199 protein-coding genes, 1 tRNA gene, 1 other RNA gene, 8 pseudogenes and 1 riboswitch (1 of these 210 cut by a window edge) are annotated in these 226,233 nt (G+C 72.4%); of the genes and pseudogenes, 116 read left to right on the top strand and 93 right to left on the bottom strand.

Going from position 1 to position 226,233, the window contains the following annotated elements; genetic code table 11:
- The 4 genes from AB0E77_RS03890 to coxB form a co-directional block, all read right to left on the bottom strand.
- A protein-coding gene (locus tag AB0E77_RS03890; RefSeq protein ID WP_361565080.1) for an Ig-like domain-containing protein crosses the window boundary here: on the bottom strand, positions 1 to 1,021 show its 5' portion. Its footprint begins 257 nt before the window's first position; 1,021 of the gene's 1,278 nt are visible here — the first part of the coding sequence; it begins with the start codon at positions 1,019 to 1,021; its stop codon lies off the left edge, out of view.
- A 130-nt stretch (positions 1,022 to 1,151) separates the two neighbouring features.
- On the bottom strand, positions 1,152 to 1,550 hold the full coding sequence (locus AB0E77_RS03885; RefSeq protein WP_361565077.1) for a cytochrome c oxidase subunit 4: 399 nt from the start codon (positions 1,548 to 1,550) through the stop codon (positions 1,152 to 1,154).
- The gene (gene ctaD, locus AB0E77_RS03880) at positions 1,547 to 3,280 is read right to left on the bottom strand and encodes a cytochrome c oxidase subunit I (RefSeq protein WP_361565074.1); all 1,734 of its coding nucleotides are present in this window, start codon (positions 3,278 to 3,280) and stop codon (positions 1,547 to 1,549) included. Before ctaD ends, AB0E77_RS03885 begins: the two co-directional genes overlap by 4 nt.
- On the bottom strand, positions 3,277 to 4,236 hold the full coding sequence (gene coxB, locus AB0E77_RS03875) for a cytochrome c oxidase subunit II (protein ID WP_361565071.1): 960 nt from the start codon (positions 4,234 to 4,236) through the stop codon (positions 3,277 to 3,279). The genes ctaD and coxB overlap by 4 nt, the downstream gene beginning before the upstream one ends.
- A 331-nt stretch (positions 4,237 to 4,567) precedes the next feature.
- On the opposite strand from coxB, the gene AB0E77_RS03870 reads away from it, so the two are divergent.
- Positions 4,568 to 5,950, top strand: coding sequence for an aminotransferase class V-fold PLP-dependent enzyme (locus AB0E77_RS03870; protein WP_361565068.1), 1,383 nt, complete (start codon positions 4,568 to 4,570; stop codon positions 5,948 to 5,950).
- Between the two features lie 18 nt (positions 5,951 to 5,968).
- Here AB0E77_RS03870 and AB0E77_RS03865 read toward each other — a convergent pair whose 3' ends face one another.
- On the bottom strand, positions 5,969 to 6,943 hold the full coding sequence (locus AB0E77_RS03865; protein ID WP_361565066.1) for a carbohydrate kinase family protein: 975 nt from the start codon (positions 6,941 to 6,943) through the stop codon (positions 5,969 to 5,971).
- Between the two features lie 132 nt (positions 6,944 to 7,075).
- On the opposite strand from AB0E77_RS03865, the gene AB0E77_RS03860 reads away from it, so the two are divergent.
- Positions 7,076 to 7,285 (top strand): hypothetical protein, encoded by a 210-nt coding sequence (locus AB0E77_RS03860; protein ID WP_361565063.1) that lies wholly within the window; start codon positions 7,076 to 7,078, stop codon positions 7,283 to 7,285.
- Positions 7,286 to 7,402: 117 nt separating this feature from the next.
- Positions 7,403 to 8,923, top strand: coding sequence for a hypothetical protein (locus AB0E77_RS03855; RefSeq protein WP_361565060.1), 1,521 nt, complete (start codon positions 7,403 to 7,405; stop codon positions 8,921 to 8,923).
- Between the two features lie 84 nt (positions 8,924 to 9,007).
- On the opposite strand, the gene AB0E77_RS03850 is transcribed toward AB0E77_RS03855, so the two are convergent.
- Positions 9,008 to 9,364 (bottom strand): iron-sulfur cluster assembly accessory protein, encoded by a 357-nt coding sequence (locus tag AB0E77_RS03850; RefSeq protein WP_030405042.1) that lies wholly within the window; start codon positions 9,362 to 9,364, stop codon positions 9,008 to 9,010.
- A gap of 251 nt (positions 9,365 to 9,615) precedes the next feature.
- Here AB0E77_RS03850 and nadA point away from each other — a divergent pair, with 251 nt between their 5' ends.
- Positions 9,616 to 10,800, top strand: coding sequence for a quinolinate synthase NadA (nadA, locus tag AB0E77_RS03845; protein ID WP_361565057.1), 1,185 nt, complete (start codon positions 9,616 to 9,618; stop codon positions 10,798 to 10,800).
- A 122-nt stretch (positions 10,801 to 10,922) separates the two neighbouring features.
- On the top strand, positions 10,923 to 12,431 hold the full coding sequence (locus AB0E77_RS03840) for a DUF4246 domain-containing protein (protein WP_361565054.1): 1,509 nt from the start codon (positions 10,923 to 10,925) through the stop codon (positions 12,429 to 12,431).
- A gap of 111 nt (positions 12,432 to 12,542) precedes the next feature.
- Here the strand turns inward: AB0E77_RS03840 and AB0E77_RS03835 are convergent, their stop codons facing one another.
- The 5 genes from AB0E77_RS03835 to AB0E77_RS03815 all read right to left on the bottom strand — a co-directional run bounded on the left by AB0E77_RS03835 (position 12,543) and on the right by AB0E77_RS03815 (position 18,934).
- Positions 12,543 to 15,656 carry an efflux RND transporter permease subunit gene (locus AB0E77_RS03835; protein WP_361565051.1) on the bottom strand — a complete coding sequence of 1,038 codons (3,114 nt, stop codon included), beginning with the start codon at positions 15,654 to 15,656 and terminating at the stop codon, positions 12,543 to 12,545.
- Positions 15,657 to 15,809: 153 nt separating this feature from the next.
- Complete coding sequence (locus AB0E77_RS03830) at positions 15,810 to 16,496, bottom strand: response regulator transcription factor (RefSeq protein WP_361565048.1); 687 nt, start codon at positions 16,494 to 16,496, stop codon at positions 15,810 to 15,812.
- Positions 16,493 to 17,713, bottom strand: coding sequence for a sensor histidine kinase (locus AB0E77_RS03825; RefSeq protein ID WP_361565045.1), 1,221 nt, complete (start codon positions 17,711 to 17,713; stop codon positions 16,493 to 16,495). Before AB0E77_RS03825 ends, AB0E77_RS03830 begins: the two co-directional genes overlap by 4 nt.
- A gap of 130 nt (positions 17,714 to 17,843) precedes the next feature.
- Positions 17,844 to 18,128 carry a hypothetical protein gene (locus AB0E77_RS03820; protein WP_361565042.1) on the bottom strand — a complete coding sequence of 95 codons (285 nt, stop codon included), beginning with the start codon at positions 18,126 to 18,128 and terminating at the stop codon, positions 17,844 to 17,846.
- 20 nt (positions 18,129 to 18,148) lie between these two features.
- Positions 18,149 to 18,934 carry a PspA/IM30 family protein gene (locus AB0E77_RS03815; protein WP_361565039.1) on the bottom strand — a complete coding sequence of 262 codons (786 nt, stop codon included), beginning with the start codon at positions 18,932 to 18,934 and terminating at the stop codon, positions 18,149 to 18,151.
- 270 nt (positions 18,935 to 19,204) lie between these two features.
- On the opposite strand from AB0E77_RS03815, the gene AB0E77_RS03810 reads away from it, so the two are divergent.
- The 3 genes from AB0E77_RS03810 to AB0E77_RS03800 all read left to right on the top strand — a co-directional run bounded on the left by AB0E77_RS03810 (position 19,205) and on the right by AB0E77_RS03800 (position 21,823).
- Complete coding sequence (locus tag AB0E77_RS03810) at positions 19,205 to 19,843, top strand: DUF3043 domain-containing protein (RefSeq protein ID WP_361565603.1); 639 nt, start codon at positions 19,205 to 19,207, stop codon at positions 19,841 to 19,843.
- Positions 19,844 to 19,926: 83 nt separating this feature from the next.
- Positions 19,927 to 20,664, top strand: a complete 738-nt coding sequence (locus AB0E77_RS03805) for a methyltransferase domain-containing protein (protein ID WP_361565036.1) — start codon at positions 19,927 to 19,929, stop codon at positions 20,662 to 20,664.
- A gap of 70 nt (positions 20,665 to 20,734) precedes the next feature.
- Positions 20,735 to 21,823 (top strand): trypsin-like peptidase domain-containing protein, encoded by a 1,089-nt coding sequence (locus tag AB0E77_RS03800; RefSeq protein WP_361565033.1) that lies wholly within the window; start codon positions 20,735 to 20,737, stop codon positions 21,821 to 21,823.
- Positions 21,824 to 21,882: 59 nt separating this feature from the next.
- Here AB0E77_RS03800 and AB0E77_RS03795 read toward each other — a convergent pair whose 3' ends face one another.
- On the bottom strand, positions 21,883 to 22,095 hold the full coding sequence (locus AB0E77_RS03795; protein WP_361565030.1) for a hypothetical protein: 213 nt from the start codon (positions 22,093 to 22,095) through the stop codon (positions 21,883 to 21,885).
- A 161-nt stretch (positions 22,096 to 22,256) separates the two neighbouring features.
- On the opposite strand from AB0E77_RS03795, the gene AB0E77_RS03790 reads away from it, so the two are divergent.
- Positions 22,257 to 23,456: a bifunctional adenosylcobinamide kinase/adenosylcobinamide-phosphate guanylyltransferase gene (locus tag AB0E77_RS03790; RefSeq protein ID WP_361565027.1), complete on the top strand. Its 1,200-nt coding sequence runs from the start codon at positions 22,257 to 22,259 to the stop codon at positions 23,454 to 23,456.
- Here the strand turns inward: AB0E77_RS03790 and AB0E77_RS03785 are convergent.
- The gene (locus tag AB0E77_RS03785) at positions 23,445 to 24,158 is read right to left on the bottom strand and encodes a class I SAM-dependent methyltransferase (protein WP_361565024.1); all 714 of its coding nucleotides are present in this window, start codon (positions 24,156 to 24,158) and stop codon (positions 23,445 to 23,447) included. The two genes, AB0E77_RS03790 and AB0E77_RS03785, sit on opposite strands and share 12 nt — an antisense overlap.
- 190 nt (positions 24,159 to 24,348) lie before the next feature.
- Here AB0E77_RS03785 and cobT point away from each other — a divergent pair, with 190 nt between their 5' ends.
- Positions 24,349 to 25,407 (top strand): nicotinate-nucleotide--dimethylbenzimidazole phosphoribosyltransferase, encoded by a 1,059-nt coding sequence (gene cobT / locus AB0E77_RS03780; RefSeq protein WP_361565021.1) that lies wholly within the window; start codon positions 24,349 to 24,351, stop codon positions 25,405 to 25,407.
- 500 nt (positions 25,408 to 25,907) lie between these two features.
- Here the strand turns inward: cobT and AB0E77_RS03775 are convergent, their stop codons facing one another.
- On the bottom strand, positions 25,908 to 26,654 hold the full coding sequence (locus tag AB0E77_RS03775; RefSeq protein WP_361565018.1) for a hypothetical protein: 747 nt from the start codon (positions 26,652 to 26,654) through the stop codon (positions 25,908 to 25,910).
- Positions 26,655 to 26,714: 60 nt separating this feature from the next.
- Here AB0E77_RS03775 and AB0E77_RS03770 point away from each other — a divergent pair, with 60 nt between their 5' ends.
- The gene (locus AB0E77_RS03770; protein WP_361565015.1) at positions 26,715 to 27,500 is read left to right on the top strand and encodes an adenosylcobinamide-GDP ribazoletransferase; all 786 of its coding nucleotides are present in this window, start codon (positions 26,715 to 26,717) and stop codon (positions 27,498 to 27,500) included.
- Positions 27,501 to 27,553: 53 nt separating this feature from the next.
- Here AB0E77_RS03770 and AB0E77_RS03765 read toward each other — a convergent pair whose 3' ends face one another.
- Positions 27,554 to 28,354 (bottom strand): endo alpha-1,4 polygalactosaminidase, encoded by an 801-nt coding sequence (locus AB0E77_RS03765; protein ID WP_361565007.1) that lies wholly within the window; start codon positions 28,352 to 28,354, stop codon positions 27,554 to 27,556.
- Between the two features lie 243 nt (positions 28,355 to 28,597).
- Here AB0E77_RS03765 and AB0E77_RS03760 point away from each other — a divergent pair, with 243 nt between their 5' ends.
- The 7 genes from AB0E77_RS03760 to AB0E77_RS03730 all read left to right on the top strand — a co-directional run bounded on the left by AB0E77_RS03760 (position 28,598) and on the right by AB0E77_RS03730 (position 39,471).
- The gene (locus AB0E77_RS03760) at positions 28,598 to 30,133 is read left to right on the top strand and encodes a leucyl aminopeptidase (RefSeq protein WP_361565004.1); all 1,536 of its coding nucleotides are present in this window, start codon (positions 28,598 to 28,600) and stop codon (positions 30,131 to 30,133) included.
- Between the two features lie 460 nt (positions 30,134 to 30,593).
- Positions 30,594 to 31,982 (top strand): dihydrolipoyl dehydrogenase, encoded by a 1,389-nt coding sequence (gene lpdA / locus AB0E77_RS03755; protein WP_361565002.1) that lies wholly within the window; start codon positions 30,594 to 30,596, stop codon positions 31,980 to 31,982.
- A 64-nt stretch (positions 31,983 to 32,046) separates the two neighbouring features.
- Complete coding sequence (sucB, locus tag AB0E77_RS03750) at positions 32,047 to 33,831, top strand: 2-oxoglutarate dehydrogenase, E2 component, dihydrolipoamide succinyltransferase (protein WP_361564999.1); 1,785 nt, start codon at positions 32,047 to 32,049, stop codon at positions 33,829 to 33,831.
- A 208-nt stretch (positions 33,832 to 34,039) separates the two neighbouring features.
- Complete coding sequence (locus tag AB0E77_RS03745) at positions 34,040 to 34,663, top strand: GntR family transcriptional regulator (protein ID WP_361564996.1); 624 nt, start codon at positions 34,040 to 34,042, stop codon at positions 34,661 to 34,663.
- Between the two features lie 431 nt (positions 34,664 to 35,094).
- Positions 35,095 to 37,797, top strand: coding sequence for a pyruvate dehydrogenase (acetyl-transferring), homodimeric type (gene aceE / locus AB0E77_RS03740; RefSeq protein WP_361564993.1), 2,703 nt, complete (start codon positions 35,095 to 35,097; stop codon positions 37,795 to 37,797).
- A 55-nt stretch (positions 37,798 to 37,852) separates the two neighbouring features.
- Positions 37,853 to 38,836, top strand: a complete 984-nt coding sequence (locus tag AB0E77_RS03735) for a YafY family protein (protein WP_361564990.1) — start codon at positions 37,853 to 37,855, stop codon at positions 38,834 to 38,836.
- Between the two features lie 113 nt (positions 38,837 to 38,949).
- Positions 38,950 to 39,471, top strand: coding sequence for a DUF4240 domain-containing protein (locus AB0E77_RS03730; RefSeq protein WP_361565601.1), 522 nt, complete (start codon positions 38,950 to 38,952; stop codon positions 39,469 to 39,471).
- Between the two features lie 19 nt (positions 39,472 to 39,490).
- Here AB0E77_RS03730 and AB0E77_RS03725 read toward each other — a convergent pair whose 3' ends face one another.
- Entirely contained in the window at positions 39,491 to 40,291 is an 801-nt protein-coding gene (locus AB0E77_RS03725; protein ID WP_361564987.1) for a peptidoglycan recognition protein, read from the bottom strand.
- 93 nt (positions 40,292 to 40,384) lie between these two features.
- A complete protein-coding gene (locus tag AB0E77_RS03720) occupies positions 40,385 to 40,873 on the bottom strand; it encodes a GNAT family N-acetyltransferase (RefSeq protein WP_361564984.1) in 489 nt (162 codons plus the stop codon).
- Between the two features lie 64 nt (positions 40,874 to 40,937).
- On the opposite strand from AB0E77_RS03720, the gene AB0E77_RS03715 reads away from it, so the two are divergent.
- On the top strand, positions 40,938 to 41,843 hold the full coding sequence (locus tag AB0E77_RS03715; RefSeq protein ID WP_361564981.1) for a TIGR01777 family oxidoreductase: 906 nt from the start codon (positions 40,938 to 40,940) through the stop codon (positions 41,841 to 41,843).
- Positions 41,844 to 42,183: 340 nt separating this feature from the next.
- Positions 42,184 to 43,587: an NAD(P)/FAD-dependent oxidoreductase gene (locus tag AB0E77_RS03710; RefSeq protein WP_361564978.1), complete on the top strand. Its 1,404-nt coding sequence runs from the start codon at positions 42,184 to 42,186 to the stop codon at positions 43,585 to 43,587.
- 7 nt (positions 43,588 to 43,594) lie between these two features.
- On the opposite strand, the gene AB0E77_RS03705 is transcribed toward AB0E77_RS03710, so the two are convergent.
- Complete coding sequence (locus AB0E77_RS03705) at positions 43,595 to 45,058, bottom strand: regulator (protein ID WP_361564975.1); 1,464 nt, start codon at positions 45,056 to 45,058, stop codon at positions 43,595 to 43,597.
- Positions 45,059 to 45,314: 256 nt separating this feature from the next.
- Here AB0E77_RS03705 and lipB point away from each other — a divergent pair, with 256 nt between their 5' ends.
- The 4 genes from lipB to AB0E77_RS03685 all read left to right on the top strand — a co-directional run bounded on the left by lipB (position 45,315) and on the right by AB0E77_RS03685 (position 48,576).
- On the top strand, positions 45,315 to 46,112 hold the full coding sequence (gene lipB / locus AB0E77_RS03700; RefSeq protein ID WP_361564973.1) for a lipoyl(octanoyl) transferase LipB: 798 nt from the start codon (positions 45,315 to 45,317) through the stop codon (positions 46,110 to 46,112).
- Between the two features lie 237 nt (positions 46,113 to 46,349).
- Positions 46,350 to 47,315, top strand: a complete 966-nt coding sequence (gene lipA / locus AB0E77_RS03695) for a lipoyl synthase (protein WP_361564971.1) — start codon at positions 46,350 to 46,352, stop codon at positions 47,313 to 47,315.
- A gap of 272 nt (positions 47,316 to 47,587) precedes the next feature.
- Positions 47,588 to 47,806: a hypothetical protein gene (locus tag AB0E77_RS03690; protein ID WP_361564968.1), complete on the top strand. Its 219-nt coding sequence runs from the start codon at positions 47,588 to 47,590 to the stop codon at positions 47,804 to 47,806.
- Positions 47,807 to 47,874: 68 nt separating this feature from the next.
- Entirely contained in the window at positions 47,875 to 48,576 is a 702-nt protein-coding gene (locus AB0E77_RS03685) for a DUF4191 domain-containing protein (RefSeq protein ID WP_361564965.1), read from the top strand.
- Between the two features lie 131 nt (positions 48,577 to 48,707).
- Here the strand turns inward: AB0E77_RS03685 and AB0E77_RS03680 are convergent, their stop codons facing one another.
- Complete coding sequence (locus AB0E77_RS03680) at positions 48,708 to 49,175, bottom strand: RDD family protein (protein ID WP_361564963.1); 468 nt, start codon at positions 49,173 to 49,175, stop codon at positions 48,708 to 48,710.
- 231 nt (positions 49,176 to 49,406) lie between these two features.
- Between AB0E77_RS03680 and glnA (AB0E77_RS03675) the strand changes: the two genes are divergently transcribed.
- From glnA (AB0E77_RS03675) to AB0E77_RS03655, 5 genes are all read left to right on the top strand, one after another.
- Complete coding sequence (gene glnA, locus AB0E77_RS03675; RefSeq protein WP_361564961.1) at positions 49,407 to 50,816, top strand: type I glutamate--ammonia ligase; 1,410 nt, start codon at positions 49,407 to 49,409, stop codon at positions 50,814 to 50,816.
- Between the two features lie 167 nt (positions 50,817 to 50,983).
- Positions 50,984 to 51,244, top strand: a complete 261-nt coding sequence (locus AB0E77_RS03670; RefSeq protein WP_361564958.1) for a hypothetical protein — start codon at positions 50,984 to 50,986, stop codon at positions 51,242 to 51,244.
- A 68-nt stretch (positions 51,245 to 51,312) separates the two neighbouring features.
- Positions 51,313 to 52,230, top strand: coding sequence for a zinc metalloprotease HtpX (gene htpX, locus AB0E77_RS03665; RefSeq protein WP_361564956.1), 918 nt, complete (start codon positions 51,313 to 51,315; stop codon positions 52,228 to 52,230).
- 5 nt (positions 52,231 to 52,235) lie between these two features.
- Positions 52,236 to 52,814 (top strand): hypothetical protein, encoded by a 579-nt coding sequence (locus AB0E77_RS03660; protein ID WP_361564953.1) that lies wholly within the window; start codon positions 52,236 to 52,238, stop codon positions 52,812 to 52,814.
- 83 nt (positions 52,815 to 52,897) lie between these two features.
- Complete coding sequence (locus AB0E77_RS03655) at positions 52,898 to 54,082, top strand: winged helix DNA-binding domain-containing protein (protein WP_361564950.1); 1,185 nt, start codon at positions 52,898 to 52,900, stop codon at positions 54,080 to 54,082.
- Positions 54,083 to 54,155: 73 nt separating this feature from the next.
- Here the strand turns inward: AB0E77_RS03655 and AB0E77_RS03650 are convergent, their stop codons facing one another.
- Entirely contained in the window at positions 54,156 to 54,470 is a 315-nt protein-coding gene (locus AB0E77_RS03650; protein WP_361564948.1) for a hypothetical protein, read from the bottom strand.
- A 177-nt stretch (positions 54,471 to 54,647) separates the two neighbouring features.
- Here AB0E77_RS03650 and AB0E77_RS03645 point away from each other — a divergent pair, with 177 nt between their 5' ends.
- The 10 genes and pseudogenes from AB0E77_RS03645 to AB0E77_RS03600 all read left to right on the top strand — a co-directional run bounded on the left by AB0E77_RS03645 (position 54,648) and on the right by AB0E77_RS03600 (position 64,809).
- Positions 54,648 to 55,007 (top strand): arsenate reductase family protein, encoded by a 360-nt coding sequence (locus AB0E77_RS03645; RefSeq protein ID WP_361564946.1) that lies wholly within the window; start codon positions 54,648 to 54,650, stop codon positions 55,005 to 55,007.
- Positions 55,008 to 55,065: 58 nt separating this feature from the next.
- A complete protein-coding gene (locus AB0E77_RS03640; RefSeq protein WP_361564943.1) occupies positions 55,066 to 55,908 on the top strand; it encodes a hypothetical protein in 843 nt (280 codons plus the stop codon).
- Between the two features lie 120 nt (positions 55,909 to 56,028).
- Positions 56,029 to 56,730, top strand: a complete 702-nt coding sequence (locus tag AB0E77_RS03635) for a hypothetical protein (RefSeq protein ID WP_361564940.1) — start codon at positions 56,029 to 56,031, stop codon at positions 56,728 to 56,730.
- Positions 56,731 to 56,969: 239 nt separating this feature from the next.
- Positions 56,970 to 58,001 carry a glutamine synthetase gene (gene glnII / locus AB0E77_RS03630; RefSeq protein ID WP_361564937.1) on the top strand — a complete coding sequence of 344 codons (1,032 nt, stop codon included), beginning with the start codon at positions 56,970 to 56,972 and terminating at the stop codon, positions 57,999 to 58,001.
- 450 nt (positions 58,002 to 58,451) lie between these two features.
- Positions 58,452 to 59,039, top strand: coding sequence for a winged helix-turn-helix domain-containing protein (locus tag AB0E77_RS03625; protein ID WP_361564934.1), 588 nt, complete (start codon positions 58,452 to 58,454; stop codon positions 59,037 to 59,039).
- 134 nt (positions 59,040 to 59,173) lie between these two features.
- Complete coding sequence (locus AB0E77_RS03620) at positions 59,174 to 60,196, top strand: SDR family oxidoreductase (protein ID WP_361564932.1); 1,023 nt, start codon at positions 59,174 to 59,176, stop codon at positions 60,194 to 60,196.
- Between the two features lie 186 nt (positions 60,197 to 60,382).
- A pseudogene (locus tag AB0E77_RS03615) lies at positions 60,383 to 61,001 on the top strand (IS200/IS605 family accessory protein TnpB-related protein); the annotation flags it as partial.
- Between the two features lie 230 nt (positions 61,002 to 61,231).
- Positions 61,232 to 62,506 (top strand): sensor domain-containing protein, encoded by a 1,275-nt coding sequence (locus AB0E77_RS03610; protein ID WP_361564929.1) that lies wholly within the window; start codon positions 61,232 to 61,234, stop codon positions 62,504 to 62,506.
- On the top strand, positions 62,491 to 63,144 hold the full coding sequence (locus AB0E77_RS03605) for a response regulator transcription factor (protein ID WP_361564926.1): 654 nt from the start codon (positions 62,491 to 62,493) through the stop codon (positions 63,142 to 63,144). Before AB0E77_RS03610 ends, AB0E77_RS03605 begins: the two co-directional genes overlap by 16 nt.
- Before the next feature lie 132 nt (positions 63,145 to 63,276).
- On the top strand, positions 63,277 to 64,809 hold the full coding sequence (locus AB0E77_RS03600; protein ID WP_361564923.1) for a DUF1996 domain-containing protein: 1,533 nt from the start codon (positions 63,277 to 63,279) through the stop codon (positions 64,807 to 64,809).
- 71 nt (positions 64,810 to 64,880) lie between these two features.
- Here the strand turns inward: AB0E77_RS03600 and AB0E77_RS03595 are convergent, their stop codons facing one another.
- A complete protein-coding gene (locus tag AB0E77_RS03595; protein ID WP_361564921.1) occupies positions 64,881 to 65,318 on the bottom strand; it encodes a hypothetical protein in 438 nt (145 codons plus the stop codon).
- A 138-nt stretch (positions 65,319 to 65,456) separates the two neighbouring features.
- On the opposite strand from AB0E77_RS03595, the gene AB0E77_RS03590 reads away from it, so the two are divergent.
- The 3 genes from AB0E77_RS03590 to AB0E77_RS03580 all read left to right on the top strand — a co-directional run bounded on the left by AB0E77_RS03590 (position 65,457) and on the right by AB0E77_RS03580 (position 69,321).
- Positions 65,457 to 67,382: a hypothetical protein gene (locus AB0E77_RS03590; protein WP_361564918.1), complete on the top strand. Its 1,926-nt coding sequence runs from the start codon at positions 65,457 to 65,459 to the stop codon at positions 67,380 to 67,382.
- 88 nt (positions 67,383 to 67,470) lie between these two features.
- On the top strand, positions 67,471 to 68,538 hold the full coding sequence (locus tag AB0E77_RS03585; RefSeq protein ID WP_361564915.1) for a PDR/VanB family oxidoreductase: 1,068 nt from the start codon (positions 67,471 to 67,473) through the stop codon (positions 68,536 to 68,538).
- A gap of 66 nt (positions 68,539 to 68,604) precedes the next feature.
- Entirely contained in the window at positions 68,605 to 69,321 is a 717-nt protein-coding gene (locus tag AB0E77_RS03580; RefSeq protein WP_361564913.1) for a TetR/AcrR family transcriptional regulator, read from the top strand.
- A 1-nt stretch (position 69,322) separates the two neighbouring features.
- Here the strand turns inward: AB0E77_RS03580 and AB0E77_RS03575 are convergent, their stop codons facing one another.
- The 3 genes from AB0E77_RS03575 to AB0E77_RS03565 all read right to left on the bottom strand — a co-directional run bounded on the left by AB0E77_RS03575 (position 69,323) and on the right by AB0E77_RS03565 (position 76,686).
- The gene (locus AB0E77_RS03575) at positions 69,323 to 69,676 is read right to left on the bottom strand and encodes an isomerase (protein ID WP_361564910.1); all 354 of its coding nucleotides are present in this window, start codon (positions 69,674 to 69,676) and stop codon (positions 69,323 to 69,325) included.
- A gap of 51 nt (positions 69,677 to 69,727) precedes the next feature.
- On the bottom strand, positions 69,728 to 75,169 hold the full coding sequence (gene pulA / locus AB0E77_RS03570; protein WP_361564907.1) for a pullulanase-type alpha-1,6-glucosidase: 5,442 nt from the start codon (positions 75,167 to 75,169) through the stop codon (positions 69,728 to 69,730).
- Between the two features lie 143 nt (positions 75,170 to 75,312).
- Positions 75,313 to 76,686 (bottom strand): alpha-amylase family protein, encoded by a 1,374-nt coding sequence (locus AB0E77_RS03565; protein ID WP_361564904.1) that lies wholly within the window; start codon positions 76,684 to 76,686, stop codon positions 75,313 to 75,315.
- A gap of 284 nt (positions 76,687 to 76,970) precedes the next feature.
- Here AB0E77_RS03565 and AB0E77_RS03560 point away from each other — a divergent pair, with 284 nt between their 5' ends.
- Positions 76,971 to 77,690, top strand: coding sequence for an FCD domain-containing protein (locus tag AB0E77_RS03560; protein WP_361564901.1), 720 nt, complete (start codon positions 76,971 to 76,973; stop codon positions 77,688 to 77,690).
- A 16-nt stretch (positions 77,691 to 77,706) separates the two neighbouring features.
- Here AB0E77_RS03560 and AB0E77_RS03555 read toward each other — a convergent pair whose 3' ends face one another.
- The gene (locus tag AB0E77_RS03555; protein ID WP_361564898.1) at positions 77,707 to 79,380 is read right to left on the bottom strand and encodes an L-lactate permease; all 1,674 of its coding nucleotides are present in this window, start codon (positions 79,378 to 79,380) and stop codon (positions 77,707 to 77,709) included.
- Positions 79,381 to 79,581: 201 nt separating this feature from the next.
- Here AB0E77_RS03555 and AB0E77_RS03550 point away from each other — a divergent pair, with 201 nt between their 5' ends.
- From AB0E77_RS03550 to AB0E77_RS03540, 3 genes are read left to right on the top strand one after another with little or no spacing between them, the layout of a single operon-like run.
- A complete protein-coding gene (locus AB0E77_RS03550; protein ID WP_361564895.1) occupies positions 79,582 to 80,349 on the top strand; it encodes a (Fe-S)-binding protein in 768 nt (255 codons plus the stop codon).
- Complete coding sequence (locus AB0E77_RS03545; protein ID WP_361564892.1) at positions 80,346 to 81,911, top strand: lactate utilization protein B; 1,566 nt, start codon at positions 80,346 to 80,348, stop codon at positions 81,909 to 81,911. Before AB0E77_RS03550 ends, AB0E77_RS03545 begins: the two co-directional genes overlap by 4 nt.
- Positions 81,908 to 82,537, top strand: coding sequence for an LUD domain-containing protein (locus tag AB0E77_RS03540; RefSeq protein ID WP_361564890.1), 630 nt, complete (start codon positions 81,908 to 81,910; stop codon positions 82,535 to 82,537). Before AB0E77_RS03545 ends, AB0E77_RS03540 begins: the two co-directional genes overlap by 4 nt.
- 67 nt (positions 82,538 to 82,604) lie before the next feature.
- Here the strand turns inward: AB0E77_RS03540 and AB0E77_RS03535 are convergent, their stop codons facing one another.
- From AB0E77_RS03535 to AB0E77_RS03520, 4 genes are all read right to left on the bottom strand, one after another.
- The gene (locus AB0E77_RS03535) at positions 82,605 to 84,344 is read right to left on the bottom strand and encodes a glycoside hydrolase family 13 protein (protein WP_361565598.1); all 1,740 of its coding nucleotides are present in this window, start codon (positions 84,342 to 84,344) and stop codon (positions 82,605 to 82,607) included.
- A 119-nt stretch (positions 84,345 to 84,463) separates the two neighbouring features.
- On the bottom strand, positions 84,464 to 85,378 hold the full coding sequence (locus tag AB0E77_RS03530) for a carbohydrate ABC transporter permease (RefSeq protein ID WP_361564887.1): 915 nt from the start codon (positions 85,376 to 85,378) through the stop codon (positions 84,464 to 84,466).
- A gap of 13 nt (positions 85,379 to 85,391) precedes the next feature.
- Positions 85,392 to 86,396, bottom strand: a complete 1,005-nt coding sequence (locus AB0E77_RS03525) for a sugar ABC transporter permease (RefSeq protein ID WP_361564884.1) — start codon at positions 86,394 to 86,396, stop codon at positions 85,392 to 85,394.
- Between the two features lie 117 nt (positions 86,397 to 86,513).
- Positions 86,514 to 87,785 carry an extracellular solute-binding protein gene (locus AB0E77_RS03520; RefSeq protein ID WP_361564882.1) on the bottom strand — a complete coding sequence of 424 codons (1,272 nt, stop codon included), beginning with the start codon at positions 87,783 to 87,785 and terminating at the stop codon, positions 86,514 to 86,516.
- A gap of 377 nt (positions 87,786 to 88,162) precedes the next feature.
- Between AB0E77_RS03520 and AB0E77_RS03515 the strand changes: the two genes are divergently transcribed.
- Together AB0E77_RS03515 and AB0E77_RS03510 are read left to right on the top strand one after the other, a co-directional pair.
- Positions 88,163 to 89,197, top strand: a complete 1,035-nt coding sequence (locus AB0E77_RS03515; protein ID WP_361564879.1) for a LacI family DNA-binding transcriptional regulator — start codon at positions 88,163 to 88,165, stop codon at positions 89,195 to 89,197.
- Between the two features lie 93 nt (positions 89,198 to 89,290).
- Positions 89,291 to 90,145 (top strand): phosphatase PAP2 family protein, encoded by an 855-nt coding sequence (locus AB0E77_RS03510; RefSeq protein ID WP_361564876.1) that lies wholly within the window; start codon positions 89,291 to 89,293, stop codon positions 90,143 to 90,145.
- A gap of 313 nt (positions 90,146 to 90,458) precedes the next feature.
- On the opposite strand, the gene AB0E77_RS03505 is transcribed toward AB0E77_RS03510, so the two are convergent.
- A complete protein-coding gene (locus AB0E77_RS03505) occupies positions 90,459 to 93,461 on the bottom strand; it encodes a bifunctional [glutamine synthetase] adenylyltransferase/[glutamine synthetase]-adenylyl-L-tyrosine phosphorylase (RefSeq protein WP_361564873.1) in 3,003 nt (1,000 codons plus the stop codon).
- Between the two features lie 192 nt (positions 93,462 to 93,653).
- On the opposite strand from AB0E77_RS03505, the gene AB0E77_RS03500 reads away from it, so the two are divergent.
- A complete protein-coding gene (locus AB0E77_RS03500) occupies positions 93,654 to 94,097 on the top strand; it encodes a VOC family protein (RefSeq protein ID WP_361565595.1) in 444 nt (147 codons plus the stop codon).
- A gap of 28 nt (positions 94,098 to 94,125) precedes the next feature.
- On the opposite strand, the gene AB0E77_RS03495 is transcribed toward AB0E77_RS03500, so the two are convergent.
- From AB0E77_RS03495 to AB0E77_RS03485, 3 genes are read right to left on the bottom strand one after another with little or no spacing between them, the layout of a single operon-like run.
- Positions 94,126 to 95,880, bottom strand: coding sequence for an NAD+ synthase (locus AB0E77_RS03495; protein WP_361564870.1), 1,755 nt, complete (start codon positions 95,878 to 95,880; stop codon positions 94,126 to 94,128).
- A 54-nt stretch (positions 95,881 to 95,934) separates the two neighbouring features.
- Positions 95,935 to 96,561, bottom strand: coding sequence for a DUF305 domain-containing protein (locus AB0E77_RS03490; protein ID WP_361564867.1), 627 nt, complete (start codon positions 96,559 to 96,561; stop codon positions 95,935 to 95,937).
- Complete coding sequence (locus AB0E77_RS03485) at positions 96,558 to 97,226, bottom strand: DUF3105 domain-containing protein (RefSeq protein ID WP_361564864.1); 669 nt, start codon at positions 97,224 to 97,226, stop codon at positions 96,558 to 96,560. The genes AB0E77_RS03490 and AB0E77_RS03485 overlap by 4 nt, the downstream gene beginning before the upstream one ends.
- 309 nt (positions 97,227 to 97,535) lie before the next feature.
- Here AB0E77_RS03485 and glnA (AB0E77_RS03480) point away from each other — a divergent pair, with 309 nt between their 5' ends.
- A complete protein-coding gene (gene glnA / locus AB0E77_RS03480; RefSeq protein ID WP_189228109.1) occupies positions 97,536 to 98,897 on the top strand; it encodes a type I glutamate--ammonia ligase in 1,362 nt (453 codons plus the stop codon).
- 397 nt (positions 98,898 to 99,294) lie between these two features.
- On the opposite strand, the pseudogene AB0E77_RS03475 reads toward glnA (AB0E77_RS03480), so the two are convergent.
- Positions 99,295 to 99,816: pseudogene (locus tag AB0E77_RS03475) on the bottom strand (serine/threonine-protein kinase); the annotation flags it as partial.
- 554 nt (positions 99,817 to 100,370) lie between these two features.
- On the opposite strand from AB0E77_RS03475, the gene AB0E77_RS03470 reads away from it, so the two are divergent.
- Positions 100,371 to 100,601, top strand: coding sequence for a hypothetical protein (locus AB0E77_RS03470; protein WP_361564861.1), 231 nt, complete (start codon positions 100,371 to 100,373; stop codon positions 100,599 to 100,601).
- Here the strand turns inward: AB0E77_RS03470 and AB0E77_RS03465 are convergent, their stop codons facing one another.
- Positions 100,602 to 101,630 (bottom strand): S66 peptidase family protein, encoded by a 1,029-nt coding sequence (locus AB0E77_RS03465; RefSeq protein WP_361564859.1) that lies wholly within the window; start codon positions 101,628 to 101,630, stop codon positions 100,602 to 100,604.
- Between the two features lie 56 nt (positions 101,631 to 101,686).
- Between AB0E77_RS03465 and AB0E77_RS03460 the strand changes: the two genes are divergently transcribed.
- Entirely contained in the window at positions 101,687 to 102,124 is a 438-nt protein-coding gene (locus tag AB0E77_RS03460; protein ID WP_361564856.1) for a PIN domain-containing protein, read from the top strand.
- 15 nt (positions 102,125 to 102,139) lie between these two features.
- On the opposite strand, the gene AB0E77_RS03455 is transcribed toward AB0E77_RS03460, so the two are convergent.
- The 4 genes from AB0E77_RS03455 to AB0E77_RS03440 form a co-directional block, all read right to left on the bottom strand.
- A complete protein-coding gene (locus AB0E77_RS03455) occupies positions 102,140 to 103,360 on the bottom strand; it encodes an MFS transporter (protein ID WP_361564853.1) in 1,221 nt (406 codons plus the stop codon).
- Positions 103,361 to 103,473: 113 nt separating this feature from the next.
- The gene (locus tag AB0E77_RS03450) at positions 103,474 to 104,526 is read right to left on the bottom strand and encodes an endonuclease/exonuclease/phosphatase family protein (RefSeq protein ID WP_361564851.1); all 1,053 of its coding nucleotides are present in this window, start codon (positions 104,524 to 104,526) and stop codon (positions 103,474 to 103,476) included.
- 197 nt (positions 104,527 to 104,723) lie between these two features.
- The gene (locus AB0E77_RS03445; RefSeq protein WP_361564848.1) at positions 104,724 to 105,347 is read right to left on the bottom strand and encodes a TetR/AcrR family transcriptional regulator; all 624 of its coding nucleotides are present in this window, start codon (positions 105,345 to 105,347) and stop codon (positions 104,724 to 104,726) included.
- Between the two features lie 51 nt (positions 105,348 to 105,398).
- Positions 105,399 to 107,000 carry an MFS transporter gene (locus AB0E77_RS03440; RefSeq protein WP_361564845.1) on the bottom strand — a complete coding sequence of 534 codons (1,602 nt, stop codon included), beginning with the start codon at positions 106,998 to 107,000 and terminating at the stop codon, positions 105,399 to 105,401.
- Between the two features lie 195 nt (positions 107,001 to 107,195).
- On the opposite strand from AB0E77_RS03440, the gene panB reads away from it, so the two are divergent.
- The 3 genes from panB (at position 107,196) to AB0E77_RS03425 (ending at position 110,141) form a co-directional block, all read left to right on the top strand.
- Complete coding sequence (panB, locus tag AB0E77_RS03435; RefSeq protein ID WP_361564843.1) at positions 107,196 to 108,071, top strand: 3-methyl-2-oxobutanoate hydroxymethyltransferase; 876 nt, start codon at positions 107,196 to 107,198, stop codon at positions 108,069 to 108,071.
- A 238-nt stretch (positions 108,072 to 108,309) separates the two neighbouring features.
- Positions 108,310 to 109,338: an ATP-binding cassette domain-containing protein gene (locus tag AB0E77_RS03430; protein ID WP_361564840.1), complete on the top strand. Its 1,029-nt coding sequence runs from the start codon at positions 108,310 to 108,312 to the stop codon at positions 109,336 to 109,338.
- Positions 109,335 to 110,141: an ABC transporter permease gene (locus AB0E77_RS03425; protein WP_361564837.1), complete on the top strand. Its 807-nt coding sequence runs from the start codon at positions 109,335 to 109,337 to the stop codon at positions 110,139 to 110,141. Before AB0E77_RS03430 ends, AB0E77_RS03425 begins: the two co-directional genes overlap by 4 nt.
- A gap of 12 nt (positions 110,142 to 110,153) precedes the next feature.
- Here the strand turns inward: AB0E77_RS03425 and AB0E77_RS03420 are convergent, their stop codons facing one another.
- A complete protein-coding gene (locus tag AB0E77_RS03420) occupies positions 110,154 to 113,696 on the bottom strand; it encodes a BTAD domain-containing putative transcriptional regulator (RefSeq protein WP_361564834.1) in 3,543 nt (1,180 codons plus the stop codon).
- 174 nt (positions 113,697 to 113,870) lie between these two features.
- On the opposite strand from AB0E77_RS03420, the gene AB0E77_RS03415 reads away from it, so the two are divergent.
- On the top strand, positions 113,871 to 114,665 hold the full coding sequence (locus tag AB0E77_RS03415; RefSeq protein WP_361564833.1) for a site-2 protease family protein: 795 nt from the start codon (positions 113,871 to 113,873) through the stop codon (positions 114,663 to 114,665).
- Here AB0E77_RS03415 and AB0E77_RS03410 read toward each other — a convergent pair.
- From AB0E77_RS03410 to AB0E77_RS03400, 3 genes are all read right to left on the bottom strand, one after another.
- Complete coding sequence (locus AB0E77_RS03410; protein WP_361564831.1) at positions 114,658 to 114,846, bottom strand: hypothetical protein; 189 nt, start codon at positions 114,844 to 114,846, stop codon at positions 114,658 to 114,660. The genes AB0E77_RS03415 and AB0E77_RS03410 overlap by 8 nt on opposite strands.
- A gap of 88 nt (positions 114,847 to 114,934) precedes the next feature.
- Positions 114,935 to 115,642 (bottom strand): NADPH-dependent F420 reductase, encoded by a 708-nt coding sequence (gene npdG, locus AB0E77_RS03405; RefSeq protein WP_361564828.1) that lies wholly within the window; start codon positions 115,640 to 115,642, stop codon positions 114,935 to 114,937.
- Positions 115,643 to 115,715: 73 nt separating this feature from the next.
- Entirely contained in the window at positions 115,716 to 116,318 is a 603-nt protein-coding gene (locus tag AB0E77_RS03400) for a hypothetical protein (RefSeq protein ID WP_361564826.1), read from the bottom strand.
- Between the two features lie 292 nt (positions 116,319 to 116,610).
- On the opposite strand from AB0E77_RS03400, the gene AB0E77_RS03395 reads away from it, so the two are divergent.
- On the top strand, positions 116,611 to 117,915 hold the full coding sequence (locus AB0E77_RS03395) for an MFS transporter (RefSeq protein WP_361564823.1): 1,305 nt from the start codon (positions 116,611 to 116,613) through the stop codon (positions 117,913 to 117,915).
- Here the strand turns inward: AB0E77_RS03395 and AB0E77_RS03390 are convergent, their stop codons facing one another.
- Positions 117,916 to 118,146 carry a hypothetical protein gene (locus AB0E77_RS03390; protein ID WP_361564821.1) on the bottom strand — a complete coding sequence of 77 codons (231 nt, stop codon included), beginning with the start codon at positions 118,144 to 118,146 and terminating at the stop codon, positions 117,916 to 117,918.
- 57 nt (positions 118,147 to 118,203) lie between these two features.
- Between AB0E77_RS03390 and map the strand changes: the two genes are divergently transcribed.
- Positions 118,204 to 119,061 (top strand): type I methionyl aminopeptidase, encoded by an 858-nt coding sequence (map, locus tag AB0E77_RS03385; RefSeq protein ID WP_361564818.1) that lies wholly within the window; start codon positions 118,204 to 118,206, stop codon positions 119,059 to 119,061.
- Between the two features lie 170 nt (positions 119,062 to 119,231).
- Entirely contained in the window at positions 119,232 to 119,879 is a 648-nt protein-coding gene (locus AB0E77_RS03380) for a biliverdin-producing heme oxygenase (protein ID WP_361564815.1), read from the top strand.
- A gap of 9 nt (positions 119,880 to 119,888) precedes the next feature.
- On the opposite strand, the gene AB0E77_RS03375 is transcribed toward AB0E77_RS03380, so the two are convergent.
- Positions 119,889 to 120,533 (bottom strand): PhzF family phenazine biosynthesis protein, encoded by a 645-nt coding sequence (locus AB0E77_RS03375; protein WP_361564812.1) that lies wholly within the window; start codon positions 120,531 to 120,533, stop codon positions 119,889 to 119,891.
- A gap of 138 nt (positions 120,534 to 120,671) precedes the next feature.
- Between AB0E77_RS03375 and AB0E77_RS03370 the strand changes: the two are divergent.
- The 5 genes and pseudogenes from AB0E77_RS03370 to AB0E77_RS03350 form a co-directional block, all read left to right on the top strand.
- Positions 120,672 to 121,035, top strand: a pseudogene (locus tag AB0E77_RS03370) (hemin ABC transporter ATP-binding protein); the annotation flags it as partial.
- Between the two features lie 188 nt (positions 121,036 to 121,223).
- The gene (gene efeO, locus AB0E77_RS03365; protein WP_361564809.1) at positions 121,224 to 122,378 is read left to right on the top strand and encodes an iron uptake system protein EfeO; all 1,155 of its coding nucleotides are present in this window, start codon (positions 121,224 to 121,226) and stop codon (positions 122,376 to 122,378) included.
- A 15-nt stretch (positions 122,379 to 122,393) separates the two neighbouring features.
- A complete protein-coding gene (gene efeB, locus AB0E77_RS03360; RefSeq protein ID WP_361564806.1) occupies positions 122,394 to 123,647 on the top strand; it encodes an iron uptake transporter deferrochelatase/peroxidase subunit in 1,254 nt (417 codons plus the stop codon).
- Between the two features lie 2 nt (positions 123,648 to 123,649).
- Complete coding sequence (gene efeU / locus AB0E77_RS03355; protein ID WP_361564803.1) at positions 123,650 to 124,522, top strand: iron uptake transporter permease EfeU; 873 nt, start codon at positions 123,650 to 123,652, stop codon at positions 124,520 to 124,522.
- Complete coding sequence (locus AB0E77_RS03350; RefSeq protein ID WP_361564800.1) at positions 124,482 to 125,474, top strand: hypothetical protein; 993 nt, start codon at positions 124,482 to 124,484, stop codon at positions 125,472 to 125,474. The genes efeU and AB0E77_RS03350 overlap by 41 nt, the downstream gene beginning before the upstream one ends.
- A gap of 1 nt (position 125,475) precedes the next feature.
- Here AB0E77_RS03350 and AB0E77_RS03345 read toward each other — a convergent pair whose 3' ends face one another.
- The 5 genes from AB0E77_RS03345 to AB0E77_RS03325 form a co-directional block, all read right to left on the bottom strand.
- A complete protein-coding gene (locus tag AB0E77_RS03345; RefSeq protein WP_361564797.1) occupies positions 125,476 to 126,207 on the bottom strand; it encodes a bifunctional DNA primase/polymerase in 732 nt (243 codons plus the stop codon).
- A gap of 91 nt (positions 126,208 to 126,298) precedes the next feature.
- Positions 126,299 to 126,925 (bottom strand): TetR/AcrR family transcriptional regulator, encoded by a 627-nt coding sequence (locus AB0E77_RS03340; RefSeq protein WP_361564794.1) that lies wholly within the window; start codon positions 126,923 to 126,925, stop codon positions 126,299 to 126,301.
- 43 nt (positions 126,926 to 126,968) lie between these two features.
- Positions 126,969 to 127,958, bottom strand: a complete 990-nt coding sequence (locus AB0E77_RS03335; RefSeq protein ID WP_361564791.1) for a small ribosomal subunit Rsm22 family protein — start codon at positions 127,956 to 127,958, stop codon at positions 126,969 to 126,971.
- A gap of 616 nt (positions 127,959 to 128,574) precedes the next feature.
- The gene (locus AB0E77_RS03330) at positions 128,575 to 129,747 is read right to left on the bottom strand and encodes a serine hydrolase domain-containing protein (RefSeq protein WP_361564788.1); all 1,173 of its coding nucleotides are present in this window, start codon (positions 129,745 to 129,747) and stop codon (positions 128,575 to 128,577) included.
- Positions 129,702 to 130,973, bottom strand: coding sequence for a multidrug effflux MFS transporter (locus AB0E77_RS03325; protein WP_361564786.1), 1,272 nt, complete (start codon positions 130,971 to 130,973; stop codon positions 129,702 to 129,704). The genes AB0E77_RS03330 and AB0E77_RS03325 overlap by 46 nt, the downstream gene beginning before the upstream one ends.
- A 120-nt stretch (positions 130,974 to 131,093) precedes the next feature.
- Here AB0E77_RS03325 and AB0E77_RS03320 point away from each other — a divergent pair, with 120 nt between their 5' ends.
- Positions 131,094 to 132,134: a Gfo/Idh/MocA family oxidoreductase gene (locus tag AB0E77_RS03320; RefSeq protein ID WP_361564783.1), complete on the top strand. Its 1,041-nt coding sequence runs from the start codon at positions 131,094 to 131,096 to the stop codon at positions 132,132 to 132,134.
- On the opposite strand, the gene AB0E77_RS03315 is transcribed toward AB0E77_RS03320, so the two are convergent.
- Positions 132,121 to 133,788 (bottom strand): alkaline phosphatase D family protein, encoded by a 1,668-nt coding sequence (locus AB0E77_RS03315; protein ID WP_361564780.1) that lies wholly within the window; start codon positions 133,786 to 133,788, stop codon positions 132,121 to 132,123. The two genes, AB0E77_RS03320 and AB0E77_RS03315, sit on opposite strands and share 14 nt — an antisense overlap.
- Positions 133,789 to 133,982: 194 nt before the next feature.
- Here AB0E77_RS03315 and AB0E77_RS03310 point away from each other — a divergent pair, with 194 nt between their 5' ends.
- Positions 133,983 to 134,738, top strand: coding sequence for an SDR family oxidoreductase (locus tag AB0E77_RS03310; RefSeq protein WP_361565592.1), 756 nt, complete (start codon positions 133,983 to 133,985; stop codon positions 134,736 to 134,738).
- 274 nt (positions 134,739 to 135,012) lie between these two features.
- Here the strand turns inward: AB0E77_RS03310 and AB0E77_RS03305 are convergent, their stop codons facing one another.
- A complete protein-coding gene (locus tag AB0E77_RS03305) occupies positions 135,013 to 135,339 on the bottom strand; it encodes a nuclear transport factor 2 family protein (protein ID WP_361564777.1) in 327 nt (108 codons plus the stop codon).
- Positions 135,340 to 135,499: 160 nt separating this feature from the next.
- Between AB0E77_RS03305 and AB0E77_RS03300 the strand changes: the two genes are divergently transcribed.
- Both AB0E77_RS03300 and AB0E77_RS03295 read left to right on the top strand, forming a co-directional pair.
- Positions 135,500 to 136,042, top strand: coding sequence for a DoxX family membrane protein (locus AB0E77_RS03300; protein WP_361565589.1), 543 nt, complete (start codon positions 135,500 to 135,502; stop codon positions 136,040 to 136,042).
- Between the two features lie 42 nt (positions 136,043 to 136,084).
- A complete protein-coding gene (locus AB0E77_RS03295; RefSeq protein ID WP_361564774.1) occupies positions 136,085 to 136,444 on the top strand; it encodes a MazG-like family protein in 360 nt (119 codons plus the stop codon).
- Positions 136,445 to 136,850: 406 nt separating this feature from the next.
- Here the strand turns inward: AB0E77_RS03295 and AB0E77_RS03290 are convergent, their stop codons facing one another.
- From AB0E77_RS03290 to AB0E77_RS03265, 6 genes are all read right to left on the bottom strand, one after another.
- Positions 136,851 to 137,582 (bottom strand): hypothetical protein, encoded by a 732-nt coding sequence (locus AB0E77_RS03290; protein WP_361564771.1) that lies wholly within the window; start codon positions 137,580 to 137,582, stop codon positions 136,851 to 136,853.
- A gap of 104 nt (positions 137,583 to 137,686) precedes the next feature.
- A complete protein-coding gene (locus AB0E77_RS03285; RefSeq protein WP_361564768.1) occupies positions 137,687 to 138,682 on the bottom strand; it encodes a polysaccharide deacetylase family protein in 996 nt (331 codons plus the stop codon).
- Between the two features lie 42 nt (positions 138,683 to 138,724).
- Entirely contained in the window at positions 138,725 to 139,699 is a 975-nt protein-coding gene (locus AB0E77_RS03280; RefSeq protein ID WP_361564766.1) for a glycoside hydrolase family 11 protein, read from the bottom strand.
- 241 nt (positions 139,700 to 139,940) lie between these two features.
- The gene (locus AB0E77_RS03275; protein ID WP_361564763.1) at positions 139,941 to 141,479 is read right to left on the bottom strand and encodes a hypothetical protein; all 1,539 of its coding nucleotides are present in this window, start codon (positions 141,477 to 141,479) and stop codon (positions 139,941 to 139,943) included.
- 87 nt (positions 141,480 to 141,566) lie between these two features.
- Positions 141,567 to 142,052, bottom strand: a complete 486-nt coding sequence (locus AB0E77_RS03270; RefSeq protein ID WP_361564760.1) for a hypothetical protein — start codon at positions 142,050 to 142,052, stop codon at positions 141,567 to 141,569.
- Complete coding sequence (locus tag AB0E77_RS03265) at positions 142,049 to 142,378, bottom strand: ribbon-helix-helix protein, CopG family (RefSeq protein ID WP_361564757.1); 330 nt, start codon at positions 142,376 to 142,378, stop codon at positions 142,049 to 142,051. Before AB0E77_RS03265 ends, AB0E77_RS03270 begins: the two co-directional genes overlap by 4 nt.
- A gap of 881 nt (positions 142,379 to 143,259) precedes the next feature.
- Here AB0E77_RS03265 and AB0E77_RS03260 point away from each other — a divergent pair.
- From AB0E77_RS03260 to dnaG, 3 genes and pseudogenes are all read left to right on the top strand, one after another.
- Positions 143,260 to 143,613 (top strand): hypothetical protein, encoded by a 354-nt coding sequence (locus AB0E77_RS03260; protein WP_361564754.1) that lies wholly within the window; start codon positions 143,260 to 143,262, stop codon positions 143,611 to 143,613.
- A pseudogene (locus AB0E77_RS03255) lies at positions 143,603 to 144,025 on the top strand (caspase family protein); the annotation flags it as partial. The gene AB0E77_RS03260 and the pseudogene AB0E77_RS03255, both read left to right, overlap by 11 nt.
- A 426-nt stretch (positions 144,026 to 144,451) precedes the next feature.
- Entirely contained in the window at positions 144,452 to 146,305 is a 1,854-nt protein-coding gene (dnaG, locus tag AB0E77_RS03250) for a DNA primase (protein ID WP_361565586.1), read from the top strand.
- A gap of 58 nt (positions 146,306 to 146,363) precedes the next feature.
- Here the strand turns inward: dnaG and rnpB are convergent.
- The 4 genes and pseudogenes from rnpB to AB0E77_RS03230 form a co-directional block, all read right to left on the bottom strand.
- Positions 146,364 to 146,777, bottom strand: an RNA gene (gene rnpB / locus AB0E77_RS03245) — RNase P RNA component class A.
- Positions 146,778 to 146,847: 70 nt separating this feature from the next.
- Positions 146,848 to 147,675, bottom strand: a pseudogene (locus tag AB0E77_RS03240) (EamA family transporter); the annotation flags it as partial.
- Between the two features lie 22 nt (positions 147,676 to 147,697).
- Positions 147,698 to 148,522 (bottom strand): AraC family transcriptional regulator, encoded by an 825-nt coding sequence (locus AB0E77_RS03235; RefSeq protein ID WP_361564751.1) that lies wholly within the window; start codon positions 148,520 to 148,522, stop codon positions 147,698 to 147,700.
- A 59-nt stretch (positions 148,523 to 148,581) separates the two neighbouring features.
- Positions 148,582 to 148,935: a hypothetical protein gene (locus AB0E77_RS03230; protein ID WP_361564748.1), complete on the bottom strand. Its 354-nt coding sequence runs from the start codon at positions 148,933 to 148,935 to the stop codon at positions 148,582 to 148,584.
- A 99-nt stretch (positions 148,936 to 149,034) separates the two neighbouring features.
- Here AB0E77_RS03230 and yaaA point away from each other — a divergent pair, with 99 nt between their 5' ends.
- On the top strand, positions 149,035 to 149,817 hold the full coding sequence (gene yaaA, locus AB0E77_RS03225; protein WP_361564745.1) for a peroxide stress protein YaaA: 783 nt from the start codon (positions 149,035 to 149,037) through the stop codon (positions 149,815 to 149,817).
- 80 nt (positions 149,818 to 149,897) lie between these two features.
- Complete coding sequence (eda, locus tag AB0E77_RS03220; protein ID WP_361564743.1) at positions 149,898 to 150,572, top strand: bifunctional 4-hydroxy-2-oxoglutarate aldolase/2-dehydro-3-deoxy-phosphogluconate aldolase; 675 nt, start codon at positions 149,898 to 149,900, stop codon at positions 150,570 to 150,572.
- Here the strand turns inward: eda and AB0E77_RS03215 are convergent.
- The 3 genes and pseudogenes from AB0E77_RS03215 to AB0E77_RS03205 all read right to left on the bottom strand — a co-directional run.
- A pseudogene (locus AB0E77_RS03215) lies at positions 150,547 to 151,758 on the bottom strand (bifunctional RNase H/acid phosphatase); the annotation flags it as partial. The gene eda and the pseudogene AB0E77_RS03215 sit on opposite strands and share 26 nt — an antisense overlap.
- Positions 151,759 to 152,030: 272 nt before the next feature.
- Complete coding sequence (locus AB0E77_RS03210; RefSeq protein WP_361565583.1) at positions 152,031 to 152,774, bottom strand: C4-type zinc ribbon domain-containing protein; 744 nt, start codon at positions 152,772 to 152,774, stop codon at positions 152,031 to 152,033.
- Positions 152,771 to 153,628, bottom strand: a complete 858-nt coding sequence (locus AB0E77_RS03205) for a Nif3-like dinuclear metal center hexameric protein (protein WP_361564740.1) — start codon at positions 153,626 to 153,628, stop codon at positions 152,771 to 152,773. The genes AB0E77_RS03210 and AB0E77_RS03205 overlap by 4 nt, the downstream gene beginning before the upstream one ends.
- 197 nt (positions 153,629 to 153,825) lie before the next feature.
- On the opposite strand from AB0E77_RS03205, the gene AB0E77_RS03200 reads away from it, so the two are divergent.
- Positions 153,826 to 154,998 carry a hypothetical protein gene (locus AB0E77_RS03200; RefSeq protein ID WP_361564737.1) on the top strand — a complete coding sequence of 391 codons (1,173 nt, stop codon included), beginning with the start codon at positions 153,826 to 153,828 and terminating at the stop codon, positions 154,996 to 154,998.
- Between the two features lie 97 nt (positions 154,999 to 155,095).
- Entirely contained in the window at positions 155,096 to 155,263 is a 168-nt protein-coding gene (locus AB0E77_RS03195; protein ID WP_351139292.1) for a hypothetical protein, read from the top strand.
- A 70-nt stretch (positions 155,264 to 155,333) separates the two neighbouring features.
- Here the strand turns inward: AB0E77_RS03195 and AB0E77_RS03190 are convergent, their stop codons facing one another.
- The gene (locus tag AB0E77_RS03190) at positions 155,334 to 156,203 is read right to left on the bottom strand and encodes a MaoC/PaaZ C-terminal domain-containing protein (RefSeq protein ID WP_361564734.1); all 870 of its coding nucleotides are present in this window, start codon (positions 156,201 to 156,203) and stop codon (positions 155,334 to 155,336) included.
- Positions 156,204 to 156,307: 104 nt separating this feature from the next.
- Between AB0E77_RS03190 and AB0E77_RS03185 the strand changes: the two genes are divergently transcribed.
- The 8 genes from AB0E77_RS03185 (at position 156,308) to AB0E77_RS03150 (ending at position 164,218) form a co-directional block, all read left to right on the top strand.
- A complete protein-coding gene (locus tag AB0E77_RS03185) occupies positions 156,308 to 157,549 on the top strand; it encodes a sensor histidine kinase (protein WP_361564731.1) in 1,242 nt (413 codons plus the stop codon).
- 576 nt (positions 157,550 to 158,125) lie between these two features.
- Positions 158,126 to 158,764, top strand: a complete 639-nt coding sequence (locus AB0E77_RS03180) for a response regulator transcription factor (protein ID WP_361564728.1) — start codon at positions 158,126 to 158,128, stop codon at positions 158,762 to 158,764.
- Positions 158,765 to 158,948: 184 nt separating this feature from the next.
- The gene (locus AB0E77_RS03175; protein WP_361564725.1) at positions 158,949 to 160,697 is read left to right on the top strand and encodes an MFS transporter; all 1,749 of its coding nucleotides are present in this window, start codon (positions 158,949 to 158,951) and stop codon (positions 160,695 to 160,697) included.
- A gap of 110 nt (positions 160,698 to 160,807) precedes the next feature.
- Positions 160,808 to 161,458: a class I SAM-dependent methyltransferase gene (locus tag AB0E77_RS03170; protein ID WP_361564722.1), complete on the top strand. Its 651-nt coding sequence runs from the start codon at positions 160,808 to 160,810 to the stop codon at positions 161,456 to 161,458.
- Positions 161,459 to 161,505: 47 nt separating this feature from the next.
- Positions 161,506 to 161,769 carry a hypothetical protein gene (locus tag AB0E77_RS03165; RefSeq protein WP_361564719.1) on the top strand — a complete coding sequence of 88 codons (264 nt, stop codon included), beginning with the start codon at positions 161,506 to 161,508 and terminating at the stop codon, positions 161,767 to 161,769.
- Positions 161,770 to 161,816: 47 nt separating this feature from the next.
- Complete coding sequence (locus tag AB0E77_RS03160; protein WP_361564716.1) at positions 161,817 to 162,821, top strand: N-acetylmuramoyl-L-alanine amidase; 1,005 nt, start codon at positions 161,817 to 161,819, stop codon at positions 162,819 to 162,821.
- A gap of 155 nt (positions 162,822 to 162,976) precedes the next feature.
- Positions 162,977 to 163,825, top strand: coding sequence for a hypothetical protein (locus tag AB0E77_RS03155; protein ID WP_361564714.1), 849 nt, complete (start codon positions 162,977 to 162,979; stop codon positions 163,823 to 163,825).
- Between the two features lie 105 nt (positions 163,826 to 163,930).
- Positions 163,931 to 164,218, top strand: coding sequence for a hypothetical protein (locus AB0E77_RS03150; RefSeq protein ID WP_361564711.1), 288 nt, complete (start codon positions 163,931 to 163,933; stop codon positions 164,216 to 164,218).
- Between the two features lie 57 nt (positions 164,219 to 164,275).
- On the opposite strand, the gene AB0E77_RS03145 is transcribed toward AB0E77_RS03150, so the two are convergent.
- From AB0E77_RS03145 to AB0E77_RS03135, 3 genes are read right to left on the bottom strand one after another with little or no spacing between them, the layout of a single operon-like run.
- Entirely contained in the window at positions 164,276 to 165,346 is a 1,071-nt protein-coding gene (locus AB0E77_RS03145) for a prenyltransferase (RefSeq protein ID WP_361564708.1), read from the bottom strand.
- On the bottom strand, positions 165,343 to 166,077 hold the full coding sequence (locus AB0E77_RS03140; RefSeq protein WP_361564706.1) for a class I SAM-dependent methyltransferase: 735 nt from the start codon (positions 166,075 to 166,077) through the stop codon (positions 165,343 to 165,345). Before AB0E77_RS03140 ends, AB0E77_RS03145 begins: the two co-directional genes overlap by 4 nt.
- A complete protein-coding gene (locus tag AB0E77_RS03135) occupies positions 166,071 to 167,462 on the bottom strand; it encodes a glycosyltransferase family 4 protein (RefSeq protein ID WP_361564704.1) in 1,392 nt (463 codons plus the stop codon). The genes AB0E77_RS03140 and AB0E77_RS03135 overlap by 7 nt, the downstream gene beginning before the upstream one ends.
- 180 nt (positions 167,463 to 167,642) lie before the next feature.
- On the opposite strand from AB0E77_RS03135, the gene AB0E77_RS03130 reads away from it, so the two are divergent.
- The 8 genes from AB0E77_RS03130 (at position 167,643) to AB0E77_RS03095 (ending at position 176,876) form a co-directional block, all read left to right on the top strand.
- On the top strand, positions 167,643 to 168,287 hold the full coding sequence (locus AB0E77_RS03130) for a TetR family transcriptional regulator (protein WP_361564702.1): 645 nt from the start codon (positions 167,643 to 167,645) through the stop codon (positions 168,285 to 168,287).
- A 63-nt stretch (positions 168,288 to 168,350) separates the two neighbouring features.
- Positions 168,351 to 168,424, top strand: a riboswitch (cobalamin riboswitch).
- A gap of 130 nt (positions 168,425 to 168,554) precedes the next feature.
- Positions 168,555 to 169,820, top strand: a complete 1,266-nt coding sequence (locus AB0E77_RS03125) for a prenyltransferase/squalene oxidase repeat-containing protein (protein WP_361564699.1) — start codon at positions 168,555 to 168,557, stop codon at positions 169,818 to 169,820.
- Positions 169,817 to 170,476: an SCO2322 family protein gene (locus tag AB0E77_RS03120; protein WP_361564696.1), complete on the top strand. Its 660-nt coding sequence runs from the start codon at positions 169,817 to 169,819 to the stop codon at positions 170,474 to 170,476. Before AB0E77_RS03125 ends, AB0E77_RS03120 begins: the two co-directional genes overlap by 4 nt.
- Before the next feature lie 106 nt (positions 170,477 to 170,582).
- The gene (locus AB0E77_RS03115; RefSeq protein ID WP_361564694.1) at positions 170,583 to 171,755 is read left to right on the top strand and encodes an energy-coupling factor transporter transmembrane component T; all 1,173 of its coding nucleotides are present in this window, start codon (positions 170,583 to 170,585) and stop codon (positions 171,753 to 171,755) included.
- A complete protein-coding gene (locus AB0E77_RS03110; RefSeq protein ID WP_361564691.1) occupies positions 171,752 to 173,425 on the top strand; it encodes an ATP-binding cassette domain-containing protein in 1,674 nt (557 codons plus the stop codon). Before AB0E77_RS03115 ends, AB0E77_RS03110 begins: the two co-directional genes overlap by 4 nt.
- Positions 173,426 to 173,460: 35 nt before the next feature.
- Positions 173,461 to 174,327 (top strand): ECF transporter S component, encoded by an 867-nt coding sequence (locus AB0E77_RS03105; RefSeq protein WP_361565581.1) that lies wholly within the window; start codon positions 173,461 to 173,463, stop codon positions 174,325 to 174,327.
- 89 nt (positions 174,328 to 174,416) lie between these two features.
- Positions 174,417 to 176,126: a protein kinase gene (locus AB0E77_RS03100; RefSeq protein ID WP_361564688.1), complete on the top strand. Its 1,710-nt coding sequence runs from the start codon at positions 174,417 to 174,419 to the stop codon at positions 176,124 to 176,126.
- A gap of 336 nt (positions 176,127 to 176,462) precedes the next feature.
- Positions 176,463 to 176,876: a transglycosylase SLT domain-containing protein gene (locus AB0E77_RS03095; protein ID WP_361564685.1), complete on the top strand. Its 414-nt coding sequence runs from the start codon at positions 176,463 to 176,465 to the stop codon at positions 176,874 to 176,876.
- Between the two features lie 419 nt (positions 176,877 to 177,295).
- Here AB0E77_RS03095 and AB0E77_RS03090 read toward each other — a convergent pair whose 3' ends face one another.
- Together AB0E77_RS03090 and AB0E77_RS03085 are read right to left on the bottom strand one after the other, a co-directional pair.
- Positions 177,296 to 177,859 (bottom strand): Uma2 family endonuclease, encoded by a 564-nt coding sequence (locus tag AB0E77_RS03090; RefSeq protein WP_361564682.1) that lies wholly within the window; start codon positions 177,857 to 177,859, stop codon positions 177,296 to 177,298.
- A gap of 316 nt (positions 177,860 to 178,175) precedes the next feature.
- On the bottom strand, positions 178,176 to 179,174 hold the full coding sequence (locus AB0E77_RS03085) for a helix-turn-helix domain-containing protein (protein ID WP_361564680.1): 999 nt from the start codon (positions 179,172 to 179,174) through the stop codon (positions 178,176 to 178,178).
- 150 nt (positions 179,175 to 179,324) lie between these two features.
- Between AB0E77_RS03085 and AB0E77_RS03080 the strand changes: the two genes are divergently transcribed.
- The 3 genes from AB0E77_RS03080 to AB0E77_RS03070 all read left to right on the top strand — a co-directional run bounded on the left by AB0E77_RS03080 (position 179,325) and on the right by AB0E77_RS03070 (position 181,876).
- A complete protein-coding gene (locus AB0E77_RS03080; RefSeq protein WP_361564677.1) occupies positions 179,325 to 179,918 on the top strand; it encodes an isochorismatase family protein in 594 nt (197 codons plus the stop codon).
- Entirely contained in the window at positions 179,915 to 180,637 is a 723-nt protein-coding gene (locus tag AB0E77_RS03075; protein ID WP_361564674.1) for an isochorismatase family protein, read from the top strand. The genes AB0E77_RS03080 and AB0E77_RS03075 overlap by 4 nt, the downstream gene beginning before the upstream one ends.
- Before the next feature lie 102 nt (positions 180,638 to 180,739).
- Positions 180,740 to 181,876 (top strand): hypothetical protein, encoded by a 1,137-nt coding sequence (locus AB0E77_RS03070; RefSeq protein WP_361564671.1) that lies wholly within the window; start codon positions 180,740 to 180,742, stop codon positions 181,874 to 181,876.
- Here the strand turns inward: AB0E77_RS03070 and AB0E77_RS03065 are convergent, their stop codons facing one another.
- Positions 181,877 to 182,341 (bottom strand): ATP-binding protein, encoded by a 465-nt coding sequence (locus tag AB0E77_RS03065; RefSeq protein ID WP_361564669.1) that lies wholly within the window; start codon positions 182,339 to 182,341, stop codon positions 181,877 to 181,879. It abuts the gene before it with no gap.
- A 92-nt stretch (positions 182,342 to 182,433) separates the two neighbouring features.
- On the opposite strand from AB0E77_RS03065, the gene AB0E77_RS03060 reads away from it, so the two are divergent.
- The 3 genes and pseudogenes from AB0E77_RS03060 to AB0E77_RS03050 all read left to right on the top strand — a co-directional run bounded on the left by AB0E77_RS03060 (position 182,434) and on the right by AB0E77_RS03050 (position 185,182).
- Positions 182,434 to 183,282: a helix-turn-helix transcriptional regulator gene (locus AB0E77_RS03060; RefSeq protein WP_361564667.1), complete on the top strand. Its 849-nt coding sequence runs from the start codon at positions 182,434 to 182,436 to the stop codon at positions 183,280 to 183,282.
- Entirely contained in the window at positions 183,242 to 183,442 is a 201-nt protein-coding gene (locus AB0E77_RS03055) for a DUF397 domain-containing protein (protein ID WP_361564664.1), read from the top strand. The genes AB0E77_RS03060 and AB0E77_RS03055 overlap by 41 nt, the downstream gene beginning before the upstream one ends.
- Before the next feature lie 52 nt (positions 183,443 to 183,494).
- Positions 183,495 to 185,182 (top strand): annotated as a pseudogene (locus AB0E77_RS03050) (hypothetical protein).
- On the opposite strand, the gene AB0E77_RS03045 reads toward AB0E77_RS03050, so the two are convergent.
- Entirely contained in the window at positions 185,133 to 187,238 is a 2,106-nt protein-coding gene (locus AB0E77_RS03045) for a bifunctional glycosyltransferase 87/phosphatase PAP2 family protein (RefSeq protein ID WP_361564661.1), read from the bottom strand. The pseudogene AB0E77_RS03050 and the gene AB0E77_RS03045 sit on opposite strands and share 50 nt — an antisense overlap.
- Before the next feature lie 513 nt (positions 187,239 to 187,751).
- Between AB0E77_RS03045 and proP the strand changes: the two genes are divergently transcribed.
- Both proP and AB0E77_RS03035 read left to right on the top strand, forming a co-directional pair.
- Positions 187,752 to 189,122 carry a glycine betaine/L-proline transporter ProP gene (gene proP, locus AB0E77_RS03040; protein WP_361565578.1) on the top strand — a complete coding sequence of 457 codons (1,371 nt, stop codon included), beginning with the start codon at positions 187,752 to 187,754 and terminating at the stop codon, positions 189,120 to 189,122.
- A 158-nt stretch (positions 189,123 to 189,280) separates the two neighbouring features.
- Positions 189,281 to 189,952: an O-methyltransferase gene (locus AB0E77_RS03035; protein ID WP_361564658.1), complete on the top strand. Its 672-nt coding sequence runs from the start codon at positions 189,281 to 189,283 to the stop codon at positions 189,950 to 189,952.
- A gap of 18 nt (positions 189,953 to 189,970) precedes the next feature.
- Here AB0E77_RS03035 and AB0E77_RS03030 read toward each other — a convergent pair whose 3' ends face one another.
- Positions 189,971 to 190,363, bottom strand: coding sequence for a hypothetical protein (locus AB0E77_RS03030; RefSeq protein WP_361564656.1), 393 nt, complete (start codon positions 190,361 to 190,363; stop codon positions 189,971 to 189,973).
- 181 nt (positions 190,364 to 190,544) lie between these two features.
- Between AB0E77_RS03030 and AB0E77_RS03025 the strand changes: the two genes are divergently transcribed.
- The gene (locus tag AB0E77_RS03025; RefSeq protein WP_361565576.1) at positions 190,545 to 190,898 is read left to right on the top strand and encodes a DUF1992 domain-containing protein; all 354 of its coding nucleotides are present in this window, start codon (positions 190,545 to 190,547) and stop codon (positions 190,896 to 190,898) included.
- Between the two features lie 10 nt (positions 190,899 to 190,908).
- Here the strand turns inward: AB0E77_RS03025 and AB0E77_RS03020 are convergent.
- Together AB0E77_RS03020 and AB0E77_RS03015 are read right to left on the bottom strand one after the other, a co-directional pair.
- A pseudogene (locus AB0E77_RS03020) lies at positions 190,909 to 191,187 on the bottom strand (hypothetical protein); the annotation flags it as partial.
- Between the two features lie 101 nt (positions 191,188 to 191,288).
- On the bottom strand, positions 191,289 to 191,954 hold the full coding sequence (locus AB0E77_RS03015; RefSeq protein ID WP_361564653.1) for a hypothetical protein: 666 nt from the start codon (positions 191,952 to 191,954) through the stop codon (positions 191,289 to 191,291).
- A 163-nt stretch (positions 191,955 to 192,117) separates the two neighbouring features.
- On the opposite strand from AB0E77_RS03015, the gene AB0E77_RS03010 reads away from it, so the two are divergent.
- On the top strand, positions 192,118 to 192,621 hold the full coding sequence (locus AB0E77_RS03010; RefSeq protein WP_361564650.1) for a GNAT family N-acetyltransferase: 504 nt from the start codon (positions 192,118 to 192,120) through the stop codon (positions 192,619 to 192,621).
- Between the two features lie 26 nt (positions 192,622 to 192,647).
- Here the strand turns inward: AB0E77_RS03010 and AB0E77_RS03005 are convergent, their stop codons facing one another.
- The gene (locus tag AB0E77_RS03005; protein ID WP_361564647.1) at positions 192,648 to 194,696 is read right to left on the bottom strand and encodes an MDR family MFS transporter; all 2,049 of its coding nucleotides are present in this window, start codon (positions 194,694 to 194,696) and stop codon (positions 192,648 to 192,650) included.
- 194 nt (positions 194,697 to 194,890) lie between these two features.
- On the opposite strand from AB0E77_RS03005, the gene AB0E77_RS03000 reads away from it, so the two are divergent.
- On the top strand, positions 194,891 to 195,892 hold the full coding sequence (locus AB0E77_RS03000) for a peptidoglycan-binding domain-containing protein (protein WP_361564645.1): 1,002 nt from the start codon (positions 194,891 to 194,893) through the stop codon (positions 195,890 to 195,892).
- Positions 195,893 to 196,298: 406 nt separating this feature from the next.
- On the opposite strand, the gene AB0E77_RS02995 is transcribed toward AB0E77_RS03000, so the two are convergent.
- Entirely contained in the window at positions 196,299 to 196,964 is a 666-nt protein-coding gene (locus tag AB0E77_RS02995; protein WP_361564643.1) for an HAD family hydrolase, read from the bottom strand.
- A gap of 207 nt (positions 196,965 to 197,171) precedes the next feature.
- Positions 197,172 to 197,753 (bottom strand): TMEM165/GDT1 family protein, encoded by a 582-nt coding sequence (locus tag AB0E77_RS02990; protein WP_361564640.1) that lies wholly within the window; start codon positions 197,751 to 197,753, stop codon positions 197,172 to 197,174.
- A 399-nt stretch (positions 197,754 to 198,152) separates the two neighbouring features.
- On the opposite strand from AB0E77_RS02990, the gene AB0E77_RS02985 reads away from it, so the two are divergent.
- From AB0E77_RS02985 to AB0E77_RS02970, 4 genes are all read left to right on the top strand, one after another.
- On the top strand, positions 198,153 to 198,797 hold the full coding sequence (locus AB0E77_RS02985; protein ID WP_361564638.1) for an HNH endonuclease family protein: 645 nt from the start codon (positions 198,153 to 198,155) through the stop codon (positions 198,795 to 198,797).
- An 83-nt stretch (positions 198,798 to 198,880) separates the two neighbouring features.
- Positions 198,881 to 200,533 carry an alkaline phosphatase D family protein gene (locus AB0E77_RS02980; RefSeq protein ID WP_361564635.1) on the top strand — a complete coding sequence of 551 codons (1,653 nt, stop codon included), beginning with the start codon at positions 198,881 to 198,883 and terminating at the stop codon, positions 200,531 to 200,533.
- Positions 200,534 to 200,752: 219 nt separating this feature from the next.
- A complete protein-coding gene (locus AB0E77_RS02975) occupies positions 200,753 to 201,202 on the top strand; it encodes a DoxX family protein (RefSeq protein ID WP_361564632.1) in 450 nt (149 codons plus the stop codon).
- 209 nt (positions 201,203 to 201,411) lie between these two features.
- Positions 201,412 to 202,059, top strand: coding sequence for a VTT domain-containing protein (locus AB0E77_RS02970; protein WP_361564629.1), 648 nt, complete (start codon positions 201,412 to 201,414; stop codon positions 202,057 to 202,059).
- Positions 202,060 to 202,092: 33 nt separating this feature from the next.
- Here the strand turns inward: AB0E77_RS02970 and AB0E77_RS02965 are convergent, their stop codons facing one another.
- A complete protein-coding gene (locus tag AB0E77_RS02965) occupies positions 202,093 to 202,320 on the bottom strand; it encodes a DUF2277 domain-containing protein (protein ID WP_361564626.1) in 228 nt (75 codons plus the stop codon).
- A gap of 115 nt (positions 202,321 to 202,435) precedes the next feature.
- Between AB0E77_RS02965 and AB0E77_RS02960 the strand changes: the two genes are divergently transcribed.
- On the top strand, positions 202,436 to 202,780 hold the full coding sequence (locus tag AB0E77_RS02960) for a hypothetical protein (RefSeq protein ID WP_361564623.1): 345 nt from the start codon (positions 202,436 to 202,438) through the stop codon (positions 202,778 to 202,780).
- 68 nt (positions 202,781 to 202,848) lie between these two features.
- On the opposite strand, the gene AB0E77_RS02955 is transcribed toward AB0E77_RS02960, so the two are convergent.
- Positions 202,849 to 202,923, bottom strand: a tRNA-Val gene (locus tag AB0E77_RS02955).
- A 227-nt stretch (positions 202,924 to 203,150) separates the two neighbouring features.
- Here AB0E77_RS02955 and AB0E77_RS02950 point away from each other — a divergent pair.
- The 4 genes from AB0E77_RS02950 to AB0E77_RS02935 all read left to right on the top strand — a co-directional run bounded on the left by AB0E77_RS02950 (position 203,151) and on the right by AB0E77_RS02935 (position 206,365).
- The gene (locus AB0E77_RS02950) at positions 203,151 to 203,921 is read left to right on the top strand and encodes a DUF4097 family beta strand repeat-containing protein (RefSeq protein WP_361564620.1); all 771 of its coding nucleotides are present in this window, start codon (positions 203,151 to 203,153) and stop codon (positions 203,919 to 203,921) included.
- A gap of 71 nt (positions 203,922 to 203,992) precedes the next feature.
- A complete protein-coding gene (locus AB0E77_RS02945; RefSeq protein WP_361564617.1) occupies positions 203,993 to 205,399 on the top strand; it encodes a hypothetical protein in 1,407 nt (468 codons plus the stop codon).
- Between the two features lie 56 nt (positions 205,400 to 205,455).
- Positions 205,456 to 205,677: a zinc ribbon domain-containing protein gene (locus AB0E77_RS02940; RefSeq protein ID WP_225638287.1), complete on the top strand. Its 222-nt coding sequence runs from the start codon at positions 205,456 to 205,458 to the stop codon at positions 205,675 to 205,677.
- Between the two features lie 46 nt (positions 205,678 to 205,723).
- Complete coding sequence (locus tag AB0E77_RS02935) at positions 205,724 to 206,365, top strand: DedA family protein (protein WP_361564615.1); 642 nt, start codon at positions 205,724 to 205,726, stop codon at positions 206,363 to 206,365.
- Here the strand turns inward: AB0E77_RS02935 and AB0E77_RS02930 are convergent.
- From AB0E77_RS02930 to AB0E77_RS02920, 3 genes are read right to left on the bottom strand one after another with little or no spacing between them, the layout of a single operon-like run.
- On the bottom strand, positions 206,362 to 207,171 hold the full coding sequence (locus AB0E77_RS02930) for an HAD family hydrolase (protein WP_361564612.1): 810 nt from the start codon (positions 207,169 to 207,171) through the stop codon (positions 206,362 to 206,364). The two genes, AB0E77_RS02935 and AB0E77_RS02930, sit on opposite strands and share 4 nt — an antisense overlap.
- Entirely contained in the window at positions 207,171 to 209,663 is a 2,493-nt protein-coding gene (locus tag AB0E77_RS02925) for a phosphoribosyltransferase (RefSeq protein WP_361564609.1), read from the bottom strand. The genes AB0E77_RS02930 and AB0E77_RS02925 overlap by 1 nt, the downstream gene beginning before the upstream one ends.
- A 43-nt stretch (positions 209,664 to 209,706) precedes the next feature.
- Entirely contained in the window at positions 209,707 to 210,873 is a 1,167-nt protein-coding gene (locus tag AB0E77_RS02920) for an HpcH/HpaI aldolase/citrate lyase family protein (protein ID WP_361564607.1), read from the bottom strand.
- 223 nt (positions 210,874 to 211,096) lie between these two features.
- Between AB0E77_RS02920 and AB0E77_RS02915 the strand changes: the two genes are divergently transcribed.
- A complete protein-coding gene (locus AB0E77_RS02915; RefSeq protein ID WP_361564604.1) occupies positions 211,097 to 212,050 on the top strand; it encodes a TerD family protein in 954 nt (317 codons plus the stop codon).
- Positions 212,051 to 212,057: 7 nt separating this feature from the next.
- On the opposite strand, the gene AB0E77_RS02910 is transcribed toward AB0E77_RS02915, so the two are convergent.
- The 6 genes from AB0E77_RS02910 to AB0E77_RS02885 form a co-directional block, all read right to left on the bottom strand.
- Positions 212,058 to 212,795: a Tellurium resistance gene (locus AB0E77_RS02910; RefSeq protein WP_361564602.1), complete on the bottom strand. Its 738-nt coding sequence runs from the start codon at positions 212,793 to 212,795 to the stop codon at positions 212,058 to 212,060.
- 150 nt (positions 212,796 to 212,945) lie between these two features.
- A complete protein-coding gene (locus AB0E77_RS02905; protein ID WP_361564600.1) occupies positions 212,946 to 214,085 on the bottom strand; it encodes a DUF475 domain-containing protein in 1,140 nt (379 codons plus the stop codon).
- A 49-nt stretch (positions 214,086 to 214,134) separates the two neighbouring features.
- On the bottom strand, positions 214,135 to 214,710 hold the full coding sequence (locus AB0E77_RS02900) for a TerD family protein (RefSeq protein WP_361564598.1): 576 nt from the start codon (positions 214,708 to 214,710) through the stop codon (positions 214,135 to 214,137).
- Between the two features lie 120 nt (positions 214,711 to 214,830).
- Entirely contained in the window at positions 214,831 to 215,406 is a 576-nt protein-coding gene (locus AB0E77_RS02895; protein ID WP_361564595.1) for a calcium homeostasis/redox stress adaptation protein, read from the bottom strand.
- A 141-nt stretch (positions 215,407 to 215,547) separates the two neighbouring features.
- Positions 215,548 to 216,006 carry a peroxiredoxin gene (locus tag AB0E77_RS02890; RefSeq protein ID WP_361564592.1) on the bottom strand — a complete coding sequence of 153 codons (459 nt, stop codon included), beginning with the start codon at positions 216,004 to 216,006 and terminating at the stop codon, positions 215,548 to 215,550.
- Positions 216,007 to 216,130: 124 nt separating this feature from the next.
- A complete protein-coding gene (locus AB0E77_RS02885; RefSeq protein WP_361564590.1) occupies positions 216,131 to 216,568 on the bottom strand; it encodes a DUF3052 domain-containing protein in 438 nt (145 codons plus the stop codon).
- Between the two features lie 389 nt (positions 216,569 to 216,957).
- On the opposite strand from AB0E77_RS02885, the gene aceE (AB0E77_RS02880) reads away from it, so the two are divergent.
- Entirely contained in the window at positions 216,958 to 219,705 is a 2,748-nt protein-coding gene (aceE, locus tag AB0E77_RS02880; RefSeq protein ID WP_361564587.1) for a pyruvate dehydrogenase (acetyl-transferring), homodimeric type, read from the top strand.
- A 248-nt stretch (positions 219,706 to 219,953) separates the two neighbouring features.
- Here aceE (AB0E77_RS02880) and AB0E77_RS02875 read toward each other — a convergent pair whose 3' ends face one another.
- Positions 219,954 to 221,570: an MFS transporter gene (locus tag AB0E77_RS02875; protein ID WP_361564584.1), complete on the bottom strand. Its 1,617-nt coding sequence runs from the start codon at positions 221,568 to 221,570 to the stop codon at positions 219,954 to 219,956.
- Positions 221,571 to 221,696: 126 nt separating this feature from the next.
- Here AB0E77_RS02875 and AB0E77_RS02870 point away from each other — a divergent pair, with 126 nt between their 5' ends.
- The 3 genes from AB0E77_RS02870 (at position 221,697) to AB0E77_RS02860 (ending at position 224,582) form a co-directional block, all read left to right on the top strand.
- Positions 221,697 to 222,377 carry a TetR family transcriptional regulator gene (locus tag AB0E77_RS02870; protein ID WP_361564581.1) on the top strand — a complete coding sequence of 227 codons (681 nt, stop codon included), beginning with the start codon at positions 221,697 to 221,699 and terminating at the stop codon, positions 222,375 to 222,377.
- Between the two features lie 72 nt (positions 222,378 to 222,449).
- On the top strand, positions 222,450 to 223,667 hold the full coding sequence (locus tag AB0E77_RS02865; protein ID WP_361564579.1) for an alpha/beta hydrolase family protein: 1,218 nt from the start codon (positions 222,450 to 222,452) through the stop codon (positions 223,665 to 223,667).
- Positions 223,668 to 223,733: 66 nt separating this feature from the next.
- Positions 223,734 to 224,582 carry a DUF4429 domain-containing protein gene (locus tag AB0E77_RS02860; protein ID WP_361564576.1) on the top strand — a complete coding sequence of 283 codons (849 nt, stop codon included), beginning with the start codon at positions 223,734 to 223,736 and terminating at the stop codon, positions 224,580 to 224,582.
- An 81-nt stretch (positions 224,583 to 224,663) separates the two neighbouring features.
- Here AB0E77_RS02860 and AB0E77_RS02855 read toward each other — a convergent pair whose 3' ends face one another.
- Together AB0E77_RS02855 and AB0E77_RS02850 are read right to left on the bottom strand one after the other, a co-directional pair.
- Complete coding sequence (locus AB0E77_RS02855) at positions 224,664 to 225,677, bottom strand: aldo/keto reductase (RefSeq protein ID WP_361564573.1); 1,014 nt, start codon at positions 225,675 to 225,677, stop codon at positions 224,664 to 224,666.
- Positions 225,674 to 226,159 (bottom strand): MerR family transcriptional regulator, encoded by a 486-nt coding sequence (locus tag AB0E77_RS02850; protein WP_361564571.1) that lies wholly within the window; start codon positions 226,157 to 226,159, stop codon positions 225,674 to 225,676. Before AB0E77_RS02850 ends, AB0E77_RS02855 begins: the two co-directional genes overlap by 4 nt.
- Positions 226,160 to 226,233: the final 74 nt, after the last annotated feature.

The following is a 226,233-nucleotide window of genomic DNA, read 5'->3' as shown; positions in this document are numbered from 1 at the left end:
GGGAGCCGACGGACCAGGGGGCGGCGTGCACGTACTCGCCGCTCCAGGTGACCCGGGTGGCGAAGTACACCGGCAGGTCGTACGACTCCGACGAGCCCTCGGCGATGCCGACGGTGGTGGAGCGCATGCGTACGAAGGGCTCCTTGCCGAGGACGACCTTGACCCCGTTGCGGGTCTCGAAGCCGGGCTTGCCGGTGGTGACGGGGATCTGCCGGACCTCCTCGCCGTCCTTGTAGAGCGTCAGGGTGTGCGTGGAGGCGTCCGTGACGGCGACGACGCGGTCGTCGGTGGTGATCTTCAGGGACGTGGCCTTGCCGCCGCGCAGCCGGTCGCCGATCTTGATGCCCTCGAGATTGCTGCGGACCTGGACTGTGGCGTGGGCGGGCCAGTACTCCTGGGGCCGGTAGTGGAGCTTCTTGTCGTCCACCCAGTACCAGGCGCCCTGCACGGCGGGCGTGGACTGCACCTTGAGGGCTCGCTCCACTATGGCCCGCTGGGCCTTGTCCGCGACCGGCTGGCTCAGTTCCGCGGTGATGGGCTGGCCGACGCCGTACGCGCCCGCCTTGGGCCCGAAGGTGACGTCCAGGGTCTTCTTGGCGGAGGGCTTGCCGGTCTCGAAGGTGAGGACCTTGCGGCCGGGTGCGCCGTCGCCGTCCTCGGTGCTGACGCGCACCGTGTAACTGGCGCCCGCTGCCAGCGGGGAGGTGCTGTGCCAGCGGGAGCCGTCGGCGGAGAGTTCGCCCGCCACGTAGCGGCCCGTGGCGTCGACGGCCGTGACGTCCGTGATGCGCCCGCCTGCGCCCTCGGCGACGACCTCCAGGGGCTTGTCCGGGTCGGCCTTCTTCCCGGCGTCCGTGGGGCCGTTGAAGGAGATCTGGCCGGCCGCGTCGTAGGGCGTGGCCGACAGCGGGTTGTCGTCGTCGCCCATGCAGGCGGTGACGCTCACGCCGAGAGCGATCACCAGCAGGGTGCAGCCGACGACCGTACGCCCCCGCGCCTGGAAGTGAACCGTGTTGCTCATGACCTCACGCTAGGGAGCGACGTCAAGGGCGGCACGGTGGGTAATCCGGACGGGTGACGAGGGGTACGGCAGACGAAGGGGCCCGGACGCTCCTGACGGAGTGTCCGGGCCCCTAGGCGCTCAGCGCGTGTTACTGGGTGCGGTTCTCACCGCGGTAGTACTCGAAGACCCAGCCCCACAGACCGATCAGGATGACCGGCAGCGAGAAGTACATGATCCACCAGCCGACGGCCACGCCGATGAAGGCGAGGGCACCGCCGATGCCGAGGGCCAGCGGCTGCCAGCTGTGCGGGCTGAAGAACCCGACCTCGCCGGCGTCGTCGGCGACGTCCGCTTCCTTGTTGTCCTGCGCGCCCACGTCGACCCGCCGGGCCGTGAAGGCCAGGTAGAAGCCGATCATGAGGCACAGGGCGAAGGCCAGGAAGAGGGCCGTGGCGCCGGCCGGCTCCTTCGACCACACGCCGTACGTGACCGCCACGGCGAGGATGAAGAGGCTCAGCCAGAGGAAAATCTTGCCCTGGATCTTCACTTGCCGGCCTCCTTGCCGCCAGCGAGGGTCTTTTCACCGTGACCGACGTTCTCGAGCTGGTCGAGCGCGGAGATCTCCGGGTGGTGCAGGTCGAACGCCGGGGATTCGCTGCGAATGCGCGGCAGGGTGAGGAAGTTGTGCCGCGGCGGCGGGCAGGAGGTCGCCCACTCGAGCGAACGGCCGTAGCCCCACGGGTCGTCGACGCCGACCGGCTTGCCGTACTTGGCCGTCTTCCAGATGTTGTAGAAGAACGGCAGGATCGACATGCCGAGCAGGAACGAGGCGATCGTCGAGACCGTGTTCAGCGCGGTGAAGCCGTCGGCGTTCAGGTAGTCGGCGTAACGACGCGGCATGCCCTCGGCGCCCAGCCAGTGCTGGACCAGGAAGGTGCCGTGGAAGCCGACGAACAGCGTCCAGAAGGTGATCTTGCCCAGGCGCTCGTCCAGCAGCTTGCCGGTGAACTTGGGCCACCAGAAGTGGAAGCCGGCGAACATCGCGAACACCACGGTGCCGAAGACGACGTAGTGGAAGTGCGCCACCACGAAGTACGAGTCGGAGACGTGGAAGTCCATCGGCGGCGAGGCCAGGATGACACCGGTCAGACCACCGAAGGTGAAGGTGATCAGGAAGCCGATCGTCCACAGCATCGGCGTCTCGAAGGACAGACTGCCCTTCCACATGGTGCCGATCCAGTTGAAGATCTTCACACCGGTCGGGACCGCGATCAGGAACGTCATGAACGAGAAGAACGGCAGCAGCACTCCGCCGGTCACGTACATGTGGTGCGCCCACACCGTCACCGACAGACCCGCGATGGCGATGGTGGCCGCGATCAGGTTCATGTAACCGAACATCGGGCGGCGGCTGAAGACCGGGATGATCTCACTGACGATGCCGAAGAACGGCAGCGCGATGATGTACACCTCTGGATGCCCGAAGAACCAGAACAAGTGCTGCCACAGCAACGCCCCGCCGTTGGCCGAGTCGAAGACGTGCGCACCGAACTTGCGGTCCGCCTCCAGCGCGAACAGGGCCGCGGCCAGCACCGGGAAGGCCAGCAGGACCAGCACACCGGTCAGCAGGACGTTCCAGGTGAAGATCGGCATGCGGAACATGGTCATGCCGGGGGCACGCATGCAGATGATCGTGGTGATGAAGTTGACCGAGCCGAGGATCGTGCCGAAGCCGGAGAAGGCCAGACCCATGATCCACAGGTCACCGCCGATACCCGGCGAGTGCACCGCGTCGGACAGCGGGGAGTAGGCGAACCAGCCGAAGTCGGCCGCACCCTGCGGGGTGAGGAAGCCGCCCACCGCGATGGTCGAGCCGAACAGGTACAGCCAGTAGGCGAACATGTTCAGCCGGGGGAAGGCCACGTCCGGCGCGCCGATCTGGAGCGGCATGATCCAGTTGGCGAATCCGGCGAACAGCGGCGTCGCGAACATCAGCAGCATGATCGTGCCGTGCATCGTGAACGCCTGGTTGAACTGCTCGTTCGACATGATCTGCAGACCCGGGCGGGCCAGCTCGGCGCGCATGAAGAGCGCCATCACACCGCCGATGCAGAAGAACGCGAACGACGTGACCAGGTACAGCGTGCCGATCGTCTTGTGGTCCGTGGTGGTCAGCCACTTGACGACGACTTCGCCACGCCTCTGGCGCCGGACCGGCAGCTCGTCCTCGTAGTGGGACCCTGCCGCGGCACCCTGGGGTTCGTTGAGGATGCTCACAGGTTGTTCGTCTCCCGGTTCTTCTCGTGGCTCGTCTGCGCGATGCCGGCGGGAACGTAACCGGTCTGCCCCTTCTTCGCGAGGTCCTGGAGGTGCTGCTCGTAGCGCTCCGGGGAGACGACCTTCACGTTGAACAGCATCCGGGAGTGGTCGACGCCGCACAGCTCGGCGCACTTGCCCAGGAAGGTGCCCTCCTTGTTGGGGGTCACCTCGAAGGCGTTGGTGTGGCCCGGGATGACGTCCTGCTTCATCAGGAACGGCACCACCCAGAAGGAGTGGATGACGTCGCGCGAGGTCAGCACGAAGCGGACCGTCTTGCCCTTGGGAAGCCAGAGGGTCGGACCCGGGTTGTTGGTCTGCGGGTTCCGCGTGCCGGGGGTGCCGCAGTCGTAGACACCGCCGGCGTTCGCCGGGAAGTCCTCCTTGAACCGGTTCGGAATCGCTTCCAGTTCCTCGGAGGTCTTGGCGTCGCCGTTGGAACCGGCGACGTCCTCGATGTGGTTGAAGCACCAGCTCCACTGGAAGCCGACCACGTTCACCGTGACGTCGGGCTTCTTCTTCAGGCTCAGGAGCTCGGACTCGTCACGGGCGGTGAAGTAGAACAGCACCGAGACGATGATGAGCGGAACCATGGTGTACAGCGCCTCGATGGGCATGTTGTACCTGGTCTGCGGAGGAACTTCGACCTTGGTGCGGCTGCGCCGGTAGAAGAATGCACACCACAGGATCAGGCCCCACGTCAGCACGCCGACGGCGAGCGCGGCGGCCCAGGAACCCTGCCACAGGGAGAGGATCCGCGGAGCCTCTTCCGTGGTCGGGGTGGGCATGCCAAGGCGGGGAAAGTCCTTGTATGTGCAACCTGTGGCGGTCGCCAGGACCAGGCCCGCGGTCAGTGCCTGCAGCAGCTTCCGCCGCATCGGGCGCCGCGGCGAGCGGTCGGAGCCGTTGGGACTCACGTAGCGCCTTCCCGAGAGTCTCGCCCGCGCGTGTTGGCTGCGGCCTGCCTTCTCGCTGGTCGGTCGCCGCCCTGCGTCGGGCAGGGGTTTGATGTTTATGCGGACCAAACCCTAGCCGACGCCCTCCGGGGGGTCGCGGGGAGGGTGGCATACGCGCCGGGGGTCACTCTTTAAGGGTGGGACGGTGCCGCTCAGGGGGCGGGAAGGTGCGGTTCCGTTGACGGCTGACGGAGCGTCGTGGACTGTCGCGCCCACGCGGCGGAGCCGCATGTCGGACACCGTCCCGAGCCCTGGCGGGGCGCCGTGCCGCCCGGCGTTCTAGCGTGGCCCCGTGGCCTACTTCGATGCTGCTTCCGCTGCTCCCCTTCACCCCGTCGCCCGGCAGGCCCTGTTGGCCTCGCTCGACGAGGGGTGGGCCGATCCCGCTCGGCTCTACCGGGAAGGGCGGCGGGCGCGGTTGCTGCTCGACGCCGCCCGGGAAGCCGCTGCCGAGGCCGTGGGGTGCCGCGCGGACGAGTTGGTGTTCACTCCTTCGGGGACACGGGCGGTGCATTCGGGGGTGGCCGGGGCGCTGGCGGGGCGGCGGCGCACCGGACGCCACCTGATCGTGTCAGCGGTCGAACACTCCTCCGTACTTCATGCCGCCGAGGTCCACGAGCGGGAGGGCGGCACCGTCACCCAGGTCCCCGTGGACCGGACGGGGGCGGTGGACCCCGTGGCGTACGCGGCGGCTCTGGGCGACGGCACCGCGCTGGCCTGTCTCCAGTCGGCCAACCACGAGGTGGGCACCGAGCAGCCGGTGGCGGAGGTGGCGGAGGCCTGCCGGGCGGCGGGGGTGCCGCTGCTGGTGGACGCGGCCCAGTCGCTGGGCTGGGGGAAGGTGGCGGGCGACTGGTCGCTGCTGGCGGCGAGCGCGCACAAGTGGGGCGGGCCGTCGGGGGTCGGGCTGCTGGTCGTGCGCAAGGGGGTGCGGTTCGCGCCGCAAGGGCCCGCCGACGAGCGGGAGTCGGGCCGGGTGCCCGGTTTCGAGAACCTTCCGGCGATCGTGGCCGCGGCGGCGTCCCTGCGGGCGGTGCGGGCCGAGGCGGCCGAGGAGGCGGCACGGCTGCGGGAGCTGACGGAGCGGATCCGGGCGCGGGTGCCGGCCTCGGTCCCGGACGTGGAGGTGGTCGGCGATCCGGTGCGCCGGCTGCCCGGCGTCGTCACCTTCTCGTGTCTCTATGTCGACGGGGAGACTCTGCTGCACGAGCTGGACCGCGCCGGCTTCTCCGTCTCGTCCGGCTCGTCCTGCACGAGCAGCACCCTGACGCCGAGCCACGTCCTGCGAGCGATGGGCGTGCTCAGCGAGGGCAACGTCCGGGTGTCCTTGCCGCCCGGGACGCCCGCGGAGGACGTCGAGCGGTTCCTGGAGGTGCTGCCGGGCACGGTGGCCGCGGTCCGGGAGCGGCTGGGGGCGCCGACGGGGCCGGCGGCCGTCCGGGAGACGGCGGCCGACCTCGTCGTGGACGCGATCGGCCGCCGCTGCCCCATCCCGGTGATCGAGCTGGCCAAGGTCATCGGCGACGTCCCCGTCGGCGGCACGGTCCGCGTCCTCTCCGACGACGAGGCGGCCCGCCTGGACATCCCGGCGTGGTGCGAGATGCGGGGGCAGGAGTACGCGGGCGAGGAACCGGCGCAGAAGGGAACGGCCTACCTGGTCCGCCGGCTCCGCTGACCCGCCCCGCTCACCGCCTCAGCGCAGGTGGGTCTGCACCTCGTCCGCCGCCTCGTCCCCGTACGCCTTGGTGAACCGCTCCATGAAGTGCCCGCGCCGCAGCTGGTACTCCTGCGTGCCGACCGTCTCGATGACCAGCGTCGCGAGCATGCACCCGACCTGCGCCGCCCGCTCCAGCGACACTCCCCACGCCAGTCCCGACAGGAACCCGGCGCGGAAGGCGTCGCCGACGCCCGTGGGGTCGGCCTTGCGCTCCTCGTCCGGGACGCCGACCTCGATGGTCGGCTCGCCGGCCCGCTCGATCCGCACGCCCCGCGCGCCGAGGGTGGTGACGCGGTGGCCGACGCGGGCCAGGATCTCCTCGTCCGTCCAGCCGGTCTTGGTCTCGATGAGCCCCTTCTCGTACTCGTTGGAGAAGAGGTAGGTCGCCCCGTCCAGCAGTATCCGGATCTCGTCGCCGTTCATCCGGGCGATCTGCTGGGAGAAGTCGGCCGCGAAGGGGATGGAGCGGGCGCGGCACTCCTCGGTGTGCCGGAGCATCGCCTCGGGGTCGTCGGCGCCGATGGAGACCAGGTCGAGGCCGCCCACGCGGTCGGCGACGGTCTTCAGCTCGATGAGGCGGGCCTCGCTCATCGCGCCCGTGTAGAACGAGCCGATCTGGTTGTGGTCGGCGTCGGTCGTGCAGACGAAGCGGGCGGTGTGCAGCGTCTCGGAGATGCGCACGGAGTCGGTGTCGACGCCGTGTCGCTCCAGCCAGGCGCGGTACTCGGCGAAGTCCGAGCCCGCGGCCCCGACCAGGACCGGACGGGTGCCGAGCTGGCCCATGCCGAAGGCGATGTTCGCGGCGACCCCGCCGCGGCGCACGTCGAGCTGGTCGACCAGGAAGGAGAGCGAGACCGTGTGCAGCTGGTCCGCGACGAGCTGGTCGGAGAAGCGGCCGGGGAAGGTCATGAGGTGGTCGGTGGCGATGGAGCCGGTGACTGCGATGCGCACGGCGTGGACTCTCTCCTCAGGGAGGCGGGGTGGACAGTTCACGCTACCCGGCGGTGCGCCGACTCCGAAGCAGGCGAAACTACCCGATAGTAGAACTTCCTACGCCACCCGGAACAGGCCTACGGTTCCCTTATGACGAACCCGAAGACCGTCGCACCCGCCCCGGCCGACCTGGAGGGCGATCTCGCGTCGCTGCGCGGCGACTGCGCCCGGATGTCGCGGCGCTGGTCGCCGCCCGTACGGGTCTCGGCGCACCCCGTCCCCCTGTCGCTGATCCACGGCGTACGGGTGCCGGGGACGTCGGCCCGGCTGCTGGAGGCGATGTCGGACTACGGCGACTAGCAACCGCTCGTCCGGCGACCCTGCGGCCGGTCGGGTGACCCGCGCCGCCGAGGGGAACCGGATCCTCCTCCACCGCGTCCCATCGCTGTCCCCAGTAACAGCCGAAGGAGCGATGCGGTGAACAGCGAGCGACCCGACCACGACGACGCCCCCGCCGCCGACGAGGGCGGCACCGGGCGTCCCGAGCGGCGGCGTCCCCCGGCGGTCGTCGTCGCGTCCGTCGCCGCCGTACTGCTCGTGGGGGCCGGCGGGGCCTGTCTGGCCACGTCCGCCTCCGGCGGCGGCTCGGACGGCGGTACGTCATCGGGGGCGCCGGGCGACGACACTCCCCCGCCGCTGCCCCTCGACGGCTACCGGGCGCCGTCCCCGGGCGGCGGCGACACCAACGGCATCGCGCCCGGCGAGCCCGACCCGTACGGCGTGACCTACCGCGCCGACGGCCCGCTTCCCGAGGGGCCCGGCTCGGCGCCGGTGTACCGGACGAAGGGCGAGGTCGGCGAGGCGGAGGTGGCCCGCCTGGCGACGGCCCTCGGCATCGAGGGGGCGCCGCGGCTCCAGGGTGAGGCGTGGAAGGCCGGGAGCGTCAGGGACGGCGCGGGCCCAGTGCTCACGGTGAGCCGGCGGGCGCCGGGCACCTGGTCCTTCCAGCGCTACTCGCCCGGCACGGACAACTGCAAGAAGGGCGCCGTGTGCAAGGCCCCCTCCGCCGACGGGTCACCGGTGAGCGAGGCGGCCGCGAGGAAGGCGGCGGCGCCGGTGCTGAAGGCCCTGGGCCAGGACGACGCCAAGCTGGACGCGAGCCAGGTCATGGGCGCCCGGCGGGCCGTGAACGCCGAACCGGAGGTCGGCGGGCTGCCCACGTACGGCTGGACGACCGGCGTGGTCGTCGGCGCGCGGGGCGAGGTGGTCGGCGGCAGCGGACAGCTGAAGGCGCCGGTCAAGGGGGACACGTACCCCGTCCTGGACGCGAAGGAGACGCTGGCGCTGCTGAACGCCCCGGGCGGCGGCGCCGGGGCGGGCATCGGCGGCTGCGCCGGGCCGGTGCCGCTGGAGGAGGGCACCGCGCGGACGCCGTGCGAGCCGTCGACGGCGACGGGCACCCCCGGGATGCCGGAGAAGCCCCGGCGTTCGGACCGGCAGACGGTCACCGTCCGGGAGGCGGTGTTCGGGCTGGCCGCCCATCCGGTGCAGGGGCGGCAGACACTGGTGCCGTCCTGGCTGTTCGAGGTGAGCGCGCCGGGGACCGCGGACCCCTTCACGGTGACGTATCCGGCGGTGGACCCGAAGTACCTGACCTCCCCCGCGCCGTCCCCGTCCCCGTCCGACGGGTCGACGTCGTCCCAGGACGTGCCGGTGAGCGGCTGGACGGCCGAGGGCACCGAGCTGACCGTGCACTTCACCGGCGGGGTGTGCTCCGAGTACGAGGCGACGGCGAAGGAGGACTCCGGGCGGGTGACGGTCACGGTGACCGCGACCTCGGATCCGGGCCGGGTCTGCATCATGATCGCCAAGGAGTTCGAGCGGACGGTGACGCTGGACCGGCCGCTCGGCGACCGGAAGGTCGTGGGGACGGACGGCGAGGAGATCCCGCTGTACAAGCCGGGCGCGCGGCTTCCGGCGCCGTCCGGGGTCCGCTGACGCCCACCGGGAGAATGACGGAAAGAGGGCGGCGGCCCGGGGAGGGAACCCCGGGCCGCCGCCCTTCGCACGAGGGGACGCGGCTCAGCTGAAGGAGTCGCCGCAGGCGCAGGAGCCCGTCGCGTTCGGGTTGTCGATCGTGAAGCCCTGCTTCTCGATCGTGTCCACGAAGTCGATGGTGGCGCCGCCCAGGTACGGGGCGCTCATGCGGTCGGTGGTGACCTTGACCCCGCCGAAGTCCTTCACGACGTCGCCGTCGAGCGAACGCTCGTCGAAGAAGAGCTGGTAGCGCAGGCCGGAGCAGCCGCCGGGCTGGACGGCGACGCGCAGCGCCAGGTCGTCACGGCCTTCCTGGTCGAGCAGGGCCTTGACCTTGGCCGCGGCGGCGTCGGTCAGGATGATGCCGTCGGTGACGGTGGTGGTCTCGTCCGATACGGACATCTACATCTCTCCCGGGTTGTACGGAGACTGCTTGCCGACGGTTCCAACCGACGGGGCCGCGGATTCATTCCGGGACGGACCCGTGAGGTGTTCCTCGGCCTTCTCCTCATGCTCGCACATGCCCCGGAGGGCGGACAGCGGCTCGGGCGCCGGGATTCACGTCACATCGACATGATGGGCATCGTCAAAGTGACGTGAACCGGTTATGATATATAGCGTCAGTTAGACGAAAAGTAGAAAGGGTGCGTGTCGTGACCACCGCCCAGCCCCAGGAGCTCGACGTGCAGCCGACGCCCCTCGCCCTGTTGCTGCTCGGCCGCGAGGCCGACCCGAGGAGCGAGCGCGGCGTGGAGTGCCCGGGCGACCTGCCCTCGCCCTCCGACCCGGACCTGGTCGCGCGCGCCCGTGCGGCCAAGGAGAAGCTCGGGGACAAGGTCTTCGTCCTCGGCCACCACTACCAGCGCGACGAGGTCATCCAGTTCGCGGACGTCACGGGCGACTCGTTCAAGCTGGCCCGGGACGCGGCCGCGCGCCCGGAGGCCGAGTACATCGTCTTCTGCGGCGTGCACTTCATGGCCGAGTCGGCGGACATCCTGACCTCCGACGACCAGAAGGTGGTCCTGCCCGACCTCGCGGCCGGCTGTTCCATGGCGGACATGGCGACGGCCGAGCAGGTCGCCGAGTGCTGGGACGTGCTCACCGAGGCCGGGATCGCCGAGCAGGTCGTGCCCGTCTCGTACATGAACTCGTCCGCCGACATCAAGGCGTTCACCGGCAAGCACGGCGGCACCATCTGCACGTCCTCCAACGCCGAGCGTGCCCTGAACTGGGCCTTCGAGCAGGGTGAGAAGGTGCTCTTCCTGCCCGACCAGCACCTGGGTCGCAACACCGCGGTGCGGGACATGGGCATGTCCCTGGAGGACTGCGTCGTCTACAACCCGCACAAGCCGAACGGCGGGCTGACGGCCGAGGAGCTGCGCGCCGCGAAGATGATCCTGTGGCGGGGCCACTGCTCGGTGCACGGCCGCTTCAGCCTGGACTCGGTGAACGACGTGCGCGAGCGCATCCCGGGCGTGAACGTCCTGGTCCACCCCGAGTGCCGGCACGAGGTCGTGGCCGCGGCGGACCACGTCGGCTCGACCGAGTACATCATCAAGAAGCTGGAGGCGGCCCCGGCCGGCTCCAAGTGGGCCATCGGCACCGAGCTGAACCTGGTCCGGCGACTGGCGAACCGTTTCGCTCCCGAGGGCAAGGAGATCGTATTCCTCGACAAGACGGTCTGCTTCTGCTCGACGATGAACCGCATCGACCTGCCGCACCTGGTCTGGGCGCTGGAGTCGCTCGCCGAGGGCACCCTGGTCAACCGGATCGAGGTCGACAAGGAGACCGAGGCGTTCGCGAAGCTGGCGCTGGAGCGGATGCTGGCGCTGCCGTAGCCCGGTCGCGCCGCCGTTGCCCGGACGGGCCGGCGCAGGCGGGGCGGGCCGCCCACGGCCGCGGTGTCGGACCGCTGCCGTAGGCTTCCCGCCCCGCACACCGACTCGGAGGATCCAGAGCAGTGACCGGCCTGTCCGCTTTCCCCCTGCCCTTCAGCACGGCCCGCTCCATACCGTTCGCGAAACCCCGGACGCTGCGGGAGCTGGAGATCATCCGGTGCAGCGCCCACATCCGGTCGAAGCCCGGCTGGTACGACAAGATGCACGACCCCGGCATCGTCGCCCGCTGGACGCGGGAAGCGGTCGGCCAGGGCCTGACCGAGGCCCAGGTCCGCTACGTCCTCGACGAACTCGCGCACTACGCGGCGCTGCGGGACGCGCGGACCGGCATCGAGGTGTCCGCCGTCGACGGGGTGTGGCAGTCGGACACGCTCATCGACGAGAAGCTGCACTCCCGGCTGCGCGAGGCGGTCCGGGTTCTCGAGGAGGTCCCCGAAGCCGAGCGGGACTGGCACCCCGGCTCCGGCGGCCAGGTGCTGGACCTGGTGCACCCCTCTCTCTTCTGCCTGGTGAAGGGCGTCAGCGGCGACCACGAGCAGGCCTGGCGGAACCCGACGGACCGGTACTCCCGGTACGAGTTCTCGGAGCGGTTCCAGTGGCTGCCCACGGACGTCGACGTCCAGGACGACGGGACCGTGGCCTTCCGTTCGTACGTCAACAACCTCCACCCGGAGGACCATCGCGAGCTCGCCTCCGTCCTGCCGGACGTGTTCGCGCGCATGCGCCCGCTGCTGGAGAACGTGCTCACCGATCTGCGCCACCCGCGTCCCCTGCGGATCGAGGCCGACCCCTACGGGTGGTACGACTCGGAGCCGGAGTACCCGGACGAGTCCGACTTCGACGACGACGAGGCGTACGAAACGGCCGTCGAGGCCTTCGAGGAGGCCTACGACCACTGGTGGGAGCAGCGCCGCCCGGCCGTCCCGGACGCCCCGGCCTTCACCGCGCCCGAGCCGCCCGACGCCTCGGCCCGCGTCGACCTGCGCGGCCGCCGCCTCCAGGTCATCGTCAAGCTCGCCACCATCCACCTCACCCCGGACCGGCCCGAGTACGCCGGCGGTTCCTGGCACGTCGAGGGGATGCTGAACGAGCGGATCGTGTCGACCGGCATCTACTACTGGGACAGTGAGAACATCACCGAGAGCCGGCTGAGCTTCCGGACGGCCCTCGACGAGCCGAGCTACGAGCAGAACGACCACACCGGCCTGCGCGAGGTCTACGGCCTGGAGAACGAGGACGCGCTGAACCAGGTGCTGGGGTCGGCGTCGACCCCGGCGGGCCGCTGTCTGGCGTTCCCGAACGTCCTGCAGCACCGGGTCGGCGACTTCCGGCTCGCGGACCCCACGCGTCCGGGACACCGCAAGATCCTCGCGTTCTTCCTCGTGGACCCGTCGGAGCGGATCGTCTCGACCTCCGACGTGCCGCCGCAGCAGCCGTGGGCCGCCACCTCGACCATGACGCCGGACGAGGCCAGGGGCTACCGGGAAGAGCTGATGCACGAGCGCAAGTTCTTCGTCGACGAGCACAACGAGCAGCTCTACGAACGCGAGTTCTCGCTGTGCGAGCACTGAACCGCTCTCCGCGCGGGCACTGAACGCCCCGCGCGACGCGAAAGGGGCGCTCCCCGTGAAGATTCCACGGGGGGCGCCCCTTCGGCGTACCGGCCGCCGTGCCTGCGGGCGTCAGACCTGGGCCGGCTCCGGGTCCTGCGCGGGCTGCTGCTGCTCGGGCAGGCCCTTCTTCGCCGCCTTCTTCCTCGCGCGCCGCTCCTTGCGCAGCTCCAGCATCGCGTAGAGCGTCGGGACCAGGAGCAGGGTGAGCAGCGTCGACGTGATCAGGCCGCCGATCACGACCACCGCCAGCGGCTGGGCGATGAAGCCGCCCTCGCCGGTGACGCCCAGGGCCATCGGCAGCAGGGCGAAGATCGTCGCCAGGGCCGTCATCAGGATGGGCCGCAGACGGTGCCGGCCACCCTCGATCACCGCCTCGACGACACCGTGTCCCTGCTTGCGGTACTGGTTGATCAGGTCGATCAGCACGATCGCGTTGGTGACGACGATGCCGATCAGCATCAGCATGCCGATCATCGCCGGGACGCCCATCGGGGTGCCCGTGGCGACCAGCAGGCCGATCGCGCCGGTCGCGGCGAACGGGATCGACACCAGCAGGATCAGCGGCTGGGCCAGCGACCGGAAGGTGCCGACCAGCAGCATGAACACGATCGCGATCGCCGCGAGCATGGCCAGGCCGAGGTTCTTGAACGCGTCGTCCTGGTCGGCCGTGACGCCGCCGATCTCGGCCGTGGCGCCGGCCGGCAGCTCCAGGCCGTCGATCCTCGACTGCAGGGCCGTGCCCACCGCGCCGGTGTTGTCGCCGGTCGGCCTGGCGGTGACGGTCGCCGCGCGCTGGCCGTCGATCCGGGTCATCGACACCGGGCCGTCCACCAGCTGCACGGTGGCGATGTCGCCGAGCCTGGCCTTGCCGAGGTTCAGGGCCTTCAGCTCGGCCAGCGTCCGGGCGGGCTGCGCCGACCGGATGACGACGTCGCGCTCGGTGTCGTCCAGGACCGCCTTGGCGGCCGGGGTGCCGCGCACCGCCTGGGCGACGGCCGCGCCGAGCGTCTGGTCGCTGAAGCCGGCCTCGGCGGCCTTCGCGTTGGCCTTGACCGAGATGCGCGGCACGCTCTGCGCCAGGTCGCTGGTGACGTCGGTGACGTCGTCGAGCCCGGCGACGGCCTTGCGGACCTCCTCCGCGGCGTCGCGCAGCACCTGCGCGTCGGCCGCCTTGACGACGACGCTCAGGTCCTGGCTGCCGAAGCCGTCACCGGCGGAGACCGTGGTGGTGCCGATGCCGTCGAGCTTCGCGAGCCCGGCCTCGATGTGGTCCTGGACGTCCTCGGCGTCCGCCGAGTCCTCCAGCATCAGCTGGTACGAGGCCTGGTTGGTGTCCGTGCCGCCGCCGAAGGCCGCCATGAAGCCGGACGAGCCGACGGTGACCTGGTAGTCCTTGACGCCCTCGGTCTCACCGAGCAGCTTCTCGACCTTGCGGGCCTGCGCGTCGGTCGCACCGAGGCTGGTGCCGGGCTTCAGCTCCTGCTTGATGCTGAGGACCTTCTGCTCACCCTGGTCGAAGAAGTTCGTCTTCAGCAGCGGCGCCATGCCGAACGTGCCGATGAGCACGACGACCGCGATGGCCACGCTGGTCAGGCGACGGCGGGTGGCGAAGCGCAGGACCGGGACGTAGAAGCGCTGCAGGCGGCTCTTCGCCTCCTTCTCCTCGGCCAGGCGGCGGGCCTCCTCGGCGTCCTCGGGGGTGCCCTTCGGCGGGCGCAGGAACCAGTACGACAGCACCGGGACGACCGTCAGCGACACCAGCAGGGACGCCAGCAGCGCGGCGGTGACGGTGAGGCTGAAGGAGCCGAACAGCTCACCGACCATGCCACCGACCAGACCGATCGGCAGGAACACGGCGACCGTGGTGAGTGTGGACGACGTGACCGCCCCGGCGACCTCGCGGACCGCCCTGAGGATGGCCTCGTGGCGCTCCTCGCCGTAGCCGAGGTGCCGCTTGATGTTCTCCAGGACCACGATCGAGTCGTCGACGACGCGGCCGATGGCGATGGTGAGCGCGCCCAGCGTCAGCATGTTCAGCGACAGGTCGCGCGTCCACAGCACGATCAGCGCCAGCACCACCGACAGCGGGATGGAGACCGCGGTGACGAGGGTGGAGCGGATGGACGCCAGGAAGACCAGGATGACGAGGACGGCGAAGAGCAGTCCGAGGGCGCCCTCGGTGGTCAGGCCCTCGATGGCCTGCGACACCGCCGGACCCTGGTCGCTGACGACGGTGAGGGTCGCGCCGGAGCCGAGCTGCTCGCGCAGTCCGGGCAGCTTGTCCTCGACGGCGTCCGAGATGGCGACCGCGCTGCCGTCGTGGTCCATGGTGACGGCGACGGCGAGGGACGGCTTGCCGTTGGTGCGGGTGAGCGAGTCGGCCTTGGCCTCCTCCTGCTTCACGGTGGCGACGTCGCCGAGGCGCACCGGCTTCTGCACGCCCTCGCCGGTGACCATCAGGTTCTGGATCTGCTCCAGCGAGGTGAAGCCGCCGCCGACCTGGACGGTGCGGTTGGCGCCGCCCTCGTCGAAGGAGCCGGCCGGGACGGTCGCGCCGCCCGCCTGGAGGGACTGGGCGAGGGCCATGGGGCTCACGCCGGCCTTCGCCAGCTTCGCCTGGTCGGGGGTGACGGTGACCTGGAGGTCCCGCACGCCGTCGACCACGACCTGGGCGACCCCGTCGATGTCCTTCAGCTCCGTCACGACCGTCTTGTCGAGCTGGTCGGCCAGCGCCTGCTGGTCCTTGTCCGAGGTGACGGCGAGGACGACGGTGGGGATGTCGTCCGTCGAGCCGGAGATGACCTGCGGGTCCACGCCGTCGGGGAGCTGCGCGCGGGCCCGGTTGACGGCCTGCTGGACATCGGCGACGAGCTGCTGGGTGCCGTTGCCGTAGTCGAAGGACGCCATGATCACGGCGTTGCCCTCGCTGGCCGTGGAGGTGACGCCCGAGACGCCGTCGACGGCTTCGAGGCTGTCCTCGATGGGTTCGACGACCTGCTTCTCGACCACGTCGGGCGAGGCGCCCTGGTACGGCGCCAGCACGGACACCATGGGCAGTTCGATGGTGGGCAGGAGCTGCTGCTTGAGCTGGGGGATGGCGATCGCGCCGAAGACGAGCGCGACGATCGACATCAGGCCTATCAGGGCCCGTTGCGCGAGGCTGAATCTCGACAGCCAGGACATGGATCAGGGTCTCTCTTCTGTGGCCGAGCGGAGGAAGGGCGGGACAGGAGCGCCCACCCAACACCCTGAGCCATGGAAGCCCCCCGTTCCCTAGGCCCCAGGTCCATTTCCTTATCCCGCGCATACTCCCGGCGCAGTACGGCGGGGTGGACCTCACTCCACCCTCGGACGTACCAGCCCGGACTCGTACGCGATGACCACCAGCTGGGCCCGGTCGCGGGCGCCCAGCTTGGCCATCGCCCGGTTGACGTGTGTCTTCACCGTGAGCGGGCTGACCTCCAGCCGCTCGGCGATCTCGTCGTTGGAGTGCCCGCCGGCCACCTGCACCAGCACCTCGCGCTCCCGCACGGTCAGCGAGGCCAGCTTCTCGGCCCGGGCCGGGTCGCGGCCGGCGTCGTCCGCGCCGTCCTCCTGGGCGAGGAACCGGGCGATGAGCCCCTTGGTGGCGGCCGGGGACAGCAGCGCCTCGCCGCCGGCCGCGACACGGATCGCGCTGAGCAGCTCCTCCGGCTCCGAGCCCTTGCCGAGGAAGCCGGAGGCGCCCGCGCGCAGCGACTGCACCACGTAGTCGTCGACCTCGAAGGTGGTCAGTATGACCACGCGGACCTGGGCGAGGGCGGGGTCGGCGCTGATCGTGCGGGTGGCGGCGAGGCCGTCCGTGCCGGGCATCCGGATGTCCATCAGCACCACGTCCGGCCGGTGCTCGGCGGCCAGCCGGGCCGCCTCGGCGCCGTCGGACGCCTCCCCCACCACCTCCATGTCGGGCTCGGAGTCGACGAGCACCCTGAAGGCGCTGCGCAGCAGTGCCTGGTCGTCGGCGAGCAGGACACGGATCGTCATACGGCATCCTTCGCGGCGTCGTCACGGCTTCTGACGGGAAGGATCGCATGGACCCGGAAGCCGCCCCCGTAGCGGGGACCGGTGGTGAGGGTGCCGCGCACGGCGGTGACGCGCTCACGCATGCCGAGCAGCCCGTGTCCGCCGCCGTCGGCGGGGGCGTCCGTCTCGCCGGCACCGTCGTCGAGGACGGTGACCTCGATGTGGGGCCCCACCCTGACGATGCTGACCTCGGCCTTCGCCCGCGGCCCCGCGTGCTTCTGCACGTTGGTCAGGGCCTCCTGGATGATCCGGTAGGCGGCGAGGTCGACGGCGGTGGGCAGGGTGGTGCCCTGGTCGGCGCGGGCCACCTCGACGTGCAGGCCGGCGTGGTGGAAGGTGGCGACCAGTTCGTCGAGCCGGTCCAGGCCGGGGGCCGGTTCGGTGGGGGCCTTGGGGTCGTCGGACTGGCGGAGCAGACCGACGGTGGCGCGCAGCTCGTTCAGCGCGGACCGGCTGGCCTCCCTTACGTGGGCGAGTGCCTCCTTGGCCTGGTCGGGCCGCTTGTCCATGACGTGGGCGGCGACACCGGCCTGGACGTTGACCAGGGCGATGTGGTGGGCGACGACGTCGTGCAGGTCGCGGGCGATGCGCAGCCGCTCCTCGGCGACGCGGCGGCGGGCTTCCTCCTCCCGGGTCCGCTCGGCCTTCTCGGCGCGTTCCCGGATGGCCTGGACGAAGGCGCGGCGGCTGCGGACGGCGTCCCCGGCGGTGGCGCCGATGCCGGTCCAGGCGAAGACGGCGAGGTTGTCCTGCGCGTACCAGGGCAGGGGGCCGGCCAGCATGGCGACGCCGGTCAGCACGGTCATGGTGAGCAGGCCGACCCGCCAGGTGGTGGAGCGGTCGGTGGTGGCGGCGACGGTGTAGAGCGCCACCACGGCGGACATCACGACCGGGGCGCGGGGGTCGCCGGTGACGCACTCGACGATCGAGAGGCAGCCGGTGAAGGCGAGCACCGCCAGCGGGGCGCGGCGCCGCAGGACGAGCGCGGCGGCGCCGAGCACCATCAGCAGCAGGCTGAACGGGTCGGGGGTGCGGACGCCCCAGGTGACGCCGTCGGGACCGTGGGGGTCGGCGAAGGAGCCGGCGACCATGCACACGAGGACGGCCGCGGCGAGGGCGGCGTCCAGGGCCAGGGGGTGCGCGCTGAGGCGGCAGCGGGCCCGCGCGAAAGTGCTCACGCGTGTCTACGGTAGCGGGGTGGGGGTTTCTTCGGGGGGTGCCCGGCGTTCCGGTGGACGACCCGGGGGCTGCGCCCCCGGACCCCCGCTTCGGCCTGGACGGTGACCGGCGTGGCAGTGGCCGGTGTTCTCAGGGCGCGTCCGGGATGAGGCCGTTGTCGCTCAGCAGTTCGCGGACCTCCTCCAGGGTGGCGTCCGGGGAGGGGAGGATCAGGTCCGACGGCTCCAGGGAGTCGTCCGGCAGCGGTTCGCCCAGTTCGTGGACCTTGGCCAGCAGGGCCTGGAGAGTCGCACGGAAACCGGGGCCGTCGCCGTTCTCCATCTCGGCGAGGAGTTCGTCGTCCAGCTTGTTCAGCTCGGCGAGGCGGCCGTCGGCCAGCCTCACCTGTCCCTCCCCCATGATCCTCACGATCATGTCGCCCTCCTAGGCGTGGGCTACTGCTTGTCGAAACGCGGGGTGTCCTGCGGCTGCTGCCGGGGCTGCGACTGGCCCTGGCCGCCCTCGAGCGCCTGCCGGTCGGAGGTGCCGCCTCCGGCCAGCTCGGCCTTCATGCGCTGCAGCTCCAGCTCTACATCCGTACCACCGGAGAGCCGGTCCAGCTCGGCCTGGATGTCGTCCTTGTGCATGCCGGACTGGTCGTCCAGGGCGCCGGAGGCGAGCAGCTCGTCGATGGCGCCGGCCCGCGCCTGGAGCTGGGCGGTCTTGTCCTCGGCCCGCTGGATCGCGAGGCCCACGTCGCCCATCTCCTCGGAGATGCCGGAGAACGCCTCCCCGATGCGGGTCTGCGCCTGTGCGGCCGTGTAGGTGGCCTTGATGGTCTCCTTCTTGGTACGGAAGGCGTCCACCTTGGCCTGGAGGCGCTGGGCCGCGAGGGTGAGCTTCTCCTCCTCGCCCTGGAGGGTGGAGTGCTGGGTCTCCAGGTCGGTCACCTGCTGCTGGAGGGCGGCGCGGCGGGAGAGCGCCTCGCGGGCCAGGTCCTCCCGGCCCAGCGCCAGCGCCTTGCGGCCCTGGTCCTCCAGCTTGGACGACTGGGACTGGAGCTGGTTGAGCTGGAGCTCCAGGCGCTTGCGGCTGGTCGCCACGTCGGCGACGCCGCGGCGCACCTTCTGCAGCAGCTCAAGCTGTTTCTGGTACGAGTAATCGAGGGTCTCGCGCGGGTCCTCGGCCCGGTCAAGGGCCTTGTTGGCCTTCGCGCGGAAGATCATCCCCATACGCTTCATGACACCGCTCATGGGCTTCGCGCGCCCCCTTCTGACCGACTCCAGCTCCAGCGACTGCAACAGAACCCACAGTACGGGCCCTGCATCCATTACCGCACTGTTCGGGGACGGATGCGCTCATCCCCAAGGACGACTGCGTGCGCTTCCGCTCCGGCCCAGGGAGTAGGCGCTCCCCGGGGAGACGTCCCGGAGCCCCGGACCGGGGCCGTACGCAACGTCCCCTCTGTCCCCTTACGGACGTCCGGCGTTGCCGGATCGTTCCCCACCGGGCTGGGGCCCACACTCCCCCACCCCGTACCCTTGGGTTTTGTGTTCCGTAGCCGTGCCAAGGAAGAGAAGGCCCCGAGCGCCGTCAAGGCGCCGGTGACCGACTCCAAGCAGCCCCGCGACCCGCAGGCCCCGAAGGGCAGGCCCACGCCCAAGCGCAGTGCGGCCCAGTCCCAGCGCCGCAGCGTCGCCAACACCCAGATGACGCGCAAGGAGGCCGCGAGGCGTCAGCGCGAGGAGCGCCGGTCCGCGATGGAGCGGCAGCGCCAGGCGCTGGCCAGCGGCGACGAGCGGTATCTGCCGGCCCGCGACAAGGGCCCGGTCCGCAGGTTCGCGCGCGACTTCATCGACTCGCGGTTCAACATCGCCGAGTACTTCCTGCCCATGGCCGTGATCATCCTCGTGCTGAGCATGATCCGGGTGGCGTCGCTGCAGAACATCGCGCTGCTGCTGTGGCTGGTCGTGATCGTGCTGATCGTGCTCGACTCGCTCGTCACCGGCTTCCGGCTGAAGAAGCGCCTCGCCGAGCGCTTCCCCGACGAGCGCCGGCGCGGTGCGGTCGCCTACGGGCTGATGCGTTCGCTGCAGATGCGCCGGATGCGGCTGCCCAAGCCGCAGGTCAAGCGCGGGGAGCGGCCCTGAGCGCCACGCCGTTCGCCGGGGGCGCCACCGACGCCTGGCTGGACGAGCCGGGCGGTCTGCGGGACTTCGTACGGCAGGAGCTGGTGGCCCGGCAGCTCGACGAGCAGATAGCCGGCCGCTTCCCGGTGGGCAAGCGGCTGCGGGTGCTCGACGTCGGCATGGGCCGGGGCACCCAGGCGCTGCGGCTGGCGCGGGCCGGGCACCAGGTGACCGGTGTGGAGCGCGACGCCACGATGATCGCCGCGGCGCGTGAGGCCCTGGCGGGCCAGCCGGAGGGCATCCGGGAGCGGATGCGGATCGTCGAGGGCGACGGCCGGGACACCGGCGTGCACTTCCTGCCGGGCAGCTTCGACGTGGTGCTCTGTCACGGCGTGCTGATGTACGTCGAGGAGCCCGACCCGCTGCTGGCCGGGCTGGCCCGCATGCTCGCCCCGGGCGGCCTGCTGTCGCTGCTCGTGCGCAACGGGGACGCGCTCGCCATGCGCCCGGGCCTGAGCGGCGACTGGGCCGGGGCGCTCGCCGCCTACGACACGGCCGCCCACCTCCCCCGTTCTAGAACCGACTCGGACGGGGGGACCCCCGCCCGCCTCGGCCTCGACGTCCGCGCCGACCGGCTGGCGACGCTGACGGCCAAGCTCGCGGGCATCGGCGCCCCGCTGCACACCTGGTACGGCGTCCGGGTCTTCACGGACACGGCAGCCGACGGCGCCGCCGCCCCGGACGACGTCGAGACGCTGCTGGCCGTGGAGGAGCGCGCCGGCCGGACGGACCCGTACCGCGGAGTCGCGGCGCTGCTGCACCTGTGCGGGGTGCGGGGATAGGACCCCGGCGGGGCGCCCGTTCGGGTGCTCTGCGCAAGCAGGACGTCCGGGCCGCCGTGAGACTCGGGGCATGGACGTCTCCCGCACCCGTGCCGTGTCCCGGTTCCGCATCCCCGTCGCCGCACTGGCAGGCTCCCTGCTGCTCGCCACCGGTTGCTCCGCGGCCGGACCGGGCTCCGACACGGACGGCGGGCGGGAGACCGCCACGACGGCCCGGGCCGCCGCACCGGCCGCGGCCAACGACCTTCAGGCCGACTACCAGCAGGTGATCAAGGACGTCCTGCCCTCGGTCGTCCAGATCCGGTCCGGGGACGACCTGGGCTCGGGAGTCGTGTACGACGACCAGGGCCATGTCGTCACCAACGCCCATGTGGTCGGGGACCAGACGTCCTTCCGGGTGACCACCGCCCACAGCGAGGACCCGCTGTCCGCCCGGCTCGTCTCCTCCTACCCCGAGCAGGACCTCGCGGTCGTCAAGCTGGACACGGTGCCCGACGGGGTGCGGGCGGCCCGGTTCGAGGACTCGTCGAAGGTCGACGTCGGACAGATCGTGCTGGCGATGGGCTCGCCGCTCGGGCTGTCGTCCAGCGTGACGCAGGGCATCGTCTCGGCGACCGGACGGACCGTCACCGAGGGCCGCGGCGGCGGCGGTACGGGGGCGACCCTCGCCGACATGGTGCAGACCTCGGCGGCCATCAACCCCGGCAACAGCGGCGGTGCGCTGGTGAACCTCGACGGCCGGGTCATCGGCATCCCGACGCTCGCCGCGACCGACCCCGCCCTCGGCGACAGCGCGGCGCCCGGCATCGGGTTCGCGATCCCCTCGTCCACGGTGACGACGATCGCCGGCCAGATCGTCAAGAACGGCCGGGTCACCGAATCGGGACGGGCGGCACTCGACATCACCGCCCGCACGGTCGTCGACGACGCCTACCGGCCCGCCGGCGTGGCGATCGTCAGCGTCGAGCAGGGCGGTGCCGCGGACGGGGCGGGCCTGCGGGCGGGGGACGTCATCACCGGGCTGGGCGATGCGGACATCACCACGATCACCTCGCTCTCCGAGGCCCTGGCGTCGATGCGGCCGGGCGACCGCACCAAGGTCACGTACACCCGAGGCGGCGACGAGCACACCGCCGAGGTGACGCTGGGCGAGCAGTGACACGGAAGGGGACGGCCCCGTTCGCGGCCGTCCCCTCCCCGTCGCCGGCGGGCCCTCGCTCAGGCCCCTTCGGCGTGCAGGCTCATCGGCCCGTAGATCTCCGTGGAGTCCTCGAACAGCCGCACCTGGTCGGCGCCGCCCTCCTGGAGGTCCTTCCAGTGCTCCCCGATCCAGGACTCGGCGTCCCCTTGCGTGGTGAACTCCTCGGGCTGCACCGCGGGCTGGACCTCCGTCCCGCCGGCCGTCTCGAACCGCCACGTCCATGCCGCCATGTACGCCTCCAAGATGTGAGCACATGCAGAGCGGAAGCCGGATCTTGGTCCGGCTCCCGGTCGCAGCCTATGCGCTGAGCCGGGCGTGTCGTAGAAGGCCGGGGCACGACTCCGGGGGCCTCGGGCGCGCATGTCGTGGGGCGACCGGCGAAAATCGGGGCGTGGACGTGACTCTGCTCGGCACCGGTGCCCCCGCGGGACTCCCCCGCCCCGACTGTCCCTGCGCGGCCTGCGCCGCCGCACAGGGCGAGAACGCGCGCGCGGCGACCGCGCTGCTGGTGGACGGGACGCTGCTCCTCGACCTGACGCCCGGCGCCGCGTTCGCCGCCGCTCGCGCCGGGCACTCCCTGGCCGGCGTACGGCAGGTGCTGCTGTCGCACCCGCACGACGGCCCCGCCGTGGAGGTGCCGGCGGGGCTGCCGCAGCCGGGGCGGGTGCCGGACGGGCGGGAGCTGGCGCTGCTGACGGGGCACCGGGTGCGGGCGGTGGCGATGGACGCGCCCGGCACCGGGTACGCCGTGACGGGGCCGGACGGGCAGCGGCTGCTGTATCTGCCGCCGGGCGGGGCGCCGGCCGGCCTGGAGGAGCCCGCCGAGCCCTACGACCTGGTCCTCGCGGACGTCGTGGGCCGCCCGGACGCCCTGGCGAAGCTGCGCGCGGTGGGCGCCGCACGGCCCACCACGGACGTCGTCGCCGTCCACCTCGGCCACGACGTGCCGCCGGGCCGCGAGCTGAAGCGCCGGCTCGCGGCGGCGGGCGCACGGGCGGTGCCGGACGGGACGACCCTGACGACGGGCGTGTACGAGGACGTGCCCGACGTGCCGCGGCGCACCCTCGTCCTGGGCGGGGCCCGGTCGGGGAAGTCGGTGGAGGCCGAGCGCCGGCTGGAGTCCTTCCCGGACGTGCTGTACGTGGCCACCGGCGGCTCCCGCAACGGCGACACCGAGTGGGCGGCCCGGGTCTGCGCGCACCGCGAGCGGCGCCCCGGCTCGTGGCGGACCGCCGAGACCTGCGACCTGGTCCCACTCCTGAAGGACGACGGCCCGCCCCTCCTCGTCGACTGCCTGTCGCTGTGGCTGACGGACGCGATGGACGCGGTCGGCGCGTGGGACGACGCGGAGTGGGCGGACGGCGGCGAACGCGCCCTGCGGGACCGGGTGCGCGAGCTGACGGAGGCGGTGCGCGCCACCCGGCGCACGGTGGTCGCGGTGTCGAACGAGGTGGGCTCGGGAATCGTCCCGGCCACCGCGTCGGGCCGCCGCTACCGGGACGAACTCGGCCGCCTGAACGCGGCGTTCGCCGACGAGTGCGAGCAGGTCCTGCTGGTGGTGGCGGGCCAGGCGCTGGTGCTACGGGGCTGACGGCGGCTCCTTGCGGGCGACCAGCCGGGGGGTCCGCTCACCGGTGAGGACCGTGCAGCCGCGGACCTCCAGCTCGGCCCGCAGCCCCATCGGGTGCGAGGTGCCCGGCGGCAGGGCGAACAGGCGGCGCGGGTCGGCGAGGTCCAGCAGGAGATGGCCGCCGGGGCGCAGGACGTGCAGGGCGGCGCGGAGTTCGGCGCGGGGGTCGGGGACGCGCTCCAGATGGTGGAAGAGGCTGACGACGTCGTACCGGGCGCGGAGCCGCGCGGCGATGTACCGGTCCGTCAGCCGGCCGACGTACGCCTCCTCGACGCGGTCGGCGGCGCGGGCACGCAGCACGCGGTGCGTGGGGTCCACGCCGTCGAACGAGGTGTAGGGGAAGTAGCGCCGCGCCGTCCGGGGGAAGTCGGCGTCGCCGGTGCCCACGTCGAGCCAGCTCTCGGGCTCGGGGCAGTGACGGAGCATCGTGCGGACGGCCAGGACGTGTCTCAGCCGGACGCCGGCCCGGACGGCGGGGTGTTCGGGCCGGGGCGCGAGCAGCGGGTTGGGGAAGGTGTGCCGGCAGTCCCGGCACCGGTCGAGGACGGAACGGGCCGGCGCACCCTGCCGCGGCTCCTGGCGGCCGGACCGGGAGCGCAGCCGCCGTGAGCCGCACCAGGGGCAGTCGGCACGGTGCGGCCCGTAGAGGGGGACGGGAGGCACCGGGGGCACGGGAGAGGGCACCGAGGGGGCGGAGGGCGACACGGGCGGCTCCCGACACATAGAGGACGACGTACACAATCCGCGCAAAACGTTACGTAGAGGAGGACGATCCGGAGGGCAACGACGCCGGTCCGGCGCGGTGCGGACGGGACCTCTTCGGTGTTCGACCGGGGCCGGTACTGTTCGGCGAATGAGCTCGCTGAATCTCGACGACTTCACCGATCTGATCGAGCGCCCCGACGGCGGGGTGCGCCGCGACGCCGAGGCGCGCCGGGAGCGTCAGGTCGTGCCGCCCGGGTCGCTGGGCCGGCTGGACGACCTGGGTGAGTGGCTGGCCGCGGCGCAGTCCGCCGTACCGGTACGGCCGGTCGAACGGCCCCGGGTGGTGCTCTTCGCCGGAGACCACAAGGTCGCCGAGCTGGACGTGTCGGCGCGGCCCGCGGGCGGTGCGGCGGACCTGGTGCGCGAGGTGCTGGAGGGCGGCCGGCCGGTCTCGGTGCTGGCGCGGCGCCTCGGGGTGCCGCTGCGGGTGGTCGACATGGCTCTGGACTGCGATCCGGAGACGCTGCCGGCCGAGGTCGTGAAGCACCGGGTGCGGCGCGGCGGCGGGCGCATCGACATCGAGGACGCGCTGACCCTCGAGGAGGCGGAGGCCGCCTTCCGGGCCGGGGTCGCGGTGGCCGACGAGGAGGCCGACTCCGGTACGGATCTGGTGGTGCTCGGCGATGTCAGCGTGGGCGGCACGACGGCGGCGGGCGTGCTGGTCGCGGCGCTGTGCGGGACGGACGCGTCGGTCGTCACCGGCCGGGGCGGGCTGGCCATCGACGACCTGGCGTGGATGCGCAAGTGCGCGGCGATCCGGGACGCGCTGCGGCGGGCGCGGCCGGTGCTCGGCGACCAGTTGCAGCTGCTGGCGACGGTGGGCGGGGCCGACCTCACGGCGATGACGGGCTTCCTGCTGCAGAGTGCGGTGCGGAAGATGCCGGTGATCCTGGACGGCGTGGTGAGCGCGGCGTGCGCGCTGGTGGGCCAGCGGGTGGCGTTCCGGGCGCCGGACTGGTGGCTGGCGGCGCACGACAGCGGGGAGCCGGGGCAGGCGAAGGCGCTGGACCGGATGGCCCTGGAGCCGCTGCTGGCGCAGGGTGTCCGGGTGGGTGAGGGGGCGGGAGGTCTGCTGGCACTGCCCCTGGTCCAGGCCGCGGCGGCACTGGCGGCGGAGCTGCCGGAGGTCTCCGACGGGGGTGAGTGAACGAGGGCGCGTGGTCCGGCTGCGGGGTGGGCCGGGGGTGGGTGCGCGTGGCCCGGTATTGCCGGGGTGCCCGGCGCGGGTGCGGGGCGGGTGGGGTGACGCGGCCCGGCGCTACGGGGTGCCTCCCCCAGAGGGGGGACCCCCAGCGCCCACCCGTGCCGCCCTGGGGGGCACCTCCCAGGCCGTTCAGGCACTGGGGGAGGCACGCCTGCCCGCAGCTACGACGGCCGGGCGGACGACTGCCCGCAGCTGGAGGGGCGGGAGACTACGGATAGCCGCGTACGGCGAGAAGAGGCCGTGTCGGGGGGTGTCCGCCCGCAGCGGTTGGCGCGTCAACGCCCCGTCTGTTGGAAGTGACCGATTTCGCGCCGTGCCGAGGACGGACACCCCCGGCGCGGCCCGACCCACACACAACGCAACGCGCTACGCGCACCCCCACCCAGCAGCCACAGGCCGCCGCAGGCATCGCACCCGCACCACCACCGCCGGAGGCATCCGCGTCACAGCCGCGGTGGGTCCGGGCGGCCGCCGATCCAGTCCTGGAGGGCGCGGCTCCGGCCGGACCAGCGGCGGTCGTGGTGGTAGGCGCGCAGCCGCGACTTCGCCCGGGCGCGCGGCCGGCGGCCGTAGAAGCGGCGGGCCCAGAAGGACCCCGGCCGGGCCAGACGGACCGCGCCGATCAGGGCGATGACCGGCACGATCACCCCGAAGATCGCGAGGCGCGCCTTGCCCTTGGCCAGTGCGAGGAGGGAGAAGAGGAAGTTGCCCCCGACGGTCGCGATGACGTTCGCACGGTCCTGCAGCTCGTCCTCGGAGACGTCGTCCACGCCGAAGGGCGTGAAGCCGGCCAGCACGAGCCCCACCAGAGCCGCGGTGATCACCACGACCTCCACGCTCTTGCGGCCGTCCTCGGTCCAGTAGACGTCGTCGAGGTGCAGGATCAGCGCGAACTCGTCCAGGACGAGCCCCGCCCCGATGCCGAAGAACACCGCCGCGAGCGCGGAGCCGAACCCGTGACGTCCGCCGGCGACCGCGCCGAAGCCCCCGACGACGGTGAGGACCACCCCGGGGACCACGTGGTGGATGTGCACCCCGCCCGCCTTCACGTTCCCGAAGGGCCCCTTGCCCGCCCGGATCAGCCGGGTGACGATCCGCGTGATCACAAAGGTCAGCACGAACGCACCGAGCGCGAGGAGCAGCGGCAACTTGCCCGGTTCCACGATGTTCCGCTGCCACCAATCTCCCATATGCGAACTTTATCCCCGGGCCCCGACAGCACCCCGCCGACCGCCGGGTAGTCTGCGCCGGTGCTCAGGACCCCCTCCCCCCACGGCCTCCGGTTCGCGTTCGGCACCCTCACCGTGCTCCCGGTCCGCGTGACCCGCTGGGACCGGGAGGCGGCCCGCGGCGGCATGCTGTGCGCCCCACTGGCCGGGCTGGTCGTGGGCGCCGCTGCCGCCGCCACGGGGCTCGCGCTGCTGTTCCTCGGCGCCGGCCCCCTGCTCGCCGCGATCGCCACCGCCGCCGTGCCCGCCGTCCTCACCCGGGGCCTGCACCTGGACGGGCTGGCCGACACCGCGGACGGCCTGGGCAGCGGGAAGCCCGCCGAGGACGCGCTGCGCATCATGAAGCAGTCGGACATCGGCCCGTTCGGCGTGATCACCCTCGTCCTCGTGCTGCTGAGCCAGGTCGCCGCGCTGACCCAGGCGTACGACGCCTCGTGGGCGCGGGGCGCGCTCGCCGCCGTGGTCTCGGCGACCGCCGCCCGGCTGGCGCTCACCCTGGCCGCCCGGTCGGGGGTGCCCGCCGCGCGCCCGGAGGGGCTCGGCGCCGCCGTCGCCGGGGTGGTCCCGATACGCGGAGCGATAGCCGTCGCCGTCGCCGTCACGGCGGCCGGCGCTGTGGCGGGCGCGTCCCTGGGCGCGGCCGACGCGCTCCGCACGGCGCTCGCCCTCCTGTGCGCCGGCGCCGGCGCAGAACTGCTCCTGCGGCACTGCGTCCGCCGCTTCGGCGGGGTCACCGGTGACGTCTTCGGCGGCGTCGCGGAGACGGCGGCGACGACCGCGCTGGTGGTCCTGTCACTGAGCCCCTGACACCCCGCACCCCACCACTCCTCACCCCGCCCCTGATACTCCGCACCCCGCACTCAGCAGGCCTCCCGCCACGCCCCCAGGTCGTACTCCTTCCGCATCGAACTCAGCCCCAGCCGCCGGGACTCGGCACAGAACCGTCCGGTCGGCAGCTCGTACTCGACGTGGAAGACCGCCTTGTCCGCCTCGAGGAACGGCTGGTTGTCGGCGCACTCGCCGTACTGCGCGCACTGCTCGTTGACCGCGAAGTCGAAGTCGTCGACCAGCTCCGGGATCTGGTCGAGGTCGTTCTTCAGACCGACGGCCATCCCCCGGTCGTGGGCGAGCCTCGCGATCAGCCGGTTGTAGCGGAGCTGGTCGCCGGCGGTGAGCGGGAAGCCGGTGTCGTTCCGGTAGCCGTCCATGTTGTCGGGCTCCACGGCGTCGAAGCCCTTGTCACGGCACATGTCGAGGCGCGCGGCCATCAGCGGCTCCAGGACGTCCGTCGCCCGGATGTCCAGCCAGCGTTCGCCCTCCCAGCCGTTGGACCTGCCCAGCACCGACGCGGGGAAGCCGGCCGCGTCGGGGCGGAAGTCCTCCCAGGCGCCGGTGGAGACGTAGCAGATGACCTTCCGGCCGTCGTCGTGCAGGGACGCCACCGTGGACGCGGTGTGGTCGAAGCCGTCGATGTCGTAGACGGGCACGTCGACGCCGGTGTCGAGCCGCCCGCTGAGCTGCCACTGCCAGGCGGTGCCGGGGCGCGGGCGCCAGTGGCCGGCGTCGCCGCGCCCGTCGTCGACGGGGGACCCGGACGAGCACGCCGCGAGCGGCAGGGGAAGGAGCAGCGACAGGACCGTCAAGAGGGCCGGGCGTCTCATGGGGTGTGCTCCACGGGGTGAGGGCGGGGGACCCCCGGAATGATCTCGTACGCCCGGGGCCGCGCGGGAAACGCGGGGCGCGGGAGCGAGCGGGCGGGGCCGCGAGCGTAGGCTCGTGCCGGGTGTTCGCCTGCCCGGGTGCATACCACACCGCAGGAGGGATCTAGGGTCGGTTGTCGGGCCCGGTCGACCCACCCGCATTCGGCCATACAGGACTTCATACGGAAGCGAGATTTCACCACCGTGACTGCTCTCACTCTCTCCACCGCAGCGGTGCCCGGCCTGCGGGCCGACGCGATCGTGATCGGTGTCGCCAAGGGGGCCCGCGGCCCGGTCGTCGCACCGGGCGCCGAGGCCGTGGACAAGGCGTACGACGGCAGGCTCGCCGACGTGCTGGAGACCCTCGGTGCCTCCGGTGCGGAGGGCGAGGTGACGAAGCTGCCGGCACCGTCCGGCTTCAAGGCCCCCGTCGTGGTGGCGGTCGGTCTGGGCGCCGAGCCCGAGAAGGACGCCGCCTTCGACGCGGAGGCGCTGCGCCGCGCCGCCGGTGCCGCCGCCCGCGCGCTGGCCGGCGCCAAGAAGGCCGTCTTCGCGTTGCCGGTCACCGAGGCGGCCGACGCCGGCGTCATCGGTGAGGGCGTGCTGCTCGGCGCGTACTCCTTCGACGCGTACAAGGAGAACGGCCGTCAGGCCCAGGGCGCGAAGGCGAAGAACGGCAAGGCTCCGCTCGCGGAGGCCGCGCTGCTGGGCGGCAAGCCCCGCGACAAGGCGTACAAGGCCGCGATCGAGCGTGCCGCGGCCGTCGCCGAGGAGCTGAACCGCGCCCGCGACCTGGTCAACACCCCGCCGAACGACCTGAATCCCGAGGCGTTCGCCGCGATCGCGCAGGCCGCCGCCAAGGAGCACGGCATCAAGGTGCAGGTGCTCGACGAGAAGGCGCTCACGAAGGGCGGCTACGGCGGCATCCTCGGCGTCGGCGCCGGTTCGGCGTCCGGCCCGCGGCTGGTGAAGCTGTCGTACACCTCGTCCAAGGCGACGAAGTCGCTCGCCTTCGTCGGCAAGGGCATCACGTACGACTCGGGCGGCATCTCGCTGAAGCCGGCGGGGCACAACGAGACGATGAAGTGCGACATGGCCGGCGCGGCCGCCGTGTTCGCCGCGGTCGTCGCCGCCGCGCGGCTCGGCCTCGAGGTCAACGTCACCGGCTGGCTGGCGCTGGCCGAGAACATGCCGTCCGGCTCCGCCACCCGCCCGGGTGACGTGCTGCGCATGTACAGCGGCAAGACGGTGGAGGTCCTCAACACCGACGCCGAGGGCCGTCTCGTCCTCGCCGACGCGCTGTGGGCGGCCTCGCTGGAGAAGCCGGACGCGATCATCGACGTGGCGACGCTGACCGGCGCGATGATGCTGGCACTGGGCAGCCGTACGTACGCGGTCATGGCGAACGACGACGCGTTCCGCGCCACGGTGCACGAGGCGGCGGAGGAGGTCGGCGAGCCGGCCTGGCCGATGCCGCTGCCGGAGCACCTGCGCAAGGGCATGGACTCCGCGACCGCCGACATCGCCAACATGGGTGAGCGGATGGGCGGCGGGCTGGTGGCCGGCCTGTTCCTGCGCGAGTTCGTCGGCGAGGGCATCACCTGGGCGCACCTGGACATCGCGGGTCCGGCCTTCAACGAGGGCGGGCCGTTCGGGTACACCCCGAAGGGCGGCACGGGGACGGCGGTGCGGACGCTGGTGCGGGTCGCGGAGCTGACCGCCGCGGGCGATCTGGGCTGACGGCGCCTGCGAGCCCCGGGGGGCGTGGGTGATCGTGCGGCTGCGTCCGTCGTGGCTCGTCGCGCAGTTCCCCGCGCCCCCAGGGGGCGTGACCCCGGCGCCGCGCCCCCTGGGGGCGTGACCCCGGCGTCGGCGGCAAGTGGACCGTTGCCCGTCGCGCCCACGCGGCGGAGCTGCAGATCCACACAGCCCTGCGCCCCTGGGGGCGTGACGCGGAACTCGGCCTCGCCGGCCTGGAGCGGGTGCACAGCCCCGCGCTCCTGGGGCGTGACCCGTCCTCGCTCACACGGGAACGTGGGGCGTCTCACACCCCGGCCCCGCGTCTCGTTCGCCTCTCACAAGTGCGAAGATGGGGCTCGGCAGGACAGGGCCCCAACCAAGGGCCGAAGTACGAGCGGCCGGACACCAGCCGCCAGCCGGTCACCGACGACCGGTGGCGCACATGCATGGAGGACGTGACGTGGCGAACGACGCCAGCACCGTTTTCGACCTAGTGATCCTCGGCGGTGGCAGCGGTGGGTACGCCGCGGCCCTGCGAGGGGCGCAGCTGGGTCTGGACGTCGCCCTGATCGAGAAGGACAAGGTCGGCGGCACCTGCCTGCACAAGGGTTGCATCCCCACCAAGGCCCTGCTGCACGCGGGTGAGATCGCCGACCAGGCCCGCGAGAGCGAGCAGTTCGGTGTGAAGGCCACCTTCGAGGGCATCGACGTACCGGCCGTCCAGAAGTACAAGGACGACGTGATCTCGGGCCTGTACAAGGGCCTGCAGGGTCTGATCGCCTCGCGCAAGGTGACCTACATCGAGGGTGAGGGCCGGCTGTCCTCCCCGACCTCGGTGGACGTAAACGGTCAGCGCATCCAGGGCCGCCACGTCCTGCTGGCGACCGGCTCCGTGCCGAAGTCGCTGCCGGGCCTGGACATCGACGGCAACCGGATCATCTCCTCCGACCACGCCCTCGTCCTGGACCGCGTGCCGAAGTCCGCGATCATCCTGGGCGGCGGCGTCATCGGCGTCGAGTTCGCCTCCGCGTGGAAGTCCTTCGGCACCGACGTCACGATCATCGAGGGCCTCAAGCACCTCGTGCCGGTCGAGGACGAGAACAGCTCCAAGCTGCTGGAGCGCGCGTTCCGCAAGCGGGGCATCAAGTTCAACCTGGGCACCTTCTTCGAGAAGGCCGAGTACACCCAGGACGGGGTCAAGGTCACCCTTGCCGACGGCAAGGAGTTCGAGGCCGAGGTCCTGCTCGTCGCCATCGGCCGCGGCCCGGTCTCCCAGGGCCTGGGCTACGAGGAGGCCGGGGTCGCCATGGACCGCGGCTACGTCCTGGTCGACGAGTACATGCGCACCAACGTCCCGACCATCTCCGCCGTCGGCGACCTGGTCCCGACGCTCCAGCTCGCGCACGTCGGCTTCGCCGAGGGCATCCTGGTGGCGGAGCGGCTGGCCGGTCTGAAGACCGTCCCGGTCGACTACGACGGCGTGCCCCGGGTGACGTACTGCCACCCCGAGGTCGCCTCCGTCGGCATCACCGAGGCCAAGGCCAAGGAGATCTACGGCGCGGACAAGGTCGTCGCCCTGAAGTACAACCTGGCCGGCAACGGCAAGAGCAAGATCCTCAAGACCGCCGGCGAGATCAAGCTCGTGCAGGTCAAGGACGGTGCCGTGGTCGGCGTCCACATGGTGGGCGACCGCATGGGCGAGCAGGTCGGCGAGGCCCAGCTGATCTACAACTGGGAGGCGCTGCCCGCCGAGGTGGCCCAGCTCATCCACGCCCACCCGACGCAGAACGAGGCGCTCGGCGAGGCTCACCTGGCGCTGGCCGGCAAGCCGCTGCACTCCCACGACTGACCTTCCCCGGTCACTGGGCGCGACGACACAGACTTTCCGCAATTCGTAAGGAGCAACCGAAACCATGGCGGTTTCCGTAACCCTTCCGGCGCTCGGCGAGAGCGTCACCGAGGGCACCGTCACCCGCTGGCTGAAGGCCGAGGGTGAGCGCGTCGAGGCCGACGAGCCGCTGCTCGAGGTCTCGACCGACAAGGTCGACACCGAGATCCCGGCCCCCGCCTCCGGCGTGCTGTCCTCCATCAAGGTCGCCGAGGACGAGACGGTCGAGGTCGGCGCCGAGCTGGCCCTGATCGACGACGGCTCCGGCGCCCCGGCGGCCGAGGCCGCCCCGCAGGCCGAGCAGGTCGCCGAGCCGGCGCCCGAGCCCGCCGCGGCCGCGCCGTCCACCGAGCAGGCCGCCCCGGCGCCCGCTCCCACCGCCGAGGCCTCCACCGGCGGCGGCTCCGCCCAGGGCACGGACGTCGTCCTGCCCGCGCTCGGCGAGTCCGTCACCGAGGGCACCGTCACCCGCTGGCTGAAGTCGGTCGGCGACAGCGTCGAGGCCGACGAGCCGCTGCTCGAGGTGTCCACCGACAAGGTCGACACCGAGATCCCGGCCCCCGCCTCCGGCACCCTGCTGGAGATCGTGGTCGGCGAGGACGAGACCGCCGAGGTCGGCGCCAAGCTGGCCGTCATCGGCGAGGCGGGTGCGGCTCCGGCCGCCGCCCCGGCCCAGCCGGCCGCCCCCGCGCAGCCCGCCCCGGCCCCGGCCCCGCAGCAGGCCGCCCCGGCTCCGGCCCCGGCCGCCCCCGCGGCTCCGGCCCCCGCCGCTCCGGCCCCGCAGGCGCCCGCGGCGCCCGCCCCGGCTCCGGCCGCCCCGGCGCCCGCGCCGGCCCCGGCTGCCGCTCCGGCCGCCCCGGCCGCCGCCCAGCCGGTGGACGACGGCGCCTACGTCACCCCGCTGGTGCGCAAGCTCGCCGCCGAGAACGGCGTCGACCTGTCCACCGTCAAGGGCACCGGCGTCGGCGGCCGCATCCGCAAGCAGGACGTCACCGCCGCCGCCGAGGCCGCGAAGGCCGCCGCTCCTGCTCCGGCCGCCGCTGCCGCCGCGCCCGCCGCGAAGAAGGCCCCCGCCCTGGAGGCCTCCCCGCTGCGCGGCCAGACCGTCAAGATGCCGCGCATCCGCAAGGTCATCGGCGACAACATGGTCAAGGCGCTGCACGAGCAGGCGCAGCTGTCCTCGGTCGTCGAGGTCGACGTCACCCGCCTGATGAAGCTGCGTGCCAAGGCGAAGGACTCCTTCGCGGCGCGTGAGGGCGTCAAGCTCTCCCCGATGCCGTTCTTCGTCAAGGCCGCGGCGCAGGCGCTGAAGGCCCACCCGGCCATCAACGCCAAGATCAACGAGGCCGAGGGGACCATCACCTACTTCGACACCGAGCACATCGGCATCGCGGTGGACTCCGAGAAGGGCCTGATGACCCCGGTCATCAAGAACGCCGGTGACCTCAACATCGCCGGTATCGCCAAGGCCACGGCCGAGCTGGCGGGCAAGGTCCGCGCCAACAAGATCACTCCGGACGAGCTGTCCGGCGGGACCTTCACCATCAGCAACACCGGTTCGCGCGGTGCGCTCTTCGACACGATCATCGTGCCGCCGGGCCAGGTCGCGATCCTCGGCCTCGGTGCCACGGTCAAGCGTCCGGCCGTCATCGAGACGGAGGAGGGCACGGTCATCGGCGTCCGCGACATGACGTACCTGACCCTGTCCTACGACCACCGTCTGGTGGACGGCGCCGACGCCGCCCGTTACCTGACGGCGGTCAAGGCGATCCTGGAGGCGGGCGAGTTCGAGGTCGAGCTCGGCCTGTAATTCCCCTGCCAGTGGGCCCGTACGGTGCCCCCGCCCGGAGCTTCCCGGGCGGGGGCACCGTCGCGTCCGGGCGGCGGCACGCTGTGTAAGTCTCGTCTCACCTGCGTAAAAGCGCCCCCGTGCGCCCCTCCCGCGCGCCGTGGCGGCCGTATTGTCTAAGCGTCAACGCCCCCGGGGGCCGAAGGGGCCCCTTCCGAAGGAGCTTCCCATGACCGCGCCCGTCGTCCACTCGCTGCGGGAACAGATCCGCGAGCACATCCTGGAAGGGATCATCAGCGGACGCTGGCAGCCGGGCGAGCGGATCGTGGAGCGCCGGATCGCCACGGAGCTGGAGGTCAGCCAGACCCCGGTGCGGGAGGCACTGCGCGAGCTGGAGTCGCTGCGGCTGATCGAGTCGGCGCCGAACAAGGGCGTACGGGTACGCAATCTGACCGCCGCCGACCTGGAGGAGAGCTACCCGGTCCGGGCCGGCCTGGAGGCCATCGCGGCGGAGCTGGCGGCGGAGCGGCTCGCCGAGGACTGCTCGGTCCTGGAGCCGCATGTGGCCGCGCTCTACGAGGCCGACCGGGTGGCCGACGGGACGGCCCAGGTGCGGCACACGGTGGGCTTCCACCGGGAGCTGGTGCGGGCGGCCGGCAACTCGGTGCTGCTGCACACGTGGGAGGGGCTGGGCATCGAGGTGTTCACGGCGCTGTCGATACGGTGGCTGGGGACGGTGCAGCAGTCGTACGCGGAGGAGCACGAGGAACTGGTCGCCGCGTTCCGCCGCCGCGACCCGCGGATCGCGGAGCTGGTCAAGGCCCACGTCCTCGGCTGCGCACCTCGCGCCTAGTTCTTCGCCCCCGCCGTCCCTTCCCCTTCCCGACCCTGGGGGCCGCGCCCCCAGACCCCCGGTTTCGCGCGGTCCCCCGCGCCCCTTGGAAGGGGCGCGGGGCTGTGTCGATAGGCGGCTCCGCCGCGTGGGCGCGATCAGCCACGACGCACCCGCAGCCGCCGGCGACACCGCACCCACCCGAGCCGCACCGCGCTCACCTGCACAAACCCCCACCCTGGAGGGTCACCCCGTGCCACCGCCGGAGGCACCCCGTGCCGACTTTCTCGGTATCGAGAGGTTTTGCCCCTCAACCCTTTGATCGATCATCGATCAGGGAGTTACAGTCACCGACGGGCTTACCAGAGCCCACGCCCTGTCCTGCCAAAGACCTAGGGCACCCCCGAACCCTTGACTTGAGGGAACCCCCTTCGACTGAGGAAGGCGGCGACATGACCGACCCCAACGCCATCCAGCCGAGCGAGCTCGACCAGCTCCCGGACCGCGACCCCGAGGAGACCGCCGAGTGGCAGGCCTCCCTGGACGCCGTCACCAAGGCGGCCGGGCCGCACCGTGCCGCGTACCTGATGCGCCGCACACTGGAGCGCGCCGAGGGCGCCGGCATCGCCCTGCCGAAGCTCCTCGAGACGGACTACGTCAACACCATCCCCACCTCCGCCGAGCCCGCCGTGGACGGCGACGAGGAGATGGAGCAGCGGATCACCGCCTGGAACCGCTGGAACGCGGCGGCGATGGTGACCCGCGGGAGCAAATACGGCGTCGGCGGCCACATCGCCACCTTCGCCTCCGCGGCCTGGCTGTACGAGACCGGCTTCAACCACTTCTTCAAGGGCAAGGAGGCGGACGGCTCCGGTGACCAGCTCTACATCCAGGGTCACGCCTCCCCCGGCATCTACGCCCGCGCCTTCCTCGACGGCCGGCTGACCGAGGAGCACCTCGACAACTTCCGCCGCGAGGCCGGCGGCAACGGCCTGCCGTCCTACCCGCACCCGCGGCGCCTGCCCTGGCTGTGGGAGTTCCCCACGGTGTCGATGGGCCTCGGGCCGATCTCGGCGATCTACCAGGCGCGGTTCAACCGCTACCTGACCAGCCGCGGCATCAAGGACCTGACGAACTCCCACGTGTGGGCGTTCCTCGGCGACGGCGAGATGGACGAGCCGGAGTCCACCACCGCGCTCACCCTCGCCTCCCGTGAGGGCCTGGACAACCTGACCTTCGTCATCAACTGCAACCTGCAGCGCCTCGACGGTCCGGTCCGCGCCAACTTCAAGATCGTGCAGGAGCTGGAGGCCCAGTTCCGCGGCGCCGGCTGGAACGTCGTCAAGACGCTGTGGGGCACCGCCTGGGACGAGCTGTTCCAGCTCGACACCACGGGCGCCCTGGTACGCCGGCTGCGCGAGGTACCGGACGCGCAGGTGCAGACGTACCAGACGCGCGACGCCGCCTACATCCGCGAGGACTTCTTCGGCAAGGACCCGGCGCTCGCCGAGATGGCGAAGCTGCTGAGCGACGACAAGATCCTCGAGTGCTTCCACTACTCGCGCGGCGGGCACGAGGCCCGCAAGGTCTACGCCGCGTACCGGGCCGCGCTCTCCCACAAGGGCGCGCCGACCGTGATCCTGGCCCAGACCGTCAAGGGCCACACCCTCGGCACCGGCTTCGCGTCCAAGAACGCCAACCACCAGATGAAGAAGCTCTCGGTGGACGAGTTCAAGGACATGCGCGACCTGCTCGGCCTGCCGATCAAGGACAGCGACTTCGTCGACGGTGTGGTCCCCTACGGCCACCCGGGCGCCGACTCCCCCGAGGTCCGCTACCTCCAGGAGCGCCGCGCGGCCCTCGGCGGTCCGGCCCCGGCCCGCCGGGTCCACCCGGTCGCGCCGCTGCCCGCGCCCGCCGACAAGGCCTTCGTCGCCTTCGACAAGGGCTCCGGCTCGCAGAACGTGGCCACCACCATGGCGTTCGTCCGCCTGGTCAAGGACCTGGTCCGCGACAAGGAGACCGGCAAGCGCTGGGTGCCGATCGTCCCCGACGAGGCGCGCACCTTCGGCATGGAGAGCCTCTTCCCGTCGCTCGGGATCTACTCCCCCAAGGGTCAGACGTACGAGCCGGTCGACCGCGACCAGCTGATGTACTACAAGGAGGCCAAGAACGGCCAGATCCTCAACGAGGGGATCACCGAGGCCGGTTCGATGGCCGACTTCATCGCCGCTTCGACGTCGTACGCGACGCACGGCGAGGCGATGATCCCGTTCTACATCTTCTACTCGATGTTCGGCTGGCAGCGCACGGCCGACCAGATGTGGCAGCTCGGCGACCAGCTCGGCCGCGGCTTCCTGGTCGGCGCCACCGCCGGCCGGACCACACTGACCGGTGAGGGCCTCCAGCACGCGGACGGCCACTCCCCCGCCATCGCGGCGACCAACCCGGCGGCGCTGACGTACGACCCGGCGTTCGCGTACGAGGTCGCGGCGATCGTCAAGGACGGTCTGCGCCGGATGTACGGCGAGGCGGCCCCGGGCGAGGACCCGAACGTCTTCTACTACCTGACGGTCTACAACGAGCCGATGCCGCAGCCGGCCAAGCCGTCCGCGGCGGGTGTCGACGAGGGCATCGTCAAGGGCCTGTACCGCTTCAACACGGCGGAGTCGGCGGGTCTGTCCCCGGCCGCCAACGCCCCGCGCATCCAGCTGCTGGGCTCCGGCACGGCGATCCACTGGACGCTCAAGGCGCAGAAGCTGCTCGCCGAGGAGTGGGGCGTGGCCGCCGACGTGTGGTCCGCGACCTCCTGGACCGAGCTGCGCCGGGACGCGCTGGAGGCCGACGCGGCGCTGCTGCGCGGCGAGGAGCGGGTGCCGTACGTCCGCCAGGCGCTCCAGGGTGCCGAGGGTCCGGTGCTGGCCGTCTCCGACTACATGCGCCAGGTCCCGGACCAGATCGCGCAGTGGGTCGAGCAGGACTGGTCCTCGCTGGGCGCCGACGGCTTCGGTCTGTCGGACACCCGTGAGGCCGCCCGTCGTCACTTCGGTGTGGACGCCGAGTCCATCGTGGTCGCGGCCCTGGCCCAGCTCGCCAAGCGCGGCGAGGTCCAGGCGACGGCCGTGAAGGAGGCGCGCGAGCGCTACGGGCTGTGATGCTCTGACCTGAGGAGGCCCCTGCTTCGGCGGGGGCCTCCTGCATGATGTGGGCATGCGTGCTGCCCGCCTCATCAAAATGGTGCTGCTGCTCCAGTCCCGCCCCGCGATGACCGCCGCCGAGCTGGCCCGGGAGCTGGAGGTGTCGGAGCGGACCGTGACGCGGGACGCGCAGGCACTGTCGGAGGCGGGCGTGCCCGTGTACGCCGAGCGGGGGCGGGCCGGGGGCTACCGGCTGGTCGGCGGGTACCGGACGCGGCTCACGGGGCTGGCGCGGGGCGAGGCGGAGGCGCTGTTCCTGTCCGGGGTGCCGGGGGCGCTGCGCGAGATGGGCCTGGAGGACGCGGCGTCGGCGGCCCGTCTGAAGGTCTCGGCGGCCCTGCTCCCCTCCCTGCGGGACGCCTCCCGTACGGCGGCCCAGCGGTTCCATCTGGACGCGCCGAGCTGGTTCCGGGAGCCGGAGACGCCCGAGCTGCTGCCTGCGGTCGCGGACGCGGTCTGGGACGACCGGCCGGTGACCGCGCGCTACCGGCGCGGGGACGAGGAGGTCGTCCGGGAGCTGGAGCCGTACGGGCTCGTGCTGAAGGCGGGGGTCTGGTACCTGTGCGCGCGGGTGCCGGACGGCGACTCGTTCCGGGTGTACCGCATCGACCGGTTCACGGCGGTGGAGCCGGGCGCCGGGCGGTTCGCGCGGGACGGGGAGTTCGACCTGCCCGCGTTCTGGGCGGAGCGGGCCGAGCAGTTCGCGCGCTCGATCCTGCGGGCCGAGGTCGTGGTACGGCTGTCCGCGCGGGGCGTGTGGGCGCTGCCGGACGTCGTGGACGCGCTGTCGGCCCGGGAGGCCCTGGCGGCCGCCGGTACGCCGGACTCGGACGGGTGGGTGACGGTGCGGATGCCGGTGGAGTCCGAGGAGGTCGCCCACGCCCAGCTGCGCGGCCTCGGCCCGGAGGTGGAGGTCCTGTCCCCGCCCGCCCTGAGGGAACGTTTCGCACAGGACGCCCGGCGGCTCGCCCGGCTGTATCCGGAGAGCCCCGGCTGACCGGCCCGCCCAAGCCCTCCGGGCCAGGGCCGGGCCGCAGGGCCGGGGCGGGCATAACGATCCGAGCCGCTCCACGTGCGTCGCACTGCTACAGGGCCGATGCTGGACCCGTGATGGACGAGACGGAGTTCTGGGAGCTGATCGACGCCGCCCGCCGGGGCGCCGAGGGAGACCCCGAGGACCAGGCCGACCTGCTGCTGGAGCGGCTCCTGGAACTGGACCCGGACCTCGTCCTGGACTTCGCCCGCCACTTCGAGGCCCGCTACAACCGGGCCTGCACCTGGGACCTGTGGGGTGCCGCGTGGGTGCTGCTCGGCGGGGCGAGCGACGACGCGTTCGACTACTTCCGGTGCTGGCTGATCGGCCAGGGCCGCGAGGTGTACGAGGGCGCGGTGCACGATCCCGACGCGCTCGCCGAGCTGCTGGACGACTTCGACGAGGAACTGGACGGCGACGGGGAGGAGCTCGGCTACGCGGCCGACGAGGCCTACGAGCAGCTCACCGGCACCGTCGCCCCCGACCTCGGCATCGCCCCCGCGCCCACGGAGCCGCTGGGCGCCCCGATCGACCTGGAGGACGACCGGGCCCTCGCGGAACGGTTCCCGAGGCTGTGGGAGCGCTTCGGGGAGGGCTGAAGCCCCCGCCGCGCTCCCCTCAGCCGCTCCTGCCCTGGAGGCGGGCCGCGAGGTCCCTGATGTCCGGGAGGCGGGCGGAGAGGGCCTCGCCCGGGCAGTCGGTCTGATAGCCCTCCCCGTGCCCCGCGACCGCGGGCAGCGTCGCGGTGGTGCCGGCGGCGTACCGGCTGAGGCCGTTGCTGGAGACCAGGCGGACCGTGCCGCGCGGGTCGGTGTCGGTCGGGCCGAGCTTCCAGGCGGCCAGTGCGGCGATCGCGTCGGTCAGCGCGTCCGGCACGGGGACGCCCGCGGTGAAGGTGCCGAGGGCGGCGATGCCGGTGGTGCGGTGATTGAAGCCCTGGGTGTGGGCGCCGGTGACGGGCCGGTCGATGCCGCCGGCGCGGCCCTCGTAGATGGTGCCGCAGCGGTCGACGACGAAGTTGTAACCGATGTCGTCCCAGTCCCGGGCGCCGGTCTGGCCCGAGTAGACCCCGCGCAGGATGCCCGGGACGTCGGCGCAGTCGTAGCCGTTCGGGGTGTCGGTGTGGTGGACGAAGACGGCCCGGATCTCGTCGTCGTAGCGCGGGGCCGGCTGGTTTCGGGCCTCGTCGCCCAGCCAGACGGAGCGGGGCACGATGGGCGGCCGCGGGGCGGCGTGGGCGGGGGCGGCGCCGGCCGCGTGGGCGTTCGTCTCGACGGACCGTTCCACACCCATCGCGCACAGCACCAGCGCCGCGCCTGCGGCCAGGCCGGGCAGGCAGCCGAGCACCACCCGGGCGGGCGCCGGTATGCGGTCCGGACGCCGTTCCCGTGGACCGCGCGGACCTCGGAAGAGACGCATGGTCCCACTGTCAGGTGGATCCGCCGTGTCCGCGACGCGAGCCGTGCCGGCGGGTGGCGGTCCGCATCACGGCCCGCCCGCACCCCGTCGGGCTCAGATCAGCCGCTGCCCCATCAGCACGTCGTCGACGTACGCGCCGTCGAGGAGGAACTCCTCCGGCTGGACGCCCTCGACGACGAAGCCCTCGGACTCGTACAGCCTCCGCGCCGCCGTGTTGTGGCCGAGGACGCGCAGGGTGATGCGGCGGGCGCCCAGGCGGCGGGCCTCCTCGACGGCGCCGCGGACCAGGGCCCGGCCGACGCCGTGGCCGCGGGCCGCGTCGGCGACGGCGAGGCCGCGGATCTGACGGACGTGGGTGTTGGAGGCCAGCCCCGTCGGCAGGCCGAGGCGGACGTAGCCGACGAGGGTGCCGTCGAGTTCGGCGACGAAGTGGTCGGCGGGGCCCGAGTGCTCCCGGAAGAAGGGGTCGTCCGGGCCCGGCGGGGGCGAGACGGCGTGCTGGTACGACCAGGTGGCGCGGTCGAGCAGGCGCAGCGGCTGTTCGTCCTCGGGCAGGGCTCGGCGTATGCGGGCGGCGGGCATGACGATCACTGTACGGCGCGCGGTCCGGGCCGTGGTTTCCGGCCGGTCCGGGCAGGATGGGCGTATGGACGACTCGGAACGTTCCCGTATCGCGGTGGCCGGCGCGTCCGGTCTCGTCGGCAGCGCACTGGTGCGGTCCCTGACCGCGGACGGGCACGAGGTGGTGCGCCTGGTGCGCCGCGCCCCGGCGGGTCCGGACGAGGTCCGCTGGGACCCGGCCGCCGGGCGGGTGGACACGGCCGGTCTCGAGGGGTGCGACGCCGTGGTCAACCTGGCCGGGGCGGGGATCGGCGACCACCGCTGGACCGAGGAGTACAAGGCGCGGATCCGGGACAGCCGGGTGCGCGGCACCAGGGCGCTCGCGGAGGCCGTCGCCTCGCTGGGCCGCCCGGTGCGGGTCTTCGTGAACGGCAGTGCGATCGGCTTCTACGGGGAGACCGGCGGGCGGCCCGTCGACGAGAGCGCCCCTGCGGGCGAGGGGTTCCTGCCGTCGGTGTGCGTGGAGTGGGAGGGTGCGGCGGCGCCCGCGCGGGAGGCCGGCGTGCGGACGGTGCTCGCCCGGACCGGCCTGGTGGTCGCGCGACGGGGCGGGGCCTGGGGGCGGCTGTTCCCGCTCTTCCGGGCGGGGCTCGGCGGGCGGCTGGGCGACGGCTCGCAGTACTGGTCGTTCGTGGCGCTGCACGACGAGGTGGCGGCGATCCGGCACCTCCTGGACCGGGACGACCTGTCCGGCCCCTTCAACCTCACCGCCCCGCACCCGCTGACGAACCGCGAGATCACCGCGGCGATGGGGCGGGTGCTGCACCGGCCGACGCCCTTCGCCGTGCCCGCGCCGGTGCTGCGGGCCGTGCTCGGCGAGATGTCCGGGGACGTCCTGGGCAGCGCCCGGGTGCTGCCGGCCCGGCTCCTGGAGTCGGGCTTCCGCTTCGCGTTCCCGGAGATCGAGGGGGCGATCCGGGCGGCGCTGTGAGACCGGGACGGGCCCCCTTGTGACCGTTTGACGGCCGTATCGCGGCGATATGCGACCGCTGTGCGACCGTGCCCTGCCTCCGTGCGACTCCCCCCGGCCGGTCCGGGACCTAATCTCGACGTGGACTCGGGTATCGCTCGAGCCGGTTGAGGGCATGACGTCTCCACCGGCCGCGCAACCTCCAGGGGGGTGTCGTGTGGAACAGCTCGCAGGAGACCGGCGGTTCCTCGTCAGCGCCGCTGCGCGGGGTGACGAGGCCAGTGACGACAACACCGCAGGCGGGTGTGGTGGACCCCGCGGCTGCGGCATGATCCGAACGGACACCCCCTAGGAGGGGCACGTGTTTGAGCCCGCGTACCAGGCGGACGTCGTCGTCGTGGGGGCCGGGATCGCCGGACTCGCCGCGGCGCATCGGCTGACCAGCGCAGGAGTGACGACCACGGTCCTGGAGGCCGCCCATGGCGTGGGCGGCCGGATGGCGACGGAGAAGGTCGACGGATTCCGGCTCGACAGGATCGGACAGCTGCTCTCCACGGCGTATCCCGAACTGCGCCTCACCCCCGGGCTCGACGGCCTCGCGCTGCTGCCGTTCGCGCCCGGGGTGCTGCTGCACAGCGAGGGGCGCCACCATCGCGCGGGCGTCCCGGCCGGCCCCCGGGGCGCGAGGGGCGCACTCCATACGGTGCGCGCCCTTGCGAGCGCCCCCCGGTCGGGTCCCGCGCCCCGGCGCATGGTTCCCGCTCCCCGGGTGCCGGGCCGGGCCGTGCCCGCCCCCCGGCCCCGGACGGGCGCCCCGCTGGGCACCGCCGTCGACCAGGCCCGGCTCGGCGCCGCGCTGACCCGCCTCGCGCACACCCCGGTCGAACGGCTGCTGGCCCGCCCGGAGCTGCCCGCCGCCCAGGCGCTGGCGGCCCGCGGACTGCCCGCCCGCACGATCGAGGGCTTCCTGCGTCCGCTGCTGGCCGCCCTGCTGTACGACCCGGAGCTCACCACCTCCAGCCGGTGCGCCGACCTCGCGCTGCGCGCCTTCGCGAGCGGACGGCCGGTGCTGCCCGAGGGCGGGGCGGAGACGGTGCCGGAGCTGCTGGCGCGGACGCTGCCGCCGGGCACCGTGCACACCGGCGTCCGGGTCACCTCGGTCGCCACCAACGCGGTGACCACCGCCGAGCACGGCGTCATCCGCTGCCGGGCCGTCCTGGTGGCGACCGACGCCCGCGCCGCCGCCGAGCTGCTGCCGGGGCTGCGGGTGCCGGACTTCCATCCGGTGACGGTGGTGCACCACGCGACGGACGACCCCCCGGCGACCGGCGCGTCGCTGCTGCTCGACGCGGACCGCGGCGGGCCGGTCGCCCACACGGCGGTGGTCAGCCAGGTGGACCCGTCGCGCGCGCCGGCCGGCCGCGCCCTGGTCTCGTCGACGGTCCTCGGGCCCGTCCCGTCCGACGTCGACACCGCCGTGCGCATCCACCTGGCCCGCCTCTACGGCACGCCGACGGGCCGCTGGGAGACCCTGGCCGTGCACCACACGGCCGAGGCGGTGCCCGCCATGCGCCCGCCGCACGATCCGCAGCGGCCGGTGCGGCTGCTGGCCGGCCTGTACGTGTGCGGCGACCACCGCGACACCAGTACCGTCCAGGGCGCGCTGCACTCGGCCCACCGGGCGTCGGCGGCGATCCTGACGGACCTGGGCGCGGGCCGCCCGATGCACACGGCCGACCCCCTGCCCACGGCACGGGCCGCGTAGGGGGCGGTCACCCCAGGGCCGCCACCTTGTCCCGGTAGCCCCGCACGGGGGCCGCGTCCCGGTACGGCTCCAGGCGCCGTTCGAAGTCGCGCACGTACTCCGCCGCCCGCACCGACCGCATCTCGGCCGCCTGTCCGGCCGCCTCGGCGGCCAGCTGGCAGGCCTGGTCGAGCTCGCCCAGGCCGAGGCGGGCGGTGGCGAGGACGACCCGGCAGAAGAGCCGGCTGCGGGCATAGGCGGGGGCGCGCAGCAGCAGGGAGCGCTCCGCGTACTGGGCGGCGGCGCGGAACTGCTGGAGGTCGCGGTGGCAGTGCCCGAACTCGTCGGCGAGCTGTGCCTCGTCGAAGAAGCGCGCCCAGTGCGGCACCTCGTCCCCGGGCCGGGCGGCCTCCAAGGCCCGCTCGGCCCGGACCAGGGCGGCGGTGCAGGCCCGCACCTCGCCGAGGACGGCGTGCGCCCGCGCCTCGGCGGCGTGCAGCAGCGTCTGCACGACGGGCGGGGCGGTGGTGCCGACGCCCTGCTGGGCGACGCGCGCGAGCTGCACGGCCTCGCGGCCGTGGCCGAGGTAGACGGCCTGCCGGCTCATGGTGACCAGCACGTACGAGCCGTACGCCCGGTCCCCGGCCGCCTGGGCGAGCCGCAGCGCCTGCACGAAGTAGCGCTGGGCGAGCCCGTGCGCGGCGATGTCGTACGACGTCCAGCCCGCGAGCCGGGTCAGGTCGGAGGCGGCGGCGAACAACCGGCGGCCGGTCTGCTCGCCGTAGGTGCCGCGCAGCATCGGCTCCAGCTCGTGCTCGAGGTAGCGCACGAGGGCCTGGCGGGCGTGGCCGCCGCCGTACCGGTCGTCGAGGCCGCGGAACAGCTCGCCCACCGAGCGCAGTGCGGCGAGGTCGCCGCCGGTGACCCGCTGGCCGGGGCCACGGTCGGCCGGGGCCCGCCTGCGGGAGGGCGCGAGCGGCACCGGGCCGCCGGGGAACGCGGGGCGGCCCTGGGCGGGGATGCGGACGGGGATCTCGGTGCGGGCCACCTTCTCGTCGGCCCGGCCGATCAGCCAGTCCCGGCTGGGCACGACGAGGCCCGCCGGGGTGAAGGCGATCTTGCGCAGTTCGGCGTGGCTGCCGGAGTCCTTGCGCCACAGCCCGCTGACGATGTCGACGGCCTCCTCCGGACCGGCGGCGAACTCGAGGCCGGCGTAGACCGGGGCGCAGGCGTCCAGGCCGAGGTCCTGGGCGGTGAGCCGGCGGCCGAGGCGACGGGTGAAGACCTCGGCGATCAGGGCGGGGGTGGTCCCGCGGGGCTGCTGGCCGCGCAGCCACCGGGTGACGGAGGTCTTGTCGTATCTGAGGTCCAGGCCGTGCTCGAGTCCGAGCTGGTCGACGCGTCGTGCGAGACCCGCGTTGGAGAACCCCGCTTCGGCGATGAGCGCGGCGAGCTGGCGGTTGGGGGTGCGCTGCGCGGGTCGTTCCGTCATGGTGCGGTGCGGTCTCCTGCCTTCCGGGCCCTCGATGTGCCCGGAGCGCCTGTGAGCAGCCCTTATGGCCTCGTGAACGGCGTGAATGTAGCGGAGAGTAAACACCCGACCGCAGAGTTCGACCGGCATTCATCCGATCGTGTGAGGATTCCCTGTCGGGCTGACGGCAGCGGCCGCCCGTCAGGGGTCCGGCGACCGGTCGTACAGTGGCGTGGGCACGGTTCGTGCCTTACGACCTTCCAGGGAGGCTCTTGCCGTGAATGGGCTTCGCTTCATCCGCATGGGGTTCGGCGCCGAGCGCGTCGAGTACCAGGAGGCGTGGGACGAGCAGCGCCGGGTGCACGCCGCGCGCTTCGCCGACGAGGTCCCGGACACCGTGCTGCTCCTCGAGCACCCGCCGGTCTACACGGCCGGACGGCGCACCGCGGACGACGAACGCCCCCTCGACGGCACGCCGGTCGTCGACGTGGACCGCGGCGGCAAGATCACCTGGCACGGTCCGGGCCAGCTGGTCGGCTACCCGATCCAGAAGCTCCCGCGCCCGGTCGACGTCGTCGCGCACGTGCGGCGGCTGGAGGAGGCGCTGATCCGCACCTGCGCGGAGTTCGGCGTCGAGACCACCCGGGTCGAGGGCCGCAGCGGGGTGTGGGTCCTCGGCGACCCGGTGGAGCAGCGCCCCGCCCTCGGCGGACTCTCCCTGGACTTCGATCCGCGGCTGACCGACGAGGAGTTCGACCCCCGCCTCAACGGGCCGGAGTACGCCCCGTCCAACGCGGGCCAGCGCCGCGAGGACCGCAAGATCGCCGCGATCGGCATCCGGGTCGCCAAGGGCGTCACCATGCACGGCTTCGCGCTGAACGTGAACCCGGACAACAAGTGGTTCGACAAGATCATCCCGTGCGGCATCCGCGACGCGGGCGTCGCCTCCCTGGCCAACGAGCTGGGCCGGGACGTGACCATCGAGGAGGTCCTGCCGGTGGCGGAACGCCACCTGCGCGACGTCCTGGAGCACGCGGACCTGAAGCCCCGGGTGATCGAGAGGACACCGGCCTGAAAGGCCCGCGGCCGATCCCGTCCGGCACTTTGTGACGGAGGGCCGCATCCAGCCCGTCCGGCACTTTGTGACGGAGGGCATTAATCCAGCCCGTCCGGCGTTTGAGGACGAGGCCGTTCAGGCCGAAGCGGGGGCCTGGGGGCGGCAGCCCCCAGCAAGGCCGGCACCGACGCCGACCAACAAATCAACGGGCGTACCCTGGGGCACGCCGAAGAATCAATCGCTAGGGAGCCGGTCGTGTCCGCAGTCGCACCCGACGGACGCAAGATGCTGCGCCTGGAGGTCCGCAACAGCCAGACCCCCATCGAGCGCAAGCCCGAGTGGATCAAGACCCGGGCGAAAATGGGCCCCGAGTACACGAAGATGCAGAACCTCGTGAAGAGCGAGGGCCTGCACACGGTCTGCCAGGAAGCCGGCTGTCCGAACATCTACGAGTGCTGGGAGGACCGCGAGGCGACCTTCCTCATCGGCGGCGACCAGTGCACCCGGCGCTGCGACTTCTGCCAGATCGACACCGGAAAGCCCGAGGCGCTCGACCGCGACGAGCCCCGCCGGGTCGGCGAGTCCGTGGTCACGATGGACCTGAACTACGCCACCATCACCGGCGTGGCCCGGGACGACCTGCCGGACGGCGGCGCCTGGCTGTACGCCGAGACGGTGCGCCAGATCCACCAGCAGACCGCCGAGCGCGCGGACGGCCGCACCAAGGTCGAGCTGCTCGCCCCCGACTTCAACGCGGTGCCGGAGCTGCTCCGCGAGGTCTTCGACTCCCGCCCCGAGGTCTTCGCGCACAACGTCGAGACCGTCCCGCGCATCTTCAAGCGGATCCGTCCCGGCTTCCGCTACGAGCGCTCCCTGAAGGTGATCACCGAGGCCCGCGACTACGGCCTGGTCACCAAGTCGAACCTGATCCTCGGCATGGGCGAGACCCGTGAGGAGATCAGCGAGGCGTTGAAGCAGCTGCACGAGGCCGGCTGCGAGCTGATCACCATCACGCAGTACCTGCGCCCGTCCGTGCGCCACCACCCCGTGGAGCGCTGGGTCAAGCCGCAGGAGTTCGTCGAGCTGAAGGAGGAGGCCGAGCAGATCGGCTTCTCCGGTGTGATGTCCGGCCCGCTGGTGCGCTCCTCGTACCGCGCCGGGCGCCTCTACCGGATGGCGGTCGAGAAGCGCGACACCGTCGTCGCCGGCCAGGCCGTCTGACGCGCCGTCAGCCTTCGCCGCACCGGCGGGGGCACAGGGTGTGTGAATTCACGCACAAGGCGCTACTCGCCAGTAATGGCCGATACACCGCGGCCCCGACGGTCCTCGCAGATGAGGGCACCGGTCGGGGCCGCGTCGCCGTTCCGGGCCCCCGCACCACGGCTTCGTGTGCGTTTGACCGGCGGGTCACGCCCTGGTAACACCAATCAGTGACCCTGGAATCACAGCACGTACACCCGCACCCGGATCCGTACCGAGGGGGGACCTCCACGATGCAGGCCGCGCCCGTTCGCGCCACCGTCGTCCGCGCCACCGCCATCCCGTCGTTCACCACCGCCCTGCGGGCCGTCGAGTCGCTGCTGATGAGCAGCGGCCAGCGCACCGCCCGGCGCAACGCCTGGAACTCCGTGCTGGAGGACCGCCGCCGGGCCAAGGACCGGATCGAGACCGAGAAGGTCCTCCAGCGGCAGGTCGCCTCCGGCCGTCTCTGACCTCCCCCGTTCGGCGGCGCCGGACACTGCCGTCGTGGGCGCCTTCCCGGCCACGTAGACTTCACGGCATGGCGAGGAAGGAACCTGCAGCGGACGCTGCGAACCCCGGGCGACTGAAGCAGATCGCTCTGACCTACAAGATGACCCGCAAGGCCGACAAGAAGATCGGTCTTGTACTCGCGGGTGTCGGCATCGTCGTCTTCGGTGTCCTCCTCGCGATCGGTTTCCTGATCGGTCACCCCATCTATCTCGGCATCCTGGGCCTGCTGCTCGCCTTCCTCGCGACGGCGATCGTCTTCGGGCGCCGGGCCGAGCGGGCGGCCTTCGGGCAGATGGAGGGCCAGCCGGGCGCCGCCGCGGCGGTACTGGACAACATCGGCCGGGGCTGGACGACGACCCCCGCGGTGGCGATGAACCGCAACCAGGACGTGGTGCACCGCGCGGTCGGCAAGGCCGGCATCGTGCTGGTCGCCGAGGGCAACCCGAACCGGGTGAAGTCCCTGCTGGCGGCCGAGAAGAAGAAGATGAACCGGATCGTGGCCGACGTCCCGGTCCACGACCTGATGGTGGGCACCGGCGAGGGCCAGGTCGAGCTGAAGAAGCTGCGCACGACCATGCTCAAGCTCCCGCGCGTCCTGACGGGCCCGCAGGTCACCGCGACCAACGACCGGCTGCGCGCCCTGGGCGACCTGATGAGCAACATGCCCCTGCCCAAGGGACCGATGCCCAAGGGCATGCGGATGCCGAAGGGCGGCAACCCCCGCCGCTGAGCCCGGTCGGCTCGGCACTCGGCACCCGAACGCGGATACGGCGATGGGGCGCCCGGATCACTCCGGGCGCCCCATCGCCGTATCCGCACCGTCCCGCGGGCGGCGCGGCCGTGGCCGCGGCCGTGCGGACGCTAGAGCCGGACCTCCACGGTGCGCGCCAGCCGGTCGTGCAGCCCCCGGCCGTCCCGGTCCCAGACCAGCGCGGGGATCGCCACGCACAGCAGGGCCGACCGCAGCAGCGCGCGCAGCGGGCTGGGCCGGCCCGTGGCGAGGTCCACGACCCGCAGGCCGAAGAGACGCTTGCCCGGGGTGAAGCCGACCGTGCCGACGGTCAGGACGCTGAGCACGAAGAAGATCAGCAGCACCCAGTTGCTGGTCTTCTGGTCGTAGCTGCCCGTGATCAGGCCGTATGCGATCAAGGAGCACAGGGCCCAGTCGACGACGAGTGCGCCGAGCCTGCGGCCGGGACGGGCGATGGAGCCCGGCCCCTCCTCCGGCAGCCCGAGCTGCTCGCCCCGGTACCCGAGATCCGCGCCGGCGCCCTCGACGGCCGCGCGGGGCCCGGAGAGCCACGATCCGATTGCTTCCCTCTTGTCCACCGGACCACGGTACTGCGCCGCCCCGCGGCCGAGGGAGGGCGGGGTGCACGGTGGGGTGTGCCGGGCCCGGATGAGGCCTAGGCTGGGAGGCAGCCGGTTAACTTCTGCGAAACAAATGGGTCACGCCCGAGAAATCACCCGTCCCTAGGGTCGAGGCAGCGTGTGCCACCCGCACTGGCCGCACGAACGATCTACCACCCCGGCGGGACGGTCGGGAGTAGGAGGAGCTGGATGTTCCAGAACGCCGACGAGGCCAAGAAGTTCATCGCGGACGAGGACGTCAAGTTCGTCGACGTCCGGTTCTGCGACCTGCCGGGCGTCATGCAGCACTTCACGTTGCCCGCCGAGGCGTTCGACCCCGATGACGAGCAGGCCTTCGACGGATCCTCGATCCGCGGCTTCCAGGCCATCCACGAGTCGGACATGTCGCTGCGCCCCGACCTGTCCACCGCGCGCATCGACCCGTTCCGCCGGGACAAGACGCTCAACATCAACTTCTTCATCCACGACCCGATCACGGGCGAGCAGTACTCCCGCGACCCGCGCAACGTGGCGAAGAAGGCCGAGGCCTACCTCGCCTCCACCGGCATCGCCGACACGGCGTTCTTCGGTCCCGAGGCCGAGTTCTACGTCTTCGACTCCGTCCGCTTCGCCACCAGCGCGAACGAGTCCTTCTACCACATCGACTCCGAGGCCGGCGCCTGGAACACCGGCGCCCTCGAGGACAACCGTGGTTACAAGGTCCGCTACAAGGGCGGCTACTTCCCGGTCCCGCCGGTCGACCACTTCGCCGACCTGCGTGCCGAGATCTCCCTGGAGCTGGAGCGGTCCGGCCTGAAGGTCGAGCGCCAGCACCACGAGGTGGGCACCGCCGGCCAGGCCGAGATCAACTACAAGTTCAACACGCTGCTCGCCGCCGCGGACGACCTCCAGCTCTTCAAGTACATCGTGAAGAACGTGGCGTGGAAGAACGGCAAGACGGCGACCTTCATGCCGAAGCCGATCTTCGGTGACAACGGCTCGGGCATGCACGTCCACCAGTCGCTGTGGAGCAACGGCGAGCCGCTGTTCTACGACGAGCAGGGCTACGCCGGTCTGTCGGACACCGCCCGCTACTACATCGGCGGCATCCTCAAGCACGCCCCGTCGCTGCTGGCCTTCACCAACCCGACGGTGAACTCGTACCACCGCCTGGTGCCGGGCTTCGAGGCGCCGGTGAACCTGGTGTACTCGCAGCGCAACCGCTCCGCCGCGATGCGTATCCCGATCACGGGCTCGAACCCGAAGGCCAAGCGCGTCGAGTTCCGCGCCCCGGACGCCTCCGGCAACCCGTACCTGGCCTTCTCGGCCCTGCTCCTCGCGGGCCTGGACGGCATCAAGAACAAGATCGAGCCGGCCGAGCCGATCGACAAGGACCTCTACGAGCTGGCTCCCGAGGAGCACGCCAACGTGGCGCAGGTCCCGACCTCCCTCGGTGCGGTCCTGGACCGCCTCGAGGCGGACCACGAGTTCCTCCTCCAGGGCGACGTGTTCACGCCGGACCTGATCGAGACGTGGATCGACTTCAAGCGTGCGAACGAGATCGCCCCGCTGCAGCTGCGTCCGCACCCGCACGAGTTCGAGCTCTACTTCGACGTGTGACCGACCCCCGGGCCGCGCGGCCCGGCTCGTCGTCCGGCGCCCTCGTCCCCTGCCCGTCAGGGGCGGGGGCGCCGTCGTTGGCCGAAAAGCTTCACAGGCCGCTCCCGGCCCGGGATCATGTCATTGACACGGTTGTTCGAGTCAGGGAACGGGGAGAGGGACCGGACATGTCCGATCGGGACGACGAGGAACGCGAGTTCGACCTCAGATGGGCGGACGGCGCCGAGCACAAGGAGCCCTCCGCACGGGCCCGGATGCTCGCCGCGCGCTGGAAGGAGAACCCGCCCGGGCCGGTGCCCTTCCGTGCCGACCCGGACCACGTGGGATCCGGCCGCCGGTCCTCGTGGGTGTCCACCGCGGTGGTCCTCGGCTGCGTGGCCGCGGTGATCGTGCTGCTCGGGTACATCAACTTCCGGGCGCCCTACTGAGCCTCCTTCGTGGCGCCCGCGGTGCACACTGGACAGCGGGACGAGTGCGCGACTGCGGGGTGATGCAGATGCAGAGCCGCTTCCACAGCGACCGGCGGCTGACCGTGCGCATGGGGATCACGCTGTTCCTGCTCGGTCTGCTCTACGTGGGTTTCGTCGCCGCGCTGATCGTGCTGCTGAAGTCCTGGGTCCTCGTCGTGGTGATCGTCGCCCTGATGCTGGGGGCGCAGTACTGGTTCTCCGACCGGATCGCGCTGTTCGCGATGCGCGGCCGGGTCGTGGAGCGGGACGAGTACCCGCAGCTGCACGCGGTGGTCGACCGGCTGTCCGCGATGGCCGGCATGCCGAAGCCGGTGGTCGCCGTGTCGGCGATGGACATGCCGAACGCGTTCGCGACGGGACGGAACCCGGACAACGCGGTGGTCTGCGTGACCACCGGGCTGCTGCGCCGGCTGGAGCCCGCCGAGCTGGAGGGCGTGCTCGCGCACGAGCTGTCGCACGTGGCGCACAAGGACGTCGCCGTGATCACGGTCGCGTCCTTCCTCGGTGTGATCGCGGGTCTCGTCGTACGGTTCGCCTTCTACTCGCAGCTGTTCGGCGGCGGACGCCGGGACCAGAACACCCTGGTCGTGTTCGCGGCCGTGATGGGCGTCTCCGCGGCGGTGTACGCGCTGAGCTTCGTGCTGATCCGGGCCCTGTCCCGGTACCGGGAGCTGGCCGCGGACCGGGCCGCCGCCCTGCTCACCGGCCGTCCCTCGGCGCTGGCCGCGGCGCTCACCAAGGTGACCGGCGACATCGCCCGCATCCCGACGAAGGACCTGCGGACGGCGCAGGCCTTCAACGCCTTCTACTTCACGCCCGCCCTCGGCGCCGAGCCGGGACTCGGACGGCTCTTCTCCACCCACCCCAGCCTGGAGCAGCGGCTCGAGCAGCTGGGCCGGATCTCCGCCGAGCTGGGTGAGCCGGCGGCACCCGGGAAGGCGTGAGCCCGATGGGTCTGCTGGACGTCCTGCTGGGTCGCTCCAAGCCCGTCCCGCCCGATCTGGACCGGCTCTTCGCGCTGCCCTCGGCGGCGGTGACGCTGGAGGCGGCGGCCGGTTTCATCCCGACCGGGCAGGGCGCGGTGTGCTTCGCGACGGTCGAGGGCGCCGCCTTCGAACAGGCGCACCGCGAGGTCAGGTCCCTGCTCGACGCGGACGCCGGCCGCACCCCGGTGGAGCCGGCCCAGGACTCCTACGGTTACTCCTGGCTCGTCTCGCACCGCTCCCCCGACGAGCTGCCCCTGCTGGTGAACGACCTGCACGCGGTGAACAGCTCGTTGGAGGCGGGCGGCTTCGGACCGCAGCTGCTGTGCTCCCTGGCCGGATTCCGCCATGACGACGGGCGGCGGCTCGCACTCGTCTACCTCTACAAACGGGGCACCTTCTACCCGTTCGCGCCCCTGCCCGGCGACCGGGAGCGGCGGGACAACGCGCTGGAGCTGCGGATACGGGCGGTGCTGGCCGGCGAGCTGCCGGTCGAGGAGGACCTGGGGCGCTGGTTCCCGGTGTGGGGCGCGCCCGGACTGTGACCGGCCCGGTGCCGGTCCGCTGTCAGTGGGGGCAGGCAGGATGGCCGTACCGGGACGTGACGGACGGGCGGGCGGAGGCCGGCATGGATGACGGACGGCGGCACATCGGGACGGCGGAGCGGCGGGCGCGGCTCGCGCTGCGGCAGCGACTGGCGGACGGGGCCCGGGCGGACAGCCCGGAGGAGGTCGCCGATTCGCTGGTGGCGCTGCACGGCACGGATCCCTCGACGGTGTATCTGGCCGTCGGGGCCCGGCTGGCGGACCCGGCGAAGACGGTGGGCGAGACGGAGCGGGCGCTGTACGAGGACGGGACGCTGGTCCGGATGCACGGCATGCGGCACACGGTGTTCGTCTTCCCGACCGGGCTGACGGCGGTCGTGCACGCCTCGACCGGTCTCGCGGTGGCCGCCCGGGAGCGGGCCGCGCTGCTCAAGCACATGGCGACGGCCGGGGCGCCGGACGGGGCCTGGCTGGCGGAGGTCGAGGAGTCGGCGCTGGCGGCGCTGGCCCGGCGCGGGCAGGCGACGGCGGCCGAGCTGGCCCGGGACGAGCCGCGGCTGAAGGAGCAGTTCGTGTACGCGGCCGGGAAGAGCTACGAGGGCGTGCACACGGTCTCCACCCGGCTGCTGAAGGTGCTGGGCGTGGAGGGCAAGGTCGTGCGGGGCCGGCCGCTGGGCTCGTGGACGTCCAGCCAGTTCCGCTGGGCGCCGGCGCCCCCGCATCCCGAGCTGGACACCGCCGGGGCGCAGGCGGACCTGCTGCGCCGCCGGCTGGAGGCGTGCGGGCCGGCCACCGAGGAGGACCTCACGTGGTGGACGGGGTGGCGGGTGACGGAGGTCCGCCGGGCGCTGTCCGCGATCGGCGCGGAGACGGTGTCGCTGGACGAGGGCACGGGGTATGTGGCCGCCGGTGACACCGGCCCGGTGGCGGCGCCGGCCGCGCCCTGGGCCGCGCTGCTGCCCGCGCTGGATCCGACGGCGATGGGCTGGCGGCACCGGGACTGGTATCTCGCGCCCGCACTGCGGCCGGCGCTCTTCGATCGCAGCGGCAACGTCGGCCCGACGGTGTGGTGGAACGGCCGCGTGATCGGCGGCTGGGCCCAGCGGGCCGACGGGGAGATCGTCTGGCGGATCCTGGACGACACGGACGCCGGCCGCGAGGCCGAGACGGCGATCACGACGGAGGCGGAACGCCTGAGGACCTGGGTGGGCACCACCCGGATCACCCCACGCTTCCGGACACCGCTGGAACGGGAGCTGTCGGCGTAGCGCGAGCGATCACGGGCGCACGACTCACGCCGGCGCGGGGCACCGTCACGAAGAACGGCACCCCGCGCCCGCGTCACCGCGAGTACCGCATCAGCGCCCGCACCATGTGGCACGTCGTGTCCGACGGCGGGTGCACGCCGATCGTCTCCGCCGCGCTGCGTATCGTCTCGTTGCGGGCCTGGTTCGGCAGATAGACGCCGGAGTCGAGCAGGGCGATGGCGAGCCGCATCGCCTTGAGCCGGCGGTTGTGCGTGACGTACCACTCGCGGGGGCGGCCCGCCGGCAGCGGACTCTTCTCCACGGGCCGGTACGGCAGGTCGAGCAGGACGGGTCGCTCGGCGGTCGACTGGGTGGGCAACGGCTTCTGCTTCAGTGCGGCAGCGGGCACGGGCATCCTCCTCCTGTCGCGGTCGGGGCGCCGTCCGGACACCCCGGCGACACCCTCGAACACTGCTTCTATTTTACCGCCCCCCACTGACAAAAGCCCCTGGCCACAAGGGCTTTCGGGACGCTTGGGACGTACGGGGAGAACGGGTTTCGCACCCCTCGGGCTACCGTGTACGCCATGGAGATCTGGATCAACCCGGCCTGTTCCAAGTGCCGCAGCGCCATCAGCCTGCTCGACGCAGAGGGCGCCGACTACACGGTCCGCCGGTACCTGGAGGACGTGCCCGGCGAGGACGAGATCCGCGAGGTCCTCGCCCGCCTCGGCCTCGAACCGTGGGACATCACCCGCACCGGCGAGCCCGCCGCCGAGGAACTGGGCCTGAAGGACTGGCCCCGTGACGACGCGTCACGCGACCGCTGGGTCGCCGCGCTCGCCGCGCACCCGAAGCTGATCCAGCGCCCGATCATCACGGCGGACGACGGAACGGCCGTGGTGGGCCGCTCCGAGGAGGCGGTACGGGACGCCCTGTCCCGCTGAATCCGGCGCCGGACGCCGCCGGGGCCGGTGTCGGCGGGCCCTGTTACGCTGCGCCGCCGTGACCCCAGATGATCAAGGCATGCGCTACGGGCTGCCCTACGACCCCGCCGCGGCGGCCTGGGCCGCCGAGCAGGAACGCATACGCCGGCGTCGGCGCACCCGGCTCGCGGTGGCCGCGGCGACCTGCGGCTTCCTTGCCGCGGCCGTGGTCGCCGGCGCCGTGACGCTGACCGGTGGCGAGGACGACGACGCGGTCGCGGAAGGGGCCCCCACGGCGTCCGCCACGGCCGTCTCGGTGCCCTCCGGGGTCTCGGCGCCCTCCGTCTCCGTCACCATGCCCTCCGACGCGCCCTCCTCCCTCCCCTCCCTGCTCGCGCGCCCGGTCGTCCGGCCCGAGCAGGCCTTCCCGGACACGGACGTCCGGTTGTCCGACGGCTCCCGGTACGAGCGCGTCGACCTGGCCACGACGACCGAGTGCGCGCGGGGCACGTCGCCGGAGCTGGCCGCCCTGATCGACCAGGGGAAGGGCTGCCTCAGGCTCACCGCCGCCCTGTTCACCGACGCCGAGCGGCGCTCACAGGTGACCGTGACCGTGATGAGCTTCCGGCGCGCGGAGGACGCCGCCTCCGTGTTCGCCATGGCCTCGATGGACCCGGTGACCTACCAGACCGTCTCGCTCGACCCGCCGCCCGAGGCCGGCCTGCCGACGGTGCCGCCCGGCTCGGCCGGTGTCTTCCGCCGCCTGATGTCCGTGCGCTCGGTGGTGTTCGCCAACGGTCAGTGGGGGGACGGCGCGGAGACCGGGGAGGCCGAGCTGACCCGGCAGACGGAGGGCCTTCTCCAGTACGTCGACGACAACGTGGTGGCCTACGAGGACGGCGACGGCCCCGGGCCGAGCTGACCTGCCCTCGGCCCGGATGTGACGCAGGTTACTCCGCCGGATCCCCGTGACCGCTGAGTAACCGCGTTCGGTATCTCGTACATAGCGGCGTACGCTCCCCTACCTCTTCAGGAGGCGCGCATGTCGCGCAGGAGAAGTCTCGGTACGAAGAAGAAGATCGCGCTGCTGGTGAGCGCCGCGTCGGTGGCGGGCGCCGGGGCCTTCGTGATGGCGAACGCCTCGAACGCCGCGCAGACCACGCAGAACGCGCAGACCAAGTCCGCCCAGGACTCCACCGTCTGCCAGGGCCTGGCCACCGCGCTCGGCAACAACGAGCGGTTCATCGAGGGCCAGCGGGCCGCGCCCGACGCGCAGTCCGAGGCCCGGATCGCCAACCGCGAGGCGGTCATCGAGGAGATCAAGCGCAAGCAGGAGGCGTCCGGGTGTGCGGTCGGGGAGTCGGCTCAGGACTCCCAAGCCGCGCAGCCGCCGCAGGAGGCGCAGCCCCCTCAGACCGCGCAGCCCCCTCAGAGCGCGCAGCCCCCTCAGGCCGAACAGCCCGGCGACCAGGCGGACGGCGACGCGGCGCAGGCAGGTGCGCAGGTGTGCAACGGCTCCACCGTCACCCTCTCCGGCGAGGGCGGCGCCCCGGCCGCGTCCAGCAACCAGTTCCCCGTGGGCACCAAGCTCAGGGTGACCAACCTGGACAACGACAAGTCCACGACGGTGGAGGTGAACTCGGTCTCCGGCAGCTGCGTCCTGCTCAACAACGCCGCGTTCGAACAGGTCCGGGAGCAGGGCAAGTTCCTGATCCGCCGGGCCCTGATCGAGAAGGTGGGGTGATCCACTGACCGGCTGACCCTCACTCCCCCCGCCCCCGGCCTCCGCTCGCCCCGCTCAGAGCGGGGGCCGGGTCCGTGAGACGCACCACACCTTCCCCAGGTAACACGGGGTTCACATATGGGCAACGGACGGGAAATCGCCCGTTGACACGCTGCACGGCAGTAGACGCGGCGCCCCGGTGCCGCAGCGCCGCAGCACCCGCAAGTGCGCCCAGACCCACCCCGAAGGATGTGTCCCCCGTGACCTTCAAGGCTGAGTACATCTGGATCGACGGCACCGAGCCGACGGCCAAGCTCCGTTCCAAGACGAAGATCATCACGGGCGCTCCGGCGGGTCTCGACGCGCTGCCGATCTGGGGCTTCGACGGCTCCTCCACCAACCAGGCCGAGGGCAACTCCTCGGACTGTGTGCTCCGGCCGGTCTTCTCCTGCCCCGACCCGATCCGCGGCGGCGACGACATCCTGGTGCTGTGCGAGGTCCTCGACACGGACCTGACGCCGCACCCGAGCAACACCCGCGCCGCGCTGGCCGAGCTGTCCGAGCGCTTCGCCGCGCAGGAGCCGATCTTCGGCATCGAGCAGGAGTACACCTTCTTCAAGGGCTCGCGCCCGCTGGGCTTCCCCGAGGGCGGCTTCCCGGCCGCGCAGGGCGGCTACTACTGCGGTGTCGGCTCGGACGAGATCTTCGGCCGCGACGTCGTCGAGGCGCACCTGGAGAACTGCCTCAAGGCCGGTCTCGGCATCTCCGGCATCAACGCCGAGGTCATGCCCGGCCAGTGGGAGTTCCAGGTGGGCCCGCTGGCGCCCCTGGAGGTCTCCGACCAGCTGTGGGTGGCCCGCTGGCTGCTCTACCGCACCGCCGAGGACTTCGGCGTCTCCGCCACCCTCGACCCCAAGCCGGTCAAGGGCGACTGGAACGGCGCGGGCGCGCACACCAACTTCTCCACCAAGGCGATGCGCGAGGGGTACGACGCGATCATCACCGCGTGCGAGTCGCTCGGTGAGGGCTCCAAGCCGATGGACCACGTCAAGAACTACGGCGCGGGCATCGACGACCGTCTGACCGGCCTGCACGAGACCGCCCCGTGGAACGAGTACTCCTACGGCGTCTCCGACCGCGGTGCCTCGGTCCGCATCCCGTGGCAGGTCGAGAAGGACGGCAAGGGCTACATCGAGGACCGTCGTCCCAACGCCAACGTCGACCCGTACGTGGTGACCCGCCTGCTGGTGGACACCTGCTGCTCCGCGCTGGAGAAGGCCGGCCAGGTCTGATCCGCACCGTCCCGGGGAGGGGCGTCCGCCTTCGTGGCGGACGCCCCTTTCGGCGTAGCCCCCGGCGTCCGCTCCGGCACCCGCTCCGGCACCCGCTCCGGCCTCGGCTCCGGCGTCGGTTTTCGGCCGACGGGGTGTCAGGGAGACGCCGTCGGACGTCCAAGCAGTGAGAGGAGTCTCCTGAACCGGGCCGCCGTCTGCTTCAATGGACCCATGTCCGCCTTCCAGAAGCACGCCGCGACGGGTCGCCACGACCTCGAGCCCTTCTGGCCTTCCCGTCAGCATCACGACTTCGACCGGGTGTGTTGCCGCGCGACGACCGCGTCGGCCCTCTGAAGCCGTAGTCCCGGCTTTCGCCGACGCGCACGACGTACGTCCCCGACGCCCCGGCCGCCGCGCCGCGGCCGTCGGCCTCCCGACGAACTCCTCGCGCGAAAGAGCTGACCTCTCATGGCGACCACTCGTTCCCTCTCCCCCGCTCCCGTCACCGCCGCCGCCCCCGCCTCCTCCGCCCGCCACCGACTGCGGGCCGTGGACCGGGACGAGGTGGTGGACGTCAGGGACTTCCTGCCGCCGGGCGCCACCTGGCTGCCCGCTCCCCCGCACACCCTGCCCACGCTGCCGGGCCGGCCGCCCATGGTCGGGTACCTGGTGCTCGTCCCCGCCGACCAGCAGCCGCCCTTCGCACCGGTGGCCGTACCCGGCACGGCCCGGCAGGACGTCAAGGAGGCCGACGTCGCCGACGACCCGCTGGTGCGGATCGACTCCGCGCGCCGGACCGCCTCCGTGGACGGACGCCGGCTCGACCTGACCTACCTCGAGTTCGAGCTGCTCGCCCATCTCGTCGCGCATCCGCACCGGGTGCACACCCGCGACCAGCTCGTCACCACGGTGTGGGGCTACGGCCACGTCGGCGACGGCCGCACCGTGGACGTGCACGTCGCCCGGCTGCGCCGCAAGCTGGGCGCCGAGCACCGCCGGACGATCCAGACCGTGCGGCGCGTCGGCTACAAGTACACGCCGCCCACCGGACGCTGAGAACGCCGGACACGCCGGGGCCGCCGGACGCCGGGGCCGCCGGACGCCGGGGCCGCCGGACGCCGGGGGCGCCGGCCTCTGCTGTCGGCAGAGCGGCGTTCCCCCGGCCCGCCGCGCCGGGCAGAGTGGCCCGCATGAGGCTACTGGTGCTGGGCGGTACGGAGTTCGTGGGGCGGGCCGTGGTCGAGGCGGCGCTCGGGCGCGGCTGGGAGGTGACCGTCTTCCACCGGGGGCGGCACGCGCCGCCGCCGGGGGTGCACTCGCTGCACGGCGACCGCACCGCGCCCGACGGGCTCACCGCCCTCGCCGAGGGGAGCTGGGACGCCGTCGTCGACACCTGGTCGGCGGCGCCCCGCGCGGTGCTGGAGGCGGCACGGCTGCTGGCCGGTCGCGTCGGACGGTACGTGTACGTGTCGAGCTGCTCGGTGTACGCGTGGGCCCCGCCCGCCGGGTACACCGAGGACGCCCCGCTGGTCGAGGGCGCGGCGGCGGACGCCGGGCAGCTCGACTACGCGCGGGACAAGCGGGGCGCCGAACTGGCCGTCCTGGACGCCTTCGGCGCGGACCGCTCGGTGCTCGTGCGCAGCGGCCTGATCCTCGGTCCGTACGAGAACGTCGGGCGGCTGCCGTGGTGGCTGGACCGCGTCGCGCGCGGCGGCCCGGTGCTCGCACCCGGGCCCCGGGAGCTGCCGTTGCAGTACATCGACGTCCGCGATCTCGCCGACTGGACCCTCGGGGCGGCGGAGCGGGAGCTGAGCGGGCCGTACAACCTGGTCTCCGCGCCGGGGCACACCACCATGGGCGACCTGCTCGACGCCTGCGTCCGGGTCACGGGCGGTGCGGCCGAACCGCGCTGGACGGACCCCGGCACCGTGCTCGACGCCGGGGTGCAGCCGTGGACGCAGCTGCCGGTGTGGGTGCCGCCGGGCAGCGATCTGCACGACGCCCTGCACACGGCCGACGTCTCGCGCGCCCTGGCGACCGGGCTGCGCTGCCGGCCGGTCGGCGAGACCGTCGCCGACACCTGGACCTGGCTACGGAAGATCGGCGGGACGGCCCCGCAGCGCCCCGACCGCCCGCCGGTGGGCCTGGACCCGGAGACGGAGGCGAAGGTACTCGCGGCGGACGGGGGTGGAGAACAGTTGGGAACTGGCTGAGTGCGAGTGCGTTCTGGCGTGCATGAGTGAGCGCGGATGGTCACGGCCGGGAGTGCGTGCTGTTTGCGTGGGGTGGGGAATGAGAGTTCGTCGGTCGAATGGGTGACCTTTGCGGGGGGTGCTCGTTGGGTGGGCAGGCCGGGTTTGAGGGCCGGGCGGGTGGGCTGGCCGGGAGGAGGTGTGGGGATGAGCGGGGTGCGCGAGCTTGCAGCGCCGTTCGTCGTGCCGGGCCCGTCGGGGGTGCGTGCGTACCCGGCTCAAGCAGCTCACCGCCGCCGACGAGGTGGTGCTGCGGCGGGTGGGTGCGCATCTGGGCACGCTCGCCGGTCGTGACCTCGCAGCGCGCTGCCGGGACGGCCTGGACCACGACGCGGCAGCGTGGGCGGCGCGCAAGCGGGAGCTGACACCTCGCTCGTCGGCCCGGTGGGCGGGTGCGATCACCAAGGCCACGCACGATCAGTGGGCGCTGGCCCGCCGTGGCGCCCACGCCTGTCTCCAGTCGTTGGAGGCGGGGGTGCGCACCATCCGCCACCGACTGTCCCTGCCCGTGGGGCACAAGGGCAGCAAGCGCGCTCCGGGCGGGTATCGCAGCCGGCGGGAGTGGCACGCCAAGGCCCGGCGCCTGCGCGTGCTGGAGGACCGGCCGGCGAGGACGCGCACGGACTGGACGGCGGGCACGGTACGCATCGTGCGGGGCGGGAAGCGGCTGGCCCGCGCCCGGCAACATCTGACTGCCGCCGGACTCACCGCATCCCAGTGGCGCGCACGCTGGGGGGCGGCACGGTGGTTCGTGCAGGCGGACGGGGGGACCCCGCCCCCGCATGCCCGGACCACGGACCCGATCCGTGCCACCGGGACGCGGTGCGAACGCGGGCGACCAGGACACCCAACACCGTTCGGGGCGTCCGACTGAGCGCAAGTCCTGGCAACAGGACTTACTCCCGCTCAGTCCTTAGGAACGGTGTACCTGGCACCACCCCCTGACCGGGGGTCCGGCCCAGTGACCCGCCTCGCCGGCTCCGCGAGACTGGGGTCATGAGCTTCGAGACGACGAGCGACAGCGGCGGCGACGCCGGGACGCGGATACGGCACCTGGGCCTGACGGCCGTACGGGGGCTGGCCCTGGCGCTGATCAGCCTGCCCGGCGCGGTGCTCTGCTTCTGCCTGACCCTGGTGTCGATCGCGCTCGTCCCGATCGGCGTCGGCATCGTCACCACCCCGTGGGTGCTGACGGGGGTGCGGGCCTTCGCGGACCGGCGGCGGCTGCTGGCCGCCGAGTGGGGCGGGGTGCGCATCCCGCGGACGTACCGGCCGCTGCCCGCGGACGCCAACCCGTGGGCCCGCACCTTCGGCATGCTCCGCGACCCGGCGACCTGGCGGGACTTCCGCTGGCTGCCGGCCGACATGACGGCGGGCTTCGTCCTCGCCCTGCTCGCCTTCGCGCTGCCGCTGTACCCGCTGGAGGGGTTCGTGATCGCGGCCGGGCTGTGGCGGGCGATGCCCGACGGCTACTGGTACGGCTTCGTGCACGTCACCGGCCAGACCTCCGCGTACTACGCCGCCGCGCTGGCCGTGGTCCTCCTCGTGCCGGCGATCTGGCTCGCCCCGCGCGCGCTGCACGCCCACTTCCGGCTCACCGCCGGCCTGCTGGGCACCGGTGAGGGCGAACTGGCCGAGCGGGTGCGGGTGCTGACCGAGACGCGCCGCGACGCCGTCGACACGTCCGCCGCCGAGCTGCGCCGCATCGAGCGGGACCTGCACGACGGGGCGCAGGCCCGGCTGGTCGCCATGGGCATGGACCTGGGCACCGTCGAGGCGCTGCTCGAGAAGGACCCGGCGAAGGCCCGCGAGCTGCTGGCGCAGGCCCGGCGGTCCTCCGCGGAGGCCCTGACGGAGCTGCGCGAGCTGGTGCGCGGCATCCACCCGCCGGTCCTCGCCGAACGCGGGCTCGGGGACGCCGTACGGGCGCTGGCGCTGCGGCTGCCCGTTCCGGCCGAGACCGAGGTGGACCTGCCCGGCCGTGCGGAGGCGCCGGTGGAGTCGGCCGCGTACTTCGCCGTCAGCGAGCTGCTCACCAACGCCGTGAAGCACTCCGGCGCCGACCGGATCTGGGTCGACGTGCACCACCGCGAGGGTCTGTTGCGCATCTCGGTCACCGACAACGGCAGGGGCGGTGCGGTGGCCGGTGCGGGATCGGGGCTGGCCGGGGTGGAGCGGCGGCTGGGTACATTCGACGGCGTCCTGGCCGTCAGCTCCCCGGCGGGCGGCCCCACCATGGTCACCATGGAGATCCCTTGCGCGTTGTCCTAGCCGAAGACCTGTTCCTGCTGCGCGACGGGCTGGTCCGGCTCCTGGAGGCCCACGACTTCGAGATCGCCGCGGCCGTCGAGACCGGCCCCGAGCTGGCCCGGGCGCTGGCCGAACTGGAGCCGGACGTCGCCGTGGTCGACGTCCGGCTGCCGCCCACGCTCACGGACGAGGGCCTCCAGTGCGCCCTGGAGGCCCGCCGCAACCGCCCCGGGCTGCCGGTGCTGGTGCTGTCGCAGCACGTGGAGCAGCTGTACGCGCGGGAGCTGCTCGCCGACGGCAGCGGCGGGGTGGGGTATCTGCTCAAGGACCGGGTGTTCGACGCGGAGCAGTTCGTGGACGCCGTACGGCGGGTGGCGGCGGGCGGCACGGCGATGGATCCGCAGGTCATCCAGCAGCTGCTGAGCCGGCGTGCGGCGCAGGACCGGCCGCTGGAGCGGCTGACGCCCCGGGAGCTGGAGGTGCTGGAGCTGATGGCGCAGGGGCGGACCAACGCGGCGATCGCGGGCAGGCTCGTCGTCACCGAGCGCGCGATCGCGAAGCACACCGCGAACATCTTCGCCAAGCTGAGCCTCGAGGTCTCGGACGACGACAACCGCCGTGTCCTGGCGGTTCTCGCCTATCTGGACCAGGGCCGCTGAGTCACACCGGTCCCACCGGACCCCTCAATTCCCAGGACGGCTGAACACCGCCGGAGCGGCTTCCGTATGGAAGGGAGCCGCTTCACTCCTGTCGGGCGCCTCGATGCCCCGCAAGGAAGTCAGAGGAGTTCCATGGGACGCAACACAAGAAAACGCCGAATGCCGCTGGCCGCCAAGGCCGTTGCCGGGGTGGCGGCCCTGGCGCTCGGTGGGGGCGGGCTGGTCTGGGCGAACTTCTACGCCTCGGCCCACGAGGAGCACGGGGGCGGGGGCCACGACCGGACGAGGTCGGCCGGGGCGTGGGTCGCGACCATCGACTGCCCCGACGTGGGCCAGCGGATGCGCGACGTGCCGGACCGGGCCCGCGGGGAGGTGGACGGCGAACTGGCCACGCTGGACAGCCAGATCACGGACGCCTACCAGCGGCTCGCCACCACGCGGCAGGCGCAGGCCGGGGACTCCCGGTTCGTCGACAACGCCATCCTCGGGCCGCTCAGGGACCGGCGGAAGGTGATCATCGACCGGATCCAGCTGGAGATCAACCGGGCCGGCGGCCGGGCGGACGACGGCCTGGACGAGCTGGCCTCCTGCCAGGGCCGGCCCGCCGACCAGCAGCAGGGCGGCGACGGCCAGGGAGACGGCGGCCAGAACGGCGGCGACGGTCAGGACGACGGCGGTCAGGGCGGCGACGGTCAGAACGGCGGCGACGGTCAGAACCAGGACGACAACGGCAACGGTGTCGCGGGGCCGGTCGCCGACGACTTCATCGACATCAACGACGTCCAGCCGAACTCGCGCAACAGCCGCAACGGTCTCGCCGCGGACGGCGACGGCGGCTCCACCGGCACCTTCACCACCGACTGCGGCGTCAACGAGAACAACCTGTTCAACAGCGACAACCTGATCGCCGCCCCCGGTGTCGACAACGGCGCCCACCACACCCACGACTACGTCGGCAATCAGGACAACGACGCGTTCTCCAGCGACGACGACCTGGCGAACGCCGACACCTCGTGCCAGAACCAGGGCGACAGGTCGACGTACTACTGGCCGGTGCTGCGGCTCCAGGACGGAACGCAGGAGTTCGACGCGGGCGACCAGGGCGGCGGTGCCGAGGGCAACATCGGCCGGATCCTCAAACCCGCCGAGGCGCAGCTGAGGTTCGTCGGCAGCCGGCAGGGCGACGTGGTGGCGATGCCGAAGTTCCTGCGCATCATCACCGGTGACGCCAAGTCCTTCACCAACGGCGACGCGAACGCCAACAGTTCGTGGAGCTGCACGGGCTTCGAGGACCGGCAGGTCACGGACAAGTACCCGCTGTGCCCCGACGGCAGCCAGGTGGTGCGGACCACCAACTTCCAGAGCTGCTGGGACGGCCAGAACATCGACAGCGCCAACCACCGCACGCACACGGCGTTCGTCGACGAGAACGGCAACTGCCCGGACGGCTTCCAGGCCATCCCCCAGCTCCAGGTCCGCCTGGTGTACGACATCCCCACCCCGACCGTCGAGAACGGCCAGGTGCAGAACCCGTACGCGGTGGACAGCTTCCCGGAGCAGCTGCACAAGCCGATCACCGACCACAACGACTTCATCAACGTCATGGACGAGAACCTGATGAACAAGGTGGTCGACTGCATCAACAACGGCCAGGACTGCACGTAGTCCCGCCCCGGGGCACGAGGAGGGCCGGTGGCGGGCGTCCGCCACCGGCCCTCACCCGTGTGCGGGGGCGGTCAGCTCCCGTGGCCGCCGTGACCGCCGTGTCCGGCCGGGTGCGTGCCGCCCCCGTGCCGGGCGCCCTGCTCCAGGGTGCCGCCGAGCCGGCCGCGCAGTCCGGCCACGACGTCCTCGTGGCCGACGGCGACCCATTTGCGGCCGACGAGGTAGTAGCCGCCGTAGTCCTTGGCCGTGTTGATCCACTCGCGCTGTCCGCGGTCGGTGGCGAAGGTGGCGAGGATGTACTTCTCGTCGCCCCGGACGCAGATGGCCTGGCGGATGGTGTCCGCGTCGGTCTGGAGGTCCGGCTCGCAGTCGGCCTCGGCGGCCAGGTGCTCCAGGCTCCCGGTCGCCGTCTGTGGCACGGCCGCGCCGTCCCCCTCGGACGCGCAGCCCGTCAGCGCCAGTACCGTCACCGCTCCGGCCAGCGCGAGCAGCGGTCGGGTCAGCCTCATGTGTTCCTCCGGTCCCTTCCGGCGACATGCCGCACGGAGCCCCGGCACGGGGCCCCGGTCATCGGTACGGCGGCGGGGCGGGAACCACTCAACGGGCACCCCGGGTGACCACGGGCCGACTGGCTCGTTCCACTGGACGTGCAGTCACAGGATGTCGCCAAGCACGCCGCACCGTCCGCCGGTGACCCGGTCGTCGACGTCGAGCAGGCCGAGGCCGCGCTCGTCGAGCACTATCCGGGCCTGGTCCGCCTCGCCTATCTGGTGCTGCCGCCGGACCTCGGCCGCGGCCGCCGGGTGCTGACGGCGCACGCCCTGACCCAGCGTGCGCTGCCCGGGAACCGGACGGCGACGCCCGTGATCCCGGCCCAGTCCTCCGGCCGTGAGGGCGACCCGGGGTACGCCCTGGTGCGGCTGCGGGTCGTGCGGACGGCGCTGCAGGCGGGGCTGCCGCTGCGGCGCCTGGCGTGGCCCCGGCGGGCCCAGCTGCCGCCGCTGCTGCCGCAGGTGTGGGGGCTCAAGCTGTTCCCGCGCTCGGGCGGCGCCGACGAACTCGCCCTGGACCAGCGGCTGTCCGCCCTGTCCGGCCCGGCCCGGGCGGCGTACGCGCTGCGCGGTCTCGAGCGGCTGCCGGACGGCGACGTACGGCGCGTGCTCACGGCCGCCGGGGTCGCCGAGGCCGACGCCGACGCGGCGCTGCGGGAGGCCGACGGGGTGGCGGACCGGTACGCGCTGCTCGCCTCCCCCGAGTTCGATCCCTGTTCCCTCCAGGCCCGGCCCACCGATCTGATGCGGCGCCGCCGGCACACGAAGGCCGCGCTGGTCGCCGGGGCGGCGCTGGTGGTGTGCGGGGCGCTGCTGGGGCTGCCCGGCGACGGCTGGGGGCCGGACGGTGCCGCCGCCCCGGCGGGCGGGCGCAACGCGGCGGCCGAGGCGGCGCTCGACCCGGGCAGGCTCACGAAGGCCGCGCCCACCGCCTGGAAGACGTCCGCGCGCACCGACTTCTCGGTGTGGCCGGCGCGCGGTGACCTGACCGGTGACCGGAAGCTGCTGCGCCGGGCCCTCGCCGTCTGGGCCCGCCCCGGCGGGAACGTGCGGGTCTCGGCGACGACGGGCACCGCGAGCGGCGGCCCGGCCGGACCGCCGCAGCTGCTGTACGCCGGGACCGTCGACACCGCGCACGTGGTGATCCTCTACGACGGTCTGCGCATCGTCCGGTACGCCGAGCCGAAGGACGGCACGGCGGGTGCCGCGCTCGACTTCGCGCGGGCCGACGGGGCCGGCCGGGCGGAGGCGGCCGCGGTGGTGCTGGGCCGGGCCGACGGCAACGTGCGCTATCTGACGGCGCCCTGGGTGACGAAGGCCGCCGAACGGGACCTGGTGAAGCCGGGTTCCGGGGCGATGGAGCTGACGCTGGCCGACGGGGTGACCTCGCCGCTGGCCACGCCGGTCCAGCGCTCCGGGGACTGCACCTCGTGGAACGTGCTCCAGCTGACCGACGGCTCGCACACCCGGCTGATGAGCGACCTCGGCGAGCTGGTCCCGGCCCGGCTCACGACGGGGCGGCCCGGGAAGGCGAAGGACGTCTCCGGTGCCGGGGCGCTGCACGCCTGGGCGCCGTACGCCTGCTCCCTGGGCGCCGTGCGCGGGCAGGGGGTGCGGTCGGTGAACGCCTGGGAGTTCGCGAGCCAGCCGCTGCCCGACGACACCGGGTCGGGCGAGTGGGTGTGCATGCGGGCCGAGACCTGGCGGGGGCCCGGGGCGCGGGTGATGGCGCAGTTCCGGACGCCGGGCGGGACGCGGGGCGCGGTGGCCGCCAGGGCCCAGGACGTGCCGGCGTGCGGCAAGCGGGATCCGCACGTGCTGGCCGGGGTGCTGTGGAAGTCGGAGGGCGGGCACTGGTACCTGCTGGCCGCCGGCAGCCGGGACACGGAGTCGGTCGAGGCGTCGGGCGGGGTCTCCGGCTCCGCCGACGGCCCGTTGCTGACGGCCGCGGCCGAGCAGGGCGCGGAGGCCGAGCTGAAGGGCACGCTGGAGGACGGGCGGACGATCGGCGGGCTGCGCTAGCCGCCGCGATCCGCGCTTGCTGACGCTTGCGTCAACAAGTGCCCGCACAAGGCTTCCTGACAGGCTTACTCGTCAGTACATTGACGTCATGTCTAACAAGCATGCCTCCACGCTGAAGACCCTGCTGCTGGTGGCCGGTGCCGCGCTGGTCGTCCGGCGGGCGATACGCGGCCGGGTCCCGGCCTCGCCGGCGACGGCGACCGCCGCGCAGCCGTCGGCTCCCGGGCGCTCCGCGCCCCGTGGCCTGAACCTGCTGGTCACCGCGCACGAACGGCTGGCCGACGGGGTGGTCGGGATCCGTCTGGAGGGGCACGACCTGCCGCGCTGGGAGCCGGGCGCGCACCTGGACCTGGTCCTGCCCTCGGGGCTGGTCCGGCAGTACTCCCTGTGCGGCGATCCGGAGGACACCTCTTCGTACACCGTCGCCACGCGGCTGGTCGAGGACGGGCGGGGCGGCTCGCGTGAGGTGCACGAGCAGGTGCAGGAGGGGACGGAGCTGGAGGTGCGCGGGCCGCGCAACCGCTTCCCGCTGGTCGAGGCGCCCGCCTATGTGTTCGTCGCGGGCGGCATCGGCATCACCCCGGTCCTGCCCATGCTGCGGGCGCTGCCGGAGGGCGCCGAGTGGCGGCTGCTGTACGGCGGGCGGACGCGGGCCTCGATGCCGTTCCTGGAGGACGTCGAGAAGCTGGACGCCGGCCGGGAGAGGGTCACCGTGGTCGCCGAGGACGAGGAGGGGCTGCCGGCCCTGGACGCCTTCCTCGCGGACCTGCCCGAGGGGGCGGCCGTCTACTGCTGCGGCCCCGAAGGGCTGATGGCGGCCGTCGAGGAGCGGCTCCCGGAGGGCACGGACCCCCGCCTGGAGCGGTTCGCGCCGCGTACGACGGCGGGCGGCGACGGGGAGTTCGAGGTCGAGCTGCAGCGCAGCGGGCGCACCCTGACCGTGGCCGCCGACTCGTCCGTGCTGGCCGCCGTGCGCACCGAGCTGCCGAACACCCCGTACTCCTGCGAGCAGGGCTGGTGCGGGACCTGCCAACAGCGGGTGCTGGAGGGCGAGATCGACCACCGGGACGAGCTGCTGACCGACTCGGAGCGCGGTGAATCGATGCTGATCTGCGTCTCGCGCGCCAAGGGGACGCGGCTCGTGCTGGATCTGTGAGACCGGTGAACACCGATGCCCGGTCGGGCCCGTTCGGGGGCCGGATCCGATCGGTAAGGTGTTCGTATGACTACCGGGGTACGCCGCAGAATGGGCGTCGAGGAGCGGCGGCAGCAGTTGATCGGCGTCGCGCTCGATCTGTTCAGCCGCCGCTCGCCCGACGAGGTCTCCATCGACGAGATAGCGTCGGCCGCGGGCATCTCGCGCCCACTGGTCTATCACTACTTTCCCGGCAAACTCAGCCTGTACGAGGCCGCGTTGCAGCGGGCCTCCAGCGATCTGGCGGCCCGGTTCGAGGAGCCGCGCCAGGGGCCGCTGGGGGCGCGGCTGCTGCGGGTGATGGGGCGCTACTTCGACTTCGTCGACGAGCACGGCCCCGGTTTCTCGGCGCTGATGCGCGGGGGCCCGGCGGTCTCCGCGGGCGGCGCCTGCTCCCTGAGCACGGTGTCCACGGCGAACGCGCTCGTCGACTCGGTGCGGCAGGCCGCGTACGAGCAGATCCTGGCGCACCTGGGCGTCACCGATCCGCCCGCGCGGCTGGAACTGGTCGTCCGTTCCTGGATCTCGCTCGCCGAGTCGACGGCCCTGATCTGGCTGGACGGCCGGCGCATCCCGCGTGCCGAGCTGGAGGCGCAGCTCGTGCACGACTTCGCCGCGCTGCTGGCGGTGAGCGCCGCCCAGGACGAGGAGATGGGCGAGCTGCTGCGCGGCATCCTGAAGGACGAACCGGCCGACGGCCCGTTCACGGACCTGGTCGGCCGGCTGATCGAGCTGGCGTCGTAGCTCAGACCACGGCCTTGCGGTAGGACGGGTCGAGGTCGCGGACCTCGGCCGACAGGTGCAGGGTGACCCCGTCCCTGGGCGGGACGTGCTTGCGCAGCAGGTCCACCACGGCCTCGGTGAGGCGCGCCTTGGTCTCGTCGGAGCGGCCGGCGAGCAGGGCGATGGAGACGTCCACGATGGCGTGCCGCCCCTTCTCGGCGCCGACGACGTCCTCCTCGCCGCGCAGCACCCGTGTCTTGCACGCCTCCAGCCGCGCGGCGGCCGTCTCGACGACGACCGGGTGCAGGGCGACCGCCAACTCCTCCCAGTCGACGTCGTCAAGCCAGGCGGAACGCTCGATGGTGATCTGCGGCATGGGGTGCTCCTGTTCTCGGGCGGACAGGAGCACCCTAGCCGGGGCCTTCCCCTAGCCCGCGCGGGTGAAGACCGCGACCGTGCGGGCCGGGACCGTGAAGGTGCCCGAGTCCCGGGCGTAGGCCGCCTTCTTCACGACGGGGTCCGCTCCGGACGCCTGCACCGGGTGCAGCCGGTAGCCGGTCCCGGCCGCGTCGCCCACCCGCTGCCGCTGCTCCTCGGGGGTCGCGTTGAAGACGACGACCAGGTCACCGAGGCGCATGGTGATCACGCCGGGTGTCTCGTCCTTCCCGGAGAGCGGGAAGGAGAGCCGGGACTGCACCTGGCCGGCGGTGGCGAGGGAGAAGTCCTTCTCGCCCGTGCGGATCCTCAGCAGGTCCTGGTAGGCGGCCGAGGCGCCCCGGATCTGCGGGCAGCCGACCTTCACCGAGGTCAGCAGAGGCTTGGCGTACGACCACTTGTCCTTGTTGTCGGCGGCCGGCGGCAGCCCGCGGCCGAAGCCGTTGCCGTCGGAGCAGTCCCAGTGGATCGCGTTGAACCAGTCGCCGCTGTCGTAGGAGTTGCGGTCCAGCGACTTGGAGCGCAGCAGGTCGGTGCCGGCCTGGGAGAGCGCCGGGCCCTGCGAGAGGGCGGCGGTGGCCATCGCGAGGACCTGCATGCGGGCCCGGTCGTCGGCGGACGTGCCCTGCGGCAGCTTGAAGGCGAGTGCGTCGAACAGGGCCTCGTTGTCGTGGGCGTCGGCGTAGGCGAGGGCGTCGCCCGGGGCCTCGGCGTAGCCGGCGGGGGCACCGTTGTAGTCGACCTCGGCGCCCTTGACCTCCTTGCCGTCGGTGTCGGTGAAGCGGTAGGCGGCGAGATTGCCGGAGAGACCGACCTTGATCAGGTCCTGGTAGTGCAGCAGGCGGGCCTTCTGCTCGGCCTCGGTGCCGTTGGCGGCCGACGAGTTGGGGTCGGTGTAGAGGCCGGAGGCGAAGCCCTGGACGCCGGGGTCCTCGTCGAAGGGGCCGCCGCCGCGCACGGCGTCGCGGGCCCGGTCGGAGAAGGTGGCGATGCCGGTGCCGGCCATGTTCTTCTGCGTGGCCTGGACGAAGCGGGCGTCGTCGGCGACCTCGCCGAAGTTCCAGCCCTCGCCGTACAGGATGATCTTCTTGCCGTCGACGCCGTCCTCGGCGAGGGTCAGCTCGTCCAGCGCCTTCCGGACCGCGAGGATGTTGGCCTTCGGGTGGTGGCCCATGAGGTCGAAGCGGAAGCCGTCGACCTTGTACTCCTTGGCCCAGGTGACGATCGAGTCGACGACCAGCTTGCCCATCATGGCGTTCTCGGTGGCCGTGTTCGCGCAGCAGGTGCTGTTCGCGACCGTGCCGTCGGCCAGCAGCCGCTGGTAGTAGCCGGGCACGATCCGGTCGAGGACGGACGTGTCCGCCTGACCGCTCGCCGCCGTGTGGTTGTAGACGACGTCCATGACGACGCGCAGCCCGTCGTCGTTGAGCGCCTTGACCATCTTCCGGAACTCGACCGTGCGCTCGGTGCCGTCCGGGTCGGTGGCGTAGGAGCCCTCGGGGACCGTGTAGTGGTACGGGTCGTAGCCCCAGTTGAAGGCGTCCTTGGCGGCGGCCTTCGTCACGCACTCCTGCTGCTTCTCGGAGTCGGCCGGGTAGGAGGCGAGGTCGCAGTCGGGCGTCGCCCGGTCGGACTTCTTCTCGGGGATCGTGGCGATGTCGAAGGCGGGCAGCAGATGCACGTAGGACGTGCCGGCCTTCGCCAGCTCGCGCAGGTGCTTCGAGCCGTCGCTGTCCTTGTCCGTGAAGGCGAGGTAGGTGCCCCGGTGGTCCGGGTCGGCGGTGCGGTCCGCGACGGAGAAGTCGCGGATGTGCAGCTCCTGGATCTGGGCGTCGCGCAGCGGCACGGCCTTCGGCTTCGCGTACGTCTCCCAGCCGCCCGGGGCGAGCGCCCGGTCGTCGAGGTCGACGACGAGGCTGCGCTCGGAGTCGGTGGTCAGGGCGACCGAGTAGGGGTCGGTGACCTCGTTGGTGACGACCTTGCCCGCGGTGGGCGCCCAGACCCGGACGGCGTACCGGTAGGGCTTGCCCTTCCAGGACGCCGGGCCGGTGACGGACCAGACGCCGGTGGCGTCGTCGCGGCGCATGGCCACCGTGCGGTCGCCGATCTCCAGCTTCACGTCCTGCGCGGTCGGCGCCCACACGGACAGCGTGGGCCGGCCGTTGCGGAAGACGGGGCCCAGCTCGGCCTCGGTGGCGCCGGCGTAGAGGTCGTCCAGGGCGCCGGCGGTCTGGACGCCGGTCGCGGCGAGCACCGCGCCTCCCCCGGTGCCTGACGCCTGGGAGGTGCCCCCAGCGGCGTGCTGGGCGGCGACGACCTGGCCGCGCAGGGCCTCGCGGACCAGGTCGCGGTCGCGCGGGTCGACGGACCAGGCGGTGTACGCCGCCAGGTGCGGGTACTTCGCCTTCTGGGCGTCGGTGAGGGTGGTCCTCGTCAGGCGCAGCCACTTCGCGTCGTCACCGGTGAGGGTGCCGTGGTCGGCCTTGACCGAGCCGCTGCGCGAGGCGAGCAGCTGGGTGGAGGCGGCGCCCTCGGAGCCGTTCCAGGCGACGGTGTTCCGGTCGATCCAGACCGCCTTGGCGGTGGTGAGGTCGACGGCGGCGGCCGAACCGGCGGGCTGCGGCAGCAGGTACTTCTCCTGGCCGCTCACCAGCCACACCTCGTGGCCGTTCGCCTTGAGGTCCAGGGCCTGGTCGGTGGGCAGGTCCTTCTCGTCGCCCTTGTGGAGGATGTAGCTGAGGCTGCTGGCACCCTCGGTGAGGGGCACCTCGTACACCGCGCCATAGGAGTCGGTCTTCACCGGTGCGAGCGGCTTCGCCCAGTCGGTGGGGTTCGCGGCGCCCGTCCAGACGTGCAGGCCCCAGCCGTCGTAGTTGCCGTCGGCCCGGTGGTAGTGCAGAACGGCCTTGCTCGTGTCCTGGGCCGGGTACTCGGGCCGTTCGGTGACGACCTGCTCCTTGCCCTCCTCGATCCACACCTCGCCCGTCTTCGTGACGTCGATGGTGCGGTCGGCGGCGACGTCCTTGGTGCCGTCCTGGTCGATGACGAGGAAGCCGACGTTCGACGCGCCCGGCTTGAGCTTGACCCAGGCGAAGGCGCCGTAGGCGTCGCGGCCGGTGAAGGGGTGGGTGGCGGGCCAGGTGGTCGCCTCGCCGTCGGCGAGGTCGCCCCAGGCGTACAGGCCCCAGTCCCGGTAGTTCCCGTCCTGTCGCTTGTAGTGGACGATCACGTGGTCGCGGGAGGCGGCGGTGGGGGTCTCCTCGGCGGGCGGGGTGCCGGCCGTGGAGGCGGCCGTGGCGCTCGCGGTGCGGCCCGCCGAGTCGACGACGACCGCCTTGTAGCGCAGGGCGGTGCCGGCCGGGGTGTCCGCGCCGACGGTGTCGGTGACCTTGTAGGGGGCGTGGTCGGCGGAGCCGAGGGTGCGCCACTTCCCGTCACCGGTCTGGGCGGCGAAGACGACGCGGTTCAGCTGTCCGCCGGTGACGTCGGCCGTCAGCTCGACGGTGCCGGTGGCGCCGGGCTCGGGCGCGTGGAGGGTGATCGCCGGCTCGGCGGCGGGCGCGGCGAGCCGGCCGGCGGCCTTGAGGACGATCGCCGAGCCGGCGGGCACGGTGACGGTGACCTTCGCGTCGGCCCCGGAGCGCACGGTGGCGTCGGTGCCGTAGAGGCCGCGGAAGGTCATGCCGGCCGAGCCGGTGGCGAAGGTGGCCGTCCTGGCGGCGTCGGCGTTGTTGAGGGCGACGACGTACTCGGTGCCGGTCCTGGCGTCGGTGCGGGAGAAGGCGTAGACGCCGGGGCCGTCGGCGGCGTAGCGCTCGGTCTGGACGCCGTCGGCGAGGGCCGGGTTGGCCTTGCGCAGCTTGGCGAGGGCGCTGATCTGCCGGTAGAGCGGCGCGTTCGTGTCGTAGGCGGCCTCGGCGTGGGTGCGGTCGGTGCCGAGCTGGTCGTCGTCGAGGTAGTCGGCGGTGCGGGAGGCGAACATCGGCTGGCGGGCGTCCTTGTCGCCGCCGGCGCCGGTGAAGCCCTGCTCGTCGCCGTAGTAGACGACCGGGTTGCCGCGGCTGAGGAACATCAGCTCGTTGGCGAGTCTGTCCTTCTTCAGCAGTTCGGCGTCGGTGGCCTGCGGGTCGTCCTGCTTCAGGAAGGTGCCGAAGCGGCCCATGTCGTGGTTGCCGAGGAAGGTGACCTGCTCGTAGGCGTTGGCCTTGTCGGTCGTGTACTTCCAGTCGTCGCCGAAGACCGAGGCGAGCTTCCGGGCGCTGCCGCCCTGGGAGGCGTAGGCGCGGGCCGCGTCCTGGAAGGGGAAGTCCAGGGTGGAGTCCAGGCGGCCCTGGGTGACGTACGGGGAGGTGACGGAGGTGTCGGCGGAGTAGACCTCGCCGAACATGAAGAAGTCGTCGCGGCCCCGCTTCGCCGCGTAGGCGTCCAGCGCGGTGGCCCACTGGGTCCAGAACTCCATGTTGACGTGCTTCACGGTGTCGATCCGGAAGCCGTCGACGGCGAAGTCCTTCACCCACCGCTCGTAGATCTTCTCCATGCCGCTGACGACCTCGGGCCGTTCGGTCCACAGATCGTCCAGGCCGGAGAAGTCGCCGTAGGTGGCCGACTCGCCGGCCCAGGTGGAGTCGCCCCGGTTGTGGTACATCGTCGGGTCGTTGAGCCAGGACGGGACCTTGAGGTCCTTCTTCGCGGCCGGCACCGTCGGGGTGCGCGGGAAGGAGCCGGTGTCCACGCGGGGGAAGCGGCGGGAGCCGTCGGCGTAGTCGGCGTCGTCGAAGGGCTGCCCGTCCTCGGTCAGGTACGGGAAGGCGCCCTTGGAGAGGTAGTCGTAGGACTTCTCCTCGTAGTCGACGACGTCTGCGGTGTGGTTGGTGATGACGTCGAAGAAGACCTTCATGCCCTTGGCGTGCGCCTTGGAGATGAGGTTCTTGAGGTCCTGGTTGGTGCCGAAGTGCGGGTCGACCTGGGTGAAGTCGGTGATCCAGTAGCCGTGGTATCCGGCGGAGGCGTTCTCGCCCGTTCCCTGCACGGGCTGGTTCTTGAAGAGGGGCGCCATCCAGATGCTGGTGGTGCCCAGGCCCTTGATGTAGTCGAGCCGGTCGGTGAGGCCCTTGAGGTCGCCGCCCTGGTAGAAGCCCTTGTCGGTGGGGTCGTAGCCGGTGGTGAGGCGGGTGCCGGTGAGGCCGCCCTTGTCGTTGCGGGTGTCGCCGTTCGCGAAGCGGTCCGGCAGGACGAAGTAGAACTGCTCGCGGGTGAGGTCGTGGCGGGCGGCGGTCTTCGCCAGCTTCGCGTCCGACGGGGGCGCGGGCGGGGCGTCGGCCCGCGCGGCGAGGGGCGACAGGAGTGCGGCGGCGAGCGCGGTCACGGTGACGGCCGCGACCCGTCTCGCTCGTGCGGTACGGCGCGTGTCAGGCACCGGCCTTCTCGGTATCACGGGCGTGAGCTCCTTGCGATGACGGCTCGATCGGGTCCGACCCCGGCGAGACGGTAACGCTGCCGCAAGACTTGCGGCAAGGGTCGTGAAAGCAACGGAAAGAAGTTTCACGAACTCTCACGACCCCTGCCCGACCGGCCCGTTCAGCAGCTGGACCGGCCGGCGTACAGCGCGAGCGCGGTGTCGGCCCCCAGCGTCGCCGTGAACTGGCCGGAGCCGTTCACGGTCACCGGCTTGTTGCTCTGGACGTCGCAGTACGTCCCGGCCGGCAGCGAGGTCTGGAACGTGCGGCTCAGCGAGCCGGACTCGTGGTTGACGGCGACGAAGCCCTTGTTGCCGCGTCCGAAGGCGATGGCGTCGTTGCCGTTGTCCCACCAGTTCGTGACCGCCTGGCCGCGGGTGGCGTTGCGGAAGGCGACCATCGACTTGATCTCGGGCCAGGCGTGCTGGCACTTCCAGCCGTCCTGCCAGCAGGCGTTCACACGGCCGCCGTTCGGGGGTCCGGCGTCGGTGCTGGACCACTCGTAGCCGGAGTTGACGTCGGGGGCGCCGTAGGGCCAGGCCAGCATGAAGACGTTGGCCAGGGTGTAGGCGGCGTTGTCCTTGTAGTTGAGGGTGGAGCCGTTGCGCTCGGTGTCGTGGTTGTCGACGAAGACACCGGAGACGCCGCTGCTCATGTACCCCCAGCCCTCGCCGTAGTTCTTCAGGTAGGCGAGGTTCTCGCTGTTGAAGACGCGCTTGAGGTCGTAGGCGTACCGGAACTCCTGCACGTCGCCGTTGCCGGTGTACTCGGTCGGCTGGACGGCCTCGCCCGCGCCGTAGATCACCTCCTGCTTCCAGTACACGGAGGGGTTGGTGAGGCGGGACTTGATGTTCGCCAGGTCGGCGGCGGGGATGTGCTTGGCCGCGTCGATGCGGAAGCCGTCCACGCCGAGGGAGAGCAGGTCGTTCAGATACCCGGCGATCCTCCCCCGGACGTACTCCTCGCCGGTGTCGAGGTCGGCGAGGCCGACCAGCTCGCAGTGCTGGACGTTGTACCGGTCCCGGTAGTCGGAGATCTGCGCGGTGCAGTCGTCGAAGTCGTACGAGGAGTACAGCCCGGGGTAGTCGTACTTGCCGTACGACGAGCCGCCGGTGCCGGTGCCGCCGCCCGCGGACATGTGGTTGACCACGGCGTCGGCGACGACCTTCACGCCGGCCGCGTGGCAGGTGTTCACCATGTTCCGGAAGGCCGCGCGGTCGCCGAGGCGCCCGGCGATCTTGTAGCTGACGGGCTGGTACGACGTCCACCACTGCCCGCCCTGTATGTGCTCGGCGGGCGGGGAGACCTGGACGTAGCCGTACCCGGCGGGGCCGAGGGTGCTGGTGCACTCCTTGGCGACGGAGGCGAAGTCCCATTCGAAGAGGACCGCGGTGACGTCCTTGGCGCCGGGCGGGGACGCCTGCACATTCGTTGGGTTCATGACAATGGTGGCCGCCGCCAGAGCGACGGCCCCCGTGAGGGCTCTGCGTGCCATGTGGGGTTCCTTCATCATCGAAGGCTCTGTGGGGAGCAGGGCGCCTGAAGGCCGGTTGAAGACCCTTGCTGAAACCTTCAGAAACCTTGCGGTGACGCAGATGTTAAGGGTTCACTCACCGAAATGGCAGCACTCGGTGCGAAGTTGTCGCGGGACACCCGGGCCGCCTCGCGACCGCACCCGCTTCGGGCGAGAGGGGCACTCGTGGGCGATTTGGTCCGACCACATGCCGTGTGTGACATAGTTGTCACCAGGGTCCGTCCAGCCGAGCGAGGGGAGTCCGGATGCCTGTCGAGTGGCAGCCCGTGCGGCAGTCGCGCACGCACGAACTCGTGCTCCAGAGCATCGAGGAGCGCGTGCTGGCCGGGGAGCTGAAGGCCGGAGACCGGCTGCCGCCCGAGCGCGAGCTGGCTCCGGTCCTCGGCGTCAGCCGGTCCGCGCTGCGCGAGGCGCTGCGGGTGCTGGAGACGATCGGGGTGCTGGCCGCCCAGGCGGGCCGGGGACCGGACGCCGGGGCACGGATGGTACGCAATCCCGACGACGCGCTCGGCCGGCTGCTGCGCCTGCACTTCGCCCTCGGCAGCTACAGCCTGGAGGACGTGCTGGAGGCCCGCGTGGTGCTGGAGCGGTCCAGTTTCGAGGCGGCCGCCGAGCACGCCTCGGCGGAGGATCTCGACGTGGCGGAGGCGCTCGTCGCGAGCATGGGCGAACCGGACGTGGGGGTGACCGAGTTCAACGACCTCGACACCCGGTTCCACGTCCAGATCGCCCGCAGCTCCGGCAACCAGCTCACCTCCACCCTCACCTCGGCGGTGCGCGAGTCGGTGCGCCCGCTGATCCTGCGGGCCCTGGAGGCGGCCGAGGACTGGCCGGCCACGGCCGCCGCGCTCAACGCCGACCACGCCGAACTGCTGCGGCTGGTGCGTGCGGGGCAGGGCGGGAAGGCCGCCGATCTCGCCGAGAAGCACATCCGCGGCTTCCACGGCACGCTCGTCAGCGGTTAGGGCCTGCCGTCCGTTCCTACGGCAGCATCCAGGACAGCACCGGCAGCGACTGCAGGTAGACCAGGACGCACAGGATCGCCAGCATCGCGACGCTGTATCCGGCGACCTTGCGCAGCAGGACGCGTTCGGAGCCCGGCTGTCCCACCGCCGTGGCCGCGATGGTCAGGTTCTGCGGACTGACCATCTTGCCGACGACGCCGCCGGAGGTGTTGGCGGCGACCAGCAGCGTCGGGTCGATCCCCGCGCCCTGGCCCGCGGTCTGCTGGAGGGTGGCGAACAGCGCGTTGGCGGAGGTGTCGGAACCGGTGACGGCGGTGCCGAGCCAGCCCAGGACGGGTGAGAGCAGGGCGAAGAGACCGCCGACGGCGGCGAGCCAGGTGCCGATGGCCACGGTCTGCCCGGACTGGTTCATGACGTAGCCGAGCGCGAGCACCGTGGCGACGGTGGCGATGGCGGTGCGCATGTTTTTCACGGTGCGCCCCGCGGCGCTCAGCCCCGTGCGGGCGGTCATCGGGTAGCGGTCGGCGTCGCTCACCAGGCCGTAGACGAGCATCACCAGGAGGCCGGAGACGATCAGCAGGGTGCCCGGGTTGGCCAGCACCTCCAGCTTGTAGACCGCGCTGCCGGCCGGGGACCCGTCGGCGGTGACGAGGCTGCCGTACAGGCCGGGCCACTCGATCTCCAGGGTGAGCCGGCCGAGCAGGCCGGGCATGTCGAGTCCGCCGACGTCGAGCTTGGCGAGGCCGAAGACCAGGATCACCAGGACGTACGGCAGCACGGCCAGGGTGACCCGGCGGGGCGTCAGCGGCTCGGGCTCGACCTGTGAACGCTGGTCGTCGGGGGTTCTCGGGGCCCAGAAGCGCAGCATGAGCACGGCGGCGGCGAAGCCGGCGAGCGAGGCGACGACGTCGGTCAGTTCGTACGCGAAGTGGGACGCGCACCAGAACTGGGCGACGGCGAAGACGAAGCCCGTCACCAGCGCGATGGGCCACAGCTGCCGGACGCCGCGCCGCCCGTCGACGATGAAGAGCAGCAGCAGCGGCACGAAGAGGGCGAGCACCGGGCTCTGTCTGCCGACCACCGCGGCGACGTCCTCGGCGGGGATGCCCGTGAGGTTGCCGGCGGTGGTGATCGGGATGGCCATGGCGCCGAAGGCGACCGGCGCGGTGTTGGCGAGCAGGACGGTCACGGCCGACCGGAGTTTCGGCAGCCCGAGGGCCATCAGCATCGCGGCGGTGATCGCGACGGGGGCGCCGAAGCCGGCGAGGGCCTCGAGGAGACCGCCGAAGCAGAAGGCTATGAGCATGGCCTGGATCCGCAGATCGCCCCGGCCGACGGCGTTGAAGGAGCGGCGCAGGTCCTCGAAGCGTCTGCTGATCACGGTGAGTTCGTAGAACCAGATGGCGGCGACGACGATCAGCATCACCGGGAAGAGGCCGAAGACCGCGCCCTGGGTGGCGGACAGCACGCCGAGCCGCAGGGGCATGCCGTAGCCGAGGACCGCCACGAGGAGTGCGGTGAGCAGAGCGCCGAGCGCGGACTGCAGGGCGCTGCGCCTGGCCGCCATGAGCAGCAGGAAGAAGACCGCGAGCGGGACCAGGCCCAGCAGGGCGGTGGCGGCGAGACTGCCCCCGACGGCGGCCACGTCGGGGGTGAAGGCCGCCAGGACGGCCGGTGGCGCGGTGGTCACGGAAGTTCTCCTCCTCGTTCTGCGCCTGCCGGTGCCGGTGACTCGCGCTCCGAGCGACCTGGGGCGCCCTGTCGCTGACGAACGGTTCATCAGTAGGTCACTGAAGATGTCGCATGTCAATAAGGTCGGACCAAACTCCTTGCCCCTCAGCTCCGGCCTGAGGCTAGTATGGTCGGACCATAACCGGACCGAGGAGATCCCATGCGCATCGGACTCTTCGCCACCTGTCTGGGAGACACGCTCTTCCCCGAGGCGGTGAAATCCACCGCGGTGCTGCTGACCCGCCTGGGACACGACGTGGTGTTCCCGCCGGAGCAGACCTGCTGCGGCCAGATGCACGTCAACACCGGCTACCAGCGCGAGCCGGTCCCCCTGGTGCGGAACTTCGCGGAGCAGTTCGGCGACCCGTCGATCGAGGCGGTGGTCATGCCGTCCGGCTCGTGCGCGGGCTCGGTCCGTCACCAGCACGAGATCGTCGCCGAGCGGTACGGGGACGCGGCGCTGCGCGCCGGGGTCGCCGCGGTGAAGGGCAAGACGTACGAGCTCTCGGAGTTCCTCGTCGACGTGCTGGACGTGACGGGGGTCGGTGCGTACTTCCCGCACCGGGTGACGTACCACCCCACCTGCCACTCGCTGCGGATGCTGCGGGTCGGCGACAAGCCGCTGCGGCTGCTGCGAGCGGTGGACGGCATCGATCTGGTGGAGCTGCCCGAGGCCGACGCCTGCTGCGGCTTCGGCGGCACCTTCGCCGTCAAGAACGGCCCGACGTCCTCCGCCATGCTCCAGGACAAGATGCGCCACGTCACCGGCACCGGCGCGGACGTGTGCACGGCCGGCGACGCCTCCTGCCTGATGCACATCGGCGGTGGCCTGTCCCGCATCAAGGCCGGCACGCGCACCCTGCACCTGGCGCAGATCCTCGCCTCGACCCGCACCGCGCCCTACGCCCTGACGGAGGCCGCCCGATGAGCAGCACCTTCCTCGGCATGCCCGCCGCCCCGCCCCGGTCCCCGTACGGGACGGGCAACCTGCGGGGCGACCGGACCTTCCCCGAGGCCGCCCGCGGTGAGCTGCGCAACGAGCAGCTGCGCCGCAACCTGGGCAAGGCCACCCGTTCCATCCGCGCCAAGCGCCTCGCCGTCACGGGCGAACTGCCCGACTGGGAGCGGCTGCGCGACGCCGGTGCGGCGATCAAGACGGACACCATGAACCGGCTGCCCGAGCTGCTGGAGCAGCTGGAGCGCAAGGTGACCGAGCACGGCGGCACCGTGCACTGGGCGCGCGACGGCGTCGAGGCCAACGAGATCGTCGCCCGGCTGGTGAAGGAGACCGGCAGCGACGAGGTCATCAAGGTCAAGTCGATGGCCACCCAGGAGACCGGGCTCAACGAGTACCTGGCGGAGCGGGGCATCACCGCCCACGAGACCGACCTGGCCGAGCTGATCGTGCAGCTCGCCCACGACAAGCCCTCGCACATCCTGGTCCCGGCGATCCACCGCAACCGCGACGAGGTGCGGGACATCTTCCGCCGTCGGATCCCGGGCGTCGACCCGGACCTGGACTCCGTCCCCGCGCATCTGGCGGCCGCGGCACGCGCGTATCTGCGCGAGAAGTTCATGACGACCCCGGTCGCGGTCTCCGGCGCCAACTTCGGGATCGCCGAGACCGGAACTCTGTCGGTGGTCGAGTCCGAGGGCAACGGCCGGATGTGCCTGACCCTGCCGCGGACGCTGATCACGGTGATGGGCATCGAGAAGGTCCTGCCGCGCTACCGGGACCTCGAGGTCTTCCTCCAGTTGCTGCCGCGTTCCTCGACCGGTGAGCGGATGAACCCGTACACCTCGATGTGGACGGGGGTCACCCCGGGCGACGGCCCGCAGGAGTTCCACCTAGTGCTCCTCGACAACGGGCGCACGGCGGCACTGGCGGACCGGATCGGGCGCGAGGCCCTCAACTGCATCCGCTGCTCGGCGTGTCTCAACGTCTGCCCCGTGTACGAGCGGGCCGGCGGCCATGCCTACGGCTCCACCTACCCGGGGCCGATCGGCGCGGTGCTCACCCCGCAACTCGCCGGGATGCACGCGGCCGAGAACGACCCCAACAGCTCGCTGCCGTACGCCTCCAGCCTCTGCGGGGCCTGCTTCGACGCGTGCCCCGTGAAGATCGACATCCCGTCGCTCCTGGTCGAGCTGCGCCACCAGCACACCGAGCAGTCCGGGGTGACGGCGGAGAAGCTGGCGATGAAGGCCGCGGCCACGGTCATGAAGCGGCCGAAGCTGTTCACCGCCGCACAGAAGGCGGCCGGGGCGGGCCGCGTACTGGCCGGGCGGGACGGCAGGATCACGCGTCTGCCCGCGCCGTTCGACGGCTGGAGCGACAGCCGGGACACCCCGGCGCCGCCCAAGCAGTCCTTCCGCTCCTGGCTGGCCTCCGCCGACGGCGCGGCCACCCTGCGGGCGGCGGCGCGGGAGGGCGAGCAGGCCCGGCGCACGGCCCCCGACGGCACGCACGACCCCGAGGAGAAGCGGTGACCGCACGTGACACGGTGCTCGGACGGGTCCGGGACGCCCTGTCCCTCTCCGGCGCACCCGAGGTGACCGTCCCCCGGACCTACCGCACCGGCCGCACCCTGCCCGACGAGGAACGGCTCGCCCTGTTCGTGGACCGCCTGGTCGACTACAAGGCGCACGTGCATCCGTGCACGGCCGGCCGTACCGCGGCGGTCGTCGCCGAGGTGCTGCGCGAGCGCGGGGCGCGGACGGTCGGGGTGCCGGCCGGACTCGACCCGGCCTGGCTGAGCGCCTACGACGGCGAGGTCCGGGAGGACTCCGCGGACGTTCCGGCGCCCGCGCTCGACGCGCTGGACGCGGTGGTGACCGGCTCCGCGGTCAGCTGCGCGGAGACCGGGACGATCTTCCTGGACGGCTCGCCGGGCCAGGGCCGGCGCGCCCTGTCCCTCGTCCCCGACGTGCACGTGTGTGTCGTCGACCTGTCCTCGGTGACGGCGGGCGTGCCGGAAGCGGTCGCCCGGCTGGTGCCGGAGCGGCCGACGACGCTGATCAGCGGCCCCTCGGCCACCTCCGACATCGAGCTGGAGCGCGTCGAGGGCGTCCACGGCCCGCGCACCCTGGACGTGGTGATCCGCACCGACGTGTGAACCGGGTGCCGCGCGACGCGAGGCCCGGCGCTCCCCTCGGGAAGCGCCGGGCCCCTGCTCGCGGGCGTCAGGCCGTCGTCCACCACACCGTGGTGTCGGCCGGCACCTTCGCCTCGCCGGCCGCCTCGGTGACCTCGCCGCTGGCCAGCAGAACGCGACCGTGGGCGGGCACCGTCACCGACTCGCCGGTGGTGTTGGCCACGCACGTGAACCCGCCGCGCCGGAAGGCGAGGACGCCCTCGGGTGCCCGCAGCCACTCCACGGCGTCACCCGCGCCCAGGTCGGCCTGCTCCCGCCGGACGGCCAGCGCGGTCCGGTACAGCTCCAGGGTCGAGCCGGGCTCGCCCGTCTGGGCCTCGACGCTCAGCTCGCCCCAGCCCTCCGGCTGCGGCAGCCAGCTGCCCCCGTCGCCGAAGCCGTACGAGGAGCCCGCGCGCGTCCACGGGATCGGCACCCGGCAGCCGTCGCGGAAGCCGTCCTGTCCGGCGCCGCGGAAGTACGCCGGGTCCTGGCGCACCTCGTCGGGCAGGTCGACGACGTCCGGGAGGCCCAGCTCCTCGCCCTGGTAGACATAGGCCGAGCCGGGCAGTGCCAGCATCAGCAGGGTCGCGGCGCGGGCGCGGCGCAGGCCCAGTTCGCGGTCGCCGGCCAGGCGGATCTGGGTGCCGAGGCCGGCCGGGTTGGCGAAGCGGGTGGCGTGCCGGGTGACGTCGTGGTTGGAGAGGACCCAGGTGGCGGGGGCGCCGACCGGGCGCATGGCGTCCAGGGTGCGGTCGATGACCGTGCGCAGCTCCTCGGCATCCCAGTGGGTGCCCAGGTACTGGAAGTTGAACGCCTGGTGCAGCTCGTCGGGGCGCACGTAGTTGGCGGTGCGCTCGACCGTCGGGGTCCACGCCTCGGCGACGAAGATCCGCCCGCCCGTCCCCCGCCCCCGCCCTTCTGCGGAAGGCCCTTCGGGCCCCATTGCATCGGAGTACTCGTCGAGGATGAGCCGCCACTGCCGGTAGATGTCGTGGACGCCGTCCTGGTCGAAGAACGGCATGACATCGTTGCCCAGCAGCTTCAGCTGCTCGTGGGATCCAAGGTCGGGCAGCCCCTCGGCCTTCACCATGCCGTGGGCGACGTCGATGCGGAAGCCGTCCACGCCCATGTCCAGCCAGAAGCGCAGGATGGAGCGGAACTCGTCGCCGACGGCCGGGTGCTCCCAGTTGAAGTCGGGCTGCTCGGGCGCGAACAGGTGCAGGTACCACTCCCCCGGCGTGCCGTCGGGCTCGGTGACCCGGGTCCAGGCGGGCCCGCCGAAGATGGACTCCCAGTCGTTGGGCGGCAGTTCGCCGTTCTCGCCCTTGCCGGGACGGAAGTGGTAGCGGTCCCGGGACGGGGAGCCGGGGCCCTCGGCGAGGGCGCGCTTGAACCACTCGTGCTGGTCGGAGGAGTGGTTCGGGACCAGGTCGACGATGATGCGCAGGCCCAGTCCGTGGGCGTCGCGGATCAGCGCGTCGGCGTCCAGGAGGGTGCCGAACATCGGGTCGACGGCCCGGTAGTCGGCGACGTCGTAGCCGGCGTCGGCCTGCGGGGAGGCGTAGAAGGGGCTGAGCCACACGGCGTCCACGCCGAGGTCGCGCAGGTACGGCAGGCGGCTGCGGACACCCTCGAGGTCGCCCATGCCGTCGCCGTTGCTGTCGGCGAAGCTGCGCGGATACACCTGGTAGATGACCGCGTCGCGCCACCAGTCGCGGCGCCTGGTGACGGTGGCGGTGGCGGTGGCGGAGGTGGGGGCCGGTGCGGCGGAGGGCTGCTGGCTCATGGCGTCCTTGGTGAGTGACGGAGGTCTGGTCATGGAGACATGGGGGGAGGGGGAGGCGGCCGGCCGCGGTGCAGCGGGGTCGGATGGGCACCGCGGCCGGACGTTTCTCCCGTCGGGCGTCAGCCCTTCGTGCCGCCGGCGGTGAGGCCGGCCACCAGGTTCTTCTGCACCAGGTAGAAGAACGCGGAGACGGGTATCGCGACGAGGACGGCGGTGGCGGCCATCAGGTGGCGCTGCGCGTCGTGCTCGCTGATGAAGCTCTGCAGGCCGACCGCGAAGGTGTACTTCGTGTCGCTCAGCATGAACGTCGAGGCGAAGGCGACCTCGCCGAAGGCGGTGATGAAGCTGTAGAAGCCGGCGACCGCCAGGCCCGGCCGGGCCAGCGGCAGGATCAGCCGGAAGAAGGTGCCGAACGGGGTCAGCCCGTCGACGCGCCCGGCCTCGTCGATCTCGAACGGGATGGTGTCGAAGTAGCCCTTGAGCAGCCACGCGCAGTACGGCACCGCGGTGGAGCAGTAGACGAGGACCAGGCCGAGGTAGCTGTCGACGAGCTGGAGGTCGGACAGGATCTGGTACATCGGCACGATCAGTACGGCGATCGGGAACATCTGGGTGACCAGCAGCACCCACATCAGCTTCCGGTAGCCGGGGAAGCGCATCCGGGACACGGCGTATCCGGTGGTGGCGGCGACCATGACGCCGATGACCGTGGTGCCCAGCGAGACGATCAGCGAACTCTTCAGCCAGTCGAAGAAGTTCGTGTGCTGGAGCACGAAGGCGTAGTTGTCGAAGGTCATCTTCGACCAGATGCCGCCGGGGTGCAGATAGTCGTCCTTGTCCGGGCCGAGGGACAGGTAGACCAGCCAGGCGACCGGGAAGAGCGCGATGAGGCTCGCGACGGTCAGGATGCCGTGGGAGGCGAGGGAGGCGCCGCGGCTGCGTTCGCCTCGTGAGCGCACCTTGCGCGGCGGGGCGGCGGGCGCGGAGCCGGCCTGCTCGGCCGGAGCGGAGGCCGGGACGGTCGTAGTGCTCATGGTGGCTCCTGCCTCAGATCGCGAGCTGCTGCTCATTGCGGTTCAGCCAGCGGCGGTAGAAGGAGGTGAAGACGATCAGGATGGCCAGCAGCAGCATGCCGTAGGCCGCGGACTGCGCGAAGTCGCGCGGCTGCTGTCCGAAGCCGAGCTGGTAGGCCCAGGTGACGAGGATCTGCGCGTCGGGGGCGGTGTTGCCGAACAGCAGGAAGATCACGGCGAACTGGTTGAAGGTCCAGATGATGCCGAGCAGCACGACGGTGGAGCTGACGGAGCGCAGCCCGGGCAGGGTGACGAAGCGGAAGCGCTGCCATGCGTTCGCGCCGTCCATCTCGGCGGCCTCGTACAGGCTCTTGTCGATGGACTGCAGTCCGCCGAGGAGCGAGACCATCATGAACGGCACACCGCACCAGGTGTTGACCATGACCGCGGAGAACCGCTGCCAGAAGGTGTCCTCCAGCCAGGCGGGCGTCGGCAGGTGCAGCCAGTCCAGGGCGGAGTTGACGATGCCCGCGTCGGCGAGCATGAAGCGCCAGCCGAAGACGGTGACGAAGGTGGGCACGGCCCAGGGCAGGACCAGCAGCAGCCGGTAGAGGGTCCGGCCGCGCAGGTTCTGGTTGAGCAGCAGCGCGAGGCCGAGACCGATGAAGAAGTGCAGGCCGACGCAGACCGCCGTCCACACGATGGTCCAGATGAAGTGCGACCAGAAGCGGTCGTACGCCGTCGGGCCCCACAGGATGTCGGCGTAGTTGTCCAGGCCGACGAACTTGTAGGTGGCCTCGATCTCGTTGACGCCGATCGTGCGCGCGGTGTTGAGGCTGTTGGCGTCGGTGAGGGTGAGGTAGAGGCCGTACCCGAGGGGGTAGAGCACGAGGACGCCGATCACGACGGCCACCGGCGCGATCATGGCGTAGGCGTACCAGTGCTTCTGGTATCCGTCTTTCAGACGCCGGCCGAGGCCGGGCCGCGGCGTGCGGTCACCGCGGCGCTTGCCGGTCGCGCGGTCGATGGTGACTGTCATGGTTCGACACCTTCGGGAGCATCGGGCGGGGCGGGGCGGACAAGGTCCTGGGTGCGGCGCACAGGCCGCCGGCCGCCGGGTCCCCTCCCCCCACGGGGGACCCGGCGGCCGCGCGGACTACTTGGAGAAGTCCGGCACCAGCTTGGCGATCGCGGTCTCGGCGTCGCCCAGGCCGTCGTCCAGGGACTTCTTGCCGCCGGCGATCTGCGGCAGTTCGTCGTCCAGCGGGGTCCACAGGGAGCCGTACTCCGGCAGCGCGGGGCGCGGCTGGGCGGCGGGCAGGACCGTCTGGTAGCCGGCGATGCCCGGGTCGGCCTTGACCTGGGCGGTGTAGGCGTCGTCGCGGGTCGGCAGCGTCGAGTTCTTCAGGGCGATGGTCTCCTGGGACTTCGCCGAGGTCATGAACTTGACGAGCTTGAGCGCCGCTTCCTGGTGGGCCTTGTCCGAGCCGGCGTAGACCGACAGGTTGTGGCCGCCGGTCGGGGCGCCCGCCTTGCCGGTGGAGCCGGCCGGGACGGTGGCGATGCCGAGGTTGTTCTTGTCCTTGAAGGCCGAGCCCTTGTAGAAGTTGGTGATCTCCCACGGGCCCTGGATGATCGAGGCGACCATGCCGCTGACGAACGCCTCCTGGATGTGGGCGTAGGCGTCGGCCGTGGTGTCGGCCTTGTGCAGGCCCTTGCCGTCGAACAGGCTCAGCCAGGTGCCGTAGGCCTTCTTCGCCTCGGGTGAGTTGACGGTGACCTTCTTGGCGTCGGCGTCGACCGTGTCGGTGCCCTCGCCGTAGAGGAACGGCTGCGCGTAGTAACCGGCGGTGGAGGCCCAGTAGCCGTCGACGCCGGTCTTGTCCTTGATGGTGGCGGCGGCCTTCTTCAGGTCGTCCCAGGTCTTGGGGGCCTCGACGCCGGCCTTCTTGAACAGTTCCTTGTTGTAGACGAAGGCGAGGGTGTCGGTGACCAGCGGCACGCCGTAGGTCTTGCCCTCGTACTTGGCCTGCTCGATCAGGTTGGGCTGGAACTCGGCCTGGTCGGCGAGGGCCTCGGTGCCGTCCAGCGGCAGGAAGAAGCCCTTCTTGGCGAAGGCGGGGGTCCAGCCGACCTCGGAGCGCAGCACGTCCGGGGCGCCCTTGGAGCCGGCGGCGGTGTCGAACTTGTTCTGCGCCTGGTCGAAGGGCACGTTGACGAAGTTGACCTTGATGCCCTTGTTGGCGGCCTCGAACTCCTTGACCAGGGCCTTGTAGGTCGGCGCCTCGTTGGTCGCGTTGGAGGTGTCCCAGTAAGTGATGGTGACCGGTCCGCCGGACTCGCTGTCGCTGTCGCCGTCCCCGCCGCACGCCGTCGCCGCGAGGGCGAGGGACGCCACCAGAGCGGTGGCCGCTATGCCACGCCGCATGAGTTCTCCTTGAGGGTGAAAGCCCGTGTGGTGCAGGGTGCGGGCCCGTCCGCCGCTCCTGCCGACACCGACGCGCCGTTGCTGCCGTCGGGCGACGTGAACGTAACAGCGATGTAAGCGCGGCGAAAGGTCTTGCTGCAAAAAAGTGCAAGACATCTCCGAAGTTATCCGGGCGTGACCTCTCGGCGACCATCGCGAGACGCTTGTTTACAGGGCACGAGCGGTATCGGGCCGGTTGTGCAAGACTCTGCAAGCTCTTGCCGCCACTTTCTCGAGGGAGCGCGATGACGCAGCAGCCCGCACCCGGCCGACCAACAGGCCGCGCACGGCGCCCGGTCGGTGTGCAACGCGCCCTGCGACAGGTACAGTCCACCCCTGTGACCACACGGCTTGCCGACATCGCCGCCCAGGCGGGCGTGAGCGAAGCGACGGTCAGCCGTGTCCTCAACGGGAAGCCCGGCGTCGCCGCCACGACCCGGCAGTCCGTCCTCGCCGCCCTCGACGTCCTCGGTTACGAGCGTCCCGTGCGGCTGCGGCAGCGCAGCGAGGGCCTGGTGGGTCTGATCACGCCGGAGCTGGAGAACCCGATATTCCCGGCCCTGGCCCAGGTCATCGGCCAAGCGCTGACCCGCCAGGGCTACACGCCGGTCCTCGCCACCCAGACCCCGGGCGGCTCCACGGAGGACGAGCTGACGGAGATGCTGGTCGACCGGGGGGTCGCCGGCATCATCTACGTCTCCGGACTGCACGCCGACACCACCGCCGACATGGAGCGCTACGAGCGGCTGCGCGCGCAGGGCGTGCCCTTCGTCCTGGTCGACGGCTTCTCACCGAAGGTGCAGGCGCCGTTCATCTCCCCCGACGACCGCGCCGCGATGAGCCTCGCGGTCACCCACCTCGTCTCCCTGGGCCACACCCGGATCGGGCTGGCCCTCGGCCCGAAGCGGTTCGTGCCGGTGCAGCGCAAGATCGAGGGCTTCGTCCGCACCGTGCAGGAGCAACTGGACCTCGACGCGCGGACCGTGGAGACGGAGCTCGTCCAGCACTCGCTCTACACCCTGGAGGGCGGCCAGGCGGCGGCCTCCGCGCTCATCGACCGGGACTGCACGGCGGTGGTCTGCGCCAGCGACATGATGGCGCTGGGCGCGATACGGGCGGCCCGGCAGCGCGGACTGGACGTGCCGAAGGACGTCTCGGTCGTCGGCTTCGACGACTCGCCGCTGATCGCCTTCACCGACCCGCCGCTGACGACCGTCCGCAAGCCGGTCCCCGCGATGGGTCAGGCGGCGGTGCGCACGCTGCTCGAGGAGATCGGCGGGACGCCCGCGCCGCACAGCGAGTTCGTGTTCATGCCGGAGCTGGTGGTGCGCGGTTCCACGGCCTCGGCGCCCGGTGAGCGGCACCGCGCCTGACCTTTTCCGGCCCCTCGCCGGGCCGCGGGTGCGGGTCGCGCCCGGCAGGGGGATGATCGGTGGGAGAGGGCTTTTCTGGCAGACTTCATGCCTATGGGTGACGTGAGCGTGACGACTCCGGAACGCCTGGAAGAGGGCGTTCCGCACCCCGCCTCGGAGGAGACGGGGCGGGGGCTCGTGCGCCGCCTGCGCAGGCCGCGCAGGCCCCGCCTGTGGTTCGAGATCCTGCTGATCGCGCTCAGCTACTGGACGTACTCGCTCGTCCGCAACGCCGTACCGGAGCGGCGGGGGCAGGCGCTGCGCAACGCCGACTGGATCTGGCGGGTGGAGCAGCAGCTCGGGATCGCCGTGGAACGGTCGGTCAATCATGCCGTCGACTCGGTGACTTGGCTGGTCGTCGGCATGAACTACTACTACGCCACATTGCACTTCGTGGTGACGCTGGGTGTGCTGGTGTGGCTGTTCCGCCGGCATCCGGGGCGGTACGCGGCGACCCGTCTGGTGCTGTTCGCGACGACGGCCGTGGCCCTGCTCGGTTACTACCTGTATCCGCTCGCGCCGCCCCGGTTGATGAACGGGGGGCATTTCATCGACACGGTGATGGTCCACCAGACGTGGGGGTCGATGGCCTCCGGGGACCTGAAGAACATGTCGAACCAGTACGCCGCGATGCCGTCGATGCACATCGGGTGGTCGGTGTGGTGCGGGCTGACGATCTTCGCGTTGGCTTCGGTGCCGTGGGTGCGGGTGCTGGGGCTGGTGTATCCGCTGCTGACGCTGGTGGTGATCGTGGCCACGGCGAACCACTTCTGGCTGGACGCGGTGGGGGGGTTGCTGTGTCTGGGCTTCGGTTACGGGGTGGCTCGGGTGTGGTACGGGAGGTTGCCGCATGCGTTGCCCCGGCGGGTGCCTGGGGGTGGGGGGCGGTTGGTGGGTGCGGGGCGCTGACGCGGGGGCGGAGTGGGTCGTGTGGCCCGGCGTGGCGGGGGTGCGGGACGCCGTCGCGGGGCGGGTGGGTGCGCAGCCCGGCGTAGCGGGGTGCCTCCCTCACGCTCGGCTGCTCCCCCATGAGCGGGGGGACCCCCATCGCCCCTGGGGGTACCTCCCAGGCCGTTCAGGCACTGGGAGAGGCACCACTGCCCGCAGCTACGGCGGGGTCGGCGCGGCGGTCCGCGGCTACGGAGGCGACGGCGGCGCGGTGGGTCCGCGGCTGCTGCGGCGGCGGTGCGGGGTTGTGCGGCGCGGGCGGCGGTCTGTGGGGCTACTCGTAGAACAGGTCCTCCACCACCGTGCGGGCTCTGCGGGCTGTGCGGCGGTAGGCGTCCAGCATGTCGCCCGCGTGGCCGGGGCCGTAGCCCAGGTAGCGGCCCACTGCCGCCAGTTCGCGGGGGTCGGTCGGGAAGGTGTCGCCGGCCCGGCCGCGGACCAGCATCACCGCGTTGCGCACCCGGGTCGCCAGGACCCACGCCTCGTCCAGCGTCGCGGCGTTCTCCGCGGAGATGAGCCCCGCCTCCGACGCCGCCGCCAGGGCCTCGCGGGTCCTGGTGGTGCGCAGGCCCGGTTCCGCGTGGGCGTGCCGGAGCTGCGTCAGCTGCACGGTCCACTCCACGTCGGACAGCCCGCCCGGCCCCAGTTTCGCGTGCAGCTTGGGGTCGGCGCCGCGCGGCAGCCGCTCGGACTCCATGCGGGCCTTGAGCCGCCGGATCTCCCGCACGGCCTCCTCGGTGAGCCCCTGCGCCGGGTACCGCAGCGGATCGACCAGTTCGGTGAAGCGCCGTCCCAGGTCCCCGTCGCCGGCGACGAACTCGGCCCGCAGCAGGGCGTGCGACTCCCACGTCAGTGACCAGCGCCGGTAGTAGGCCTCGTACGACCTGAGCGTGCGCACCAGCGGGCCCGACTTGCCCTCCGGCCGCAGGTCGGCGTCGACGATCAGGGGCGGGTCGGCGCTGGGCACCTGGAGCAGGCGGCGCATCTCGGCGACCACCTTGTTCGCGGCGTCCGCGGCCTCCCGTTCGCCGACCCCGTCCCGGGGCTCGTGCACGAACAGGACGTCGGCGTCCGAGCCGTAGCCCAGCTCGTGCCCGCCGAAGCGGCCCATGCCGATGATCGCGAAACGGGTGGGCAGGGTGTCGCCCCAGCCCTCGCGCACCACGGCCCGCAGGGTGCCCGCCAGCGTCGCCGCCGTCAGGTCCGACACGGCGGCGCCGACCCGGTCCACCAGGGCGCCCTGGTCGGCCTCGACGGGCTGCGCCTCGGTGCCGTAGGAGCCGACGATGTCGGCGGCGGCGGTGCGGAACAGCTCGCGGCGGCGTACCCCGCGCGCCGCGGTGACCGCCTGGACGGCGCCGTCGGCGCGGCGTACCGCGGCGAGGATCTCCTGCTCCAGCTGGGCCCGCCCGCGCGGCGCCAGTCCCCCGGCGTCGCCGTCGCCGAGGAGCGCCACCGCCTCGGGGGCCCGCATCAGCAGGTCCGGCGCGAGCCGTCCCGCGGACAGCACCCGGGCGAGGTTCTCGGCGGCCGCGCCCTCGTCGCGCAGCAGCCGCAGGTACCAGGGGGTGTTGCCGAGGGCGTCGGAGACCTTGCGGAAGTTGAGCAGGCCGGTGTCCGGGTCGGCGGAGTCGGCGAACCAGCCCAGCAGCACCGGCAGCAGGGTCCGCTGGATCGCGGCCTTGCGGGTGACGCCGGAGGCCAGCGCCTCCAGGTGGCGCAGGGCGGCGCCCGGGTCGGCGTAGCCGAGGGCGACGAGCCGTTCGCGGGCCGCGTCGGGGCGCAGCCGGGTCTCCCCCGGCGCCAGCTGGGCGACGGCGTCGAGCAGCGGCCGGTAGAACAGCTTCTCGTGCAGCCGGCGGACGACGGCGGCGTGCCGCTTCCAGTCCCGCAGCAGCCCGCTGACCGGGTCGTTGCGCAGGCCGAGGGAGCGGCCGAGGCGCCGCAGGTCGGCGTCGTCCTCGGGCACGAGGTGGGTGCGCCGCAGCCGGTGGAGCTGGATGCGGTGCTCCATGGAGCGCAGGAAGCGGTACGCCTCGTCGAGCTGGGCGGCGTCCGTGCGGCCGACGTAGCCTCCCGCGGCGAGGGCCTTCAGCGCGTCCAGCGTCGTGCCGCTGCGCAGCGAGGTGTCGGCCCGGCCGTGCACGAGCTGGAGGAGCTGCACGGCGAACTCGACGTCGCGCAGACCGCCCGGCCCCAGCTTGAGCTGGCGGTCGACCTCGGCGACGGGGATGTTCTCCACCACCCGTCGGCGCATCTTCTGCACGTCGGCGACGAAGTTCTCGCGTTCGGCGGCCTGCCACACGAGCGGCTGGAGGGCGGCGACGTACTCGGCGCCGAGGCCGGGGTCGCCGGCGACCGGGCGGGCCTTGAGCAGCGCCTGGAACTCCCAGGTCTTGGCCCAGCGCTGGTAGTAGGCGACGTGGCTGCTGAGGGTGCGCACCAGGGGGCCGTTGCGGCCCTCGGGGCGCAGGTTGGCGTCGACGGGCCAGATGGTGCCCTCGACGGTGGTCTCGGAGCAGATCCGCATCATGTGCGAGGCGAGGGAGGTCGCGGCCCGCAGCGCCTTGGTCTCGTCGGTGTCCCCGACGCCTTCCGCGGCCTCCCCGACGAAGATGACGTCGACGTCGGAGACGTAGTTCAGCTCGTGTCCGCCGCACTTGCCCATCGCGATCACCGCCAGCCGGCACCGCGCGGCGTCCTCGGGCGCGGACTCCTCGGCGAGCCGGAGGGCGGCGCGCAGGGTGGCGGTGGCGAGGTCGGCGAGCTCGGCGGCGGTCTCGGCGACGTCGATGGTGCCGCACACGTCGCGGGCGGCGATGGACAGCAGGCAGCGCCGGTAGGCGACGCGCAGGGAGACGGGGTCGGTGGCCGCGGCGAGGCCGCTCTCGAACTCCTCCACCCCCCGGTGCAGGTCGCGCGGCTCGTACGTGACGAGCGCCTGCCAGTCCCCGGCGTGCCGGGCGAGGTGGTCGGCGAGCGCCTCGGAGGCGCCGAGCACCCCGAGGAGACGGTCGCGCAGCGGCTTGGCCGCTATCAGGGTGTCGAGCAGTTCCTGGCGCGCGACGGGGTCGGGCTGGGCCTCCAGGAGGCGGACCAGGCCGTGCAGGGCGAGGTCCGGGTCGGCGGTGGCGCCGAGCGCCTCCAGCAGGACCGGGTCGTCGCGGACCGGGGCCAGCTCCAGGCCGTCCAGCAGCCGCTCGGCGGCCGAGGGATCGGTGAAGCCGTGCCGCAGCAGTCGCGTGAAGGTACTGCTCCTGCGCCCCGGCGCCGTCATCTCGGCCTCCTGTCGGACCTGCGGGGCCGGTGGGACCGGACCCGTCGGATCAAGGTCGTACGGCCTGAGCGTAACCGGGGAGCGGCGGGGAGGCGCAGGTGCGGGCGGTGGCGTCCGCGATCCGGGCGCCGCCGTGCGCCGGGATCCGCCCTTTCGGTGGCGCGACCCGCCGTCATCGGCTTCGGTGAGGGCATGGACTTCACCCTCGAAGTGATCCCGCTGCCCGTGACGGACATCGACCGCGCCCGGGACTTCTACCGGGACAAGGTCGGTTTCCACGTCGACATCGACCAGGAGGTGATGCCGGGGATGCGGATCGTCCAGCTGACGCCCCCGGGCTCCGGCTGCTCGGTCGCCCTCGGCGACAGCATCTGGGAGATGTCCCCGGGCCCGACGCCCGCTCCCGGTTCCTACCAGGGGCTCCAGCTGTGCGTCGCCGACATCGAGGCGGCCCACGCGGAGCTGGTGGGGCGGGGCCTGGAGGTCTCCGAGCCGGTGCGGTACGCGCCGGACGACGGGGCCACCTTCATGTACTTCACGGACCCGGACGGCAACGGCTGGTCGGTCCAGGAGTACCGGAGGCGGCGGACGGAGCCGCTGCACCGGGTGCTGGCGGACCTGAAGCGGCAGCGGTAGCCGGGGCGGCGCCGTCCGGGCGGATCCGTCAGCCCTGCTCGCGCCAGCGGTTGGTGACCGGCAGCCGGCGGTCCTTGCCGAAGCCCTTCGCCGAGATCTTGGTGCCCGGCGGGTACTGGCGCCGCTTGTACTCGGCGGTGTCGACCATGCGCAGCGTCTTCACCACCAGTTCCCGGTCGTATCCGGCGGCGACGATCTCGTCCGCGCCCCGGTCCCGGTCGACGTACAGCTCGAGGATCGCGTCCAGGACCGGGTAGTCCGGCAGGGAGTCGGTGTCGACCTGCCCGGGGCGCAGTTCGGCGCTCGGGGGCTTGGTGATCGAGTTCCGCGGGATCGGCGGGGTCCGGCCGCGGGCCTCGGCGGCGCGGTTGCGCCATTCGGCGAGACGGAAGACGGAGGACTTGTACACGTCCTTGATCGGGCCGTAGGCGCCCACGGAGTCGCCGTACAGGGTCGAGTAGCCGACCGCCAGCTCCGACTTGTTGCCGGGTGCCAGGACGAGGTGGCCCTCCTGGTTCGAGATCGCCATCAGCGTCGTGCCGCGCAGACGGGACTGGAGGTTCTCCTCCGCGACTCCGGTCAGGCCGAGCGCGCCCATGTACGCGTCGAACATCGGCCCGATCGCCACGGTGCGGTGGTTCAGGCCGGTGCGGCGGGCCAGGTCCGCCGCGTCGTCCTTGGAGTGCTCGGAGGAGTACTTGGACGGCATCGACACGCCGTACACGTTCTCCGCGCCGACGGCGTCGCAGGCGATGGCGGCGACCAGCGAGGAGTCGATGCCGCCGGACAGGCCGATCAGCACCGAGCGGAAGCCGTTCTTCGTGACATAGGCGCGCAGGCCGGTGACGAGGGCCGAGTAGACCTCCTCGTCGTCGTCCAGCCGCTCGGCACAGCCGCCCGCCGGTTCGGGCTCGTAGGCCGGGACGGGCTCCTCGGACAGGACGACGCGGTCGATGCGCAGTCCGTCGTCCACCACGCCGTCCGGCGCGTCGGGGGCGGCGGCCGGCAGGTCGAGGTCGAGCACGACGCAGCACTCGGAGAACTGGGGTGCCCGTGCCACGACCTCGCCGTCGGCGCCGACCACGATGGAGTCGCCGTCGAAGACCAGCTCGTCCTGGCCGCCGGTCATGGCGAGGTAGGCGGTGGTGCAGCCGGCCTCCTGGGCGCGCCCCCGCACCAGTTCCAGCCGGGTGTCGTCCTTGTCGCGCTCGTAGGGCGAGGCGTTGACGGAGAGCAGCAGTCCGGCGCGGGCCGAGCGGGCGGCGGGCACGCGGCCGCCGTCCTGCCACAGGTCCTCGCAGATGGCGAGGGCGACGTCGATGCCGTGCACCCGCACCACGGGCAGGGTGTCGCCGGGGACGAAGTAGCGGAACTCGTCGAAGACGCCGTAGTTCGGCAGGTGGTGCTTGGCGAAGCTCAGCACCACCTGGCCGCCGTGCAGCACGGCCGCCGCGTTCTGCGGGGCGCCGGCCGGCTGGCCGTACTTGGGCCGGGCGGTCGCCGAGCGGTCGAGGTAGCCGACGACCACGGGCAGGCCGCCGAGGCCCTCGTCGGCGAGGCGGCCGGCGAGGGAGCGCAGGCCGGCGCGGGAGGCCTCGACGAAGGACGACCTGAGGGCCAGGTCCTCGACGGGATACCCGGTCAGCACCATCTCCGGGAAGGCCACGAGGTGGGCCCCCTGCTCGGCGGAGTGCCGGGTCCAGCGGACGACCGACTCCGCGTTGGCGCCGATGTCGCCGACGGTCGCGTCGATCTGGTTCAGGGCGATGCGTAGCTGAGGCACGCGGCCAGTGTAATCGTCAGACCGACGCTATGGGGGGTCTTCGTGCCGTCGGCTTCACGCCTTCGGCTTCGCCCCGCGCTCCGCCAGCAGGTCCGCCATCAGCCGGATCTCCGACTCCTGCGACTCCACCATCCCCTGGGCCAGCCGCTTCTCCGCCGTGACCGTGCACCGCTCGGCGCAGCCCTCGGCCATGTGGACGCCGCCCTTGTGGTGCTCGGTCATCAGCTGGAGGTAGTAGACCTCGGCCTCTCTGCCGTTCAGCCCGGCGAGCTTCTTCATCTCGGCGTCGGTGGCCATCCCGGGCATCAGCGAGCCCTCCCCCGCCGACGGCATGTCACCCATGCCCATCCAGGTCATGGGCGGGTCGGACGACACCTTCGGCAGCGCCCACAGGTCGAGCCAGCCGATCAGCATGCCCCGCTGGTTGGCCTGGGTCTGGGCGATGTCGTAGGCGAGGCGCCGCACCTCCTCGTCGTCGGTGCGGTCGCGCACGATGTACGACATCTCGACGGCCTGCTGGTGGTGGACCGCCATGTCCCGTGCGAACCCGGCGTCCGCCGAGTCCGCGGCCGGGGTGCCGGCCTCGCCGTCGTCGCCGGCGACCGCGTAGGTGATGGCCCCGGCCGCGACGAGCACCGCCGCGGCCGGTCCCGCGATCCAGCGCGCCCGCCGGGAGGTCACTGCGACAGTCCGTTGGTGCAGGCGGCGCCCGGCTCGGGCGTCTGCTCGCCCTGGACGAACTTCTCGAAGAACTTGTCCACGTTCGGGTCGCTCGCGCCGGTCACGGTGCGCTGGTGGCCCCAGGCCGACAGCACGATCGGGTCCTTCTGCTTGTCGTCGGGGCTCATCAGCGAGTACGGCGTCTTCTTCACCTTCGCCGCCAGCGCCTCGACGTCGGCCTTCGGGGCCTTGTCGTTGTACGTCACCCAGACCGCGCCGTGCTCCAGCGAGTGCACGGCGTTCTCGTTGTTCAGCGGCTCGGTGTAGACGTCGCCGTCGCAGTTCATCCAGACCTGGTTGTGATCGCCGCCGACCGGGGGCTCGACCGGGTACGTCACCTTCTCGGTGACGTGGTTGCGGGACAGCGTGCCCTTCCAGGTCTGCACACCGTCGGCGCCGGCGACGAACTTGCCGGAGGTCTTGGCGTCGGTGGCGGCCGTGTCGTCGGAGTCGCCGGACTGCGAGCGCACGAGGACCACGCCGCCGACGACGAGACCGACGACGACCACGGCGCTGATCCCGATCGTGAGGATCCGGTTCCGGCGGTCGCGGGCCTCCTCGGCGCGTCGCATCTCCGCTATGCGCGCCTGCCGCGCCGAGTTGCTGCTCTTGTTGGCGGAACCCATGGGGTGTGCCCTTCTGGGGAGGAGGGGGGCGGTGAGTGCGCTGATCGTAATGGTGCGGCAGGGGTATTTCGTAGGGTGGCCACATGATCTGACGCCAGGGGCCCTCAGGAATGGCCCGATCGAACACGCGGCCTCTACGCTGCGGGTGAGCGCTCCACACGGTCCGACCGCGTTCAGGCCGGGGCCGGCCGGCCGGTCACGGTCCGCAACGCGTACGAAACGGTGCTGTGGTGTGATGCTCAGGTGCCCGACCGCCTTCCGCCGTACCGGAGACAGGCGGCCTGACCAGCAAGGATGGGGAAGCGGAAGATGGACAAGCAGCAGGAGTTCGTGATCCGGACGCTCGAGGAGCGCGACATCCGGTTCGTACGCCTGTGGTTCACGGACGTGCTGGGCTTCCTCAAGTCCGTGGCCGTGGCCCCGGCCGAGCTGGAGCAGGCCTTCGACGAGGGCATCGGCTTCGACGGCTCCGCGATCGAGGGCTTCGCCCGGGTCTACGAGTCCGACATGATCGCCAAGCCGGACCCGTCGACCTTCCAGATCCTGCCCTGGCGCGCGGAGGCGCCCGGCACGGCCCGGATGTTCTGCGACATCCTCATGCCGGACGGCTCGCCGTCCTTCGCGGACCCGCGGTACGTGCTCAAGCGCGCCCTGGCCCGCACCTCGGACCTGGGCTTCACCTTCTACACGCACCCGGAGATCGAGTTCTTCCTGCTGAAGGACAAGCCGGTCGACGGCTCGGTGCCCACGCCCGCCGACAACTCCGGCTACTTCGACCACACGCCGCAGAACATCGGCATGGACTTCCGCCGCCAGGCCATCACCATGCTGGAGTCGATGGGCATCTCGGTGGAGTTCTCCCACCACGAGGGCGCGCCGGGCCAGCAGGAGATCGACCTGCGCTACGCCGACGCGCTGTCCACGGCCGACAACATCATGACGTTCCGCCTGGTCATGAAGCAGGTGGCCCTCGAGCAGGGCCTCCAGGCCACCTTCATGCCGAAGCCGTTCTCGGAGTACCCGGGCTCGGGCATGCACTCGCACCTGTCCCTCTTCGAGGGCGACCGCAACGCCTTCTACGAGTCGGGCGCGGAGTACCAGCTCTCCAAGGTCGGCCGCTCCTTCATCGCGGGCCTGCTGCGGCACGCGGCGGAGATCTCGGCGGTCACCAACCAGTGGGTGAACTCGTACAAGCGCATCTGGGGCGGCTCCGAGCGCACCGCCGGCGCCGGCGGCGAGGCCCCCTCGTACATCTGCTGGGGCCACAACAACCGCTCGGCGCTGGTCCGCGTCCCGATGTACAAGCCCGGCAAGACGGGCTCGGCCCGCGTCGAGGTCCGCTCCATCGACTCCGGTGCCAACCCGTACCTGACCTACGCGGTCCTGCTGGCCGCCGGCCTCAAGGGCATCGAGGAGGGCTACGAGCTCCCGCCGGGCGCCGAGGACGACGTGTGGGCCCTGTCCAACGCGGAGCGCCGCGCCCTGGGCATCGAGCCGCTCCCGCAGAACCTGGGCGAGGCCCTCGCCCTGATGGAACACAGCGACCTGGTCGCCGAGACCCTGGGCGAGCACGTCTTCGACTTCTTCCTCCGCAACAAGCGGCAGGAGTGGGAGGAGTACCGGTCGCAGGTGACGGCGTTCGAGCTCAGGAAGTCGTTGCCGGTGCTGTAGTGCCGGTGCCGGTGCCGGTGTTCTCCGGGACCTTCCAGAGCCGTACGCCGTGGACCGCCCCGGGGTCGTGCGAGGGGCCGTACTCGTCCGGGGCGTCGGAATCCTCGTCGGGTTCGTCGACGCCCCCGAGGGTGGTGCCCGCGAGGAACCGTCCGTCCGGGCTGAAGGCCAGCTCCTGGATCTCGTCGTCGCCGTACCCGCTGTCGTCGTCGGACAGGATGGCTCTCGGCCTGCGGTCGGCCAGGTTCCACAGCAGCACCCCGCCGTCGGCGATGACGGCGAGGCTCCGGCCGTCGGGGCTGAACACCAGGTCCCGGGCCTTCACCCGGTCGTTGGCGAGGGTGGCCCGCAGGCGGCCGGTGGCCACGTCCCACAGCCGGACGTCGCCGTGCGGTCCGCCGGTGGCGGTCACGGCGGTGACGTCCGCTGCGCGGGCGATGCCGAAGTCGATGACCTTGGGGCCGTCGGCGGTGAGGACGATGTTGGAGGGCTTCAGGTCACGGTGGATCACTCCGGCGGCGTGGATGGTCTCCAGCGCCTCGGCGACCCTTGCCGTCAGCGCGAGCACCTCGTCGGCGGGCAGCGGCCCCCGTTCACCGACGGCGTGCTGGAGGGAGGGCCCGGGGGCGTAGGCCGTGGCGAGCCAGGGTTCCCCTGCCTCCAGGTCCGCCCCGACGACGGGCACGGTGTACAGCCCCTGGACGCGCCGGGCCGCCGCGGCCTCCAGCGCGAACCGCTTGCGGAACACCGGGTCCGCGGCGTACGCGCGGTGAACGACCTTGACGGCCACGGCACTTCCGGCGGGCGTGCGCCCCAGGTAGACGCGCCCCATCCCGCCCTCACCCAGCAGCCTCTCCAGCCGGTAGGGGCCCATCTCCGCCGGTGTCCCGGCGCCCGGGTCCGGCCTGTGGCCCGTCATCCCGCGAGCACTTCGGTGGACACGGTGCAGCGGATCACGACTCCCCCAGTCTCTGCCCGACGACGGCCCGCGCGTCCCGGCGTGCGAGCCTGGGCCCGGATCACGCGATAGCACAACGCGGGTGCCCCGAAGGCCTCTTGAGTCTGCTGCGGCACACCCCGTGGGCCGCGCCTCGGCCCCGGACCGCTCCGTGCCGGACCCGCACCGGCCTCGTATCGGTCCCCGTCGGTCCGGGAAATCCCGTGAATCTCCACAGCGTTCATCGCTCGGTCGCACGGCCGGTGCCCGTGCGGAGCCCGTGGCGACCCACCGTGCGGACCACACACCCCACGGCACCGAAGGATTCCGTGCCCGGGGGGGGTCCGGTGAAGATCCGGCCGCTTTCCCTGCCCGCATGCACACACTGGTGAATCCGGCGCCGTCGGACAGCGGGACGTTCAACGGCTTGCAGATGGTGGGGCGTTCACCCCCCGTGCTTTGATCGGTGCGCGATGCGCAGGCGCCCCGCGCCGGAAGTCCCCCCACGCATGCCCCACGAAAGGAACGGACCTGCCATGAAGACCGTCCCCCAGGTCACCACGTCCGAGCTCTCCGACGCCGCCCTGGACCAGGTGTCCGGCGGCATCGGCCTCACCGCGAGCACGGCCCTCATCGCGAGCGACGCCGGCTTCGCCGCCGGCCTCCACGCGGAGGCCGGCCCCGTCGCCCTCACCACCGGCCTCGGCGTCTCGGCCCCCTTCGGCTGCGCGGCGGCCGAGGGCCAGGCCCACACGACCATGGTCTGATCAGACCAGGGTCTGGGTGAGTTCGCTCCGCGTCGAGGTGTGGACCAGGCGGCCGTGCGCCCCGTTGACGATCGGCATGTAGGGCGGGACGTGGCCGCATTCCACGTCCGCGACGATCGGCACGTTCAAGGAGCCCAGCGCGTCCAGCACGGCCTCGTGCTGGGTCAGTGACGGGGCGTCCGGCGCCGAGGTCCGGCCGACGAGGATCGCGGCGGCGGCGTCGAAGAAACCGGCCAGCCGCATGCCGTGCAGGCTGCGGCAGATGGCGAAGGCGTCGCCGCCGACGGCCTCCACGTACACCAGCAGCCCGTCCGGGGCCTCGGCGCGCGCGAAGGCCGGCACATCGAGGTAGCCGGTGCCGGTGAGGTTGCACAGTGTCTCGACGCAGCCGCCGATGAGGCGTCCCTCGACCTCCAGATCCCCGTCCCCGTCCAGCCGCGTCCATGTGCCGGCGGCGTCGAGCGTGTAGTCCCGCACCTCCGGCCGGAGCGCGTAGTCGTCCCAGCCGGTGGACCGGTGGCGGCCCGGCGGCGTCTGCGTGAACCGGTGCCCCGGTGGCGCGCTGACGATGTCGAGCCAGGAGACCAGCCCGTCCGGGGACCGGTAGGGCGTGTCCATGAGGTTGTTGCCGTGGACGGTCGCCGTCCCCGTGAGGAGCGTCAGCGGGGTCATGAGCGTCGACAGGTCGGAGAAGCCCACGAGCCAGGTCGGCTCGGCCTCGCGCAGCCGGTCCCAGTCGAGCAGCGGCAGCAGGTCGATCGCCAGCTCACCGCCCCACGGCGGCACCACCGCGCCGATGCCGGGATCGGTGAGGAACGCCGTCAGCTCCTCCGCGCGCGCCGCGGCGGGGGCGCTGACGTGGCCCGAGCCGTCCATGCACTCCCCGAGGACCACCTCGTACCCACGCGCCCGCACGTCCCGTACGGCCACCTCCAGGCGCTCGCGGAGCTTCTCGGGGACCCCGCTGGACGGCGAGGTGACGGCGACACGGTCTCCGGGACGCAGAGGACGCGGGTATCGAACTGACATGCGCCGGATTCTGGCACGGCACCAGCCCCGGAGGGGCGGAATTTCAGGCACGCCGCGTGATCGCCGTGGCCGACACCTCCGGCTTGCTCACCCTCTTCAACCGCTCCGATCCGGACCACCACGCGGCCAGGAAGGCCGCCGACGCGTGCGGTTTCCTCGTCGCCACCCCGCTCGCACTCACCGAGGTTCACCAGGTCGCCACCAGCCGAGCCGGACGCCCGGCCGCCGACGGGATCCTGCGTTCCCTGACCGCACGCGTGCGGCAGTCGCGGCTCGTCCTCGCCCCGCCCACGCCGGAAATCCTGGATGCCGCGCTGACCGTCCGAGCGCGCTACGCGTCGCTCGACCTGGAACTGGTGGATGCGGTCAACGTGGCCCTCGCCGCCGAGTACGACACGGATGCCGTGCTCACGCGGGCCCTCCGCGACTTCCGGACCGTACGGCCGTCGGGCGGGCGGTACGCCTGTTTACGGATCCTCCCCGACGACCTCTGACCGACCCGCCCCCCGTCACCGGCCCACCGTCTCCGCCGCCTCCGGCACGTGGGCCGCCACCACCCGTTCCCGGCCGGCGTCCGCTGTGCCGCGCCGGCGGTCCACTCCCCACGCCGCGCCCGCGACGCCCAGGCCCAGCACCGCCAGGGCCGCGCCCGCCAGGGCCGGGGACGTGGTGCCGAGGCCCGCCGCGAGGGCGAGGCCGCCGATCCAGGCGCCGCCGGCGTTGGCGAGGTTGAAGGCGGCCTGGTTGGCCGAGGAGGCGAGGGAGGGGGCCGCCGAGGCCTTCTCCATGACCATCAGCTGGAGGGGCGAGCCGGTGATGAACGCGGCCATGCCGAGCAGGGCGACCGCGGCCGCCGCCGTGACCGGCGTGCGCATGAGGAGGGGGTAGAGCGCGAGGACCGCCACCAGGGAGGCGAGGCCGCCGAAGAGCGTGCCGCGCAGGGAGTGGTCCGCGAGGCGTCCGCCCAGCAGGTTGCCCGCGGTGGCGCCGACGCCGAAGAGGGCCAGCAGCAGGGTCACGCTGGTCTCCGCGAAGCCCGCCGCGTCCGTCAGCATCGGCGTGATGTAGCTGTACGCCGCGAAGAGCGCGCCGAAGCCCGCGACCGTGGTGCCGAGGGCCAGCCAGACCGGCAGGGAGCGCAGGGCGGCCAGTTCGCCGCGCAGGCCCGTCGTGGGGGCCGGGGCGTGGTCGCGCGGGATCAGGGCGACCAGGGACGCTATCGCCGCGAGGCCGATCGCGCTGACGCCGAGGAAGGTGGCCCGCCAGCCGAGGTGCTGGCCCATCGCGGTGGCCGCGGGGACGCCGACGATGTTGGCGACGGTGAGGCCCAGGAACATCAGGGAGACGGAGCGGGCCTTGCGTTCCGGTGCCACCATGCCGGTGGCGACCACCGCGCCGACGCCGAAGAAGGCGCCGTGCGGCAGGCCGCTGACGAAGCGGGCGGCGAGGAGGGAGAGTTCGCCGGGGGCGACGGCCGACAGGGCGTTGCCGAGCACGAAGAGCACCATCAGGGCGATCAGGACCGTGCGGCGGGACATCCGCGCGGTGGCCGCCGCGAGCAGCGGGGCGCCGATGACGACGCCGAGCGCGTACGCGGAGACCAGGTGTCCGGCCTCGGGGATCGAGATGTGCAGGTCGTCGGCGACATCGGGCAGCAGGCCCATCATCACGAACTCGGTCGTGCCGATGCCGAAGGCGCCCACGGCGAGGGCGAGCAGGGCCAGGGGCATGAAGGGTCTCGCCTTTCGAGAGCTTCGGGAGCGGAGTGCGTACGGGAGAGGGGGACGTTGTATGTTCCCGTACGGAACAAAGCCTCTCAGGGCGAGTGTTCCCGCGGCGAATCTCAGGAAGCCGTTGTGTCGACCTTCACACGCGCGGCGATCGGCAGATGGTCGCTGCCGGTCTCCGGGAGGGTCCAGCTGGTCTCCGGTTCGACGCCCGTGACCAGGATCTGGTCGATGCGGGCCATCGGGAAGGACGCCGGCCAGCTGAAGCCGAAGCCGTCGCCCACGGCGCCCTGCGGGGAGCGCATCTGCGAGGTGATCGCGGTGAGCGCACGGTCGTTCATGGTGCCGTTGAGGTCGCCGAGCAGGATCTTGCGGGGCAGCCTCTCGTCGGCGATGGCCTCGCCGAGGGCGTCGGCGCTCTTGTCCCGCTGCCGGGCGGTGAAACCGGCCTCCAGCTTCACGCGGACGGACGGCAGGTGGGCGACGTACACCGCCACCGGCCCGGAGGGGGTGGCGACGGTGGCGCGCATCGCGCGCTTCCAGCCCAGCCGGATGTCGACGGCCCGCACGTCGCTGATCGGGTACGTGCTCCACAGGCCGACGGTGCCGACGACCGCGTGGTGCGGGTACGTCGACTCCAGCGCCTTCTCGTACGTCGGCACGGCGGACGCCTTCAGCTCCTCCAGGGCCAGCACGTCCGCGCCGGCGGCGGCCACGGCACGGGCGGTGCCGGCCGGGTCGGCGTTGTCGGCGTTGACGTTGTGCGTGGCCACCGTGAGGTCGCCGCCGGAGCCGGTCTTGTCGAAGAGCAGGCCGCCGAAGAGGTTCAGCCACACGCTCACCGGCAGCACGAGCGCGATCAGCGCCGTCGCCGACCTGCGCACGAGAGCGATCGCGAGCAGCACCGGGATCAGCAGGCCGAACCAGGGCAGGAAGGTCTCGGTGAGGCTGCCGAGGTTGCCGACAGCGTTGGGGATGTGCGAATGCCCGGCCATGACCACGGTCAGGACGACGGCCACCGCCGCCGTGATCAGCCCGCGGCGCCAGATCCGCCGGTCGCCGCGCCAGCCGGTGGCCATCCGGTCGAACAGGCGCCGGAGCAGGGGGCCCCGACGCTCGGGTCCCGAGCCGCCGTTGTCCGTCTCCGTCATGTACGCCTGCTGCGCCATACCGCCGCCTCACTGCCTGCCGTGCACACCGTCGTCCCCCCGTGCCTCAGCACCCTAGGGGATGATCGGTTCCGTTCCCGCCGCCCCATGACGGCCGTACGGAACACGAGGACGTTCGCGTCGGCGTTCGGAGTTCCGAACGGGGGTGGGAGACGGGGCCTCTGTGACAGAACGCGCACATTCGCCCCCGGAAACCCTCACGGGCGCGGAGGGGCGGCGGGGCTCAGGCCGCCGAGCAGGACGTCGACGATCTGGGTGGCGAGGTCCTCGGGCAGCTCGGCCTCCGGGCGCATCATCGCGCGGACCAGCATGGGGCCGACGACGATGTCGTGGAGCAGCTCCAGGTCGACGTCGTCGCGCAGTTCGCCGTTGTCGCGGCCGCGGCGCAGTATCTCGATGCCGAGCCTGCGCCGCGGGAGGATGACGGTGTTGTGGTAGGCCGCCCAGATCTTCGGGCTGGACTTCATCTGGGCGTACACGCCGTGCAGGATCGCCGACCGGTTGGTCAGCCCCCGCTGCCGCAGCGCCTCGAGGATGACGATCAGGTCGTCCCGCAGCGACGTGCCCGGCAGGACCGGGTCCTCGGGCTCGGCGGCCCGCACCACGTCGACGAAGAGTTCCTCCTTGCCGCTCCAGCGGCGGTAGATGGTCGCCTTGCCGACGCCCGCCATGCGCGCGATGCGCTCGACGGAGAGTTCGGCGAGCGGGACGCCCTGCTCCAGGAGCTCCAGCACGCCCTCGATGATGGCGCGCTCGACGGCCTCGCTGCGGGGGCGGCCCCGCGTGGGCCAGTGGTGCGGCGAGCGGCTGTCGAGGCTCACGTGCCGTGTCCTTTCGCTGGGTCGGGACCGATTGTCCCGGGTGCGGCGCTGCTACTCCATCGTGGCCGCCGGTTCCCGTTCCCGCTCGGCCGGCCCGGGCGGCCCGGCCTCCGGGGCGCGGCCCGGCAGGTACAGGGCCACCACGACCGCGCCGAGCACGGCGATGCCCGCGCCCCACAGGGCGGTGACGTGCATGGCGTGCAGGAAGGCGTCGTGGGCGGGGCCGACGAGGGCCTCGCCCCGGGGGCCGAGCTTCTCGGCGACGCCGAGCGTGGCCTCGATGGACTCGCCGGCGGTGTGGCGCAGGCCGGCCGGGACCCGGCCGAGGTCGCCCTCGATGCCGTTGCGGTAGGCGGTGGACAGCACGGAGCCGAGGACGGCGATGCCGAGGGCGCCGCCGACCTGGCGGAAGGTGTTGCTGAGCGCGGAGGCCGAGCCGGCCTTCTCGCGGGGCAGGGCCTGCATGATGACGACGCTGGTCGGCGTCATGATGTGCGCCATGCCGGTGCCCATGAGGAAGAAGTAGACCTCGAGCAGCCAGACCGGCGTGTCCGCGTCCAGCGTCGCGAACGCGGCCAGCATCGCGGCGATGAGCACCATGCCGGCGGTGGTCGTGGCGCGGTTGCCGAACCGGTCGACGAGGAGCCGGGCCCGGGGCGCGAAGATCAGCTGCGCGACGGCCAGCGGCAGCATCAGCAGACCGGTCTGCAGCGGCGAGTAGCCGAGCACGCTCTGGGTGTAGAAGACCGAGAAGAAGGTCACGCCCATCAGCGCGAAGAAGACCAGCGCGATGGCGGCGATCGCGGCGGAGAAGACCTTGTTGCGGAAGTAGGTGACGTCGATGGACGGGTGGTCGCTGCGCTTCTCGTGGACGACGAACGCCACGAGCACGGCGAGGCCCGCGCCGCTCGTCGCCAGCACGGCCGGGTCCGTGAAGTCGGCGAGCTGACCGCCCTTGATGATGCCGTAGACCAGCAGGACGAGGCCCACGACGGACAGGGCGACGCCGACCGGGTCGAGGCGGCCGGGGTTCGGGTCGCGGGAGTCGGGGACCAGCCACAGCATCAGGGCGAGGGCCAGTACGACGATCGGCACGTTGACGAGGAAGACCGAGCCCCACCAGAAGTGGTCGAGGAGCAGTCCGCCCGTGATCGGACCGATGGCGATGGCGAGTCCCACGCCGCCGGCCCAGATGCCGATGGCCTTGGGCTGCTCCTCGCGCTCGAAGACGTTCATCAGGACGGCGAGGGTGGCGGGCATGACGAAGGCGGCGCCGAGGCCCATCACCGCGCGGAAGGTGATGAGTTCGCCTGGCGAGCCGGAGAAGGCGGCGAGGGCGGAACCGATGCCGAACACGGCCAGGCCGCCGAGCAGGACCTTCTTGCGGCCGAGCCGGTCGCCGAGCAGACCGGCGGTGAACAGCAGGCCGGCGAAGACGAGGGTGTAGGCGTTGATCGCCCACTCGAGCTGGCTCTGGGTGGCACCCAGACCGGTGGGCTCGGGGGTGGAGATGGTCTTGATGGCGACGTTCAGGATCGAGTTGTCGAGCACCACGATCAGCAGGCTCAGCATGAGCACGCCGAGGATGGCCCAGCGGCGCCGGTGCACCTCTTCCGGTATGCGCCGGGCGGAAGAGTCGGCAGGAATAGTCATGGGCACGACCCTAGGGTTCTTAAGATACGAGACCGTTCCGTATCGTAATTCTCTTACCGCCTTCTTACACCGCCGTGTGCCGCCCACGACACGTGGCGAGGGTCCCCTAGCCGTCCGGCGGCACGAGGTGCCACCATGGGAGGGATCCGGGGACGCCGTCAGGGCGCCTCGAGATGACATGAAGGAGCCGTTGCCATGACGCAGCTTTCGGCTGCCCCGACGCCGCAGCGCGCCCCCGCCGACGGGAGCAAGGCGCTGTACGGGGGCAAGAGCAACCGTCGCATCACCGTCCGGGACATCGCCCTCGCCAAGGAGCGCGGCGAGAAGTGGCCCATGCTGACCGCCTACGACGCGATGACCGCGTCCGTCTTCGACGAGGCCGGCATCCCGGTCATGCTCGTCGGCGACTCCGCGGGCAACTGCCACCTCGGCTACGAGACCACCGTGCCGGTCACCCTGGACGAGATGACCATGCTGTCCGCGGCCGTCGTCCGGGGCACCTCCCGCGCCCTGATCGTCGGCGACCTGCCCTTCGGATCCTACCAGGAGGGTCCGGTGCAGGCGCTGCGCTCGGCGACCCGGCTGGTGAAGGAGGCCGGCGTGGGGGCGGTGAAGCTGGAGGGCGGTGAGCGCTCCCACGAGCAGATCCGGCTGCTCGTCGAGTCCGGCATTCCCGTCATGGCGCACATCGGCCTCACCCCGCAGTCCGTCAACGCCATGGGCTACCGGGTGCAGGGCCGCGGCGAGGAGGCCGCCCAGCAGCTGCTGCGCGACGCGAAGGCCGTGCAGGACGCGGGCGCCTTCGCGGTCGTCCTCGAGCTGGTGCCGGCCGAGCTGGCCGCCGAGGTGACGCGCACCCTGCACATCCCGACCGTCGGCATCGGCGCCGGTCCGGAGACGGACGCGCAGGTGCTGGTGTGGACCGACATGCTCGGGCTCACCGGCGGACGCGTGCCGAAGTTCGTGAAGAAGTACGCCGACCTGCGCCAGGTCATCGGCGACGCGGCGAAGTCGTTCGCCGAGGACGTCGTCGGCGGAACGTTCCCGCAGGAGGAGCACTCCGTCCACTAGAGCCAGCCCGGCACCACCCGGCCCCGCCGATCTTCCCCCGTCGGCGGGGCCGGCGCCTTCTGCGCCTGAACCGGCGCCGCTCTCGCGGATGTGGTTGCTCGCCGTCGTGGTTGCTCAATTGACGGCTGCGGTGGCCGGTCGGTGGATGTCGAGGGCTGTCGGCGGGCTGTCGGTGGACGGGGTGGGCTGTCGGCGATATGTCGGTGACTTGTCAGTGGGGCCTGACACTGTCGTCCCCATGAAGCGAATCGACGACAACCCCTCGGCCGCGGGCAGCGCGGTCACCGTACGGGGGCTGGTCAAGCACTACGGCGAGACCAAGGCACTGGACGGCGTCGACCTGGACGTGCGCGAGGGCACCGTGATGGGCGTGCTCGGGCCGAACGGCGCAGGCAAGACCACCCTCGTCCGCATCCTGTCCACCCTCATCACCCCCGACGCCGGCCAGGCGCACGTCGCCGGCTACGACGTCGTACGGCAGCCGCGACAGCTGCGGCGGGTGATAGGGCTCACCGGGCAGTACGCCTCCGTGGACGAGAAGCTCCCCGGCTGGGAGAACCTCTACATGATCGGGCGGCTGCTCGACCTGTCCCGCAGGGACGCCCGCGCGCGGGCCGACGAGTTGCTGGAGCGGTTCTCGCTCACCGAGGCCGGCAAGCGGCCCGCCGGCACCTACTCCGGCGGTATGCGCCGCCGCCTCGACCTGGCCGCCTCCATGATCGGCCACCCGGCCGTCCTCTACCTGGACGAGCCCACGACCGGTCTGGACCCGCGCACCCGCAACGAGGTCTGGGACGAGGTCAAGCGCATGGTCGGCGACGGTGTCACCGTGCTGCTGACCACCCAGTACATGGAGGAGGCCGAGCAGCTCGCCTCCGAGCTGACCGTCGTGGACCGCGGCAAGGTCATCGCCAAGGGCGCCATCGAGGAGCTGAAGGCGAAGGTCGGCGGACGCACCCTGCGGGTCCGCCCGGTCGACCCGGTACAGCTGCGCCCGCTCGCCCGGTTCCTGGACGAGATGGGCATCACCGGGCTCGCCGACTCCACCGTGGACGACCGGCGCGGGGACGTGCTGGTGCCGATCCTCAGCGACGAGCAGCTGACCGCCGTGGTCGGCGCGGTCACCGCGCGGGGCGTCACCATCGCCTCCATCACCACCGAACTGCCCAGCCTGGACGAGGTCTTCCTGTCGCTCACCGGCCACCGCGCCAGTGCCCCGCAGGACGCCGCCCCCGCCACCGACGCCCGCGAGGAGGTCGCCGTATGAGCGCCGCCACTCCTGCTCCCGACGCCCGTATCCCGCTGCGCGGGCACCTGCGCCACACCGGCGCGCTGGTGCGCCGCAATCTGCTGTGGATCCGGCAGGACCCGGAGTCGATGTTCGACGCCATCCTGTTCCCGGTCATCTTCACGCTGCTGTTCGTCTACGTCTTCGGCGGCTCCATCGGGCAGTCGCTGGGCGGCGGTCAGCAGGCGTACGTCCAGTACGTCGTGCCCGGCCTGATGGCCATGATGGGCATGAACATGGCCCAGGGCGTCGGCACCGGCTTCAACCAGGACTTCAACTCCGGTGTCATGGACCGTTTCCGGTCCCTGCCGATCGGGCGCGGCTCGGTGCTGTTCGCCAAGATCGCCGTGGAGCTGCTGCGGATGCTGTTCGCCACGGTGGTGCTGCTGATCGTCGGCGTCCTCGTCGGCTTCGACATCACCGACTGGGGCGGGCTGCTGGCCTCCGTGGGGCTGTCGGTGATGTTCGGCTCGGCCCTGATGTGGATCTTCCTCACGCTGGGCGTGACGATGAAGAACGCCCAGTCCGTGCAGGCGATGGGCTTCCTGGTGCTGATGCCGCTGCAGTTCGGCTCGTCGATCTTCGCGCCGACGCAGTCGATGCCGGGCTGGCTGGAGGCCTTCACCGACTACAACCCGCTGTCCGCCCTCGCCGACGCCGCGCGCGGCCTGATGGTGGGCGGGCCCGTCGCGCACGATCTGTGGATGACGGTGGCCTGGTCGGTGGGGATCACGGCGGTGATGGCGCCGATCGCGATCCACAAGTTCCGCACCAAGGCCTGACGCGCCTCGCCGTCAGACCAGGGCGCCGGCCTCCTCCGCGGTGAGGCCGGCGCCCTCGGCGTACGCGGCCTCGTAAGCCCGCTCTCCGAGGGCGGCTCGGGTCCATTCCGTGGCGCGGACTCGCACCTCGCGTTCCATGCTCTCCTCGACGTGACCGAGCGGACGCAGCGCGGCGGCGGCGCCGAGGCAGCGGGCGGCGTCCACGGCTCGTCCTCCCCCGTCGATGCGGGCCAGCGACATGGCCGCGACCACCAGGTGCACCGAACGCATCTGCGGCGCGATCGCGACCGACAGCGGGTCGTCGCCGCGCTCCAGGGCCTGGCGGGCCTTCGCGAGGGCGGCGTCGTAGTGGCCGTCCAGGGCGTCGATCCAGGACTCCGCCGACAGGATGAAGGAGTCGAAGACGACGAAGTGGGCGATGGCGAAACGCTCCCGCAGCAGTCGCAGGTGCTCCCGTGCCTCGCCCGTGCGGCCGGTACGGGCGAGCCAGCCGGCGAGAAAGAGGCGGGCGGCGGGCATGGCGCTGTTGTGCCCGCCGTCGTCGGTGCGCTCGACCACCTCGCGCAGGATGCGCTCCCCTCGCTCCAGGTGGTCGCCGTCCTCCAGCAGGGCGCTGCCGAGCCGGGCGGCGAGCACGTCGACCTGCGCGTGTGCCCCGAGCCGCTCGGCGTACTCGGCGGCGGCCTCGTAGTCGGCGGCGGCGAGCAGGTGCTCGCCCCGGTGTTCGCGGGCCTCGGCGCGGGCGGAGAGGGCCTCGGCGAGGCCCCACTCGTCGCCGAGCCGCCGGAAGATCTCCAGGGACTCGTCGGCGTCGCGGGCGGCGTCGTGGACGGCGTCGCCGCGGTGTCCGGCGAGGTTGGCCCGCCACTGCAGGGCGCAGGCCAGTTCCCACTCGTAGCCCGGCGTCTCGCGGCAGGTGCGCACGGACGCGTCGATGCTCTCCTGCAGGCGCCCGACGTCGCCGGTGAGCATCACGGCGAAGAACCAGAACAGGCCCGGGCTGCGGCACGTCTGCGGCAGCCCCGGCCGGTAGGTGGCCGCGATCGCCCGCAGCTTCGCCTGCGCCGCCGGCGTCTGCCAGGCGTCCAGTTCGGTGTCCATGCAGGCCAGGTGGGCCAGGTGCACGCCGCGCCGGGCCTCGGCGAGGACCTCGCCGGTCATCGGGGGCGGGGCGCTGGTGCACCGCTCCGTGACCGGCTCCGCGGGCCGGGGCGGATCGGTGAACGGGTTCGGCCCGAGCGCCATGACCTCCTCGCACCAGCCGCGGGCCTCCAGCCGCAGGTCGCGGACGTGCCAGTACCAGGCCAGCGACAGCGTCAGACAGAGCGCCTCCTGCTCGTCGCGCACCGCGACGGCGTGCCGCAGCGCGGTGCGGACGTTCTCGTACTCGCGTTCCAGCCGGGCGATGGCGGTGAGTTGCTCCGGGCCGCGCAGCAACGGGTCCGTGGTGCGGGCGAGTTCGCGGTAGTGGGTCAGATGGGCGCGTTCGGCGGTGGCGCGGTCGCCGGTCTCGTCGAGGCGTTCGGCGGCGTATTCGGCGACGGTCTCCAGCAGGCGGTAGCGCATCTCCCCGTGACCGGCGGGGGCGGCCACGACCAGGGACTTGTCGACCAGGGAGCCGAGGGCCTCCAGGGCGGCGGGCCCGCACACGGCCTCGGCGGCGGCGAGGTCGCAGCCGCCCGCGAAGACGGACAGGCGCCGCAGCACGTCCCGTTCCTCCTCGTCGAGCAGGTCCCAGGACCAGTCGACGACCGCGCGCAGCGTCTGCTGGCGGGGCAGGACGGTGCGGCTGCCGGAGGTGAGCAGGCGGAAGCGGTCGTCGAGGCGGTCGGCGATCTGGCGCGGGGTGAGCATGCGCAGCCGGGCGGCGGCGAGTTCGATGGCGAGCGGCAGTCCGTCGAGGCGGCGGCAGATCTCGGCGCAGGCCGCCGCGGTCTCCTCGTCGGCGTCGGGGCGGAAGCCGGGGCGGGCGGCGGCCCCGCGGTCGGCGAGCAGCCGCAGCGCGGCCGGTTCGGGCAGCGGCTCGACCGGGCGCAGCAGCTCCCCCGGTACGCCGAGGGGTTCGCGGCTGGTCGCGAGGACGGTCAGGTGGGGGCAGCGGGCGAGCAGTTCCTCGGCGAGGCGGGCGGCGGCGTCGATCACGTGCTCGCAGTTGTCGAGGACGATCAGCAGGTGGCGCCGGCCGCAGTGCTCGACGAGGCGTTCGACGGCGGTGGCCTGCCGGTCGTGGGCGGTGGCGGCGCGGATCTCCTCGGCGCCGGCGCCGTACAGCACGGTCTCGCGGGCGCCGAGGGCGGTCAGGACGGCCTCCGGTACGGCGCCGGGGTCGTCGACGGGGGCGAGTTCGGCCAGCCAGACGCCGTCCCGGGCGGCATCGCCTGCGGATTCGGCGGCCTCCTGCGACAGGCGGGTCTTCCCGGCGCCGCCGGGGCCGAGCAGGGTCACGAGGCGGGCGGTCGCCAGGTCGGCGCGCAGGGCCTGGAGGTCGGCGTCCCGCCCGACGAACGAGGTGAGGCGGGCACGGAGGTTGCCGCGGGGGCGAGGTGCCTCCGGCCGGGTGTGCGGCGCCTCGGCCTGGGGGTTCCCACCCGCACCAACCGTGCGGGTCTCGTTGTCGGGTGCGGGATGCCCCTGTGGGGTGTGCTCGCCGTCGGAGGCTGCCGGTCCGGGGGTGGTGTGGGCCACGGGGGCGGCGGAGGTCACGGGGGCTGCGGGACTCGCGGGACCGAGGGGGCCGGCGTGCCCCGCCGAACCGCCGCGCGGCGCCGGACGGCCGGCCCCTGCCGTCCCGGAGGGCCTCGCCGCCCTGGAAGGGCCCGCCCCGTCCGCACCCCGTGCCGGATTCAGCAACTCCCCGTGGAACGCCCGTAGTTCCGGTCCCGGGTCGGTACCCAGGCGGTCCGCGAGCAGGCGTCGTACGTCCTCGTAGGCGGCCAGGGCCTCGGCGGTGCGGCCGGTGTCGCGCAGGGCGCGCAGCCGCAGGGCCTGGAGGGACTCGTCCAGCGGGTGCCCGTCGCACAGCGCGGTCAGCTCGGGCAGGGCGTGCTCCGCCTGACCGAGGTCCAGTGCGGCGGTGTGGCGGGCGCGCAGGACGTCCAGGTGCCGGGTCTCCCAGCGGGCCGCTTCGGCGGTGCGGTCGGGCAGGTCGGCGAGGGCGGGGCCGCGCCACAGGTCGAGGGCGTCGTCGAGGAGCTCGGCCGCCTTGTCCGGGTCGCCGTCGGCGAGGGCGCGGGAGCCCTCCCCGGCCAGCCGGTCGAAGCGGTGCAGGTCGATGTCGTCGGGGCCGGCGGCGAGCCGGTAGCCGCCGTCGGCGGAGGCGACCGCGTCCGCGCCGAGCGCCCGGCGCAGCCGGCCGACCAGGGCCTGGAGGGCACCCGGCGCGTCGGCGGGCGGGTCGTCGCCCCACACCTCCTCCACGAGCAGCCCCGTGGGCACGGCGCGGCCGGGCCTGAGGGCGAGCACGGTCAGCAGGGCACGCAGCCGTGCCCCGCCGACGGGGACGGCCGTGCCGTCGGGGCGGAGTGCCTGCGTGGTGCCGAGGATGCGATAGCGCACGGGCCCATTGTCCCTGGTGCCGTCGGGGCCGGTCACGGGGTTTCTGCGCGGCGGCGTGGCAGCGCCCGCCGGGGCCTCGCCGAACCCGTGCCGCGCCGGGTACCGTCGGGCAGTCCCGCGCCCCCGCGGGTGCCGCCGCACGCGGGCACGTACGCACGTCAGCCAGGGAGTCCCATGACCGCCGCCACCACCCGTCCCAGCGACCGGCGGATCAGTCCCGTCTTCCTCGGGATCGTCGCCGTCATGGCGGTCACCGGATGGGCCACCTGGACCGGGTTCGCCGAGCAGCCGGGCCTGGCCGTGTTCCTGTTCGTGACGGCGGCGTGGATCGTCTCGCTGTGCCTGCACGAGTACGCGCACGCCCGCACCGCCCTGCACAGCGGCGACATCTCGGTCGGCGCGAAGGGCTACCTCACGCTGAACCCGGTGAAGTACACGCACGCGCTGCTGAGCATCGTGCTGCCCGTGCTGTTCGTGATCATGGGCGGGATCGGTCTGCCGGGCGGGGCGGTGTTCATCGAGCGGGGCCGCATCCGCGGGCGCTGGCGGCACAGCCTGATCTCGGCCGCGGGCCCGCTGACCAACGTGCTGTTCGCCGCCGTGTGCACGGCCCCGTTCTGGCTGGACGCGCTGGACGGCGTGCCGCGGGACTTCCGGCTCGCGCTGGCCTTCTTGGCGCTGCTCCAGGTCACGGCGGCGATCCTGAACTTCCTGCCGGTGCCGGGCCTGGACGGCTACGGGGTGCTCGAGCCCTGGCTGTCGCACAACGTGCGGCGGCAGGTGGAGCCGTTCGCGCCGTTCGGGCTGCTGTTCGTGTTCGCGCTGCTGTGGCTGCCGGCGGTCAACGGCGTGTTCTTCGACGCGGTCGACGCGATCCTGCGCGGACTGGGGATCAGCGACGTCGACTCGTACTGCGGCTTCGAGCTGTACCGGTTCTGGCAGACCGACGAGTACTGCTCGGTCAGCTAGCGACCGACTGACCGCGCTCGGCCCGGGCGCGCCGGACGTAGTACCAGCACATGTTGGACGACAGGCCCGTCAGCAGCACCCAGACGACGCCGATCAGCACGCTGCCCTGCACGAAGGAGACGACGGCGGCGACCACGGCGAGCACGCAGACGATCAGGGCGTAGACGGCGAGGCGGGGCATGGGCGGGGCTCCTGTCGGGGGACACGTGCGGGTACTGCGGACTCGGCCGGCATGCGCGTACCGGCACCCACCAGTGTCCCCCATCGCCTCACACGTCGGTGACGCGGAGCCCGGCGTGTGCCTTGTAGCGGCGGTTGACGGAGATCAGGTTGGCGACCAGCGACTCGACCTGGTGGGCGCCTCGCAACCGGCCGGCGAACACACCGCGCATGCCGGCGATGCGGCCGGCGAGGGCCTGGACGATCTCCACGTCGGCGCGCTCCTCGCCGAGGACCATCACGTCGGTGTCGATCTCGTCGATCTCCGGGTCCTGGAGCAGGACCGCCGAGAGGTGGTGGAAGGCGGCGGTGACCCGGCTGTCCGGCAGCAGGGCGGCGGCCTGCTCGGCGGCGCTGCCCTCCTCGGGCTTGAGGGCGTAGGCCCCCTTCTTGTCGAAACCGAGCGGATTGACGCAGTCGACGACGAGCTTGCCGGCGAGTTCCTCGCGCAGGGACTCGAGGGTCTTGCCGTGGCCCTCCCACGGGACGGCGACGATCACGATGTCGCTGCGGCGGGCGGTCTCGGCGTTGTCGGCGCCCTCGATGCCGTGGCCCAGTTCCTCGGCGGCGGCCCGGGCGCGCTCGGCGGCGCGGGAGCCGACGATCACCTTCTGGCCGGCCTTGGCGAGGCGGTACGCGAGTCCCTTGCCCTGCGGGCCGGTTCCGCCGAGCACGCCGACGACGAGCCCGGAGACGTCGGGCAGGTCCCAGGGGTCCTTGGCGGGGGCCTTCTGTGCGGCACTGTCGGTAGAGGTCATGGCCCGACCCTACGTCCGTGCCGGGCTCCGCACCGGTCCGGGTGGCGCGGGGGCCCGCCCGCGCACCGGCACCTCACCATCGCGGTGGCGGCGGGGCCGTCAGCTGGTCCGCGAGCCGGGAGAGCCGGTCCCGGAACCGGCGTCGGCCCCGCTGGGGCGGCACCGCGTTCTCCCCGGCCGCCGCGCTCACCAAATGCTGCACCGTGTCCAGGTCCAGCTCGGCCCCCTCCGGCACGGCCAGCGCCTCGTGCGCCATCGCCGTCAGCTCCCGCTCACCGCTGCCCAGCGCCAGCACGGTCGCCCCGGCCCGACGTGCGTCGTGGACCCGCTCCAGCAGCCCGGACCCCGGCTCGTCGGGCGTCACCACCAGCAGGGTCTCCCCCCGCCGTGCCGCCGCGAGCCGCCCCAGCCCCACCGCCAGATGCGCCGGGTCCGACGGGCGCGCGCCGTGCCGCACGAGGGTCGGGGCCAGCTCGGGGGTCCCGGACCAGGCGGCCTCGTCCACCAGGTGGGCGGCCAGGTGCCACGGCTCGTACTCCGCCGTGCCCACCAGCAGCAGTCCGCCGCCGTGCGGCACCACCGAGGCGCGCAGGGCTCCCGCGAAACGCCGGGTGGCTCCCAGCCACTCGGTCCCGGCGAGTACGTCCCGCAGCAGTGCTACCCGTACGGCGTCCATGCGGCCGCATCCTGCCGCAACCCGGGCCGTCCGTCCGGGCGTTCGGCCCGGATTCCCCCGACCCGGGGACGGGCCGGTGCCCGGCGCGGCTGCGGGTGCGGGTTGCGTGGTCCGGCGTTGCGGGGGTGCCTCCCCCAGAGGGGGGACCCCCAGCGCCCACCCGTGCCGCCCTGAGGGCACCTCCCAGGCCGTTCAGGCACTGGGGGAGGCACGACTGCCCGCAGCTACGACGGCGCCGGCTGCGTGAAAATCGGTTGCCCCCGGTATTCCTCCCGTCGAACCATGGCGCCTCGTGACCGATGACTCCCCCGGGCCCGCCGGGCTGCGTGCGCTCTTGCCCGATCTGTCGCCCTGGCGGGCCTCTGCCGATTTCCGGCGGCTCTGGGTGGCGGGACTGATCACGAACTTCGGGAGTTTTCTGACGTTCGTCGCGCTGCCCGTGCAGGTGAAGGAGCTGACGGGGTCGGCCGCCGCCGTGGGGGCGATCGGGGCCGTGGAGCTGGTGCCGCTGGTGGTGTTCGGGCTGTACGGCGGGGCGCTCGCCGACGCCTGGGACAAACGGAAGCTGATCCTGTGGACGGAGGCCGGTCAGGGCGTGCTGTGCGCGGTTCTGCTGGTCAACGCGCTGCTGCCGGGCCCGGCCGTATGGCCGCTGTACGTCGTCGCGGCCCTCACCTCGGCGCTCGGCGCGGTCCAGCGGCCCGCCCTGGACTCGCTGATCCCCCGGATCGTGGCGCACGAGCACCTGCCGGCCGCCGCGGCGTTGAACTCGCTGCGCTGGCAGGTCGGCGGCATCGCCGGCCCCGCGCTGGCCGGGGTCGTCGTGGCGTACGCGGGGCTGGGGTGGGCGTACGCCGTGGACCTCGTGACCTTCGCGGTGTCCGTGCTGCTGGGCGTCGGTCTCGCCGCGTCCCCCGCCGCCCACGAGGCGGCGAAGCCGTCCTGGGCGGCGATCGCGGAGGGCGCCCGGTACGCGTGGCGCCGCAAGGAGCTGCTGGGCACGTACGCGATCGACCTCGCCGCGATGTTCCTGGCGATGCCGCTCGCCGTGCTGCCGTTCCTGGCGGACGAGCTGGACGCCGAGTGGTCGCTGGGCCTGATGTACGCGGCGATCCCGGCCGGCTCGCTGCTGGTCAGCGTCAGCAGCGGCTGGACGTCGCGGGTGCACCGGCACGGCCGGGCGGTGGTGCTGGCGGCCGTCGGCTGGGGCGTCGCGATCGCCGCCTCCGGTCTCGCCGGGAACGTGTGGCTGGTGCTGCTCTGTCTCGTCCTGGCCGGCGCCTGCGACATGGTCAGCGGCGTCTTCCGCGGGGCGATGTGGAACCAGACGATCCCGGACGAGCTGCGCGGCCGCCTCGCGGGGATCGAGCTGCTGTCGTACTCGGTGGGCCCGCAGCTCGGTCAGGTCCGGGCGGGCGGTACGGCCGCGCTGGTCGGGGTGCGGGCGTCCGTGTGGTCCGGCGGGCTGCTGTGCGCCGGCGCGGTGGGCCTGCTGGCGCTGTGCCTGCCGAGGCTGATGGCGTACGACGTCCGGACGAACGAGCACGCGGTGCGGCTGCGCGACCAGCGCGCAGCCGCCGCCGTGCCGAGCGCCTGATCAGTCCTCGTCCGCGGGTCCGGCCGGGGCGTCGTGCCACTTGGGGTCGTTCTCCCACTCGAGGTTCCGCTCACGCGCGGTCTGCATCGCGTGCTCGGCCTCCGCCCGGGAGGCGTACGGCCCGAACCGGTCCTTGGCCGGGCACTCCGGACCCTCCTCGACCTTCTTGTGCTCCAGGCAGTAGTACCACTCGCCCGGCTTTCCGACCGTGCGCTTCTTGAACAGGGCCATGACCAGCTCCTCTCGCCTCCGACATGTTCCCCCGAGCCCGCTGGTTAGACTCGCCGCATGTCTGGCCAGTCGCTGCTCGTACCAGGGGAGCTGTCTCCCACCCGTTCCGTACCCGGAAACATCCGCCGGCCCGAGTACGTCGGCAAACCGGCGCCGGCACCGTACACCGGCCCGGAGGTGCAGACGCCCGAGACGATCGAGGCGATGCGCGTGGCCGGGCGGATCGCGGCGCGGGCGATGGCCGAGGCCGCGAAGCTGATCGCGCCGGGTGTGACGACGGACGAGCTGGACCGGGTGGCGCACGAGTACATGTGCGACCACGGCGCCTATCCCTCGACGCTCGGCTACCGCGGTTTCCCGAAGTCCCTGTGCACCTCGGTCAACGAGGTGATCTGTCACGGCATCCCGGACTCCACCGTGCTGCGCGACGGTGACATCGTCAATCTCGACGTGACGGCGTACATCGGCGGTGTGCACGGCGACAACAACGCCACGTACCTGGTCGGCGACGTGGACGAGGAGAGCCGGCTCCTGGTCGAGCGGACCCGGGAGGCCCTGGCCCGGGCGATCAAGGCGGTCAGGCCGGGCCGGCAGATCAACATCATCGGCCGGGTCATCGAGTCGTACGCGAAGCGCTTCGGGTACGGGGTGGTGCGGGACTTCACCGGGCACGGGATCAACTCGTCGTTCCACTCCGGGCTGATCGTCCCGCACTACGACAGCCCGCACGCGACGACCGTCATCCGGCCCGGGATGACCTTCACGATCGAGCCGATGCTGACGCTCGGGACGCACGAGTACGACATGTGGGACGACGGCTGGACGGTCGTGACGAAGGACCGCAGGCGGACCGCGCAGTTCGAGCACACGCTGGTGGTGACGGACGCGGGGGCGGAGATCCTGACCCTGCCCTGAGGCCCGACCGCCCCGCGCACCCGAGCCCGCTCTCTCCGGAGGGCGGGCTTTCGCGTGCCGTGGCCGGCCGCGGAAGGTACGCTTTTTACCGACAGCCCGTCGGAAACTTTACCGACGATCAGTCGGGATCACTATTGACTTAGGTAAGGCTAACCAAAGAAAATCGGCCCATGGACTCCTTCTCCACCCTCATCCGCACGGCCTCCCACGAGCAGCACGTGGAGGCGGAGACCTCCACCTTCATGAGCGATCTGCTCGGCGGCCGGCTCGGCGTGGACGCTTACGCGCGCTACACCGAGCAGCTCTGGTTCGTCTACGAAGCCCTGGAGACCGGTGCGGGGCGGCTGGCGGAGGACCCGGTCGCCGGGCCGTTCATCCGGCCGGAGCTGCTGCGACTGGAGTCCCTGGAGCGGGACCTGGCGCATCTGCGCGGGCCCCACTGGCGCGCGGGCCTGAGCGCCCTGCCCGCGACCGAGGAGTACGCGGCCCGGGTCCGCGAGTGCGCCGAGGAGTGGCCGGCGGGGTATGTCGCCCACCACTACACGCGCTACCTCGGCGACCTGTCCGGCGGCCAGATCATCCGCGACAAGGCGGAGCGCACCTGGGGGTTCGCGCGCAAGGGCGACGGGGTGCGGTTCTACGTCTTCGAGGGGATCACGAACCCGGCCGCCTTCAAGCGCGAGTACCGCGAGCTGCTGGACGGCGTGCGCGCCGACGAGCTGGAGAAGCAGCGGGTCGTCGCCGAGTGCAAGCGGGCCTTCGCGCTGAACACGGCGGTGTTCCGGGCCCTGGGCGAGGAGTTCCCGCTCTCGGCGTGACCGGGCGGGTCACCGCTCGAGGCGGACCCGCCCCCCGACCTCGATCCACCCCTCGGGCTGGGGGGCCGTGAGGATCTGCGAACCGGCCCCCTGCGTGATGTTGAGGGCGCGGCCCAGCCACTCGGTCAGCAGCAGGGCCGCGGCCCCCGTCGCCTCGTCCTCGTCGATGCCGTCGTCCCGCCCGGGGAAGGCGCGCGCCCGCACCCGGCCGGCCGCCTCGTCCTCCCAAGCCCAGGCGTAGATCCACTCCCCCTGCGGCGGCACCGGCAGCGCGTCGACCTCGGCGACGTCCGCGTACTGACGCAGCGTGCGCGGCGGTGCCCACTCCGGGCGGGCCTCGATCCAGCTGAACTCGCCGTCCTGCCGGGCGCCCACCGCCCCGGCCGGGGTGAGGAGTTCGGGCACGTCAAGCAGCCAGGCCGTGCCGACGCAGGGGTGCCCGGCGAACGGCAGGCGCAGGGTGGGCGTGTAGATGTCGACGGCGCCGCGCTCGGGGTCGTCCACGAACACGGTCTCGCTGAAGCCGAGTTTGGCGGCCAGCTCCTGCCGCTCGTCCCGTCCGGGCAGCACGGAGCCGTCCCGGACGACGCCGAGCTCGTTGCCGTATCCGCCGTTCGGCGCGCAGAAGACGCGCAGTACGTCGTAGTCAGTCACCAGGGCATTGAAGCACCGTGGCGGCGGGGCGGGGACGGTCCGCCCGCCCCCGCCCGGCGTGGGGGTCAGCGGGTGGTCGCCCGCCGCCTGCGTGCCACGAGCACCGTGCCCGCGCCGAGCGCCACCGCGACGCCCGCCGCCGCGCCCAGCGGCGGGGAGCGGGCCCGCGTGGCCCTCACCCGGGTCCTCACCCGGCGCGCGCCCCTGCTGCTCGACGAGCCGACCGCGGCCCTGGACCTCCGGCACCAGGAACTGGTGCTGCGGCTGTGCCGGGAACGGGCGCGCGCCGGGGACGCGGTGGTGGTCGTGCTGCACGACCTGGGGCTGGCGGCGGCGTACGCGCACCGGGTCGCGATCCTGCGCCGGCCGGGTCGCGGCCGACGGACCGCCGGCCGCGACCTTCTCCGAGGAGTTGCTCTCCGAGGTCTACGACCAGCCGGTGGAGGTGCTTCCGCTTCCGCGGACGGGGGCGCTGCTGGTGAGCCCGCGACGCAACCTTTGACGTTCCTTTGACCCTCCTATGAGTACGTCTTTAAGCCACCGTGACCGCCCCGTGCTCATACACCGTCCATGAGATTCGCATCACCGCCACAGGGGGTATCGCACGGGAAAACCTTGGGTATCTTAGGCGAGCCTCACCTTCCTTGAGACCCCCATCACACGTCTTTTCGGCCATTCCTGGGAGCCCGTATGCGACCCGTCAGACTCTCCGTCGTCACCGCCGTCGCCACCGCGGCGGCCCTGACCGCTGTCACGGGATGTACGGAGAAGAGCGACGCGGCCGACGGCGACCACGTCATCGCCGTCACGGCGAAGGACGACTCCTGCGAGGTGTCGGCGAAGGAGTTCCCCGCCGGGCACGTCGAACTCGCCATCGAGAACAAGGGCTCGAAGGTCACCGAGGTCTATCTCCTCTTCCCCGACGACCGTGTGGTCACCGAGCGGGAGAACATCGGCCCCGGCACCAAGCAGCGGGTCACCGCCGAGGTGAAGGCCGGCGAGTACCGGATCGCGTGCAAGCCGGGCATGAAGGGCAAGGGCATCCGCCAGGACGTCGAGGCCACCGGCGGCAAGGCCGCCGAGCGCGACCCGCGCCTGGACGCGGCCGTGGCCGCCTACCGCCAGTACGCGCAGCAGCAGGCCGACGAGACCCTGCCGAAGGCCGAGGCGTTCGCGAAGGCCGTGCAGGCCGGTGACCTGGAGGCCGCGAAGAAGGCGTACGCGCCCTCCCGCATCGGCTGGGAGCGCACCGAGCCGGTCGCGGAGTCCTTCGGCGACATCGACCCGAAGGTCGACGTCCGCGAGGACGGTCTGGAGGAGGGCCAGGACCCGGCGACCGACTGGACCGGCTGGCACCGCCTGGAGAAGGCGCTGTGGCAGGACAAGAAGATCGGCGACCGCGAGAAGGAGCTCGCCGGCATGCTGGTCACCGACCTGAAGGACTGGCAGAACCGCGTCGGCACCGCCGACATCACCCCGACCTCCATGGCCAACGGCGCCAAGGAACTCCTCGACGAGGTCGCCACCGGCAAGGTCACCGGCGAGGAGGAGCGCTACTCGCACACCGACCTGGTCGACTTCAAGGCCAACGTCGAGGGCGCCCAGAAGTCGTACGAGCTGCTGAAGCCGGTCGCGAAGGAGAACGACGCGGCGCTGACGGCGGAGCTCGACAAGCGGTTCGCCGCGCTGGACAAGCTGCTCGACCGCTACCGCCCGAACACCTCCTCGTACGAGTTCACGTCCTACGACAAGGTCGGCGGGGCCGACCGCAAGGAGCTGTCGGACGCGGTCAACGCGCTCGCCGAGCCGCTGTCCAAGCTCGCCGCCGCCGTGGTCGGCAAGTAGCGCGGAGGTACGACGATGACGGACACGGACAGCGGCACGCCCGCCCCCTCGCGCCGCACCCTCATCGGCTGGGGCGGCGCGGGGCTCGCCCTCGGTGCGGCGGCGGCCGGCGGGGCGATGGCGATGGCCCGCGCCGGCGACGACGTGGACCCGGCCGGCGCCGACGCGGGCGGCGCGGTCGCCTTCCACGGCGCGCACCAGGCGGGCATCGCCACCCCGGTGCAGGACCGGCTCCACTTCGCGGCGTTCGACGTGACCACCGACGACCGCGCCGAGTTCGTGCGGCTGCTGCGGGACTGGACGGCCGCGGCGCGCCGGATGACCGCCGGGGAACCGGTCGGCGAGGGCGCCTACGGCGGACTGGCCGAGGCCCCGCCGGACGACACCGGCGAGGCGCTGGGCCTGAAGCCGTCCCGGCTGACGCTCACCATCGGCTTCGGCCCGTCCCTGTTCGGGAAGTTCGCTCTGGCCGCCCGGCGTCCCGAGGCGCTGGTCGACCTGCCGAAGTTCCCCGGCGACAACCTCGACCGCGGCCGCAGCGGCGGCGACCTGTGCGTCCAGGCCTGCGCGGACGACCCGCAGGTCGCCGTGCACGCGATCCGCAACCTCGCCCGCATCGGCTTCGGCAAGGTCGTCGTGCGCTGGTCCCAGCTGGGTTTCGGCAAGACGTCCTCGACGACGACGGACGCGCAGACGCCGCGCAATCTGTTCGGCTTCAAGGACGGCACCCGCAACATCTCGGGCACGGAGACCGACCGCCTCGACCGGCACGTGTGGGTCGGCGCGAAGGACGGCCCGGACTGGATGACCGGCGGTTCCTATCTGGTGGCCCGGCGTATCCGCATGCACATCGAGACCTGGGACCGCACCTCGCTGCAGGAGCAGGAGGACGTCTTCGGCCGCGACAAGGGCGAGGGCGCCCCCGTCGGCAAGGCCAAGGAGCGCGACGAGCCCTTCCTCAAGGCGATGAAGCCCGACGCGCACGTGCGGCTCGCGCACCCCGACGCCAACGGCGGGGCGACGATCCTGCGCCGCGGCTACTCCTTCACCGACGGCACCGACGGTCTGGGCCGCCTGGACGCGGGCCTGTTCTTCCTCGCCTACCAGCGCGACGTGCGCACCGGTTTCGTGCGCGTCCAGCGCAACTTGGCGACGGACGCGCTCAACGAGTACATCCAGCACGTGGGTTCGGCGGTCTTCGCGGTCCCGCCCGGCGTCCGTGACGCGGACGACTGGTGGGGCAGCACGCTGTTCGCCAAGGAGGCGTAACCGTGTTCTCCAACTATCTGATCGGACTGCGTGAGGGCCTGGAGGCCTCCCTCGTCGTCTGCATCCTCATCGCCTACCTGGTCAAGACGGGCCGCCGGGACGCGCTGAAGCCCATCTGGGCCGGCATCGGCGTCGCGGTCGTCATCGCGCTCGGCTTCGGCTGCGCGCTCGAGTTCGGTTCGCAGGAGCTGACGTTCAAGGCGCAGGAGGCCCTCGGCGGCTCCCTGTCCATCCTCGCCGTGGTGCTGGTGACGTGGATGGTGTTCTGGATGCGGCGCACCGCCCGACACCTCAGGTCCGAGCTGCACGGCAGGCTGGACGCGGCCCTCAGGATGGGCACGGGCGCCCTGGTGGCCACCGCGTTCCTCGCCGTGGGCCGCGAGGGTCTGGAGACCGCCCTGTTCGTGTGGGCCTCGGTGCACGCGGCGAGCGACGGCACCCCGCGCCCCCTGATCGGCGTGGCCCTGGGCCTGGCCACGGCCGTCCTCCTGGGCTGGCTGTTCTACAAGGGCGCGCTGCGCATCAACCTGGCCAGGTTCTTCACCTGGACCGGCGGCATGCTGGTCGTCGTGGCCGCGGGCGTGCTGGCGTACGGCGTGCACGACCTCCAGGAGGCGGACCTGCTGCCGGGCCTGACGAACCTGGCCTTCGACATCAGCAGCACCGTCGATCCGTCCAGCTGGTACGGCACCCTGCTGAAGGGTGTGTTCAACTTCCAGCCCGACCCGACCGTCCTCCAGGTCACGGTGTGGCTGCTGTACCTGGTCCCGGCGCTCGCGCTGTTCCTCGCCCCGGTAGGGTTCGCCTCCGGGAAGGGGAAGGTGAAGGAACCTGATGAGCAGGGATCGCGGCCCTCGAAGGCCCCGCAGACTTGACCGGAGCGCACTGATAGCGGCCACGGTCACCGCTTTGTCCCTGTCGGCGAGCGGCTGCGTGGTGGTGCACGGCGAGCGCGAGGTGCTCCCGGCGACCACCCGGGCGGAGGCCGCGAAGGCGCTCGAGCAGTTCACGGACGCGTACAACAAGGCCGACAAGGCCTACGACGGTTCCCTGGACGCCGAGTTCACCACCGGCGCCCTGGGCGCCATCGACGCGGCCCGGCTGAAGGCGGGCCGGGTGAACAACCCGGACGGCAATCCGTCGCACTCGCCGCTGGAGCTGACGGACGCGAAGTTCACCATCCCCGCGAAGGCGGGCTGGCCGCGCTGGTTCGTAGCGGACACCAAGGCCAACAAGGGCGGTGAGGCGCGCTGGCTGCTGGTGTTCACCCGGGACGGCCTGGAGGACACCTGGGAGGTGGCGTACCTGACGCTGGTCGCCCCCGACGACGTGCCCGAGTTCAAGACCGACGAGGACGGCTGGGCCGAAGCGGTCCCCGCGAACTCCACCGAACTGGCCGCCGCGCCCACCGATCTGAGCGAGGACTACACGACGTACCTCAAGGACGGCGGGAAGACCTTCGCGGACGGCACGCACACCAGCGCGTGGCGGGAACTGCGCAAGAAGCGGTCGACCCGGCCGGGCCTGGTCACCCAGTACATCGACGAGCCGCTGACCGACGGCGACTACGCGCCGCTGGCGCTGCGCACCAAGGACGGCGGGGCGATGGTGTTCTTCACCACGCGCCACTTCGAGAAGCAGACCGCCGCACAGGGCACGTCCGTGCCCACGCCGAACAAGGACGTGCTGGCGCTGACGGACGGCGAGATCAAGCAGTCGCTGACGATGGAGTTCGTCTCCAACGAGGTCGCGCTGGACCCGGCGGGCCCCGGCCAGGTCACGGTCCTGGGCCGGATCCAGGGCATGACGTCGGCGAAGGGCGAGTAGCTCAGCGGCGCAGCGGCCACGCGGCACCGGCGTGGTCGCTCTCCTCCCCTACGTGCCGGGCGCAGGCGTCGGTGAGGGTCTCCAGCAGGGTCAGCGGATCGGGCAGCGGATGCTCGAGCCCGCGCTCCCAGTGCACAGCTCGGTCCTCACCGGGCAGCCGGGCCGGCGGTACGAGCACATACGAACCACGGCAGTGCCAGCGCAGCCCGGGATGCTCGTCCATGGTCTCGGGGTGGCAGTCCAGCTCGCACGGCCACCACTCGTCCTCCTCCTCCGGCGTGCCGCGCGTCAGGGTGAAGAACAGCATGCGCCCGTCGTCGCTCTCGGCGACGGGCCCCACCTCGACACCGGCGTCGAGCAGCCGGCGCAACGCCTCGCGACCGGCGTCGAGGGGCACGTCGAGGACGTCGTGCACCATGCCGGTCGCGGTGATGAAGTTGGCCTGCGGCTGGTGCCGGACCCAGCGCTCGAGCTGTGCCCGGTCGGTGGTGGACTGCGTCTGCCAGGCGAAGGACACCGGGTGGCGGGCGGGAGTGGGACAGCCGACGCGGTCGCAGGAACACCGGTAGCCGACCGGGTGGGCGGCGGGCGCGAGCGGCAGCCCCGCGTCGGCGGCGGCCAGCAGCAGGGACTCCCGGCCACCGTCATCGGCGGCCTCCTTCGCGCGGCCCTTGCGCAGCCACTGGGAGAGTCTGTCCCGCAGGCCGGTCCGGCCACCGAAGTCCGCGCTCATCTATCCCCTCGCCTCGCCGTCGTGCGCATCAGCATGCCCTATGGTCCCACCATTTCGCGCTTCGGGGTCGGGAAGGGACAAACTTCACTGGTCAGCGGGGAGCGAGCCCGTACAGCGCGTAGTCGACGAGGGTGTCGGTGTAGTCGTACCCGAAGGGGCCCGTGCGCTGCAGCCAGCGCTGGGCGAGCGGGGAGACGAAGAGCTCGAGCGCGATGCGCGGGTCGACGTCCGCCCGCACCTGGCCGGCGTCCTGGGCGGCGCGCAGCCGGTCCACGTACAGCTGGAGCGAGGGCTCCAGGAGCTTGGTCACGAACTCCCGGCCGAGCTGCTCGTTGACGACGCCCTCGGCGGCGAGGGCACGCGAGGGCGCCTCGAACCTCGGGTCGGTGAGCTCGTCGACGGTGGCCCGCAGTACGGCCTTGAGGTCGGCGGCGAGATCACCGGTGTCCGGGATGGCGTACGTCGTCTGCTGCCCCGCGGCCTGCGCGGCCTGCTCGCCGAGATCGAGGAAGGCCTCCAGCAGGACGTCGGCCTTCGAGGACCACCAGCGGTAGATGGTCTGCTTGCCGACGCCGGCGCGGGCGGCGATGCCCTCGATGGTGGTCCGGGGGTAGCCGACCTCGGCGACGAGGGCGAGGGCGGCGTCGTAGATGGCCCGGCGGGACCTGGCACTGCGGCGTGTGACGTCGGGGACCTGGGCGGGTTTCTGGGTGGCCATGCCCCGAATTTACCAGCAGACAAGACGCGCCGTCTCGCCTGACCTACTCCGCCGCCGGAGGCCAGGCAACGCCCCAGTCCGCGTCACGGGCCGCCTTGTACAGATCACCGTGACGCTTGGTGACCGTCCGCCGGCGCAGCTGCTCGTCGCTCTCGCACAGATCGAGCAGGACCTGCCCCTTGCGGATCTGCGGCCGCCGGACGACGCGGGACGGAGCGGGGTCCACGGGAAAACGGGCGGCGGCGACATAACTGAACTTCTCGTCCTCGTACGCCAGGGAACCGCCCTTGACCTGCCGGTGCAGGGAGGACCGGCTGACCCGCGCCGCGAAGTGACACCAGTCCGTGCCGGGCACGATGGGACAGCCGGCGCTGTGCGGACAGGGCGCGGCGACATGAAACCCGGCGTCGATCAGCCGCTGCCGGGCCTCGATGACACGGGCGTAACCGTCGGGAGTGCCGGCCTCGACGATGACGACGGCCTGCGCGGCGCCGGCGGCGGCGTCGACGAGGGCGGCGCGGTCGGGGGCGGTCAGTTCGTTGAGGACGTAGGAGACGGTGACGAGGTCGGTGCTCTCCACGGTGAGCGCGGCGCCGATCCGGGAACGCTGCCAGCGGGTGTCGCGCAGGGCGGGATGGGCCGCGGCGATCTCCTTGCCGAGGGCGAGCGCGGGCTCGGCCCAGTCGAGCACGGTCACCGGCCGGACGCCGCCCCAGGTGTCGCTGACCGCCCAGGTCGCCGCGCCGGTCCCGCCGCCCACGTCCACGTGGCTCGCGGGCACCCACGCGGGGGCGGCGTCGGCGAACGCCGCGAGCGCCGACCGTACGGCGGCGAAGGTCGCGGGCATCCGGTAGGCGGCGTACGCGACGACGTCCGCGCGGTCGCGGAGGATCGGGGCGTCGGTGGGGGTGGCCCCGCGGTAGTTGGAGATCAGCCGCTCGACGGCCTGCGCGGCCTGGCGGGGAGGGAGCCCGTCGACGAGGCGGGCGAGGGCGGTGCGCAGGGTGTCGGCGGGGGCGGCGGGGGCGTTCACCCGGGGATTCTACGGGGGTGGAGACGGCGGGTGACTCGGTGCGGTCGGGCGGGCCGGAGGTGGGTCACGCGGCCCGGCGCTGCAGGGGTGCCCGGCGTGGGTGCGGGGCGGGTGGGTGACGCGGCCCGGCGCTGCGGGGTGCCTCCCCCACGCTCGGCTTCTCCCCCACGCTCGGCTTCGCTCGCGCGGGGGGACCCCCATGCGCGGGGGGACCCCCATCACCCCTGGGGGTACCTCCCAGGCCGTTCAAGGCACTGGGGAGGCACGACTGCCCGCAGCTCTGACGGCGGGGACGGCGGGGACGGCGGGGACGGCGGGGACGGCGGGGACGGCGGGAGACTACGGGAGACTACGGGGACGGCGGGGGAGACTACGGGTAGCCGCGTACGGCGAGAAGGGGCCGTGTCGGGGGGTGTCCGCCCGCAGCGGTTGGCGCGTCCGCGCCCCGTCTGTCGAAAGTGACCGATTTCGCGCCGTTCCGAGGACGGACACCCCCCGGCGCGGCCCCGACCCACCACCGGACGGAACGCGCTACGCGGACCCCCACCCAGCAGCCACAGGCCGCCGCAGGCATCGCACCCGCACCACCACCGCCACCGCCGGAGGCACCCCGCGCTCACACCCCCCGCACCGCCCGAGCCACCCGAGACCCCAGCCCCGCCCGCGGCCCGTTGTCCGGCGGACGGCGTCGCGGGTGGACCGTGTTGGCCAGCAGGACCGCGAACGTGTCCGTCGCCCGGTCGAGGACCAGCATCGTCCCCGTGAACCCGGTGTGCCCCGCCGCCCCCCGCCCCGCCAGCTCCCCCATGAACCACGGCTGGTCGAGCGCGAACCCGAGCCCCGGCTCCCTCAGGAGCAGCTCCACGAAGTCGGGACCGAGGATCCGCGCCGGCCCGTACGAACCCCCCGCGAGCAGCGCCCGGCAGAACACCGCCAGATCCCTCGCCGTGGAGAACAGCCCCGCATGCCCCGTCACCCCACCCAGCGCCCAGGCGTTCTCGTCGTGCACGACCCCCCGCAGCATCCCCCGGTCCAGTTTCGCCCACGGCCGCCGCTGGTCCTCCGTGGCCGCCGCCCCCGGGCACGGCCCGAAGCGCGTCGCGGTCATCCCCAGCGGCCGGGTGATCCCGTCCCGCACGAGGACGTCGAGGCGCCGCCCGCTGACCCGCTCCAGCACGTGCTGCAGGAGCAGCATGTTCAGGTCGGAGTAGCAGTACGTCCCCGGCACCCCCACCGGCGGCTCCGCCCGCAGCCGCCGCAGCCGTTCCTCGCCGTCCGCGCAGTCGTACAGCGGCAGTTCGGGCCGCAGTCCGGACGTGTGCGTGAGCAGTTGCCGCACGGTGACCCCGTGCGCCGCGGCCCCGCGGAAGTCGGGCAGGTACGCCCCCACCTCCGCGTCGATGCCGAGCGTGCCGCGTTCGATCTGCTGCACGGCGGCGACCGCGGTGAACAGCTTGGTCAACGATGCCAGGTCGAACGGCGTGCCGACGGTCATCGGCACCCGCTTCCCGGCGGGCAGCTCCACGCCCGCGTCGGTGTCCGGGTCGTACGACGCGTACCGCACGGCCCACCCCGCCGCCTCCTCGACGGCGAGCACGGGCCCGCGCCCCACGGCCACGACGGCGCCCGCCGCCCAGGGCCGTTGCCCGGCCGTGAGGGCGTGCACGTCCTCCACGACACGCGCCAGCTCCCCGGGATCGAGTCCGGCCCGTTCCGGGGTGCCGCTGCGCAGTCTCGGCGCGCTCAGCTCTCCGCCCCCTTCGTACGCCCGGCAGCCGCCGGCCGGCACAGGCCGAGGAAGAAGCCCAGCGCCACCAGCGCCGCCCCCAGCTGCACGACCGCCATCGGCAGCGCGGTGTCCTTCCCCGCGATCCCCACCAGCGGCGAGGCGATCGCGCCGATGAGGAAGGAGGACGTGCCGAGCAGCGCCGACGCGGAGCCGGCGGACTGCTTGACCCGCATCAGCGCGAGCGCCTGGGTGTTGGGCAGGCTGATGCCCATCGCGGACATCAGCACGAACAGCGCGGCGGCGATCGGCACGAGCCCGACCTCGCCGAAGACGCCGAGGGTCATCAGCAGCAGCGCGCTCGCGGCGGCGATGACGACGAGGAGGCCGACGCCCAGCACCCGGTCGAGGCTGACCCGTCCGACGAGGATCTTGCCGTTGACCTGCCCGACGACGACCAGGCCGATCGAGTTGAGCCCGAACAGCAGGCTGAACGTCTGCGGGGAGGCGCCGTAGATCTCCTGCACGACGAACGGCGAGGCCGAGATGTAGGCGAAGAGCGAGGCGAAGGCGAAGCCGCCCGCGAGCATGTACCCGGTGAAGGCCCGGTCGGCGAGCAGACCGCGCATCGAGCGGAGCGTGTCGCCGACCCCGCCGGCGTGCCGTTCGGCCTCGGGCAGTGTCTCGGGCAGCTTGGCCCACACGAGCCCTCCCAGCAGCAGCCCCACCGCGGTGAGCAGCACGAACACGCCCCGCCAGTCCGTCACCCGGAGGATCTGCCCGCCGATGAGCGGCGCGACGACGGGGGCGACGCCGGAGATCAGCATGAGGGTGGAGAAGAAGCGGGCCATGGCCACGCCGTCGTAGAGGTCGCGCACGACGGCCCGCGCGATGACGATGGCGGCGGCCCCGGCCAGGCCCTGGGCCAGCCGGAAGGCGACGAGCAGTTCGACGGTGGGCGCGAGCGCGCACAGCGCGGTGGCGACGACGTAGAGGGCGAGGCCGGTGAGCAGTGGACGCCGACGCCCCCACTTGTCGCTCATCGGCCCGACGACGAGCTGACCGAGGGCCATGCCGGCCAGGCAGGCGGTGAGCGTGAGCTGCACGGTCGCGGCCGGCGCGTGCAGGGAATCGGTGACCTGCGGCAACGAGGGGAGGTACATGTCCATCGCCAGCGGCGGGGTGGCGGTCAGGCACCCCAGGACCAGCGTGACGAGCAACCCGGTACGCCGGCCGCCCCGCCCCCGCCCCTGGCGGCCACCGCGCACCTGACGAACGGTGTCCGACATCGCCACGTGCGATATGACAGGCCCGCGCTCGGGCATGTGCCCCTCCCTCTCAGACAGATCCGGCACCTATGCTCTCAGCTCGTACGGGCTTGTCTGAACGTGAGCGAGGGTGGGGGCAGGGTGGCCGAGCAGAAGGTGCGCTGGGGGATTCTGGCGACCGGCGGCATGGCGGCGACGTTCACGGCGGATCTGGTCGATCTGCCGGACGCGGAGGTCGTGGCGGTGGCCTCGCGGACCGAGGCGTCGGCGAAGGCGTTCGCGGAGCGGTTCGGGATACCGCGGGCCTACGGCGACTGGGAGTCGCTGGCCCGGGACGAGGACGTCGACGTGGTGTACGTCGCCACTCCGCACGCGGCGCACCGCACGGCCGCGGGCCTCTGTCTGGAGGCGGGCCGGAACGTGCTGTGCGAGAAGCCGTTCACGCTGAACGCGCGCGAGGCCGAGGAGCTGGTCGCCCTCGCCCGCAGGAACGACCGCTTCCTGATGGAAGCGATGTGGATGTACTGCAATCCGCTGGTGCGGCGTCTGAAGACGCTGGTGGACGACGGCGCGATCGGCGAAGTCCGCAGTCTCCAGGCGGACTTCGGGCTGGCGGGCCCGTTCCCGCCGGCGCACCGGCTGCGGGACCCGGCGCAGGGCGGCGGCGCCCTCCTCGACCTGGGGGTGTATCCGGTGTCGTTCGCGCAGCTGCTGCTCGGTGAGCCCTCGGACGTCGCGGCGCGGGCGGTGCTGTCGGAGGAGGGGGTCGATCTGCAGACGGGCGCGCTGCTGTCGTACGACGGCGGCGCCCTCGCCTCGGTGCACTGCTCGATCACCGGCGGTACGCCCAACTCCGCCTCGGTGACCGGTTCTCTTGGCCGCGTCGACGTCCCGTACGGATTCTTCTACCCGGACCACTTCGTGCTGCACCGGGACGGGCGCGAACCGGAGAGGTTCACGGCCGATCCGGCGGACGGGCCCCGGGCGAGCCTCAAGCACGAGGCGCGGGAGGTGATGCGGGCGCTGCGGGCCGGTGAGAAGGAGTCGCCGCTGGTCCCGCTGGACGGCACGCTCGCCGTGATGCGGACGCTCGACGCGATCCGGGACCGCGTAGGCGTCCGCTACCCGGGCGAAGCCCCCTCCGCCCCACCGGCCACGGACCGGGTGGTCACGCCGGCTTGAGCCCCTGCTCCCCCACCTCCGTCACGAAGGAGGCGGCGGTGGTGAGCGGCGCGCCCTGCGTGGTCACGTGGGACACGGTCTTGAAGTCGGCACGCGCCAGCTCCCGGCCGAGGGACACCGTCGCGTAGCCGCGCAGTCCGTTGTAGAACCGGAGGTGCGGGTTGGCGGCCATGTAGGTCCCCCAGTTGGCGGGCTTCTCGGAGCCGTTGCCGCCGCTGGTCACGGAGGAGGTGACGATCTCCGTGCCCAGGGTCCGCGAGTCCGGGTCGGAGAAGTCGCGCTTGATGTCGAAGCCGTAGTGGACGTGCACGTCGCCGGTGAGGACCATGAGGTTCTCGACACCGGCGGCCTGCGCGCCGGCCAGCACGCGCTCGCGTGAGGCCGGGTAGCCGTCCCAGGAGTCCATGGAGACCTTGGACGGCGTGGTGGTGGAGGAGTACCGCTGGGAGAAGGTGACCTGCTGGGGCACCACGTTCCACACGGCGTCCGACCGGTGCCAGCCGTTGATCAGCCAGCGCTCCTGGGCGTCGCCGGTCAGGGTGCGGGCCGGGTCCTCGCTCTCGGGTCCGGGGTACTGCCAGCCGTCGCCGTAGGCCTGGTCGGAGCGGTACTGGCGGGTGTCGAGCACGTCGAACTGGGCGAGCCGGCCCCAGTGCAGACGGCGGTAGAGCTTCAGGTCGGGGCCGTCGGGCAGCTGCGGGCGGCGCAACGGCATGTTCTCCCAGTACGCCCGGTAGGCGGCGGCCCGGCGCAGCAGGAACTCCTCGGGCGGAACGCTGTTCTCGGGGGTGTCGCTGGAGTAGTTGTTCTCGGTCTCGTGGTCGTCCCAGGTGACGACGAAGGGGTGTGCGGCGTGCGCGGCCCGCAGGTCGGGGTCGGACTTGTAGAGGGCGTACCGCAGGCGGTAGTCCTCCAGGGTCACCGTCTCGTGGCCGAAGAGCGAGGGCAGGGTGCCGGCCGGGTAGGCGCGGGAGCCGCCGACGGCGTTCACGGCGTACTCGTAGAGGTAGTCGCCGAGGTGGAAGACGACGTCCACGTCCTCCTCGGCGAGGTGCCGGTAGGCGGTGTAGTAGCCCTGGTCGTAGCGCTGGCAGGAGACCAGGCCGAAGGTGAGGCCGGCGGAGCGGCTGCGGGCCGGGGGCGCGGTGCGGGTGCGGCCGACGGGGCTGACGAAGCGGCCGGCGCGGAAGCGGTAGTAGTAGACGTGGCCCGGGGCGAGGTGGCCGACCTCGACGTGGACGGTGTGGTGGAACTCGGGGTGGGCGGTGGTGGTACCCCGCCTGACGACGCGTCGGAAGCGTTCGTCGAGGGCGAGTTCCCAGCCGACGTCGACGCGTTTCGCGGGCAGTCCGCTGTCGGCCTGGTACGGCGCGGGGGCGAGACGCGTCCAGAGCAGGACGGAGTCGGGGTGGGGGTCGCCCGAGGCGACGCCGAGGGTGAAGGGGTCGCCGGGCAGCCGGGCCGGGTCGAGTTCGGCGGCGCTCGCGGTGCCGGCGGCGGGCAGGTTCACGGAGAAGGCGAGCGCGGCGGCGGCGCCGGTGACGGTCAGGAAACGGCGGCGGCCCAGGTGGCGGGCGGCGGCGCGGAGTTCGGGGGCGTGCGCGGGCCGGCCGGCCCGGGCGTGGCCGGGGGCCTGGTGGTTGGCGGGTGTCATCCGTTCCTCCCCTTGCGGTGGGTGCAGGGGGCATTCGAATGGCCCGGAACGACGTCACCTTGGCGCGAGCATGACGACCTCGTGGCGGACGGATGAGTTCCGCATGATCCCCGACCCCTCCCCCACGCGTACGCTGCGGCCTCATGAACACCGTGAGAACCGCTGACGGAACCGCTGACGAGGGGACGGACGACATGGCCGGCCGGGAGAGGATCGCCGTGGTGACGGGAGCCGGTTCGGGCATCGGCCGCGCGGTGGCCGCCGAACTGCTGCGCGCGGGCTGGACGCTGGCCCTGGCGGGCCGCCGCACCGAGACCCTGGAGGAGACGGCCGCCCTCGTCCCCGGCGGCACCGCACTGCCCGTACGGACCGACGTGTCACGGCCCGAGGACGTGACGGCCCTGTTCGCCGCCGTACGCGAGCGCTTCGGACGCCTGGACCTGCTGTTCAACAACGCCGGCACCTTCGGCCCGGGCGGCGTGCCGGTGGAGGAACTGCCCTACGACGCGTGGCGGCACGTGGTGGACACCAACCTCAACGGTGCGTTCCTGTGCGCGCAGGCGGCGTACCGGCAGATGAAGGAGCAGGCCCCGCAGGGCGGCCGGATCATCAACAACGGCTCGATCTCCGCGCACACGCCGCGCCCGCACTCGGTGGCGTACACGGCGACGAAGCACGCGCTGACGGGCCTGACGAAGTCCCTCTCCCTGGACGGCAGGCCCTACGGCATCGCGGTCGGCCAGATCGACATCGGCAACGCGGCGACCGACATGACGGCCGGCATGCAGACGGGAGCGCTCCAGGCCAATGGGGAGGTGGCACCCGAGCCCGTGATGGACGTCGCCGATGTGGCCCGCACGGTGCGGCACATGGCGGAACTCCCGCTGGAGGCGAACGTGCAGTTCGCGACGGTACTGGCGACGGCGATGCCGTACGTGGGGCGCGGCTGAACGGGCCACGCGTGCGGACCCCTTGACGATCCGCACAATCGGAATTCAACAGTCCGCGGTATTGCGGCCGGTGGCGGACTTATGCTCAACTTTCCTTCACCGAAGCTTCACACTCGGAGTGTCGGCCTTCCGGACTCCGCGAGCCATACCGAGGGGGGAAGGCGGCAGTCGTTCCGGCCACCGGACTGGGGGTGGATCCCGCGGAAGACCGCGGGATACGCACCGGTGGCACGGAACGGCTGCCGCGCACACACCCGGGGCACCGCCCGCCCCGTCACGCCTGCCCGGTCTCGAACCGGGCGATCCGCCCCTCCTCGTCCACCGTGAAGCTCCACCGGGTGCGCATCTCGCCCCAGGTGTCGTTGCGGTAGCGGGCGATGAGGGCGCGCCCGCCGTTCGACTCGTTGTCGACCTCCAGGTGGCCGTTGGAGGAGAAGATCTCCTGGTCGATCCACTGGGTGAGGTCACGGTCGTCGCCGTCGTCGGCCATGGTGGCGTCCGGCGCCAGCAGCGCCAGGAAGGCCTCGCGGTCGTGCGCGTTGACGGCGGCGACGAAGGCCCGGACGGCGGGGTCGCTGAGTCGGGTGGTCTGAATCGTCATGCCGGCCAGCGTCACACCGCCCGCACCGGCCCGCCACCCGAACGGCGCCCGCGACGGGCCGGTCGGGTACGCACGGTGCGACGGTGGAGGCCGGCGGACCACCGCCGCCACCGCCACCGCCACCGCCGCAGTCAGCACCGCCACCGCCGAAGGAGCCGACATGACCTGCTACGACCGACGCGACCTGGGGCTGCTGCTGCTCCGTCTGGGGACGGGCGGCGTACTGGCCGCGCACGGGGCGCAGAAGCTGCTCGGCTGGTTCGGCGGCGGGGGCATCGAGGGGACCGGCAAGGCCATGGAGTCCATGGGCTACACACCGGGCCGGCCGAGCGCGACCGCGGCGGGCCTCGCGGAGGCCGGGGGCGGCCTGCTGCTGGCCCTGGGCCTGGCCACGCCGGCCGCGGGCGCCGCGGCGGCCGGCGCGATGACGGGCGCCGCGGCGGTGCACGCACCGAACGGCTTCTTCGCCCAGACCGGCGGCTACGAGTACGCCGCCTCCCTGGGCCTGACGGCCGCCGGCCTCGCCGTCACGGGGCCCGGCAGGCTCTCGGTCGACCACGCCCTGGGCCACGCGGTCAACCGCAACTGGATGGTCCCGGCAGCCTTCGCGGCCACGGCCGCCGCCACGACGGTGATCGTCGGCGCCCGCAACAGACGCGTCCGCAGGGCGGCGGAGGGCCGGCAGGAACAACTCTTCGACTGACACCCCACCCCGCCTCGTGCCCCCCGTGGCAGGCTGCCCGGCATGAGCGAGACCCGAGGCGGCACGGCCGCCGACGACCTGTGGACCACCGTCGACGCCCTGTGGACGTGGCTGGAGACGGGCCAGTCCGTCGGGGGCCGTGAGGGCCTCCTGCTGCGCATGCTGAAGCTGTCGGAGGAGGTCGGCGAGGTCGCAGAGGCGGTGATCGGCGCGATCGGCCACAACCCGCGCAAGGGCCACTCCCACACGTGGGAGGACGTCGAGGCGGAGCTGTGCGACGTGGTGCTGACGGCGATGGTCGCCCTGCGCACCCTGACCCCCGACGCCCCGCAGGTGTTCGAACGGCACCTGGCACGGGTGGCGGAGCGGTCGCTCGGCCCGTCCGCCGGTCAGGGCGGGTGAGGAAGGCCTCCGGACGTGGCGGAGCCCGGGAGTCGTATCCAGCTCCCGGGCCCCTGGGGATGCCACCCGATGGCGCACGCCGGCGCGTTTAAGGCGACGGATCAGTCATCATGCCGTCGTGTTCTTCCTTTGAACTACCGCACCACGGAGGAGAGGTGCAGGCGAGAGTCGAACTCGCATCCGACGGCGTTCGTCCGTCCCCGGTCGAACCGGCGATGGGCAGCGATGCTGAAGCTGGAGCGAGAGTCTGAGATTGACGGCTCCGGCTGTACACCCGAGCCCTTCAGGCTGAACGTCAGTTTCAGCTTGCGCTCATCGCGCGAGCCGGTCCTCAATCCGGCCCGCGCCTGTTGCGCACCCTCGCGCTCGCACGCGAGGGCGATCGTGGAGGCTACCGTGACCGGCGTCAGCCGAACAGGTAGCCGAACACCGCGTCGCCGACCCGCTGGTCGGTGACCTCGGCGCCGTTGGCCTCCTCACGGGCGAACTTCACGGCCTGCTGGAGCTTCTCGACCCGCTCCAGCAGCTCGTTGACCCGCCGCGCCGGAAGCGCCCCGGAGAACTTCACCGTCGTCCAGTACCCGATCGGCACGTCCTCGTAGTACACCTCGACCTGTGCCGGGTGCTTGTCGGTCGCCTCGGCCTTGACGTGGTTGCGCGGCACCTTCTTGGTACGGATGGTGCGGACCGGGTCCGTCTTCCACCAGTCCGTGGACGGATCCCGGGACCAGGACTCGGCGGCGTCGAGCGTGGGGAGCTTCTTGACGAAGGCGTGCAGCTCGGTGAGCTGCTTCTCCAGGAACAGCAGGTAGCCGACCGGCACGTCGGCGACGACCGTCCGCCCGTCGACCGTGACGTCCGCGCGGGCCGTGCAGTTGGCCCAGTCCTTGGTGGCGGTCACGTCGAACAGCCGGGTCAGCGAGCCGGACATCTCGCGCAGTACGTCCTCGGCCTGCACCTGCACCCGTGTGGACTCGGGCGGCAGCTGCTCGCCCTCCTCGTCCTTCGGCTGGTACGTGCGCGAAATGCCGGCCAGCAGCGCGGGCTTCTGCACCTTGGCGTGCGCGGCGGTGACGTCCTGGAGCGCCTTGCTCTTGACGCCCTTCTCGACAGCGATGATCTGGTTGAGCTTCGTCATTTCGGTCCCCCTCGAACTGGGAGGACCGTAACCCGCGCTCCGGACACGTGCACTTCCTTTTCAGGGGCCCGGGGCGCGCACCACGCCCCGGGCCCTGCGCGCGTTCAGCCAGTACTGCAACTGACCGTCGGCCAGGTCCAGTTGCCGTTGGCCTGAATGGTGGTGCCCCAGGTGTTGCCGCTGCCGTTCGGCTTGGCGACCAGGGTCTGTGCGGAGGGGTAACTGGCGCTGACGTTCCAGGTGGACAGGACCTTCGCCGGCGACGGCACGTTCATCGTCACGGTCCAGTCGGCGCCGGCGGCCCCGCTCACCGCGACGTTGAGGTTGTACCGGTCGCCCCACTTCTGCCCGGCGGACAGCGTGGCCGTACAGCCGGCTCCCCCGCCCCCTCCGCCGCCCCCGTCGGGAGCGACCGCGCGGCCGGTCGTCGGGGAGATCATGCCGGGGCACAGGCCCCTGCCCGCCAGGGTCTGCGCGATGCGGGGGATCGCCGCCAGGGTGTTGGCGGGCCAGTCGTGCATGAGGATGACCTGGCCGTCGCCCAGCCGGGAGACGGCCTGCACGATGGCATCGGTACTGGCGTTGTTCCAGTCCTGCGAGTCGACGTCCCAGATGACCTCGGTCAGGCCGTACTTGGCCTCGACCGACCGCAGCGTGGCGTTGGTCTCGCCGTACGGCGGGCGGAACAGCTTGGGCGTACCGCCGCCCGCGCTCGCGACGGCCTGCTGGGTGCGGGAGATCTCCGCGTCCATCTGGGCCTGGCTGAGCTGGGTCATGTGCGGGTGGGTGTAGCTGTGGTTGGCGACCCACATGCCGGCGTCGACCTCGGCGCGGACGAGGGACGGGTTCTGGGCCGCGTACTGGCCCTGGTTGAACATGGTGGCCCGCAGCCCGTTCTGCTTGAGGGCGTTGAGCAGCGACTGGGTGGTGCTCGAGGGGCCGTCGTCGAAGGTGAGGCCGACGTAGCCGTTGCAGGCGGCGGCCCGGGCGGACACGGGTGCCGGTGCGGCATCGGCGGCGACGGTGCCCGCGGTGGCCAGCGCGGCGACGGTCGCCCCGGTGACCAGGGAACGCCATGACGGACGGGGTCTGATACGCATACGGGTGCTCCTCCTCGGTCTGTCCTCGTGTCCGTCCGGGCGTCAGCCCGCGCTGCAGCTGACCGACGGCCAGGTCCAGTTGCCGTTGGCCTGGATGGTGGCGCCCCAGGTGTTCCCGCTGCCGTTGGGCTTGGCCGTCAGCACCTGTGAACTCGGATAGGCGGCAGTGACGTTCCAGGTGGACAGCACCTTCGCCGGCGACGGCACGTTCATCGTCACGGTCCAGTTGCTGGCCCCGCTCACCGAGACGTTGAGGTTGTACCGGTCGTCCCACTTCTGTCCGGCGGACAGCGTGGCCGTACAGCCGGCGCCCCCGCCCCCTCCGCCACCGCCGGAACTCGTGCCGCCGACGGTGATGTTGGAGCTGCCGCTGCTCTGGTAGCCCTCGGTCGCCATGATCATGTAGTAGTTGAAGCTGCCCATCGGCATCCCGGCTCGCGACCAGGCGTCGAAGTGGTTGCCCGTGGTGATGGTGCCCCCGGTCCGCCGGGACTGCCTCACGCTCCAGTACTGGTCGAAGGTCTTGGTGCCCTCGACGGACGGGGCGTTGTACCGGGTGGTGCGGTAGATGTCGTAGGTGCCGCCGTCGCTGTTGACCGTGCCCATGAAGGTGCCCGTGGGACGGTAGGTGCCCCAGTTGTCCACGATGTAGTACTCGACGAGCGGGTTCGACGTCCAGCCGTAGAGGGCCAGGTAGGCGTTGCCGGACGGGTTGAACGTGCCCGAGTACTGCACGGTCCTGCGCCCGCCGTTGCTCCAGCCCTTGCCCGCGACGAAGTTGCCGGTGTTGCTCCACGTGGTGCTGTACTGGCCGCCGGACCCCATGTTCATGGAGACGGTGCCCTGGCTGTCGGTCCAGAACGAGTAGTAGTAGCCGTTGTTGGTGCCGGTCTGATTGGTGGTCACGACCGTGTCGGCGTGGGCCGTGCCCGGCAGCAGCATCGCGGCGAGGGCGGCCAGGGCGACGGCCCAGGCGCCTCGGGCTAACAGCCGCACGGGGTGGACGAGCACGCTCATGGCGGTGCTTCCTCTCCTGAGGGGGTCGACAACGGCGCCAGTGTTGGCCCACCCCCGGGGGGCGTCAATAGTTTCGGTAATTATTTCGAAAGCTTCGAATCGCCGAGCAGCGGGAAAGGAACAGGATAATCGCAGCTCATCAGCCAGATCATGGACGCCGGAAAGCCCCCGCACGAAAGCCGCGACCCCATTGATCAGAAAGGAGAAGCAGACCATACGAAAGTTTCGAAGCCCTTGACGGTTACGGTCGCCGCTCCGGACACGTGGCCTTCCCCGACTCCGCCGGCACCAGCCACACCTGGTTCGCCGGCAGCTTGAGCGGCTCGCGGGCGGCCGGGTCCCACAGGACCGCCGTCTCCCCCGCGACACCGAAGGAGAGATAAGGCTTGCCCGGCTTCAACGCCGGCCCTTCCCCCGCGAGTTCGGCAGCCGGCACGGCGAGCCGTACGCAGGTCCACTCCGGTTCGACGCCGAAGTACGCCGGCGGGTCCTCGCCCCGCTCGGCCGCCGCGACCGTCCGGTCCACGGCCGTCCCGGCGGATTCCGTCGCCTGCAGCCCCGCCCCGGCGAGCATCGCCACGAAGAGGCAGACGTTGAGGACGATGTTGGAGCCGTCCCCTGGGGTGGCGTACCGGTGGTGCCGGTGTTTGGCGAATCCCCACCAGGCCGGGACGATCATGACGAGGCTCAGCATCACCAGCAGCTTCACCGCGGCCGCGAACTGCCAGACCGGCGGCACGTCGAGGTCCGACGGGCTGAGCGAGAGGCCGTCGGCGTACAGGGCGTGGAGGACGGAACCCGCGGCCACGAACGCGGAGACGGTCAGGGTCACCGCCAGCGGAACCGCCCAGGCGACCCACTCGCCCCACGTCCACTGCCGCACCAGCAGCCACAGCCCGGCGACGACGGCGACCACGACCGCGGTCATGAGGATCTGGAGCGGGGACCAGGCTTTGCCGTCGCTGCTGAGGAAGCCCTGCCCGAAGGCGGAGAAGACCGCCAGGGACAGCACGGCGGCGATGACGCCCTCGTACCGCTTGCCCTCCCCGCTCATGTCCCAGCCCGACCGGACAGCTCCGCCCGCCCCGAGGAACGCCACGCCGCCCAGGATCCAGCGGGGTGCGCCGGGGACCGCCGCCGTGGCCAGCGTGAGCGCGCCCGCCGCCAGCAGGGTCCACAGGACCAGCCGGACCACCGAGCGCTCGAGCTGCTCCTCACGCCGGTACGGGGCCGGTTCACGCCGGCGCCCGTCGAGCGGCCGGACGGCCAGGGCGGGGCGGGGGGTTCCGGCGGGGGCGCCGGCGCGGGCCAGCCGCAGTGCCTGGCGCGGACCGCCGGCGACGAACCCTCCGGTGTCGTGCCGGCCGAACCGCGTGGCGGCGCGGTCGAGGTGTCTGCGCCAGGCCGGCTGCCGGCCCGGACGCCGGTGCGCGGTGCTGACGACCCGCCAGTGGGGGAACAACTCCCGGTCGCGTTCGAGCGGTTCGGCCCGGCGGACGTATCCCTCGAGGTGTGCACCGCGCAGCACCTTCCGCACCCGGTCGGCGGCGCCCCGGTCACTGCCCTTGGCGGCACCGAAGAGCCGGACCTCTATCTCGTACACGCGGGACTCGGGATCGGGCTCCAGCGCCGTGCCCAGCGGCCCCAGGCCCGCCGGGTGAGCCCCGCGCACCGGCCACCCGTGCGCCTCGAACCGCTCCTCGGCCTCCCGCCAGTCGTGCTCCCCGCCACAGACCTGGACGAACACCCGGACCCGCTGGTCGTACCGTGTCTGGGCCATACGACCTGCCACCTCCTGCACCGGGCGTCGCGTGAAACAGCCAGGAGACTACGAAACGTCCTGCCGGATGTCACCCGGCTCCGCTCGTCAGACGGCGACCACGTGCACGTCCGTCGGCGCCAGAACCGCCAGGTAGGCGTGGATGTCCCCCGGATCGGTGGTGAAGATCACCGCGCTGCCGTGCCGGGCCGCGGCCAGGACCACCCAGGCGTCCACCGCGTCCGGCCGCTTCTTGGTCGGCAGGGCCGCTCGTCCCAGCGCGGTGCCGACGCGCCGCCAGTCCGCGAGATCCGGACCCGTCACACAGGCCAGACACTCCGGACGGCCCGCCTTCGTCTCGCGCATGGGCGGCTCGGACGTCCGGGCCTGAGGGACGGTGCAGTCCTTCAGCACCCCGGACAGCGCGTGCACCAGCGCCGGTTGCGGGCGCCACACCTGGGCGAGGACCGGGCCGAGCACCAGAGCCCGGTGCGGGAGCGTACGCAGCCCCTCGTGGAGAGCCACCGCCTTCGCCTTGCGGTCGGCGAGGGCGATGAGCATGCCGGAGTCGTAGACCGGCACCCGTGCGTTCACGCGGCGTGCCCCGGCCGGCGGCCGTGCCGGTCCCGGCCGTGGGCGAGACCGAGGGCCTCCTCGACCTCACGGCGCTCCTGCTCGGTCAGTTCCGCGACCGGCCCCTCGGCGGACCCGGCGGGCAGCCCGTCCGCCGCACGCTCCGCCCGGGCGATGAGCGCGTCCACCTCGGCGAACTGCTCCTCTATGGCATCGCTCTCGGCCATCTGACGCGTAGCGGCGTGCACGAGGTACGCCGAGACGTCCATACCGGCCCGCTCCGCATGCTGCCTGATGCGCTCGGCCTGCTCCTGCTCCAGGCTGATACTGATCCGCGTCTTCGCCACGAGGGCATCGTAATACGCGTATGACGGAGATGCGAGCGCGTGGAGACCGTCACGGTCTGTCGCTCACTGTGAACAGTGGGACGCCTGCGGCAAGCTCAGGCTCTCGGGGCACGCCTGAGCGTGGCTGAGAACGGTTTCGCGCTCCGGAGGCGGCCTTGGGGCGCTCGTCTCACGGCTCTGACAGTGAGGGCCGGTGGGGATGGCACAACGACCCTGGGGGGACGGTCTCGTGAGGGCAAGGACGGGAGCCGGGATCGAGAGCATCGACGGCCTGTTGCGAGACCGGCTGGTCATGGTCAACGACCGGTCGGTGCGCAAGGTGCTCCCGTACATCCCGATACGTGTGGGCGGGCTGGTCCTGACGGGTGCCGACGCACCTGCACGGTGCAGGGCGACACGCAACGCCCTCCCGGACACGGTCGTGGTCGTGGACCACGAGAGCCACACTGGCGAATCGCCACGGTCGATGCACCCTTCGCCCTCAAGACTGCGTACGGCTGGCGCTCCCTGGACCCCCAAGGGTTGGACGAAGTGCTGGACGGCCAGCGGGACAACATGGCGCGGCAGGGGTCCGGTCCCTGTCGCGTGCTTCTCATACCTATTAGCCCTGCTCCCGCCGGACGCGTCTGCGGTGGAAACTGCGCGTCGGGCCGTCGTCCGCCATGAGGATCCGCCCCCCGGGACGGAGCCAAAGGGCCGAGCACGGTCACGCCGGACCCGCGCGGGCCTCGGAGAGGGTGCCGCCAGGGCGTCGGGGACGGCATCCGGCAGGCCAGCAGCGATTCCTCCGACGTGTCTGCCTGGCGGTGACCGTTAAGGTGGATCTGCGGACGTGAGCTCACAGTGAAACGAGATCGGAAAGCAGCCTAGGGGGCACCCGAGTGGAACTCGAGATACGACTGGGTGAGGGAGCGTCCGACGAAGAGTTCGCGTCACTCCTCCAATGGCTGCGCCGGGAGCGCGACCTCCAGGGCCGAGTGAGCAGCCGACGCCGGGCGCCAAAGCCTGAAGAACTCGGAGCCTCCTTCGAGTTGATCAGTGTTGCTGTTGGATCTGGAGGCATCGCCACGGCCTTCGTCACCTCGCTCGGATCCTGGCTGAGCAGCCGCCGCACGGAGCAGAGCGTCACAGTGACCCTCGAAGGGAAGTCTGTCCAGGTTGTCCGCAACGGCGCAGACGTGGTGGACGAGGCAGAACTTCTGCGACTGATCAAACAGACCCTCGATGAGCAATAGGGCTGCCACCGACAGGCTCGAACGGTGCGCTGTCCTGATGGGCATGTCACGCTACCGCGACAAACGGATCACCCCTGTGCCCGCGGCAGCCAACAGCCTTCGGCAGATGCAGCAGCTACTGACGGACTCGACACTCTGCGGCTGGCGCCCCGAGCAAGTGACGGTCATCGACAACCCCACTCACGGACCGGAAGTCGCTGTCCTGCTCCGCGAGCTGGCGTCGCGAACCGACGGCACGTTCCTGTTCTACTTCGTCGGGCACGGCACCCTGTCCGAGCATGCCGAGCTGTATCTGCCCTTGAGCAGGACCGATCCGGATCACGTCGACCTGACCGGGATGCCCTTCGCTCATGTTCGCGATGCTCTGTTGAGCAGCCCTGCGCGGGTGAAGATCTCGATCCTCGACTGCTGCTATTCCGGCAGGGCTGTCCAAGCTCTCGCGGCAGAAACGAAGAGCCTGGCGCTCGCGGCCGAGGTCCGCGGGACCTACACCTGGACTGCCGCGGACGGACCCGCGCACGTCGTGCCCCTCGAACAACAGGCCAACGCCTGCACCTCCTTCACTGGCGAACTGATCAGCCTCGTCCGCGAAGGGATCCCGAACGGGCCCGACCGCCTGACGCTCGACCATCTGTACGGACCGCTACGGCAACGGATGCTGGCCCGCAATCTTCCCTTGCCCGACCGCGTGAGCAACGACACCGCCGGTAGTGCACCCTTCACATGGAACGCCTGGAGCAACATCAGCCGCGCCCTCTCTGTACCGGCTGGGCGGACAAGCCAGGTGAATCCTGACGAGCCGACCGCATCACCCTCCCGCCCAGAGCCCAAACGCTCCATAGACAGACGGGACCTTCCAGCCCTCAAGGCGGCGGTACCGCTCCACGCCGTCATCAGCGAATACGTACCGCTCCGCAAAGCCGGGCGCGAGTTCCGCGGAAGTTGCCCGTTCTGCGGAGACGACAGCGGGCAATTCTCGGTGAACAGCGACAAGGGTGTATATCACTGCTTCGAGTGTCTGGCCGGTGGCGATGTGCTGACGTTCATCACGCGGATGGAACACCTGTCCTTCGGTGAGGCCGTGGATCGCCTCGCTGCACAGGGCGGAATCAGCTTGCGCGCAGGCGCCGGCCACCATGACCGTCAGCACGTCGAACGCATCCGTCTTGTCGAAGCGCACCAAGCCGCCGCACGGTTCTTCGCCACGGAACTCAACACCAGCCCAGAGGCCGAGTTGGGGCGCAAGTTTCTGGCCGAGCACGGCTTCGACCAGGCTGCCGCGGCGCGTTTTGGCGTCGGCTACAGCCGCCAGGGCTGGGACCACCTCGCCCGCCATCTGCGCGGCAAGGGCTTCACCGACAAGGAACTTCTCCTGTCCGGCCTGACCCAAGAAGGCCGCCGCGGTCCCATCGACCGCTTCCGCGGTCGGCTGATGTGGCCCATCCGCAATCTCGGCGGGGAGGTCGTCGGCTTCGGCGCCCGCAAACTGCACGAGGCGGACAACGGCCCCAAGTACATCAACACGCCCGAGACGCCGATCTACAAAAAGACCCAGGCTCTCTTCGGGGTCGATCTCGCGAAGAAGTACATCGCCAGAGCAAACAGTGCCCTCGTCGTCGAGGGCTACGCCGACGTCATGGCCTGCCACTTGGCCGGCATCACCACCGTCGTCTCCACCTGCGGCACACCCTTTGGCAGCGACCACATTGCGGTTCTGCGGCGCCTCCTCACCAGCAATGGAAGCGCCAGGATCGTCTTCGCAGTCGACGATGACGACATCGGCCATCAGACTGCCCTGCGCGCGCTCCACAACGATCAGAAGTTCGCTGCCGAATCCTTCATCACTGTCGTCCCGAGTGGTCCCACTGGATTGCGACTCGCCAAAGGAGACTCGGCCGTCGCAGAGCTTGCCGAACCCCGCACTCCGCTCTTCGACTTCATGCTGAACCGAATCATCGCCGGCTTCGACCTGAGTACCGCCGTAGGGCAGCGGGCCGCACTGGAGAAGGCGGCTCCCGTCATCGCCCGCATCAGGAACTACAGCCTCTGTGACGAGGTCGCCATACGACTCGCAGGCAAGCTTGGCGACCTCGGCAAGGACACCGTGGTCAGGCACGTGCAGCGCCTCGCCCGTAAAGACCGTGACGGGAAGGCCGACGGCGAGCGGCGCCCATCGCACACGACTGATCAGGGCCGGCCGAAGCCCACGATCAGCCTTCGCAACCCCGTACACCTCACCGAACGTGAACTGCTCAAGATCGCCCTGCAACGGCCTCATTTGGTGTCGCCGGCCTTTGACTCCTACGGCATCGATGAGTTCACCGCCCCGCCCTACGCGGCTGTGCGCCGCGCAATCATGGAAGCGGGCGGCTGCGAGTACGGTGTTCAGGCTCCTGACGAGTACCTGTCTTTGGTACGTCAATCCGCTCCTGACGAAGCAATCCGCGCCATGGTCACCGAGCTGGCTACCGAACCCATCATGCGGAAGAACGTCGACGGTGCCTACGCGGGCGCGCAGCTCGTCGTTGTCAGACGGCATTCCGTCGAGCGCCGGACGAAGGAGCTCCTGAGCGTCCTCTCCCGCGACGGCGTCCAAGAGGATCTCTCCCACTTCAACGCCGTGCAGAACGAACTCTGGACATTGCAGCAGTATGGGCTGGCCCTTCGGGAACGGGGCGTGGAAGCCCTCTGAGAAGAGCCGGAAACTGGATCTCGTCAACGCGCCGCGCTCTACACGAAACGTAAAACGACAGACGAGTCGGGCTGTACGCCGGGTTCTGTTCCGGCGGGTCCTCGCGGGCCCGCCGGCGACGGCCATCCATCTAGGGCCGGCGTTGCCACCGGCCTCCAGCGGTCTACCCGCGGACTCGGGCGGGCAGCCCTCGAACGTCCGCGCAGAGCCGCCTCTTCTCGCGAGGAGGCGGCTCCTCTTGACCTTGCTCCGGGTGGGGTTTACCTAGCTGTCCAGGTCGCCCTGGACACTGGTGGTCTCTTACACCACCGTTTCACCCTTACCGGGGGCCGAAGCCTCCGGCGGTCTGCTTTCTGTGGCACTGTCCCGCGGGTCACCCCGGGTGGCCGTTAGCCATCACCCTGCCCTGTGGAGCCCGGACGTTCCTCGGGGAGTCCCGCAAGGGTCTCCACGCGGCCGCCCGCCCGGCTCGTCTGCCGTGTCGACCATGGTACCCGGCGCACCTCCCGTCGCGGACCGGCGGCGGCCGTCGCGAGCACCGAGCCGGCCAGGATCAGGGTGAAGGCGACGCCGATGCCGAGGGTCAGGTCCTCGCCCAGGAAGAGGGCACCCGCGGCGACGGCGACGGCCGGATTGACGTAGGTGATGACGCCCGCCCGGGTCGGTCCGGCCTCCTTGATCAGCTCCAGGAAGGCCACGAAGGCGATCGCGGTGCAGACGGCGCCGAGACCGGCCAGGGCCGCCAGGACCTCGCCGGAGGGGAGGGCGGCGGGCCGGGTCAGGAAGGCGGCGGGGGCGTGGACAAGGGCGGCCAGGGTGAGGCAGGGGGTGATCAGCTGGAGGGTGGGGACGTTCTTGAGGTGGCGGGCGGCTATCAGGGGTGCCGTTGCGTAGCCGACGACCGTCACCAGTACCTCGGCCAGCGAGCGGGCGTCGCCGCCGGTGAGGTGCGGCACGGAGAGGACGGCGACGCCCCCGAAGCCGAGGGCGAGTCCGGCGGTGCGGCGGGCGCCGACGCGCTCCTCGGCGCCGAAGAACCGGGCCAGGAGGACGGCGACGATGGGGACGCCCGCGATGAGCAGGCCGGCGGTGGAGCTGGAGAGGTGGCGTTCGGCGTCGGTGAGGGTCCACCAGGGGCCGATGATCTCGATGACCGCGAAGGCCAGCATCGGCTTCCAGTGGGCCCGCACGGTGCGGGCGAGGCCGCCCTGGCGGAGCGCGAACGGGAGCAGGAGGGCGGCGCCGAGCGCGCACCGGGCGAACACGACCACGGACGGGGAGAGGTCCTCCACCGCCACCTTGATCATCAGATAGGGGATGCCCCAGACCACTCCCATCAGGGAGAACAGGGCCCAGCCGCGTGCAGTCATGGCCGCAGTCTGCGCGCCGCGCTCACCCGCGGTCTTGAACGCTGTTGCGGTACGCCGCCGGGGTCACGCCGAGGACCCGGCGGAACCAGCGCGTCAGGTGCGCCTGGTCGGCGAAGCCCACGAGGGGCGCCACGTCCGCCGGGCGCTGCCCCGCGTCCAGGAGCCCGCGCGCCCTGGCCACCCGGTGCTGGGCGAGCCAGGCGTACGGCGGTATCCCCACAGCGGTACGAAAGGCGCGCAGCAGTTGGTACCGGGACAGGCCCAGGTCGGCGGCGAGGGCCGCCAGGGAGGGCGGGGCGAGGAGTTCGTCGGCGAGGCGGTCGCGTACGACGCGGGCGACGCGGTCGGCGCCCGGGACCGTGTCGCAGGCCGCGCGGGCCGTGGAGTGGCGGCGGGCCAGGGCCGTGAGCAGCCAGGGGATGCGGGACTCGGCCTCCAGGGGGTCGGGGCAGCGGGCCAGCTCCGTGTGGGCGGCGCGCAGGGCGCGGGCGAGCCCGGGGTCCTGGAGGACGGGTTCGCGGAAGTGCGGGAGGCCGCCGCACATGCCGTCGGCGAGCAGGTTCGGCGCGGCGTACAGGGCGCGGTACGAGTACCCCTCGGGGGCGGCGGGGCCGCCGGTGTGCATCTCTCCGGGCTCCAGGACGACGATGGACCCCGGCCCCGAGTGGATGTGTCCGCCCCGGTAGGCGATGACCTCCAGGCCGCCGACGGTGACGCCGACCGTGAACTCGTCGTGGGCGTGCGGGGCGTAGACGTGGCTGTCGAAGCAGGCGGTGAGCAGGTCGAGGGCCGGACCGCCCGTCCCCAGCCGGGCCCTGGTCCACCGCGCCTGCTCATGTGCGTCCACGTTCTTCCCACCCCCGCGACCTCGATCGTGGCACAGGATCGGCGCCCGCGGGGCGCGGCTCAGCGGACGTACGTCTCGAAGCCCGCGTCGGTGCAGTAGGTCGCCACGCGGCCCTCCGCGCCGGTGTCCGCGTTGTCGACGGCCAGGGCCGTGTCCTGGAGGACGTGGCTGCCGGAGCGGTCGAGGCCCTCGCGGTCGAGGCGTCGCGCGGCGGCGAGGGCCGCGTAGCCGGCGATGTCGGCGTTCTCGGACCGGGCCTTCGTCTGCTGCCAGGTCCCCAGCGCGGAGCAGTAGTGCTGCCGCGTCTCGTCTTCCTGCGCCGTGTCGTGGGACGAGCAGCCGCCCGCGAGCCCGGCGACGACGACGGCCGCCGCCACGGTCAGGACCATCCGCGCCCTGCCCCCACGCCCCATGAGAATCCCCTCCCGGTGATCGGCTTCGGCGAGTATGGGGCACCGGCCGTCTCGGACGCACCCCGTACCCTGGCCCAGAGCTCGACCGAAGGAGTACGTGTGCTTGTCCTGCTGCCGCCGTCGGAGGGTAAGGCGTCGTCCGGCCGGGGCGCCCCGCTGAAGCCCGAGACGTTGTCGCTGCCCGGGCTGACGCCCGCCCGGGAGACCGTCCTCGCCGAGCTGGTCGAGCTGTGCGCCGGGGACGAGGAGAAGGCGCGCGAGGTGCTCGGGCTGAGCGAGGGACTGCGCGGCGAGGTCGCCAAGAACGCGGAACTGCGCACGGCAGGGGCCCGCCCCGCCGGAGAGATCTACACGGGCGTGCTCTACGACGCCCTGGACCTGGCATCCCTCGACCCGGCCGCCAGGAAGCGCGCAGCCCGTTGGCTGCTGGTGTTCTCCGGGCTGTGGGGTGCCGTGCGGGTGAGCGACCGGATCCCCTCCTACCGCTGCTCGATGGGCGTGAAGCTGCCCGCCCTCGGGGCGCTGGGCGCGTTCTGGCGGGCGCCGATGGCCGAGGTGCTGCCGGAGGCCGCCGGGAACGGGCTGGTGCTGGACCTGCGGTCGGCGGCGTACGCGGCTCCGTGGAAGCCGAAGGGTGAGGTGGCCGGGCGGACCGCGTCCGTGCGGGTGCTGCACGCGCCGACGCGGAAGGTGGTCAGCCACTTCAACAAGGCGACGAAGGGGCGGATCGTGCGGAGCCTGCTGACGTCCGGCAGCGCCCCCGGGAGTCCGGCGGAGCTGGTCGAGGCGCTGCGCGACCTCGGGTACGTGGTGGAGGCCGAGGCGCCGGCGAAGGCGGGGAAGCCGTGGTCGCTGGACGTGCTGGTGGAGGAGATCCACTGACCCGGCCCGGCACCCGGGATGCGTTGCGCAGGGCGCAACGGCAATTGCAGATGATGCATTCCGGAGGGCACGATGAGGCCATGACCTCACCGCTGCCCCCCTCCCCGCTGCCCTCCTCCCCCACCCCGTCCGTACTGGACCTCGCTCCCGTCGTCCCCGTCGTGGTCGTCGACGACCTCGCGGACGCCGTGCCGCTCGCCCGCGCGCTCGTCGCAGGCGGGCTGCCGGCGATCGAGGTCACGCTGCGGACGCCGGTCGCCGTGGACGCGATCCGGGCGATCGCGTCGGAGGTGCCGGACGCGGTGGTGGGCGCGGGCACGGTGATCACGCCCGAGCAGGTCGGCGCGGTGGTGGCGGCCGGGGCGCGGTTCCTGGTCAGCCCGGGGTGGACGGACGCGCTGCTGACGGCGATGCGGGGGTCCGGGGTGCCTTTCCTGCCGGGGGTGTCGACCACGTCGGAGGTCGTGGCGCTGCTGGAGCGCGGGGTACGGGAGATGAAGTTCTTCCCGGCCGAGGCCGCGGGCGGCACCGCCTACCTCGAGGCGCTAGCCGCCCCGCTGCCGCAGGCCCGTTTCTGCCCGACCGGCGGCATCGGACCGGACTCCGCGCCGGAGTATCTCGCCCTGCCCAACGTCGGTTGTGTCGGGGGGAGTTGGATGCTCCCCAAGGACGCCGTGGCGAGCCGCGACTGGGCGCGGGTCGAGTCGCTGGCCCGCGCGGCGGCGGGGCTCAGCGCAGGTGGGACGTGTCGTTGAACAGGCGGACGCTGGCGCCGCCGTCGGCGTAGTACGCCACGGCCGACAGCGAGGCGGCCGACAGTTCCATGCGGAACAGCGACTCGGGCGGGGCGCCCAGGGCGAGCTGCACGAACGTCTTGATCGGCGTCACGTGCGAGACCAGCAGGACGGTGCGGCCCGCGTAGGCGGACACGAGCCGGTCGCGGGTGGCGGCGATACGGGCGCCGGTCGCCGCGAAGCTCTCGCCGCCGCCGGTCGGCCGGGCGTCGGGGGAGGCCAGCCAGGCGTCGAGGTCGTCCGGGTACCGCTCGCGCACCTCGCCGAAGGTGAGCCCCTCCCAGGCGCCGAAGTCGGTCTCGCGCAGGCCCTCGTCGACCGTGACCTCGAGGCCGAGGCGGGCGGCGACGACGGCGGCGGTCTCGCGGGTGCGGGCCAGCGGCGAGGCGACGACGGCCTGGATCGTGCCGCGCCGGGCGAGGCCCTCGGCGACCCTGGCGGCCTGCTCGCGGCCGACGTCCGACAGCGACGGGTCGCTGCCGCCGCTCCCGGAGAACCGCTTCTGCGGCGTCAGGGGCGTCTCCCCGTGCCGGAGCAGGACGAAGGTGGCGGGGGTTCCCATGTCGGCGGGACCCCAGCCGGGCGAGGCCACGGCCTTGGCGGCCCGCACGTCGCCGACGGCGGAAGAACGGGCACCGGGCTCCACCGAACCGGCGTCGGCCGGTTCACGCTCGGCGCGCCCGCCGGAGGCCCTGGCCGTGCCCGGCTCCGCCGTCGAGGCCGACGCGGTCCACTGCTCGCCGCGGGCCCCCGCGTCCATCGCCTCGTTGGCCAGGCGGTCGGCGTGCTTGTTGCTCGCCCGGGGGATCCACTCGTAGGTCACCCGCCCCGGCGGGAAGACGCGGGCCGCCTCGGCCGCGAGCGGCTTCATGTCGGGATGCTTGATCTTCCAGCGGCCCGACATCTGCTCGACGACGAGCTTGGAGTCCATCCGGACGTGGACGGACGCGGCCGGGTCCAGCTCGTGCGCGGCGCGCAGGCCGGCCAGCAGACCCCGGTACTCGGCGACGTTGTTGGTGGCGACACCGAGGTACTCGGCGGCCTCGGCCAGGGTCTCGCCCGTCACCGCGTCGCTCACCACCGCGCCGTAGCCCGCGGGCCCGGGGTTCCCGCGCGACCCGCCGTCGGCCTCGACGACGAACTCCCGCCCGGACCCGGACGCGGAGCCGGCGACGGAATCCGCGACCGGTCCCGAAGCCGGACCTGCGGCCGACCCCGACACGGGACCTGCGGCCGAATCCGCGGACGATTCCGCCGCCGGGCCGGTCGCCGCGACCGCGGACGAATCCCCCGCCGGATCCACGACCGAAGCCGCCACCCGACCGGCACCCGCACCCGCACCCGTCACCGCATCCGCAGCAGCAGCCGCCCCGGCACCCGACCCCGGATCCACCCCCGCGCTCGCCACGAACCGGCCCCTTACAGCCCGGAGTCGGCCGTGCGCACGAGGATGCGACGGCAGTTCTCGCAGCGTACGACCGTGTCGGGCGCCGCCGAGCGGATCTCGTTCAGCTCGGTGATGGCCAGCTCCTGGCGGCAGCCCTGGCAGCTGCGCTGGTACAGCTTGGCCGCGCCGACGCCGCCCTGCTGCTCGCGCAGCTTGTCGTAGAGCTTCAGCAGGTCACCGGGGATCGCGCCCGCGATGACCTCGCGCTCCTTGGTCACCGAGGCGGCTTCGCCGTCGAGCTGCTCGACGGCCGCGTCCCGGCGCGCGGTCGCGTCGTCGATCTTGCCCTGCACGGAGCCGACCCGCTCGGTCAGCTCGGCGACGCGCTCCTGCGCGGACTCGCGGCGCTCCATGACCTCGAGGACGACGTCCTCCAGGTCGCCCTGGCGCTTGGCGAGGGAGGTGATCTCGCGCTGGAGGTTCTCCAGGTCCTTCGGGGAGGTGACGGCTCCGGAGTCCAGGCGCTGCTGGTCACGGACGGCGCGCTGGCGCACCTGGTCCACGTCCTGCTCGGCCTTGGTCTGCTCGCGGGCGCAGTCGCTCTCCTCGGTCTGCGCGGCCACGAGCAGGTCGCGCAGCTGGGTGAGGTCCTTGGTCAGCGACTCGATCTCGGCGTGCTCGGGCAGCGACCGCTTCTTGTGCGCGAGCTGCTGGAGGCGGACGTCGAGGTCCTGGACGTCGAGGAGTCGGATCTGGTCGGCGGGCGCGGCGTTCAGTTGGGGGCTCCCATGGTGTCGGCTGTGGTGACGGACGCCGCGTGGGCGGTCCAGGGGTCGGTGACCGTCCTGGACACATGGACCCGCAGGTCCCATCCGTTGCGGTCGGAGATCTCGTCGAGCTGCGCTGCGGCCAGCTCGCACCAGGGCCACTCGGTGGCCCAGTGCGCGGCGTCGAGCAGGGCGAGAGGACTGTGGGCGCGGGCCTCCGACACCGGGTGGTGCCGCAGGTCCGCGGTGAGGAAGGCGTCGACGCCCGCCGCCCGTACGTGGTCGAAGAGGCTGTCGCCGGAGCCGCCGCTGACGGCGATCGTGCGGACCAGGGCCTCGGGGTCGCCGGCGACGCGGATGCCCTGCGCGGTGGCGGGCAGCCGCTCGGCGGCGCGGGCGGCGAGTTCGCGGACGGTGAGCGGGTGCTCCAGTTCGCACACCCGGCCGAGGCCCCGACGCCCGTCCGGGTCGGTCGGGTCCGGCACCAGGGGGCGTACGACGCGGAGGTCGAGCGCGCCGGCGAGGGCGTCGGAGACGCCGGGGTCGGCGGTGTCGGCGTTGGTGTGGGCGACGTGCAGCGCGACGTCGTTCTTGATGAGCGTGTGCACGACGCGGCCCTTGAAGGTGGAGGCCGCGACCGTCGTCGTCCCTCGCAGATACAGCGGGTGATGGGTGACGAGCAGGCCGGCACCCAGCTTCACCGCCTCGTCGACGATCTCCTGGACGGGGTCGACGGCGAACAGGACCCGGGCGACCTCCTGGCCGGGGTCGCCCACGACGGTGCCGACCGCGTCCCAGGACTCGGCCCGGTCGGCGGGCCACAGGTTCTCCAGCGCGGCGATGACTTCTGACAGACGGGGCACGAACGCAAGGCTACCTGGAGGTTCTGGGCCGTCGTACCCGCCGCGTGCCGTCCCGGGCGTACCGGCCCCGCCCAGCACACCGCCTGCCGTTTCCTCAGGCGAATCGTTCCTGTGCCACACGTATGTGTGATGGGAGCGGTTCCGGCTCCCCGCCTGTGCGTGCGAAAACTAGCTTCGTCGCCGGAGGTGACCGAACGATGACGGTCTGTGCTACCGAGCCTGCGACGGCCCCCGGGGACGGCGGCCCGGAGAACGACGGGACACCGCGCCCGGCCTGCGCCATCACCGCGGAGGGCGCCTACGCCGCGCGCCTCGCCCTGGCCGGCGACTCCTGGTACCCGGAGCGCTGGACCCTGGACGGTCCGGAGCCCTACGCGGTGCCGCTGCCCGGCGATCAGCCTGAGGAGCCCGGCACCGAGGTGCAGCCGATGGCCGACGGGCGGGTGCTGGTCCACCGGGTCGCGGCCGGGCGGCACCTCTTCGCGCTGCTGTACCCGACCGGTCCCGGCACCGGTGAGCAGCCGCTCGGCGACCTCGAATGCCCGGACGACGGCACCGAACTGCGACTGCTGCCGCCGGTGCCGGGCGGCGAGCGGGCGTACGCGCTGGCCGTGGGCCCGCGTTCGACGGCGCTGTGGCAGGTCGCGGGGGGTGCCTTCGGGCCCGAGCACGTCGCGGAGATCCCGGGCCGCTGCTCGGGCGGGGTCTGGCTGGACCGTGAGGGGCGGATGCTGGCCGTGGACCGGGAGACCGGCGGGCGCACCAAGGCGGTGGTGGTGGACTTGGGCTGCGGTGGCGAGGTGTCGCCGCTGCTGCAGATCGCCGCGGACAGCGACGACCGGATACTGCTGGCCGACCCGGACAGCGGGCTGGTGCTGATCCGCTCGGACGCGCCCTCACCGGGTCATGCGCGGCTGGGCTGGGGGGTGCTGGGCAGCACCCTGCCGGTCCGGTTCCCGGAGTGCCTGCGGCTGCCGCACTGCGCCGTGACGCCGTTCGCGATCCAGCCGGGTCAGGTGCTGACGCCGGAACGCTGCGGGGTGGCGCTCCGGGTGGACGGCGCGCTGGGGAGCTGGGTCGGCGTATGGCGCCCGGCCGAGCGGGCGGTGCGCCATCTCCCGGCACCGGACGGCTGGTTGACGGGGGCGGGGCTGTGGACGGCGGACGGCGAGCTGCAACTGCCGTACGCCACACGGGAGTCGCCCTGCGGGGTGGCACGGCTGGCTCTGCCCTTCACGGAGGCCGGCCAGACGGCCGGCACGGAGCCTCGGACTCCGGTCGAGGCACCGGAACCGGAGGCTCCGACCTCCGCTCCGTCCCGTCCGGTACCGCTCCAACAGGCCCCGTTGGGACGGCTTGTAACGAAGTAGTGCCGGTTGGCGTGGCCGCCTGGATTCGGGCTGTGGTGTGCCGGTTACACTCGCCCGGCTGTAGGAAAGATCATGTTGACGGGGTGAATTCCTTCCGATGAACGACGCCAGCACGACCCAGCCGATCCAGGCCGCCGGTGCCGACGTTCGCGAGACCGACACCGGCCACGGCCGGCACCGAGGACCGGTCTCCAGTCAGGACGGCGCGGCCACGCCGCGCGGCCGCCACCGCAAGCCGGTGGAGGAGACCGAATCGGCGGCCTGACGGCTGCCGGGACCAACGGGAGACACGGCCCCGTCCGTCGCACGCGACGGGCGGGGCCGTCGTCGTCCGCTCAGTCGTACCGCACGAGGGCGTCGGCGAGAACCGGCGCATCGTCCCGCTCGACGACACCGGCACGCACCCGTACGACACCGTCACCCCTCGCCCGCCACAGGCGCACCCGCAGGGTCTCGCCCGGGTACACGACCCCGGCGAAGCGCGTGCGGTACGCGCGCACCCGGGTCACGTCACCGTCGAGCAGCGTGTCGACGACGGTCTTGAGCACGCTGCCGTAGGTGCACAGGCCGTGCAGGACGGGCCGGTCGAACCCGGCACGCGCGGCGAACCCGGGATCGGCGTGCAGCGGATTGGAGTCCCCGCAGAGTCGGTACAGCAGGGCTTGGTCCTCACGAAGGGACCGCTCGACGACCACATCGGGCGCCCCCTCCGACGGCACCGTCGGAGACAAACGGCGGGGCCCCCGCTCCCCTCCCCACCCGCCCTCTCCGCGGACGAAGACCTCGGCCTCGTCGGTCCACAGCGGCCCGTCGGCGTCGGCGACCTCGGTGCGCAGCACGAGGACGGCGGCCGTGCCCTTGTCGTGGACGGCGACGACGCGCGACGTGGCGGTGGCACCACCTCGCACCGGAACGGACCGGTGGACCCTCAAATCCTGCCCGCCGTGCAGGACCTGCGCGAGGTCGACGTCGACGCCGGGCGTCGACAGCGCCCGGATGACGCCCGGGGGTCCGCCGCCCGCGACGGTGGCGAAGCTGGGCAGGACCCGCAGCCGGGACTCCAGCGTGTAGCGCAGCTCGCGGGGATCGGTGGCGGGGACGCCGGCGCCGATACCGAGGTGGTAGAGCCGGACGTCCTTGTGGTCCCAGGTGATCTCGCGGACGCGGGGTGCGGCGGCGAGCGCCCGGGCTGCGTCGATGGGCATGGGCCGACCGTACGGGACGCGGCGCCGCCCAGGACATTTGTCCTGCCGGACTCCGGACAACCGCATCTGCCGCGCACGCCCGCGAAGTCCGTAGTTTCGACGCCATGGGACGCACACGACGCACACGGGACACCGGCACCGGAACGGAATCGGACACGGAGGAGCGCGACCCGGAGCCCACGGGGCGGCGCCGGGGCCGGTTCTCGTGCGCCCCGGACGCGGCACTCTCCACGGCGGCCGTCACCGACGAGCGGGGCGAACGGGTCGGCCCGCCCCCCAGCGGCTTCACGCTGCTGCCCTGGCTGCTGATGGGTCTGGGCGCCCTGTCGAACATCTTCCAGGACCGCTCGACCGACCCGATCATCGGCGGCATGGGCCTGCTGACCTTCAACTCGCTCTACATCTACGTCACCTTCCGCTCCTTCGACGAGGAGCGCCGCAAGTCGTCCTCCACCCTGGTGGCACTCGCCCTCATGGGCGTACTGACCTGCGGTCTGGCGCTGGCGTACGGCGGTGGCTGGCTGCTCTTCTTCCCGCTGCTCGGCCTCGCGGCGGGCGCGGCGCTGCGCGGGCGCCGGCTGGCCCGGTGGGGGTGGTCCCTGGCAGTGCTGGCGGGCGTCGTCGCCGGATTCAAGGACGGCTGGAACGGCATCAACATCGCGTACGGCACGTTCCTCTCCACGATGGTGACGGCGGCGATCCTGAGCCTGTCCGACGCGGTACGGCAACTGCGGGCGGCCCGCGAGGAACTGGCGACGCGGGCGGTGGCGGAGGAGCGGATGCGTTTCTCCCGCGACCTGCACGACCTGCTCGGGCACACGCTGTCGGTGATCGTGGTCAAGTCGGAGGCGGCGCGGCGGCTGGCACCGCGGGACCTGGACGGGGCGCTGACCCAGATCGGCGACATCGAGTCGGTCGGCCGGCAGGCGCTGACCGAGGTCCGGGAGGCGGTGACGGGCTACCGCGAGGGCAGCCTCGGTACGGAGCTGGACCGGGCGCGGTCGGCACTGACCGCGGCCGACGTGGAGCCGGTGGTTCGCCGCACGGGCCCGCCCCTGCCGCCGGAGACGGAGGCGCTGCTGGGGTGGGTGGTGCGGGAGGCGGTGACGAACGTCGTCCGGCACAGCGGGGCGAGGCGGTGCGAGATCGCGGTGACGGGCGAGGAGGGCCGGGTGCGGCTGAGGGTGACGGACGACGGGGCGGGGCCGGGGGGCGCGTCGTCGGGGCCGGGGACCGGACTGACGGGGCTGACGGAGCGGCTCTCGGTGGCGGGGGGTTCGCTGTCTGCGGGGGTGGAGGCGGGGGGTGGCTTCTCGGTGGTGGCGGAGTTGCCGGTACGGGGGTGAGGGGGCGGGCGTTGTGGTGAGGCGGGGATAGGTGTGCGTGACCCGGCGTTGGCGGGGTGCCTCCCCCACGCTCGGCTTCTCCCCCACGCTCGGCTTCGCTCGCGCGGGGGGGACCCCCATCGCCCCTGGGGGTACCTCGCAGGCCGTTCAGACACTGGGGGAGGCACGACTGCCCGCAGCTGGGACGGCACGGCGGCCGACCACCCACAGCTGGGACAGCACCACGGGCGACCACCCACAGCTGGGACAGCACAGCGGAGGCGACTGCCGCCGCTGAGGCGGCGGGGGACGGCGGACAGCCGCGTACGGCGAGAAGGGGCCGTGTCGGGGGGTGTCCGCCCGCAGCGGTTGGCGCGTCAACGCCCCGCCTGCTGCCAGGTAACCGATTTCGCGCCGTTCCGAGGACGGACACCCCCCGGCGCGGCCCCGACCCACCACCGAACGGAACGCGCTACACGCACCCCCACCGAACCCGCACAGGCCGCCGCAGGCATCCCGCCCAACCGCCGGAGGCCACCGCAGGCATCCCGCCCAACCGCCGGAGGCCACCGCAGGCATACCCCCTACGCTGACCCCGTGACCGACACCACACCCCCGCCACCCCACCACCCCATCCGCGTCCTCCTCGCCGAGGATCAGGGCATGATGCGGGGCGCGCTCGCGCTGTTGCTGGGGATGGAGGAGGACATCGAGGTCGTCGCCCAGGTCGCCACCGGCGACGTCATCGTCGACGCCGTGCTCGAGCACCGCCCGGACGTCGCCCTCCTGGACATCGAGCTGCCGGGCCGCAGCGGCCTGGACGCCGCCGCCGAACTGCACGAGCGCGCCCCCGGCTGCCGCGTGCTGATCCTGACGACCTTCGGCCGCCCCGGTTACCTCCGCCGGGCCCTGGAGGCCGGAGCCGCCGGTTTCCTGGTGAAGGACGGCCCGGTGGAGGAGCTGGCCGGCGCCGTCCGCCGGGTGCTGGCCGGCGAGACGGTCGTCGACCCCGCGCTAGCCACCGCCGCACTCAGCGCCGGCCCCAACCCGCTCACCCCCCGCGAGTGCGACGTCCTCCGCGCGTCCGCCGACGGCGCGACCGTCGCCGACATCGCCGCCGCCCTGCACCTCTCGGAGTCCACGGTGCGCAACTACCTCTCCGCCGCCATCGGCAAGACCGCCACCCGCAACCGCACCGAGGCCCTGCGCGAGGCCCGCAGCCAGGGCTGGCTCTAGCCCGCCCCACACACCCACCCCCATGCCCACCCCACGCCCACCCCCCGCACTCACCCCGCACCAAGAGAAGGTCAAGAATTCGTTAGGGACTCAAAGCAACGGAATAGTTGCCCCGGCGCACGAGGTTCAGCCTGCACACATCACGCAACGCATTCGCCGAACCCCGGCCTGGAGGCCTCACCCCATGTCCCACACGACGACCGACGAACCCGCCCGGAGCACCCGGAGCGCGAGCGGGGCCACCGTCCCGGTGCTCGCCTTCGCGGGCATCGTCGTCGCGGTGATGCAGACCCTGCTCGTCCCGGTCATCAAGGACCTGCCCCGACTCCTGGACACCACACCCAGCAACGCCACCTGGGTCCTGACCTCCACGCTCCTGTCCGGAGCCGTCGCCACGCCGATCATGGGCCGCCTCGGCGACCTGTACGGCAAGCGTCGCATGCTGATCGCCAGCCTGGCCGTGATGGTCGTCGGCGCCCTGGTCAGCGCCTTCACCGACGCCCTGCTCCCCATGATCGTCGGCCGTACCCTCCAGGGCTTCGCGATGGGCGCGATACCCCTCGGCATCGGCCTGATGCGCGACATGCTCCCCCGCGAGCGGCTCGGCTCGGCGATGGCGCTGATGAGCTCCTCGATCGGCGTCGGCGGCGGCCTCGCGCTGCCCGCGGCGGCCCTCGTCGCGCAGCACGCCGACTGGCACGTCCTGTTCTACGGCGCCGCCGGCCTCGGCGTCCTCGCCATCGCCCTCACCCTGGCCGTCGTACCGGAGTCCCCGCTGCGCGCCAAGGGCTCCTTCGACCTGCCCGGAGCGCTCGGTCTGACCGCCGGTCTGGTCCTCTTCCTCCTGCCGATCACCAAGGGCAGCGACTGGGGCTGGTCCTCCCCCACCACGCTCGGCCTGTTCGCCGCGGCCGCCGTGGTCCTGCTCCTGTGGGGCCTGATGGAGCTCCGCGTCGCGGCCCCGCTGGTCGACCTGCGCACCACGTCCCGCCGCGAGGTGCTCCTCACCAACCTCGCCTCGATCATGGTCGGCGTCTCCTTCTACGTCATCTCGCTCGTCCTCCCGCAGCTTCTCCAGCTCCCCTCCGAGACGGGCTACGGCCTGGGGCAGTCGATGGTCGTCGCGGGCCTGTGCGTGGCCCCGCTGGGCCTGACGATGATGTTCACCGCGCCGGTGTACGCCCGCCTCTCCGCCCGCTACGGCCCGCGCGCCACCCTCATCATCGGCCTGCTGATCATCGGCGCCGGCTACGCGGGCGGCCTCGGCCTCATGAGCGCCGCCTGGCAGACCGTCGTCACCTCGGTGCTGATCGGCGCGGGCATCGGCCTCGCCTACTCCTCCCTGCCCGCACTGATCATCGGCGCGGTCCCGGCGTCGGAGACGGGCGCGGCCAACGGCCTCAACACCCTGATGCGCTCCATCGGTACGTCGGTGTCGAGCGCGGTGATCGGCATGGTGCTGGCCAACACCTCGACGACCGTCGGGGGCGTGGCGATCCCGACGATGCACGGCTTCCGGGTCTCCTTCCTGATCGCGACGGTGGCGGTCGCGGGCGGTATCACCCTGGCGTTCTTCCTGCCGCGCAGGCGCCCGGCGGCCACGACGCAGCTGCGGGCGAGCAGCGAGGAGGACGCGAACCTGGCCCGCGCGGAGGAGGCGCTGCGCGGCTTCCGCGGCAGGGTGCTGGGCGCCGACGGGGCGCCGGTCGCCCGTGCCAAGGTCACGCTGATCGACCGCCACGGCCGTCAGGCGGGGGCGACCCTCTCCGCGGGGGACGGCAGCTACACGCTCGCGGTCCCGGCCGAGGGCCCGTACGTGCTGGCGGCCCGCGCCACGGGACACGGCCCGCTGGCCCACGCGGCGACCCACGCGGGCGAGGAGCACCCGGTCGACGTGGACCTGTCCCTGCCGGGCGACACGGTCTCGGCGTGAGCCGCGCCGCCTCCCGCACCGCACCCCCTGTCGCACCACGCGCCGGGGGGTGCGGCAGCATGGGGCGCCAGCACACGCACCGCACCGCCCGCCCCACCGGAAGGACCCCCATGCCCGCGGCACCGACGCCGAAGATCCTGGCCGCCTTCGAGGCCGCGAAGGGGTTCATGCCCACCCACGAGGGACTGGCGCTCTACGAGGCGGCGGCCGAGGCGGGCGCGCTCGGGCTGCCTCTCCTGGAGGTCGGCACGTACTGCGGACGCTCCACGCTGCTGCTCGCCGACGCGGCCCGCGGGGCGGGGGTCACGGCGCTCACGGTCGACCACCACCGCGGCAGCGAGGAGCAGCAGCCCGGCTGGGACTACCACGACCCGGAGACGGTCGACCCGGAACTGGGCGTCATGGACACGCTCCCCCTCTTCCGCCGGACCCTGCACCACGCCGGGCTGGAGGACCACGTCATCGCCCTGGTCGGCCGCTCACCGCAGGTCGCCGCGGTCTGGAACACCCCCCTCGCCCTCGTCTTCATCGACGGCGGCCACACCGACGAGCACGCCAACGCCGACTACGAGGGCTGGGCCCCGCACGTCGCCGAGGGCGGCCTGCTGGTCATCCACGACGTCTTCCCGGAGCCGGCCGACGAGTTCACCGGCCAGGCCCCGTACCGCGTCTACCTCCGGGCACTCGCGTCGGGCGGGTTCACGGAGGTCTCGGCGACCGACTCGCTCCGCGTCCTGCGCCGGACGGGCAAGGGCGTCTGAGAGCGCCCGCGGCGCCGTCGGCGCCGCCGTATGCGATCGTTCGGTTCATGAGCAGTGACTACGACCGCGTCCGCACCGGTATCGAGTTCATGACGGCCTACGTCTCCGGCGACGACCTGCTGTCCGAGTACGTCGCCGAGCGGCGCCGTGAGGACCCGATGGCGACGGAGGCGCTGATGGACGGCGCGGCGGCGCTCTGCGCGCAGTTGCTGCGCACCATGGCCAGGGTGACGGGCAAGACCGAGCACGAGCTGCTTCAGGAGCTGGCCCGCGGCACCTACCGGCACGAGCAGCAGTCCGACGACGACTGACCGGGCGCGCCCTGCGGAGCGCGCCCGGGGCCTCTATGGTGGCTGACGTGTCGTACACAGGCCCGGACTTCGATCCACCCCAGCCCCGCCGTTCCCCCCTGCGTCGCCCGCTGACCGTGGCGATCGCCGCGCTCGTCCCCGGTGCGCTGCTCGGGTGGGGGGTGTACGCCGCGGTCGGCGGCCCGGACGGAGGCGACGGCACGGGCGGCGCGACCGCCGCGGCGACGTCATCGGTGTCGTCCTCCCCCCGCGCCCCTTCCACGCACGCCAAGACCCCCACCGGCACGTCCCCTTCGGCCGCCGACCCGGACGGCAAGGCGTCGGTGTCCCCCTCGCGGACCCCCGGGGCGTCCGCGTCCGCCGCCCCCGGCTCGGGCCCCCTCAAGGGGAAGGTCGTCGTCATCGACCCGGGCCACAACACCGGCAACTTCCAGCACACGTCCGAGATCAACCGCCAGGTGGACATCGGAACGAACCGGAAGGAGTGCGACACGACGGGCACGGCCACCAACGCGGGCTGGCCCGAGGCGAAGTTCACACTCGACGTGGCGCACCGGCTGCGCACGCTGCTGGAGGCGCAGGGCGCCACGGTGAAGCTGACGCACGACGGCGACCGTCCCTACGGGCCGTGTGTGGACGAGCGGGCCCGGATCGGCAACGAGGCGCGGGCGGACGCCGCGATCTCCATCCACGCCGACGGTGCCGGGACCGGCAACCGCGGCTTCCACGTCATCCTGCCGGGCGCGGTGCACGACGGCGCCGCCGACACCCGTGCCATCGTCGGCCCTTCGGCCGAGCTCGGCGAGCGCATCGCGGGCAACTTCGTCCGGGTCACGGGCAGCGCGCCCGCCAACTACCTCGGCGGCGGTACCGGTCTGGTCACGCGCACGGACCTGGGCGGTCTCAATCTGTCAACGGTTCCGAAGGTGTTCATCGAATGCGGGAACATGCGTGACAGCAAGGACGCGGCGCTCCTGACCAGCGGCGCCTGGCGGCAGAAGGCGGCGCAGGGGATGTCTGAGGGAATCGTGAGTTTCCTGCGGGGGAAGTGATCGTCGTGCAGATCCCGGCGGACAGGCCCGGCGTGCGGACGATAGTGTCGTCCGTACGATGAGGGGTCACCCCCGCGCTTCCCATCAGGGCCCGACGGCGACATGGTGACAGCGACGCCTCTACCGACGACGAGACGACCTACGAAGGACCTGAAGTGAATATCCGCTCCCTCACTCGAGGCGACGGCGTGGTGATCGGAGCAGCGGTGTTGCTGTTCATCGCGTCGTTCCTCGATCTCTACTCGTACGACGGCGCACCCGACAGTGTCGACTTCCCCAACCTGTGGGAAAGCGGACCGGTGCTGATGGGGGTCGTCCTCGCGGGCATCATCGGCGCGGCTCTCGTCGTCGTCGCCCGGGGGCTGCCGCAGCCCAGGAAGGTCGCGGGGCTCGACCTGGGGCAGTTCGGTGCCGCCTTCGCGATTTTCGCCGCGTGGAGCGCACTCGGCAACATCTTCGATCCGGCCGGCGGCCTGGACAACCTCGGCAGCAGCTCCGACGGTCCGGACGCGGGCATGGGCCTGATCCTCGCCCTCATCGCGACGCTGCTCATGGCCGCCGCCGCCCTCGCCACCCCCCTCCTGCCCGCCCTCAAGGCCGCGCTCGTCCCGGCCCCGAGTCCGGCCGCGCCGCAGCCCTACGGCGCCCAGCCGCCCGGTGGTTACGGCTACCCGGGCGCGGGTGCGCCGCAGCAGCCGTACGGTGCGCAGCCGGGTCAGCCCGGTCAGCCGGCGTTCGGCGGTCAGCCGCAGCCGGGTCAGCCGCAGCCGCAGGCCCCGCAGCAGGGGCAGGCGCAGCCGGCCGGGGACTTCTCTCCGTTCTGGTTCGCCGTGCCGGTGCCGCGTCCGCTGTTCGCGGAGGACGGTTCGCCGACGCCGATCGCCGAACTGGCGCCGGGCACCTGGTACCTGGCGGTCGAGCAGCGCGGTGCGAACCTGGTCGCCCAGACGCAGGACGGCCGTCGCGGCGTCCTCCAGGACACCTCGGGCATCCAGCGCGGCTGATCCCGGAGGCACTGAACGACCCAACGGCCCTCCGTCCGGAAGCAGTTCCGGGCGGAGGGCCGTTCGCACAGGTTTCCGTCGGCCCGGCGGGGCCATACGGAATGCATGTCTAGATACCACGGTTCCAGCTCCGCGGGCCGGGCCATCGCGGTCGTCGCCGACGTCATGGCCTTCATCCTCGGCCTGTGGATCCTGATGTACCTGCTGGACGCCAACCGGGCCAACGACCTGGTGCGGTTCGTCCACGACGCGGCCGACTGGCTGGCCGGGTGGTCGCGTGACCTCTTCACGTTCGACGAGGCCTGGGCCCGCGTCGTCTGCGGCTACGGACTGGCCGCGGTGGTCTATCTCTTCGTCGGCCACGCCCTGGCCAACCGCCTCGGCCGCCACTGACGGGGCCGACTGCCGGGCCGGTTGCGCCGGTCCGGCGCAGCCGGCCCGGCCGCCAGGTCAGACGCAGCAGTCCGGGTCGAGCCCCCTGGGCAGCCGGTCGCCCGAGAAGATCTGGCAGGTCGCCTCGTGGCCGCCGAGCGCGGCGACGGCGAGCAGCAGGGAGCCGGCCGTCCAGGTGGTCAGTTCGCGCGGCCAGACGACCTGGTCGTCGAAGACGTACCCCGTCCAGTACAGCCCGCTGTCCGGATCCCGCAGGTGCTGGATGGACTGGAGGATCTCCAGGGCGCGGTCCGACTCGCCCACCGCCCACAGCGCGAGGGCGAGTTCGGCGGACTCGCCGCCGGTCACCCACGGGTTGGGGACGACGCAGCGCACGCCGAGGTCCGGGACGACGAAGCGGTCCCAGCTCTCCTCGATGCGGGAGCGGGCCTCGGTGCCGGTGAGCGCGCCGCCCAGCACGGGGTAGTACCAGTCCATGGAGTAGCGGTCCTTGTCGAGGAACCGCTCGGGGTGGCGCCGGATGGCGTGCCGGAGCGCGCCGACCGCCAACTCCCAGTCGGGCTGCGGCTCTTCGCGCTGTTCGGCGATGGCGAGGGCGCAGCGCAGCGCGTGGTGGATCGAGGAGCTGCCGGTGAGGAGCGCGTCGTGCGTGGGGGTGCCGTCGTCGTCGCGCCGCCAGCCGATCTGCCCGCCGGGCTGCTGGAGCCGCAGGACGAACTCGGTCGCGGCGACGACGACCGGCCACATCCGGTCGAGGAACGTGTCGTCGCCGGTGGCGAGGTAGTGGTGCCAGACGCCCACGGAGACGTAGGCGACGAAGTTGGTCTCCCGGCCGCGGTCGGTGATGTCGGCGAAGTCGCCGTCGGCGTAGGCGGCGTACCAGGAGCCGTCCTGGTTCTGGTGCCGGGCCAGCCAGGTGTAGGCCCGCTCGGCGGCGTCGTGTTCGCCGGCCGCGTCGAGGGCCATGGCCGCCTCGACGTGGTCCCAGGGGTCGAGGTGGTGGCCGCGGAACCAGGGGATGGCACCGTCCTCGCGCTGCACGGCGAGGATGCCGCGGACGGTGGCGGCGGCCTGCTCGGCGGTGAGGACGCCGGGCAGGACGAGGTGCTCGGTGCGGGGGGTGGTCACGTGGCGTCCACCGGCGGGAGGTGCGGCTTGGTCGCGTAGGCCACGAAGCTCTTGCCGATGACCGGGTTGAGGGCCTGCTCGGCGATGCGGGTCGCCAGCGGCTTCTTCATGATGTCCCAGACCAGCAGCTTGTGGTACGCCCGCACGGGCAGCGCCTTGTCGTTGTCGACGCCGAAGGCGCACTTGAGCCACCAGTACGGCGAGTGCAGGGCGTGCGCGTGGTGGGTGCCGTAGGGCTTGAGGCCGGCCTCGCGGATGCGGGCGAGGAGCTCGTCGGCCTTGTAGATGCGGATGTGGCCGCCCTCGACCTCGTGGTAGGCGTCGGACAGCGCCCAGCAGACCTTCTCGGGGCCGTAGCGCGGCACGGTGACGGCGATGCGCCCGCCGGGCTTGAGGACGCGGACCATCTCGGCGAGGACGCCCTTGTCGTCGGGGATGTGCTCCATCACCTCGGAGATGATGACGACGTCGAAGGACTCGTCCGGGAAGGGCAGGGCCAGCGCGTCGCCCTCCATGGCGGTGGCGGTGGCACCGGCGGGGGCCTCACCGGCCTCCTTCATGGCGGCGAACCACTTGGCGACCTCGCGGATCTCCTCGGCGTTCTGGTCCAGCGCCACGACCTGGGCGCCGCGCCGGTAGCACTCGAACGCGTGCCGGCCGGCGCCGCAGCCGAGGTCCAGGACGCGGTCGCCGGGGGCGAGCGGGAACCGGGAGAAGTCGACGGTCAGCACGTGGCCCTGCTTTCGGGGTAGACGCCGGTGTCACTGGTGAGGGCCGGGGGGCCCGTCACGATCCTCGAGTCGGTGGTCGGGGAGGAGGGTCCGACGGCCTCGCGGTAGCGGGCGACGGTGCCCTCGGCGGCGCGGGCCCAGGTGAAGTTCCGCAGCACGCGGTCGCGTCCGGCGGTGCCGAGCCGGGCCCGCAGTTCCGGGTCGCCGAGCAGCCGCCTGAGTCCTGCGGCCAGCGCGCCGGCGTCGCCGGGCGGCACGGCCAGGCAGGTCTCCCCGTCGGGTCCGGCGACCTCGGGAACGGCCCCGCCGGTGGTGGCGAGCAGCGCGGTGCCGGTGGCCATGGCCTCGGCGGCGGGCAGTGAGAACCCCTCGTACAGGGAGGGCACGCAGGCGACCTCGGCGGAGCGCACCAGGTCGACGAGTTCGGCGTCGGAGATGCCCTTGACGAACTGGACGGCGCCGTCGAGGCCGTACCGCTCGATGGCCTGGGCGACGGGCCCCTCGGCGGGCCGCTTGCCGACGACGACGAGGTGGGCGTCGGGCTGCTCGGTGCGGACCTTCGCCAGCGCCTCCACCAGAAACACCAGGCCCTTGAGCGGCACGTCGGCGCTGGAGGTGGTCACGATCCGGCCCGGGACCTGCGGCACCGAGGGGTCGGGCGAGAAGAGGTCGGTGTCGGCGCCGATGTGGACGACGTGGATGCGGTCGTCGCGTACGCCGAGGTGGTCGACGATCTCCTGGCGGGAGGTGCCGGAGACGGTGAGCACGGAGGGCAGGCGGCGTGCGACGCGCTTCTGCATGCGGGTGAAGGCGTACCAGCGGCGCACGGACAGGCGCCGCTTGCGGCCCTCGGCGGCGTCCAGCTCCAGCTGCCGGTCCACGGTGATGGGGTGGTGGATCGTGGTGACGAGCGGGGCGCCGACGTCGCCCAACAGCCCGTAGCCGAGGGTCTGGTTGTCGTGGACGACGTCGAAGTCGCCGCGGCGGGCGCGCAGATGGCGGCGGGCGCGCAGCGAGAACGTCAGCGGCTCGGGGAAGCCGCCGGTCCACATGGTGGCGACCTCCAGGGCGTCGACCCAGTCGCGGTACTCGCCGCGCTTCGGCGTGCGGAAGGGGTCCGGCTGACGGTAGAGGTCGAGGCTCGGCAGCTCGGTGAGGGACAGCCGGTCCTCGTGGCCCTCGTCGAGCACGGGGTAGGGCTGGGCGCCGATGACCTCGACCCGGTGGCCCAAACGGGCCAGTTCGCGCGACAGGTGGCGGACGTAGACGCCCTGGCCGCCGCAGAACGGGTTTCCCTTGTAGGTGAGGAGTGCGATGCGGAGCGGTCGCAAGCCGTCAGCGGCGGACTCCTGACGGGGACCCGCCTGACTGGCCTCAGCGGTCACTCTGGGCCCCTCTCTCCCTGCTTCGTCCCGCGACACTATGCCGGGACGCTAATCTAGAACAAGTTTCAGACTTGATCGTCAGAGGCTCCGAATCTACCGGCAGGTAGGGGTGCTGTGACGAGTGGATCAGGTGATTCACGCCACGACGGCGGCCACGACGGGACAGGCAGGGGGAAGAAGGTGACCAAGGTGGACAACCCGGCAACGGCAACGGCTCCCGCCCCCTCCCCGCCGCTGACGGAACGGCAGGAGGCCCGCCGCCGCCGCATCCTCCAGACGAGCGCCCGGCTGGCCGGCCGGGGCGGTTTCGACGCGGTGCAGATGCGCGAGGTCGCCGAGTCCTCGCAGGTCGCCCTGGGCACGCTGTACCGCTACTTCCCCTCCAAGGTCCACCTGCTGGTGGCGACCATGCAGGACCAGCTGGAGCACCTGCACGCGACGCTGCGCCGGCAGCCGCCGGCCGGTGAGACACCGGCGGAGCGGGTGGCGCAGACCCTGATGCGGGCCTTCCGCGCCCTCCAGCGCGAGCCGCAGCTGGCCGAGGCGATGGCCCGCGCCCTCACCTTCGCCGACCGCAGCGTCTCCCCGGAGGTCGACCAGGTCTCCCGCCAGACCACGGCGATCATCCTGGACGCGATGGGCGGCCTGGACCACCCGACCCCGGAACAGCTCTCCGCGGTCCGCGTCATCGAGCACACCTGGCACTCCACGCTGATCACCTGGCTCTCGGGCCGCGCGTCCATCGCCCAGGTGAAGGTCGACATCGACACGGCCTGCCGCCTCCTCGACCTGACCGCGGCCGGGCCTTCCGCGGAGCGGCGTTAGGCGACCCGTCCGCCTCTTCTTACGGCCGGGTAAAGTGGCGGCGTCGTCATCACACCCGTACGGGGGGAAGCCGGTGCAATTCCGGCGCTGACCCGCAACCGTGAGCCGTCCGTCCCGGGCGGTGAGCCGGATCGCCCCGGACGGAACTGTGACCGGCTCACGTGCCCGGCGCCCGCCGTGCACGGGCACCGTCGAGGCATACGGGGCCGAGCCGCCGGGGGTGCCCCGTGCTGTCCGGTCCCGCACAGGGAAAGGCACCCGCCGATCATGAACGTCCGCCGTCGCAGCGCCGCGGCTCTGGCCGCCATAGCCGTGCTCGGCGCCGCCGCCGCGCCCGCGGTCGCCGCCGACCCGTCACCGTCCGCCTCCGCGTCCAAGTCCACGCCCGCCGGGCTGTACGGCACCGCCGACCCGCAGTACGACGGCGTGTGGCGCCAGTCGCTCGCGATGCTCGCCCAGGACACCGTGGGCGTGATCCCGTCCGCGACGGCCGTGCGGTGGCTCACCGGGCAGCAGTGCGACAACGGCGCCTTCGCGGCCTACCGGGCCGACACCGCCAAGCCCTGCGACGCCAAGACCATGGTCGACACCAACAGCACGGCCGCCGCCGTCCAGGCGCTGTGGGCCGTCGGCGGGCACGGCGACGCCGTCGAGGACGCCCTCGCCTGGCTGAAGACCGTCCAGAACAAGGACGGCGGCTGGGGCTACACCCCCGGCGGCCCCAGCGACGCCAACTCCACCTCCGTGGTCATCGGCGCCCTGACCGCCACCGGCACCAAGCCCGAGTCGGTCACGAAGGACGGCAGGACGCCCTACGACGCCCTGCTGACGTTCGCCCTGCCCTGCTCGGCGGACAAGGGCGCGGGCGCCTTCGCCTACCAGCCCGACAAGGACGGCAAGCTCCTCGCCAACGACGACGCGACCGCCGCCGGTGTCCTCGGCGCGCTCGGCAAGGGCCTGGTCGCCGAGCCCGGCAAGGCGGCGGGCGGCGGCGACGCGGCCTGCGCCGGTGGCGACAAGCCCACGCGGGAGCAGGCCGCCGCGAACGGCGCCGCGCACCTGACGCAGGCCGTCGCCAAGGACGGCCACCTCATGTCCGCCCTCGCCGGCGCCGACCCCCAGCCCGACTACGGCAACACCGCCGACGCCGTCGTCGCGCTCGCCGCGCAGGGCGGGGCCGACAGCGCCGCGAAGCCGCTGGCCTGGCTGGAGAAGAACGCCACGGCCTGGGCCGCACAGAACGGGCCCGCCGCCTACGCCCAGCTCATCCTCGCCGCCCACGCCACGGGCACCGACCCCCGCGCCTTCGGCGGCGCCGACCTGGTGACCCAGCTCAACGCCACCGGTCCGACCCCGCAGGGCGTCAAGGACACCGCCACCGCCTCGGACGAGAAGGACGGGAAGAAGGACGAGGCGAAGGACGACAAGGACGACTCCCCGTTCGGCGTCTGGTGGTTCGTCGGCGTCTGTCTGGTCTTCGGCATCGGCATCGGCTTCGTCCTCAGCGGACGCAACCGGAAGCAGCAGCCGTGATACGCCGCCTCGCTCTCCTGCTGCTGGCCGCGCTCGTGCTCGTCGCGGGCGCGGGCCAGGCGCAGGCCGCCGGCTACCGCTACTGGTCCTTCTGGGACCGCGACGGCGACCAGTGGACGTACGCCACCCAGGGCCCCTCGACGGCGCGCCCCTCCGACGGCGACGTCCAGGGCTTCCGTTTCTCGGTGAGCGAGGACTCCGGCGACGCGGCCAAGCCGCGCGGCACGGCGGACTTCGCGACGATCTGCGCGAAGACGCCGGCGCAGGACGGCAAGAAGCGGGTGGCGCTCGTCCTGGACTTCGGCACGGCGTCCGACGCCCCCTCCGGCGAGACGCCCCCGGCGGGACGCACGGCCTGCGCCCGCGTCGCCTCGGACGCGACGACGGCCGACGCCCTGGCCGCGGTCGCCGGCCCCCTGCGCTACGACACCAACGCCCTGCTGTGCGCCATCGCGGGCTACCCGAAAACGGGCTGCGGGGAGCAGGTGACGCAGAACGAGAACCCGACGAAGAGCGCGTCCCCGGCGGAGAAGCCCGCCCAGAACGAAGGAGACGGCGGCCCGTCGACCGGCCTGGTCACCGGCATGGCCGTCGTCGCAGCCCTGGCGGCAGCAGCCGTGTGGCAGTCGAGGCGGCGCAGGAATGCCGACTCCTGACCCCACCCACCCGCCCCAGCCGGCGCAGGCCGCACAGGCCGCGGGCAGTCGTGCCGCTGGGGCGATGGGGGTCCCCCCGCTCGAGCGAAGCCGAGAGTGGGGGAGGGTGGGCTCAGACGGCACCCCGTCAGCGCGGGCAAGCGCCCCCACCCCCGGCCGCCACCGGCGCACCGCCACTCAGCGACCGACGTCCACGGCACGCCCCCAACTGCACCCCGGCGCCTGGTGGCTCTGGGCGCTAGCCCTAGGTACCGCCGCCACCCGCACCACCAACCCCCTCCTCCTCGCCCTCCTCGTCGCCGTCTCCGCCTACGTCGTCATCGCCCGCCGCCCCCACGCCCCCTGGTCCCGCTCCTACGGCGCCTTCGTCAAGCTCGCCCTCGCCGTCCTGCTCATCCGCCTCGCCTTCACCACGATCCTCGGCTCCCCCATCCCCGGCACCCACACCCTCGTGACCCTCCCCGAAATCCCCCTCCCCGACTGGGCGCAGGGCATCCGCCTCGGCGGCAGGGTCACCGCCGAGGGCCTCACCTTCGCCCTGTACGACGCGATGAAGCTCGCCGCCCTCCTCGTCTGCGTCGGCGCGGCGAACGCCCTCGCCAACCCCTCCCGCCTCCTCAAGTCCCTCCCCGGCGCCCTGTACGAGATGGGCGTGGCCGTCGTCGTCGCCCTCACCTTCGCCCCGAACCTCATCGCCGACGTCACCCGCCTCCGCGCCGCCCGCCGCCTGAGAGGCCGCCCCGACAAGGGCCTGCGGGGCCTGCTCCACGTCGGGCTCCCCGTCCTGGAGGGCGCCCTGGAGCGCTCCGTCGCCCTCGCCGCCGCGATGGACGCCCGCGGCTACGGCCGTACCGCCGACGTCCCCGCCGCCGTGCGCCGTACGACCGCCGCCCTCACCCTCGGCGGCCTGCTCGGCGTCTGCGCGGGGACGTACGGCGTGCTGACAGCGGCCGGCGGCACGTACGGCGTCCCCGTGCTCGTCGCCGGACTCGCCGCCGCACTCGGGGGACTGTGGCTCGGCGGACGCCGGTCCCCCCGCACCCGTTACCGCCCCGACCGCTGGGACGCCCGCGCCTGGCTGGTCACCGCGTCCGGTGTCGCCGTCGCGGCCCTGATGTTCGCCGCCGCGTCCCACGACCCGGCGGCCCTGCACCCCGGTGTGGTCCCCCTCGTCGCGCCGTCGCTCCCCCTGTGGCCGGCGGCGGCCGTACTCCTCGGTCTCCTCCCCGCCCTCATCACCCCCGCCCCCGACCCCGCCCCCGTCAAGGAGCCGTCGTGATCCGCTTCGAGGACGTCTCCGTGACCTACGACGGGGTCGCCGAACCCACCGTCACCGGCGTGGACTTCGAGGTCCCCGAGGGTGAACTCGTCCTGCTGGCCGGCCCCTCAGGCGTCGGCAAGTCCACCGTGCTCGGCGCGGTCAGCGGCCTCGTGCCGCACTTCACCGGCGGCACCCTGCGCGGTCGGGTCACCGTGGCCGGCCGCGACACCCGTACCCACAAGCCGCGCGAACTCGCCGACGTGGTGGGCACGGTGGGCCAGGACCCGCTGTCCCACTTCGTGACGGACACCGTCGAGGACGAACTCGCCTACGGCATGGAGTCCCTGGGCCTCGCCCCGGACGTGATGCGCCGCCGTGTCGAGGAGACCCTCGATCTCCTCGGCCTGTCCGACCTGCGCGCCCGCCCCATCGCCACGCTCTCCGGCGGCCAGCAGCAGCGCGTCGCGATCGGCTCGGTCCTCACCCCGCACCCGGACGTCCTGGTCCTGGACGAGCCGACGTCCGCCCTGGACCCGGCCGCCGCGGAGGAGGTCCTCGCCGTCCTCCAGCGCCTGGTCCACGACCTCGGTACGACGGTCCTGATGGCCGAGCACCGCCTGGAGCGCGTCATCCAGTACGCCGACCAGGTCGTCCTGCTCCCGTACCCGGGCGCCGCCCCGGTCATCGGCCCCCCGGCGGAGGTGATGGCCGTGTCGCCGGTGTACCCGCCGGTGGTGGACCTGGGCCGGCTGGCGGGCTGGTCCCCGCTGCCGCTGACGATCCGGGACGCCCGTCGCCGCGCGGCCCCGCTGCGGGAGCGGCTGGCCGGCCGGCGCCCCCCGGAGCGCGCCCCCTCGGGCGCATCGCTCCCCGCGCCCCGCCCCGCCCCGGCCTCCCGCTGGCGCCGCCGCAAGGCCCCGGACGCCACCCCCTCGCCGTACGCCGCCGAGGTCCGCTCCCTCGCCGTCCGGCGTGACCGCGTCCAGGCGCTGCGCGACGTCGGCCTCACCGTCGCCCCCGGCGAGACGGTCGCCCTGATGGGCCGCAACGGCGCCGGGAAGTCCACCCTCCTCTCCGCGCTCGTCGGCCTCGTCGAACCGTCCGCCGGTTCCGTGCGCGCCGGCGACGCCGTGCCGCACCGCACGGCCCCGCGTGAGCTGGTGCGCCGGGTCGGCCTGGTCCCGCAGGAGCCGCGTGACCTGCTGTACGCCGACACGGTGGCCGCCGAGTGCGCCGCCGCCGACCGGGACGCGGACGCGGCGCCCGGCACCTGCCGCGCCCTGCTCACCGAGCTGCTGCCCGGCGTCACGGACGACACCCACCCCCGCGACCTCTCCGAGGGCCAGCGTCTGACGCTCGCCCTGTCCGTGGTCCTGGCCGCCCGCCCTCCCCTTCTCCTCCTGGACGAGCCGACGCGCGGCCTGGACTACGCGGCGAAGGCCCGCCTGGCCGGCATCCTGCGTTCCCTCGCGGCCGACGGGCACGCGATCGTGCTGGCCACGCACGATGTGGAGCTGGCCGCCGAACTGGCCGACCGGGTCGTGCTGCTCGCCGAGGGCGAGGTGATCGCCGACGGACCGGCGGCGGACGTGGTGGTGGCGTCCCCGGCGTTCGCCCCACAGGTCGCGAAGGTGCTGGCACCGCAGAAGTGGCTGACGGTCGCGCAGGTACGGGAGGCGCTGTCGTGAACGGCGCACACCCGGACACCGAATCCGGCGCACCCCTGGACGACGAACCCGGCGCGCACCCGGACCCCGGCCCCGCCGCACCGCAGCGCCAGGCCCGCGCCGTCCGCCTCGGCCCCCGCTCCGTCGCCGCCCTGGTGCTGGTCAGCGCGGTGGGCGTGGCCGGCTTCGGCTGGCCCTTCCTCGCCCCGCCGGACGCCTCCGTGAACGCTCACACGCAGGACGCGCCGTGGCTGTTCGCGGGCCTGCTGGTGCTGCTGGTGGCGGTGGTGGCGGCGACGATCTCGGAGTCGGGCCTCGGCCCCAAGGCCGTGGCGATGCTCGGCGTCCTCGCGGCGGCGGGCGCGGCGCTGCGCCCGATCGGCGCGGGGACGGCCGGTCTGGAGCCGATGTTCTTCCTGATGGTCCTCAGCGGCCGGGTCCTCGGCCCGGGCTTCGGCTTCGTCCTCGGCTCGGTCACGATGTTCGCGTCCGCGCTGCTCACGGGCGGGGTGGGGCCGTGGATGCCGTTCCAGATGCTGTCGATGGGCTGGTTCACGATGGGCGCGGGCCTGCTGCCCTTCCCGGACCGGCTGCGCGGCCGGGCGGAGTTGCTGCTGCTCGCGGCGTACGGCTTCCTGGCCGCCTTCGCGTACGGCACGGTGATGAACCTGGCGGGCTGGACGTTCATGAACACGCTCGCCTCGGACATCGCCTTCGACCCGGACGCGTCGGTCCCCGACAATCTGGCCCGCTTCGTCGCGTACTGCCTGGCCACGTCCCTCGGCTGGGACGGGGGCCGGGCCGCGATGACGGTGGTGCTGACGCTCGTGCTCGGGACGCCGGTGCTGAAGGCGCTGCGCCGCGCCACCCGCAGGGCGGCCTTCGAGGCCCCGGTCGCGTTCGACTCGCCGGTCTCGAAGTGACCCGACGTCCTGAAGTCGCCTCCCGTGGAGCCCCATTCGTGGGATAGTGCCAGTATCCAAGCGGCTGGCGTGGCAGTACGGGGGTACCGATGGCCGGCAGATTCACCCCGCTCGACGCCGACGATCCCAGGACCGTCGGCGGATACGAGATCCGGGCGCTCATCGGCGCCGGGGGCATGGGGCGCGTGTACCTGGCCTTCTCCCCGGGCGGCCGGCCGCTCGCCATCAAGGTCGTGCGGCCGGACTACGCGCACGACCCGGAGTTCCGCCGCCGTTTCCAACGGGAGATCAAGGCCGCCCGGAGCGTCGAGGGCCTGTACACCGCGCCCGTCGTGGACGCGGACAGCGAGGCGAAACTGCCCTGGCTGGCGACCGCCTACGTGCCGGGCCCCTCGCTCGCCCAGGCGGTCGCCGAGCACGGGCCGCTCCCCCCGGCCACCGTCTTCCGGCTGATCGCCGGTGTCGCGGAGGGCCTTGCGGCCGTCCACGCGCGCGAGCTGGTGCACCGGGACCTCAAGCCGGCGAACATCCTCCTCGCCGACGACGGGCCCCGGGTCATCGACTTCGGCATCGCCCACGCGGCGAGCGCCACGTCCGCCACCACCACCGGCCTCCGTATCGGCACCCCCGCGTACATGGCTCCGGAGCAGGTCCGCGGCCGTTCGGCGGGACCGGCGACCGACGTCTTCGCCCTCGGCAACCTGGCCGTGTACGCGGCGACGGGCCGGGCCGGCTTCGGCGAGGGCAACACCGAGGCGCTCTTCTACCGCATCCTGCACGAGGACCCGGACCTCGACGGCTGCCCGCCCGAGCTGCGCGAGATCGTCCGGCCCTGCCTCGCCAAGGACCCCGACGACCGCCCCGGCCTCGACTGGATCATGAAGCGCGCGGGCCGCCGGACCGCGGACGAGGCCCTCACCCTCACCGGCGGCTGGCTCCCCGACACGGTGGCCACCGCACTGGCGGCCTACGACACGGCGAGGTACAGCGCGACGGCCGTGACCGAGAAACGCGCTCCGGACAAGCCGAAGAAGACGAAGAAGCTCGACGCCGACAAGCCCCCGGCCACGAAGAAGACGCCCGAGAAGAAGGCACCTGGGAAGAAGGCACCCGAGAAGAAGCCGGCGGCGAAACCCGGATCCGCCTCCGCCCCGACGGCCTCCAGCACCTCCGACACCTCCGGCACCGCTACGGACTACAGCTGGCTCGGCCTCGTCGCCATCGTCGTGGCGGTGATCGTGCTCGTGATCGGCCCGGGCAAGGTCCTCGACTGGCTGGAGTCGCAGGCGGCGGACAAGCCCTCCGTCTCGGCGGACGCCGGCCAGGCACCGTCCGCCGAGGCCGAGGCCGTCCCGAGCGACGAGGAGACGGAGTACACACCGGAGCCGGACGACGAGTACACGCCGGAGCCGGACGACGAGTACACGCCGGAGCCGGACGAGGACGAGTACACACCTGAACCCGAGCCCGAGCCCGAGGACGCCACACCGGCCGGCTGCGAGGACGCCATGGCCGGCGTCCGCGAGTACAACGAGGCGACGGACCCGGGCACCGGCGAGTTGATCGCTCTGGAGGTCGATCTGGAGTCCGCCGCGGCCGACGCCGACGATCCGGACGTCTCCAGCGCGATCAATGATCTCGCCGACGACATGGAGGAGCTGAGGAACACCCTGAACGACATCAAGTCCGCGGACGCCGCCGGCGACAGCTGGCGCGGTGACCAGCTCCGGGAGTACTACGACACGGTCGGCGACCGCATGACCAGCGACTTCGACCGCCTGACCGACCTCTGCCCCTGACCGGCCGGCCGTGGTCCGTCCGGCCCCGCTCCTCCGAGACCCCGGTCACGGCCCGGAGGGCCGCCGGGGTGAGCAGCCCCACGTGACCCGCTTCACCTACGAAGCCGGTTCGTAGCTGACGGGGCGAGCGCCCGGCCCTCATACGGCCACCTGCGCCCCCATCTACGACCTTCCCTAGCAAAAGGGGTGTTTGCGGCGGAGGGGTCGGCCTGTTTCTCTGAACCAGTCGCCAGGCGCCGACGCCCTCCCGGGTCGCGGCGCCGACGCATGCTCCGCCGCACACGACGCGGCCGGTCGCCTGCGCCGACGCTCTTGTCCCCGAAGAAAGGCACGTCGTTGACCGCCGTCTCCCTCCTCCGCACCGTCGCCGCCCCGAAGAAGGCCCTCGCGGGCGCCGCCCTGGCCGCGGCCGCCTGCGGCTCCCTGATCGCCGCCGGGCCCGCCCAGGCCGCGACGCCGGCCTCCTCGGCCCAGACGACCGCGAAGAAGATCATCGGCGACTCGGCCGAGTACCAGTGCTTCTCGAAGATCGTCGAGCACGAGAGCGGCTGGAACGTGAACGCCACCAACGCCTCCAGCGGCGCCTACGGCCTGGTCCAGGCCCTGCCGGGCTCGAAGATGGCCTCGGCGGGCTCGGACTGGAAGACCAACCCGGCCACGCAGATCAAGTGGGGCCTGGACTACATGAAGGACCGCTACGGCGGCGCCTGCGACGCCTGGAGCTTCTGGCAGGCCAACGGCTGGTACTGACCCGGCCCTCACAGACCGAAGGCGGCGACCCCCTGATCCCCGGGGCCGCCGCCTTCGTGTGCAGCGTGACTGCTGCCGTCATCGGTCTACACCGCCTGGGGGGAATTCCAGGAATCCCGAATGCGTGTCAAGCGGCTCTGTCGTGCGGGGTGAGGCTGATGGTCAGGTCGGCACCGAGAGCCTGAGCCAGGCGGCGCAGGAGGGGAGCGTGGGCACGGTCCCGCCGCCTTCGAAGCGGGAGATCTGCGGCTGCCGGGGCGCGGAGTTCCTTCGATCCACAGTGCGCTCGCAAGTAATGCAGTTGCCGCACAGATCACCTGGGCTTTCGCAGGTCAACGCCGATCCATGGGTCCGTGGAAATCCGCTGACGTCCGCCTCTGGCGGGTCCGGTTGCCGTCAGCGTTGCCGTCAGAAGGCGTCTACTGCCGGGAGAGTCCAGCCGGATCGACTGCGATCGGGAACGGGGCGTCCAGGTAGGTGGTCGCGCCCGCGAGTGCCGTGGTCCGCTCTACGTAGCGACCGCCCTGCAGTTCGTAGATGACGAGCATGGGGGCGGGGTCGAACTCCAGGCGCCAGAAGTGCGGGATGGCGGCCTCGGCGTACAGCATGGGCTTGACCTTGCGGTCCATGGTGCTGTTGCCGGGGGAGACGAGTTCGACGACAAGCTGGACCGCGTCGATGTCGACGGTGACAGGGTCGTCGGCGGTCGCGCCGGCGTCGGCCACGACCAGGTCGGGCACGACCAGCCCGGACGGCAGGACGACGTTGACGCCTTCCAGGATCTCCACCGGCGCGCCGACGGCTCGGGCAGCCGCGTCCAGCGCGACGTGGAGGCGGAACGAGGCCCGCTGGTGGCGGACGCCGGGGGCGGGGGACATTACGAGGGACTCCCCCAGCAGCTCGTAGCGGGTGGTGCGGTCTTCGGGCAGGGCCAGGACGTCGGCGACGGTCCACGGCCCGGTGTGGTCCATGGCAACGCTCATTCCCTTTCACCTCCTCATCCGACGGGCAGTCTCGGTGTGACCCCGACACGCGGTACACGGCCAGCATACGGGCGCTCCCACCTGCTGACACGAGGTTTCGCCGCTGCGAGCGAGACCTCGAACGAGTGTGCCGCTCAGTCGCCCGCCCCAGGGGCGTCGGCATGGCTCGCCGATGTCCGGTCCGGTCCCGCCGAGTGCTGGCGCGTCGGGGGATCCCTGCGGTCCACCGGCTGTTCGCAGCCCCGAGGAAGCCGACGTTCACTGAGCGTTGTGTTGATATTGATCACGGTTCTGGGTCATGTGTGGTGGGCCGAGATCAACGAGGTGCCGCCACCGTCCGGAACCGGCGCCGGTACTCGGTCGGGGTCGTGTCGAGGCGGCGGCGGAAGGCTCTGACCAGGGTGTCGACGGTGCCGAAGCCGCAGGCGGCGGCGATCCGCTCCAGGGTGGCGTCGGTGGACTCGAGCTGCTGGCGGGCCACCTCGACGCGGGCCGACTCGATGTAGGCGTGCGGGGTCGTGCCGAGTTCGTTCTTGAAGATCCGGGTGAGCTGCCGGTCGCTGACGTGGGCGCAGGCGGCGAGGTCGGCGACCGTGAGGGGTTCCGCGATGTGCCGCATGATGTGGAGGCGCAAGTCCTCGATGCGCCGGGTCACGGAGACCTGCTCCAGCGGCACGCTGAACTGGCTCTGCCCGCTGGGCCGCTTCAGGTACATCACGAGCTGCCGGGCCACCCGCAGCGCGACGGCCTCGCCGAGGTCGTCGGCGATGAGCGCGAGGGAGAGGTCGAGGCAGGCGCTGATGCCCGCGCCCGTCCACACGTCGCCCTCGCGGATGAAGATCGGGTCGGCGTCGACCTCGATCGCCGGGTGCTCGGCGGCGAGCTGCTGCGCGGTCGACCAGTGGGTGGTGGCGCGCTTGCCGTCGAGGAGTCCGGCGGCGGCGAGGATGTGGGCGCCGACGCAGACGGACGTCACCCGCCGGGTGCGGGCGGCGAGTTGGCGTACCCGCTCCACCACGGCGGGGTCGGTGAGCGGGTGCACGTGGCGCTGGTCGTCGACCTCGACGGCGCCGGGCACGATCAGGGTGTCGATGCTCTTCGCGGCCAGCGCGTCGAAGGTGATGTCGGGCAGCACCCGGACGCCGGCGCCGGTGGTGACCGGGTCCATGGTCTCCGCGGCGAGGACGACCTCGTAGCCCGCCGCCTCGTCCGTCTCCCGGCGCGCGAGGGAGAACACCTCCGGCGGTCCGGTGACGTCGAGCAGGTCGACGTCCTCGAAGAGGACGATGACGATCAGTCGTCCGACGGTGCTCATGGAACCCCCCACGCTCGACGGCAACAGCCATGTCGGTTTCTGCATGTTAGACGACATTGCCGACACCGGCCGCCGGCCATAGCGTCATGGGTGCAGGTCACCGCACCGGTGAACTGCCTCCCCTTCCAAGTGACTTCAGGTGGTTCCCCCATGCCCAGAACGACGCTGCGCGAGCTCAACGGCTTCGACGACACCCCGGCGAAGCTCGCCGAGTCCACGCTGATCCTCGTCGACTACCAGAACACCTACACGACCGGCGTCATGGAGCTGGACGGCTGGCGGGAGGCGCTCGACGCCGCCGCCGAACTGCTGGCCCGCGCCCGCCGCGAGGGCGCGAAGGTCGTCCACGTCGTCAACGACGGCGGCGAGGGCACCCCGTACGACATCCGGGCCGAGATCGGCCGTATCCACCCGAGCGTCGCACCGGTCGACGGCGAGCCCGTGGTCGTCAAGAAGGTGCCGAACGCCTTCGTGGACACGGACCTCGCCGAGCACGTCGACGCGGCGGGCCACAGCGATGTCGTCATCGCCGGTTTCATGACGCACATGTGCGTGGCCTTCACCGCCCAGGGCGCCTTCCTGCGCGGCAACCGCCCCACCGTGGTGGCCGACGCCAGCGCCACCCGCGCCCTGCCCGTCGCGGGCACCGAGGTGGCCGCCCGCCAGGTGCACGACAGCGCCCTCGCCACCATCGCCGACCTGTACGGCGTCGTCGTCCCGACCCAGAAGGAGCTCGTCCGATGAAGCTGCGCCGCCCGGCCGTCGCGCTCGGTGCCGCCGTCGTGCTCGCCTTCACCGCCACCGCGTGCGGCGGCGACTCCGAGGCCGCCTCCCCCAAGAGCGAGCCGTCGGCGTCCGCCGGCACCGCGGTGAACGTCGCGAAGGACACCACGACGCTGCGGAAGCTCAACGGCCTGGACGAGACCCCGGCCACGCTCTCCGACGCCACGCTCATCCTCGTCGACTACCAGAACACCTACACCGAGGGCGTGATGGAACTCGACGGCTGGAAGCCGGCCGTCGACAACGCCGCGGCCCTGCTCAAGCGGGCCCGCGCGGCGGGCACGCCGGTCATCCACATCGTCGACAAGGGCTACGACCTGAAGTCGAAGGCGGGCCAGATCATCCCGGCGCTCAAGCCGGTCAAGGGCGAGCCCGTCGTCGAGAAGAGCGTCCCCAACGGCTTCCACGGCACCGATCTCGCCGCGCAGGTGAAGAAGGCGGGCCGCGAGAACGTCATCATCGCGGGCTTCATGACCAACATGTGCACCCTCTTCACCACCCAGGGCGCCTTCCTCAACGGCAACAAGCCGACCGTGGTGGCCGACGCCTCCGCGACCCGGCCGCTGCCGCTGAAGGGCAACCCGAACGGCATCCCCGCCCAGCAGGTCCACGAGGCCGCGCTCGCCACGGTCCAGGATCTCTACGGCGTCGTCGTGCCGTCGCAGAAGTCCCTGACCTGAGTTTCCCCCACCCTGGAATCCCCCCACCCTGATCTCCCCCCACGCCCCCCCCCCACGCCACAAGGCACTTTCCCTTCACCCGAGAAAGCAGGAACACGGGGCATGGCAACACGCAGAGGATTTCTGGGTACCGCGTCGGCCGTCGGGGCGGCGGCCTTACTGACGGGCCAGACCGCCTCCACCGCCTCGGCGGCCACCACCGGCACCACCGCGACCGACGAGAAGGCCGCGCGTGACGCGATACGCGCCGTCAACGCGAAGATGCGCGCCAACTACGCGATCCTCAAGAGCGAACTGACCACCCAGCTCAGCCCGGTGATCGTCGTCTCGAACAACGCGGTCGGCGGACGCTTCACCCTCATCGACAACGGTCAGCAGATCGAGACCGTCGACCCGGTCCCCGAGTACTTCGAGCTGGCCAAGTCGATCGCCCACGTCCCGCTGGGCGTCTTCTCGGTGCTCGCCTCCTACCTCGGCGACCAGGTCCCCAACGTCCCCAACGCGGACCGCATCGACCCGCACGACCTCGACATGGTCGTCACCAAGGCACCGGGCGAGAAGGGCTGGATCACCCCGCTGAACGCCTTCAAGACCACGCTGCAGACGGCGTACACGAGGCTCGGCACGGCGAACCTCCCCCTGGACCTCGAGAACTCCTGCGGCACGATCCTGAGCGAGGCCGTCAAGTTCATCGACGCGTCCGTCAAGGCCCAGTCGTTCGACATGGTGTCCTTCAACAGGTTCGCCGCCACGGTCTACCCGGCCATCCGGGTCAACATGACCTTCGCCGCCACCGCGCAGATCACCGGCATCGAGACGCTGATGAAGCGGTGGCGCACGCTGCTCGGCGAGGCCGCGTGGAGCGACCTCTACGTCACGGTGCTGTCGATCTGGACGACGTCCGAGCTGAACCAGGCGTCCATCATCATCCGCCGCACCATGAACCAGGCGAAGGTGGACACCCACCTCATCGACCTGCCGACCGTGGAGACCCCCTCCGGCCCGATCGCCGTGGCCCTGGACAACCTGGCCCGCATCGTCCAGGACAACATCGCCGCCGAGATGGTCTTCAACACCGACCTCAAGGTGGCCGACGCCCTCAAGGGCAAGGAGGACCTCCTCTCCGACGAGATCCTCCAGCAGATCGGCGGTACGGCGCCCGCCGCCAGGACCGCCGGGTTCGCCGCGACGGCGGCGGCCGGCACCTGCCCCGTCACCGGGCACACCGCGACGGTGTGATCACCGGGCATCCCCCGCTCCCGGGGCGGGGGATGCCTCCGACGCCCCCTCGCACTCGAACCACACCGTCTTGCCGCGCCCCGGACCCGCCCCCACACCCCACTTGTCCGCCACCGCGTCCAGCAGCACCAGTCCCCGCCCGCCCTCGGCGTCGTCCGGCACCTCCTCGGCCGGCCGCGGACGCCGCGCGCTGCCGTCCGTCACCTCGACCCGCACGCCCGCACCGTCCGCCCGCCGCAGCAACAGCAACGTGCAACGGCGGTCCGGGACATGGCGTACGACGTTGGCGAGCAGCTCCGTGACGCCCAGCTCCACCGCGTCGGTCAGCCCGTCCAGCTCCCACTCGGTGAGATACGAGCGGACGATCCGCCGGACGTGCCGGGCCGAGTGCGCACCGGCGGTGAAGCGCATCGTGTACTGGTCCGGCCGGTGACCCATCAGGGTCGGGGGAAAGTATTCGTTCACGGCACGAGCCTGACGTCGGACGACTACCGTGGGCTACCGGACGAATACAACCGGTCCCCCAGTGGGCCGAGTTGCGCGAGAGGGGCCGCCGCGTGACCCACATCAACATCCTCGACCCGGGTGCCTCGCCGCTCGACTACTACGGCTTCGAGCTGCGCCGGTACCGGGAGGCCGCCGGACTGACCCAAGGGCAACTAGGCGACATCGTGAACTACACCGGTTCGCTGATCGGCCAGATCGAGACGGCCCGGAAGCTGCCGACACGGGAGTTCAGCGAGCGCGTCGACGCTGCGCTGGGAACCGGCGGGTTACTGTCCCGGCTGGTCGACCTGGTGATGCGCAGTCGGGTTCCGGCCTGGTTCCAACAGGTGGCCGAGTTGGAAGTGCGGGCCGCGGAGATCTACTCGTTCGAGACACACATGATCCACGGTTTGCTACAGACCAAGGCGTACGCGCGTGCTGTGCTGGGGGCACTGGACCAGAGCAACCTTGACGACCGGACGGCGGTCCGAGTCGCCCGCCAGAAGATCTTCGACAAGGAGGACCCGCCGATCTTCTGGGTTGTCCTCAGCGAAGCCGCGCTGTACCAGGAAATGGGCGACCGGGGGATCATGCGGGAGCAACTCGCCCACCTGTTGGCCTTCGACGACAACCCCAGGATCAACATTCAGATCCTGCCGTTCTCGGCGGGAGCGCACGCAGGGCTGCAAGGCTCGTTCGACGTCTACCGGTTCACGGGCGACCCGACCATCATCTACACCGAGGGGTACGGCAGCGGGCATCCGACCGCCAACCCAGACACCGTCAAGGACTGCTCACTCCGTTACGATCATCTCCAGGCATCCGCGCTCTCCCTCAGAGACTCGGCGGAGCTGATCCGGCGCTTGATGGAGGAACGCTATGGAGAGCAACGCGACTCTGACGGGGATCCAGTGGCGTAAGTCCAGCTACAGCGGCGACCAGGGCGGGCAGTGCGTCGAGGTAGCCGAACTGCCCTCCACCATCGCCGTCCGCGACTCCAAGAACCCCACCGGCCCCGCCCTCGCCCTCGCACCCGGCGCCTTCTCGGCGTTCCTCGACTGGGCCTCCGCGACCAACTGACCCCGGGCCGGGTCCGGTCAACGTTTCTGTTCGATTTATCGTCTTCGCACGTGTGTCCACCCCGGACGCTCCTGACGAAGCCGAACGGAAACCCCGCCCGTGGTCCCTGCCGATCTCACCGTCTCCCGGCCCGACCAGCGGTCGGACAGACGCCGCGACGACGCGCCCCGCACCTTCTGGCACCGGCACCGCGTCCCGCTGCTCGCCACGCTGCCCACCCTCCCCCTGTACGGGGTGTGGTGGGCTTTCCTCGCCACCGGCGGCGGTGACCTGGCCGCGCAGTACACGTGGGCGGACTTCGCGGCACGGCACGGCGGGTCCGCGTACGGGCTGTTCTGGTACGGCGGGATGCACACCGTCAACTACAGCGTCATATCCCCGTACTTGATGGGCGCGCTCGGCGTCCGCACGGTCACCGTGGTGTCGGGGCTGGCCGCCTCCTGGCTGGCGGCGGTGCTGATCCGGCGGGCGGGGGTGCGCAGGCCGGTGTGGCCCGCGCTGCTGGCGTCGCTCGCGCTGTGGTGCGACGTCGCCTCGGGGCGGACCACGTTCGCGCTGGGCGTCGCGCTCGGGCTGGCGGCGTGCGTGCCGCTGGTCCGTGAGCGGCGGCTCGCCCTGGCCGCCTCCTACGCCGCGCTGGCCACCATGGCGTCGCCCGTGGCGGGGCTGTTCCTGGCCGTTGTCGGGGCCGGGTTCCTGATGGTGCGGGACTGGGGGCGGGCTCTGGTGCTGCTCATACCGCCCGCCGCCGTCGTCGGGTTCACCACGCTGTTCTTCCCGTTCACCGGGGAGCAGCCGATGCCGGCGGACCGGATCTGGCAGCCCGCCGTGCTCGGGCTGGCCGTCGCCGTGCTGGCGCCGCGGACGTGGCGGGTCGCCCGGTGGAGCGGGGCCGTCTACGCGGTGGGGACGGTGCTGACGTATCTGATCGCCTCACCGGTCGGGACGAACGTCGAGCGGTTCGTGGAGCTGTTCGCGCCCGCCGCGCTGCTCGCCGCCCTGTTCTCCGTGCCGAGGGCGCGGCGGGTCGCGCACACGCTGCTGGTCGTCGCGCTCGTCTTCTCCGTCGGGTGGGTGGGGAAGAAGACGGTGGACGATCTGCGGGTGTCCACGGCGGTGCCCGCCTGGGCCGCCGAGACGGACGGGGTCGTACGGGCGCTGGAGGGGCTCGGGGCCGACCGGATGCGGGTGGAGGTCGTGCCCGCCCGCAACCACCGCGAGGCCATGGAACTCGCCCCGCACGTGAACATGGCGCGCGGCTGGAACCGGCAGCTCGACGTGGAGCGGGGCCGTCTCTTCTACGACGGCAGTTTCTCCGCGGACACCTACCGGGCCTGGCTGGACCGCTGGGCCGTCGGCCTCGTCGTGCTGCCGCTCGGGAGGCCGGACGGTCCGGCCGAGGCGGAGGCGGCGCTCGTGCGGGACCCGGCGCTGCGGCCCGCGTGGCTGGAGCCGGTCTGGCAGGACGAGCACTGGCGGGTGTACCGGGTGCGGGACGCCGTCCCGCTGGTCTCCGCGCCGGGCACGGTCGTGACCAGCAGCAGCGTCGATCTGGTGCTGCGTGTGGAGCGTCCGGGCGCGGTCACCGTGCGGGTCGCCTGGTCGCCGTGGCTGCGGTCCGACGGCGGGTGCCTGTCCCGGGACGGCGAGTTCACGCGGCTGACCGTCCCGGCGGCGGGCGAGTACCGGATCAGCTCGGCGTACCTTCCTTCGCCGACGACGACGCCGGACCGCTGCTGACCTCTCCGGCCGGAGGACGGGAGACAGGGGCCGGGGCCTGGGCCTGCGCCGCGGCCGTCACCGTACGTGCCCGGGGGCCCTGGAACAGGTACGTCAGGCCGAAGCCGCCGCCGACCACGAGCGCGCCGCCCACGGCGTCCAGCACCCAGTGGTTGCCGGTCGCCACGATCGCCGAGACCGTGAAGAGCGGGTGGAGCAGGCCGAGGGCCTTCATCCACGTCTTCGGGGCGATGACCGCGATGGCCAGCCCGCACCACAGCGACCAGCCGAAGTGCAGCGACGGCATCGCCGCGTACTGGTTGGTGAGGGCCGTCAGCGTGCCGTAGTCGGGCTTGGAGAAGTCCTGCACGCCGTGCACGGTGTCGATGATCCCGAGTCCCGGCATGAGGCGCGGCGGGGCCAGCGGGTACAGCCAGAAGCCGACCAGGGCCAGCAGGGTGGCGAAGCCGAGGGAGGCGCGGGCCCAGCGGTAGTCGACCGGGCGGCGCCAGTACAGGACGCCGAGCACGGTCAGCGGCACGGCGAAGTGGAACGACGTGTAGTAGAAGTCGAAGAAATCCCGCAGCCAGCCGGCCTTCACCACGGCGTGGTTGACCGTGTGCTCGATGTCGATGTGCAGGAAACGTTCGAGGTCGAGAATCTGATGGCCGTGCGCCTCCGCCCGCGCCCGCCCGGCCGAGTTGCTGCCGCCGGTCGCCGCCAGCCGGACCTGCGAGTAGGCGGCGTAGGTGACGCGGATGAGGAGGAGTTCGAGGAGGAGGTTGGGGCGGGTGAGGACGCGGCGCAGGAAGGGCAGCAGGGGGACGCGCTTGAAGCGGGTGGGGACCGGCGGCGCGTAGCTCGTCGGGAGCGGGGTGTCGTAGTACGGGGAGGTGCGGGACAGGAACGGCACGGCGACGGCCGCCGCCAGCGCCGCCAGCAGGATCACGTTGTCCCGCAGCGGGTACAGGCTCGCCATGTTCGGCAGCATCATCTTGGCGGGCAGCGTCATCACCAGGACGACGGCGACCGGCCACACGTACCGGTCGGAGGCCCGCTTGCCGACCCGGCCGACGACGGCGAGCAGCACCCACAGCAGCTGGTGCTGCCAGGTGGTCGGGGACACGACGACCGCCGCGCAGCCGGTGACGGCGACGGCGAGCAGGAGCTGTCCGTCGCGGGCGTAGCGCACCGCGCGGCGCAGGGCGAGGACGGCGACGGCGGCGCCGAGGGCGAGGAAGAGGGCGATCTCCAGGGGCCCGGAGAGGCCGAGCCGCAGCAGGGCGCCGTGCAGGGACTGGTTGGCGAGGTCGTCGGCGGCGCCGCCGAGCCCGACACCCGCCAGGTGGTGCACCCAGTACGTGTAGGAGTCCTGCGCCATCGCCGCCCAGGCGATCGCCGTGCAGGCGGCGAAGGCGGCGGCCGTGGAGACGGCGGCGCGTCTGCGGTCGGTGAACCACAGCAGGGGCACGAAGAGGAGCACGGTCGGCTGGAAGGCGGCGGCGATGCCGATCAGGGCGCCGCCGACGCGTTCGCCGTGTGCGCCGCGGACGGCGAAGCAGCCCAGCAGGACGAGGAGGACGGGCAGGATGCTGGTCTGGCCGAGCCACAGCGCGTTGCGCACCGGCAGCGACAGCATCAGCAGGCTGATCGCGACGGGCGCCGCCAGCAGTGCCGTACGGCGGCCGACGGGCTGGGGCAGGGCGCGGGCGGCGACCAGGCCGAGGGCCACGACCAGCAGCAGCGAGCCGAAGGTCCAGCCCCAGCCGAGGGCCTGTTCGGCCGCCCGGGTGAAGGGCTTGAGGACGAGGCCGACGAAGGGGGTGCCGGTGAACTGCGTGGACTCGTACAGCGAGCCCTCCACGTGCAGGACCCCGTGCTCGCCGACCCAGGTCTCCAGGTCGGTCAGCCGTTCCCCGCGCGGGGTGCCGAGGACCGTGGCCAGCTGGCGGACGGCGAGAACGGCGGCGACCAGCCACAGTCCGAACCGTGCCGCGCGCAGCCGTGCTCTGGTCGCCTCGGCGTCCGGTGCTCCGAAGGCCTCCGCCGGTCGCCCACTGTGCTCCGCATTCGCCACGCCTCGCGGCCTCCCGCCCCGCTCGCCCGCGCGCCCGTGTGCGCGGTGCTGTCCTTGCGAACCCTGATGAGGCTCGCACCGCCCCCTGAGGGAGACGCAGGCGACCCCTGATCCGCCTGACCGCCGTCCGCCGTCATCCGCGGCCGGCCGGCCCTTTGACCGCATTTTGTCCGCATGACGATAGTCCGGTGGTGCTCGGGGTGCCTCTCAGCACGTCCCCGGGGCCCGTCGCCACCCCGTCCGGAGCGAGAAGGATCACAGGTCAGGGGCACAGGACGCGTTCCGTACCGGGAAGACGTCCCTGCGTGCACGTCATATTGATGCAGTGAGCAACGAGGAGCTTACCGGGCGTAAGCGGCGCACCACCGCCTATGGTCGCTTTTCGGCCTGTGGCGCGTTGCCACAGGTTTTTTACGGCCCGGGCGACAGCGCCGCCGTGCGGGTCGCGGTGTCCCTGTCCCCGTCGAAAGGTAGGCGAGCGGAGTTTTGTCGGCTGCCACCGTCGCATCCCCCCTGTCCCTCGAGAAGCCGGCCCGCTCCGGCGCGTCACCGTCCGGCGCGGGCGTCACCGCCACCGACCCCGCCCTGGTGCGGCGCGCCGTCAAGGCGGCGGCACTCGGCAACGCCATGGAGTGGTTCGACTTCGGCGTCTACAGCTACATCGCCGTCACCCTCGGCAAGGTCTTCTTCCCCTCGGGCAATCCGACCGCCCAGCTGCTCTCCACCTTCGGCGCCTTCGCCGCGGCGTTCCTGGTCCGGCCGCTCGGCGGTATGGTCTTCGGCCCGCTCGGCGACCGGGTCGGGCGGCAGAAGGTCCTCGCCGTCACGATGATCATGATGGCGGCCGGCACCTTCGCCATCGGGCTGATCCCCTCGTACGCGACGATCGGCGTGTGGGCGCCGGTGCTGCTGCTGGTGGCCCGCCTGGTGCAGGGCTTCTCGACCGGCGGCGAGTACGCGGGCGCGTCCACCTTCATCGCCGAGTACGCGCCGGACAAGCGGCGCGGCTTCCTGGGCAGCTGGCTGGAGTTCGGCACGCTCGCCGGCTACATCGGCGGCGCGGGCCTGGTGACCCTCATGACGGCGCTGCTGTCCGACGGCGACCTCACCTCCTGGGGCTGGCGCATCCCGTTCCTGATCGCCGGTCCGATGGGCATCATCGGGCTGTATCTGCGGATGCGGCTGGAGGAGACCCCGGCGTTCGCCGCGGAGGTCGAGAAGGCGGAGTCCGAGCGGCCGCGCGTGCCGCTGCGGGAGATGGTCACGGGGCAGTGGAAGTCGCTGCTGCTCTGCGTCGGCCTGGTGCTGGTCTTCAACGTCACCGACTACATGCTGCTGTCGTACATGCCGAGCTATCTGACGAGCGAGCTGAAGTACGACGAGACGCACGGTCTGCTGGTCGTGCTGGCCGTGATGACGCTGATGATGATCGTGCAGCCGTTCGCGGGCGCGCTGACCGACCGGGTCGGCCGGCGTCCGGTGATCGCGGCGGGCTGCGTGGGCTTCCTGCTCCTGTCGGTCCCGGCGCTGCTGCTGATCCGCCAGGGCAGTCTGCTCGCCGTCGGCCTGGGCATGGCCGCGCTGGGTCTGCTGCTGGTCTGCTTCACGGCGTCGATGCCGTCCGCGCTGCCCGCCCTCTTCCCGACGCGGGTGCGCTACGGCTCACTGTCGATCGGCTTCAACGTCTCCGTGTCCCTCTTCGGCGGCACGACGCCGCTGGTGGTGACGGCGCTGATCGGGGCGACGGGCAACATGATGATGCCCGCGTACTACATGATGGCCGCGGCCGTGATCGGCGGCGCGGCGGTGTGGTTCATGAAGGAATCGGCCGGCCGCCCCCTCCCGGGCTCGGCCCCGTCGGTCGAACACGTCGAAGCAGCCTGAGACCGCCGGCCACGCCGGTGCCGCCGGCGGAGGCCCGGCCGGGGGACACACCCGGCCGGGCCTCCGCCGGCTCCGGGACATGTTCCGCCCTGCGCGTCTATATTCGTTAGCGCATCTATTTAGCAGTGCTAACCACGCACACGGGAGGCATCCCCGGTATGAGCGAATCACGGCTCTGGGACGACGTCGACGCCTACTTCACCGGCCACCTCGCACCGGGCGACGACGCCCTGGAGGCCGCCCTGCGGGACAGTGACGCCGCCGGGCTGCCGCCGGTGGCCGTCACCCCCACGCAGGGCAAGCTCCTCCACCTCCTCGCCGGGATCCAGGGCGCCCGCACCATCCTGGAGATCGGCACCCTCGGCGGCTACAGCACCATCTGGCTGGCCCGCGCCCTGCCCGCCGACGGCCGCCTGGTGACGCTCGAGTACAGCGCCCGGCACGCCGAGGTCGCCGTCCGCAACATCGCCCGCGCCGGCCTGGAGACCCTCGTCGACGTGCGCGTCGGCCCCGCGCTGGAGACGCTGCCGAAGCTCGCCGACGACAACCCGCCCCCCTTCGACCTGGTCTTCATCGACGCCGACAAGGGCAACAACCCGCACTACCTGGAGTGGGCGCTGCGCCTGACCCGCACCGGCAGCCTGATCGTCGTCGACAACGTGGTCCGCGGCGGGCGCGTGGCCGAGGCCGGCAGCGACGCCGACGACGTGCGCGGCACCCGCGCCGCCATCGAGATGATCGGCACCCATCCGCGGCTCAGCGGCACCGCCGTCCAGACGGTCGGCGCCAAGGGGTACGACGGCTTCGCACTGGCCCGCGTCGTCGCCTGAGCGCGGCCGGGCGCCGGCTCACACCTCGTGGTAGAAGCCGACGTTCACACTGCGCGGCTCGGTGCGGTCCTGCACCACGACCTCGCCGCTGCCACCGCTGGGCAGCGGCACCGTGCCACCGTAGACGAGGGGCTGCGTGTGCTCGCCGACGGTCAGCCGGACCTCGGAGGACGGGTCCGGCTGCGAGCCTCGCAGCCAGGTCAGCTGCCAGACGCCGTCGGGGCCGCAGCGGAACTCCAGGTGGACCCGGGAGACGAACAGCCAGTCGTCCGGCGTCGCCAGCCGGCACACGGACCTGTCCCGGCCCACCCGCAGCACCGCGTCCGGCTCGCTGGGCGCGTCGGCCATCTGCATGCCGGCGGTGGCGCCCGCGTCCGCCGCGGTGACGGCGGCCATGGTCAGTTCGAGCACGTGCGCTCCTTCGAGACGTCCCGGCAGGGCTTGGCTTGTCGCCGCCGCATGATAGATCGGCCGGTGGTGTGGTGTCCGGCACAATGGGGTCATGACCGAGCGAAAGCCACCTGGCGTCGACTTCGAGGTGGGGGTCCCCCCGCTCGAACGAGGTTGAGAGTGGGGGAGGGTCGACAAGCAGATCCGCGACGCGGACGCGCGCGGGGAGTTCGACCGGTTGCCGGGGGCGGGCAAGCCCCTCCCGAGCGACGTGGAGAGCACGTACGACGAACTGTGGTGGGTCAAGCGGAAGATGGCCCGCGAGGGTCTCTCCGTGCTGCCGCCGACGCCGGCCCTGCGCAAGGAGGCGGAGGACGCGCTCGCGGCGGCGTTGGACGCCCCGACGGAGGGGGCCGCCCGCAGGATCGTCGAGGAGATCAACGTCAAGATCCGCGACGTCATGTTCAAGCCGCCGCCCGGCCCCCCGCTGGGCAAGAAGCCCTACGACGTCGAAGAGGTCGCACGCCGGTGGCGGGAGCGCCGGGCGGATCGGTGAGGCCCGCGCGTCACACGTGCAGGAGGCGGTCCGCCAGCTCGCGGTAGTCCCGCAGGGCCAGGCGGAGCTGTTCGGTGTCGGTGCTCGTCGCGGCCGTCTCCTCGCCGTTCTCCTGCCAGGAGGTGCGCAGGGTGCGGCGACGGTCCGCGACGGCGTCCGTGAAGCGGGCGGCGAGCTCCTCCAGGACGCGGTCGGCCTCCTCGACGGAGGCCCGCGGGGCGTCGACGAACTCGGCCACGGCGTGCCGCAGCCGCTGCCCGAGCCGGTCGCACTCGTCGTGCGGCAACAGGGCGTGTGCGTCGGGGGTTTCGGCGGTGCCGGCGGGCCGCGCGCCTCGCTCGGCGGGGCCGGGGCCGGCGTCGGGGTGTCGGGTCACGTCGGTCATGGGGCTCAGCTCTCCTTCGGGCGGCGCTTGGTGAACGACCAGGCGTGGGCCGCCCCGGCCGGTGCGGGACGGTGGCCCTCCGTCTCGGCGCGGTGCCTGCCGCCGTCGTGGCGGGACGGGCGCACCAGGTCCTCGAACAGGGCGCGCGCCTCGACGAGGGCCGCGCGCATCTCCTCCGTGCCCCCGCCGCCGTCCTGCGCGCCGTCCACGCCCGTGTGCGTCACGCGGTGCACGCGCCGGTAGCCGTCGACGTGGTGGGCGTGGTGCACGGACAGCGCGGCGAGCTGTTCCTCGTACTGCCCGCCGTCCGGGAAGCCCCGGGCGCCGGCCACCTCGGCGATCAGCCGGTCCGCGTCGGCGACCGCCTCGCGCGGGGAGTCGACGAAGCGCTCCTGCGCGGCCGTCCAGCGCGCCTCGAACTCCTCGCGTTCGGCCGGGTCCAGCTGCCGCGTGTGCAGCGACCCGTGCCGCTCGAGACGGCCCGCCAGTTCCCGTTCGGCGGCCTCGGTGTCGCCGTCGTGCCGGGCCACGGCCCGGTCGTACTCGGGTCCGAAGCGCCGCTTCAGTTTCCCGCCGTGCTGGGAGCCCCGTGCGCGCGAGGCCAGGACGGCGGCCACGACGAGCACGGCCGCCACGATCACGATCAGAGCGATGATCACGCCTGTGGACATGGGTGCCTTCCGGTTCTCGGCCCAACCGGCTCTCCAGAGCGGCCGGTTCGCTCTCCGGGTTGCCGCCCAGGTGCCCCTGAAACAGCGCACGGGGAGCGCCGACGGCGCACCGGTGGGAAAATGCGCTCGCACACCGGGCCGCCGGGTCCCGACAATGCCGGTCATGACCTGGACCGTCACCCCGGAAGCGTACGACTCCCCCGTCGCCGCCGCCCTGTGGCGCGCGTACTACACGGAGGTCAGCGACCGCTGGTACCTGCTGCACGAGGGCCGGCGCACCGACCCGGACGAGCTGGAGCGCGAGATCGCCGCGCGGTCCGGCGCCGATCTGGCCCCGCCGCGGGGCCGGCTGCTGGTGGCGCGGTACGCCGGTGAGCCGGCCGGCACGGCGGGCGTACGACTGCTGGACGGCGCGACCGCCGAGCTGACGCGGGTGTTCCTGCGGGAGGGGATGCGGGGCCGGGGCGGTGCCGCGCTGCTCGTCGGGGCCGCCGAGGAGGCCGCACGCGAGCTGGGCGCCGCGCGGATCGTCCTCGACACGCGCGGCGACCTCGTCGAGGCCCGCTCGCTGTACGCGCGGCTCGGCTACACGGAGACCGCGGCGCACAACGACGACCCGTACGCCGAGCACTGGTTCACCAAGCCGCTGGCCCCGGCCGCCGCCTGAGTCCGGAGAGCCGAAGTCCGGAGAGCTCAGCCGCTGCGGGTCAGGGTGCGCTCGTCGTGCGGGCGCTCCCGCTCCGAGCCGCACAGCTCGCCGCTGAGCTCCCGCACCAGCCGTACCAGGTCGGTCGGGCGGTCCGGCCCCCACCAGTCGCCGAGCAGCTCGGCCAGGGACTCCTCGCGGGCCTTCGCCAGGTGCTCGGCGTACTCGCGGCCCCGGTCGGTCAGGACCAGGTCGGGGCCCTCGCGGACGGCGAGGTGCCGCTCCTCCACCTGCCGGGCGGCGGCCATGACGGCGGCCAGCGGCACGGGGCTGCGCTCGGCGAGCAGGGCCGGCTCAACCCGGCCGTACTTCCTCACCCGCAGCAGCATCCAGCTCGCCGCCGGCAGCAGGTCGTAGCCCGCGCGTTCGGTGATCCGGCGGTAGATCTCCCGGCGGCCCTCACGGGTCCCGAGCACCGACAGGGCGCGGCAGACCTCGTCGTGCGAGGAGCGTTCGACCGGGTTGGTGGCGAAGGTCTCGGAGCCGTCGGGCGCCGTGACGGAGCCGCGCAGCCGGTCCTCCTTCAGGAACCAGGCCAGCGCGAAGCCGGCCAGGGCGACGGGCGCGGCGTACAGGAAGACGTCGGTGATGGCGGACGCGTAGGCGTGCAAGGCCTCCGGGCGCAGGTCCGCGGGCAGGGCGGCGATGCCGCGCGGGTCGGCCTTGAGCGTGTCGGTGGAGACGCCGGGCGGCAGCTGCGCGCCGCGGAAGGCGTCGGTCAGCTCGGTGCCGAGACGGCTCGCGAAGACCGTGCCGAAGACGGCGACGCCGAAGGCCGCGCCGATGGAGCGGAAGAAGGTGGCGCCGGAGGTGGCGACGCCCAGGTCCTCGTAGGGGACGGCGTTCTGCACGATGAGGACGAGGACCTGCATCACCAGGCCGAGGCCCACGCCGAAGACGAAGAAGCAGGCGCTCATCTCGGCGGTCGAGCTGTTCTCGTCGAGCCGGTGCAGCAGGAGCAGACCGAAGGCGGTGACGGCGGTGCCCGCGACGGGGAACACCTTCCAGCGGCCGGTGCGGCTGACGATCTGCCCGGAGCCGGTCGAGGCCAGCAGGACGCCGATCACCATGGGCAGCATGTGCACGCCGGACATGGTCGGGCTGACGCCCTGCACGACCTGGAGGAAGGTGGGCAGGTAGGTCATCGCGCCGAACATCGCGAAGCCGACGACGAAACTGATGACGGCGGAGAGCGTGAAGGTGCGGACGCGGAAGAGCTTGAGCGGCAGCACGGGCTCGGCGGCCCTGCGCTCCACCGCGACGAACGCGACGGCGAGCACGACGCCCAGCACCGCCAGGCCGACGATCTGCGCCGAGCCCCACGCCCAGGTCGTGCCGCCGAGCGAGGCGACCAGCACCAGGCAGGTGGCGACGGAGGCGATGAGCAGGGTGCCCAGGTAGTCGATGGTGTGCCGGGTCGCCCGGTGCGGGATGTGCAGGACCGCGGCGATCACGGCGAGCGCGACGACACCGACGGGCAGGTTGACGTAGAAGACCCAGCGCCAGTTCAGATGCTCGGTGAAGACCCCGCCGAGCAGTGGCCCGAGCACACTGGTCGCGCCGAACACGGCGCCGAACAGGCCCTGGTACCGGCCGCGTTCACGCGGGGAGACGAGATCGCCGACGATCGCCATCGACAGCACCATCAGCCCGCCGCCGCCCAGGCCCTGGAGGGCGCGGAAGGCGATCAGCTGGGGCATGCTCTGCGCGACGCCGCACAGCGCGGAGCCGACGAGGAAGATCCCGATCGCGATCTGGAACAGCCTCTTGCGGCCGTACTGGTCGCCGAGCTTGCCCCACAGCGGGGTCGCGGCGGTCGCTGCCAGCATGTACGCGGTGACCACCCAGGACAGGTGCTCCAGCCCACCCAGGTCGCTGACGATGGTGGGCAGCGCCGTCGACACGATGGTCTGGTCGAGGGCGGCGAGCAGCATGCCGAGGAGCAGGGCCCCGATCGAGACCAGGACTCCGCCGGAGACCTGTTCCCGCTCCTCGGGCCCCACCGGCTCCGTCACTTCGCGCACATCCGCTGCCATCGAAGACCTCCCGGCGCTCTTCCAGGGGTGCTGCCAGGGTGCCGCCACCCCACTCCATCCTGATCGGTGTGACCGGTTATGGCCTGTTCAGTCCTGCGGAGGCGGGGGTTCCGGGGGGCGTGGGCGCGCGAGTGTGGAGAAGATCTGCATAATCTCTGGAGTTCGCGAGGGGAGTCGCGAGGGGAGGGACGAACGTGGAGCAGCATCATCCGTGCCCGGAGTGCGGAGCGGCCAGGGAGGCGGACAACACGCCGTCCTGCGCCTGCGGGACCCGCGCGGCCGACGCCCTGCGCGACGCGCGTGCGGAGCAGGCGGCGGCAGCGGAGGACTTCGACCCGCTGCGGATCAGACCGTACGTCGAACTGGACGGCACGAGCGCGGAGCCCACGGCACCCGCGCGGGACCCGGCGGCGACGATGCCGCTGCGCCACGTCGAACCCGGGCCGCCCGCGGCGACGGCCTCCGCGCTGCCGACCCCCCTGGCCCCCTCGTCCGACGCGCCCAGCGACCGGGATCTGCGCCTGTTCGACACGACGGCGCAACTGGAGCCCGTACCGGCCGCCACGAGTCCCCGCCGGGCCCGCGGACGCCGCCGGGGCCTGCTGCTCAGCGTGGCCGGGGCGGCGGTGGTCGTGGTGGGCGCGGCCGGCTACGCGAGCGGTCTGTTCGGCTACGAGCCCCCGTCGCGGGACGACGCCCTGCCGGACGAGGTCCGCGCCGCCGTCCCTGCCCCGTCGGCCCCGGTCTCTCCACCACCCCCGAGCCCGAGCACGACCCCGGCCACCACATCCCCGTCGGCGAGCCCGAGCCCGTCCGCCTCGCCGTCCTCTTCCCCCTCGCCCTCGCCCTCACCGTCCGCGTCGAGCACCTCACCGACACCGTCCGGTTCCCCGGACGCGACGACCCCCACCCCGAGCGCCCCGGCGTTCGCCCCCGGGGACGACGAGGAGGACGACGGCGACCACGGCGGCGGTGGCACCCTGCAGCGCGGCGACCGGGGCTCCGAGGTCACGGAACTCCAGCAGCGCCTGGCCCAGCTGTACCTGTACACGGGCGAGATCAACGGCAACTACAACCACCAGGTGGAGGACTCGGTCCGCACCTACCAGTGGGCCCGAGGCATCCGCACCGACGAACTGGGCACCTACGGCGAAGCCACCCGCCACATGCTGGAATCAGAAACCCGCAGCCCCTAGACGTGCTCCCCGTCCAGTCGTGCCGCCAAGGACCGCACGACTGGACGCGGCGGCACCCCGCAACGCCGGGCACCACGGCCACATGATCCGCGCCGGGCACCACCGCCCCGCAATCCGCGGGCGCCAGACGGCCGACGCCGGGCAACACGAGCACGCGCTCCGCGGGCAATCACGCCGGCAAAGACGGCACGGAAGGGCAGGCCGCCAAAGACGGCACGGAAGGACAGACGGCACCCCACCGACGCCGGGCAGCACGGGCACGCGATCCGCGGGCAATCGTGCCGCCAAGGGCGGCACGGGTGGGCGCGGCGGCACCCCGCAACGCCGGGCCGCGCATCCCACCCGCGCCCCCGCACCCGCGCCGGGCTCCCCACGACGCCCGGCGAGAACGCCGCCTCAGCCCGCGTCAGCCGACGTGCAGCAACAGCCCCCCACGCCCGTCGGCCTCCACCCGCACCTGCGTCAGATCCCGCACCACCACATCAGGCCCGTGCACCGCGGCCCGCGGCCCGACCCCCACGACCCGCATCCCCGCCGCCCGCCCCGCGGCGATCCCCGCCCCGGAGTCCTCGAAGACGATGCAGTCCGCCGGGTCGACCCCCAGCTCCGCCGCGCCCTTCAGAAAGCCCTCCGGATCCGGCTTGCTCGCCCCGACCGACTCCGCGGTCACCCGCACGTCCGGCTGCGCCAGCCCGGCCGCGGCCATCCGCGCCGTGGACAGCGCCACGTCCGCCGAGGTCACCAGCGCGTGCGGCAGCCCCAGCCCCCGCAGCGAGGCGAGAAACTCCCGCGCCCCCGCGATCTCGACCACGCCCTCGGTGTCCGCGGTCTCCTCCGCGAGCATCCGCGCGTTGTCCGCGTGGTTCTGCTCCATCGGCCGGTCCGGCAGCAGCACCGCCATCGAGGCGTACCCCTGCCGCCCGTGGACGACCTTCATGACCTCGTCGCCGTCCAGCCCGTGCCGATCGGCCCAGCGCCGCCACACGCGCTCGACGGCGGCGTCCGAGTTGACGAGGGTGCCGTCCATGTCGAGCAGCAGGGCACGGGCGGGAAGAACAGTGGTGGCCGACATCGGCAGACTCCAAGGAACGGGGAGGGGACAAGGCGGCCCCGCCCGCCGGTCAGGGAGAACGGGCGGGAGCCACTTTGTTTTTCTACGGTACAAAACAGCCGCGGACTCGCGCCACCACACCCGGCGAACGTTCACCCTCCGTTCGCCCGCACAGCAGCGCACTCAGCGGCGCAGCACTCCGCAGTGCAGCACTCAGCGGCGCAGCACTCAGCCGGCGATCGCCTCCCACAGGCTCCACACGCCGAGCCCCAGCATCAGCAGCGCCGCGACCTTGGTGATCAGCGCCAGCGGCACCCGCTTCATCAGCGCCTTCCCGCCGACGATGCCGAGCCCGGCCACCGCCCACAGTGCGAGCACCGCGCCCAGACCGACGGAGACCGGGTCGTCGTAACGCGCCGCGAGGTTCGCCGTCATGATCTGCGTGAGGTCACCGAACTCGGCGACGAGGATGAGCATGAAACCCGCCCCGGCGACCTTCCAGAAGGACTGGTTCTCCGGCTTGCGGATCTCCTCGTCCTCCTCGTCCTTCTTCATCAGCAGCACCGCCGCGCCGCCCAGGAACAGCACACCGGTGATCGCGTGCACGATCTGCTGCGGCAGCAGCGTCAGCACGCTGCCGGCCGCGACCGCGAGCACGACGTGCAGCAGGAAGGCGGCGGCGACGCCGGCGAAGACGTACGACGCGCGGTAGCGGGTGCCGAGGACGAGGCCGGCGAGCGCGGTCTTGTCCGGCAGTTCGGCGAGGAAGACGACGCCGAAGACGAGCGCCGTCACGGTCAGGCTGATCAAGGGATCCTCTATCGGTCGGGGCCGCCCCGCCGAGAGTCTGGTCCTGCGCGCAAGACACCTCGGCACGGCAGCACACGGTCGCCCGGCCGTACGGCACGGGCGTGCACTGCTTGCCGAAGGTCTCGCTGGCCGGCCTCGCGCACGAGGCCCGCCTCCGGGCGCCGGCTCAGACGAGCTGAGCAGTATGTCGACGGTCCGGCGAAGAGCTACTCCCCTTCTGCGCCGTCCATAGTACGCGAGCCCTCAGGGCGGCCCCCAGGGGCGAAAGTCCCGTCGCGCTTATAGACGTGCCATGCACACGTCACTAGCTTCTTACCGGCCGCACATCTGTGCGCCACACGGCGTCGCGAGCATTCCCCCGCTCGCACCCGAAAACCCCCACACCCCAAGGGAGTTCGCATGGCCAAGTTCTACGCGCGTCGACGTGTCGCCGTCCTCGCCGCGCTCACCGGACTCATAGCCTCCGCCGGGCTGTTCAACGGCCCGGCCGCCTCCGCCGCCCTGCCCACCCCGGTGAGCGCCGCCACCGCCCGCACCTACCTCGCCTCCCTCACCGTGGCCACCGAGAACCGCACCGGCTACGACCGCGACCTCTTCCCGCACTGGATCACCCAGTCCGGAGCCTGCAACACCCGTGAGACCGTCCTCAAGCGCGACGGCTCCGGCGTCGTCACCGACTCCGCCTGCGCCGCCACCTCGGGCAGCTGGTACTCCCCCTACGACGGCGCCACCTGGACCGCCGCCTCCGACCTGGACATCGACCACCTCGTGCCGCTCGCCGAGGCCTGGGACTCCGGCGCGAGCGGCTGGACCACCTCCCGCCGCCAGTCCTTCGCCAACGACCTGACCCGCCCGCAGCTCATCGCCGTCACCGACAACGTCAACCAGGCCAAGGGCGACCAGGACCCGGCCACCTGGATGCCCTCCCGCACCGCCTACCGGTGCACGTACGTGCGCGCCTGGGTGCAGGTGAAGTACTACTACGGCCTCTCCGTCGACTCCGCCGAGAAGTCGGCGCTCCAGGGCTACCTCGCGAGCTGCTGACCCGGCCCCGGACACCGGCGCGGACACTCCCCGCCGCCCTCCGTCGTTCCGTACCGTACGGGGCGACGGAGGAGGGGATCGCCATGGCGGGACTGCGCCTGGGACCACTGCTGAGGTACAACGACGGCTCGTCCGCGACCATCTGGGCCGAGACGAGCCGCCCCTGCACCGCCGAGGTGCGCTGCGCCGACGGCGCGCACGGCACGGCCCGCACGTTCCAGATCGCGGGCCACCACTACGTCCTGGTGCCGGTGACCGGCCTGACGCCCGGGACGGCGACGGAGTACGAGGTGCTCCTCGACGGCGCCCGGGTCTGGCCGCCGCCGGACTCCCGCTTCCCGCCCTCGGTGATCGCCACGCCCACCGCCGAGGACGGCTTGCGCGTCGCCTTCGGATCCTGCCGCTGGGCCTCGCCGCCCGCCGGCGGGAAGGACCCGGTGGGCCCGGACGCCCTGGACACCCTCTCGGCGCGGGTCGCGGCCGATCCGCGGGGCGCGCGGCCCGACGTCCTCCTGCTGCTCGGCGATCAGGTGTACGCCGACGAGGTCTCCGACGCGACCCGCCGCTGGCTCGCCGGGCGCCGCGACCTCTCGGAGCCGCCGGGCGACCAGATAGCGGACTACGAGGAGTACACCCGGCTCTACGACGAGTCGTGGCGCGATCCCGAGGTGCGCTGGCTGCTGTCCACCGTGCCCTCGTGCATGGTCTTCGACGATCACGACGTGATCGACGACTGGAACACCTCGGCCGCCTGGCTCGCCGACATGCGGGCCACCGCCTGGTGGCGCGAGCGGATCCTGAGCGGCCTGATGTCGTACTGGGTGTACCAGCACCTGGGGAACCTCTCCCCGGACGAGCTGGCCGCCGACCCGCTCTACGCGGCCGTCGTCGCGGCACCCGACGGCACCGACGCGCTGCGCGCCTTCGCCGCGCGGGCCGATGCCGACCCGGCGTCCGTGCGCTGGAGCTACCGGCGCGACTTCGGCCGGGTGCGGCTGGTCATGGTGGATTCCCGCGCCGCCCGGGTCCTGGCCGAGGACCGGCGGGCGATGCTCGACCCGGGTGAGGCCGCCTGGCTGCGCGAGCAGGTGCTGGAGGGCCGGGGCCGCGATGCGGACGGCGCCCCGTACGACCACCTGCTCATCGGCACCTCCCTGCCCTGGCTGCTGCCCCATCTGGTGCACGACCTCGAGGCGTGGAACGCGTCGGTGTGCGGCGGCGAGCGGGGCGCCCGCTGGGCCCGGCTCGGGGAGCGGATCCGGCGCGGGGCGGACCTGGAGCACTGGCCGGCCTTCCCGGCCTCCTTCGACGAGCTCGCCGGACTGATCGCCGACGCCGGGACGGGCCCGGGGGCGCCCGCGACGGTGAGCGTGCTGTCGGGGGACGTCCATCACGCCTACGTCGCCGAACCGTCCTGGCCGGGACGGGACCCCGGCGCCCGGGTGGTGCAGCTGACCTGCTCCCCGGTGCACAACTCCGTGCCGCTGTCGATGCGGCTCGGATTCCGCTTCGGCTGGAGCGCCCCGGCGCGCGCCCTCGGGCGGCGCATCGCGCGGCACGGGCGCTGTGCGCCGCCGGCGGTGTCCTGGCGCAGGACCGGCGGGCCCTGGTTCGGCAACCAGCTCATGACGATGACGCTGCGCGGGCGTTCGGCCCGGCTGCGCCTGGAGCGGGCACGGGCGGAGCGCGACGGGACGGCGACGCTGCGGACGGTCACGGAGCGCGAGCTGGCGTAGCCGGGTTCCGTTTTCGGTCACCCCGGCGGACCCGGGCCGGGCCTGCGGAACGACGTGTACATGGGGTGGTTTTTTCTACGGACCAGTAACCAAGAGCCATCTCCTGGCCAAATGTTGAACTTGCAAGCACTAATTAGGTTCACCTAACGTGGGCAGCCCACTCGGTTCCGTCCCCCACCGGTCCCCCACGGACCGGCCCGACCGAAGGAGCACCCCCACATGTCCGGACGCCTGGACAGTGCCCAGCCCTACGCCCTCGGCCTGTTCCGCATCGTCGTCGGCCTGCTCTTCGCCTGCCACGGCGCCGCCTCCCTCTTCGGGGTGCTCGGCGGCGCCGCGGGCGGCGGCACGATAGAGACCGGCACCTGGCCGGGCTGGTACGCGGCCGTGATCCAGCTCGTGGGTGGCGGCTTCGTCCTGCTGGGCCTCGGCACCCGCGTCGCCGCGATCGTCGCCTCGGGTTCGATGGCGTACGCGTACTTCAAGGTGCACCAGCCGGGGGCCCTGTGGCCGATGGAGAACGGCGGCGAGGCCTCCGCGATGTTCTGCTGGGCCTTCCTGCTGCTGGCCTTCACCGGCTCCGGCGCCTTCGGCCTGGACCGCGTCCTGGCCCGGCGCACCGCCGGCACCGAGGAGAGGCCCACGGAGCAGACGCCCGTCGCGGCCTGAACCGAACGGCGCGGCGCCCACCTCTTCCGGGGGTGGGCGCCGCCGGCGCGTGCGGCGGCGCGGTGAACACACGGCACCGTCCTCGCGAGCCCCCTGTGAACCAGGTGTCACACCCCGGGCGTACGCTGTATGGCTGTCATCGACCGCTCCTGCCGTTTCCCCGCGTATCGCGGCACGGTCCGGTCCACGGGGGATTCAGGGGAGTTGCGGTGGTCGAGGGTTTCGGGAACGTGGCGGCACTGGTCAGCAGTCCATGGATCTATGTCCTGGTGGCTCTGTCGGTGCTGCTCGACGTCTTCCTGCCGGTGCTGCCGAGCGGCGTGCTCGTGATCACGGCGGCCACGGCGGCGGCCGCGGGCTCGGGTGCGGCGGCGGCCGGGCAGGTGCCGGACGACGTCCCCGACATCCTGGTCCTGCTGCTGTGCGCCACGACCGCCTCCGTCCTCGGTGACCTGGCCGTGTTCCGCCTGGCCTGGCGCGGCGGACCCCGCCTGGACCGCGCGATCGCCCGGTCGCGTCGGCTGACCACGGCGCAGGAACGTCTCGGCGGGGCGCTCGCCCGCAGCGGCGGCGCCCGGGGCGCCCTCGTCGTCCTGGCCCGCTTCGCACCGGCCGGCCGCTCGGTCGTCTCCCTGGTCGCCGGAGCCGCGCACCGCCGGATCCGCGAGTTCCTGCCCTGGTCCGCACTCGCGGGGCTGTCCTGGGCCGCGTACAGCGTCGCGCTCGGCTACTTCGGCGGCCAGTGGCTCGGCGCGAGCTGGCTGGCCACGGGCGTGTCCCTGCTCGCGCTGTTCGGCGCGGGGGCGGGCGCGGCGTACCTGATGCGCCGCGAGCCGCAGACCGGCGAGGCGTCCTGACGGAAGCCCGGGGGCGCGGTCACGGCAGCGGCGTCAGCTCGCGCGCCGCGCGCCGCCGCGCACCTCGAGACCGGCCAGCAGCTCGGCCGTGGCCTCGGCGACGGCGTCCACGGCCTGTTCGAACACCTCCCGGTTGTGCGCGGCCGGCGTCCTGAACCCGGACACCTTGCGCACGTACTGCAGGGCGGCGGCCCTGATCTCGTCCCCGGTGGCCTCCTCGGGCAGCGCGGGCGGGCGGAGCGTCTTGATGCTGCGGCACATGACTCCAGTCTCCCCCCACGGGCCCGTCCACGGGAGGCGTGCACGGCACCACTCGTTCGCGTGAACCACGGAAGGGAACGCGCGCCTCAAAATCGAACAGGCGTATTATTGAGGCGTGGCTACGACCTATGACTTCCCCAGTGACCTCCTCGCCGGCCAGGAGGAACTGCATCAGGTCAGGGCCGAGCTGTCGGCCCTGTTGAAGAGGCTCCCCTGGTCCGTCGAGCCCCTGGACGGCTTCAGCGACGACAACGGCTGGCGCAAGGTCGAGCGCCCCGCCTCGCCCGGCTGGTCGCAGGACGAACAGGCCGAGGTGGAGAAGCTCCGGCAGCGCGAGCGCGAGCTCGCCGTCTTCGTCAGCACCCACCGCTACTGGTCGGAGATCACCGGCCCCGACCGCGTGGCCGCGCGTACGGAGCTGAAGCACGCCCACGAGGACCGTCCGGAGCAGGACGCATAGCGGAGGGCGTACGCGAGAGGCCCCCGGAAGATCTCCGGGGGCCTCTCGACCGGCGCTCGGGCCGGTCCTGGTGGGCGCGGACGGTTTCGAACCGCCGACATCCTGCTTGTAAGGCAGGCGCTCTACCCCTGAGCTACGCACCCGGGACGAGTCGACAGCCTACATGGCCCCGGGCAGTGCCCGGCAAACGCGTCACGGGCCCGGTCCGCGGCGGCCGCGGTGCCCGGGGGTTAACCCCACCCCGTATCCGGGAGCGGCCCGGATCCCGCGGGCGGGGCCCGCTCCGTACGGTCGAAGAGCACCACCGCACCGCGCCCGGACCCGGGCGTCACCGGCGGGGTGCCTCGTCGTCCGTCCAGGGGGAAACGTCATGGCCCGCCGTACCGTCACCGCTCGCGCCCTCGCCGCCGCCGGCACCGTCGCCGTCCTCGTCGCGGTGCTCGGCGCCTGCGCCTCCGCCGACGAGGACAAGGACCCCGAGCACCGGACCTTCGACCTCCAGGGCCGCACCCTCACCGTCGACGCCGACGACTCCGCGCTGGAGATCGTCGCCGCGGACGGGAACGCGCCGGGCAAGGTCGAGGTCACCCGGTGGTTCAAGGGCTCGGTCGTCGTCGGCTCGGACCCCGAGGTGAGCTGGAGCATGGACGGCGACCGGCTGAAGCTGCGCACCCACTGCTCCGGCGTGGTCGCCGACTGCGCCACCAAGCACCGCGTCGAGGTGCCGCGCGGCGTCACCGTCACCGTGAAGACCGACGACGGCAGCGTGCGGGCGAGCGGCTTCCGGGACGCCCTGGACGTCCGCACGGCCGACGGCTCCGTGCGCGTCAGCGACACCACCGGGCCGCTGACCCTGCGCAGCGACGACGGATCGCTGCACGCCGAGGTCTCCTCGCGCCGGGTGGAGGCGACCACCGAGGACGGCTCCGTCCGGCTGGAACTCGGCGCCGTCCCCGACCTCGTGGAGACGCGCAGCGACGACGGCTCCGTCCGCGTCGACCTGCCCCGCGCCACGTACAGGGTGTCCGCCGACAGCGACGACGGATCGGTCGACGTGTCCGTGCCCCGGGACGACGCCAGCACCCACGTGGTGACCGCGCGCGCCCAGGACGGCGAAGTCACGGTCCGAACCGCGAACTGAACGGCCCGTGTGTTCGTCTCTGACGGGTGGGAGAATGAACCCGGGCAGGACGGACGACACGGGAGAGGGATGTGACGGCGACACCATCGCAGCCGTACTCGCCGATGGTGCCGCGCGCGCCGCGTCCACCGCACCGGACCGTACGGCGCCGCCCGCCCGGAGCGCTCCGGGACACGCTCACCCTGCTGGGCCTGCCGCTGCTCGCCGCGCTCGCCCTGCCCGCCGCCTTCGCCGGCGGCGGCACGCGGCGTTGGTTCGGCGGAAGGGCCGAGAGCCAGCGGGCCGAGGCGCAGGCCGCGAAGGACGCCGCCGCGGCCGCCTTCTACGAGCTGGACACCGCCCAGCGCGACCTCAGGATCTCGATAGAGACGATCGCGGCCGTCGACTCCTCCCCCGCCGCCCGGCGCGCCGTCGACGGCTTCGCGGCGCTCGGCCGGCGCATCGACGAGGCCAGCGGCCGGTACATCAGCGCCGTCGACGCCCACGACCTGGACCGGGACGACCTCGAGGCGTCCGCCGCCGCCCGCGCCCGCACGGACCTGACCGCCGCCAAGGACGAGCTGGGCCGGGTCAGGCAGGAGCTGGACCGCTTCGCCGAGGGACTGAGCCCGCTGCTCGGCAAGGCCGAGACCCAGCTCGCCCGGCTCGCCCCCTCCGTCGAGCGTGCCCGGCAGGCCCTGCTCGCCGCCTCCGAGGCCCTGGACGCCGTGCGGGGCGCGGGGCTGAGGGCGGACGACCTCGCCGCCCGCCTCGCCGCCCTGGGCCCGGAGCTGACGCGGCTGAACCAGGGCGCCGGACAGCACGGTGTGCCGGAGACCCTGGAGCGCGCCGAGCGGGTCACCCGGGAGGCGGAGGCGGTCCGCACCGAGGCCGAACGGCTGCCCGAGCGGGCCGCCGAGACCGACAAGCGGCTGGTCTCCCTGCGCACTCGCGCCCAGGCCCTGACCACCCGCGCCGGCCAGGTCGAGCCCGTACTGAGCGAGCTGCGGCGGCGGTTCACGGCCGCCTGCTGGCAGGACCTCCAGCACGTGCCCGACCAGGCCGCCGAAACGGTCCGGCAGGCCGAGACCAGGCTGACCGAGGCACAGCGCGCCCGCGACGAGCAGCGCTGGCCCGACGCCACCGCCCTGCTGTCGACGGCCCGGGCCCTGCTGAACACCACCGACGAGGCCGTCTCCGCCGCCGGCGACCGGCTGCGGCAGCTCAACGCCGTGCAGAAGGACCCACAGCAGGAGATCGAGCGCACCCGGTTCGCGATCCGCGACGCCCAGCGGCTCGCCATGGCGGGCCGCAACACCCCCGACCCCCGGCACGCGCGCCCCCTGGACGACTCCGTGGCCCGGCTGGAACGGGCGATCACCACGCTGGAGGGCCGGCACCCCGACTACTGGCACTTCCTGACGGAGACGGACGCGGTGCGCCGGACCGTCGCCGACGTGGTCACGCAGATCCGCGAGGAGCGTGGAAGCGGGCACTGAGGAGGCGCTGAGAAGCAACGGGGACCTGCTCCGGCCGACGCGGTTAACCTGTGCGCATGCCCCGATACGAATACCGCTGCCGCAGCTGCGGCGACACCTTCGAACTGAGCCGTCCCATGGCCGAGTCCTCCGCCCCGGCGCCCTGCCCCGCGGGCCACGACGACACGGTGAAGCTGCTGTCGACGGTCGCCGTCGGCGGCTCCGCCTCCGCCCCGGCCCCGGCACCCCGCGCGGGCGGCGGAGGCGGCGGCTGCTGCGGCGGGGGCTGCTGCGGCTGACCGGCGGCTCAGGATCCCTTCAGGTTCGGCCGCCTAGCGTGGCCGCATGGCAGTCATCGCGGCGAAGGCGACGGGCGGCGCGCCCCAGTGGATCAGCGACCTGATGAACACCCTCGGCGCACCCGGGGCCGGGCTGGCCGTCGCCCTGGAGAACCTCTTCCCGCCGATCCCCAGCGAGGTCGTCCTGCCGCTGGCGGGCTTCGCGGCCAGTACCGGCGGCATGAGCCTGGTCGCCGCGCTCCTGTGGACGATCGCCGGTTCGGTCGTGGGCGCGCTCGCGTTGTACGGCATCGGGGCGCTCCTCGGCCGTGAGCGCACCGTCGCCGTGGCGGCACGGCTGCCGCTGGTGAAGGTCTCCGACGTGGAGCGGACGGAGGAGTGGTTCCGCCGGCACGGCACCAAGGCCGTGTTCTTCGGCCGGATGCTCCCCGTCTTCCGCAGCCTGATCTCCGTACCGGCGGGCGTGGAGCGCATGCCGCTGCCCCTGTTCACGGCGCTGACCTGCGCGGGCAGCGCTCTGTGGAACACGGCCTTCGTGCTGGCGGGTTACGCCCTCGGCGACAACTGGCCCCAGGTGACCGCCGTCGTCTCCGCCTACTCCAAGGTCGTGCTCGCCGCCGCGGCGCTGGCCGTGGCGGCGTTCGTCCTGCTGCGACTGCGCCGACGCCCGGCGCGCACACGCCGTTAGGCACCCCGCGCAGCCGTGAGGAACTCCCGGAGGATCCGCTCCCCCGCCAGCACCCCGCGTTCCGGCAAGGCGCTGACCGTCGGTGCCGCCCAGCCGGAGTCGGCCAGCTCGCCGTGGCCGGGACGCCAGCCCCGGTCGGCGGCCATCAGCAGGTCGGCGTCGAGGAGGGAGTCGCCTGCGGCCAGGGTGGGACCGGCGCCGGTGCGGCGGGCGACCTCGTGCACGGCGGCGCTCTTGGTCAGCGGCTTGGGCACGACGTAGATCTTGCGGCCCTGGAGGGACACGGTCCAGCCGCGGTTCTCGGCCCGGACGGCGAGTTCCTTCACCCAGTCCTCGGGCAGCAGCTCGCGCTCCACGACGAGGTAGGCGAACAGGTCCTCGGCGACGCGCTGCTTGCGCACCCACACCGGGTCTGCGGCACGCATCAGGTGGTCGCGGATCTCGTCCAGCGGCGCGCACTCGTCGGCCAGCCGTGCGGTCACCCGGGCGTGCCAGTCGAGGTCGGGGACGCCGTCGACCAGCAGGTGGCCGCCGTTGGCGCAGATCGCGTACGGCGCCGGCGGGCCGGGGAGACGGATGCGCCGGTACTGCTCGCGGGTGCGGGTGGTGGTCGGCACGAAGACGGCCGTGTCGCCGAGCTCGGCCAGCAGTGCGGCGGCCGTCTCGGTCATGTAGGACAGGGGCTTGCTCTCGTAGACCTCCACGCACAGCAGCCGCGGCGCCTCGGCGTCGGGCGTCGTCAGCCCCAGGGCGGCGGCGGAGTAGATCAGCGTGCGGTCGAGGTCGCTCGCGACGAGCACCGGCATCAGCGCGTCACCGCCTTGCCGTCGGCGCCGGTCGCGCCGCGCGTGTACTGGGGGTGGATCAGCCCGACGCACGTGTAGGGCAGGCCGTCGACCTCCTCCACGGGGACGCCCCGCTGCTCGGCGAGGAGCCGCACATGGTCCAGGTCGGCGCCCGCGCCGGTGCGGGCCAGCACCTTCCAGGGCACCCGGCGCAGCATCACGCGGGTGGTCTCGCCGACGCCGGGCTTGACGAGGTTGACGTCGTGGATGCCGTACTCCTCGCTGATCCGCTCGACGGCGGCCCAGCCCTCCCAGCTGGGGGTGCGGTCGGCGGCGAGGAGCTCCTTGACCTGGTCGTCGACGGTGTCCGCGACCTCGGTGAAGCGGGCGGAGACGGCGTCCAGGAAGGCCGTCGACAGGTCGGCGCCGGCGAGTTCGCGGTAGAACTTCGCGCCGTGGTAGTCGTGCGGGCCGACCAGGTCGCCGCGGAGCACGGTACGGGATATCAGCCCGGAGACCGTGGAGTTGAGGCAGGCCGACGGGATGAGGAAGTCGTCGCGGGTGCCGTAGGTGCGCACGCAGGAACCGGGGTCGGCGAGGACGGCGATCTCCGGGTCGAAGCCGGTGACGCCGTCGGAGACCTCGAAGTCGCGCAGGGCGGCGGCGAGTTCGCGGGTGATGGCGCCCTTGCCGGTCCAGCCGTCCACGAAGACGACGTCGGCCGGGTCGTGGTCGGCGGCCAGCCGGCGCAGCGCGTTGGCGTCGATGCCGCGGCCGCGGACGATCGACACGGCGTAGTGCGGGAGGTCGAGGCCGTGGCGGAACCGTGCCCAGCGGCGCATCAGGATGCCGACGGGCGTGCCCGCACGGGCGAGGGAGACCAGTACGGGGCGCGGCGAACGCTCGGTCAGCACGATCTCGGTGACGGCGCCGACGGCTCGCGCGAGCCGTGCCGCTGACGCGTCCAGCGCGGCGTGGAACAGCTCCTGGTACTGCTCGCTGGGCTGGTACTCGACGGGCAGCGACTCGGCGTAGTGGGCGCCGCCCCGCTGGATCGCCTCCTCGCGCTCCTCGGTGGGCGCCTCCAGTGTCACGTCCGACAGGTCCTGGAGCAGCCAGCCGACCTCGTCGGGGGCGTACGAGGAGAAGGCGGGGCCGCGCAGGGGCTCGGGCAGCATCGGGGGCCTTTCGGAGGCGGACGGGGCGTACGACGGGACGACCGCGAGCAGGACGTGCGGGACGTGCGCGGCGAGGCGGGCCGTCAGTCCGCCGGGCGCGTGCAGCGCGGGGGTGTCGGCGGCCGAGTCGACGACCGCGACGACGGCGTCGAAGCCGCCGCCCGCGACGTTGTAGGCGTAGCGCTCGCCGGGGCCGTCGGCGGGGTCGTCGTGCGCGGGGAAGACCAGGCGGGTGCGTATCGCGTAGCCGGGGTCGTCGACCGCGAGGACGGGCGATCGGGTGGTGGTGGAGTAGCGCACCTCGGCCCCGACGGTCCGCTCCAGCTCGCAGGCCAGGCGCAGCGGTGCGTACATCAGCTCCTCGAAGCCGAGGACGAGCACGCGGCGGGCGCCCGCGGGCAGGGCCTCGGCGATCCGGGCGGCCATGCCGGGCAGGGCGGATTCGAGGCGGGCACGGTGGGCGGGGGTGAAGCCGTGCCGGCCGCCGTCGGGGAGGCCGGCGGGCCAGCGCAGGTCCACGAGCGTGGCGTGGGTGCGGTGGTCGTGCGGGTGGGTGATCCGGGCGTCGGCTCGGCTCACGGGGCCACCGTCCCCGGCGCCCTCCGCCTCGTACCGCGCCACCAGGGCCTGCCCCTTCTCCAGCACCCCGTCCGGCAGCCGCACCGTGCCCGAGGCCGCCGCCACGAGGTCCACCCGCGCGCCGATCTCCCGCGCGAACTCCTCGAGCCGCCGCACGTCCGCCGGCGACCGCATGTCCACGAGGGCGACCACCACGTACCGCTGCCGCGGATACCGCTCGTGAAGATCGCGCACGGTGTTCAGCACCGTGTTCCCCGTGGAGAACTCGTCGTCGACCAGGACCAGCGGCCCGTCGCCGGCCAGCAGCGCCGGGTCCTCGGGCAGCAGCAGGTGGGAGGTGGCGTGCGAGTGGGACTCCTCGAAGCCGCCCGCCCGGGCGACCCCGGCGACCGGACGGCGGGTGGAGTGCAGGCAGGGCGCGTCGCCCAGGCCGTCGGCGACCGAGTGGCCGAGGCCGGTGGCGGTCTCCGCGTAGCCGAGGACGACGGCCCGGCCGGCCTCCTCGGCGCCGAGCAGGCCGCGGACGCGCCGCCCGAGGGCGACCCCGTGGCCGTACACGACGGACGGGGACTGCGGGACGTGCTTGCCGAGCACGTGGGACACGAGCAGGTGGGCGCGCTTGGGATTGCGGCGCAGGGCGAGCCCCAGCAGGCCGGGGAGGGTGTCGTCGCCCGCGAGTTCGACGCCGAGCCGCTCCGCGACCCAGCTGCCGGACCAGACGCCGTCGTGTCCCTCGGCGCGTGCCCTGTCGGTCATGTACCCAAGCCTCCCGTTGTCCTCGGTCGTCGGTCTCGCGCGGTCAGCCGGGCAGGCCGGCGGCCAGGAGTTCCACGAAGCCGATGTCCTCGTCGGCGACGCCGAAGACCTCGGCGCGCAGCAGGGTCCGCTCCGCCCAGGCGCGGTGCGGCTTCACCTCGTTCATCTTGTTCGTGTACGCCGACCTCAACACGCCCCCGCCGCCGCGCTCGGGCCGCAGGATGTCCTGGGCGTCGCTGTACTCCTCGCGGCTGACGACGGACAGGGCGTGCACGGGCAGCACGTGCGAGGGGTGGATGCAGGTCTTGCCGAGCAGGCCGTTGGCCTGGTCCAGGGAGATCTCCCGCAGCAGGCCGTCCATGGCGTGCTCGATCAGCTTCTGGCGCAGCTCCACGGCCTGCACCTCCAGGAAGGGGCTCTGCCGCAGCTGCGGTTTGAACATCCGCTCCTGGACCCGGAAGTACTCCCACACCGGCCCGGTCACCGTGAACCCGGTGCCGTCGGCCCGGCCGAGCATGTTGACCACGTCGGCGATCACGGAGGCGACGATCTGGACGTCGTAGGCCGTCATGTCGGGGGCGCGGCGCAGTCCGTAGGACGAGCAGAAGTCGGTCACGCCGAGGCGCAGGGCCAGCACCCGGTCGCGGTACTTGTCGACCGCGCGGAAGATGCCCTCCAGGGTCTGCACGCGCGACTCGCGGTACAGCAGCTCCGGCGACTCCAGCACCGGCATGGCGAACAGGCGCCGGCCGCTCGCCGCCTCGGCCGCGGTGAGCGCCTCCAGGAAGGGCACGCCGCGTTCCTCGGTGAACTTGGGCAGCACGAAGCCGGACAGCAGCCGCACCGCCGGGCCGAAGCGCCGCACTAGGTCGGGTATCTGCTCGGGGGTGCGGACCCGGACGAAGAGCAGCGGCACGTCGGCGCCGGGCCGGTTCGCCAGGTCCGTGAACTGGCGAACGAGGTTCTCCTCCCCGGCGGGCACGTCGGCGTCGTCGATCGAGTCCTCCAGGCACAGCACCATGGACACCACGCCGCGCGCGCCCTGCTTGAGGACGTCGTCGGCGAGTCTCGGCCGGGTGGCCGGGCTGTAGAGGGTGGCGCCCAGGGCCGCGGACAGCAGCCGCGCCGGGGAGTCCGCGGTGAACACGCAGGGCTCCCGGTGGAAGAGGCGCGCGCGTACCTCAGGGGCGATGTGCCCGAAATGACGCATGAATACTCCCCCGCGGTGTCTGGACGGCTGTGTATGGGCGACTGACGAACTTTCCAAGGTGGCCGGTAATAGTACGTAGGTATCCATGTCGGTGGTTCCCACCGGGCATGAATTCCAGGTAACCCCGCCGTGTCGGCGGCGGGCGACCGGGGCCGCGCGGACCCGGCCCGGACACCCCGCCCCCGCGTTGTCGTGAGCAGGACCGAGAGGGCAGGATGACGGCATGACGCACGCGATGCTGAAGGGGTCGAACATCCCGCTGCAAGCCACCACGGTACGCGCCGTGCTGCGCTGGTCACCCGGGCAGGGGGTCCCCGACGTCGACGCCTCGGCGCTGCTGCTGGGCCCCGACGACCGTGTGCGTTCCGACGAGGACTTCGTCTTCTACAACCAGCCCCGGCATCCGTCCGGGCAGGTCTGGCGGCTCGGCAAGAAGCGGGTCGCCGACGGTCTGACCGACACGATCCAGACAGACCTCTCGGGCGTCGAGCGGGCGGTGGGCCGGATCCTGCTGGTCGCCTCGGCGGACGGCGTGGCCTTCGACCGGGTACGGGATCTGCGCATCCTGCTGCACGACGCCGCGGTCGCCGACGGGGAGCCGCTGGCGTACTTCGACGTCAGGCCGGAGACGGGCCGGGAGACGGCGCTGATCTGCGGGGAGCTGTACCGGCGCGGGGAGGGCTGGAAGTTCCGGGCGCTGGGCGAGGGCTACTCCAACGGGCTGAAGGGCCTGGCGACCGACTTCGGCATCTCCGTGGACGAGTCCGAGGCGGCGCAGGAGCCGGACGCGGCCCGGGGCCCGTCGCCGGAGGCGTCCGCGCCCGCGCCGACGCCGTCCGTGCCCGACCGGCCGGTGGCCGGTCCCGACGAGCCGACGGCCGTGCAGCCGCTGCCCGTGCCGTCCTCCCCGGAGGTCTCGCACCCGCTGCCGCCGGAGCAGCCGGCGGGGGTGCCGGCGCAGCCCGCCTACGGCTATCCGCAGCAGCCGCCGACGGCACAGCCGGCCTACGGCTATCCGCAGCCGGCCGCGCGGCCCTCCTACGGCTATCCGCCGGCGCCCGCCACCGCGGGGGCCGCCGGGGCGCAGTCCGGCTACGGCTATCCGCTTCCGGTGAACGCGGCGCCCGACCCGGACTTCCGGCTGCCGCCGCAGGGGCCTCAGTTCGTCGGCCGGTGAGCCGCGCTCACCGCTCGACCTTGGTCTTGTAGCCGCGCCCCCACTGGAGGCCCCAGCCGTAGAGGCGGTCCAGCTCGCCCTGGAAGCCGTAGACGAACTTCACCTCGCGGCGGACCAGGATCTCGCCCTTGACGTTCTCGATCATCACCACGGCGCAGGAGCGGGCCTGCGGGTGGCGTTCGTCGAGGCCTATCTCGATGCGGGGGCCGTTGCTCGGGTAGAGGGTGACGATGGCGTGCGTGCGGTCGAAGGCCGGCGTCTGGTCGTAGATGTAGGCGAAGAGCAGCAGGCGCTTGATGGCGTCCCGGTGGTCGAGGTTGACGTAGATCGTCTCGCCGGAGGCCGAGCCGAACCGGTCGTCGCCGCTGAGCTTGACGTACGGCGGGGCGTTGACGTCGCCCAGGTAGCCGCCGAGCGGCTGGACGACGCCCCGGGTGCCGTCCTGGAGCTCGTAGAGGCAGCCGAGGTCGAGGTCGACGTTGACCATGCTCTGGCTGTGGCCGATGACCTCGGGGGGCTTGAGGGCCTTGAAGGGGTGGCGCAGCAGGCTCTCGCGCTGGCTGCCCATGATGTCCGAGGTGCGCATCCGCCAGGTGAGGTTGATGCGCAGGTGCCCGGTGGCCGCGCCCTGTCTGGTCAGGGAGACCTGGCCGTGCCGTTTGGTCAGCTGGATGGAGTTGGTGGCCGCGCTGCCCGAGTCGAACTCGCTCTCGCGGCCGCGCCACAGCCCGTCCAAGAAACCCATTCCCGCCCCCACGTCCCTTCACCGCCGACGGGGCGGCCCCGAGGAGTCGTCCTCGTCGGCCGCCCCGCACAGAGCGTTCCTCGTCCGGGCCGGGTTCACACCGGTGGCGCGGGCGCACCGGGGGCGCACCGGCCCGGGACCGTCAGGGTTTCACACCCCGGAGGAGACCTCCGCCTTCTCTCCGTCTCCCGGCCCCTCGGCCGCAGCGAGCCGCTTGTTGCGGCGGACGGAGGACCAGAAGGACCAGCCGATCAGGACCACGCCGACCAGGCCGGTGATGATCTCGTTGATCTCGTACTGGATGGTGACGAGGAGGATGACGGCGAGGGCGCCGATGGCGTAGTGGGCGCCGTGCTCCAGGTAGACGTAGTCGTCGAGGGTGCCCTGGCGGACCAGGTAGACGGTCAGCGAACGGACGTACATGGCGCCGATGCCGAGGCCGAGGGCCATCAGGACGATGTCGTTGGTGATGGCGAAGGCGCCGATGACGCCGTCGAAGGAGAACGACGCGTCCAGGACCTCGAGGTAGAGGAACATGAAGAACGCGGCCTTGCCGGCCAGCGCGACCGCCGACTTGGGCTTGCCCTCGCGCTCGGCGCGCTCCTCCTCCTCGTGCTCGCGCTCCTCCTCCTCTTCGAGCTTGTCCTCGAAGTAGCCGGAGAGACCGCCGACGATCATGTAGGTGATCAGGCCCGCGATGCCCGAGATCAGCACCGTCTCCGCCTTGTCGGCGTGGCCGGCGTGCAGGTGGGCGTGGGTGGCGACGGTCATCGAGGAGATGAGCAGCACGATCAGGGCGATGCAGACCGACAGCATGTCGACCTTGCCCAGCTTGGCCAGCGGCCGCTCCAGCCACTGGAGCCACTTGATGTCCCGGTCCTCGAAGATGAAGTCGAGGAAGATCATCAGCAGGAACATGCCGCCGAAGGCGGCGATCGACGGGTGGGCGTCGGTGACCAGCTGCTGGTAGCGGTCCTTGTCGGTGAGCGCGAGGTCGACGGCCTCGATCGGTCCGAGAGAGGCGCTGATGGCCACGATGACGACCGGGAAGACCAGGCGCATGCCGAAGACGGCGATCAGGATGCCGATGGTGAGGAAGATCTTCTGCCAGAAGGCATTCATCTTCTTCAGGATCCCGGCGTTGACCACCGCGTTGTCGAAGGACAGCGAGATCTCCAGGACGGAGAGGATCGCCACGATCCCGAAAGCGGTCCACCCCCCGTAGAAGACCGCCGCGACCAGGCCGAGCGCGGTGACCGCGAACGACCAGCCGAAGGTTTTCAGAAGCACTGGCTACCCAATCGTGTGTGTACGGGGCTCCCCCGCGCCGTACTCGGCTTTACGAAACGTTGACTCCGAAGTCTAGAGCGATGCCGCGGAGCCCCGACGCGTACCCCTGCCCCACTGCACGGAACTTCCACTCGCCCTGGTAGCGGTAGAGCTCGCCGAAGATCATCGCGGTCTCCGTGGAGGCGTCCTCGCTCAGGTCGTAGCGGGCGAGTTCCTGGCCGTCCGCCTGATTGACGACCCGGATGAAGGCGTTGCTGACCTGCCCGAAGGTCTGTCCGCGCTCGTCCGCCATGTGGATCGAGACGGGGAAGACGATCTTGTCGCAGTGAGCGGGCACCTTGGAGAGGTCGACGAGCAGCGACTCGTCGTCGCCGTCACCCTCACCGGTCAGATTGTCGCCGGTGTGCTCGATGGAGCCGTCCGGGCTCGTGAGCTGGTTGTAGAAGACGAACCACTCGTCACCGAGCACCCGGCCCCCGCTGCACACCAGTGCGCTCGCATCGAGGTCGAAGGGTGCTCCGGTGGTGGAACGCGCGTCCCAGCCCAGACCGACCAGCACCTGCGTGAGGTTCGGTGCGGCCTTGGACAGGGAGACATTGCCCCCCTTGGCAAGAGTGACGCCCATGGTGATGGTCCCTCCCCGGTGATGGTTCTCGGTTTTCCTGCGCGTCCGGCGCCGCACGTAAACCGTGCGGCGCCGGACGATCGGGGCTCTCGCCCCGGGCGAAGCGGTGACTGAAGCGACTCAGACGTTCACGCCGAAGTCCTGGGCGATACCGCGCAGGCCGGAGGCGTAGCCCTGGCCGATGGCGCGGAACTTCCACTCCGCACCGTGGCGGTACAGCTCGCCGAAGACCATGGCGGTCTCCGTGGAGGCGTCCTCGCTCAGGTCGTACCGGGCGATCTCGGCGCCGCCGGCCTGGTTGACGACGCGGATGAACGCGTTGCGGACCTGGCCGAAGGACTGCTGGCGGTTCTCGGCGTCGTAGATCGAGACCGGGAAGACGATCTTCTCGACCTCGGCGGGCACGCCCGCGAGGTTGATCTTGATCTGCTCGTCGTCGCCCTCGCCCTCACCGGTGAGGTTGTCACCGGTGTGCTCGACGGAGCCGTCGGGGCTCTTCAGGTTGTTGAAGAAGATGAAGTGCTGGTCGTTGGCGACCTTGCCGGAGTTGTTCAGCAGCAGCGCGCTGGCGTCGAGGTCGAAGTCGGTGCCGGTCGTGGTACGGACGTCCCAGCCCAGACCGACGATGACCGCGGTCAGTCCCGGGGCCTCCTTGGTCAGCGATACGTTGCCGCCCTTGCTGAGGCTGACTCCCACGAGTCCTCCCTTGGTGTCCAGGGGCGGGAAGCCCCGTAGTGCGTTGGATGACGTGCTGTGGCTGTCGGATCAACGAGTCGATCCTAGTGACGGGTTCCCGCCCGCCGCAGGCCCTGGGCCCGGTGAATCACCGGGTGCCGGTCACAGGGCGTCGAGCGCCTTCACGTACTCGGTCAGGTCGCGGGCGTCCGGCAGGCCGTTGACGACGGTCCAGCGGACGACGCCCTCACGGTCGATGACGAAGGTGCCCCGGACGGCGCAGCCCTTGTCCTCGTCGAAGACGCCGTAGGCGCGCGAGACGTTGCCGTGCGGCCAGAAGTCGGAGAGCAGCGGGTACTCGAGGCCCTCCTGCTCGCCGAAGACGCGCAGGGTGTGGATGGAGTCGTTCGAGACGGCGAGCACCTGGGTGTCGCGGTCGGAGAACTGCGGCAGGTTGTCCCGCACCTCGCACAGCTCGCCCGTGCACACGCCGGTGAAGGCGAACGGGTAGAAGAGCAGCACGACGTTCTTCCGGCCGTGGAAGTCGGACAGCTTCACGGTCGCGCCGTGGTTGTCCTTGAGTTCGAAGTCGGGGGCCTTGTCGCCGACCTGGATCGCCATGGTCCTGTTCGTCCCTTCGACGGGTGAATCGCTGGAAACACCCTACGCAGGGATCGTCCCGGACCCGCGGACGGGCCGACGTCGGTCGGCCCGTCCGGTGTCGGATGGGTGCGGAGCCGGGCGGCTACCGCTTCGACTTGGCCGCCTTCGGGGTGGCCAGCCGGCTGCCGCTCCAGTCCTTGCCGACGCTGACGCTCTTGGCGGCCGTCAGGCCGGCCGTCGTCGCGGCTTCGGAGATGTCGCTGGCCTCGACGTACCCAGGACGGCCGGTCTTCGGCGTGAGGAGCAGGATCGCCCCGCCCTCCTCGATGTACGTGGTGGCATCCACCAGCGCATCCGTCAGGTCGCCGTCGTCGTCACGGAACCACAGCACGACGGCATCGGCCACGTCCTCGTAGTCCTCGTCCACCAGCTCGCCCTCGACGGCGCCCTCGATGGCCTCGCGGAGCTCCTGGTCGACGTCGTCGTCGTAGCCGATCTCCTGGACCACCTGCCCGGGCTGGAACCCCAGCCTGACGGCAGGGTTCGTCCGCTCCTCCGCGTGGTCCGCGGTCGCGCTCACGGGTTGCCTCCTGATCATGTTTAGTGAATGTCTTCAGCCACGCGCGTGCGCGAAGCTTGGCCGTAGTCCACACGGGCGGGACGGATCGCGCAAGTACCCGGCGTCTGGGACCGCCGAAACGGTGACGATCCCGGCCGTGTCGCCGCAACTCCAGCCATGCCGTCCGAGCCAAAGGTGACGTACACCACACCCTTGTGCCCCGTTTGCGTATTTGGGAACCATGTGTGGGTACGAGCTTCGAATGAACGTGCCCCCGGCCCTCATGGGAGAACCGGTTACCCCACGGTACAGATGACGTTTGCCTCCGCGAGGTAGACGATGGGGAATCGGCGCAGACACCCGGCATCAGCGGCCCTGCGACAGTGGCCCTCCGACAGTGAAGGAACAGCGTGGCTTCCGCATCCGATCGCAGTCCGATCATCATTGGCGGCCTGCCGAGTCAGGTTCCTGACTTCGACCCCGAGGAAACCGGGGAGTGGCTCGACTCCCTGGACTCCGCCGTCGACGAGCGTGGCCGGGAGCGGGCCCGCTATCTGATGCTGCGGCTGATCGAGCGGGCCCGCGAGAGGCGCGTGGCCGTGCCCGAGATGCGCAGCACGGACTACGTCAACACCATCCCGACCAAGAGCGAGCCGTTCTTCCCGGGCAACGAGGAGATCGAGCGCAAGATCCTCAACGCCACCCGGTGGAACGCCGCCGTGATGGTCTCGCGCGCGCAGCGGCCCGGCATCGGCGTCGGCGGCCACATCGCCACCTTCGCCTCCTCCGCCTCGCTGTACGACGTGGGCTTCAACCACTTCTTCCGCGGCAAGGACGAGGGCGACGGCGGCGACCAGGTCTTCTTCCAGGGGCACGCCTCGCCGGGCATCTACGCGCGCGCGTACCTGCTGGACCGGCTGACCGAGCAGCACCTGGACGGCTTCCGTCAGGAGAAGTCCAAGGCGCCGTACATGCTGTCGTCGTATCCGCACCCGCGGTCGATGCCGGACTTCTGGGAGTTCCCGACCGTCTCGATGGGCCTCGGCCCGATCGGCGCGATCTACCAGGCGCGGATGAACCGCTACATGCACGCGCGCGGCATCGCGGACACCTCGAAGTCGCACGTGTGGGCCTTCCTCGGCGACGGCGAGATGGACGAGCCGGAGTCGCTGGGCCAGCTGTCCATCGCCGCCCGCGAGGGACTGGACAACCTGACCTTCGTGGTCAACTGCAACCTCCAGCGCCTGGACGGCCCGGTGCGCGGCAACGGCAAGATCATCCAGGAGCTCGAGTCGGTCTTCCGGGGCGCCGGGTGGAACGTCATCAAGCTGGTGTGGGACCGCACCTGGGACCCGCTGCTGGCCCAGGACCGCGACGGCGTGCTGGTCAACCGGATGAACACGACTCCGGACGGCCAGTTCCAGACGTACGCGACCGAGTCCGGCGCCTACATCCGCGACCACTTCTTCGGCGACGACCACCGGCTGCGCGCGATGGTCGAGAACATGACCGACGACCAGATCCTGCACCTGGGCCGCGGTGGTCACGACCACCGGAAGATCTTCGCGGCCTACAAGGCGGCGCTGGAGCACAAGGGCCAGCCGACGGTCATCCTGGCCAAGACCGTCAAGGGCTGGACGCTCGGGCCGAACTTCGAGGGCCGCAACGCCACGCACCAGATGAAGAAGCTGACGGTCGACGACCTCAAGCGCTTCCGCGACCGGCTGCACCTGCCGATCTCCGACAAGGAGCTGGAGTCCGGCCCGCCGCCGTACTACCACCCGGGCCGGGACACGGAGGAGATCCAGTACATGCACGACCGCCGGCTCGGCCTCGGCGGCTATGTGCCGACCCGCGTCGTGCGGTCGAAGCCGCTCGCCCTGCCGGACGACAAGACGTACGCGACCGTGAAGAAGGGCTCGGGCCAGCAGTCCATCGCGACGACGATGGCCTTTGTGCGGCTCCTCAAGGACCTCATGCGGGACAAGGAGCTCGGCAAGCGGTTCGTGCTGATCGCACCGGACGAGTACCGCACCTTCGGCATGGACTCGTTCTTCCCGAGTGCGAAAATCTACAACCCGCTCGGCCAGCAGTACGAGTCGGTGGACCGCGACCTGCTGCTCGCCTACAAGGAGGCGCCGAACGGGCAGATGCTGCACGACGGCATCTCGGAGGCGGGCTGCACGGCCTCGCTGATCGCGGCGGGCTCGGCGTACGCCACCCACGGCGAGCCGCTCATCCCGGTCTACGTCTTCTACTCGATGTTCGGGTTCCAGCGCACCGGCGACCAGTTCTGGCAGATGGGCGACCAGCTGGCGCGCGGTTTCGTGCTGGGCGCGACCGCGGGCCGCACGACCCTGACCGGCGAGGGCCTCCAGCACGCCGACGGCCACTCGCAGCTGCTGGCCTCCACCAACCCGGCGTGCGTGGCGTACGACCCGGCCTTCGGCTTCGAGATCGCGCACATCGTCAAGGACGGACTGCGCCGGATGTACGGCGCCGACGAGCAGCACCCGCACGGCGAGGACGTCTTCTACTACCTCACCGTCTACAACGAGCCCATCCGGCACCCGGCCGAGCCGGAGAACGTGGACGTGGAGGGCATCCTCAAGGGCATCCACCGCTTCAGCGCGGGCACGGGCGGAGCGATCCCGGCGCAGATCATGGCGTCCGGCGTCGCGGTGCCGTGGGCCCTTCAGGCGCAGCGCATCCTCGCCGACGAGTGGAACGTCCGGGCCGACGTGTGGTCGGCGACCTCCTGGAACGAGCTGCGCCGCGAGGCGGTGGCGTGCGAGGAGCACAATCTGCTGCACCCCGAGGAGGAGCAGCAGGTGCCGTACGTGACGCGGAAGCTGGCGGGCGCGCAGGGGCCGTTCGTGGCGGTGTCCGACTGGATGCGGTCGGTGCCGGACCAGATCGCGCGCTGGGTGCCGGGGACGTACCAGTCGCTGGGCGCGGACGGCTGGGGCTTCGCGGACACGCGCGGTGCGGCGCGGCGCTTCTTCCACATCGACGCGGAGTCGATCGTGGTGGCCGTGCTGACGGAGCTGGCCCGGGAGGGCAAGGTCGACCGGTCGGCGCTGAAGCAGGCGGTCGACCGCTACCGGCTGCTCGACGTGACGGCGGCCGACCCGGGGGTCGCGGGCGGCGACGCGTAACGGCCGGCCGAGCCGCTGACGCGAGGAGGGCTCCCGGCGATGCCGGGGGCCCTCCTCGCGCGTGTCGGGCGGGCGCGCTGCCCCCCTCCAGCAGCGCGCCGCAGCCGCTCGCCCCCATGCCCTGCGGAGGACGTGACCCACTGTGACCTGCGCGGCCCTCCGGCGGGGAGGGTTCGCGGTCCCTGTCACCCTGATGGACGAAACAGGGAGACAGGGACGAGTGAGGCGAGGGGGACGACGGGGCCCCGTCAGATGTGGCCCACGCCCGCGCCGGCCTCGGCGTTGTCACCGCGCTTGGTGAGGAACGCGACCAGCACCGCCACGGCGGCGACTCCGGCGGCGACCAGGGACGCCAGGCTCATGCCGGAGATGAAGGTGTCGTGGGCGACGTCCGCGATCTTCGCGGCGACGGGGGCGGGGGTGCCCCCGGGCACCGGGGCGGCACCGACCTGGACCGCCTCGGAGGCCTGGCCGAGCTGCTCCGGGGTCAGCGGGGGAAGCCCCGCGGCCTTCCAGTTGCCCGGCAGGTCGCTGTCGACCTTGGAGGCCATGACGGCGCCCAGCACGGCCGTGCCGAGGCTGCCGCCGATCTGCATCGCGGCCTGCTGGAGGCCGCCGGCCACGCCGGACAGCTCCATCGGCGCGTTGCCGACGATGACCTCGGTCGCGCCGACCATGACGGGCGCCAGGCCGAAGCCGAGCAGGGCGAACCAGATGGACATCGTCACGCTGCCGGTGTCCGTCTCCAGCGTGGACATGCCATACATGGCGACCGCGGTGAACACCATGCCGCCCGCGAGGGGGATGCGCGGCCCGACCTTGGTGATCATGGCGCCGGCCAGCGGCGAGGCGACGATCATCATGCCGGTGAGCGGGAGCAGATGCAGACCGGCGTCGATCGGGCTCATGCCGTGCACGTTCTGGAGGTAGAACGTGACGAAGAAGAGGCCGCCCATGAAGGCGATGGCCATCAGGACCATCAGGACGACACCCGCCGACAGCGGCACCGAACGGAACATGGCCAGCGGGATCAGCGGCTCCTCGACCCTGGTCTCCCAGAAGGCGAACAGGCCGAAGCCCACGAGCGACACCAGCACGTACAGCCACGTCTGCCCGGAGCCCCAGCCCCATTCCGGAGCCTTGATGAGCGCCCAGACGAGGCAGAACATCGACGCCGACAGCAGCACGATGCCCGGGATGTCGAAGGACCGCGGAGCGTTCTCGGCCCGGTGGTCCAGCAGGATCAGCCCGCCGAGCACCAGGGCGAGGACGCCGACCGGCACGTTGATGAAGAACACCGACTGCCAGTTGACGTGCTCGACCAGCACGCCGCCCAGGATCGGACCGCCGGCCGTGGAGGCGCCGATGACCATGCCCCACAGGCCGATGGCCATGTTGAGCTTCTCGGCCGGGAAGGTGGCCCGCAGCAGACCGAGCGCGGCCGGCATCAGCAGCGCGCCGAACAGGCCCTGGAAGACGCGGAAGACGATGACCATCGCGATGCTGTCGGACAGCCCGATGGCGCCGGAGGCGGCGGCGAAACCGGCCACGCCGATGAGGAAGGTCTGCCGGTGGCCGAAGCGGTCACCGAGCTTGCCCGCGGTGATCAGGGCGACCGCGAGGGCGAGGAAGTAGGCGTTGGTGATCCACTGGAGCTGGGAGAGGCTGGCCCCCAGGTCCTTGCCGATCGCCGGGTTGGCGATGGCCACGATGGTGCCGTCGAGGGCCACCATCATGACGCCCACCGCGACGGTGACGAGGGTGGCCCACGGGTGGCCGCGCAGCCCCGCGGCAGGCGCCGTGTCCGACGGCGTGGGCGGCCCGTCCCCCGGCCCGGTCTTGTCGATGGTGGTCTGACTAGTCATACCGGGGAGGCTAGTGACAGTCGCTGACACTTGACAAACCAATTCATCAGTCAGTAACCGACATGTCGTGCGCGTATAGCCTGAACGTAGCCTGATCAGCGGAAACGGGAGACGAGGAGAGCGCTTTTGACGAGGGTGGACACGCCGGTGGCCGCGGGAGGCGTCCAGTCGGCACCCCGGCCGGGCCTGCGCGAACGCAAGAAACTGCGCACCCGGGACACGCTGCTGCGCTCCGCCCTGGAGCTGTTCACCGAGCGCGGCTACGAGGAGACGACCGTAGACGACATCGTCGAGGCCGCCGACGTCTCGCAGCGCACCTTCTTCCGCTACTTCGCGAGCAAGGAGGAGGCGGCGTTCTTCGTGGCCCGGCTCGCCGAGTCGCACTTCGTGGCCGCCGTGGCGCGCCGGCCGCCCGCCGAGGCGCCGCTGGAGGCGCTGCGCGGCGCGCTGGTCGAGAGCTGGGACACCATCGGCGAGGCCGTCGGGCAGCTGGTGCCGCTCGAGCTGCACATGCGGTTCTACCGGCTGATCGAGTCGACGCCCGCGCTGCTCGCCGCCCATCTGCGGCGCGCGACCGAGCTGGAGGACGAGATCGCCCGCATCGTCGCCGCCCGCGAGGGCCTCGACCCGGACGCCGATCCGCGGCCGCGCGTGGTCGTGGCCGTCTTCGGGGCGGTCATGCGGGTGACGGAGCGGATCTGGTCCGAACGGGACGACGCCGGTCTCGCGGCGCTGCGCGATCTGACGGCTTCGTACCTCGACCAGGTGGAACCCGCGCTCACCGGGAGCTGGCGGAGAACCCCGTAGCACAGGCACGAAACGTGATCCGTGTCACTTGGTTCACGCGTGACCCTGCCGTTCTCCTAGGGTGTCCTCCCAGTGACTTCCTTCGACACCTCCCCGCACGTGAACGTCTGGCGCGCTCTGCTCGCTCTGGCCGTGGTGTTCGTGATGCTGGCGACCACCGGCTGGACCGCGCTGCGCAACCAACGGGGGCCCACGGCGCTCGAAGCGTCGGTCACGGCCTGGGAGCACGGCCGGGTGGACGGGCGCCGGCTGCCCGACGCACAGGCGGCTCCCGCCCGGCTGTCCCGCTTCTTCGCCTCGCTCACCGCGGCCCAGCGCGCGAGCCTGGCCCGCCGCTATCCCCTGGCCGTCGGAAACATGAACGGCGCACCCGTCGAGCTGCGCTACCAGGCCAACCGCGCGGCGCTGCGCAAGGCACGCACGGTCGAGGCGCGGCGCATGCACGACCAGCGCCTCTCCCCCGCCGGGCAGCGCGAGGCGGGCCTGCGCATGCACCGCTACGAGTCGCTGCTCGACCCCGGCCGCCACATCCTGGCCTTCGACCCGGCGGGCTCGGGCCGGGTCGCCGAGGTGTTCGGGGACCTGGACCGCGCCGAGCGGGTGTCCGTCGTCGTCCCCGGCGTCGACACCGAGCTGCTCACCTTCCAGCGCACCGACCGCAAGTACTCGGCGCCCGCCGGCATGGCCGAGTCGCTGTACGCGGCCGAGCGCGCCGCGAGCCCGGCCACGCGCACGGCGGTGATCGCCTGGGCCGACTACACCTCCCCCAGCGGCCTCGGCATGGAGGCGGCCACCGCGACGCGCGCCGAACACGGTGCCGTCCGGCTGAACGCGCTGCTGCGGGCGCTGCCCGGCCGCGCGCCCGTCTCGCTGTTCTGCCACAGCTACGGCTCGGTCGTGTGCGGCGTCGCGGCCGACGCGCTGCCCGCCAGGGTCAGCGACATCGCCGTGGCCGGCAGCCCCGGCATGCGGGTCGAGAAGGCCTCCGGCCTGCACACCTCCGCCCATGTGTGGTCGATGCGGGACGCCGACGACTGGATCCAGGACGTGCCGTACCTGGAGCTCGGCGGGCTGGGCCACGGGGCCGACCCGGTGTCCGCGGCGTTCGGGGCGCGGGTGCTGTCGGCGCGGGGCGCCGAGGGGCACGCCGGGTACTTCGTGCCGGGCACCGAGAGCCTCGAGAACTTCGCCGGGATCGGCGTTGGCGCATACCGCACACTGGCCTGCGCCGGCGAAGACGGCGCCTGCCGGGTGGGTTTGTCCGCAGCGGTGACGTCCGGACGCGCGTAGAGGAGCAGAAACTCCGGTTTGCACGGGGAGGGGACGAAGAAGCGCGTGCCGCATACGATGAGCCGCATGGGTGACGTACTGGCCGGATTTCATGCCGCCTGGGAGTTCGAGTCCGACTCCGTGCTCATCCGCTACGAACGGGGGATTCGAACACCCAAGCTGTTCCAGGCCCTGGGGGAACGCCGCGTCCCGCTGGAGGCGCTCGCCGGGGTGACGCTGACGCCCGGGAAACGCGGCACCGTCGTGCTGCGCGCCGAGCCGCGCCCCGGCGCCGATCCGCTGATGGAGGCGGCGGCCGGTCAGCTCAAGGAGGGCTGCGACCCGTACCGGCTGGTCCTGCCCGCCGAACGGGAGACCCTCGCGGAGTACTACGCCGACGAGCTGCGCGGCATGCTGGGCGAGACCGGCAAGACCGAGCGGTACCTGGTGGCGGCACCCGAGGCGCCGCTGCATTTCAAGGCGTACGACGGCAAGGCGTCCTTCGACGGTACGGCGGTGACGTTCCGCTGGTCCTGGACGGGCGCGTCCTCGGCGAAGTGGAAGGCCGGCGACCAGAGCTTCCCGGTGGCCGCCCTCGGCGGCGTGGAGTGGCGCTCCCCCGAGGCCTTCGAGGGATACCTGCGGCTGCTGCCGCGCGACGCCTCGGCGGTCGCCCCGCAGGTCGACCAGGATCCCGCGGCGGTCGTGTTCGGGCTCGGGTACGGGCCGGTGCACGAGTCACTGCCGTTCGCGGCGGCGGTGCTGGCGGCGGTACGGACGCAGGGTGCCGGGGCGCCGGTTCCGGTGCCGGCGCCCCGGCGGGACCCGGCGGACATCGCCGAGCGGATCCGGCATCTCGGGGAACTGCACCAGCAGGGGCTGGTGACGGACGAGGAGTTCTCCTCGAAGAAGGCGGAGCTGCTCGCGGAGCTGTGAGGCGTCCGCCGGGTGCGGCCGTGTCGCCGGGGGCGGGTGGTGGCGGGTTGCCCGCCCAGTTCGCCGTGCCCCTCGGTTCCTCTACTCACGTCCGGCGGACGTGAACGTCATGTCCGCGTAGCGGTCCCCCGCGACCTTGCCCGCGATCGGTTCCAGCAGGGACAGTTCCCCGTCCGTCAGGGTAATACCCGTCGCCGCCGTGTTCTCCTCCACCCGCGCCGGCTTCCGTGTGCCCGGGATCGGGACGACCGGCAGGCCGTGCACCTGTGCGCGCTGCTGGGCCCAGGCCAGGGCGATCTGGCCGAGGGTCGCGCCGTGGGCGTCGGCGACCGTGCGGACCGGTTCGAGCAGGGCCGCGTTGGCCGCCGCGTTGTCGCCGGTGAAGCGGGGCTGCTGACGGCGGAAGTCGTCGCCGGCGAGTCCGTCCGTGCTGGTGACGGCGCCGGTGAGGAAGCCCCGGCCCAGCGGCGAGTAGGACACCAGGGCGACGCCCAGCTCGGCGGCGGCCGGTACCACGCCCGACTCGATGTCCCGGCTGAACAGCGACCACTCCGACTGGACGGCCGCGATCGGGTGCACGGCGTGCGCCGCCCGCAGTTCCGCGGCGGTGACCTCGCTCAGGCCCAGGTGCTTGACCTTGCCCTCCCGGACCAGCTCGGCCATCGCGCCGACGGTCTCCTCGATCGGCACGTTCACGTCACGACGGTGCATGTAGTACAGGTCGATCACGTCGGTGCCGAGGCGCTCGAGACTCGCCTCGACGCACTCGCGGACGTACGGCGGGTCGTTGCGGATCGTGCGCTTCGTCGGGTCGACGTGGTCCAGGGAGAGCGCGAACTTGGTCGCGAGGACGACCTCGTCGCGGTGCGCCCGCAGGAACGGCGCCAGGAACCGTTCGTTCTCGCCGAGCCCGTAGACGTCCGCCGTGTCGTAGAGCGTGACGCCCAGCTCCAGCGCGCGCTCCAGCGTCGCCCGGGACTGGTCCGCGTCCGACGGGCCGTACGCGAAGCTCATGCCCATGCAACCGAGGCCCTGGACGCCCACCTCCGGGCCGCCGTCGCCGAGCCCCACCGTCGGGATCCTGCTGTCGGTCATCGGGTCCCCTCCCCGTCGCGGGTGCGGCCCGCGTCGCCGTAGAAGCTGATCTTGCGGTCGAGTACCGCGAGGGTGTCCTGGAGTTCCGCGATGCGGGTCAGGACGTCGCGGCGGGTGGACTCCAGGAGTTCGCGCCGGTCGAGGTACGTGCTCTCGCCCTCGCGGACCAGCTCCGCGTACCGGACCATGTCGGCGACCGGCATGCCGGTCATGCGCAGCTTGCCGACGAAGTCGAGCCAGTCGAGGTCGCGGTTGCTGTAGCGGCGCTGGCCGGTGTGCGAGCGGTCGATGGTGGACATCAGGCCGATCCGCTCGTACCAGCGCAGGGTGTGGGCCGTCAGCCCGGTGAAGGCGGCGACCTCGCTGATGGTGTAGCGGTCCTGGCCGTCGGGGCGCGGGTGGCGCCGGGGCGGGGCAGCGCAGATGTCCGGCGTGGTGGCGTTCGGCCGGACGGGCCCGGCCGTGGTCTGCATCACCGTCATGACCCACACGCTATGACCTTGGAGTGCACTCCAGGCAAGCACGGCAGGTGAGAAATGGGCGGGACAGCCGGTCG

Source organism: Streptomyces sp. NPDC032940, assembly GCF_040636935.1.
In the GTDB taxonomy this organism is placed as follows: Bacteria; Actinomycetota; Actinomycetes; order Streptomycetales; family Streptomycetaceae; genus Streptomyces.
The sequence above is the reverse complement of the archived record's forward strand: the minus strand, read 5'-3'. Positions and strand labels throughout refer to the sequence as shown.

What these genes read in the sequence shown, in the direction of transcription:
- AB0E77_RS03860 (WP_361565063.1), top strand. Translation starts at nt 7,076, where the DNA reads ATGACGAACCCGAAGACCGTCGCACCCGCCCCGGCCGACCTGGAGGGC.
- AB0E77_RS03850 (WP_030405042.1), bottom strand. Translation starts at nt 9,364, where the DNA reads ATGTCCGTATCGGACGAGACCACCACCGTCACCGACGGCATCATCCTG.
- AB0E77_RS03835 (WP_361565051.1), bottom strand. Translation starts at nt 15,656, where the DNA reads ATGTCCTGGCTGTCGAGATTCAGCCTCGCGCAACGGGCCCTGATAGGC.
- AB0E77_RS03830 (WP_361565048.1), bottom strand. Translation starts at nt 16,496, where the DNA reads ATGACGATCCGTGTCCTGCTCGCCGACGACCAGGCACTGCTGCGCAGC.
- AB0E77_RS03820 (WP_361565042.1), bottom strand. Translation starts at nt 18,128, where the DNA reads ATGATCGTGAGGATCATGGGGGAGGGACAGGTGAGGCTGGCCGACGGC.
- AB0E77_RS03815 (WP_361565039.1), bottom strand. Translation starts at nt 18,934, where the DNA reads ATGAAGCGTATGGGGATGATCTTCCGCGCGAAGGCCAACAAGGCCCTT.
- AB0E77_RS03800 (WP_361565033.1), top strand. Translation starts at nt 20,735, where the DNA reads ATGGACGTCTCCCGCACCCGTGCCGTGTCCCGGTTCCGCATCCCCGTC.
- AB0E77_RS03795 (WP_361565030.1), bottom strand. Translation starts at nt 22,095, where the DNA reads ATGGCGGCATGGACGTGGCGGTTCGAGACGGCCGGCGGGACGGAGGTC.
- cobT (WP_361565021.1), top strand. Translation starts at nt 24,349, where the DNA reads ATGAGCTCGCTGAATCTCGACGACTTCACCGATCTGATCGAGCGCCCC.
- AB0E77_RS03775 (WP_361565018.1), bottom strand. Translation starts at nt 26,654, where the DNA reads ATGGGAGATTGGTGGCAGCGGAACATCGTGGAACCGGGCAAGTTGCCG.
- AB0E77_RS03765 (WP_361565007.1), bottom strand. Translation starts at nt 28,354, where the DNA reads ATGAGACGCCCGGCCCTCTTGACGGTCCTGTCGCTGCTCCTTCCCCTG.
- sucB (WP_361564999.1), top strand. Translation starts at nt 32,047, where the DNA reads ATGGCGGTTTCCGTAACCCTTCCGGCGCTCGGCGAGAGCGTCACCGAG.
- AB0E77_RS03745 (WP_361564996.1), top strand. Translation starts at nt 34,040, where the DNA reads ATGACCGCGCCCGTCGTCCACTCGCTGCGGGAACAGATCCGCGAGCAC.
- aceE (WP_361564993.1), top strand. Translation starts at nt 35,095, where the DNA reads ATGACCGACCCCAACGCCATCCAGCCGAGCGAGCTCGACCAGCTCCCG.
- AB0E77_RS03735 (WP_361564990.1), top strand. Translation starts at nt 37,853, where the DNA reads ATGCGTGCTGCCCGCCTCATCAAAATGGTGCTGCTGCTCCAGTCCCGC.
- AB0E77_RS03730 (WP_361565601.1), top strand. Translation starts at nt 38,950, where the DNA reads ATGGACGAGACGGAGTTCTGGGAGCTGATCGACGCCGCCCGCCGGGGC.
- AB0E77_RS03725 (WP_361564987.1), bottom strand. Translation starts at nt 40,291, where the DNA reads ATGCGTCTCTTCCGAGGTCCGCGCGGTCCACGGGAACGGCGTCCGGAC.
- AB0E77_RS03720 (WP_361564984.1), bottom strand. Translation starts at nt 40,873, where the DNA reads ATGCCCGCCGCCCGCATACGCCGAGCCCTGCCCGAGGACGAACAGCCG.
- AB0E77_RS03715 (WP_361564981.1), top strand. Translation starts at nt 40,938, where the DNA reads ATGGACGACTCGGAACGTTCCCGTATCGCGGTGGCCGGCGCGTCCGGT.
- AB0E77_RS03705 (WP_361564975.1), bottom strand. Translation starts at nt 45,058, where the DNA reads ATGACGGAACGACCCGCGCAGCGCACCCCCAACCGCCAGCTCGCCGCG.
- AB0E77_RS03690 (WP_361564968.1), top strand. Translation starts at nt 47,588, where the DNA reads ATGCAGGCCGCGCCCGTTCGCGCCACCGTCGTCCGCGCCACCGCCATC.
- AB0E77_RS03685 (WP_361564965.1), top strand. Translation starts at nt 47,875, where the DNA reads ATGGCGAGGAAGGAACCTGCAGCGGACGCTGCGAACCCCGGGCGACTG.
- glnA (WP_361564961.1), top strand. Translation starts at nt 49,407, where the DNA reads ATGTTCCAGAACGCCGACGAGGCCAAGAAGTTCATCGCGGACGAGGAC.
- AB0E77_RS03670 (WP_361564958.1), top strand. Translation starts at nt 50,984, where the DNA reads ATGTCCGATCGGGACGACGAGGAACGCGAGTTCGACCTCAGATGGGCG.
- htpX (WP_361564956.1), top strand. Translation starts at nt 51,313, where the DNA reads ATGCAGAGCCGCTTCCACAGCGACCGGCGGCTGACCGTGCGCATGGGG.
- AB0E77_RS03660 (WP_361564953.1), top strand. Translation starts at nt 52,236, where the DNA reads ATGGGTCTGCTGGACGTCCTGCTGGGTCGCTCCAAGCCCGTCCCGCCC.
- AB0E77_RS03655 (WP_361564950.1), top strand. Translation starts at nt 52,898, where the DNA reads ATGGATGACGGACGGCGGCACATCGGGACGGCGGAGCGGCGGGCGCGG.
- AB0E77_RS03645 (WP_361564946.1), top strand. Translation starts at nt 54,648, where the DNA reads ATGGAGATCTGGATCAACCCGGCCTGTTCCAAGTGCCGCAGCGCCATC.
- AB0E77_RS03635 (WP_361564940.1), top strand. Translation starts at nt 56,029, where the DNA reads ATGTCGCGCAGGAGAAGTCTCGGTACGAAGAAGAAGATCGCGCTGCTG.
- AB0E77_RS03625 (WP_361564934.1), top strand. Translation starts at nt 58,452, where the DNA reads ATGGCGACCACTCGTTCCCTCTCCCCCGCTCCCGTCACCGCCGCCGCC.
- AB0E77_RS03620 (WP_361564932.1), top strand. Translation starts at nt 59,174, where the DNA reads ATGAGGCTACTGGTGCTGGGCGGTACGGAGTTCGTGGGGCGGGCCGTG.
- AB0E77_RS03610 (WP_361564929.1), top strand. Translation starts at nt 61,232, where the DNA reads ATGAGCTTCGAGACGACGAGCGACAGCGGCGGCGACGCCGGGACGCGG.
- AB0E77_RS03600 (WP_361564923.1), top strand. Translation starts at nt 63,277, where the DNA reads ATGGGACGCAACACAAGAAAACGCCGAATGCCGCTGGCCGCCAAGGCC.
- AB0E77_RS03595 (WP_361564921.1), bottom strand. Translation starts at nt 65,318, where the DNA reads ATGAGGCTGACCCGACCGCTGCTCGCGCTGGCCGGAGCGGTGACGGTA.
- AB0E77_RS03585 (WP_361564915.1), top strand. Translation starts at nt 67,471, where the DNA reads ATGTCTAACAAGCATGCCTCCACGCTGAAGACCCTGCTGCTGGTGGCC.
- AB0E77_RS03580 (WP_361564913.1), top strand. Translation starts at nt 68,605, where the DNA reads ATGACTACCGGGGTACGCCGCAGAATGGGCGTCGAGGAGCGGCGGCAG.
- AB0E77_RS03575 (WP_361564910.1), bottom strand. Translation starts at nt 69,676, where the DNA reads ATGCCGCAGATCACCATCGAGCGTTCCGCCTGGCTTGACGACGTCGAC.
- AB0E77_RS03565 (WP_361564904.1), bottom strand. Translation starts at nt 76,686, where the DNA reads ATGGCACGCAGAGCCCTCACGGGGGCCGTCGCTCTGGCGGCGGCCACC.
- AB0E77_RS03560 (WP_361564901.1), top strand. Translation starts at nt 76,971, where the DNA reads ATGCCTGTCGAGTGGCAGCCCGTGCGGCAGTCGCGCACGCACGAACTC.
- AB0E77_RS03550 (WP_361564895.1), top strand. Translation starts at nt 79,582, where the DNA reads ATGCGCATCGGACTCTTCGCCACCTGTCTGGGAGACACGCTCTTCCCC.
- AB0E77_RS03545 (WP_361564892.1), top strand. Translation starts at nt 80,346, where the DNA reads ATGAGCAGCACCTTCCTCGGCATGCCCGCCGCCCCGCCCCGGTCCCCG.
- AB0E77_RS03535 (WP_361565598.1), bottom strand. Translation starts at nt 84,344, where the DNA reads ATGAGCCAGCAGCCCTCCGCCGCACCGGCCCCCACCTCCGCCACCGCC.
- AB0E77_RS03530 (WP_361564887.1), bottom strand. Translation starts at nt 85,378, where the DNA reads ATGAGCACTACGACCGTCCCGGCCTCCGCTCCGGCCGAGCAGGCCGGC.
- AB0E77_RS03525 (WP_361564884.1), bottom strand. Translation starts at nt 86,396, where the DNA reads ATGACAGTCACCATCGACCGCGCGACCGGCAAGCGCCGCGGTGACCGC.
- AB0E77_RS03520 (WP_361564882.1), bottom strand. Translation starts at nt 87,785, where the DNA reads ATGCGGCGTGGCATAGCGGCCACCGCTCTGGTGGCGTCCCTCGCCCTC.
- AB0E77_RS03510 (WP_361564876.1), top strand. Translation starts at nt 89,291, where the DNA reads ATGGGTGACGTGAGCGTGACGACTCCGGAACGCCTGGAAGAGGGCGTT.
- AB0E77_RS03505 (WP_361564873.1), bottom strand. Translation starts at nt 93,461, where the DNA reads ATGACGGCGCCGGGGCGCAGGAGCAGTACCTTCACGCGACTGCTGCGG.
- AB0E77_RS03500 (WP_361565595.1), top strand. Translation starts at nt 93,654, where the DNA reads ATGGACTTCACCCTCGAAGTGATCCCGCTGCCCGTGACGGACATCGAC.
- AB0E77_RS03485 (WP_361564864.1), bottom strand. Translation starts at nt 97,226, where the DNA reads ATGGGTTCCGCCAACAAGAGCAGCAACTCGGCGCGGCAGGCGCGCATA.
- glnA (WP_189228109.1), top strand. Translation starts at nt 97,536, where the DNA reads ATGGACAAGCAGCAGGAGTTCGTGATCCGGACGCTCGAGGAGCGCGAC.
- AB0E77_RS03470 (WP_361564861.1), top strand. Translation starts at nt 100,371, where the DNA reads ATGAAGACCGTCCCCCAGGTCACCACGTCCGAGCTCTCCGACGCCGCC.
- AB0E77_RS03465 (WP_361564859.1), bottom strand. Translation starts at nt 101,630, where the DNA reads ATGTCAGTTCGATACCCGCGTCCTCTGCGTCCCGGAGACCGTGTCGCC.
- AB0E77_RS03455 (WP_361564853.1), bottom strand. Translation starts at nt 103,360, where the DNA reads ATGCCCCTGGCCCTGCTCGCCCTCGCCGTGGGCGCCTTCGGCATCGGC.
- AB0E77_RS03450 (WP_361564851.1), bottom strand. Translation starts at nt 104,526, where the DNA reads ATGGCGCAGCAGGCGTACATGACGGAGACGGACAACGGCGGCTCGGGA.
- AB0E77_RS03440 (WP_361564845.1), bottom strand. Translation starts at nt 107,000, where the DNA reads ATGACTATTCCTGCCGACTCTTCCGCCCGGCGCATACCGGAAGAGGTG.
- panB (WP_361564843.1), top strand. Translation starts at nt 107,196, where the DNA reads ATGACGCAGCTTTCGGCTGCCCCGACGCCGCAGCGCGCCCCCGCCGAC.
- AB0E77_RS03430 (WP_361564840.1), top strand. Translation starts at nt 108,310, where the DNA reads ATGAAGCGAATCGACGACAACCCCTCGGCCGCGGGCAGCGCGGTCACC.
- AB0E77_RS03425 (WP_361564837.1), top strand. Translation starts at nt 109,335, where the DNA reads ATGAGCGCCGCCACTCCTGCTCCCGACGCCCGTATCCCGCTGCGCGGG.
- AB0E77_RS03415 (WP_361564833.1), top strand. Translation starts at nt 113,871, where the DNA reads ATGACCGCCGCCACCACCCGTCCCAGCGACCGGCGGATCAGTCCCGTC.
- AB0E77_RS03410 (WP_361564831.1), bottom strand. Translation starts at nt 114,846, where the DNA reads ATGCCCCGCCTCGCCGTCTACGCCCTGATCGTCTGCGTGCTCGCCGTG.
- npdG (WP_361564828.1), bottom strand. Translation starts at nt 115,642, where the DNA reads ATGACCTCTACCGACAGTGCCGCACAGAAGGCCCCCGCCAAGGACCCC.
- AB0E77_RS03400 (WP_361564826.1), bottom strand. Translation starts at nt 116,318, where the DNA reads ATGGACGCCGTACGGGTAGCACTGCTGCGGGACGTACTCGCCGGGACC.
- AB0E77_RS03390 (WP_361564821.1), bottom strand. Translation starts at nt 118,146, where the DNA reads ATGGCCCTGTTCAAGAAGCGCACGGTCGGAAAGCCGGGCGAGTGGTAC.
- map (WP_361564818.1), top strand. Translation starts at nt 118,204, where the DNA reads ATGTCTGGCCAGTCGCTGCTCGTACCAGGGGAGCTGTCTCCCACCCGT.
- AB0E77_RS03380 (WP_361564815.1), top strand. Translation starts at nt 119,232, where the DNA reads ATGGACTCCTTCTCCACCCTCATCCGCACGGCCTCCCACGAGCAGCAC.
- efeO (WP_361564809.1), top strand. Translation starts at nt 121,224, where the DNA reads ATGCGACCCGTCAGACTCTCCGTCGTCACCGCCGTCGCCACCGCGGCG.
- efeB (WP_361564806.1), top strand. Translation starts at nt 122,394, where the DNA reads ATGACGGACACGGACAGCGGCACGCCCGCCCCCTCGCGCCGCACCCTC.
- AB0E77_RS03350 (WP_361564800.1), top strand. Translation starts at nt 124,482, where the DNA reads ATGAGCAGGGATCGCGGCCCTCGAAGGCCCCGCAGACTTGACCGGAGC.
- AB0E77_RS03345 (WP_361564797.1), bottom strand. Translation starts at nt 126,207, where the DNA reads ATGAGCGCGGACTTCGGTGGCCGGACCGGCCTGCGGGACAGACTCTCC.
- AB0E77_RS03340 (WP_361564794.1), bottom strand. Translation starts at nt 126,925, where the DNA reads ATGGCCACCCAGAAACCCGCCCAGGTCCCCGACGTCACACGCCGCAGT.
- AB0E77_RS03325 (WP_361564786.1), bottom strand. Translation starts at nt 130,973, where the DNA reads ATGTCGGACACCGTTCGTCAGGTGCGCGGTGGCCGCCAGGGGCGGGGG.
- AB0E77_RS03315 (WP_361564780.1), bottom strand. Translation starts at nt 133,788, where the DNA reads ATGACACCCGCCAACCACCAGGCCCCCGGCCACGCCCGGGCCGGCCGG.
- AB0E77_RS03310 (WP_361565592.1), top strand. Translation starts at nt 133,983, where the DNA reads ATGGCCGGCCGGGAGAGGATCGCCGTGGTGACGGGAGCCGGTTCGGGC.
- AB0E77_RS03305 (WP_361564777.1), bottom strand. Translation starts at nt 135,339, where the DNA reads ATGACGATTCAGACCACCCGACTCAGCGACCCCGCCGTCCGGGCCTTC.
- AB0E77_RS03300 (WP_361565589.1), top strand. Translation starts at nt 135,500, where the DNA reads ATGACCTGCTACGACCGACGCGACCTGGGGCTGCTGCTGCTCCGTCTG.
- AB0E77_RS03295 (WP_361564774.1), top strand. Translation starts at nt 136,085, where the DNA reads ATGAGCGAGACCCGAGGCGGCACGGCCGCCGACGACCTGTGGACCACC.
- AB0E77_RS03290 (WP_361564771.1), bottom strand. Translation starts at nt 137,582, where the DNA reads ATGACGAAGCTCAACCAGATCATCGCTGTCGAGAAGGGCGTCAAGAGC.
- AB0E77_RS03285 (WP_361564768.1), bottom strand. Translation starts at nt 138,682, where the DNA reads ATGCGTATCAGACCCCGTCCGTCATGGCGTTCCCTGGTCACCGGGGCG.
- AB0E77_RS03280 (WP_361564766.1), bottom strand. Translation starts at nt 139,699, where the DNA reads ATGAGCGTGCTCGTCCACCCCGTGCGGCTGTTAGCCCGAGGCGCCTGG.
- AB0E77_RS03275 (WP_361564763.1), bottom strand. Translation starts at nt 141,479, where the DNA reads ATGGCCCAGACACGGTACGACCAGCGGGTCCGGGTGTTCGTCCAGGTC.
- AB0E77_RS03230 (WP_361564748.1), bottom strand. Translation starts at nt 148,935, where the DNA reads ATGGGGCGTGGGGGCAGGGCGCGGATGGTCCTGACCGTGGCGGCGGCC.
- eda (WP_361564743.1), top strand. Translation starts at nt 149,898, where the DNA reads ATGACCTCACCGCTGCCCCCCTCCCCGCTGCCCTCCTCCCCCACCCCG.
- AB0E77_RS03200 (WP_361564737.1), top strand. Translation starts at nt 153,826, where the DNA reads ATGACGGTCTGTGCTACCGAGCCTGCGACGGCCCCCGGGGACGGCGGC.
- AB0E77_RS03195 (WP_351139292.1), top strand. Translation starts at nt 155,096, where the DNA reads ATGAACGACGCCAGCACGACCCAGCCGATCCAGGCCGCCGGTGCCGAC.
- AB0E77_RS03190 (WP_361564734.1), bottom strand. Translation starts at nt 156,203, where the DNA reads ATGCCCATCGACGCAGCCCGGGCGCTCGCCGCCGCACCCCGCGTCCGC.
- AB0E77_RS03185 (WP_361564731.1), top strand. Translation starts at nt 156,308, where the DNA reads ATGGGACGCACACGACGCACACGGGACACCGGCACCGGAACGGAATCG.
- AB0E77_RS03175 (WP_361564725.1), top strand. Translation starts at nt 158,949, where the DNA reads ATGTCCCACACGACGACCGACGAACCCGCCCGGAGCACCCGGAGCGCG.
- AB0E77_RS03170 (WP_361564722.1), top strand. Translation starts at nt 160,808, where the DNA reads ATGCCCGCGGCACCGACGCCGAAGATCCTGGCCGCCTTCGAGGCCGCG.
- AB0E77_RS03165 (WP_361564719.1), top strand. Translation starts at nt 161,506, where the DNA reads ATGAGCAGTGACTACGACCGCGTCCGCACCGGTATCGAGTTCATGACG.
- AB0E77_RS03150 (WP_361564711.1), top strand. Translation starts at nt 163,931, where the DNA reads ATGTCTAGATACCACGGTTCCAGCTCCGCGGGCCGGGCCATCGCGGTC.
- AB0E77_RS03125 (WP_361564699.1), top strand. Translation starts at nt 168,555, where the DNA reads ATGAACGTCCGCCGTCGCAGCGCCGCGGCTCTGGCCGCCATAGCCGTG.
- AB0E77_RS03100 (WP_361564688.1), top strand. Translation starts at nt 174,417, where the DNA reads ATGGCCGGCAGATTCACCCCGCTCGACGCCGACGATCCCAGGACCGTC.
- AB0E77_RS03090 (WP_361564682.1), bottom strand. Translation starts at nt 177,859, where the DNA reads ATGAGCGTTGCCATGGACCACACCGGGCCGTGGACCGTCGCCGACGTC.
- AB0E77_RS03085 (WP_361564680.1), bottom strand. Translation starts at nt 179,174, where the DNA reads ATGAGCACCGTCGGACGACTGATCGTCATCGTCCTCTTCGAGGACGTC.
- AB0E77_RS03080 (WP_361564677.1), top strand. Translation starts at nt 179,325, where the DNA reads ATGCCCAGAACGACGCTGCGCGAGCTCAACGGCTTCGACGACACCCCG.
- AB0E77_RS03075 (WP_361564674.1), top strand. Translation starts at nt 179,915, where the DNA reads ATGAAGCTGCGCCGCCCGGCCGTCGCGCTCGGTGCCGCCGTCGTGCTC.
- AB0E77_RS03070 (WP_361564671.1), top strand. Translation starts at nt 180,740, where the DNA reads ATGGCAACACGCAGAGGATTTCTGGGTACCGCGTCGGCCGTCGGGGCG.
- AB0E77_RS03055 (WP_361564664.1), top strand. Translation starts at nt 183,242, where the DNA reads ATGGAGAGCAACGCGACTCTGACGGGGATCCAGTGGCGTAAGTCCAGC.
- AB0E77_RS03035 (WP_361564658.1), top strand. Translation starts at nt 189,281, where the DNA reads ATGAGCGAATCACGGCTCTGGGACGACGTCGACGCCTACTTCACCGGC.
- AB0E77_RS03015 (WP_361564653.1), bottom strand. Translation starts at nt 191,954, where the DNA reads ATGTCCACAGGCGTGATCATCGCTCTGATCGTGATCGTGGCGGCCGTG.
- AB0E77_RS03010 (WP_361564650.1), top strand. Translation starts at nt 192,118, where the DNA reads ATGACCTGGACCGTCACCCCGGAAGCGTACGACTCCCCCGTCGCCGCC.
- AB0E77_RS03005 (WP_361564647.1), bottom strand. Translation starts at nt 194,696, where the DNA reads ATGGCAGCGGATGTGCGCGAAGTGACGGAGCCGGTGGGGCCCGAGGAG.
- AB0E77_RS02995 (WP_361564643.1), bottom strand. Translation starts at nt 196,964, where the DNA reads ATGTCGGCCACCACTGTTCTTCCCGCCCGTGCCCTGCTGCTCGACATG.
- AB0E77_RS02985 (WP_361564638.1), top strand. Translation starts at nt 198,153, where the DNA reads ATGGCCAAGTTCTACGCGCGTCGACGTGTCGCCGTCCTCGCCGCGCTC.
- AB0E77_RS02980 (WP_361564635.1), top strand. Translation starts at nt 198,881, where the DNA reads ATGGCGGGACTGCGCCTGGGACCACTGCTGAGGTACAACGACGGCTCG.
- AB0E77_RS02975 (WP_361564632.1), top strand. Translation starts at nt 200,753, where the DNA reads ATGTCCGGACGCCTGGACAGTGCCCAGCCCTACGCCCTCGGCCTGTTC.
- AB0E77_RS02965 (WP_361564626.1), bottom strand. Translation starts at nt 202,320, where the DNA reads ATGTGCCGCAGCATCAAGACGCTCCGCCCGCCCGCGCTGCCCGAGGAG.
- AB0E77_RS02950 (WP_361564620.1), top strand. Translation starts at nt 203,151, where the DNA reads ATGGCCCGCCGTACCGTCACCGCTCGCGCCCTCGCCGCCGCCGGCACC.
- AB0E77_RS02940 (WP_225638287.1), top strand. Translation starts at nt 205,456, where the DNA reads ATGCCCCGATACGAATACCGCTGCCGCAGCTGCGGCGACACCTTCGAA.
- AB0E77_RS02935 (WP_361564615.1), top strand. Translation starts at nt 205,724, where the DNA reads ATGGCAGTCATCGCGGCGAAGGCGACGGGCGGCGCGCCCCAGTGGATC.
- AB0E77_RS02930 (WP_361564612.1), bottom strand. Translation starts at nt 207,171, where the DNA reads ATGCCGGTGCTCGTCGCGAGCGACCTCGACCGCACGCTGATCTACTCC.
- AB0E77_RS02925 (WP_361564609.1), bottom strand. Translation starts at nt 209,663, where the DNA reads ATGACCGACAGGGCACGCGCCGAGGGACACGACGGCGTCTGGTCCGGC.
- AB0E77_RS02920 (WP_361564607.1), bottom strand. Translation starts at nt 210,873, where the DNA reads ATGCGTCATTTCGGGCACATCGCCCCTGAGGTACGCGCGCGCCTCTTC.
- AB0E77_RS02915 (WP_361564604.1), top strand. Translation starts at nt 211,097, where the DNA reads ATGACGCACGCGATGCTGAAGGGGTCGAACATCCCGCTGCAAGCCACC.
- AB0E77_RS02910 (WP_361564602.1), bottom strand. Translation starts at nt 212,795, where the DNA reads ATGGGTTTCTTGGACGGGCTGTGGCGCGGCCGCGAGAGCGAGTTCGAC.
- AB0E77_RS02900 (WP_361564598.1), bottom strand. Translation starts at nt 214,710, where the DNA reads ATGGGCGTCACTCTTGCCAAGGGGGGCAATGTCTCCCTGTCCAAGGCC.
- AB0E77_RS02890 (WP_361564592.1), bottom strand. Translation starts at nt 216,006, where the DNA reads ATGGCGATCCAGGTCGGCGACAAGGCCCCCGACTTCGAACTCAAGGAC.
- AB0E77_RS02875 (WP_361564584.1), bottom strand. Translation starts at nt 221,570, where the DNA reads ATGACTAGTCAGACCACCATCGACAAGACCGGGCCGGGGGACGGGCCG.
- AB0E77_RS02860 (WP_361564576.1), top strand. Translation starts at nt 223,734, where the DNA reads ATGGGTGACGTACTGGCCGGATTTCATGCCGCCTGGGAGTTCGAGTCC.
- AB0E77_RS02855 (WP_361564573.1), bottom strand. Translation starts at nt 225,677, where the DNA reads ATGACCGACAGCAGGATCCCGACGGTGGGGCTCGGCGACGGCGGCCCG.
- AB0E77_RS02850 (WP_361564571.1), bottom strand. Translation starts at nt 226,159, where the DNA reads ATGACGGTGATGCAGACCACGGCCGGGCCCGTCCGGCCGAACGCCACC.